Annotated in this window: 212 protein-coding genes and 4 tRNA genes (1 of these 216 cut by a window edge); 100 read left to right on the forward strand and 116 right to left on the reverse strand. The window is 65.5% G+C overall.

The features are described 5' to 3' along the window. Window positions 1–1166 precede the first annotated feature (1166 nt). Both ACU0B3_RS14230 and ACU0B3_RS14235 read right to left on the reverse strand, forming a co-directional pair. A complete protein-coding gene (locus ACU0B3_RS14230) occupies window positions 1167–6773 on the reverse strand; it encodes a calcium-binding protein (RefSeq protein WP_446261529.1) in 5607 nt (1868 codons plus the stop codon). A gap of 3 nt (window positions 6774–6776) precedes the next feature. Continuing rightward, complete coding sequence (locus ACU0B3_RS14235; RefSeq protein ID WP_446261530.1) at window positions 6777–8420, reverse strand: alpha/beta fold hydrolase; 1644 nt, start codon at window positions 8418–8420, stop codon at window positions 6777–6779. Window positions 8421–8666: 246 nt separating this feature from the next. Between ACU0B3_RS14235 and ACU0B3_RS14240 the strand changes: the two genes are divergently transcribed. The 10 genes from ACU0B3_RS14240 to tdh all read left to right on the forward strand — a co-directional run bounded on the left by ACU0B3_RS14240 (window position 8667) and on the right by tdh (window position 16599). Further along, window positions 8667–9257 carry a hypothetical protein gene (locus tag ACU0B3_RS14240; protein ID WP_446261531.1) on the forward strand — a complete coding sequence of 197 codons (591 nt, stop codon included), beginning with the start codon at window positions 8667–8669 and terminating at the stop codon, window positions 9255–9257. Continuing rightward, complete coding sequence (locus ACU0B3_RS14245) at window positions 9257–9925, forward strand: ABC transporter ATP-binding protein (protein WP_446261532.1); 669 nt, start codon at window positions 9257–9259, stop codon at window positions 9923–9925. Before ACU0B3_RS14240 ends, ACU0B3_RS14245 begins: the two co-directional genes overlap by 1 nt. Then, complete coding sequence (locus tag ACU0B3_RS14250; protein WP_446261533.1) at window positions 9922–11091, forward strand: ABC transporter permease; 1170 nt, start codon at window positions 9922–9924, stop codon at window positions 11089–11091. The genes ACU0B3_RS14245 and ACU0B3_RS14250 overlap by 4 nt, the downstream gene beginning before the upstream one ends. A 56-nt stretch (window positions 11092–11147) precedes the next feature. Then, entirely contained in the window at window positions 11148–11924 is a 777-nt protein-coding gene (locus ACU0B3_RS14255; RefSeq protein WP_446261534.1) for a DUF4198 domain-containing protein, read from the forward strand. 41 nt (window positions 11925–11965) lie between these two features. Further along, entirely contained in the window at window positions 11966–12271 is a 306-nt protein-coding gene (locus ACU0B3_RS14260) for a hypothetical protein (protein ID WP_446261535.1), read from the forward strand. Then, window positions 12259–13176, forward strand: a complete 918-nt coding sequence (locus tag ACU0B3_RS14265; protein ID WP_446261536.1) for a metal ABC transporter substrate-binding protein — start codon at window positions 12259–12261, stop codon at window positions 13174–13176. The genes ACU0B3_RS14260 and ACU0B3_RS14265 overlap by 13 nt, the downstream gene beginning before the upstream one ends. Continuing rightward, complete coding sequence (locus ACU0B3_RS14270; RefSeq protein ID WP_446261537.1) at window positions 13173–13655, forward strand: DUF1993 family protein; 483 nt, start codon at window positions 13173–13175, stop codon at window positions 13653–13655. Before ACU0B3_RS14265 ends, ACU0B3_RS14270 begins: the two co-directional genes overlap by 4 nt. A gap of 48 nt (window positions 13656–13703) precedes the next feature. Next, window positions 13704–14267 carry a helix-turn-helix domain-containing protein gene (locus tag ACU0B3_RS14275; RefSeq protein ID WP_446261538.1) on the forward strand — a complete coding sequence of 188 codons (564 nt, stop codon included), beginning with the start codon at window positions 13704–13706 and terminating at the stop codon, window positions 14265–14267. 101 nt (window positions 14268–14368) lie between these two features. Then, window positions 14369–15553 (forward strand): glycine C-acetyltransferase, encoded by a 1185-nt coding sequence (locus tag ACU0B3_RS14280; protein ID WP_446261539.1) that lies wholly within the window; start codon window positions 14369–14371, stop codon window positions 15551–15553. A 14-nt stretch (window positions 15554–15567) separates the two neighbouring features. Continuing rightward, a complete protein-coding gene (gene tdh / locus ACU0B3_RS14285; RefSeq protein ID WP_446261868.1) occupies window positions 15568–16599 on the forward strand; it encodes an L-threonine 3-dehydrogenase in 1032 nt (343 codons plus the stop codon). 9 nt (window positions 16600–16608) lie between these two features. Here tdh and ACU0B3_RS14290 read toward each other — a convergent pair whose 3' ends face one another. Both ACU0B3_RS14290 and ACU0B3_RS14295 read right to left on the reverse strand, forming a co-directional pair. Next, the gene (locus ACU0B3_RS14290; RefSeq protein WP_446261540.1) at window positions 16609–17136 is read right to left on the reverse strand and encodes a DUF1826 domain-containing protein; all 528 of its coding nucleotides are present in this window, start codon (window positions 17134–17136) and stop codon (window positions 16609–16611) included. Between the two features lie 115 nt (window positions 17137–17251). After that, on the reverse strand, window positions 17252–18466 hold the full coding sequence (locus tag ACU0B3_RS14295; RefSeq protein WP_446261541.1) for a GTP-binding protein: 1215 nt from the start codon (window positions 18464–18466) through the stop codon (window positions 17252–17254). 131 nt (window positions 18467–18597) lie between these two features. On the opposite strand from ACU0B3_RS14295, the gene ACU0B3_RS14300 reads away from it, so the two are divergent. Then, window positions 18598–19026: an Rrf2 family transcriptional regulator gene (locus tag ACU0B3_RS14300; RefSeq protein ID WP_446261542.1), complete on the forward strand. Its 429-nt coding sequence runs from the start codon at window positions 18598–18600 to the stop codon at window positions 19024–19026. A gap of 161 nt (window positions 19027–19187) precedes the next feature. Further along, window positions 19188–19985, forward strand: coding sequence for a MauE/DoxX family redox-associated membrane protein (locus ACU0B3_RS14305; protein WP_446261543.1), 798 nt, complete (start codon window positions 19188–19190; stop codon window positions 19983–19985). Between the two features lie 205 nt (window positions 19986–20190). Here the strand turns inward: ACU0B3_RS14305 and ACU0B3_RS14310 are convergent, their stop codons facing one another. Next, the gene (locus ACU0B3_RS14310) at window positions 20191–21135 is read right to left on the reverse strand and encodes a 3-keto-5-aminohexanoate cleavage protein (protein WP_446261544.1); all 945 of its coding nucleotides are present in this window, start codon (window positions 21133–21135) and stop codon (window positions 20191–20193) included. Between the two features lie 167 nt (window positions 21136–21302). On the opposite strand from ACU0B3_RS14310, the gene ACU0B3_RS14315 reads away from it, so the two are divergent. From ACU0B3_RS14315 to ACU0B3_RS14340, 6 genes are all read left to right on the forward strand, one after another. Further along, window positions 21303–21857, forward strand: coding sequence for a sigma-70 family RNA polymerase sigma factor (locus ACU0B3_RS14315; protein ID WP_446261545.1), 555 nt, complete (start codon window positions 21303–21305; stop codon window positions 21855–21857). Next, window positions 21854–22540 carry an anti-sigma factor gene (locus tag ACU0B3_RS14320; RefSeq protein WP_446261546.1) on the forward strand — a complete coding sequence of 229 codons (687 nt, stop codon included), beginning with the start codon at window positions 21854–21856 and terminating at the stop codon, window positions 22538–22540. Before ACU0B3_RS14315 ends, ACU0B3_RS14320 begins: the two co-directional genes overlap by 4 nt. Window positions 22541–22682: 142 nt before the next feature. After that, window positions 22683–23234: a fasciclin domain-containing protein gene (locus ACU0B3_RS14325; RefSeq protein ID WP_446261547.1), complete on the forward strand. Its 552-nt coding sequence runs from the start codon at window positions 22683–22685 to the stop codon at window positions 23232–23234. 65 nt (window positions 23235–23299) lie between these two features. Beyond that, on the forward strand, window positions 23300–23755 hold the full coding sequence (gene msrB, locus ACU0B3_RS14330) for a peptide-methionine (R)-S-oxide reductase MsrB (RefSeq protein WP_446261548.1): 456 nt from the start codon (window positions 23300–23302) through the stop codon (window positions 23753–23755). A 94-nt stretch (window positions 23756–23849) separates the two neighbouring features. Next, a complete protein-coding gene (locus ACU0B3_RS14335) occupies window positions 23850–24695 on the forward strand; it encodes a DUF4394 domain-containing protein (RefSeq protein ID WP_446261549.1) in 846 nt (281 codons plus the stop codon). Window positions 24696–24907: 212 nt separating this feature from the next. Further along, window positions 24908–28093 carry a calcium-binding protein gene (locus tag ACU0B3_RS14340; protein WP_446261550.1) on the forward strand — a complete coding sequence of 1062 codons (3186 nt, stop codon included), beginning with the start codon at window positions 24908–24910 and terminating at the stop codon, window positions 28091–28093. A gap of 575 nt (window positions 28094–28668) precedes the next feature. Here ACU0B3_RS14340 and ACU0B3_RS14345 read toward each other — a convergent pair. Next, a tRNA-Gln gene (locus ACU0B3_RS14345) sits at window positions 28669–28743 on the reverse strand. Window positions 28744–28854: 111 nt separating this feature from the next. Next, window positions 28855–30171, reverse strand: coding sequence for a mechanosensitive ion channel domain-containing protein (locus tag ACU0B3_RS14350; RefSeq protein ID WP_446261551.1), 1317 nt, complete (start codon window positions 30169–30171; stop codon window positions 28855–28857). A gap of 106 nt (window positions 30172–30277) precedes the next feature. On the opposite strand from ACU0B3_RS14350, the gene ACU0B3_RS14355 reads away from it, so the two are divergent. Continuing rightward, a complete protein-coding gene (locus tag ACU0B3_RS14355) occupies window positions 30278–30937 on the forward strand; it encodes a DNA-3-methyladenine glycosylase I (RefSeq protein ID WP_446261552.1) in 660 nt (219 codons plus the stop codon). Between the two features lie 13 nt (window positions 30938–30950). Then, window positions 30951–31397 carry a DMT family transporter gene (locus ACU0B3_RS14360; protein WP_446261553.1) on the forward strand — a complete coding sequence of 149 codons (447 nt, stop codon included), beginning with the start codon at window positions 30951–30953 and terminating at the stop codon, window positions 31395–31397. Between the two features lie 178 nt (window positions 31398–31575). Here ACU0B3_RS14360 and ACU0B3_RS14365 read toward each other — a convergent pair whose 3' ends face one another. From ACU0B3_RS14365 to ACU0B3_RS14395, 7 genes are all read right to left on the reverse strand, one after another. Continuing rightward, a complete protein-coding gene (locus ACU0B3_RS14365; protein ID WP_446261554.1) occupies window positions 31576–32145 on the reverse strand; it encodes an AprI/Inh family metalloprotease inhibitor in 570 nt (189 codons plus the stop codon). A 145-nt stretch (window positions 32146–32290) separates the two neighbouring features. After that, the gene (locus tag ACU0B3_RS14370; protein WP_446261555.1) at window positions 32291–33271 is read right to left on the reverse strand and encodes an Ldh family oxidoreductase; all 981 of its coding nucleotides are present in this window, start codon (window positions 33269–33271) and stop codon (window positions 32291–32293) included. 56 nt (window positions 33272–33327) lie between these two features. Then, the gene (locus tag ACU0B3_RS14375) at window positions 33328–34506 is read right to left on the reverse strand and encodes a calcium-binding protein (RefSeq protein WP_446261556.1); all 1179 of its coding nucleotides are present in this window, start codon (window positions 34504–34506) and stop codon (window positions 33328–33330) included. Window positions 34507–34633: 127 nt separating this feature from the next. Next, on the reverse strand, window positions 34634–35320 hold the full coding sequence (locus ACU0B3_RS14380; protein ID WP_446261557.1) for an ABC transporter ATP-binding protein: 687 nt from the start codon (window positions 35318–35320) through the stop codon (window positions 34634–34636). Continuing rightward, window positions 35313–36602, reverse strand: coding sequence for a lipoprotein-releasing ABC transporter permease subunit (locus ACU0B3_RS14385; RefSeq protein WP_446261558.1), 1290 nt, complete (start codon window positions 36600–36602; stop codon window positions 35313–35315). The genes ACU0B3_RS14380 and ACU0B3_RS14385 overlap by 8 nt, the downstream gene beginning before the upstream one ends. A gap of 90 nt (window positions 36603–36692) precedes the next feature. Next, on the reverse strand, window positions 36693–37490 hold the full coding sequence (locus tag ACU0B3_RS14390; RefSeq protein WP_446261559.1) for a crotonase/enoyl-CoA hydratase family protein: 798 nt from the start codon (window positions 37488–37490) through the stop codon (window positions 36693–36695). A gap of 60 nt (window positions 37491–37550) precedes the next feature. Next, window positions 37551–37706: a Tat pathway signal protein gene (locus tag ACU0B3_RS14395; RefSeq protein ID WP_446261560.1), complete on the reverse strand. Its 156-nt coding sequence runs from the start codon at window positions 37704–37706 to the stop codon at window positions 37551–37553. 93 nt (window positions 37707–37799) lie between these two features. Here ACU0B3_RS14395 and ACU0B3_RS14400 point away from each other — a divergent pair, with 93 nt between their 5' ends. Beyond that, window positions 37800–38909, forward strand: a complete 1110-nt coding sequence (locus ACU0B3_RS14400) for a pyridoxal phosphate-dependent aminotransferase (protein WP_446261561.1) — start codon at window positions 37800–37802, stop codon at window positions 38907–38909. A gap of 53 nt (window positions 38910–38962) precedes the next feature. Beyond that, window positions 38963–39139 (forward strand): hypothetical protein, encoded by a 177-nt coding sequence (locus ACU0B3_RS14405; RefSeq protein ID WP_446261562.1) that lies wholly within the window; start codon window positions 38963–38965, stop codon window positions 39137–39139. A 193-nt stretch (window positions 39140–39332) separates the two neighbouring features. Here the strand turns inward: ACU0B3_RS14405 and ACU0B3_RS14410 are convergent, their stop codons facing one another. Next, the gene (locus ACU0B3_RS14410; protein WP_446261563.1) at window positions 39333–40529 is read right to left on the reverse strand and encodes a pyridoxal-phosphate-dependent aminotransferase family protein; all 1197 of its coding nucleotides are present in this window, start codon (window positions 40527–40529) and stop codon (window positions 39333–39335) included. 145 nt (window positions 40530–40674) lie between these two features. Here ACU0B3_RS14410 and ACU0B3_RS14415 point away from each other — a divergent pair, with 145 nt between their 5' ends. Together ACU0B3_RS14415 and ACU0B3_RS14420 are read left to right on the forward strand one after the other, a co-directional pair. After that, on the forward strand, window positions 40675–41403 hold the full coding sequence (locus tag ACU0B3_RS14415) for a fused DSP-PTPase phosphatase/NAD kinase-like protein (protein WP_446261564.1): 729 nt from the start codon (window positions 40675–40677) through the stop codon (window positions 41401–41403). Further along, window positions 41393–43159 carry an ABC transporter ATP-binding protein gene (locus ACU0B3_RS14420; RefSeq protein ID WP_446261565.1) on the forward strand — a complete coding sequence of 589 codons (1767 nt, stop codon included), beginning with the start codon at window positions 41393–41395 and terminating at the stop codon, window positions 43157–43159. Before ACU0B3_RS14415 ends, ACU0B3_RS14420 begins: the two co-directional genes overlap by 11 nt. A 193-nt stretch (window positions 43160–43352) precedes the next feature. Here ACU0B3_RS14420 and ACU0B3_RS14425 read toward each other — a convergent pair whose 3' ends face one another. Next, complete coding sequence (locus ACU0B3_RS14425) at window positions 43353–44030, reverse strand: TIGR04283 family arsenosugar biosynthesis glycosyltransferase (protein WP_446261566.1); 678 nt, start codon at window positions 44028–44030, stop codon at window positions 43353–43355. A gap of 79 nt (window positions 44031–44109) precedes the next feature. On the opposite strand from ACU0B3_RS14425, the gene ygfZ reads away from it, so the two are divergent. After that, window positions 44110–44859 carry a CAF17-like 4Fe-4S cluster assembly/insertion protein YgfZ gene (gene ygfZ / locus ACU0B3_RS14430; RefSeq protein WP_446261567.1) on the forward strand — a complete coding sequence of 250 codons (750 nt, stop codon included), beginning with the start codon at window positions 44110–44112 and terminating at the stop codon, window positions 44857–44859. Between the two features lie 316 nt (window positions 44860–45175). Further along, the gene (locus ACU0B3_RS14435) at window positions 45176–46957 is read left to right on the forward strand and encodes a calcium-binding protein (protein ID WP_446261568.1); all 1782 of its coding nucleotides are present in this window, start codon (window positions 45176–45178) and stop codon (window positions 46955–46957) included. 44 nt (window positions 46958–47001) lie between these two features. Here the strand turns inward: ACU0B3_RS14435 and efp are convergent, their stop codons facing one another. Beyond that, entirely contained in the window at window positions 47002–47565 is a 564-nt protein-coding gene (gene efp / locus ACU0B3_RS14440) for an elongation factor P (RefSeq protein ID WP_446261569.1), read from the reverse strand. 215 nt (window positions 47566–47780) lie between these two features. Between efp and ACU0B3_RS14445 the strand changes: the two genes are divergently transcribed. Then, complete coding sequence (locus ACU0B3_RS14445; protein WP_446261570.1) at window positions 47781–48101, forward strand: DUF6280 family protein; 321 nt, start codon at window positions 47781–47783, stop codon at window positions 48099–48101. A 291-nt stretch (window positions 48102–48392) separates the two neighbouring features. Here the strand turns inward: ACU0B3_RS14445 and ACU0B3_RS14450 are convergent, their stop codons facing one another. From ACU0B3_RS14450 to ACU0B3_RS14465, 4 genes are all read right to left on the reverse strand, one after another. Beyond that, window positions 48393–48965, reverse strand: coding sequence for a cobalamin biosynthesis protein CobQ (locus ACU0B3_RS14450; RefSeq protein ID WP_446261571.1), 573 nt, complete (start codon window positions 48963–48965; stop codon window positions 48393–48395). A 33-nt stretch (window positions 48966–48998) separates the two neighbouring features. Beyond that, window positions 48999–49949, reverse strand: a complete 951-nt coding sequence (locus tag ACU0B3_RS14455) for a hypothetical protein (protein WP_446261572.1) — start codon at window positions 49947–49949, stop codon at window positions 48999–49001. A gap of 71 nt (window positions 49950–50020) precedes the next feature. Next, a complete protein-coding gene (locus ACU0B3_RS14460) occupies window positions 50021–51418 on the reverse strand; it encodes a TolC family outer membrane protein (protein WP_446261573.1) in 1398 nt (465 codons plus the stop codon). A 37-nt stretch (window positions 51419–51455) separates the two neighbouring features. Next, window positions 51456–52109 carry a protein-L-isoaspartate O-methyltransferase family protein gene (locus tag ACU0B3_RS14465; protein ID WP_446261574.1) on the reverse strand — a complete coding sequence of 218 codons (654 nt, stop codon included), beginning with the start codon at window positions 52107–52109 and terminating at the stop codon, window positions 51456–51458. Window positions 52110–52308: 199 nt separating this feature from the next. Between ACU0B3_RS14465 and ACU0B3_RS14470 the strand changes: the two genes are divergently transcribed. Then, window positions 52309–52382, forward strand: a tRNA-Cys gene (locus tag ACU0B3_RS14470). 29 nt (window positions 52383–52411) lie between these two features. Here ACU0B3_RS14470 and ACU0B3_RS14475 read toward each other — a convergent pair. Further along, entirely contained in the window at window positions 52412–53359 is a 948-nt protein-coding gene (locus ACU0B3_RS14475; protein ID WP_446261575.1) for a DUF808 domain-containing protein, read from the reverse strand. A 336-nt stretch (window positions 53360–53695) separates the two neighbouring features. On the opposite strand from ACU0B3_RS14475, the gene zrgA reads away from it, so the two are divergent. Genes zrgA through ACU0B3_RS14495 form a run of 4 tightly spaced genes read left to right on the forward strand, consistent with a single transcriptional unit; the run spans window position 53696 to window position 56963 of the window. Next, a complete protein-coding gene (zrgA, locus tag ACU0B3_RS14480) occupies window positions 53696–54490 on the forward strand; it encodes a zinc uptake protein ZrgA (RefSeq protein WP_446261576.1) in 795 nt (264 codons plus the stop codon). Between the two features lie 15 nt (window positions 54491–54505). After that, a complete protein-coding gene (locus tag ACU0B3_RS14485) occupies window positions 54506–55204 on the forward strand; it encodes an ABC transporter ATP-binding protein (RefSeq protein WP_446261577.1) in 699 nt (232 codons plus the stop codon). After that, window positions 55201–56451 (forward strand): ABC transporter permease, encoded by a 1251-nt coding sequence (locus tag ACU0B3_RS14490; RefSeq protein WP_446261578.1) that lies wholly within the window; start codon window positions 55201–55203, stop codon window positions 56449–56451. Before ACU0B3_RS14485 ends, ACU0B3_RS14490 begins: the two co-directional genes overlap by 4 nt. 20 nt (window positions 56452–56471) lie before the next feature. Beyond that, window positions 56472–56963, forward strand: coding sequence for a DUF3299 domain-containing protein (locus ACU0B3_RS14495; RefSeq protein WP_446261579.1), 492 nt, complete (start codon window positions 56472–56474; stop codon window positions 56961–56963). A gap of 173 nt (window positions 56964–57136) precedes the next feature. Here ACU0B3_RS14495 and ACU0B3_RS14500 read toward each other — a convergent pair whose 3' ends face one another. The 16 genes from ACU0B3_RS14500 to ACU0B3_RS14575 all read right to left on the reverse strand — a co-directional run bounded on the left by ACU0B3_RS14500 (window position 57137) and on the right by ACU0B3_RS14575 (window position 74724). Beyond that, a complete protein-coding gene (locus ACU0B3_RS14500; protein WP_446261580.1) occupies window positions 57137–58918 on the reverse strand; it encodes a TRAP transporter permease in 1782 nt (593 codons plus the stop codon). 69 nt (window positions 58919–58987) lie between these two features. After that, window positions 58988–59935 (reverse strand): TAXI family TRAP transporter solute-binding subunit, encoded by a 948-nt coding sequence (locus tag ACU0B3_RS14505; RefSeq protein ID WP_446261581.1) that lies wholly within the window; start codon window positions 59933–59935, stop codon window positions 58988–58990. Between the two features lie 19 nt (window positions 59936–59954). Next, a complete protein-coding gene (locus tag ACU0B3_RS14510) occupies window positions 59955–60794 on the reverse strand; it encodes an ABC transporter permease (RefSeq protein ID WP_446261582.1) in 840 nt (279 codons plus the stop codon). Further along, complete coding sequence (locus tag ACU0B3_RS14515) at window positions 60787–61554, reverse strand: ABC transporter ATP-binding protein (protein WP_446261583.1); 768 nt, start codon at window positions 61552–61554, stop codon at window positions 60787–60789. The genes ACU0B3_RS14510 and ACU0B3_RS14515 overlap by 8 nt, the downstream gene beginning before the upstream one ends. 51 nt (window positions 61555–61605) lie before the next feature. After that, entirely contained in the window at window positions 61606–62619 is a 1014-nt protein-coding gene (locus ACU0B3_RS14520) for an ABC transporter substrate-binding protein (protein ID WP_446261584.1), read from the reverse strand. 36 nt (window positions 62620–62655) lie between these two features. Further along, on the reverse strand, window positions 62656–63324 hold the full coding sequence (locus tag ACU0B3_RS14525) for a GntR family transcriptional regulator (protein WP_446261585.1): 669 nt from the start codon (window positions 63322–63324) through the stop codon (window positions 62656–62658). Window positions 63325–63577: 253 nt separating this feature from the next. After that, window positions 63578–64861 (reverse strand): TRAP transporter large permease, encoded by a 1284-nt coding sequence (locus ACU0B3_RS14530; RefSeq protein ID WP_446261586.1) that lies wholly within the window; start codon window positions 64859–64861, stop codon window positions 63578–63580. Continuing rightward, entirely contained in the window at window positions 64858–65409 is a 552-nt protein-coding gene (locus tag ACU0B3_RS14535) for a TRAP transporter small permease subunit (protein ID WP_446261587.1), read from the reverse strand. Before ACU0B3_RS14535 ends, ACU0B3_RS14530 begins: the two co-directional genes overlap by 4 nt. Before the next feature lie 70 nt (window positions 65410–65479). Continuing rightward, window positions 65480–66505, reverse strand: a complete 1026-nt coding sequence (locus tag ACU0B3_RS14540; protein WP_446261588.1) for a TRAP transporter substrate-binding protein — start codon at window positions 66503–66505, stop codon at window positions 65480–65482. Window positions 66506–66529: 24 nt separating this feature from the next. Next, a complete protein-coding gene (locus ACU0B3_RS14545; protein ID WP_446261589.1) occupies window positions 66530–67348 on the reverse strand; it encodes a putative hydro-lyase in 819 nt (272 codons plus the stop codon). A gap of 92 nt (window positions 67349–67440) precedes the next feature. Continuing rightward, window positions 67441–68319, reverse strand: a complete 879-nt coding sequence (locus tag ACU0B3_RS14550; RefSeq protein WP_446261590.1) for a LysR family transcriptional regulator — start codon at window positions 68317–68319, stop codon at window positions 67441–67443. A gap of 184 nt (window positions 68320–68503) precedes the next feature. Continuing rightward, on the reverse strand, window positions 68504–69838 hold the full coding sequence (locus tag ACU0B3_RS14555; protein ID WP_446261591.1) for an NAD(P)/FAD-dependent oxidoreductase: 1335 nt from the start codon (window positions 69836–69838) through the stop codon (window positions 68504–68506). 15 nt (window positions 69839–69853) lie between these two features. Then, complete coding sequence (locus ACU0B3_RS14560) at window positions 69854–71404, reverse strand: trimethylamine methyltransferase family protein (RefSeq protein ID WP_446261592.1); 1551 nt, start codon at window positions 71402–71404, stop codon at window positions 69854–69856. Window positions 71405–71485: 81 nt separating this feature from the next. Beyond that, the gene (locus ACU0B3_RS14565; RefSeq protein WP_446261593.1) at window positions 71486–72964 is read right to left on the reverse strand and encodes an aldehyde dehydrogenase; all 1479 of its coding nucleotides are present in this window, start codon (window positions 72962–72964) and stop codon (window positions 71486–71488) included. 154 nt (window positions 72965–73118) lie between these two features. Then, entirely contained in the window at window positions 73119–74024 is a 906-nt protein-coding gene (locus tag ACU0B3_RS14570) for a dihydrodipicolinate synthase family protein (protein ID WP_446261594.1), read from the reverse strand. Continuing rightward, the gene (locus ACU0B3_RS14575; protein WP_446261595.1) at window positions 74014–74724 is read right to left on the reverse strand and encodes a GntR family transcriptional regulator; all 711 of its coding nucleotides are present in this window, start codon (window positions 74722–74724) and stop codon (window positions 74014–74016) included. Before ACU0B3_RS14575 ends, ACU0B3_RS14570 begins: the two co-directional genes overlap by 11 nt. 436 nt (window positions 74725–75160) lie before the next feature. Between ACU0B3_RS14575 and ACU0B3_RS14580 the strand changes: the two genes are divergently transcribed. Both ACU0B3_RS14580 and ACU0B3_RS14585 read left to right on the forward strand, forming a co-directional pair. Further along, window positions 75161–76447, forward strand: coding sequence for an AAA family ATPase (locus tag ACU0B3_RS14580; protein WP_446261596.1), 1287 nt, complete (start codon window positions 75161–75163; stop codon window positions 76445–76447). Continuing rightward, on the forward strand, window positions 76440–77081 hold the full coding sequence (locus ACU0B3_RS14585; protein WP_446261597.1) for an HNH endonuclease: 642 nt from the start codon (window positions 76440–76442) through the stop codon (window positions 77079–77081). The genes ACU0B3_RS14580 and ACU0B3_RS14585 overlap by 8 nt, the downstream gene beginning before the upstream one ends. Window positions 77082–77198: 117 nt before the next feature. Here the strand turns inward: ACU0B3_RS14585 and ACU0B3_RS14590 are convergent, their stop codons facing one another. Continuing rightward, on the reverse strand, window positions 77199–78692 hold the full coding sequence (locus tag ACU0B3_RS14590) for a hypothetical protein (protein ID WP_446261598.1): 1494 nt from the start codon (window positions 78690–78692) through the stop codon (window positions 77199–77201). A 341-nt stretch (window positions 78693–79033) separates the two neighbouring features. Between ACU0B3_RS14590 and ACU0B3_RS14595 the strand changes: the two genes are divergently transcribed. The 4 genes from ACU0B3_RS14595 to ACU0B3_RS14610 all read left to right on the forward strand — a co-directional run bounded on the left by ACU0B3_RS14595 (window position 79034) and on the right by ACU0B3_RS14610 (window position 81939). Beyond that, on the forward strand, window positions 79034–79627 hold the full coding sequence (locus ACU0B3_RS14595; protein WP_446261599.1) for a recombinase family protein: 594 nt from the start codon (window positions 79034–79036) through the stop codon (window positions 79625–79627). 494 nt (window positions 79628–80121) lie between these two features. Next, the gene (locus tag ACU0B3_RS14600; RefSeq protein WP_446261600.1) at window positions 80122–80631 is read left to right on the forward strand and encodes a ribonuclease H family protein; all 510 of its coding nucleotides are present in this window, start codon (window positions 80122–80124) and stop codon (window positions 80629–80631) included. Then, window positions 80628–81323 (forward strand): hypothetical protein, encoded by a 696-nt coding sequence (locus ACU0B3_RS14605; protein WP_446261601.1) that lies wholly within the window; start codon window positions 80628–80630, stop codon window positions 81321–81323. The genes ACU0B3_RS14600 and ACU0B3_RS14605 overlap by 4 nt, the downstream gene beginning before the upstream one ends. Before the next feature lie 415 nt (window positions 81324–81738). Next, window positions 81739–81939, forward strand: a complete 201-nt coding sequence (locus ACU0B3_RS14610) for a hypothetical protein (protein ID WP_446261602.1) — start codon at window positions 81739–81741, stop codon at window positions 81937–81939. 146 nt (window positions 81940–82085) lie between these two features. Here the strand turns inward: ACU0B3_RS14610 and ACU0B3_RS14615 are convergent, their stop codons facing one another. The 3 genes from ACU0B3_RS14615 to ACU0B3_RS14625 form a co-directional block, all read right to left on the reverse strand. Then, on the reverse strand, window positions 82086–83078 hold the full coding sequence (locus ACU0B3_RS14615) for a tyrosine-type recombinase/integrase (RefSeq protein ID WP_446261603.1): 993 nt from the start codon (window positions 83076–83078) through the stop codon (window positions 82086–82088). 78 nt (window positions 83079–83156) lie between these two features. Then, on the reverse strand, window positions 83157–83498 hold the full coding sequence (locus ACU0B3_RS14620) for a hypothetical protein (RefSeq protein WP_446261604.1): 342 nt from the start codon (window positions 83496–83498) through the stop codon (window positions 83157–83159). A gap of 93 nt (window positions 83499–83591) precedes the next feature. Then, window positions 83592–83667 (reverse strand) — tRNA-Thr (locus ACU0B3_RS14625). Between the two features lie 215 nt (window positions 83668–83882). Here ACU0B3_RS14625 and ACU0B3_RS14630 point away from each other — a divergent pair. Continuing rightward, window positions 83883–84764: a hypothetical protein gene (locus ACU0B3_RS14630; protein ID WP_446261605.1), complete on the forward strand. Its 882-nt coding sequence runs from the start codon at window positions 83883–83885 to the stop codon at window positions 84762–84764. A gap of 479 nt (window positions 84765–85243) precedes the next feature. On the opposite strand, the gene ACU0B3_RS14635 is transcribed toward ACU0B3_RS14630, so the two are convergent. Next, window positions 85244–85519, reverse strand: a complete 276-nt coding sequence (locus tag ACU0B3_RS14635) for a DUF2312 domain-containing protein (RefSeq protein ID WP_446261606.1) — start codon at window positions 85517–85519, stop codon at window positions 85244–85246. Window positions 85520–85649: 130 nt separating this feature from the next. On the opposite strand from ACU0B3_RS14635, the gene ACU0B3_RS14640 reads away from it, so the two are divergent. Then, window positions 85650–85892 carry a hypothetical protein gene (locus tag ACU0B3_RS14640; protein WP_446261607.1) on the forward strand — a complete coding sequence of 81 codons (243 nt, stop codon included), beginning with the start codon at window positions 85650–85652 and terminating at the stop codon, window positions 85890–85892. A 20-nt stretch (window positions 85893–85912) separates the two neighbouring features. On the opposite strand, the gene ACU0B3_RS14645 is transcribed toward ACU0B3_RS14640, so the two are convergent. Then, window positions 85913–87925: an enoyl-CoA hydratase-related protein gene (locus tag ACU0B3_RS14645; RefSeq protein ID WP_446261608.1), complete on the reverse strand. Its 2013-nt coding sequence runs from the start codon at window positions 87923–87925 to the stop codon at window positions 85913–85915. Between the two features lie 198 nt (window positions 87926–88123). On the opposite strand from ACU0B3_RS14645, the gene ACU0B3_RS14650 reads away from it, so the two are divergent. Continuing rightward, on the forward strand, window positions 88124–88555 hold the full coding sequence (locus ACU0B3_RS14650; protein WP_446261609.1) for a TIGR01244 family sulfur transferase: 432 nt from the start codon (window positions 88124–88126) through the stop codon (window positions 88553–88555). Between the two features lie 24 nt (window positions 88556–88579). Here ACU0B3_RS14650 and ACU0B3_RS14655 read toward each other — a convergent pair whose 3' ends face one another. The 4 genes from ACU0B3_RS14655 to ACU0B3_RS14670 all read right to left on the reverse strand — a co-directional run bounded on the left by ACU0B3_RS14655 (window position 88580) and on the right by ACU0B3_RS14670 (window position 93415). Next, complete coding sequence (locus ACU0B3_RS14655) at window positions 88580–91267, reverse strand: ATP-binding protein (RefSeq protein WP_446261610.1); 2688 nt, start codon at window positions 91265–91267, stop codon at window positions 88580–88582. Continuing rightward, window positions 91264–91560, reverse strand: coding sequence for a hypothetical protein (locus ACU0B3_RS14660; RefSeq protein ID WP_446261611.1), 297 nt, complete (start codon window positions 91558–91560; stop codon window positions 91264–91266). The genes ACU0B3_RS14655 and ACU0B3_RS14660 overlap by 4 nt, the downstream gene beginning before the upstream one ends. Further along, window positions 91557–91934 (reverse strand): response regulator transcription factor, encoded by a 378-nt coding sequence (locus ACU0B3_RS14665; protein ID WP_446261612.1) that lies wholly within the window; start codon window positions 91932–91934, stop codon window positions 91557–91559. The genes ACU0B3_RS14660 and ACU0B3_RS14665 overlap by 4 nt, the downstream gene beginning before the upstream one ends. Window positions 91935–92080: 146 nt before the next feature. Next, on the reverse strand, window positions 92081–93415 hold the full coding sequence (locus ACU0B3_RS14670; RefSeq protein ID WP_446261613.1) for a short-chain fatty acyl-CoA regulator family protein: 1335 nt from the start codon (window positions 93413–93415) through the stop codon (window positions 92081–92083). Window positions 93416–93638: 223 nt separating this feature from the next. On the opposite strand from ACU0B3_RS14670, the gene ACU0B3_RS14675 reads away from it, so the two are divergent. The 11 genes from ACU0B3_RS14675 to ACU0B3_RS14725 all read left to right on the forward strand — a co-directional run bounded on the left by ACU0B3_RS14675 (window position 93639) and on the right by ACU0B3_RS14725 (window position 105119). Beyond that, on the forward strand, window positions 93639–94976 hold the full coding sequence (locus ACU0B3_RS14675; protein ID WP_446261614.1) for a substrate-binding protein: 1338 nt from the start codon (window positions 93639–93641) through the stop codon (window positions 94974–94976). Between the two features lie 129 nt (window positions 94977–95105). Then, the gene (locus ACU0B3_RS14680; RefSeq protein ID WP_446261615.1) at window positions 95106–96137 is read left to right on the forward strand and encodes a branched-chain amino acid ABC transporter permease; all 1032 of its coding nucleotides are present in this window, start codon (window positions 95106–95108) and stop codon (window positions 96135–96137) included. 3 nt (window positions 96138–96140) lie between these two features. Continuing rightward, a complete protein-coding gene (locus ACU0B3_RS14685; RefSeq protein ID WP_446261616.1) occupies window positions 96141–97379 on the forward strand; it encodes a branched-chain amino acid ABC transporter permease in 1239 nt (412 codons plus the stop codon). Between the two features lie 12 nt (window positions 97380–97391). After that, window positions 97392–98156: an ABC transporter ATP-binding protein gene (locus tag ACU0B3_RS14690; protein WP_446261617.1), complete on the forward strand. Its 765-nt coding sequence runs from the start codon at window positions 97392–97394 to the stop codon at window positions 98154–98156. Window positions 98157–98168: 12 nt separating this feature from the next. Then, window positions 98169–98909, forward strand: coding sequence for an ABC transporter ATP-binding protein (locus ACU0B3_RS14695; RefSeq protein ID WP_446261618.1), 741 nt, complete (start codon window positions 98169–98171; stop codon window positions 98907–98909). Window positions 98910–99038: 129 nt separating this feature from the next. Next, window positions 99039–100982: an acetate--CoA ligase gene (gene acs / locus ACU0B3_RS14700; RefSeq protein ID WP_446261619.1), complete on the forward strand. Its 1944-nt coding sequence runs from the start codon at window positions 99039–99041 to the stop codon at window positions 100980–100982. A gap of 387 nt (window positions 100983–101369) precedes the next feature. After that, on the forward strand, window positions 101370–101858 hold the full coding sequence (gene accB / locus ACU0B3_RS14705) for an acetyl-CoA carboxylase biotin carboxyl carrier protein (RefSeq protein WP_446261620.1): 489 nt from the start codon (window positions 101370–101372) through the stop codon (window positions 101856–101858). A gap of 1 nt (window position 101859) precedes the next feature. Further along, window positions 101860–103203 (forward strand): acetyl-CoA carboxylase biotin carboxylase subunit, encoded by a 1344-nt coding sequence (gene accC, locus ACU0B3_RS14710; RefSeq protein WP_446261621.1) that lies wholly within the window; start codon window positions 101860–101862, stop codon window positions 103201–103203. Between the two features lie 170 nt (window positions 103204–103373). Beyond that, complete coding sequence (locus tag ACU0B3_RS14715) at window positions 103374–103781, forward strand: VOC family protein (protein ID WP_446261622.1); 408 nt, start codon at window positions 103374–103376, stop codon at window positions 103779–103781. 58 nt (window positions 103782–103839) lie between these two features. Beyond that, window positions 103840–104631, forward strand: a complete 792-nt coding sequence (gene trpA, locus ACU0B3_RS14720; protein ID WP_446261623.1) for a tryptophan synthase subunit alpha — start codon at window positions 103840–103842, stop codon at window positions 104629–104631. A gap of 65 nt (window positions 104632–104696) precedes the next feature. Further along, a complete protein-coding gene (locus ACU0B3_RS14725; RefSeq protein ID WP_446261624.1) occupies window positions 104697–105119 on the forward strand; it encodes a PaaI family thioesterase in 423 nt (140 codons plus the stop codon). A gap of 222 nt (window positions 105120–105341) precedes the next feature. Here the strand turns inward: ACU0B3_RS14725 and ACU0B3_RS14730 are convergent, their stop codons facing one another. Together ACU0B3_RS14730 and ACU0B3_RS14735 are read right to left on the reverse strand one after the other, a co-directional pair. Then, window positions 105342–105788, reverse strand: a complete 447-nt coding sequence (locus ACU0B3_RS14730) for a MarR family winged helix-turn-helix transcriptional regulator (protein WP_446261625.1) — start codon at window positions 105786–105788, stop codon at window positions 105342–105344. Beyond that, window positions 105781–106923: an Acg family FMN-binding oxidoreductase gene (locus ACU0B3_RS14735; RefSeq protein ID WP_446261626.1), complete on the reverse strand. Its 1143-nt coding sequence runs from the start codon at window positions 106921–106923 to the stop codon at window positions 105781–105783. The genes ACU0B3_RS14730 and ACU0B3_RS14735 overlap by 8 nt, the downstream gene beginning before the upstream one ends. 146 nt (window positions 106924–107069) lie before the next feature. Here ACU0B3_RS14735 and ACU0B3_RS14740 point away from each other — a divergent pair, with 146 nt between their 5' ends. Then, the gene (locus ACU0B3_RS14740) at window positions 107070–108233 is read left to right on the forward strand and encodes an alpha-hydroxy acid oxidase (RefSeq protein WP_446261627.1); all 1164 of its coding nucleotides are present in this window, start codon (window positions 107070–107072) and stop codon (window positions 108231–108233) included. Between the two features lie 142 nt (window positions 108234–108375). Here ACU0B3_RS14740 and ACU0B3_RS14745 read toward each other — a convergent pair whose 3' ends face one another. Then, on the reverse strand, window positions 108376–109542 hold the full coding sequence (locus tag ACU0B3_RS14745; RefSeq protein ID WP_446261628.1) for an MFS transporter: 1167 nt from the start codon (window positions 109540–109542) through the stop codon (window positions 108376–108378). A gap of 180 nt (window positions 109543–109722) precedes the next feature. On the opposite strand from ACU0B3_RS14745, the gene ACU0B3_RS14750 reads away from it, so the two are divergent. The 4 genes from ACU0B3_RS14750 (at window position 109723) to ACU0B3_RS14765 (ending at window position 112674) form a co-directional block, all read left to right on the forward strand. After that, window positions 109723–110373, forward strand: a complete 651-nt coding sequence (locus ACU0B3_RS14750; RefSeq protein WP_446261629.1) for a 50S ribosomal protein L25/general stress protein Ctc — start codon at window positions 109723–109725, stop codon at window positions 110371–110373. Between the two features lie 136 nt (window positions 110374–110509). Further along, a complete protein-coding gene (pth, locus tag ACU0B3_RS14755; RefSeq protein WP_446261630.1) occupies window positions 110510–111232 on the forward strand; it encodes an aminoacyl-tRNA hydrolase in 723 nt (240 codons plus the stop codon). Then, the gene (locus ACU0B3_RS14760) at window positions 111229–112278 is read left to right on the forward strand and encodes a DUF2332 domain-containing protein (protein ID WP_446261631.1); all 1050 of its coding nucleotides are present in this window, start codon (window positions 111229–111231) and stop codon (window positions 112276–112278) included. The genes pth and ACU0B3_RS14760 overlap by 4 nt, the downstream gene beginning before the upstream one ends. A 9-nt stretch (window positions 112279–112287) precedes the next feature. After that, window positions 112288–112674: a DUF2237 family protein gene (locus ACU0B3_RS14765; protein WP_446261632.1), complete on the forward strand. Its 387-nt coding sequence runs from the start codon at window positions 112288–112290 to the stop codon at window positions 112672–112674. On the opposite strand, the gene trpB is transcribed toward ACU0B3_RS14765, so the two are convergent. From trpB to rpsA, 5 genes are all read right to left on the reverse strand, one after another. Beyond that, complete coding sequence (gene trpB / locus ACU0B3_RS14770) at window positions 112671–113903, reverse strand: tryptophan synthase subunit beta (RefSeq protein ID WP_446261633.1); 1233 nt, start codon at window positions 113901–113903, stop codon at window positions 112671–112673. The genes ACU0B3_RS14765 and trpB overlap by 4 nt on opposite strands. 210 nt (window positions 113904–114113) lie before the next feature. Further along, window positions 114114–114755 (reverse strand): phosphoribosylanthranilate isomerase, encoded by a 642-nt coding sequence (locus tag ACU0B3_RS14775; protein ID WP_446261634.1) that lies wholly within the window; start codon window positions 114753–114755, stop codon window positions 114114–114116. A 10-nt stretch (window positions 114756–114765) separates the two neighbouring features. Then, window positions 114766–115125, reverse strand: a complete 360-nt coding sequence (locus ACU0B3_RS14780; protein WP_446261635.1) for a LapA family protein — start codon at window positions 115123–115125, stop codon at window positions 114766–114768. A gap of 9 nt (window positions 115126–115134) precedes the next feature. After that, window positions 115135–115419, reverse strand: coding sequence for an integration host factor subunit beta (gene ihfB, locus ACU0B3_RS14785; RefSeq protein WP_446261636.1), 285 nt, complete (start codon window positions 115417–115419; stop codon window positions 115135–115137). Between the two features lie 278 nt (window positions 115420–115697). Beyond that, window positions 115698–117374, reverse strand: a complete 1677-nt coding sequence (gene rpsA, locus ACU0B3_RS14790) for a 30S ribosomal protein S1 (protein ID WP_446261637.1) — start codon at window positions 117372–117374, stop codon at window positions 115698–115700. Between the two features lie 340 nt (window positions 117375–117714). Here rpsA and ACU0B3_RS14795 point away from each other — a divergent pair, with 340 nt between their 5' ends. Beyond that, window positions 117715–119094, forward strand: coding sequence for a hypothetical protein (locus ACU0B3_RS14795; protein ID WP_446261638.1), 1380 nt, complete (start codon window positions 117715–117717; stop codon window positions 119092–119094). Window positions 119095–119222: 128 nt separating this feature from the next. Here the strand turns inward: ACU0B3_RS14795 and ACU0B3_RS14800 are convergent, their stop codons facing one another. The 7 genes from ACU0B3_RS14800 to aroA all read right to left on the reverse strand — a co-directional run bounded on the left by ACU0B3_RS14800 (window position 119223) and on the right by aroA (window position 124567). Next, window positions 119223–119489 carry a hypothetical protein gene (locus tag ACU0B3_RS14800; protein WP_446261639.1) on the reverse strand — a complete coding sequence of 89 codons (267 nt, stop codon included), beginning with the start codon at window positions 119487–119489 and terminating at the stop codon, window positions 119223–119225. A gap of 325 nt (window positions 119490–119814) precedes the next feature. Further along, window positions 119815–120339 carry a hypothetical protein gene (locus ACU0B3_RS14805; protein ID WP_446261640.1) on the reverse strand — a complete coding sequence of 175 codons (525 nt, stop codon included), beginning with the start codon at window positions 120337–120339 and terminating at the stop codon, window positions 119815–119817. An 85-nt stretch (window positions 120340–120424) separates the two neighbouring features. Further along, complete coding sequence (locus ACU0B3_RS14810) at window positions 120425–121612, reverse strand: DUF2130 domain-containing protein (protein ID WP_446261641.1); 1188 nt, start codon at window positions 121610–121612, stop codon at window positions 120425–120427. A 53-nt stretch (window positions 121613–121665) separates the two neighbouring features. Then, window positions 121666–122271 carry a (d)CMP kinase gene (locus ACU0B3_RS14815; RefSeq protein ID WP_446261642.1) on the reverse strand — a complete coding sequence of 202 codons (606 nt, stop codon included), beginning with the start codon at window positions 122269–122271 and terminating at the stop codon, window positions 121666–121668. 10 nt (window positions 122272–122281) lie between these two features. Continuing rightward, on the reverse strand, window positions 122282–122659 hold the full coding sequence (locus ACU0B3_RS14820) for a GFA family protein (RefSeq protein WP_446261643.1): 378 nt from the start codon (window positions 122657–122659) through the stop codon (window positions 122282–122284). A 34-nt stretch (window positions 122660–122693) separates the two neighbouring features. Then, window positions 122694–123215, reverse strand: a complete 522-nt coding sequence (locus ACU0B3_RS14825; RefSeq protein ID WP_446261644.1) for a hypothetical protein — start codon at window positions 123213–123215, stop codon at window positions 122694–122696. Beyond that, window positions 123215–124567 (reverse strand): 3-phosphoshikimate 1-carboxyvinyltransferase, encoded by a 1353-nt coding sequence (gene aroA / locus ACU0B3_RS14830; protein WP_446261645.1) that lies wholly within the window; start codon window positions 124565–124567, stop codon window positions 123215–123217. Before aroA ends, ACU0B3_RS14825 begins: the two co-directional genes overlap by 1 nt. Window positions 124568–124792: 225 nt before the next feature. On the opposite strand from aroA, the gene ACU0B3_RS14835 reads away from it, so the two are divergent. After that, window positions 124793–125782: a DUF1353 domain-containing protein gene (locus ACU0B3_RS14835; RefSeq protein WP_446261646.1), complete on the forward strand. Its 990-nt coding sequence runs from the start codon at window positions 124793–124795 to the stop codon at window positions 125780–125782. Window positions 125783–126013: 231 nt separating this feature from the next. On the opposite strand, the gene lepA is transcribed toward ACU0B3_RS14835, so the two are convergent. From lepA to ACU0B3_RS14855, 4 genes are all read right to left on the reverse strand, one after another. Further along, window positions 126014–127828: a translation elongation factor 4 gene (gene lepA, locus ACU0B3_RS14840; RefSeq protein ID WP_446261647.1), complete on the reverse strand. Its 1815-nt coding sequence runs from the start codon at window positions 127826–127828 to the stop codon at window positions 126014–126016. 76 nt (window positions 127829–127904) lie between these two features. Further along, window positions 127905–129257, reverse strand: coding sequence for a DNA methyltransferase (locus tag ACU0B3_RS14845; RefSeq protein ID WP_446261648.1), 1353 nt, complete (start codon window positions 129255–129257; stop codon window positions 127905–127907). Window positions 129258–129329: 72 nt separating this feature from the next. Continuing rightward, complete coding sequence (locus ACU0B3_RS14850; RefSeq protein ID WP_446261649.1) at window positions 129330–129509, reverse strand: hypothetical protein; 180 nt, start codon at window positions 129507–129509, stop codon at window positions 129330–129332. 85 nt (window positions 129510–129594) lie between these two features. Next, window positions 129595–130011, reverse strand: a complete 417-nt coding sequence (locus ACU0B3_RS14855) for a VOC family protein (protein ID WP_446261650.1) — start codon at window positions 130009–130011, stop codon at window positions 129595–129597. Window positions 130012–130286: 275 nt separating this feature from the next. Here ACU0B3_RS14855 and ACU0B3_RS14860 point away from each other — a divergent pair, with 275 nt between their 5' ends. The 5 genes from ACU0B3_RS14860 to ACU0B3_RS14880 all read left to right on the forward strand — a co-directional run bounded on the left by ACU0B3_RS14860 (window position 130287) and on the right by ACU0B3_RS14880 (window position 135606). Then, a complete protein-coding gene (locus ACU0B3_RS14860) occupies window positions 130287–130493 on the forward strand; it encodes a cold-shock protein (RefSeq protein ID WP_446261651.1) in 207 nt (68 codons plus the stop codon). A 176-nt stretch (window positions 130494–130669) separates the two neighbouring features. Beyond that, window positions 130670–133069 carry a GcvT family protein gene (locus ACU0B3_RS14865; RefSeq protein WP_446261652.1) on the forward strand — a complete coding sequence of 800 codons (2400 nt, stop codon included), beginning with the start codon at window positions 130670–130672 and terminating at the stop codon, window positions 133067–133069. Continuing rightward, a complete protein-coding gene (locus ACU0B3_RS14870; protein ID WP_446261653.1) occupies window positions 133066–134562 on the forward strand; it encodes a trimethylamine methyltransferase family protein in 1497 nt (498 codons plus the stop codon). Before ACU0B3_RS14865 ends, ACU0B3_RS14870 begins: the two co-directional genes overlap by 4 nt. Further along, entirely contained in the window at window positions 134562–135188 is a 627-nt protein-coding gene (locus ACU0B3_RS14875; RefSeq protein WP_446261654.1) for a TetR/AcrR family transcriptional regulator, read from the forward strand. Before ACU0B3_RS14870 ends, ACU0B3_RS14875 begins: the two co-directional genes overlap by 1 nt. Before the next feature lie 100 nt (window positions 135189–135288). Continuing rightward, complete coding sequence (locus tag ACU0B3_RS14880) at window positions 135289–135606, forward strand: hypothetical protein (protein ID WP_446261655.1); 318 nt, start codon at window positions 135289–135291, stop codon at window positions 135604–135606. 7 nt (window positions 135607–135613) lie between these two features. On the opposite strand, the gene ACU0B3_RS14885 is transcribed toward ACU0B3_RS14880, so the two are convergent. Further along, entirely contained in the window at window positions 135614–136375 is a 762-nt protein-coding gene (locus ACU0B3_RS14885; protein WP_446261656.1) for an alpha/beta fold hydrolase, read from the reverse strand. A 78-nt stretch (window positions 136376–136453) separates the two neighbouring features. Here ACU0B3_RS14885 and ACU0B3_RS14890 point away from each other — a divergent pair, with 78 nt between their 5' ends. Further along, window positions 136454–136828 (forward strand): hypothetical protein, encoded by a 375-nt coding sequence (locus ACU0B3_RS14890; protein ID WP_446261657.1) that lies wholly within the window; start codon window positions 136454–136456, stop codon window positions 136826–136828. Here ACU0B3_RS14890 and ACU0B3_RS14895 read toward each other — a convergent pair. The 4 genes from ACU0B3_RS14895 to glyA form a co-directional block, all read right to left on the reverse strand. Continuing rightward, a complete protein-coding gene (locus ACU0B3_RS14895; protein WP_446261658.1) occupies window positions 136806–137654 on the reverse strand; it encodes a DUF817 domain-containing protein in 849 nt (282 codons plus the stop codon). The two genes, ACU0B3_RS14890 and ACU0B3_RS14895, sit on opposite strands and share 23 nt — an antisense overlap. 16 nt (window positions 137655–137670) lie before the next feature. Further along, the gene (locus ACU0B3_RS14900; protein WP_446261659.1) at window positions 137671–138651 is read right to left on the reverse strand and encodes an arginase family protein; all 981 of its coding nucleotides are present in this window, start codon (window positions 138649–138651) and stop codon (window positions 137671–137673) included. Window positions 138652–138700: 49 nt separating this feature from the next. Next, the gene (locus ACU0B3_RS14905; RefSeq protein ID WP_446261660.1) at window positions 138701–138979 is read right to left on the reverse strand and encodes a hypothetical protein; all 279 of its coding nucleotides are present in this window, start codon (window positions 138977–138979) and stop codon (window positions 138701–138703) included. A gap of 155 nt (window positions 138980–139134) precedes the next feature. Then, window positions 139135–140430 carry a serine hydroxymethyltransferase gene (glyA, locus tag ACU0B3_RS14910; protein WP_446261661.1) on the reverse strand — a complete coding sequence of 432 codons (1296 nt, stop codon included), beginning with the start codon at window positions 140428–140430 and terminating at the stop codon, window positions 139135–139137. A 171-nt stretch (window positions 140431–140601) separates the two neighbouring features. Between glyA and ACU0B3_RS14915 the strand changes: the two genes are divergently transcribed. Next, window positions 140602–141363, forward strand: a complete 762-nt coding sequence (locus ACU0B3_RS14915; RefSeq protein WP_446261662.1) for an NAD kinase — start codon at window positions 140602–140604, stop codon at window positions 141361–141363. Here the strand turns inward: ACU0B3_RS14915 and ACU0B3_RS14920 are convergent. Then, window positions 141321–141962 (reverse strand): REP-associated tyrosine transposase, encoded by a 642-nt coding sequence (locus ACU0B3_RS14920; protein ID WP_446261663.1) that lies wholly within the window; start codon window positions 141960–141962, stop codon window positions 141321–141323. The genes ACU0B3_RS14915 and ACU0B3_RS14920 overlap by 43 nt on opposite strands. Window positions 141963–142022: 60 nt before the next feature. Further along, window positions 142023–143918, reverse strand: a complete 1896-nt coding sequence (locus tag ACU0B3_RS14925; RefSeq protein ID WP_446261664.1) for a propionyl-CoA synthetase — start codon at window positions 143916–143918, stop codon at window positions 142023–142025. A gap of 228 nt (window positions 143919–144146) precedes the next feature. Between ACU0B3_RS14925 and ACU0B3_RS14930 the strand changes: the two genes are divergently transcribed. After that, a complete protein-coding gene (locus tag ACU0B3_RS14930) occupies window positions 144147–144893 on the forward strand; it encodes a glycosyltransferase (protein WP_446261665.1) in 747 nt (248 codons plus the stop codon). A 214-nt stretch (window positions 144894–145107) separates the two neighbouring features. Here ACU0B3_RS14930 and ACU0B3_RS14935 read toward each other — a convergent pair whose 3' ends face one another. Next, a complete protein-coding gene (locus ACU0B3_RS14935; protein ID WP_446261666.1) occupies window positions 145108–147402 on the reverse strand; it encodes an NADP-dependent malic enzyme in 2295 nt (764 codons plus the stop codon). 186 nt (window positions 147403–147588) lie between these two features. On the opposite strand from ACU0B3_RS14935, the gene ACU0B3_RS14940 reads away from it, so the two are divergent. Continuing rightward, window positions 147589–148686 (forward strand): cupin domain-containing protein, encoded by a 1098-nt coding sequence (locus ACU0B3_RS14940; protein WP_446261667.1) that lies wholly within the window; start codon window positions 147589–147591, stop codon window positions 148684–148686. On the opposite strand, the gene ACU0B3_RS14945 is transcribed toward ACU0B3_RS14940, so the two are convergent. Beyond that, a complete protein-coding gene (locus ACU0B3_RS14945; RefSeq protein WP_446261668.1) occupies window positions 148673–148873 on the reverse strand; it encodes a DUF3072 domain-containing protein in 201 nt (66 codons plus the stop codon). The genes ACU0B3_RS14940 and ACU0B3_RS14945 overlap by 14 nt on opposite strands. Before the next feature lie 79 nt (window positions 148874–148952). Between ACU0B3_RS14945 and ACU0B3_RS14950 the strand changes: the two genes are divergently transcribed. The 6 genes from ACU0B3_RS14950 (at window position 148953) to ACU0B3_RS14975 (ending at window position 155133) form a co-directional block, all read left to right on the forward strand. Next, window positions 148953–149345, forward strand: coding sequence for a cytidine deaminase (locus ACU0B3_RS14950; RefSeq protein WP_446261669.1), 393 nt, complete (start codon window positions 148953–148955; stop codon window positions 149343–149345). After that, window positions 149342–150649 (forward strand): thymidine phosphorylase, encoded by a 1308-nt coding sequence (locus ACU0B3_RS14955; RefSeq protein WP_446261670.1) that lies wholly within the window; start codon window positions 149342–149344, stop codon window positions 150647–150649. The genes ACU0B3_RS14950 and ACU0B3_RS14955 overlap by 4 nt, the downstream gene beginning before the upstream one ends. After that, window positions 150650–151822, forward strand: a complete 1173-nt coding sequence (locus ACU0B3_RS14960; protein WP_446261671.1) for a phosphopentomutase — start codon at window positions 150650–150652, stop codon at window positions 151820–151822. A gap of 13 nt (window positions 151823–151835) precedes the next feature. Then, a complete protein-coding gene (locus ACU0B3_RS14965; RefSeq protein ID WP_446261672.1) occupies window positions 151836–152867 on the forward strand; it encodes an adenosine deaminase in 1032 nt (343 codons plus the stop codon). Further along, complete coding sequence (upp, locus tag ACU0B3_RS14970) at window positions 152864–153496, forward strand: uracil phosphoribosyltransferase (protein WP_446261673.1); 633 nt, start codon at window positions 152864–152866, stop codon at window positions 153494–153496. The genes ACU0B3_RS14965 and upp overlap by 4 nt, the downstream gene beginning before the upstream one ends. An 83-nt stretch (window positions 153497–153579) precedes the next feature. Next, the gene (locus ACU0B3_RS14975; protein ID WP_446261674.1) at window positions 153580–155133 is read left to right on the forward strand and encodes an SPOR domain-containing protein; all 1554 of its coding nucleotides are present in this window, start codon (window positions 153580–153582) and stop codon (window positions 155131–155133) included. On the opposite strand, the gene ACU0B3_RS14980 is transcribed toward ACU0B3_RS14975, so the two are convergent. Then, window positions 155123–155563, reverse strand: coding sequence for a low molecular weight protein-tyrosine-phosphatase (locus ACU0B3_RS14980; RefSeq protein ID WP_446261675.1), 441 nt, complete (start codon window positions 155561–155563; stop codon window positions 155123–155125). The two genes, ACU0B3_RS14975 and ACU0B3_RS14980, sit on opposite strands and share 11 nt — an antisense overlap. Window positions 155564–155592: 29 nt before the next feature. Here ACU0B3_RS14980 and ACU0B3_RS14985 point away from each other — a divergent pair, with 29 nt between their 5' ends. Next, window positions 155593–156282: an NAD-dependent deacylase gene (locus tag ACU0B3_RS14985; protein ID WP_446261676.1), complete on the forward strand. Its 690-nt coding sequence runs from the start codon at window positions 155593–155595 to the stop codon at window positions 156280–156282. Window positions 156283–156359: 77 nt separating this feature from the next. Here ACU0B3_RS14985 and ACU0B3_RS14990 read toward each other — a convergent pair whose 3' ends face one another. The 5 genes from ACU0B3_RS14990 to meaB all read right to left on the reverse strand — a co-directional run bounded on the left by ACU0B3_RS14990 (window position 156360) and on the right by meaB (window position 159908). Further along, window positions 156360–156920 (reverse strand): copper chaperone PCu(A)C, encoded by a 561-nt coding sequence (locus ACU0B3_RS14990; protein ID WP_446261677.1) that lies wholly within the window; start codon window positions 156918–156920, stop codon window positions 156360–156362. A 40-nt stretch (window positions 156921–156960) separates the two neighbouring features. Continuing rightward, complete coding sequence (locus ACU0B3_RS14995; RefSeq protein ID WP_446261678.1) at window positions 156961–157323, reverse strand: hypothetical protein; 363 nt, start codon at window positions 157321–157323, stop codon at window positions 156961–156963. Between the two features lie 117 nt (window positions 157324–157440). Next, window positions 157441–157728, reverse strand: a complete 288-nt coding sequence (rpmB, locus tag ACU0B3_RS15000) for a 50S ribosomal protein L28 (protein ID WP_446261679.1) — start codon at window positions 157726–157728, stop codon at window positions 157441–157443. A gap of 139 nt (window positions 157729–157867) precedes the next feature. Then, window positions 157868–158680 carry an alpha/beta hydrolase gene (locus tag ACU0B3_RS15005; RefSeq protein WP_446261680.1) on the reverse strand — a complete coding sequence of 271 codons (813 nt, stop codon included), beginning with the start codon at window positions 158678–158680 and terminating at the stop codon, window positions 157868–157870. A gap of 238 nt (window positions 158681–158918) precedes the next feature. Then, window positions 158919–159908, reverse strand: a complete 990-nt coding sequence (gene meaB / locus ACU0B3_RS15010; protein WP_446261681.1) for a methylmalonyl Co-A mutase-associated GTPase MeaB — start codon at window positions 159906–159908, stop codon at window positions 158919–158921. Window positions 159909–159998: 90 nt separating this feature from the next. Here meaB and hrpB point away from each other — a divergent pair, with 90 nt between their 5' ends. After that, complete coding sequence (gene hrpB, locus ACU0B3_RS15015) at window positions 159999–162419, forward strand: ATP-dependent helicase HrpB (RefSeq protein ID WP_446261682.1); 2421 nt, start codon at window positions 159999–160001, stop codon at window positions 162417–162419. Between the two features lie 168 nt (window positions 162420–162587). Here the strand turns inward: hrpB and argF are convergent, their stop codons facing one another. From argF to ACU0B3_RS15105, 18 genes are all read right to left on the reverse strand, one after another. Beyond that, the gene (argF, locus tag ACU0B3_RS15020) at window positions 162588–163514 is read right to left on the reverse strand and encodes an ornithine carbamoyltransferase (protein ID WP_446261683.1); all 927 of its coding nucleotides are present in this window, start codon (window positions 163512–163514) and stop codon (window positions 162588–162590) included. Between the two features lie 89 nt (window positions 163515–163603). Continuing rightward, the gene (locus ACU0B3_RS15025) at window positions 163604–164782 is read right to left on the reverse strand and encodes an acetylornithine transaminase (protein WP_446261684.1); all 1179 of its coding nucleotides are present in this window, start codon (window positions 164780–164782) and stop codon (window positions 163604–163606) included. 207 nt (window positions 164783–164989) lie between these two features. Next, complete coding sequence (recN, locus tag ACU0B3_RS15030; RefSeq protein WP_446261685.1) at window positions 164990–166642, reverse strand: DNA repair protein RecN; 1653 nt, start codon at window positions 166640–166642, stop codon at window positions 164990–164992. A 40-nt stretch (window positions 166643–166682) separates the two neighbouring features. Further along, window positions 166683–167558 (reverse strand): outer membrane protein assembly factor BamD, encoded by an 876-nt coding sequence (locus ACU0B3_RS15035; RefSeq protein WP_446261686.1) that lies wholly within the window; start codon window positions 167556–167558, stop codon window positions 166683–166685. A 138-nt stretch (window positions 167559–167696) separates the two neighbouring features. Continuing rightward, complete coding sequence (gene lpxC, locus ACU0B3_RS15040; protein ID WP_446261687.1) at window positions 167697–168632, reverse strand: UDP-3-O-acyl-N-acetylglucosamine deacetylase; 936 nt, start codon at window positions 168630–168632, stop codon at window positions 167697–167699. 325 nt (window positions 168633–168957) lie between these two features. Further along, window positions 168958–170556: a cell division protein FtsZ gene (gene ftsZ / locus ACU0B3_RS15045; protein ID WP_446261688.1), complete on the reverse strand. Its 1599-nt coding sequence runs from the start codon at window positions 170554–170556 to the stop codon at window positions 168958–168960. A gap of 576 nt (window positions 170557–171132) precedes the next feature. Then, window positions 171133–171930 carry a calcium-binding protein gene (locus ACU0B3_RS15050; RefSeq protein WP_446261689.1) on the reverse strand — a complete coding sequence of 266 codons (798 nt, stop codon included), beginning with the start codon at window positions 171928–171930 and terminating at the stop codon, window positions 171133–171135. A 359-nt stretch (window positions 171931–172289) separates the two neighbouring features. Then, window positions 172290–173624, reverse strand: a complete 1335-nt coding sequence (gene ftsA / locus ACU0B3_RS15055; protein WP_446261690.1) for a cell division protein FtsA — start codon at window positions 173622–173624, stop codon at window positions 172290–172292. A 3-nt stretch (window positions 173625–173627) separates the two neighbouring features. Continuing rightward, a complete protein-coding gene (locus ACU0B3_RS15060) occupies window positions 173628–174500 on the reverse strand; it encodes a cell division protein FtsQ/DivIB (protein WP_446261691.1) in 873 nt (290 codons plus the stop codon). Beyond that, on the reverse strand, window positions 174488–175402 hold the full coding sequence (locus tag ACU0B3_RS15065; protein ID WP_446261692.1) for a D-alanine--D-alanine ligase: 915 nt from the start codon (window positions 175400–175402) through the stop codon (window positions 174488–174490). Before ACU0B3_RS15065 ends, ACU0B3_RS15060 begins: the two co-directional genes overlap by 13 nt. Window positions 175403–175520: 118 nt before the next feature. Beyond that, window positions 175521–176456: a UDP-N-acetylmuramate dehydrogenase gene (gene murB / locus ACU0B3_RS15070; RefSeq protein WP_446261693.1), complete on the reverse strand. Its 936-nt coding sequence runs from the start codon at window positions 176454–176456 to the stop codon at window positions 175521–175523. Window positions 176457–176509: 53 nt separating this feature from the next. Then, the gene (locus ACU0B3_RS15075) at window positions 176510–176758 is read right to left on the reverse strand and encodes a DUF2484 family protein (protein ID WP_446261694.1); all 249 of its coding nucleotides are present in this window, start codon (window positions 176756–176758) and stop codon (window positions 176510–176512) included. Continuing rightward, complete coding sequence (locus tag ACU0B3_RS15080; RefSeq protein ID WP_446261695.1) at window positions 176755–177048, reverse strand: hypothetical protein; 294 nt, start codon at window positions 177046–177048, stop codon at window positions 176755–176757. The genes ACU0B3_RS15075 and ACU0B3_RS15080 overlap by 4 nt, the downstream gene beginning before the upstream one ends. Beyond that, window positions 177048–178448, reverse strand: a complete 1401-nt coding sequence (gene murC, locus ACU0B3_RS15085) for a UDP-N-acetylmuramate--L-alanine ligase (RefSeq protein WP_446261696.1) — start codon at window positions 178446–178448, stop codon at window positions 177048–177050. The genes ACU0B3_RS15080 and murC overlap by 1 nt, the downstream gene beginning before the upstream one ends. Window positions 178449–178466: 18 nt before the next feature. Next, on the reverse strand, window positions 178467–179564 hold the full coding sequence (murG, locus tag ACU0B3_RS15090) for an undecaprenyldiphospho-muramoylpentapeptide beta-N-acetylglucosaminyltransferase (RefSeq protein ID WP_446261697.1): 1098 nt from the start codon (window positions 179562–179564) through the stop codon (window positions 178467–178469). Next, the gene (ftsW, locus tag ACU0B3_RS15095) at window positions 179561–180724 is read right to left on the reverse strand and encodes a putative lipid II flippase FtsW (RefSeq protein ID WP_446261698.1); all 1164 of its coding nucleotides are present in this window, start codon (window positions 180722–180724) and stop codon (window positions 179561–179563) included. The genes murG and ftsW overlap by 4 nt, the downstream gene beginning before the upstream one ends. Window positions 180725–180864: 140 nt before the next feature. After that, window positions 180865–181260, reverse strand: coding sequence for a DUF6524 family protein (locus ACU0B3_RS15100; RefSeq protein WP_446261699.1), 396 nt, complete (start codon window positions 181258–181260; stop codon window positions 180865–180867). A 216-nt stretch (window positions 181261–181476) separates the two neighbouring features. After that, the gene (locus ACU0B3_RS15105; RefSeq protein WP_446261700.1) at window positions 181477–181680 is read right to left on the reverse strand and encodes a hypothetical protein; all 204 of its coding nucleotides are present in this window, start codon (window positions 181678–181680) and stop codon (window positions 181477–181479) included. A gap of 709 nt (window positions 181681–182389) precedes the next feature. Here ACU0B3_RS15105 and ACU0B3_RS15110 point away from each other — a divergent pair. The 4 genes from ACU0B3_RS15110 (at window position 182390) to ACU0B3_RS15125 (ending at window position 186137) form a co-directional block, all read left to right on the forward strand. Further along, the gene (locus tag ACU0B3_RS15110; RefSeq protein WP_446261701.1) at window positions 182390–183682 is read left to right on the forward strand and encodes an adenylosuccinate synthase; all 1293 of its coding nucleotides are present in this window, start codon (window positions 182390–182392) and stop codon (window positions 183680–183682) included. Between the two features lie 26 nt (window positions 183683–183708). Continuing rightward, window positions 183709–183942, forward strand: a complete 234-nt coding sequence (locus tag ACU0B3_RS15115; protein WP_446261702.1) for a DUF2842 domain-containing protein — start codon at window positions 183709–183711, stop codon at window positions 183940–183942. 189 nt (window positions 183943–184131) lie between these two features. Further along, window positions 184132–185322, forward strand: coding sequence for an NAD(P)/FAD-dependent oxidoreductase (locus tag ACU0B3_RS15120; protein WP_446261703.1), 1191 nt, complete (start codon window positions 184132–184134; stop codon window positions 185320–185322). Between the two features lie 179 nt (window positions 185323–185501). Beyond that, on the forward strand, window positions 185502–186137 hold the full coding sequence (locus tag ACU0B3_RS15125; protein WP_446261704.1) for a hypothetical protein: 636 nt from the start codon (window positions 185502–185504) through the stop codon (window positions 186135–186137). Here the strand turns inward: ACU0B3_RS15125 and murD are convergent. The 8 genes from murD to mraZ form a co-directional block, all read right to left on the reverse strand. After that, window positions 186124–187530, reverse strand: a complete 1407-nt coding sequence (gene murD, locus ACU0B3_RS15130) for a UDP-N-acetylmuramoyl-L-alanine--D-glutamate ligase (RefSeq protein ID WP_446261705.1) — start codon at window positions 187528–187530, stop codon at window positions 186124–186126. The two genes, ACU0B3_RS15125 and murD, sit on opposite strands and share 14 nt — an antisense overlap. A gap of 76 nt (window positions 187531–187606) precedes the next feature. Further along, window positions 187607–188689 (reverse strand): phospho-N-acetylmuramoyl-pentapeptide-transferase, encoded by a 1083-nt coding sequence (mraY, locus tag ACU0B3_RS15135; protein ID WP_446261706.1) that lies wholly within the window; start codon window positions 188687–188689, stop codon window positions 187607–187609. 1 nt (window position 188690) lies between these two features. Further along, window positions 188691–190109, reverse strand: a complete 1419-nt coding sequence (locus ACU0B3_RS15140) for a UDP-N-acetylmuramoyl-tripeptide--D-alanyl-D-alanine ligase (RefSeq protein ID WP_446261707.1) — start codon at window positions 190107–190109, stop codon at window positions 188691–188693. Next, window positions 190106–191587, reverse strand: a complete 1482-nt coding sequence (locus ACU0B3_RS15145) for a UDP-N-acetylmuramoyl-L-alanyl-D-glutamate--2,6-diaminopimelate ligase (protein ID WP_446261708.1) — start codon at window positions 191585–191587, stop codon at window positions 190106–190108. The genes ACU0B3_RS15140 and ACU0B3_RS15145 overlap by 4 nt, the downstream gene beginning before the upstream one ends. A gap of 128 nt (window positions 191588–191715) precedes the next feature. Next, window positions 191716–193503, reverse strand: a complete 1788-nt coding sequence (locus ACU0B3_RS15150; protein WP_446261709.1) for a peptidoglycan D,D-transpeptidase FtsI family protein — start codon at window positions 193501–193503, stop codon at window positions 191716–191718. Further along, window positions 193500–193868, reverse strand: a complete 369-nt coding sequence (gene ftsL / locus ACU0B3_RS15155) for a cell division protein FtsL (RefSeq protein ID WP_446261710.1) — start codon at window positions 193866–193868, stop codon at window positions 193500–193502. The genes ACU0B3_RS15150 and ftsL overlap by 4 nt, the downstream gene beginning before the upstream one ends. After that, window positions 193868–194839, reverse strand: coding sequence for a 16S rRNA (cytosine(1402)-N(4))-methyltransferase RsmH (gene rsmH / locus ACU0B3_RS15160; RefSeq protein ID WP_446261711.1), 972 nt, complete (start codon window positions 194837–194839; stop codon window positions 193868–193870). The genes ftsL and rsmH overlap by 1 nt, the downstream gene beginning before the upstream one ends. Window positions 194840–194844: 5 nt before the next feature. Further along, window positions 194845–195348, reverse strand: coding sequence for a division/cell wall cluster transcriptional repressor MraZ (mraZ, locus tag ACU0B3_RS15165; protein WP_446261712.1), 504 nt, complete (start codon window positions 195346–195348; stop codon window positions 194845–194847). 867 nt (window positions 195349–196215) lie between these two features. Between mraZ and ACU0B3_RS15170 the strand changes: the two genes are divergently transcribed. Continuing rightward, a complete protein-coding gene (locus ACU0B3_RS15170) occupies window positions 196216–196536 on the forward strand; it encodes a DUF1127 domain-containing protein (protein ID WP_446261713.1) in 321 nt (106 codons plus the stop codon). A gap of 426 nt (window positions 196537–196962) precedes the next feature. On the opposite strand, the gene ACU0B3_RS15175 is transcribed toward ACU0B3_RS15170, so the two are convergent. Then, window positions 196963–199323 carry an ATP-dependent helicase gene (locus ACU0B3_RS15175; RefSeq protein ID WP_446261714.1) on the reverse strand — a complete coding sequence of 787 codons (2361 nt, stop codon included), beginning with the start codon at window positions 199321–199323 and terminating at the stop codon, window positions 196963–196965. A gap of 348 nt (window positions 199324–199671) precedes the next feature. Here ACU0B3_RS15175 and ACU0B3_RS15180 point away from each other — a divergent pair, with 348 nt between their 5' ends. The 6 genes from ACU0B3_RS15180 (at window position 199672) to ACU0B3_RS15205 (ending at window position 207415) form a co-directional block, all read left to right on the forward strand. After that, window positions 199672–200043: a hypothetical protein gene (locus ACU0B3_RS15180; protein ID WP_446261715.1), complete on the forward strand. Its 372-nt coding sequence runs from the start codon at window positions 199672–199674 to the stop codon at window positions 200041–200043. Between the two features lie 148 nt (window positions 200044–200191). Beyond that, window positions 200192–203635 carry a pyruvate carboxylase gene (locus ACU0B3_RS15185; protein ID WP_446261716.1) on the forward strand — a complete coding sequence of 1148 codons (3444 nt, stop codon included), beginning with the start codon at window positions 200192–200194 and terminating at the stop codon, window positions 203633–203635. 24 nt (window positions 203636–203659) lie between these two features. Continuing rightward, window positions 203660–204049, forward strand: coding sequence for an MAPEG family protein (locus ACU0B3_RS15190; RefSeq protein ID WP_446261717.1), 390 nt, complete (start codon window positions 203660–203662; stop codon window positions 204047–204049). Window positions 204050–204094: 45 nt separating this feature from the next. Further along, window positions 204095–205108, forward strand: coding sequence for a hypothetical protein (locus ACU0B3_RS15195; RefSeq protein WP_446261718.1), 1014 nt, complete (start codon window positions 204095–204097; stop codon window positions 205106–205108). A gap of 66 nt (window positions 205109–205174) precedes the next feature. Further along, window positions 205175–205249: transfer RNA gene (locus ACU0B3_RS15200), tRNA-Gly, on the forward strand. 90 nt (window positions 205250–205339) lie between these two features. Next, the gene (locus ACU0B3_RS15205; RefSeq protein WP_446261719.1) at window positions 205340–207415 is read left to right on the forward strand and encodes a calcium-binding protein; all 2076 of its coding nucleotides are present in this window, start codon (window positions 205340–205342) and stop codon (window positions 207413–207415) included. Here the strand turns inward: ACU0B3_RS15205 and mfd are convergent. Further along, the gene (gene mfd / locus ACU0B3_RS15210) at window positions 207412–210873 is read right to left on the reverse strand and encodes a transcription-repair coupling factor (RefSeq protein ID WP_446261720.1); all 3462 of its coding nucleotides are present in this window, start codon (window positions 210871–210873) and stop codon (window positions 207412–207414) included. The two genes, ACU0B3_RS15205 and mfd, sit on opposite strands and share 4 nt — an antisense overlap. 1 nt (window position 210874) lies before the next feature. Further along, on the reverse strand, window positions 210875–211396 hold the full coding sequence (locus ACU0B3_RS15215; RefSeq protein WP_446261721.1) for a component of SufBCD complex: 522 nt from the start codon (window positions 211394–211396) through the stop codon (window positions 210875–210877). A 115-nt stretch (window positions 211397–211511) separates the two neighbouring features. On the opposite strand from ACU0B3_RS15215, the gene hemB reads away from it, so the two are divergent. From hemB to ACU0B3_RS15250, 7 genes are all read left to right on the forward strand, one after another. Continuing rightward, window positions 211512–212510 carry a porphobilinogen synthase gene (gene hemB / locus ACU0B3_RS15220; protein WP_446261722.1) on the forward strand — a complete coding sequence of 333 codons (999 nt, stop codon included), beginning with the start codon at window positions 211512–211514 and terminating at the stop codon, window positions 212508–212510. 43 nt (window positions 212511–212553) lie between these two features. Further along, entirely contained in the window at window positions 212554–213240 is a 687-nt protein-coding gene (locus tag ACU0B3_RS15225; protein ID WP_446261723.1) for a hypothetical protein, read from the forward strand. A 132-nt stretch (window positions 213241–213372) separates the two neighbouring features. Next, window positions 213373–213933, forward strand: coding sequence for a lipid-binding SYLF domain-containing protein (locus ACU0B3_RS15230; RefSeq protein WP_446261724.1), 561 nt, complete (start codon window positions 213373–213375; stop codon window positions 213931–213933). A 122-nt stretch (window positions 213934–214055) separates the two neighbouring features. Further along, complete coding sequence (locus tag ACU0B3_RS15235; RefSeq protein WP_446261725.1) at window positions 214056–214526, forward strand: hypothetical protein; 471 nt, start codon at window positions 214056–214058, stop codon at window positions 214524–214526. Beyond that, window positions 214526–214930: a phage holin family protein gene (locus ACU0B3_RS15240; protein ID WP_446261726.1), complete on the forward strand. Its 405-nt coding sequence runs from the start codon at window positions 214526–214528 to the stop codon at window positions 214928–214930. The genes ACU0B3_RS15235 and ACU0B3_RS15240 overlap by 1 nt, the downstream gene beginning before the upstream one ends. Then, window positions 214917–215687, forward strand: coding sequence for a hypothetical protein (locus tag ACU0B3_RS15245; RefSeq protein WP_446261727.1), 771 nt, complete (start codon window positions 214917–214919; stop codon window positions 215685–215687). The genes ACU0B3_RS15240 and ACU0B3_RS15245 overlap by 14 nt, the downstream gene beginning before the upstream one ends. After that, window positions 215674–216660 (forward strand): AI-2E family transporter, encoded by a 987-nt coding sequence (locus ACU0B3_RS15250; RefSeq protein ID WP_446261728.1) that lies wholly within the window; start codon window positions 215674–215676, stop codon window positions 216658–216660. Before ACU0B3_RS15245 ends, ACU0B3_RS15250 begins: the two co-directional genes overlap by 14 nt. 3 nt (window positions 216661–216663) lie before the next feature. Here the strand turns inward: ACU0B3_RS15250 and ACU0B3_RS15255 are convergent, their stop codons facing one another. After that, entirely contained in the window at window positions 216664–217656 is a 993-nt protein-coding gene (locus ACU0B3_RS15255; protein WP_446261729.1) for a YihY/virulence factor BrkB family protein, read from the reverse strand. Window positions 217657–217693: 37 nt separating this feature from the next. Next, a complete protein-coding gene (locus ACU0B3_RS15260; RefSeq protein WP_446261730.1) occupies window positions 217694–219208 on the reverse strand; it encodes a phospholipase D family protein in 1515 nt (504 codons plus the stop codon). 128 nt (window positions 219209–219336) lie between these two features. Between ACU0B3_RS15260 and ACU0B3_RS15265 the strand changes: the two genes are divergently transcribed. Next, entirely contained in the window at window positions 219337–219630 is a 294-nt protein-coding gene (locus tag ACU0B3_RS15265; protein WP_446261731.1) for a hypothetical protein, read from the forward strand. Between the two features lie 46 nt (window positions 219631–219676). Further along, window positions 219677–219871: a PLD nuclease N-terminal domain-containing protein gene (locus ACU0B3_RS15270; protein ID WP_446261732.1), complete on the forward strand. Its 195-nt coding sequence runs from the start codon at window positions 219677–219679 to the stop codon at window positions 219869–219871. 46 nt (window positions 219872–219917) lie between these two features. Here the strand turns inward: ACU0B3_RS15270 and ACU0B3_RS15275 are convergent, their stop codons facing one another. The 3 genes from ACU0B3_RS15275 to ACU0B3_RS15285 all read right to left on the reverse strand — a co-directional run bounded on the left by ACU0B3_RS15275 (window position 219918) and on the right by ACU0B3_RS15285 (window position 222064). Next, window positions 219918–220748: a 3-keto-5-aminohexanoate cleavage protein gene (locus ACU0B3_RS15275; RefSeq protein ID WP_446261733.1), complete on the reverse strand. Its 831-nt coding sequence runs from the start codon at window positions 220746–220748 to the stop codon at window positions 219918–219920. Window positions 220749–220872: 124 nt separating this feature from the next. Then, the gene (gene pcaC / locus ACU0B3_RS15280; protein ID WP_446261734.1) at window positions 220873–221280 is read right to left on the reverse strand and encodes a 4-carboxymuconolactone decarboxylase; all 408 of its coding nucleotides are present in this window, start codon (window positions 221278–221280) and stop codon (window positions 220873–220875) included. A gap of 31 nt (window positions 221281–221311) precedes the next feature. Further along, window positions 221312–222064 (reverse strand): SDR family NAD(P)-dependent oxidoreductase, encoded by a 753-nt coding sequence (locus ACU0B3_RS15285; protein WP_446261735.1) that lies wholly within the window; start codon window positions 222062–222064, stop codon window positions 221312–221314. 198 nt (window positions 222065–222262) lie between these two features. Here ACU0B3_RS15285 and ACU0B3_RS15290 point away from each other — a divergent pair, with 198 nt between their 5' ends. The 4 genes from ACU0B3_RS15290 to ACU0B3_RS15305 all read left to right on the forward strand — a co-directional run. Next, a complete protein-coding gene (locus tag ACU0B3_RS15290; RefSeq protein ID WP_446261736.1) occupies window positions 222263–223213 on the forward strand; it encodes an MBL fold metallo-hydrolase in 951 nt (316 codons plus the stop codon). A 68-nt stretch (window positions 223214–223281) separates the two neighbouring features. Beyond that, complete coding sequence (locus ACU0B3_RS15295) at window positions 223282–223479, forward strand: hypothetical protein (RefSeq protein WP_446261737.1); 198 nt, start codon at window positions 223282–223284, stop codon at window positions 223477–223479. Beyond that, window positions 223476–225089 (forward strand): FAD-dependent monooxygenase, encoded by a 1614-nt coding sequence (locus tag ACU0B3_RS15300; protein ID WP_446261738.1) that lies wholly within the window; start codon window positions 223476–223478, stop codon window positions 225087–225089. Before ACU0B3_RS15295 ends, ACU0B3_RS15300 begins: the two co-directional genes overlap by 4 nt. Continuing rightward, a protein-coding gene (locus ACU0B3_RS15305) for a DUF2783 domain-containing protein (protein ID WP_446261739.1) crosses the window boundary here: on the forward strand, window positions 225083–225262 show its 5' portion. Its footprint extends 33 nt past the window's final position; 180 of the gene's 213 nt are visible here — the first part of the coding sequence; it begins with the start codon at window positions 225083–225085; the stop codon falls past the right edge of the window. Before ACU0B3_RS15300 ends, ACU0B3_RS15305 begins: the two co-directional genes overlap by 7 nt.

Raw genomic sequence — 225262 nt, forward strand, 5'->3', positions numbered from 1 at the left:
CGATCCCTACCGCCGGAGCCAAAAATACACGCAAATCGGATGGATACGTAGCGTAACCGAAGCTGGACCCATGTTCCTTCGTCGGCAACCCGCATGACGACATGCGTATCTTTTAGTATAAAGCGCAACGATCGAGTATCGTATCTAGGTGACTAAGTTTCCGCGCCAGACGCCCGCTCCCGAACCACCCCAATATTTCCATGAACGCTTCGGATCGGCAGCGCTCGACAAATTCCCGGATGCCAAGGCGGCAATCGCTGACACCGTCACGAAGTACGCAGAAGCCGATTCGAACGTTCGCATTTTCGTAATGTCTCGGCTATCGCCGGATGCAGACCTGTCGCAAGAACTCCAAAGTGTACTTCGAAAAGACGACGACGTGAAACTTATGCTTAAGTTGTGTCTCGCCTCAAGTGGAAGAGGAGACCTTAGAAATGCAGTAGCTCAGTTTCTCCATGCCCGTCAGCAGATTAAGCGGTTTCGAGATAGTTTCTGTCACGGGGTATGGAGTTGTCGATCGGACCTCAGCGATCGACTTCTATTGAGACGGGCTGACACCTATCGCAAAGCTTACAGGGAGTTGTTGGAAAGATTTTCCGAGGTCGGTGCTAAACAACCTAATTTGGGTCCAGCGGAAGTTTGGGCAATTTCAGACTTTGATAGGGCCACGCGCGTCAGTCAAAGGCTAATCTACGCTTCAAACGCCCTTGCGGTTTGTTTTTCCCGCCCTCCTCCTGAGCATATCCAGCGGTTTCTGGCTCCGCTCGAGAAAGATGGCCTGCTAGACGTTCAGCCGTGGGATTTGAAATCATGAACTCGATGCGCCTTGAGCGCTTTTCCTCTTCTCCCGGACCGTGGGTTTCCGCCGTCGGACAAGGCTTGCGAGGCTTTAACCTCTGAATTGCCAGTGGCTTTACACCAGCTCACGCAACGACGTGCAACGCCCGCTACCAAAGTCTGTGGCGGGTGCATCACCCGACGAACCATCTACTCACGAAAATCGGCATTTGCATACTCCCACACGATCGCTTTGCTTGAGCACAGGATGCACTGGCCCGGCTCCCACAGATTTTCGGTTTGGCCGCGTTTGGCTCAACCAAGGCAAAGTGAGAAACCAGGCTCGGTGTGCACCTCGCGCCGCGCGCCTCCTCCCAACCTTTCAAACGCTAAACGATCACCAGGTCATCTGCGAGACCCGCGAGGGTGTTCATGTTTTCCAGCGTCAGGGTGTTGCCTCCGCCGAAGTCGAACACGATCCGCACCCCTTGAACGCTGGCAAAGGAGCTGACCACGTCTTCGGCCGACAAGGTCCCTGTCCAAAGCGCGTCATCGAGCTCGATGACGTCGGCGCCAATCCCGAAATCGGAAATCGTGTCCTGACCGCTGCCGTAGACAAAGACGTCCGCGCCGAGACCCCCGTTCAGGTTATCGTCGCCAGCACCGCCGAGGAGCGTGTCCGCCCCGGCCCCGCCTAACAGGGTGTCGTTGCCCGCGTTGCCATAGAGTTCGTCGTCGCCACCACGTGTCACGATGCGGTCCGCGCCGTTTAGCCCGAACACCGTGTCCTGTCCGTTCACACCCTCCTGGTCCGTGTCAAAGTACCTGTCCGCGCCACCGCCGAGATACGTCAAGTCCCGGCCATCGCCGCCGTACACGGTGTCTGTGCCGTTGCCCGAGCGGATCGTATCCGCGCCTATCCCGCCGTAGATCGTGTCGGCTCCGGTGCCGCCTTCGAGGCTGTCCTTGCCGCTGTTGCCATAGATCTCGTCGTTGCCACCGCTGCCGAGGACCGTGTCGTCCCCGTTTAACCCATGCACCGTGTCGCGCCCGACCACGTCGCCCTGCGCGGTGTCCACGAACCGGTCATCGCCCGCGCCGAGGAAGGCAAGGTCACGGCCGTCGCCGCCATGCACCGTGTCCGCGCCGCCGCCGGATCTGATCGTATCCCCACCGTTGCCGCCAAAGAGCGCATCGGCACCGTTCCCGCCTTCGAGGCTGTCCGCGCCGAAATTGCCACGCAGATCATCCGCGCCGCCGCCGCCGTAGATCGTGTCCGCGCCTCCGAGGCCAAAGACGCTGTCCGGCCCGTTTGCGCCGTCCGACTTGTCTCCGAAGAGGTCGCTCCCGGCGCCGAGGTAGACCTCGTCCGCGCCGTTGCCGCCATCGACGGTGTCGTCGCCCGCGCCTGCCCGGATCGTGTCCGCGCCGCCGCGCCCGAGGATCGTCTCGTTCACCACCGTGCCGGTCAGCGTGTTGTCGTCGCCATTGCCCTCGATCACCACGGGGCCTGTCGAAACAAGCGTGGAGGCTTGCGCGTAGGTGAGCGTGGCGTCGTTGAAGACGAAGAGCTCGACATCGTCCCCGATTAGATCGTCGCCAAGGGGCGAAGACAGCACCAGCGATGAGGCGCCCGCCGTGGCCGTCACCTCATTCGAGTTGATGGCAAAGACCGCGCGGTCCTGACCGTCACCGCCCCGGATCGTGTCGTCGCCAAGCCCGCCCGTCAGCGTGTCGTTGCCGTTCAGGCCCTGCAGCAGGTCATCGCCGGGGCCGCCGTCCGCTGCGCCGCTCACGAGGCTGGTGACAAGCACATCGTCGTGGTCCGACCCGATCACGCCCTCGACCGAGACAAAGAAATCGCCCTCCCCGTCGCCGCTGTTGTTGCTGGCGTCGCCGAGGTGAATTTCAACGCCGTTCGTGGCGTCCGCGTAGCTGGCGTAGTCGAACCCCGCTCCGCCATCGAGCCGGTCCTCGCCATTCCCGCCCACGAGCGTGTCGCTGCCCGCGCCGCCAATAAGCGTGTCGTCTTGTGCATAGCCCATGAGCAAGTCGTTGCCGGCCTTGCCCTGCAACTCGTTGATGAAGCTATTTCCACCGATGGTGTCCGCGCCGGGCGAGCCGACCACGTTCTCGATGCTCTGGTAGCGGTCGCCTTCGGCGGCGCCCTCGTTGAGGCTGGCGTCGCGCAGGTCTACACGCAGCGAGTTGAGCGCGCCATCGTAGGTGACCGTGTCGCGCCCGTCGCCGCCCACAAAGCTGTCGGCGCCGTCCTCGTTCGATGGGAAGGCCGTGTCGCCCCCGTTGAGCAGATCATCGCCGGCAAAGCCGATGAGTGTGTCGTTGCCCTGCCCGCCCGAAAGCGTGTCGGCGCCCGCGGTGCCGTTGATCTCCTGATTGCCGCTGCCATGCGCGAGGACAAGGCCCGGGACGTCTTCACCCTTGAGGATGGTCAGGCCGCCGACGGAGCTGACGCTGATGCCTTGGGCGGCGAGCAGTTGGTCGGACCGCGCGATGTGCAGCACCGCATCCACCGAGCCGTCATCGCCCATGTCGATGCGCAGCTCTTGCGCGCTGGTCGTGCCGACGTCGACAAAGTCAAAGGACACTGGCTGCGGGATCGTCGTATCGAACTCGGAAAAGGGCTCCCCGATGCCAATGGTCATGCCGATGTTGAACCGCTCGAGGTGGTCGCCGTCGAGCTCCTCAAGAGTGCCGCGGATCATGTCGGGACCGTGCGCGTCGATCGTGTCGATGCCGAGCCCCGGCGAGATCACGTCATAGCTGCCTCCGACGATGAGCCCATGCGCCTGGATGAAGTCGTTGCCATCCCCGCCTTCGAGCGAGTCCGCGTCCTCGCCGCCGATGATCGTGTCATCGCCGGGTCCCCCTATGATGCGGTCGAGCCCGCTCCCGCCTCTCAGCTCGCTGGCGTCGGTGCCGCCAAAGATCAGGTCGTTGCCACTTCCGCCGCTCAGAGTGTCCGTGCCGTCGACACCAAAGAGGATGTCGTTGCCACTTCCGCCCGAAGCACGGTCATCCCCACCGTTGAACGTGTCGTAGAATTCGCCCGAGACACCGACCACATCATTCCCGGTGCCTGGGGTGATGATGTTGTAGCCGCCGAAGGAGGCGATGGTGTCGTCGCCCGGCCCGCCATCAATCGTGTCGAGCCCACTGCCGGTCTCAATGCGCTGTCCATCGGCAGTGCCGACGATCTCCCAGGTCTGCGGACCCCTAAAGATGACATTCTCGATCCCTTGGACTTCAAGCAGGACAGTCCCAAGCTCATTGCGCACTTGCCCGAGGTCGAAATCCCAGGTCATCGGCTCGGTCGCGTAGGGCAGCGCGCCTTCGGCGATGATCAGCGTGTCGATTCCATCACCGCCGTCCACCTCGAGCGCTTCGAGATCGACCAGCGTAATCGTGTCGTCGCCGCCGCCCGCGCGGATGATGTCGTGTCCGCCTTGGCCGTAGATCGCTGTGGCTCCATCGCCGTCGACCAGAAAGTCGCCGCGGTCCGTGCCAAACATTTCAATGTCGTTGGTTCTCGGGCTGGAGGTCCGCGCGCCAATGATGCCGCCTATGTCGACCGCACGGTCGTCGAAATGCAGCCACTCGATGCTCTCGATCGTGTCGTTCCCGTCCGGCCCGGTGAGGATCGCAGCGCCTTCGCTGGGGCGGTCGAGCGTGTAGCGATCGAAGTCGCCGCCAAAAACGGCCACGTCCTCGCCTATGAGCCCGTCGATCAGATCGTCGCCGAGCCCGCCAGTCAGCGTGTCGATGCTGAGCGAGCCGGTGATGGTGTCGTTGCCCGACGTGCCATCCACATCGTCTCCGGCAGCCGGGATCAGCAAGCCATCGGCGCGCGCGACCCACTCGATGTTGCGCGCGGTGATCTCGCCGAGCGGGGAAGTGATGATAAGGTCTCCGTCCTCCGACAGCTCGAACTCCACGTCTGCGTCGGCCGGATAGTCCACCTCATCCTCGACCACGTCGACGATGGCCAGCGTGTCTTCGCCGCGCCCCCCGTCGACCTCGTCATTGCCGGGACCGGCGACCAGCAGGTCATCTCCGCCGCCCCCGCGGATCGTGTCATTGCCCTCGCCGCCGCGCAGCGTGTCGGCACCCGCGCCACCTTCGAGCAGGTCGTCGCCAGCAAGGCCGCTCAGCTCGTCGTCGCCGTCCATGCCGTTCTGGAAGTCGTTGCCCGAGGAGCCGAAGTCGACGTCATCCCCGCCGGACGTGTTGTCGCTGGGGCGCAGCCCGCCCTGGCTGATGATGGTCACCAGCTCGTTGGCGATGAACTCCGAATAGGTCTCATCGCCGATCCAGTCTCCATAAGTCTGTCCCAGCAGCTTACCGGCATCATTGTTGCTCAGGTGCGTGTCGGCCTGATCCGCAGGACCGTCGTTGTTCGAGTTCGACGCCCCTGGCCCGTTCAACTGACCCACCGGCACGATGTAGATGCCCACGGTGATCGGCTCGGGCTGCTGGGTATCACCCGTCGCCTGGTTGCTGGGCGGGATTTCCACGGTGATGTTGTGGACCGGGATCTCGACCGTGTCGGGCCCCGGCAGGCCGGAGCCGCCGATGGTCCCGCTCCACCCGTCGATGTAAGACGCCGTCGGGCCAAGGCTGTTGGCCAGCGCCGTTGCGGCACTCGCAAAGCTCGCATCATCCGGGAAGGCGTCGGTCACCAGCACCACGCTGCGCGAGCCCGCAGAGGGCCGCCAGTCGACCTGGCTGATAAGCTCGAAGATCGGCTCCCAGACCGGGCCGCTTTCCGGCGGCTTTTCCCGCTCGTCCTCTTCGCGGTCCTCGGTTTCCTCGAGAAAGCCCGAGATGTCGCCCATCATCTGGTTAAAGCGCGCCTCGAAATCGACCATCTCGCCAAAATCGCGGGAGACATTGAAAGTATCGAGCGGACGCTCGTAGCCCAGCGGCTCTTCGGGCGTCTCGTCGCGTTCCCAGATTTCCGCCGTGTAGGACGCCGCAAAGCGCACGTCCTGACTGCCGCCGTTCTGCTCCATCACCTTGCGGGCGATGTCGCGCACCATCTGGCCAGAGACAATCGCGTCGTTCCCCTTCATCGAGTGCGAGGTGTCGACGATGAACTGGATGTCGGTCTGGTGCGTCATCCCGTTCTGCTCGAGCGCGTAGGTCTTGCCGGAGCCAAGCATGTGAACCTGATCGATGCCGATCGCCGTCACCTCGCCCTGGTTCGCGGCGCCGCGCACATGCGACAGGTTCCATGTCCCGTCCGGCTGGAACCGCCAGTCCCAGTCCTTGGCAAGCCCTTCGAGGACCAGCGTGTCGATGCCGTCGCCCCCGTCGATGACCGCGTCCGTTTCGCCATGCCAGATGTAGTCGTCGCCGCCCCCGCTGGCTGCAGTGCCGTCGAAGCCCTGGTTGAGCAACAGAACGTCGCGCGAGTTGCCGAGCCCGGTGGTGTCCTGAACGAAAGATACCGCCATCGCCATATCGATCTCGTTGCCGAACGAATAGGATCTGCCGTCGACGATACCCGCCCTGTCGCCGAACACGTCGATCGCAGGCCAGCCGAGGATTTCGAACGCGCCATTGCCGATCTCGGAAAAGACGGCATTGATACCGCGCCCGATATCCGACGTGTAGTCAGACGCGGACACCACGAAAGACAGATCGGCCACTTCGCTCGCGAAAAGCGCGATCAAGCCCAGGTCCGGGTGAGCCTCCGCGCCGACGCCGTCGTTGGTGATGTGCATCGCGTCCGGGTACGGGTCTCGCGCCAGTTCAAAGTAGAGGTTGCCGGGCGTCGGCGTGTAGGACGCAAACACGCTTGGCGCTACGAGGTCTATGTTCTGGCCCACATTGTTCGTCAGCCAGCCGTCCACCCAGCCTCGGAACGTACTTGAGTCGTTGTAAAGATACGCAAGACGGTCGAGCAATGCGCTCGCGTCAGACGACGAATATCCGTGAATGATAAAGCGGTTCTCGACGCTCGAAAAAGACATCAATTAACTCCGATCTGAAAAGTCGTGCAGCGCGCTCAAGTGGCGCGCGATGAGGGCTGGATGGGTCCACCACAGGAGCTGGCCTGCGTCTTCGATCCCGGTGAATGTCGCGCCGATCCGAGAGGCGTAGTCCCGGGCGCTGTCAAAAGTCACGACGGGGTCGTGCCGGCCATGCAGAATATAAACGGGGGCTGCCAGATCGTTCACGTTGTCGGACCAGTCCCGCACCACCTGGTGCGCGTCGATCTCGAACGCCTGATGGCCCTGTTTGACGATGTTCTGAAAGCCCGCGTAGAGCATGTCGCGCAGCGCCGGGTCAGCGGCCGCGGCAGCCGCATCCACGCTGCCCGCCGGGTAGAGCGCAGCGAGGAAGGCGTCCATGCCGCGCGCGTCGATCTGTGCAATCCCCGAGCGCAGGATCGCGGGCAAGAGCCGCGGCGTCCAGCGCGTCGTCAGCGCCACCGTGCGCTGGCGTCGCTCCATGGCAAAGATCTGCGCCATCGACCTGATCGGCACGCCGCCCGACACCGCCAGCACGCCTTTGACCAGATCGGGCCGGGCTTTCGCAAAGTCATAGGCGTAAAGGCTCCCGGACATATGTCCGGCCACGACGGCACCGGACACGCCGAGCCGCGCGCAAAGCACTCCGAGGTCCGCCGACAGCCGCCCGGGCGCGCTCGGCGGGTCCGCCACCGCGCCCTTGTCGAGATCGCTGTCGCCAAAGCCGGGGCGCCAGGGGCAGATCAGCCGCAGGTTCTCGGCCTTGAGCGCCTCCACCAGCGGCGGCAGGCAGTACGGCCCGTTCAGCATGTTGTGCAGCATCAGGCACGGCCGCCCGGTCCGTGGTCCGTAAAGCGCATAGTGCAGCTTGCGCCCGTCCGGGAGCACGAGCACGCGCGCCTCGCGCTGCGCGGCGTCACCCGAGGTGGCGTCGATCACGTGTTGAAGGCCGGTGAGCAGGCGCACGAGTTGGGTCTGGCCGGGCATGCGCGTCTTGCGCTGGACCGCCTTGAGCTGGGAGCGGATCGTCTCGATCCCGCGCCCGGTGCTCTGCGCGATGTCGCGCAGGCTCAGCCCTTGCAGGAGCGCCGCCGCGACCCGCGTCTCTGCCGCGGTTAGGTCGTAAAGCCTCTGCACCGCCGCGTCATGCTGCGCAGTCCACCGCCCATGCAGCGCCCGCAAAGTCTTGCGTCCGCGCCTGCGTTCCGTGACCACCATCGCCGCGCTGAGACCGCTGGCCCCGGTGGCGACCACGATGCTGTCGCCCGCGCGCCCGGTGAGCTCGACCGTCGCGCCAACCGACACGCCCAGCGCCTCCGACCCCGCCCTGTTGCAGGAGGTGACGCGGCCCTCGGCGCTCAGCTGCAGCTCGGCCACCTCCGCCTCCGGCACCGCACCCGGCGTGCGCCCCATCCGCGCGTGGATGTCGAAGGCGCGCAAGAGGTGATCGGCGATTGCGCCCTGCCCCGGCGGGTACGCGCTGCGACCTGCGGCGTCTTGCGCGCGCACCTGCGCTTCGAGGTAATCGCCCCACAGCGCCATCAGCTTGTCATTGGCGTCGGGATCGACGGTGACCTGATAGATCGCCGCCACGAGCGCATCTGTACCCGTGTCGTCACTGCCTGCCTGTGGCTGCCGATCCATCATTGAACGCGCACTGTGAAAATAAACGTCCCTCTTGCACGCAGGCTACGTTTGTTCTCACACGGTAGCATCCCCCAAATGGGTTAAACGAGGCGGACGCGCCGAGTGTTTTTCCAACGCGGCCCCGAGGGCCGAGACGCATGCGTCGTCGCTAGCGGCACGTCCGCACCTGCCCCGGAGCGCTTGCACTCCCGCGCCTTTTCGCAGAGGCTGCGCGGCAGTCGACCAGCCAGACGTCGAGATTGAGCCGTGAAATCCACTTCCCTTGTTGCAGCCGGTGTTCTGGTGGCGGGTCTCGCGCTGGGGGCGGCGGCGTTCTGGCCGCGCGGCGGGGCGGTCTCGGAGACCGAGACCTATACCGCGCCGGGCATGGAGCCGATGACCATCACGGGCGCGCAGGTGGAGTTCTGGCGCCTCACCCCGGCGCTGCTGCTCGTCGTTTACGAGGCGTTTGGCCAGACCGAAGAGGCGGCGATCTATGACACGCTGGCCAGCGTCACGCACGGGGACGCGCTGGAATACCTCTATCTCGAGCGCGTGGGCGCGATGAAAGGCGGCGGGCTCGAGGAGGCGGATCAGAAGATCCACGAGATCCAGCTTTTGAACACGCAAGCCAGCCGCGCGGGCGGCACCCTGGAGATCGACGCGACGTGGCAGGTCATCGGGACCGTAGGCCATGCCGAACACCTGCACGTGCGCGGCAACACCTACAGCGCCGATCTGACCGTGGCCCCCGTGGAGGGCGCCTGGCGGATCACCGATTTCGTGCTGCGCGAGGTCAACCGCGACACCGCCGGAGAGACGTTCGAGGCGCCGCCAGAAGACGCGGTGACCAACTGATGATCGAGGTCCGGGACCTCACCTTTGGCTACGCGGGCGGCGGATTTCGCATGCGCGTGCCGGAGTTCAGCTTGGCCGAGGGTGAGCGCGTTGCCATCGTCGGACCGAGCGGCAGCGGCAAGACCACGCTCTTGAACCTGATCGCGGGCATCCTGACGCCCGAGGCCGGCCGGATCGAGGTGGGCGGGACCGAGGTGACGGGCATGTCCGACGGCGACCGCCGGCGGTTTCGCGCAAGCCGGATCGGGTTCGTGTTCCAGGACTTTGCCCTGCTCGACTACCTCTCGGCGCGGCAGAACATCTTTTATCCCTATCGCATCACGCCGGCGCTGACGCTCGATGCCGCTGCCAAAGAGCGGGCGCAGCGGCTCGCGGATGCCTGCGGGATCGGGGACAAGCTCGACCGCCATCCGGCGGCGCTGAGCCAGGGCGAGCAGCAGCGCGTGGCGATCTGCCGGGCGCTGGTCACGCAGCCGGGGCTGATCCTGTCGGACGAGGCGACGGGCAACCTCGACCCGGCGTCCAAGGCGCGCATCCTCGATCTCCTGTTCGAGCAGGCCGCCGAGGCGGGCGCAGCGGTGCTGGCGGTGACCCACGATCACGAGCTCTTGCCGCGGTTCGGGCGGGTCCTCGATTTTGCGCAGTTCCGCGAGGCGGAGGAGGCATGAACGCGCTCTATCTCGCCTTTGCCTACCTGCGGTATCACTGGGCGCGGAGCCTCGTGCTGGTGCTGGTCGCGGCGCTCATCATGTTCGTGCCGGTGGCCACGCAGACGCTGCTCTCGACGAGCGAGCGGGCGCTGGTGGCGCGTGGCGAGGCGACGCCGCTCTTGCTCGGCAGTCGCGGCTCGCAGCTCGATCTGACGATGGCGGCGCTCTACTTTTCGGACGAGCGCCCGGATCCGGTCGCCATGCGCGAGGTAGAGATGATCTGGGACAGCGGCCTCGGCATCCCGATCCCGGTGCATACGGCATTTTCCTCGTCAGGGTTCCGCATCGTCGGCACGACGCTCGACTATTTCGACTTTCGCGACCTGACACCTGCCGAGGGGCGCGGGTTGTCGCTGCTCGGCGATGCCGTGATCGGTGCAGACGTGGCCGAGGCGCTGCGCAAGGGCGTGGGGGACACGCTCGTTTCAGCGCCTGAGAACCTCTTTGACCTCGACGGGGTCTACCCGCTCGAGATGCCGGTCGTGGGCGTGCTCGCACGCACGAACACACCCGATGATCAGGCGATCTTCGTGGACATCAAGACGGCCTGGGTGATCCAGGGGATCGGGCACGGGCACGAGGATGTGGTCACGGCAGCGGATGTCGCGAGCGGCGCGGCGGCGCTTTCGGGCGCGGCAGTGGTCGAGTACCAGCGCATCACCGAAGACAACATCGAGAGCTTTCACTTTCACGGCGATCAGGACAACTTTCCGGCCTCCGGCGTGATCGTCGTGCCGAACGACACGCGCGCGGCGACGATCCTCAAGGGGCGCTATCTCGACGCCGAGGGACCGACGCAGCTGATCGCGCCCGCCGGAGTGATCGGCGGCCTCGTGGACCGCATCTTTCGGATCAAGGCGCTTTTGGATGTCGTGACCGCGATCATCGCCGTGGCGGCCTTTGCCGCCGTGGGGCTCGCGGTCTTTCTCACGTACCGCCTGCGTGCGCGGGAAATCGCCACCGCCATCAAGCTTGGCGCAGCGCGCGGCATGGTGCTGCGGCTGCTGGCCGCGGAAACCGTTACATTGCTGTTACTTTCCGCCGTTATCGCAGCTGGTGGCGCAACCCTCGTTGCGCGCAATGCCGAGGCCTGGGTGGGCTGGCTGCTCGCCTTTGGCTCTTGAAGTCGGCGCCTAAAGCACCACACATTTAGGTAAGACACTGAAACCTGGGAGGTTCCATGACACGTCACATTCTCACCGCATCGCTCACCGCTCTTCTCGCCGCCACGCCGGCGCTGGCGCATTACGGGATGATCATCCCGGACGACCCGATGGTCAGCCAGGAAGACGGGCGCAGCGTTGCGCTGACGATGTCGTTTTCGCACCCGTTCGAAATGGACGGGATGATGCTCGATACGCCGAACGCGTTTACGGTCACGCATGAGGGCACCACCACCGACCTGCTCGGCAACCTTGAAGGCGCCACGGTGATGGACGAGGCGGGTTACACGCTCGATTACCCGCTCGAGCGCCCGGGCACTTACGTCTTTGCGATGGAGCCGCAGCCCTACTGGGAGCCGGCCGAGGACGCGTTCATCATCCACTACACCAAGACCTACGTGACCGCTTACGGCGACGACGAGGGGTGGGACACCGAGCTGGGACTCAAGACGGAGATCGTGCCGCTGTCCAAACCCTTTGGCCTCTGGGAGCACAACGTGTTCCAGGGCATCGTCAAGATGGACGGCGAGGCGGTGCCGTACGCCGAGGTCGAAGTCGAGTTCTTCAACGACGGCGCGGGCGCCACGGTGCCGGACGAGCTGATGATCACCCAGACGGTCAAGGCGGATGCCGACGGCGTCTTCACCTACGCGCCGCCCTCGGACGGCTGGTGGGGCTTTGCCGCGCTCAACACCGCCGACTACACCCTGACCGAAGAGGGCTCGGGCGAAGAGAAAGCCGTCGAGCTCGGTGCCGTGATCTGGGTCCACTTCGAAGAGTGGACGGGTCAGTGACTCTGCGCCAGGTCCTCTGCGCTGGTCTTGGCGCAAGCCTCATGCTCGCCGCTCCCATCGGGGCGGCGGCACACCAGCTTGTCGTCTTTGCCTCCGTCGATTGCGAGGCCGTGACGGTGGAGGCCAAGTTCTCGAACGGGCGTGTGACGCAAGAGGGCGATGTGCGCGTGCTGGACGGGGACAACACCCTACAGACGACGCTGCGGTTGCAACCCGATGGCACGGCGCGCGTGCCGCTCGCAGATTTGGACCATTCGGGCGGGCTCGTGATCGAAGTCGACACCGGCAGCCACGACAATTACTGGATCGTGACCCCCGAGGACATCGCGCGCAAATGCGGAAGCTGACGCCCCTGCCCCGGCTGCGCGGGCTCTGCGCCGCGGCTCTGCTGGCGCTCGCCGCCACCTCTGCAAGTGCGGAGGACCGCCCGCGCGTCGTCGCCGTCAGCCAGGCGCTTGCCTCCTTTGCCGAGGCGCTGCTGGGCGATGCAGCGCAGGTCGAGTTTCCCGTGCCGGACGGCGTCGATCCGTCGTTCTGGCGCCCCTCGATTGCCGACATCAGCGCCGTGCAATCGGCTGATATGATCCTGCTGAACGGTGCCGGCTTTGCGACCTGGATCGACCGGGTCTCCCTGCCCCGCTCGCGCGTCGTGAACACGTCGGCGGGGATCGAGGATCGGTTCATCGTCACCGAGAGCATCACCCACAGCCACGGCGACGGCGGGGAGCACTCCCACGAGGGGCTGGCGGCCTACACCTGGCTCGACCCGACGCTTGCGCGGGCGCAGGTGGAGGTGATGGCGACGGCACTCGAGCGGCGTGGTCTGGCACCTGACGACGCGGACGCGCGGCTTGCCGATCTGCGCGCTGCGCTGACGACGCTCGATACCGAGACCCGAAACGCGCTGCAAGGGATGAGCGATACGACGTTCATCGCCACGCATCCGCGTTATCAATACCTCGCTCGGCGCTATGACCTCTCCATCGCAGCCCTCGAATGGGAGGCGGGTGCAATGCCAAATGCGGACGAGCTTGCCGCGCTCGAGGCGCTTGTGGAGGAGACCGGCGCGCGCGTGTTGATCTGGGAGGCGGCCCCCCCGGCAGAGGCGATCGACGCAGCCAGCGCGCTTGGCCTTGCCAGCGTCGTGTTCGAGCCATGGGCCGCCCGCACTGCCTCCGAAGGCACCTTTGTCGACGCCTACGCCGCCGCCGTGGCCGCCCTCTCCGAGGCGGCCCGTCAGGCCATCAAGTGACCCAAGGCACCGACGCCGCCCTCACCGGCGCAGTCACGCATTACCTCGCGCGCGCGGGCCATGTGCTCGCGCGTATCGAAGAGGCTGAGGACCCGGCGGCGCTCATGGCCGTGACGCTGGCGCCGGACGGGTTCGACACCGGCTTTCACCTCGCGGTCGCGATCCAGTTCGCGGCGCGTGCGCTCTGCCTGCCGGTCGGTGCACCCGTGCCGGAAATCGCGGAGCCCTGCACGCTCGCCACCCTCCGCACCTTGCACAGCGACGTCACCGAGGCGGTTGCCAAGGCCCCTGCCACCGACTGGACCGCGCCAGTCCACCATCAGGCTGGCGACGCGCAGCTGTCGCAGACCGCAGCCGACTACGTCGCCCGCTTTGCGCTGCCCAACATGCTCTTTCACCTGACGATGGCCTATGCCGGGCTGCGCCACGCGGGGCTTGCCATCGGGAAGGCGGATTTCGACGGGCTGCACGCCTACTGAGCTCTGCAGAGTATTGGCACATCCGCCGATATGCCCTACACCTCCGCCATGTTGGAAGACGACGATGACATTCTGACCCTGCTCCCCGCCCGCCTCAAGGAGGCGCGTCGGGACAAGGGGCTGTCGCTCGAGGCGGTGGCCAATCTCAGCGGTGTCTCCCGGTCGATGGTCAGCCAGATCGAGCGCGGCGAAAGCAGCCCGACGATCTCCACGCTCTGGAACCTCACCCGCGCGTTGCAGGTCGACTTTGCCGGTCTGCTCGACGCGCCCGCCGCCGAGGACCGCATCGACACGCTGCGCGCCGCGGACGTGCCGACCATTGAAAACATGGGCCAAGGCTGCCGTATCCGCATCCTGTCCCCGCCGAAGGACGCTGGAGGACATGAGGTCTACGACATCCACCTCGCCGCAGGTGGCGCGCTCGTCAGCAAGGCGCACGGACCCGGCACGCACGAACAACTTACCGTGCTCGATGGCGCGGTGCACGTCGTCTCCGGCGCGGCGGAAAGCCGTATGGGCGCGGGCGACACGGCGCGCTACCGGGCCGACGTCGACCACGCGATCACCGCACAAGACGGCGCCGCGCGCATCTTCCTCATCGTCAAAACCTAGCTCCTATCCGACATACCGGAATTTTTTCTGTCATAACGAAGTTCACTATTTCGGAAACACGTCCGCTATGATAGACATACCTCCAAAGAGTTGGAGGCCCCATGTCAGACCCGTTTTTGTCCCACGTCACGCAGGAGCTGGCGCAAATCCGCGCCGATGGGCTCTACAAGGAAGAGCGGCAGATCACCTCTCCGCAAGGCGGCGGGATCGCTGTCGGCAAGCGGGAGATGGTGAACCTCTGCGCCAACAACTACCTTGGGCTCGCGAACCACCCGGCCCTGATCGCGGCGGCGCAGCGCGCGATGGACCCGCGGGGGTTCGGCATGGCCTCGGTGCGGTTCATCTGCGGCACGCAGGACCTCCACCGGGAGCTGGAAACGCGGCTGGCGCGGTTCCTCGGCAAGGACGACAGCATCCTCTTTGCGGCCTGCTTTGACGCCAACGGCGGGCTCTTTGAGCCCTTGCTGGGCGCCGAGGACGCAATCGTCTCCGACAGCCTCAACCACGCCTCGATCATCGACGGCGTGCGCCTCTGCAAGGCCAAGCGTTACCGCTACGCCAACAACGACATGCACGATCTCGAGGCCAAGCTGCGTGAGGCCCGCGCCGCGGGCGCCCGGCACATCATGGTGGCCACCGACGGCGTCTTTTCGATGGACGGCTATCTCGCGAACCTGCCGGAGATCACGCGCCTCGCCGAAGCCTATGACGCGGTGGTCATGGTCGACGACTGCCACGCGACGGGATTTATGGGTCCGCGCGGAGCCGGGACGCCCGACCATTTCGGCGTCGAGGTGGACATCCTGACCGGCACGCTCGGCAAGGCGCTGGGCGGCGCCATCGGCGGATACATCGCAGGACCGCAGCCGGTGATCGACCTCTTGCGCCAGCGGGCGCGGCCGTACCTGTTCTCCAACGCGCTCCCGCCGTCGATCGTGGCCGCCGGGATCGAGGCCATCGCGCTCATTGAGGACGGCGCGGACCTACGCGCGCGCCTCTTTGCCAATGCCGCGCACTGGCGCGCAGGTCTAGAGGCGCTCGGTTTTGACCTTTTGGCCGGATCGCACCCGATCATCCCGGTCATGCTGGGCGATGCCAAGCTGGCGCAGGCCATGGCGGCGGAGCTTTTTGACGAGGGTGTGTTCGTCGCGGGCTTTTTCTACCCCGTCGTGCCGCAGGGCCAGGCGCGCATCCGCACGCAGATGTCGGCGGCCCTCACCGAGGCCGAGCTCGACCGCGCCCTGGAGGCGTTCGGGAGGGTCGGCAAACGGCTGGGAGTGATCTGATGCGCCGCAACACGATGAAGGCGCTCGAGAAATCCGCGCCCCGCGAGGGGCTCTGGATGGTCGAGGCGCCCGTCCCCGAGATCGCCCCGGACGAAGTCCTGATCCGCGTCAACACCACCGGCATCTGCGGCACCGACGTGCACATCTGGAACTGGGACGACTGGGCGGCGCACACGGTGCCGACGCCGATGATCACCGGGCACGAATTTGCCGGCGAGATCGTTGAGATCGGACGCGACGTGACAGGGCTCCGCATCGGGCAGCGCTGCTCGGGCGAAGGGCACCTGATCGGCACGCAAAGCCGGCAGAGCCGCGCGGGAAAGTTCCACCTCGACCCCGGCACGCGCGGGATCGGGGTCAACACGCAGGGCGCCTTTGCCGAATACCTCGCGCTGCCGGCGTTCAACGTGGTGCCACTGCCCGATGACATCCCCGACGAGATCGGCGCGATCCTCGACCCGCTCGGCAACGCCGTGCACACCGCGCTCAGCTTTGACCTTTTGGGGGAGGACGTGCTGATCACCGGCGCGGGCCCGATCGGGATCATGGCTGCCGCCGTCGCCCGGCACGCCGGCGCGCGCAACGTGGTCATCACCGACATCAACGAGGGCCGGCTGGAGCTGGCGCGCCACGTCGTGCCAACCGCCCGCGCCGTCAACGTCGCCACCGAAGAGCTGCGGGACGTCATCGCCAAGCTGGGTCTGAGCCAGGGGTTTGACGTCGGGCTCGAGATGTCCGGGAGCCAGCAGGCGCTCGACCAGATGGTCGAGGCGCTGGTGATGGGTGGCAAGATCGCTCTGCTTGGCATCCCGCTCGGGCACTCCCCCGTCGACTGGTCGCGCATCGTCTTCAAGGCGATCACGATCAAGGGCGTTTATGGCCGCGAAATGTTCGAGACCTGGTACAAGATGATCGCGATGCTGCAGAACGGCCTCGACGTGAGCCGCGTCATCACTCATCGGCTGGCTGCCTCGGAGTTCGAGGCCGGCTTTGCGGCGATGCGGTCGGGGCAGTCCGGGAAGGTCGTGCTCGACTGGCGGGGTTGAGCTGCGTGGTCAGGGCGCGTGATCAAACGTCGCGTCGTCGCCGGAAAGCGGATCGAGGACGAGCAGCAGGCGCGTCTCTCCGCTGCCCTCGATCGGAGGCGAGCGGTGCAGGAGGCCGGCGTCGGGCTCGGGCCGCCAGAGGGAGCCGCGCATCAGGATCGGCGCGCCCGTCGGCACGGTCAGAATTTCTTGTGGATCGCCGCCCGCGTGCGCGGTGCCGTATTGGGTGCCCGTCCCGCGGTAGGTGCAGACCAGCCGCGCGGTGATCGCGTCGCGGTGGAACTTGCGGCAGGCATTGGTGGTGACCGCCTCGAGCCGCAGGCGCAGCTGGCGCGCCTCCATCATGTCGGCAAAACGCTCGGCGAGGGAGGCGATGTCCCCGATCAGCCAGGCGCGCTCGGGCATGGCGGGCATCCGGGCTGCGTCACACAGCGCTTCTGCTGCGCGGGCGATACCCGCGACCGAGGCAACCATCCGTCCGTGCGGCAGGTGTTCGGGCGCCAAGGCGTCGAGCCAGCCCAGCACGTCCGCCGGCATGTCGCGCGACACACCAGCGCTGCGCAATCGGCGGCACAGAAGTCGTCCATGGCGTCGGGCGTGTCTACCACGTAAGTCCCGGCCGGCTGCGGCGCGGTCTTGCCTGCCAGCGCATTCACGCGGCGGCCTCCGCCCGGCGCCATCCCGGAAACGGATCGGAGAGATCGAGCGGCAGCTGATCGGGCCCGGACGCCAGCTCTTCGGGGACAAGGCACGCGTCGAGCTTGGCCTTGAGCGCGGGCCAGTCGATGCCCGCGCCGATAAAGACAAGCTCCTGCCGGCGGTCGCCCCACGGCTCCTGCCAGTGCTGGCGCATGTAGTCGCGCGCGCTGTCGTGGTCGGGCCAGCGCTCCTCTGGGACGGACGCCCACCAGGTGCCGATCGGCTGGATGCTCGAGAGCGCCCCTGCGAGCGAGAATTCGGCCACCCATTCAGGGCGCGTGGCCAGCCAGAAGTGGCCCTTGGCCCGGATCACGCCGGGCATCTCGCCGTTGAGCACCGCCAGGATCTTCTCTGGCACAAAGGGCGCGCGGGCGCGGTAGACATGGGACGTGACGCCGTATTCTTCGGTCTCCGGCACGTGATCGGCAAAGCCATAAAGCTCCTTGGCCCACATCGGATGCTCGTGCGCGGCGTCGAAATCAAAGAGCCCTGTGTCGAGGATCTTGTCGGCGGCGACCTGCGAATGGTTCGTCTCGATGATCTCGGCATCGGCGTTGAGGCTGCGGATGATCTTGCGCGCGGCATCAACCTGCTCTGGCGCAGCATCGCCGACCTTGTTCAGGATCACCACGTCGGCGAACTCCATCTGGTCGGTCAAAAGGTGCACGAGCGTGCGCGTGTCCTCCTCGCCCAGGGACTCGCCCCGGTCCTTGAGAAAGTCGTGGCTGGAGAAATCCTTGAGCAGGTTGACCGCGTCCACCACCGTGACCATCGTGTCGAGCCGTGCGACGTCCGACAGGCTGTCGCCGAGCTCGTCGCGGAAATCGAAGGTCGCCGCGACCGGCAGTGGCTCGGAGATCCCCGTGCTTTCGATCAACAGGTAATCGAACCGGCCCTCGCCGGCGAGGCGGCGCACTTCGTCCAGCAGATCGTCCCGCAGGGTGCAGCAGATGCAGCCGTTCGACATCTCGACCAGCGTCTCGTCCGTGCGGCTCAGCTCGGTGTCGGCGCGCACGAGACCTGCGTCGATGTTGACCTCGGACATGTCGTTGACGATCACCGCCACCCGCCGCCCCTCGCGGTTGTTGAGCACGCGGTTGAGCAAGGTCGTCTTGCCCGCTCCGAGAAAGCCCGAAAGGACGGTGACGGGAAGTCGTGTGTCTGTCATGGTGCAGCTCCATCCCCATGTTGCGCGCCACGTAACCTATCGAGTTGCGAGACAAATGCAACCGCAAGTGTTACGATGTGAGTGATGGTAATAGGCGGGCTGCCAAATGGCCCGCGTGGAGGAGCCAACCCATGAAGCGCAACAGCCGCCTGTCGCTTGCCCTGCACACGCTCAGCCACATGGCAGGCGAGCCGGACCGCGTGCGCACCTCCGCCGATATCGCCAGCCACGCCGGCACCAACCCGGTGGTCGTGCGCCGGGTGCTGGGCAAGCTGCGCGAGGCCGGGCTTCTGCGCTCCGACAAGGGCCACGCGGGCGGCTGGCGTCTGGCACGCCCGGCATCGGGGATCACGCTGGCCGATGTCTACCAGGCGCTGGACGAGCGGCTGGTGGCCGGCGCCAGCGGCGAGATCGAGACCTCGCAGTGCAGCGTCGAGACCGGCCTGCAGGAGCGCGTCGCCCAAGTGCTCGAGGAAGTCGAGGCGAGCTTGGTGCAGCGCCTGCGCGAGACGACAATCACCGACGTGCATGCCAGCTCGTGCAGTGTCTGCAACAGCTGATTGCGTTTTCTCGCGCCGCGAGACAGCGCTTTGAAAGAGACGGCGCTTTAGAACGGCAGGGCGTCAAATGACCTAGATCGCCGCACCCCTTGTCAGGCACCACCTGCGACGGCATATCCCCAGTGACACGCCCGCGCCGCGCTGCGGCGGAGCCAGCGACGATGGAGGGACTTGTGCCGAAAGACACCCGCGACGCATCCGATGTCTCGACCGACCCCGCCAAGGCGGCGATTGGCAAGACCGCAGTGCTCTACCGCATGGCGCTGCCCGATCACCTCTGTCCCTCGGGCCAGAAGGCGCGCTGGCTGCTCGAGCGGCAGGGCTACATCGTGGATGACCGGCTCTTTCGCACCCGCGCCGAGGTCGACGCGTTCAAGGCCGCGCATGGCGTCAAGACGACGCCGCAAGCCTGGATCGACGGCACCCGTGTCGGCGGCTACACCGACCTGCGCAAAAAGCTGACCGGCTGGGATCCGTCCCGGACGACTTACACGCCTGTGATTTTCCTCTTTGCCGTGGCGGCGCTGACGGCCGTCGCGCTCTCCATCGGGTTTCTCGGCGCGATCACCTGGCAGACGCTCGGCTGGTTCATCTCCGTCTCGATGATCCTGCTCGGCATGCAAAAGCTGCGCGACATCGAGGGGTTCACCACGATGTTCCTCAACTACGACCTCTTGGCGCGCCGCTGGGTGCCCTACGCCTATGTCTACCCGTTCGTGGAGACCGGCGCCGGCATCCTGATGACCGGGATGCTCCTGACCTGGCTCTCCGCCCCCGCCGCGCTCATCGTCGCCTCCATCGGCGCCGTGAGCGTGTTCAAGGCCGTCTACATCGACCGTCGCACGCTCAAATGCGCCTGCGTGGGCGGCAATTCCAACGTGCCGCTCGGCTTTGTCAGCCTGACCGAGAACCTGATGATGATTGGGATGGCGGTGGTCATGCTGTGGAACATCTTTTGACGGCAACACCCTTTCGGATCAGCTGGCGCGCTTAAGCAAGCGGCTCTAAACCTTCTAAACACAGGCTCAATTTAAAGCTCTTGCCTGACAGGCACTGTCAGGCCGCGCCGACCCGCCCCCCTGGGGCGGCGCGATTGCGCCACCCCGCGGGTCGGCGCGTGAGCTTCTGTTTCGACTGCGTCAGATTAGACGTCGCCACCATATCTCAAAACGCGACCTGATCCCCGCCCTTGAGGCCGAGGATCACCCGCGCCTCGTCCGGGGTCGCGATCTCGAGGCCAAGCCCCTCGACCAGCGCGCGCACCTTGGCGACCTGCACCGCGTTCGAGGTGGCGAGCTCCCCCCGGCCCGCCCAGAGGCTGTCCTCGAGCCCCACACGCACGTTGCCGCCCAGCGTCGCTGCCTGCGCCGCGACACGGAACTGGTTTGCGCCTGCCCCCAGCACCGACCACCGCAGGTCCGCCCCAAAGAGCCGGTCCGCCGTCCGCTTCATATGCAGCACGTCCTCGGCATGCGCCCCGATCCCGCCCAGAAGGCCAAAGACCGACTGCACAAAGAACGGCGGTTTGACGAGTCCGCGTTCGGCAAAATGCGCAAGGTTGTAGAGATGCGAGATGTCATAGCACTCGAACTCGAACCGGGTGCCGTTGCCGTAGCAGGTCTCGAGCACGTACTCGATGTCCTGGAACGAGTTTCGGAACACCAGGTCGCGCGAGCCTTCGAGATGCGCCCGCTCCCAGTCGTGCCGAAACTCGGTATAGCGGTTCAGCATGGGGTAGAGGCCAAAGTTCATCGAGCCCATGTTGAGCGAGGCGAGCTCCGGCTGGAACGTGGCCGCCGGCGCGACACGCTCGGCGACGCTCATGTAAGGCGAGCCGCCCGTGGTGATGTTGAGCGCCGCATCGCAGCCCTGCTTGATCCGCGGCAGGAACGGGGCAAAGCCCTCGGGCGTCTGGTCGGGGCGCCCATCCTCGGGATTGCGCGCGTGCAGATGCAGGACGGCCGCGCCCGCCTCCGTGGCGGCCAGCGCCTCCGCGACGATCTCGTCCGGCGTCACCGGCAGATGCGGCGACATCGAGGGTGTGTGGATCGCCCCGGTCAGGGCGCAGGTGATGATGACCTTGCCGGTCTGGGTGTCGGGTCGGCTCATGTCGCAAAGTCTCCGGCTGCGCGAGACCCAGCCTAGCGCGCAAACCCCTGCCCCGCCAAGCGCCGCGCGCACGCCGCCCTTTACCCAAGCCCGCCACTTTGGGCTGGCCTTTGCGCCCCGCGTGCCACAGTGTCACCCACAGGACGAGGTCAGGGCGCAGGCGCCCGATGGGCGGCAACGTGACGACACCGGACGACATCGAAGACGCCATTGCGCGGATCAGCCTCGGCGACCGGGCCGCGTTCCAGTTCGTCTATGACGCGACCTCGGCGAAACTATTCGGCGTGTGCCTGCGTGTCTTGAACAATCGCGCCGAGGCCGAAGACACGTTGCAGGAGGTTTACATCAAGGTCTGGCACAAGGCCGGGCTCTACAAGGCGAACGGCTACAGCCCGATGACCTGGCTGATCACGCTGGCGCGCAACACGGCCATCGACCGCCTGCGGGCGCGCAAGACGGTGACGCTCGACATCGACGAGGCGCAGGCGCTGCCGGACGGAGGCCCCGGACCCGAGGGGCAGGCGATTGCCGCCTCCGAACGACGCAAGCTGGCGGCCTGCATGGAGGAGCTCGACGCGGACCGGTCCGAGGCCGTGCGCCGCGCCTACCTCGACGGCGACAGCTACAAGGAGCTGGCGGCACGCTACGATGTCCCGCTCAACACGATGCGGACCTGGCTGCGACGCAGCCTGCTGAAACTGAAGGACTGCCTGAGCCGATGAGCGACCAGGACGATCACGAGACCGACGCCGCGCTGGCCGGGGAATACGTCCTCAGCCTGATGCCGGACGCCGAGCGCACAGCGTTCGAGGCGCGCCTGCGCAGCGAGCCGGCCCTGCGCGATCTCGTGCGCGACTGGACCGACGCGCTGGTGGTGATGGCCGATGAAGTGCCGCCCGAGACGCCGCCGCGCCAGCTCAAGGCCAAGGTCGACGCAGCGCTCTTCGGCACGCCCGCCAAGGCGCGCAGGCCGCTCTGGCAGTGGCTGGCCGGTGGCACCGTGGCGGCGGCCATCGCCCTCGGCGCGATGGTCTTCGCCCCGCCCATTCTTCAAGGACCTCCCGCCACTCCCACCCTGACGGCGCAGATCATGGCCGAAGACGGCACGCTGGCCATCGCAGCCAGCTACTTTGCCGATCAACGCGCGCTCGAGATCATCCGCGCCGCGGGGGACGCTCCGCCCGGCCGGGTGCTCGAGCTGTGGCTGATCGCCGAAGGCGCCGCGGCGCCGGTGTCGCTGGGCGTGCTGAGCGCCGATTCCGCCACCCGCCTGGAGGTGAGCGACCGCCTCGCCGCGCAGCTGGCAGGCGGCGTTCTGGCGGTCAGCGACGAGCCGCCAGGTGGCTCCCCGACCGGCGCTCCGACCGGCAGCGTGCTCGCGGTGGGGGAAGTGACGGACGCCTAAGGCACTGACTTTAAACACGAAAAACCTGAATGGCCTGAAGATTGGCCTGAAAAAGTTTACGAAGTGTGAAACTTCACCCAGCCCGCGCTCGTGCCTCCTGCATCGTTCGGCCAAACCGGCCACCAGTATCAGGAGTACCAAAATGACGTTCAAGTCTCTCGCCGCAGGCACCGCCACCGCAATCGCCCTGGCCACCGCCACCTTTGCCATGAACCCGACCGTTGGCGGCGCGCCGATGCTCGTCGAGCGCAACATCATCGAGAACGCCGTCAACTCGCCGATCCACACCACGCTGGTCGCCGCCGTGCAGGCTGCCGATCTCGTCGAGACGCTGCAAGGCGAAGGTCCGTTCACCGTCTTTGCCCCTGTCGATGACGCCTTTGCCGCGCTGCCCGCCGGCACGGTCGAGACGCTGCTCGAGCCGGAAAACAAGGAGATGCTGCAAAAGGTCCTGACCGCGCACGTGGTCGCCGGTGACTGGTCCGCCGCCGACATCATCGCCGCCGCCAAATCGAGCCCGGATGGGTTCTACCACTTCAACGCCGTTTCGGGCGACGCCCTCTCGGCCAAGGTCGTGGGCGGCAACGTCTACATCTTCGACGAAAGCGGCAACGCGGGCAAAGTCACCGTGGCAGACGTCGACCAGTCGAACGGCGTGATCCACGTGGTCAACAAGGTGCTCGTGCCCAAGTAAGGCGCCCCGCACCCCCCGGCCCCTCGCCCTTGGCGGGGGGCGTCCCCCTATCGTCAGGACATGCCATGAAACGCCGTTTGTTCCTTTCCGGTCTCCTCGCCAGCTCCGCCACAATGCTACGGGCGGCGAACAGCAATTTCGAGATCACCCGGACCGAGGCCGAATGGCGGGCGATGCTGACCGATGTGGAATACGCCGTCATGCGGGAGGAGGCGACGGAAACCGCGTTCTCCAGCCCGCTCGACGCCGAGACGCGCAAAGACACGTATCACTGCAAGGGGTGCGACCTGCCGCTCTACAGCTCGGCGCACAAATACGACAGCGGCACCGGCTGGCCCAGCTTCTGGCAAAGCCTGCCCGGCGCCATCGGCACCAAGGCGGACAACTCGCTCTTTGCGACGCGGACCGAGGTCCACTGCCGCCGCTGCGGCTCGCACCTCGGTCACATCTTCGACGACGGCCCACCGCCAACCGGCGACCGGCACTGCCTCAACGGCGTCAGCCAGACGTTCCGCACGTAAGGCGCGCTTCACGATTTTGTTGAAACGTGCCTTGCAACGGTTCGGCGGCAGCGGACGTTAACGCTCTAACCTACTTAGACTAAAAGGAAACCTCATGTTTCGTATGACAGCCCTCACCTCGACCCTCGCCCTTCTCGCCGCGCCCGCGCTGGCGGATGGACACGCCGGCACCAAGGGCTACGCACTGTCGGGCGACGGCACCATGCTGACCGTCATGGACAGCATCGCCGCCCCCGAAGAGGCGCGCACCATGACGCTTTCGACCCCCGTCCGCTCGATCGCGTGGCGTCCGGTCACAGGCGAGCTGATCGGCTATGCCGACGGCGCCATCGTCACCATCGACACGATGTCGGGCGCGACCGCCGACGCCGGCGCGATGTTCATGGACGACGCGATGATTCCCGAAGGCTCGGTCGTTGCGTTCGACTTCAACAACGCCATCGACGCCGTGCGCGCGGTCTCGTCCACGGGTGAGAACCTCGTCTACTTCCCGTCGAACTTCGGCGACGAGCGCGCCAACTCGGTGCGCAAGTTTACCGACATGTTCTACGCCGAAGGGGACAACTCTGAAGGCGCCGAGCCGCTGATCTTTGCCAACGCCTACACCAACGCCATCAACGGCGCCAAGGCGAGCGGGACGTTCCAGTACGTGCTCGACGCACGCGCCAACGCGCTGGCGAGCCTCGCCAACAACGCCGGCACGCTCGAGACGGTGGGCCTGATCACCGTGGACGGTGAAGCGGTCGACGTGCTGCCGGTCGGCGGGTTCGACATCGTCTCCCCCGAGGAAGGCACCGATGCGGCCTACGCGGTCCTGCAGATCGACGGGGAAGAGACCGCCGGCCTCTACGCCATCGACGTGACTTCGGGCGCGGCGACGCTGCTCTCGGACCTCGGCACCGCCGACATCTCCAGCTTTGCGGTCTCGCAAGGCATGTAAGCCCTCCGTTCGGTACCAGTGCCCCTCGCGCGTACCCGCGAGACGGTTGGTCACAAGTTCCAGGCGGCACCCCCGGGTGCCGCCTTTTTGGTGCGATCCGCCGACACGGCCACGGTCGGGATTTCCTGCCTTCCCCTCCCCGCCCGCCTACGGCACTATGATGCCAGCGCACCAATATTTCCGCGCAGCTTTGGATTTTGAGGGATGTGGGCATGACCGTCATCACAGTGACAACGAACGAACGATATGGAGCCACAGACAGCGACATCACGCTGACCGAGGCCATAGAAGCCGTGAACGCCTCCGGCCTGAGCCACACGATCAAATTCGCACCGGACGTCCGTGTGGCCGACATGACGATCTTTGGCCTCGATATCATGACGTCAGCTGGGCAAACCGTCACGATAGACGGCGACAGCAACGGTGACGGCGTGGCCGACGTGTTCATCACCGGTGAAACCGGTGGTCGCGCGGCCATCGAAGTCCTTGGCGAAGGCGCGGTCGTATTTCAGGACATCGACTTCGTCGACATCGTCAACCTTGCCGGGGACTACATTCGTGGCGAGCCCGGCAATGATGGTCAGTCAGCCTTTGATCAGCGCGACGGTGCGGACGGCTACATCCCTGGCGAGCGCCTTGATGCGGCGTCACTCATTTACTCCGAGGCGAGCCTGACGCTCAATGGCGTGGAGTTCGCCAACAACACCGTCGGTGTCGCCAATGAAGATTATCTCACAAGCGAGGGCATCAATTCCGGCTTTGGTGGCGCCGGCTATTCACCTCCCGATGCAGACACGCGGCTGAGCAACGGCGATGGGCGGCCCGGTCCCGCGGGTGGCAGCGGCGGCGATGGCGCTGACGGAACGGACGGCTTTGATGCAATCGTCGGCGTGGATGCACGCGGCGAGATCACTCTGCGCGACGTCGCCTTTGTGGACAGCACCGCCGTCGCGGCCTGGGGCCAGATCGGCGCGGATGGAGGCAACGGCGGCAACGGCGCGGACGGAGCCGATGGGCGTGACGCACCTCCATTCAGCAGCAATGTCGGCGCAGGCGGCCAAGGCGGTGATGGTGGCCATGGCGGGGACGGTGGCAACGGCGGCGATGGAGGCAACACAGTTGTCGGTGTCTCTCTCGACGGGCGCACGCAGTTCCAAACAACCGACGTCGAGACACCCATCGCCATCTCCGGCTCCATGACCACGTATGGCCAAGGCGCGAGCGGCGGATTGGGCGGAATCGGCGGCATCGGTGGGCAAAGCGGGGAATATGGTGATCCCGGAGCGCTCCTGGTTACGCCACCTCCCAAGCCGGATGGCGAGAACGGAGAGGCTGGCGACGCTGGCAGAGCCGGCTCCGACGGACAGCACAATCGCGGCGTGACCGACTGGAGCCGCGAGACGGTCGTCGACGACAGCGTCTACGTCGCCACCCACGAACAGAGCGTGATCGAGGGCAGTGACGCCATGTTCAGCATCGTACGCCAGGGGGGCCGCCTGACCGAACTGAACGTCAGCTACACCCTGATCCCCGTGGGTGATGGCTTTACGGCAGAAGACCTCGCCACCCCGGCGGATTATACGGGCTCGATCACCTTCGCGCCGGGGCAGCGCGTTCAAAACGTGGTCATAGAAACCGTGTCCGACCTGACCAACGAGGCGCCTGAGACGTTCCAGTTGCGCCTGCTCGATGCGTCTTACAGCGTCGATCAGGGCTTTGACGTGGGCCTCGGCACGTCCGTCTCGGGCATCGCGACGCTGGGCAACGCGCCGATCCCCACCGAGGGGGACGATGATTTGATCGGCATTGGCCAGGACAAATCCTATCTGCTTCTCGACGGCAATGACACGTTTCGCGGCACGGACGCGGATGAAGTTGTCATCGGCGATGCTGGAAATGATCTGATCATTGGCGCGGGTGGCGACGACGAAATCTACGGCGGGGACGATAGCGATACAATCCGAGGCGGAGCCGGCGAAGACACGGTGACCGGCCAGCTATCCGACGATCTGCTGTTCGGGGGTTCGGGCGACGATTCCCTTGTTGGCGGTTGGGGAGACGACACCGTGTTCGGCGGCTCTCAAAGCGACACCGTGGTGGGATGGTTCGGTGACGACTTGCTCCTCGGTCAGGGCGGCAGTGACCGCATATTCGGCGATGGCGGGTTTGACACGCTGATTGGCGGGGACGGCGTCGATTTCCTCGAAGGGGGTGGCGCCGACGACCTGCTGCGAGGTGGCCTGAAAGCCGACCGGCTAACGGGAGACTCGGGCGACGACACGCTCGAAGGCGGCAATGGCGGTGACGTGATGACCGGCGGCCATGGCCATGACCTCGTCGAGGGTGGCGCGGGCAACGACACCGGCGAAGGCAACGACGGGACCGACACGCTCAAAGGTGGCCAAGGCGATGACGAGCTGCGGGGCAATGCCGGCGCGGACCTGCTCGAGGGCCAGGGCAACGACGATACGCTGCTTGGCGGGAACGGCGCGGACACGCTCCTTGGTGGCAATGGCGCGGACAGCGCCCAGGGCGGGCGCGGCGCAGACTACGTCGAGCTGGGCAATGGCGATGACATCTACTCCGAAGCCCTGAACGCCAATATCATGGATGCGGACACGATCTACGGCAACGGCGGCGACGATTCCATCTTCGCGTTTGCAGGCGACGACCTGGCCTTTGGCGGTGCCGGCCACGATGTCGTGCGCGGCCGCCTCGGCAACGACACGCTCTACGGCGGCGCGGGCGACGACACCCTCGAGGCTGGTGGCGGCGATGACGTCGTGGTGGGAGGCACCGGCTCGGACAACGTGATCCTCGGCGTCGGCAACGACACCTATCTGGGAGACAAGGCCACCGGGCGGTTCGAAAGCGATTTTGTGCTTGGCGGCGTTGGCGACGACACGATCCGCGCCGGCGGCGGCGAGAACCGCCTCCATGGCCAGATCGGGGACGACCTCGTGATCGGCGGCGCGGATGCCGACTATATCGAGGGGAACGAAGGCGACGACCGGCTGATCTCCGGCACGGGCGCGGACACGGTGATTGGCGGCGCCGGCGACGACCGGGTGATGCTCGGCCAGGGCGCGGACCTCTACCGCGACGGCGGACCGGAGGAAGACACCGGCAGCGACACGATCAACGGCGGCGCGGGGGCGGACACGTTCGAGTTCCGCAGCGCTGTGGGTTCTGGCACCCACCGGATCGCCGACTACGAGCTGGGCGTGGACAGCCTGATGTTCGGCGCGGCACGGGCAGGCACACTGACGGCCAGCGACATCGCCGGCCTCGCCGAGGTCACGGCGGACGGCGTGCTGATCGAGTTCGGCAGCGGCGCTTCGGTGCTGCTCGTAGGGCTGACAAGCACTGCGGGGCTGGAGGCTGATATTCTGGTGTAGCGGAGCTTTTCGAGAGCCGAGTGTTTCAAGGCTATAGCACGAACACCTCCCAAGCGGCGCCGCGTTCGGAATGCGGTTCGAGCCTCATTTGGTTCAGTCATGGCCCGCAGTCACGGATCGTCCAGCGGTCGGCTCGCATTTCTTCGAGCGATTGTTGACCAAGACGCAATGCCGCGCATACGCCTTGTATTGATAAGTCCTGAAAGTGTTTTCGGACTTCAGAGACGTTCTCCGAGCTCTTTGAAGTCGATCACACCGGCGCATGAACGGTAAGCCGTATCTTCAAGACTCCGCTATTCGGCCGTCTGAGCGCGAATTTGCAAGCGTTGCAACCGGCTTGCCGAGGCCATCGGGCGCAAAGAGCTGTTCGCTGACCACAAAACGCCAATGGCACGCCAAGAAAGAAAACGCCGCGCCAAGGCCCGGCATGGTGGGCAGTCACGCATTGATGCGTCCATTTCGGGGGCTGAAGTGTTGATGATCGAGGCGCCGTTTGCTGATGTGTCGGCGCCTATGGAGTAAAGATAAGGTGATTTTCTAGTTTTAGAGTAAAAAATTCAATTAAATTAAAGATTTGGCTGGGGTGGTAGGATTCGAACCTACGGTACACTGTACCAAAAACAGTTGCCTTACCACTTGGCTACACCCCAACCGTGCTGCGCGATGTACTGTGCGGGCGGGGCGGGATCAAGCCCTTTGCGGCACAAAAATCACCCCTGTCCCGCGGCGCTGCGTCCGGGCGCCGTGCGTGCAAAGCCGGGTCATTCCTCGGGACCTTCGGGTTTGAGAAGGTCGGTGCGGACGGAGGCTTCGCGCTCGTCCTCGATGATGCGGTCGAGGTCCTCGTCCATCGAGGCATCGACGTCGGTGACATGCGTGGGCGGCGCAGGCGCGGCGCGGCGGGGCGGTTCGGCGTCCGTGTCGGGAAGCAGCGCCGCGCCGGTCTTGAGCCGGTAGGTCGGCTCGGGCATCTCGATCCCGGCATGGGTGAGCGCGGCCATGGTCAGGCGGATCGCCTCGCTGCGCGCCTTCACAAAGCTGGTCTCGTGCTGGTCGATCCAGGCCACCGCGCGCAAGGTCACGGTACTGTCGCCGACCGTCTCGAGCCAGGTGGCCGCGGCCGGCGTTTGCAGCACGAACGGCAGACCCTGGAGCGTTGCGAGCGCGGTGTCCTTGGCCAACGCGAGATCCGCCTCGGGCGCGATCCCGAGGTCAAAGAGGAAGCGCCGCTCGGTGTTGCGGGTGTAGTTGACGATCCGGCTTTTGAAGACGGTCGCGTTGGGGATGCGGATGTGGTTGCCGTCGAAACTCAGCAGGATCGTGGCGCGGCTCGTCAGGCGGATGACCTTGCCGATGTCCCTCTCGATCTCGACGGTGTCGTTGGGGCGAAAGGGCTGGCGGATCGAGAGCATGATAGAGGCGATGAAGTTCTCCACGGTGTCCTTGACCGCGAAACCGATGGCCAGACCGATGATGCCGGCGGCGCCGAGGATGGTCGACAAGAGCGCGCTGGCGTTGAGGATGTCGAGCGCGACGACCAGCCCGCCGACGACAAAGCCGAGGCGGATCACCGTGCGGTAGATCTCCGCGATAAAGGCGTTTGGCGCGAGGCGTTCCCAGGGTTGGCGCCAGCGCGCGATCCAGAAGCCGGCGAGCACCACAAGCGCAAAGGCGAAGAGCGCGATGCTGAGGAGCGGCAGGAACGCCACCAACTGCTCGGCGCGCTTGAGGAAGCGGTCGATGGCGGGGTCGAGGCGCTCGGCGACGTCGGTGCTTTCGGCCACCTCGTTCTCGATCGCGACGACGCCTTCTAGGCGGCTGACGAGCCCGGTGAGCGCGGTCGCCTTGCCCGCGTCGAGCGTAGTGCCGCGCAGCGTGACGATGCCGGAGGTGACGGTCACGGTGACGTCGCCATAGCCCTCGAGCTCGGTCAGGATGCCGCGGATGCGCGTCGCCATGGCGGCGTCGGTGTCCGCGCTGCTTTCCATCGCGATGGTGCCGGTGGGCTGGCCGGTGTCTTGCGCCGTGCCGGCTGTGGGCAAAAGCAGGAGCAGCGTCAGAAGGAGCGTGCGTATCACGGGGGGCAAAGTCCTTTGGGTCCAAAGCCGTAGTTTAACGCGGTCCGGCAAGGCTTGAAAAGCGCGGCGGGTCTGTCACGGTGCCGTCGAAGGTCAAGGAGTGCCGATGCGGTCGTTCGAAGAGATTTATGCCATCGCCGAAGGACGGCACGGCGACGCCCTGCCCGCCCGGATCGGCAACGGTCCGGCACCGCCCGAGGCGCTGGCCGCACGCCCCGAAGACCGCTGGCTGGCGCAGTTCACCAAGTCGGTCTTTCAGGCGGGCTTCAACTGGAAGGTGATCGAGGCCAAGTGGGAAGGCTTCGAGGCCGCCTTCCAGAGGTTCGACGTGGACGCCTGCGCCTTCATGCCCGAGCCGTGGTTCGAAGAGCTGTGCGCCGACACGCGCGTCGTGCGCTACCCGGCCAAGATCCGCGCGGTGCAGGACAACGCGCGTCTCATCGCGGACATGCGTGAGGGCGGCGGCGTTGGCTCGGTGATCGGCGGCTGGCCTTCGGAGGATTTTGCCGGACTGCTCGACGTGCTCAAGCGCAAGGGCGCGCGGCTCGGCGGCTCGACCGGGCAGTATGCGCTGCGGTTCCTGGCGCGGGACGGGTACATCCTGTCGCGGGACGTCATCGCGCGCCTCGTCGCTGAGGGCGTGATCGACAAGGCGCCAACCTCCAAACGCGCGATGGCCGAGGTGCAGGGCGCGTTCAACACTTGGCGCGACGAGTCGGGGCGCTCGCTGATCGAGATCAGCCGCGTGCTGGCGCTGTCGATCTGAGGGAGGAGACGGGATGGGCGGACCTTCACTGGGCTATGCCGCGGTGATGCTGGTGGCGGGGATCGGGATCCCGATGCTGGCCGCTTTGAATGCCGCGCTTGGCGTGCGCATCGGCTCGCCCTGGGCGGCGGCGTTCGTGCTCTTTGTGGTGGCGCTCAGCGTGGCTGCGGCGGTGATGCTGGTGACGGGGCCTCGTGCCGTGGCGGGGGTTGTCGACGCACCGAAACACCTCTTGCTTGCCGGCGCGCTGATCGCGTTCTACGTGCTCTCGATCACCTATGTGGCGCCGCGGTTCGGGGTGGGCAACGCTGTGTTCTTTGTGCTCTTGGGGCAGCTCATCTCCGCCGCGCTGATCGACCAGTTCGGCCTCTTTGGCGCGGCGGTCTCGCCGATCAGCCCCGCCCGCGCGGGCGGGATCGGGCTGATGGCCGTCGGGGTTTGGCTAACGCAGCAGGGCTGAGCTAGAGACCCATGACCTACTACGCATTCGCTCACATTAAAGCTCCCGCCTGACAGGCACTGTCAGGCCGCGCCGACCCGCCCCCATGGGGCGGCGCGATTGCGCCACCCCGCGGGACGGCGCGTGAACTTCTGTTTCGGGTGTATCGGGTGTAGGCTCGCCAACCTTCGCCTGACCCCTACCGAAAGAGCGTCATCCCCGCGCCACTCGCGCTATTCTTGCCCGCAAGCGACAGCGTCGCGACCGGCTGGTTCGACGCGCTCGAGAGCACGATCTGGCCTGGGCGCAGCTCCCAGCGCAGGGCGTCAAAGGCGTCCTCGTGAAAACAGCCCATCTTGACGAACTGCCCCCCCGCCGTGCTGCCAAACGTGCGCAGCGTGACCCGGCAGCTCTTGCCGTCCGGCTGCACCAGCGTCCAGTTTCCAGCCATTTCGGCGGGCGTCACGGTCGCAGGCGCAGCGCTGCCGCCGAGCAGGACGTTGACTAGACCGGCGGGATTGACCGAAACCGAGCTCGACGTGGTCGTCTCGGTCGTGCGTACGCCCCCACCCGAGGTCCGCTCGGTCGAGCGTTTGGTCTTGGTCCGCTCGCTGACGGTGATCGGCTCCGAGGCCGGCTGCGCCACGGGGACCGCCGGGCCGGAAGCCGGCTTGGGGGTCTGGCTCGAGCTTGCCGTCTCGGTGCTCTGGCACGCAGCAAAGGCGAGGCTCGCAGCGCAAAAAAGGGCTGGGGCGCGGAATTGGCGCATGGGAAGGTCTCCAAAAGTGTCGGGGGGCAACGCGTCTACGAAATACAACTCGTGCGGTTACGTAAGGGCAAGGCGGGCGTGCAAGTCAAGCGTCCATGTCCTGGGACATAGCGTTCGCCTCAAAGGGTGTGGCTCGCCCGTGCCGTCAGCCGTGTGCCAGACCCTCGGCCTGCGCCCAGAGGGCATCGGGGACGTCCACCTGTGCGGCGGGCGACTGGCCCTGCCCCGGCATCCGCGTGCCCGGGTCTTCACCAATGACACCGGCGAGCTGCGCGAGGCGGCCTGCAAACTCCGGCGCCGTGCCCGGATCGATCAGGATGTAGTACTGGCCAAGGTCGTGGGGCGGCCCCTCCGGCGCCTTGAGCGGCGCGACATCGACGCTGAGACGGCTGCCCGTCAGGCCCGCCGCCATCAGCTCGACCATGAGCCCGATCCCCCACCCCTTGGCCCCGCCAGAGGAGACAAGCGCGCCTTTAAGAGCCGCGTTCGGATCGGTGGTCGGCTGGCCTTCGGCGTCGACAGCCCAGCCCTCGGGGATGGCCTCGCCCGCGGCAGCCGCCATCGTTATCCGCCCGAGCGCCACGGCGCTTGTCGACTGGTCGAGATGCAGCGCGCAGCCGCCCTGCCCGTCCGGTACGGAAAACGCCATCGGGTTGGTGCCGATCACGCGGCGTTTGCCGCCCGGCGCCGCCACGATGGGCGTGGCATTGGTGGCGCCAAACGCCATCAGCCCGGCCTCGGCGATCTGCCGGGTAAAGTGGCCAAGCGCCGTGCAGGTGTGCGCGTGACCGACCGCGAGGCTCGCGATCCCCTGGCTGCGCGCCGCCTCCAGCGCCTCCGGCAGTCCGGCGGCAAAGGCGACCTGCGCAAACCCGAACTTGGCATCCACCGCCACAATGCCCGGCCGCGGGCGGGTCACCTCGGGCGTGACGGTGCCGTTCACCCGGCCCGTGCGCAGCTGCACGCAATAGCTCTCGAGGTAATAGAGCCCGCAAATCCGGTTGCCAAAGCTCTCCGCCTCCGCCACCGCGCGCGCAACGAGCGCCGCCGCCTCCCCGGACGCGCCATGCCGGACGAGCGCCTGCCGCGCCACGTCCTCGATCGTCTCAACCCGCACCTCAACCATCGCGCACCTCCCCTGCTGCCCGGCAAGGGTCACCAGCGCGCGCGCGGCGTCAAGCGCTATGGGCCGGTCTGCTGCACGAACATGATCTGATCGGCATCGAAGGTGCCGCTGAGCCCCTCGAGCAGCACGCTTTGCCCGTTCGAGAACACCAAAGCGATGCCATCCTCCGAGCTCGACTGCTCGGTCAGTGTCGGCACATCGTCCGTGCCGTAGCGCAGGACCAGCATGTCCTCCTGGGCGTTGAAATCGGTGATGACCGTCGTGCCGATTACGTTGAACGTGTCCGCGCCCGAGCCGCCCGTGACCGTGTCTTCCGCCCCGGCAAAGAGCGTGTCGTCACCCGCATCGCCAAAAAGCACGTCGCCCGCGCCGTCGTCGGCGCGGCCTGTCCCGCCGCTCAACACGTCCTCGCCCGAGCCGCCAGTGACCGTGTCGGCGCCTGCGCCGCCATCCAGCGTGTCGCTGCCGGTGCCGCCATCGACCGCATCCGCACCGGGCCCGCCGTCCGCGATGTCCTCGCCCGCGCCACCCAAGAGCGTATCGGCACCCGCGTCCCCGCCCAGCCGGTCCATGCCGTCGCCGCCAAAAAGCTCGTCATTGCCTGCGCCACCATCCAGCGCGTCGTCACCGCCAAGCCCGGTCAGGATGTCGTTGCCAAAGCCGCCTTGAACGCTGTCGGTAAACCCGTTGTTGCCGACATAGACCTGGTCGTCGGAGCTGTTCGGGTCGATGCCGGTGTCTGGAAGGGAGGCGGCGTCGTCATCAGCGTCTTCGTCGCCATCACCGCCGTCCGCATCATCCGCCTCCTCGTCGACCATATCCTCATCGTCCATGTCCGGCACTTCCATGTCCGGCACAAGGTCCACATCACCGCGGAAGTCATCCTCGCTCAGTTCGACTTGATCGCCATCTTCTTCAGAGCCATCGGCCTCCAAATCATCACGACCCGCGTCATCCTCCACAGGCCCGGCAATCGGATCATCCGCAACCGCAGTGTCAGCCGTTCCAGCTCCCACGTCTTCCGACCCACCGCTGGCGCCAGCACTCAGTTCCCCACCGGTCATCTCGCCAATATCGAGCATCGCGCCGTCTGCGGACGCGATCTCCATGTCGTCCTCGACCAAACCTTCGTCCCGGTCGTCGTCGCTGCCCCCGTCTCCGTCCGAGACCAAACCCGCGCCGAACACCGCCAGACCCAGCAAGGCCGCCAACCAGATCAACCCTTCGCCAAACATGAGCGCGCCCTCTTCCCGCCGCCTGCGTTTCCGCAGCGGGGATAATCGGCAAGTTTGACGTGAATTGGACCAAAATCCGGTAGGTTTCCGCGCGACCGCGCCGCCCGCAGCTGTCAAACCGCGCGCATCACATGGCCCGGACGACGCCGTCCTCCAGCCGCACCTGCCTGTCCATGCGCGCGGCAAGGCCGAGGTTGTGCGTGGCGATCAGCGCCGAGAGGCCCGTGTCGCGCACCAGTTGCAAGAGCATGTCGAACACTTGATCCGACGTGGCGGGATCGAGGTTGCCCGTCGGCTCATCCGCTAAAAGCAGTCGCGGGCTGTTCGCAAGCGCCCGGCAGAACGCCACGCGCTGCTGCTCGCCGCCCGACATGGCCGCAGGCCGGTGCCCCGCCCGCTGGCCCACCCCGACCGAGGACAAAAGACCATCCGCCCGGGCCTCTGCCTCCACTCCCGCCACACCATTGGCCAACTGCGGCAGGACGATGTTCTCGCGCGCGGTGAACTCGGGCAGCAGGTGATGGAACTGGTAGACAAAGCCTACATCGCGCCGGCGCATCATCGTGCGGCGCCTGTCGCTCAGCCCCGTCGTCTCGTGCCCCGACACGCGCACCGACCCGGCATCGGCCACATCGAGCAGCCCCGCGATATGCAGCAGCGTCGACTTGCCGGCCCCCGACGGCGCGACCAGCGCCACGACTTCGCCTTGTGCAACGTCGAGATCCGCCCCGCGCAGCACGGCGACTTCGTTCGGCGCGCCGTGGTTGTACGCCTTTTCGACACCAACGAGGCTCAGCGCAGGCGCGTCACTCATAGCGCAGGGCCTCCACCGGGTTCATCCGCGCCGCCCGGCGCGCGGGAAAGATCGTCACGATGAAACTCAGCGTCAGCGACAGGCCCACCGCGCTCAGCACATCCCCGAGCTCGAGCCGCGCCGGCAGCGCATAGATGCCGCGGATCGACGGATCCCAGACCCCACCGCCCATCACGAAGTTCACAAAGGAAAAGATCGGATCGATGTAGATCGCGAAAAGACAACCCAGGATCACACCCAGCGCCGTGCCAATCAGCCCGGTAAACGCCCCGCAGATGAAGAAGACCCGCAGGATCGACCCCTCCGTCAGCCCCATCGTGCGCAGGATCCCGATGTCGCGGCCCTTGTTCTTGACCAGCATGATCAGGCCCGAGACGATGTTCATCGCGGCGATCAGCACGAGGATCGACAGGATCACGAACATCACGTTGTCCTCGATCTCGAGCGCCCTCAGAAAGCCCCCCGACGCATCGCGCCAGGTCCACAGGAGCGACTGCTGACCACCCGCTCGCAGCAGGTCGAGCGCCATGGCGTCCACCCGCTCGGGCTCTGCGACCATGACCTCGAACTCGTCCGCCGCGCCCTCGCGGTTGAAATAGCTCTGCGCCTCGGCAAACGGCATGTAGACCCGCGTGCGGTCGATGTCGTAGCGCCCGGCGGTAAAGACATAGACGACCTCGTAGGCCTTGACCCGGGGCGAAGTGCCAAAGGCCGTGCGCGCCCCGTTGGGCGAGATCAGCCGTATCCTGTCGCCCGCCGTGACGCCAAGCAGCCGTGCCACGCCCGAGCCGATCGCGATGCTCTCCCCGCCAAAAAGACCGATGTCGCCCGTGGCCGCCTCCGGGTCCGCCACGCGCGGGATGGTCATCAGGTTTTCCGGCGAGATGCCGAACACCTCGACGCCCGCGTTGCCGTCGGGCGTGGTGGCCATCACCTGCCCCTTGACCAGCGGCGCGACGCGCGTGACGCCCTCGACGCCGCGCAGGTCGGCGGCAATCGCTTCGTAATCGTCGATGGTGCGGGTGATCTGCCCAGCTTCGGTCACGCGTTGCTGGTGGTAGACCGTGACGTGCGCGTTCGCGCCGAGGATCGTGTCCACGAACTCCGCCCGAAAGCCCGACCGCACCGCCAGCGTCGCGATCAGCGCAAAGACCGCCAGCGTGATCCCGATGAGCGAGATCCACGTCATCGTGCTTACACCGCCTTCGGCGCGTTTGGCGCGCAGATAGCGCCAGGCGATCATCCACTCGAAGCGGGCAAAGGGGGTGGGCTGTGAGGCCATGGCTTCCTCGTTGGGACGCGTCTTTTGCTCGTTCCCTCAGGTCTGCGCCGATCGGGCGCGCGGGTCAAGGGCGCGGCGCATGCCTGCCCCTCAGAACTTTGGCGCGCGCTTTTGCATGTTGGCCATCACCGCTTCCATCTGCTCGGGCCCGCCGATCAGGGCGGCCTGCTCCCGGCTTTCCGCCATCAGGACCTCCGCCTCCGCCTCGCTTTCCGAGACCGCCATCAGGCGCTTGGCGGCGCGGATCGCCTTTGGGGACTTGGCCGCGATCTCCGAGGCGAGCGCCATGGCGCGGGACGAGGGGTCCTCTGCAAGCTCCGTCACCAGAGCCCAACCCAGCGCGTCCTCCGAAGTGAACACCTCCGCCGTGTAGACCAGCCGCCGCATCACATCGCTCGGAACCAGATGCGGCAGGCGCACCATCCCGCCCATGTCCGGCACGAGGCCCCAGCGCATCTCCATCACCGACATCTTCGTGCCCGGCGCCGCGATGCGGATGTCCGCGCCGAGCGCCACCTGAAGCCCTGCACCAAAGCAGGTGCCGTGCAGCGCCGCGATCACCGGGACCGGCAAGTGGTGCCAGACCAACGCAACCTCCTGAAAGTCGTTGGTGAGCCCGTTCGTGCGTGGCAGCATCAACGCCTCCGGGTCGCTCTGCGCGAGCGCCGCAAAGCTCGCGACGTCGAGCCCCGCGGAGAAGCACTTGCCCGCGCCCGAAAGCACAACCGCCCGCACGTCATCGCGCTCGCGCAAGGCATGACCTGCCGCGATCAGCTGGACGATCATCTCGCGATCAAAGGCGTTCATCTTGTCCGGACGCGTCAGCGTCACATGCGCGACGTGATCGGTGACCTCGGTGGTAACGCGGGCGGGGGTGTCGGTGCTCATGGGCGCTCCTTTGCGGCAGTGCCCACCTTACAGGCCAGACGCCCACACGCCAGCCAGACCCTACGGCACGACCTTGTCGATCGCGCGCATCGCGCCAATGGATTTGCCATAGACCAGCGTCAGCACACGGCGCTGCGCCAGCTTCGGCAGCACCGGCGCAAGCGTCCGCCCGGCGACGGCCCCGGCTGACAGGATGAGAAAGGAGCGACGGTCCATTTGGCCCTCCAGTTGCGAATGACTTGCATATAGGGGGCGCCGCCGCGATTGCACCCCCTTGCGCAATGCCCGGCGTTTGATACCCCTCTGGCCATGACCCATCCGCGCTATACCGAACTCGCCCAGAGCCTGCCGGCCTCCGTCCCCTTCGTTGGTCCCGAGGCGCAGGAGCGCGCGCAAGGCCGGCGCTTTGACGCGCGCCTTGGCGCAAACGAGTCGGTCTTCGGCCCTTCCCCCCGCGCGATTGCCGCGATGCAGGCGGCCGCGGCAGAGGCGTGGATGTACGGCGATCCGACGAACTTCGATCTCAAGGAGGCGCTGGCCGCGCACCACGGCATCACGCCGGACGCGCTCACGGTGGGCGAAGGGATCGACGGCCTCCTCGGCGTGCTCGTGCGTCTGCTGATCGCGCCCGGCGACACGGTGGTGACGTCTGACGGCGCCTATCCGACCTTCAACTACCACGTCGCGGGGTTCGGCGGGCAGCTGGTCAAGGTGCCCTATAGAGACGATCACGAAGACCCCGACGCGCTTGTCGCGGCGGCGATCGAGCACAAGGCCAAGCTGGTCTACCTCGCCAACCCCGACAACCCGATGGGAACCTGGCTGCCGGCAAAGCGCATCACCGCGATGCTGGCCGCCCTACCGGAAGGGTGCCTTCTCTGCCTCGACGAGGCTTACGCCGATTTCGCGCCGACGCAAGCGATCCCGCCGCTCGACACCACCGACCCGCGCCTTGTCCGCATGCGCACCTTTTCCAAGGCCTACGGCATGGCCGGCGCGCGCGTCGGCTATGCGATTGGCGCGCCCGAGCTGGTGCAGAGCTTTGACAAGGTGCGCAACCATTTCGGCGTGAACCGCATCGCGCAGGCCGGAGCGCTGGCGGCGCTTGGCGATCAAGGCTGGATGGACAAGGTCCGCGCCGATGTGGCAACCGCCCGGGACGAGATCGGCGCCATCGCCGCCCGTCATGGGCTGCGCGCGCTTCCGTCGGCCACCAACTTCGTCGCCGTCGACTGCGGCGCGGAGGGCGACTTTGCGCGCAAGGTGCTCGCCGGCCTCGTGTCGCGCGGCGTTTTTGCCCGCATGCCCTTCGTCGCGCCGCAGGACCGCTGCATCCGCGTCAGCGCCGGACGGCCCGAAGACCTCGCGCATTTCAAAGCCGCCCTCGGCCCGGCACTGGCGGACGCGCGCTCCACCTGAAGCTCCCGAAAATTTTAACGTGCAATCAAGCTTTTTGGCGCTAACCTCTGCGTATGAGAGGACCGTTGCGCGAAGCTCCGAACTACACAAACGCCTGTCTGGTGATGGGCTTTTTCAACCTGCTCTGGGTGTTCTTCACCATCTGGGTGATGATCGGCCTCTGGGCAGTGATGGCGACGGGGTATGTCCTCGACAAGCTGATCAGCTGGGTGCAACGGCGGCGGGCCTAAGGGTCTCATGGACATCACGGTTCTTCTCTCCCGTGCGGAATCAAGGCGTAGCCGCCGCACATCGACGGGCCGCCCGCACGGCACGTCGATACGTCTAGATCAGCGCCTCGCTTCGAGGTCGTCCGAGCTTGGCAACTATAAAGGTGTTTAGAACTTAGGTTGGATCGACGCACCGCGGCCCGTCGATGTGCGGCTAGCCGTTGGACAGAACGGCAGAGGCCGCCTCCAGCGCCCCCGGCCCATGCTCTATCTCACACGCCTTCAGCCCGGCATCCACAGCCCCGAGCATGCCCATCACCATCCCGGCGCTCAGGTGGCCCATGTGCCCGAGCCGGAAAAAGCCGTGCCACGCCGGGTCCCCCGGCTCGGCCATCCCAAGCCCAATCCCAAGCGTCACGCCGGCCTCATACTCGGTCCATTTGCGCAGCCGCGTTGCGCGGTCTTCCCCGAGCCGCAGAGCGGTCACCGCGCAGGACCGGAACGCCGGGTCCGCCACGTTCAGCTCCAGAGGACCGCCCTGCCCCCAGGCTTCACACGCCGCCCAGATGGCCCGCGCGCAGGTCTCGTGGCGCTGCCAGACGTGCTCCATGCCTTCGTCCATGAGCATGTCGAGCGCGACGCGCAGGCCGTGTAGGTGGTGCGTCGGCGCGGTGCCGCAAAAGAACTGGTAGAACATCTCGGGGTTCGCGCGCGGACGCCAGTCCCAGTAACGCGACACGCGTGGCAGGCCCTCCTGCACACGCGCGGCCTTCTCGTTGAAGAACACGAACGCCAGCCCCGGCGGCACCATCAGACCCTTCTGGCAGCCGGTGACCATGATATCGGCGCCCCAGGCGTCCATCTCGAACCGGTCGCAGGCGAGCGAAGCGATGCAGTCGGCCATCAGGAGCGCGGGGTGCCCGGCCTCGTCCAGCACCCGGCGCAAGGCCGCGATGTCGTTCTTGATCGAGGTCGCCGTGTCCACGTGCACCGCCAAAACCGCCTTGATCTTGTGGTCTATGTCCGCGCGCAGAGCCTCCGCGATGGCGTCCATGTCCATCGGGCTGCGCTTGCCGAAGTCCAAAAGCTGCACCTCGGCACCCAGCCCGTCCGCGATCTCTCCCCAGCCGATCCCGAACCGGCCTGTCGCTGGCACCAGCACAGCATCGCCGGGCGCCAGCACATTGGCAAGTGCGGCCTCCCACGCCGCGTGGCCGTTACCGATGTAGATCGCGACGTCGCCTTCGGTGCGCGCCACCTTCCTGAGGTCCGGGATCAGCGAATGCGTCAGCTCGATCAGCTCCCCGTCATAGATGTTGGGCGCCGCCCGGTGCATCGCCCGCAGCACGGCGTCGGGCATGACCGACGGTCCGGGGATGGCGAGGTGGTGGCGGCCGTGGGCAAGCGACATGGGGCAAAGGTCCTTTCGAGCAGTTGCGCCGGACCCTAGCCTGCCGCCCGCGCGCGTCAATCCAATGTCCACCATGCCGAGCCTGCCTTGCGCCGGTACCCTTTCGCCTCTACATCCCGAGCGACCTTTTGGAACCCCGCGCCCGATGCTTTCCGCCCTCTGGACCCGTGTTGAAAACGCCGAACGCCGCCTGCGCCGGTCCTTTGGCAAGGACATCGTGACGCCGCGCGGACGGTTCTGGTCCAAGGTGCATTACCACCTCTTTGACCACGCGTTCCTGCGGGTGCTCTGGACCAACTTCGACGAGATCGCACCGGGCGTCTACCGCTCGAACCAGCCGACCCATGCGCGGTTCGAGACGTATGCCGAGATGGGCGTCAAGACGGTGATCAACCTGCGGGGGGAGGACAAGTACTCCTACTACCTCTTTGAAAAGGAAAGCTGCGAAGCGCTCGGGCTGACGCTGGTCGATGCCAAGCTCTGGGCCCGCGACGCCCCGCCCCGCTGGCGGCTCATTGCCGTGATCGACGCGCTGCGGGCGGCGGAAAAGCCGCTGCTCTTTCACTGCAAGTCGGGGGCAGACCGGGCGGGCATGGTCGCGGCGATGTACCTGATGATCTTCGAAGGCAAACCTGTCGAAGAAGCCGCCAAAATGCTGAGCCTGCGCTACATCCACCTCGATTTCACGGCGACGGGCATCCAAGACTACATCCTCGATGTCTATGCCGCGCAGAACGCGCGTGCACCGCTCGATTTCGAGACCTGGGTGCGCGTGTGGTACGATCACAAGCAGATCAAGGCCGGCTGGCGGGACAAGGTCGCCGCCGAGGACCTGCAACTGACGCAGACCGAGACGGGCGCCCATGCGCGATAACGCCCCCGAGCGTGTGATGGACCCGGCGTTGTCGCGGGGTCTGCTCAAGTGGCTCTGGACGCGCTACCTGACCCGCTACAAGGCGCTGCTGGCGGTTGCGATGGTGCTGATGGCGATCGAGGGCGCGATGTTCGGCCTACTTGCGCGCATGATGAAGCCGATGTTCGACCAGCTGGCATCGGGCGGCAGCCAGACCCTGCTGGTGACGATTGCGCTCATCATCTTTGGCGTCTTTGTCACCCGCGCGGTGTCCTCGGTGGCGGCCAAGGTGCTGCTGACCAAGCTCGGCCAGCAGACGGCGGCGGACATCCGGCAGGACCTGCTGCGGCACCTGATGACGCTCGATCTCGGCTTTCACACCGCGCATCCCCCCGGCGAGCTGATGCAACGCGTGGAAGGCGACGTGGCCGCCGTGAACCGCGTCTGGACCACCATCGTGACTGGCGCGGGCCGGGATGTGGTCGCGCTGATCGCACTCTTTGCCGTGGCTTTGTGGATCGACTGGGTCTGGACAATGATCGCGCTTGTCGGCGCGCCGATGCTGGTGGCGCCCGGCATGATCCTGCAGCGCTACGTGCGCAAGAACGCCCGCACCGCCCGCGACCTCGCTGCGCGCCTCTCGGGCAGGCTCTCGGAGGTCTTTCACGGCATCGTCCCGGTCAAGCTCAACCAGCTCGAGGACTACCAATCCCGCCGCTACGGACGCCTGACAAAGGACCGCGTGCGGACCGAAGTGCGCACGCAGTTCGGTGCCGCCTCGGTGCCCGGCCTCATCGACATCATGTCGGGCATCGGCTTTGTCGGCGTGCTGGTCTGGGGCGGCGGAGAGATCCTCTCGGGCGAAAAGACCGTCGGCGACTTCATGGCGTTCTTCACCGCAATCGGCCTCGCCTTCGAGCCTTTGCGCCGGCTCGGCGCAATCTCCGGCACCTGGCAGGTGGCCGCCGCCGCCATCGAGCGCATCCGCGAGCTTTTGTCCGAACGCCCCGCGATCACGTCACCCGCCGCGCCTGTAGCCGCGCCTAAAGGCGATCTGGAGGTCGCGTTCGAGAACGTCTCCCTCCGCTATGGCGAGACGCTGGTGCTCGACGATGTCTCCTTCACCGCACCTGCTGGGCAGACCACGGCGCTTGTGGGCGCGTCGGGCGCGGGCAAGTCGACGCTCTTTGCCGCGCTCACCCGGCTGGTCGACCCCGAAAGCGGCACGGTGCGCATCGGCGGCACCGACATCCGCACGCTCTCTCTGGCAGACCTGCGTGCGCGCCTTTCGACGGTCAGCCAAGACCCGGCGCTCTTTGACGACAGCCTGCGCGAGAACCTGACCTTTGGCGCGGACGTGCAGGAGGATAGGCTCACCGCCGCCCTCGAGGCCGCGCATGTCACGGACTTCGTTCCGCGCCTCGAACAGGGTCTCGACACTCCCGTCGGCCCGCGCGGCGCGTCACTCTCGGGAGGTCAACGCCAACGCGTCGCCATCGCCCGCGCGATCCTGCGCGATACGCCGGTGCTGCTGCTCGACGAGGCCACCTCCGCCCTCGACGCCAAATCCGAAAAGCTGGTGCAGGCCGCACTCACCGAACTCGCCAAGGGCCGCACGACACTTGTGATCGCCCACCGCCTCTCGACCATCCGCGACGCCGACCAGATCGTCGTGATGGACCAGGGCCGCGTGGTCGCCACCGGCACCCACGACAGCCTCATGGCCGAGGGCGGCGCCTATGCCGCACTGCACGCCCTGCAAGCCAGCGCCGACTAAAGCCGTCGGCTTTAAACCTGATACATTCGGAACGTATGAGCACGCGCCGTCCCGCGGGGTGGCGCAATCGCGCCGCCCGTTTTACCGAAGGCCAACCTACGGTTTGACGGGGGCGGGTCGGCGCGGCCTGACGTAAACGTAAGGCAGGCGCGTTGATCAGAGCTGGTGTGTATCAGGTTTAAAGTCGCCCGCTTTAGCGGCGATAGGACCGCGCAAGAACCACTGGCGACGCCCCAAACTGATACCGCGCCAGCGTCCAGAGGTTGCGCGCCCCGCGCCGCAGCCACCCTTGCCGGCGGTATTTCTCCGCCGACGTCACCGCGACCCCATCGAGCCGCACCAGCCGCCCCTTCAAGGCCCGTGCAAGTGCCACATCCTCCATCAGCGGCTGGTCGGGATACCCGCCCGCCGCGTCATAGAGCGCCCGCGGCAATACCAGCCCCTGATCCCCATACGGCAAGCCAAACACACGCGACCGCAGGTTGGCCCACCCCGCCACGAGGCGGGCCGGAAGGCCCGACGAGTCGAACCTCAAGGCAAAATACCCAGCCTTTTCCGAAGGCAAATGCCCAGCCACGGCCTCGCCCCACCCGGGCGCCAATTGCGTGTCCGCGTGCAGGACCATCACATGTGTCCCAAGCGACGCCGCGACACCCCGGCGCAGCTGCCCCCCACGCGACGCAGGCCCCGAGACAACCACCGCGCCCAGCCCTTGGGCAACCTCGAGCGTGCCATCCGTCGACCCACCGTCGCTGACCACCAGCTCGCGGATCAGCCCAGCCTCCACGCCCTCCATCAACGCCGCCGCACAGCCCGGCAGCGCAGTTGCGGCGTTCAGCGTCGGGATCACCACCGAAAGCGGTGCCGGCATTGTCCTCTCCCTCCTTCGGCCCCTGACATCGGCGCCCCGCTTGCCTATATCGACTGAGACCCCAAAGGACAAAGCGCAGATGACAGCCCAACCCGATCCCCGCACGCTCATCTCCGTGACCGGCAGCGACGCGCACGACTTCCTGCAAAACCTCGTCACCAACGACGTGGACGGGACCCGGGGTGGCCTCGTCTACGCCGCGCTCCTGACCCCGCAGGGCAAGTTCCTGGTCGACTTCTTCATCAAGGCAGACGAGGCCGGGTACCTGATCGACGTCGCCGCGGACCACGCACCCGGCCTGATGCAACGCCTCTCGATGTACAAGCTGCGCGCCGACGTCTCCCTCTCCGAAAGCCCCCTCACCGTCAGCCGCGGCACCGGCTCTGCCCCGGACGGCGCCCTGCCCGACCCGCGCCACCCAGCCCTCGGCTGGCGCCTCTGCGGCGATGCAGACGTCAGCGACGACACCGACTGGGACGCCCTCCGCGTGACGCACGCCATCCCGCAGACCGGCATCGAACTGACCCCAGACAGCTTCATCCTCGAAGCCGGCTTCGAACGCCTAAACGGCGTCGACTTCCGCAAGGGCTGCTACGTCGGCCAGGAAGTCACCGCCCGGATGAAACACAAGACCGAGCTCCGCAAGGGCCTCGCCCAGGTCACGATCACCGGCGCTGCCCCCGCCGGCACGCCGATCATGGCCGGGTCCAAGGAAGCTGGCACGCTCTTCACCCAGTCAGGCGACCACGCCCTCGCCTACCTCCGCTTCGACCGTGCCGGCCCCGACATGCAAGCGGGCGACGCGACCGTCTGCTACACTGCACCTTAAGCCTCCAAGGCACCAACCGCGTCCCTTCTTCTGGCGAGAAATATCCCGGGGGAGATGGTGAAAATCTTAGGATTTTCACCGTCGGGGGCAGAGCCCCCAAAAATGTACTTCGGCAGAGCCCCCAGAATAAAATCTTCGGCAGAGCCCCAAAAAGACCGCAATCCCGTCGCTGCACCGGCGCATTGCCCTGTCATCCCGCCATCGTGGTTAACGTTTGATGAAGGCCGCAGTGCGCCTGCCGGCCCCGCCGGCTTCCGCACGCCTTTGTCACGCGCCACGCGTTGCCTTTGACCCGGACCTGTGGGGAGCCGATCCGATGACCTCGACCTACCAAAGCCCGATCCAGTCCCCGTTCATCAAACGGGCCAAGACCTCGACCGAGCGCACGCTCGAGGCGCTGACCGACGGGCGCTTCATCAGCCAGAAAAACAGCGACGGCCTCTACAAGCTGGACGGCACGTTCAACGCCGACAACGTGCTCGGCTCGGCGTTCAAGGACATCATCAACGGCCTCGCGGGCGACGATTCGATTTCCGGCGGTGGCGGCGATGACAAGCTGACCGGCGGCGCGGGCGACGACACGCTCAACGGCGGTGACGGCAAGAACGCGTTGCACGGCGGGGCGGGCAACGACCGCCTGATCGGCGGCCCGCTCGATGACCGGATCGACGGCTTTCACGGCGACGACCACGCCTTTGGCGACGCCGGCGACGACGACATCTCCGGCGGCAACGGCAACGACACGCTGATCGGCGGAGACGGCAACGACAAGATCAGCGGCGGCCAGCACGAGGACAGCATCGCCGGCGGCGAGGGCAACGACACCCTCAGCGGCAGCAAGGGCGACGACACGGTCCACGGCTCGAACGGCGACGACAAGGTCAACGGCGGCGACGGTGACGACTCGCTCACCGGCGGCGACGGCAACGACTGGCTCAACGGCGGCGAAGGCAACGACACCGTCTACGCCGGCAACGGCGACGACCGCGTCACCGGCGGCACCGGCCACGACTACCTCTCGGGCGGCGACGGCGACGACTGGATCCCCGGCGGCGACGGCAATGACGAGATCAACGGCGGCCACGGCAACAACCGCATCGCCGGCGGCACGGGCAACGACACGATGAAGGCCCTGCACGGCGACGACCGCATCGACGGCGGCGACGGGCACGACAACATCAACGCCCACAACGGCAACAACCGCATCTCCGGCGGCCAGGGCAACGACACGCTCATCGCAGGCTCCGGCAACGACCGCATCGACGGCGGCGACAACGCCGACACCATCGTCGCGGGCGACGGGATCGACCGCATCTCGGGCGGCGAAGGCAATGACACGATCGACGCCGGCGGCGGCAACGACCGCGCCGACGCGGGCGGTGGCAACGACACCGTGGACGCAGGCGCCGGCAACGACCGCATGTCGGGCGGCAAGGGCAACGACATCCTCGACGCCGGCTCCGGCAACGACACAGCCCACGGCGGCGACGGCAACGACCTGGTGCAGGGCGGCAGCGGCGACGACCGCCTGACCGGCGGCAAGCACCAGGACCGCGTCGAAGGCGGCACCGGCAATGACACCGCCTACGGCAGCGACGGCAACGACTCGGTCTTCGGCGCTGCCGGCAACGACCTCGTAAGCGGCGGCAGCGGCAACGACGTCGTTGTGGGCGGCGCGGGCGACGACCTTGTCAAGGGCGGCCACGGGCGCGACGTGCTCTTCGGCTCCGAAGGCAACGACTACCTCAAAGGCGGCAACGACGACGACCGGCTGATCGGCGGGGCGGGCGACGACCGCATGGTCGGCGGGCTTGGCGCGGACACGTTCGAATTCGAATGGGACGGCACAAGCCAGCACGACCGGATCACGGACTTCGATGCCGCGCGCGGAGACGAGATCGAAATCACGCTGGCCAGCGGCATGAGCCCGCTCTCGACCCTCAACAACGTCAAGGTCGTCCAACTCGAAGGGGGCGTCCTGATCGGGTCCGGCTACACCGGCGGCGCCGAGACCGCCGAGGACAGCTACAAGCGCACGATCTTTCTCGACGACCTCAAAGTCAAAGAGATCGACGTGGACGACCTCTTCGCGTTCTGAGCCGCGCGTAAGGTGGGCACTTGCCCACCCTACCCCTGCGGCCCTCAGGCGCGCTCGGAGTAATCCATCGTCTCGGTGTTGACGACGATCATCTCGTCCTGCCCGACGAAGGGCGGCACCATAACCTTGATCCCGTTGTCGAGCGTGGCCGGCTTAAAGCTGTTGGCCGCCGTCTGGCCCTTGACCACCGGTTCGGTCTCCACGACCTGGCACGTCACCTTCTGCGGCAGCGTCGCGTTCAGCGCCTCGGCCTCGTAGAACTCCACCACGATCGTCATGCCGTCCTGCAGGAACGGGCGCCGCTCACCGAGCAGCTCCGCCGGCAGCTCGATCTGCTCGAACGTCTCGCTGTCCATAAAGACGAGCATCCCGTCGCTCTCGTAGAGGAACTGCTGGTCCTTCTGTTCGAGCCGCACGCGCTCGACTTTGTCGGCGCTTCTAAACCGTTCGTTAAGCTTTGAGCCGTTACGCAGGTTGCGCAGCTCGACCTGTGCGAACGCGCCACCCTTACCAGGTTTGACATGATCCACCTTCACGGCAGCCCACAAACCCTGGTTGTGCTCGAGCACGTTTCCGGGGCGGATTTCGTTTCCATTGATTTTCGGCATTGTGTCAAAATCTTGGCAAATGGTTGATCGGACTTGGCCCGCACCTATATCTCGCGGGTTGGGGTCGCGCAAGGCGACCTATCTCGTGCTGCACCTGCAGAGAGCCATGCGCCAAGCGCAACAGTGCTATGCAGAAACGGGGTATCCGAATCGACGGGGATGGGTCATAAGACCCCCTACGTCTGAAACGCAAGAGCAAGAACAAGGACGCCGAAATGAACGACTTCGTGGATGGCACCGCATACAATTCCGAACAGGGCAACCGCGCACGCAAGCTTTTTGCCGCCGTCGTACTGGCCGCTCTGGACGATGCAATCGCCGATGACAAGAAATACGGAAACGGCCCCGAGCAAATCGCCCGCTGGGCGCGTTCGCGCGACGGCCGTGAGGTGCTGTCCTGCGCCGGAATCGACCCGAACGAGCGTGTGGTCTCCGGCCTGATGGACTTTGTCGGCAAAGGTGTGCGCACCTCTGTCGCGCTCTCGCGCGAGGAAAGCGAGCGCCGCAACGCCGCGCTTCAGCAAGAAGCCGCGTAAGCTATACCGCACGTACAACTTATCGGAGCGCCGTGGCCTGAGAGGGACGCGGCGTTATCCTTTTGCGCTACTCGAAGCGACAGCCTTGTAGCGGGCGACATTTGACCAGGCAAACGACAAACCGTAGTTCACGCGCCGTCCCGCGGGGTGGCGCAATCGCGCCGCCCCAGGGGGGGGCGGGTCATGCCGGAGGCATGCCTTTGGCATGACGCGGCCTGACGGTTCCCGTCAGGCGGGCGCTTTGATCTAAGCTAGTGCTTCTAGGGTCAAAGGTCGCCCTCTATAGCGGGCTCAAAAGAGCCACTGAAACCACACGCGCACGATCCAGGCTTCGGCGGCGACAAGCGCTGCGAGTAGCAGCACCCAGCCAAGCGTGCGGATGCGCCACGCGGCAAGGGCGGCGAGGATGCTCGAGGCGACAAGCTCGAGCGGGCCGATGATGCCAGCGTAGTGACGCGTGTCCCAGTAGCTCACCGGGCTTTCAAAGACCCACCACGACAGCGGCCAGAAGTGCGGGCGCCCGTCGTCGTGATGCAGCGGGAAATCCAGTGCCACGTGCAGCAGCGCTGCCGCGGCAAAAGCCGTCAGAACCGACATGCCCTTCCAGAGGGCCAACGCAAGCAGCGGACCCCAAAGCAAAAACGAATTGTCGATGGCAAAGACGGTCTGCCACGCGTCCGAGAAGTAGAGCTGGCCGAAGACGACCGATGGCGGGATTTCCAGAACTCCGAGCGCCACACCCGCCATGACATAAAGCGAAAGGTCGGGCGCCAGCCCGCCGAGCGCTGCGGCCCAGAGCGTCGCGCGATGGTCCGGCTTGCCGAAACAAGCGAGGCCAAAGATCACGTGCGCCGGCGTGTTCATCGCGCCGGTTGCGCTGATCGGAAACGGCTGAGGTCAGTCAATCTCGTGGCTGGCAAGCGCGCGATGGATTTCGCGGCGCACCAGCTTGCGCACGTTGCGCGTGATGCGCTCGCCGAGTGCGCCTTGCAGCTCCTCGCGCACGATGTCGGCCACGAGGTCCCTCAGGGCGTCCTCGTCGAGGTCCTGAACGGCGTCCACGGGTGCGCGCGGACGCTCAGGCGCAGGTGCCGCGTCGCGTTTGACGTGCCGAAAGGGGATGGCGACCTTGGTCACGTTGTCCGTCCGTTGGTCGCCCTGGCCGGTCTCACCGCGATCGTCTGCGTCGTCATCCAAGGCACTGGATGCGGCGTCATCCACGGTCGATTGCACAGGCGCCTCGAGGCTTTGGGCCACAATCGCCCGCAGTGCATCGCGGGGCGATGGGTCAGCCGGACGGGTCGGCGCCTTGGCCGTCTCAGCGGGCTTTTCCGTTGACGGCGTTGAGTCCGTTTCCGCCCGAGAAGCCGTTTCGCCTGAAGCTTCGGAGACCTCTTCGGCGCCCTTCTCTACTGCTTCCGCGTGGTCCTCTCCGGGTTCTGCGGTCGCAACCTCGCGCAGGCTCGGGCCGGATTTCGGGATAAAGGCCGCCAGCGCGGTTTCGTCCACATCCGCAGGGTCGTCATCTTCGAGGTCTGAGGACGCGGGCGCCGGCTCGGAAGTTTCAGCCTTGGTCGGTTGCGCGGATGACGCGCTTTCCGCGGGCTTCTGATCAGCAGTCTCCGCAGGCGGCTGCGCCACGCGCAACGCGGGCGTCAGCATCAGACGGTCGGTGTCGGCGGCAGGTTCGGGCTTGGCGGACGGCACGTCGGCAGCCTCCCCGCCCTCATCAGCCGGCACTTCGGAGGGCGCGCCAGCACCCTCGCCGGGCCGCGCATCCTCGGAAATCAATCGACGGATGGAGGACAGCACGTCCTCGATTTCAACGTTCGTGACGGAACCTGACATGGGAATGCTCATTTTGCCTGCGCCGCAACCATAGCGGCGCGACGGCTCTCACACAACAGATAGCGGCAATTCTACTTTTTTCCCAAGGACTCCAGGACACGGTCCAGCTGCGCGCCCTGTTTCGAGCGCACGGGCGCGTCCTTGACCAGGTTGTAGTAGGCCGCCGGGTCGTATTGCTGCACGGGCAGCTTGAGATGCTCTACGGTCAAGAGCCCCATGGTCGACAAAAGCGTGTAGGCCGCGATGTACTCGTCCACCCGGGCGGAGATCACGCGGGTCCGCGCATCGAGCAGCTCCTGCTCGGCGTCGAGCACGTCGAGCGTCGTCCGGGCGCCGAGGGTCGCCTCTTCGCGTACGCCGCGAAAGGCCACGTTGGCGGCACGCACCTGCGCCTCGCTCGCCTCGCGGCTGGCGCGCGCCACATGCAGCAGCGCCCAGGTCTGGCCGACGTTGAGGCGGATGTTGTGCCGCGTGTTGTGCAGCGCGCCGCGTTGCGCGTCCCGTCCGGCCTGCGCCTGGCGCACCAGCGCCGAAAGCCGCCCGCCCTGGTAGATCGGACCGCCGGCGTTGAGCGAGATCGAGCCCGACGAAGAAAAGCGGTTGGGGTCCGACGTGTCGCTGACACCCACCCTGCCCTGCAGCGTCACGCGCGGCTTCATCGCGGCCTCCGCGCGCAGGATGTTGAGCTCGGCGATGGCGACCTGACGCTGCGCCTGGGACATGTCGGGATGCGTGCGCAGCGCGATGTCGACGGCGGCCTGTTCAGAGCTCGCAATCCGCGGCAGGCGGCCCGCGGGGGCGAGATTGCCCGGTTTGCGCCCGACGGCGGCGGCGTATTCGTCGCGCGCCTGCTCGAGCCCGCCAAAGGCCGCGGCCAGTTCGGCCTCTGCGCCGGCAAGGCGTGCCTCGGCCAGAGCGACGTCGGTGCGGGTGACTTCCCCCACCGCAAACCGGTCACGCGCGGCGCGCAGCTCTTGCCGCAGGAGCCGCAGGTTGTTCTGGCGTAGGGCCACGTTTTCGGTTTCGCGCCGCACATTCATGTAGGCCCGGACGGCGCGCAGAAGCACTTGTTGTTCCAGCGAAATCAGCGCGTCGCGGGTCGCCAGCACGGATTCCTTGGCCACGTCCACGCCGAGCCTCGTGCCGCCAAAGTCATAGAGCAAGAGCTCCGCGCTGATGCCGGCCGACAGCTCGGTGTTGGCGGTGTTGGTGATCAGGCCAAAGTCCTGCGCATTGCTGCGCACCCAGGTGCGGCTCGCCGACGCGGACCAGTTGATGACCGGGCGCAGCGCGGCCATGGCGACGGCCACGTCCTCGTCCGCGGCGCGCAGCACCGCACGGTTCTGTTCGAGAAGGCCCGAGTGGCCGTAGGCCGACACCAGCGCGTCGCCCAGGGTCTCCGAGCTGGCCGGCAGCGCCATGACCGTGACGGTCGCAGCCGCCATCACACGCGTGATCCAGTGTTTCATTGCGCATCCCCCTCGGCGCGATCCCGCGCGCCACGCGTTACAGTACGAACGACCTTTCGCGCTCAAAGCCCGGCAGCACCGGCGCGGACGCGTTGAACGCGTAGCGCCAGTTGAGCGTCCCGTCGATCTTGTATCCCACTTTGACCGTGCCAAGCGCGCCTTCCATGAAGAGCGCCACGATCCGTCCGCCCTCCTTGACCTGCGCGTCGAGCGCGGGCGGCAGCGCCTCGATTCCGCCTTGCAGGAAGATCACGTCGTAAGGCCCGTGGGCGGCAGCGCCTTCGGCCAGTACGCCCTCGTGCACGATCACGTTGTCGGCGCCGTTCTGCGACAGGAGCGCCTGCGCCTCGGTGGCGCGGCTGGCGTCGTCCTCGACCGCGATGACCGCCTCGCCAAGCCGCGCGAGCACGGCAGACGAGTAGCCAAGCCCGGCGCCGATATCGAGCACCAGCTCATCGGGCTGCACATCGGCGGCGTCGAGCATCTTGGCAAAGGTGCGCGGCTCCAGCACCACGCGGTCCGCATCGAGCGGCACGGATTCGCCCACGTAGGCCGTCGCGGTGAAGTCGGTCGGCACAAAAGCCTCGCGCGGGACCGTCAACATGGCGTCGATGATGGGGAATTTCGTCACGTCCGAAGGCCGGACCTGGGTGTCGACCATCATGGTGCGACGTGCGGCAAAATCCATCATCACGGGGCAGGCTCTCATCGGTCAGAAAGGGCGTTTCCCTTGTATGGACCGGAGGCGGCGCGTTGAACAAGCGCAAAGTAACTGAACCGTTCGGTTTATTTGCGCATCGCCCCTCCCGGCCCGCCTCGCCTGCGCAGATGTTGCGCACAAACCTGTTGCGCTCTTGCGCCCTCTGCCGTATCCGGGCCTCCACCACGGCGGCGAGTTGGCGGAGTGGTGACGCAGCGGATTGCAAATCCGTGTACACCGGTTCGATTCCGGTACTCGCCTCCACAAGACCTCCAGTCAGTCCAGATGACCCGTCAAGCCAGTCCCAGCTTGCCCCAGAGCGGGGCGAAGATGCGGGTGGCGAGGGGGATGAGGGCCAGGCCGATCAGGAGGCCGGCGATGCCGTCGAGGAAGGCGGTGACCGCCCATTCGAGAAAGCCGTTCCCGCCCGCGATGTCCTTGGCAAAGCCGTGGATCACCTCGTAGGGTGCTGCCCAGATGTGGGTGACTTCGAGCCCGTGCAGGATGATGTTGCCACCCACCCAGAGCATGGCCGCCATGCCGATGATCGAAAGCGCCTTCATCAGGTAGGGCATGCCCTTGACGAGGCCGCGGCCGAACGCTTGGGACGTCTCGCTGCCTTGCCGCGCCACGAGCCACAGGCCGAGGTCGTCCATCTTCACGATCAGCGCGACCGAGCCGTAGACCACCAGCGTCACGGCGACGGCCACGACCGCGAGCGTGGCGCTCTCGAACCAGAAGTTGGCGGCGGGAATCGCCGAGAGCGTGATCGTCATGATCTCGGCCGACAGGATAAAGTCGGTCTTGATCGCGCCCTTGACGCGTGTCTCCTCGAGTTGGGCGGGATTGCCGACGTCGAGGTCGGCCTCCACCTTTTCGTGAGGATGCGGGACCAGCACGTGGTAGACCTTTTCGGCGCCCTCGAAACACAAGTAGGCGCCGCCCAGCATCAGCAGATAGGCGATCATCCACGGGGCAAAGGCGTTGAGCAACAGCGCGATCGGAAGCAGGATCACCAGCTTGTTGAAAAGCGAGGCGCGGGTGATCTTCCAGATGATCGGCAGCTCGCGGCTCGCATCGAGGCCGGCGACGTATTTCGGCGTCACCGCCGCGTCGTCTATGATGATCCCCGCAGTCTTGGAGCCGGCCTTGGCCGCCATGGTGGCAACGTCGTCCACGCTGGCCGCCGCCGTCTTGGCGATCGCCGCCACGTCGTCGAGTAGGGCGAGCAATCCGCTCATCGGGTCTCTCCTTGCAAGGCCGGTCACGGCGGCGCCTGTGCCGAGGCTGTTTGTTATCCGCGGCGTCATTTAGCCTGCGCGGCGCTGGTAGGAAAGCCCTTGGCGCGGGCTTGGTTCCGCGCGGGCTTGGCGTGACGGGTCTCACGCATCGCGCTCTGCGGCGCAGGCGCGGGGAAACCGCCCATGGCGCGGAGGCTGCTGGACCTCACAGGAGAGTGTTATATGATAACACCCGAAAGCGGTATCGGGCAGTGAATCCCAGGGGATCAGGCCCTCCCGCCCCAGCCACGATCTGGACAACCCGGCCCTTTTGCCTACCCTTGAAGGATACAGTTTATGAAACACGTGTTGCCGCCTCTTTTGTGTCTCGCCGCCCTGCCCGCGCTGGCCGAGGACACGCGCCAACTCGACGCGCATGTGCATGGCGTCGGGACGCTCAACATCGCGGTCGACGGCCAAAGTCTTGCGCTGGAGTTGATAACGCCGGGCGCGGACATCGTGGGCTTCGAGTACGAAGCGACCTCTGAGGCGGACATGGCCGCGATCGAGGCGGCACTTGTGACGCTGAGCGATCCGGTCCAGCTCTTCGGGATTTCCGACGCCGCCGGGTGCGAGGTCCTGCTCGCCAGCGCCGAGCTCGAGGCCGAAGACGAGCACGACCATGACCATGGCGAGGACACAGACGGCGATCACGACGACCATGCCCATGGCGATGAAGACCACGGCGACGAAGTCCACGGCCATGAGGGCCATGACGGGGACAAGGACCACGCCGAAGGCGAGCACGATCATGACCATGGCGAAGAGCACGCGCATGGCGAGGAACATGACCACGACCATGGCGAGGCCCATGCGCATGCTGAGGACAACGACCATGACCACGGCGAAGATCACGCGCACGACGATCACGATCACGGTGAGGAACACGCCGAAGCGCGGCACACCGAATTCCACGCCGAGTATCTGATGACCTGCTCCAGCCTCGAGGACATCGGCACGCTCGAGCTTACCTATTTCGAGAGCTTTGAAAATGCGCTCGAGCTTGAGGTGCAGGTCGTCTCGAGCGCAGGCGCGCAGGCGACCGAGCTGACGCGCGAGGCGCCGACGCTCGACCTCGGGAGCCTTTTCTGACGTGAGTGAGGGGGCGTGACGAGCAAAGGTGCGATCACGCTGGAGGAAGTGCGGTTTGCCTGGGCAAGCCGCGCGTCCTTTGGTTTCACCGTGCCGCAGCTCTACGTCGCGCCCGGTGAACGGGTGCTTCTGTTAGGCGCCAGCGGGTCGGGCAAGTCGACACTGCTTTCGCTGATCTGCGGCACGGCGCTGGCACAGTCGGGCCGGGTCGAGATCAGCGGCACTGCACTCGCCGGCCTTTCGGGCGCCCGGCGCGACCGGCTGCGCGCCGAGGAGATCGGCGTCGTCTTTCAACAGTTCAACCTGCTGCCCTTCGCCAGCGTGCGGGACAATATCCTGCTGCCTCTCAGGTTCGCGCCGCGGCGCCGCGCCAGGGTGGCGGACCCGCGCGCCGAGGTCTCCCGGCTCTGCGGCGCGCTCGACCTGCCAGAGGGCATTGCTACGCAAAAGGCAGACGCGCTCAGCGTGGGCCAGCAGCAGCGTGTGGCGGTGGCGCGCGCGCTCATCGGGCAGCCGCCCATCCTGATCGCCGACGAGCCGACCTCGGCGCTGGACGAAACCACGCAGGGCCGATTTCTCGACCTGCTCTTTGACCAGGTGGCCGCACAAGGCACGACGCTGCTGATGGTGAGCCACGACCCGCGCCTCGCGCCCCGGTTCGATCGGGTGCTGCGCATGGACGAGATCGCGCGGGTCGAGAGGCCAGCGGCATGATCCTGCGGCTCGCCATGGCCTCCCTCCTCGCGCGGGCGGTGACCGTCGCGATGACAGTGCTTGCCATCGCGCTCTCCGTGGCGCTCTTTCTCGGGGTCGAAAAGGTGCGCACGGGCGCCAAGGCGAGCTTTGCCGACACGATTTCCGGCACGGACCTGATCATGGGCGCGCGCTCGGGCTCGGTGCAGCTGCTGCTCTACTCGGTCTTCCGCATCGGCAACGCCACCAACAACGTCACCTGGGAGAGCTATCAGGACATCGCCGCCCGCCCCGAAGTTGACTGGATCGTGCCGATCTCGCTCGGGGACAGCCACCGGCAGTTCCGTGTGATGGGCACCGACGTCGCCTTCTTCGAGCACTACAAGTACCGCCAGGACCGCGGGCTAAAAGTGGCCGAGGGCGTGCTGATGGACGATCTCTTTGACGCGGTAATCGGCGCGGATGTGGCGGCGACGCTGGGCTACGCGGTGGGAGACCCGATCGTGGTCGCGCACGGGATCGCGTCCTTCAGCCTGCACGACGACCAGCCCTTTCGCGTGGCGGGCATCCTCGAGAAGACCGGCACACCGGTGGACCGGACGGTGATTGTCTCGATGGAGGCGATCGAGGCGATCCATGTCGACTGGCAGAGCGGCGCGCGCATCCCCGGCCAGACGACGCCCGAGGCGGAGATCCGCGCGATGGACCTGACGCCGCAGGCCGTGACGGCGGCGCTGATCGGGGTCAAGAGCCCGCTCCAGACCTTCAACCTGCAGCGCGCGATCAACACCTATCCCGAAGAGCCGCTGCTCGCCGTCCTGCCGGGCGTCGCGCTGGCCGAGCTTTGGGCCATCGTCGGCATCGCCGAGACGGCGCTTTTGGCAGTGTCGGTGATGGTGGTCGTGACCGCGCTCATCGGCATGATGGCGACACTCTTTTCGGCACTGGCCGCACGGCGGCGCGAAATGGCGATCCTGCGCGCGATGGGGGCATCTCCGCGGGTGATCTTTGGCCTTCTGATCCTCGAGGCGGTGCTGACCGCTGCCATGGGCGCGCTCCTCGGTCTCGTTCTGCTCTACGCTGCGCTTTTTGTGGGCCAACCGATGATCGACGCGGCGTTTGGGCTTTACCTGCCAATCGAGGCGCCGAGCCTGCGTGAGCTCTACGTGCTGGCTGGTGTCATCGCCGCTAGCGCAATTGTGAGCGCCCTGCCCGCACTGCGCGCCTACCGCCTGTCGCTTGCCGATGGTATGACAGTCAAATCATGACCCACCTGACACGCAGACACATGTTGACGCTCGCCGCCGCCGGCGCCCTGACGCCCGCCGCAGGCCGGGCCAAGGCCCCGTGGGAGATCGGCTGGGACGACCTGATCCCGCCTGGTGTGCCTTATGGCGAGATCATCGGCGAGGGGGAGATGGACGTCGTCGCCGACACCTGGAAGCCGATCTTCGACGCCAACGGCTCCAAGCTGAACGAGCGGCTCGACGGCGCGCTGATCCGCATGCCGGGCTTTATTATCCCCGTGGAGCTGACTGAAGAAGGGACCAAGGAGTTTATCCTCGTCCCCTACCTCGGCGCCTGCATCCACGTCCCGCCGCCCCCGCCAAACCAGCTGGTCTATGTCGAGAGTGACGTGATCTGGCCGAGCGACAACCTCTGGGACGCGGTCTGGGTGATCGGCACGATGTACACCGAGGGCGTCAGCACGGACCTTGCCGAGATGGGCTACACGATGCAGGCCCACCAGCTCGACATCTATGACTGGATGAATGAGTAGGCTCGGGTTTCTTTTGAGTAAGTCTTGACCGAAAGTTCCGCGCGCTCAATTCAAAGCACCCGCCTGACAGGCACTGTCAGGCCGCGCCGACCCGCCCCCCTGGGGCGGCGCGATGCGCCACCCCGCGGGACGGCGCGTGAACTTCTGTTTTTCCAAACTGAGGCCAAACAGACCTAAACCAACACCCTCACAAACACCGCCACAAAGCCCAGCGCAAAAAGCGGCACCCGCCACAGCCGCAGGCTCTGCCGGATGAGCCCCAGCGACATCAGCGCAAGCCCCAACCCGATCTGCACCGCCGCGCCAAGCGCCGCCAGCGGCGCGGCTTCAAGCCCGATCACCTCCGGCGCGGCGATCATCGCCAGCGGAATGATGTAAAGCCCGAACCCCAGCGCCATCGCCGTCAGCGCAACCTTGAGCCAGTTCTCCCCGATCATTCCCGCCGCGATGAACACCGCCCCGCAGACCGGCGGCGTGATCGTCGAGAGGAGCGCGAACCAGAAGACAAAGAGATGCGCCTGCAGCGGCGCGAGCCCCAACTCGATCAGCGCCGGACCGGCGACCGAGACGCAGATGACGTAGGCCGCTGTCGTCGGCACCTCCATCCCGAGGATCAGGCACGCGAGCGCCGTCAGCAGCAAAGCCGGCCAGAGCATCCCGCCCGCACCGGAGATGATCAGCGAGGTGATCTTGACCCCCAGCCCGGTGATCGCCAGCACGCCAATGATGATCGAGGCACAGACGATGATCGACGCGATCAGCGCCACTTGCCGCGCCGCGTTCAGCATGGCGCTTTCGATCCGCTCGGCTGTCTGCTTTATCGACCCGATCCCCGACCGGTCCACAAAAAGCAGCGCAAAGGCCACGAGGATCGCAAGGCTCGCCGCGTATTGCGGGGTCACCTTGATCACAAAAAGCCCCGCCAGCAGCACCGCAAAAGGCACCGCGAAGAAGGCGGACGTGATCAGCACGTCCCGACCGCTCGGCGCGTCCTCGGGAGCAATCCCGCGCAGATCATAGCGGGAGGCATAGGCGTCCACACCGATCCAGACGGCAAAGAAGTAGAGCACAGCCGGCAAGAGCGCCGCCGCCATGATCGAGGTGTAGGGAACGCCCGTGAGCTCAACCATGACAAAGGCCCCCGCGCCCATGAGCGGCGGCATGATCTGACCGCCGGAGGAGGCCACAGCCTCGACGGCGGCGGCGAGCCTTTTCGGGTAGCCGAGCTTGGTCATCGCAGGCAGCGTGATCGCCCCGGTGGAGGCCACGTTGGCCGAGGCCGAACCGGAGATCGAACCGAAGAGCGCAGAGGAGAGGACAGAGACCTTAGCCGCGCCGCCCTTGAGCCGTCCTGCGGCGGCGGAGGCGAGGTTCATGAACCCCTGCCCCGCCTCGCCCGCGTTCAGTACCGCGCCAAAGATCACAAAGATGGCGACGACGTTGACCGACACGCCCGTGAGGCTCCCCCAGATGCCGCCCTCCGCGATGGTCAAAGTCCCCAAAAACGAGCGCAAAGGCGTGCCGGAATGGCCGAACTCCCCGGGAATGTGCTGGCCATAAAGCCCGTAGGCCAGCGCCAGCGCCGCCACCACCGGCAGCGGCCAGCCAATCGCCCGGCGCGCCGCCTCGAGCACGACGACCAGCAACGTGATCGCGACCCCGACCTGGAACGGGCTTTCGAGAAAGCCGTACTGGTCCGACAGCCTATCATGCGAAAACGCCACCCAAAGCGCCGCGCTGACGCCAATGAGCGTCAGGGCAATTCCACTCCACCTCTGCCATCCTCTTTGCCCCGCTTGAAGCAGGATCCACGGCAGGGCCAACGCCAGGTGCACCGGACGGCTCACAAGGTTCGGGACCAGCCCCGAGAACACCAGCCACAGGTGAAAGAGCACGACGCCCGCAGCAAGCATCAGGGCGGCCAGGCGCAGCAACTGGGACTGGGGCTGGATCACGTGTCAGGGCCTTTCAGAAACGACAAACGGGGCGCCTTACCAGCGCCCCGTCCTACCGGTCGGATGGTCTTACATCTGCGCGTCATTCAGCGCGATGCCGGCCTCCTCGTAATACCGCTGCGCACCGGGGTGGAAAGTCACGTTGACGTTGCCCATCAGGCCCTCGTCCACACCGTTCCACCAGGGCGTCGTCTCACCCATCGCCGCCTTCTGCTCCCAGAAGGTCTTGGTCAGCGCATAGGCCGCGTCATCGCTCATCTTGGTCGTGGTGAAGGCCGCGACCGGCAGCGAGGTCGTCACGATGTCGCTGTCCTGCCCCGCATAGGTCCCCGCCGGGATCACCAGCCGCGCGCGTTTGGTGGCGGCGATCTGCTCCTCGTTCAGCGTCAGGACGGTCACGCCGGTGCTGGCAGCCGCCTCGATCACGTTTGGCGCAGGGTACGAACCCGCGGTCACGAACCCGTCGATCTGCCCATTCTTGAGCGCGGAGACGGCGTTCGACAGCTCCACATCGGCGATCTCGACCTTGCCCTCGAGGCCAAAGAGGCCGAGGTACTTCGCCCCTTCGCGCGCGCCAAAGGAGCCTTTCCCGAGCAGGATCGTCTTGCCTTCCATACCCGCAAAATCCGTCACGCCGGACGCGTCGGACATGACAAAGTGCATCGTCAGCGACGGGATCGGGAACAGAGCGCGAATCTCGTCGAAGGCCGGATCACCCTTGCCCTCGAACATCGCCTTGCCGCCCTGCGCGAGACCGATCAAAGCGGGCGGCGTGGTAAAGACGTAGTCGCCGCCTCTTGCGCGCACCTCCATCACGTTCTGGACCGAGCCCTGGCTTTCTTCGACCGTGACGATCAGATCGCCGTCCGAGCCCGCCTTGACCGCCTCTGCGATCTCGACGCCCATCTGGTAGTAGGACGAGCCGGTCTTGGCCGACTTGTAGGTGATGCGCTCCTCGGCGCTTGCGGTGCCGGCCATGGCGATGGCCAGACCCGCGATCAGATGTGTGAACTTCATGACTTCCTCCCTTTGGATGTTAGGTGCGCCAGCCCAGGAGCCGACGTTCGATAAGCCCGATGGCCGCGCTCGTCAGCACACCAAGCAATGACAGGATCACAACCCCGGCAAAGAGCCGCTCGAGATCGTAGAGCGAGCCGGCCTCGAGGATGTAGGCCCCGATCCCATACTCGGCGCCCAGCATCTCGGCGGCGACAAGCAGGATGATCGCAATCGCAAGACTGATGCGCAGACCCGAGAGGATCCCCGGCATCGCCCCCGGCAGGACGATTTTGCGCACGATTGACCACCACGAGAGGCCAAAGCTCTGCCCCATGCGGATGAGCGTCCGGTCCACGTTGTCGACGGCGCCGTAGGTGGCGACCACCGTGGGCGTGAAGGTGCCAAAGGCGATCAGCGCGTATTTCGAGCCCTCTCCGATGCCGAACCAGATCACAAAGAGCGGCAAGAGCGCGATCTTGGGGATCGGAAAGATCGCGGCCACAACCGGCACCAGCCCCGAGCGCACGTAGGAGAAAAGCCCGATCAGCACGCCGATCGTGATCCCGAGGCTCGCGCCGATGGCCGCGCCCACGGCCAGACGGCTCAGCGACGGACCCATGTGGCGAAAGAGCATCCCGCTTTCGTAAAGCTCGCGAAACGTGGCCAGCACATCCGAGGGGCGCGGCAGCGTCAGCGCCGAAATCCAGCCCGCCCGCGTGCCCCACTCGGCCACGAGTATGATGACGACGAACACCAGGACCCCGACCCAGCGCCGCGAACGCGGCTTGAACCCGCCGCCGCGAAAGGGGGTCGGTCGAGCCGTGCCCGAGGTCTTCGTGGTGCCCATGGCAGGCGCGTTGGCCGTCAGATCAGACATGAATGAGCTCCGCATCCGCCGCCCGCGCCTCGTCGCGCATGATCTGCCACAGCTTCTGGCGGTGCGCCTCCAGCTCGGCATCGCCAAAGCCGCGCGCGGCGAGCGGCTTGGTGATCTCCACGACCTCGCGAATGCGCCCGGGACGGCGCGACAGGACGACGACCTTGTGCCCGAGCCGCACGGCCTCGTTGAGGTTGTGCGTGACATAGACCGCCGTGAAAGGCTGGCGCGACCAGAGGTCGATCAGATCGTCGATGAGCAGCTCGCGCGTCTGGCTGTCGAGCGCCGAGAGCGGCTCGTCCATCAGCATCACGGCGGGGTTCACCGCCAGCGCGCGGGCAATCGCCACACGCTGCTTCATCCCGCCCGACAGCTGCTTTGGCAAGGCGGTGGCAAAATCGCTCAGCTTGGTGCGCGCCAGCACGTCGTCGATGATCGCCTTGGCGGCAGCGCCGCGGATGCCGTGATCCTCGAGCACCAGCGAGACGTTGCCCGCCACGCTCCGCCACGGAAGCAGGGCAAAGTCCTGAAAGATATAGGTCAGCGGATTGAGGCTGCCCGCGGGTGGCGCGCCGACCTGCAGCACTTCACCCCCGCCGGGCCTCTCGAGCCCACCGATGAACCGCAGAAGCGTCGACTTCCCACAGCCCGAGGGCCCGACGATGCAGACGATCTGCCCCGCCGGGATGTCGAGCGTGATGTCCTTCATCACCTCCACCCCGTCATAGGCGTGGGAGATGTTCCTCAGCTGGATGTCCATATGTCCCCCGTTGCGTAAGGTGGGCCGAGGCCCACCCTACAAGGTCCGCGCTCAGGCGCCGATCGTCTCGACGTACGATGTGTCGATCAGCGTATCGAGGGTGATGTCCTTCGACACCAAATCCTCGGACTGGAACCAGCTCAGCTGATCCTGCACCGAGGCCACGTTGAGCGCCGCACCGGCGTTGAGCCGCATCGTGCCGTTGATGATCGAGGGCGCCGCCTTCTCGCGCGGCCGGTCGGTGTAGACGTATTTGTGGATCAGATCGACCATCGCGTCCTGATCCGCCGTCCCGTCAATCATCGCCGCCGCATAATCGTCGACGCCCTGCGAGAAGCCCGCAAGGAAGCTCTCCGTCATGCCGCGCTCCTCCGCCGCATTCTTGGCCGAGGTGAACACGGTCGTGACCTGGTAGTTCGGCAGGTAGTCGGCCACGTTCCCGATGATGTGCATCGCACCCGAGGCCGCCATCGGCTTGGCGATGTGCGGGACGATGGACCAGCCGTCGACCTGGCCGGACTTCATCGCGCCGATGATCGCGCCGACCTTCTGCAGCGGCACGAACCGCAGGTCGATGCCCTCGGCCTGCGCCATTTTCGAGCCCATGTAGTGGAAGGACGAGCCCGACTGCGTGACCGCATAGCGCTTGCCCGCCAGATCGGCGCAGGTCTTGACTCCGCCCTGGAAGGCCGCATCGGAGGCAAGGTATTTCTGCCCGTCGATCCCTTCCTCTTCGGAAAGCGCGCCGCCGATCACCTTAATCGCGCCCTTGTCGGCGAGGCTGATCAGCCCGCCCGAGATTGCCGTGACGGCGTAGTCCACGTCACCCGAAGCGATCGCGACGGCCATTGGCTGCGCGGCGCTGAAGAACTCGAACTCCACGTCCAGCCCGGCATCGGCAAAGTAGCCCCGCTCAAAGGCCACGAAATTGCCCGAGTGCGAGGTAAAGCGCAGCGCGCCCACCTTGATCTTCTTGTTCATCGCAAGCGCGGGGGCGGCCAGCCCCGTGGCGGCAACCGTGCCGGTCATCAGCGCAAGTGCCTTGCGGCGGTTTAGTGTCATCATGGTCTCTCCTCCCAGATATGTGACATGGTGCAGGTCTCAGCGGGGCGTGGTCAGCTCCGCGGTAATCTCATCCTCGATCAGGCGCAGCGCGGCCGGCTCGTCGCGCTCCAGAATGGCGTCGACCAGCGCACGCTGGCGCGCCTTGCGGGCGGCAAAGTCGAGCCCCCCCTCGCGCAAGAGCGCGAGGCGAAAGCGGCGCGACTGGTCGAAAAAGCGGGCGTGAAGGTCGATCAGGCGCGGGCTCTCACAGGCTTCGATCAATGTGGCGGCAAAGGCGCGGCAGGCCTCGTCCCACTCAAGCGCCTTCAGGTCATCCGGCGTGCTTGCCACCGCCGCCTCCGCCTTGGTCAGCCCGTGCTGCGCGGCGATCACCCGGCCCTCCCAGGCCACATCCCCCAGCTTGAGCGACAGCGCCAATGCGATCTTCTCGATCTCAACCCGCACCATCAGGATGTCGCGCAGGTCGTCCTCGGTGGCGGAGGTCACGCGGAACCCGCGCTGCGCGGTCGCCTCCACCAGCCCCTCGGCCGTCAGCAGGCGCAAGGTCTCCCGCATCGAGTGGTTCGACCCACCATAGCGCTGCCTCAGAGCCTCGATCTTGAGCTTTTGGTCAGGGAGCAGCGTGCCAAAGGAGATGTCGCGGCGCAAAGCAGACGCGAGCATGTGCACCACCGTGGTGTCGTCCTCCTGCTTGCGTCCGAACACTCAAAACCCTCCCCCGATTCCAAAAGTGTTGGAGATTTTTTAGATCGTGACGCAGAGAAGTCAAATCGGTGATGGTAATGCGGTGGAACAAACGGCTTTCGTTTTGACGCGTGAAAAACAGACGTTCACGCGCCGGCCCGAGGGGTGGCGCAATCGCGCCGCCCCATGGGGGCAGGTCGGCGCGGCCTGACAGTGCCTGTCAGGCGGGTGCTTCGATTTAGGCGTGTGTGTGTGTCAGCCCACCGCGCGCCCACTAACTCAGCACTCCCGGCAACCACAGCGCGATGCCTGGAAACGCAATCAAAGCAAACGCCATCAGTAACATCACCAGGACAAACGGCACCGCGCCCAGCATGACCTCGTTGAGCGAGCCGGACTTGCGCGCGCCCTGCACGACATAAAGGTTCAGCCCCACCGGCGGCGTGATCAGCGCCATCTCGATCAGAACGATCATCAGGATGCCGAACCAGATCGGATCGTACCCCAGCGCCACGACGATGGGCACGATGATCGGGATCGTGACCACCATCAGCGACAGCGTCTCGATGAAAAACCCGAGCACCACGTAAAGCAATACGATCACGAGGATGGTCCAGAGCGGCGTGAGACCGAGCCCTTCGAGGAACGCCGTCAGCTCCCGCCCCAGCCCTGCCGAGGCCAGCGTAAAGTTGAGGAAAGACGCGCCGATGACGATGAGCATGATCATCGCGGTGATCTTGACGGTGCCCAGAAGGCTCTGCTCGAGCATCGTCCAGGACACCCCGCCAAAGGCCAGCGCGATGAGAAAGGCCCCCGCCACACCCACCGCAGCCGCCTCCGTCGGTGTCGCCCAGCCAAGGTAAATCGAGCCCACGATCAGGCCAAAGAGCAGCAGGATCGGCACCAGGTCGACCAGCGCTCGCAGCATCTGGGTAAAAGGAAAGAGCCTTCGGTTCCCGCCAAGCTCAGGCCGCACCAGGCAGATGAGCGCGGTCACTGCCATGAAGGCAAGCGCCAGCGCGATGCCCGGGATGAGCCCCGCAAGAAAGAGCTGCGGGATCGAGGATTGGGTGAGAAAGCCGTAGACGATCAGGTTGATCGAAGGCGGGATCATGATCCCCAGCGTACCCCCCGCCGCGATCGCCCCGGAAAAGAGTTTGCGATCGTAGCCCAGCTTTTCGGCCTGCGGCATGGCCACGGTTGCCACCGTCGCCGCCGTCGCCACGGAGGAGCCGGAGGTCGCGGAGAACATCGTCGCCGTCGCCACATTGGCATGCACCAGCCCGCCCGGCAGCCAGCTTACCCACCGGTCGAGCGCCGCATAGGTGCGTGTCGCCACCCCGGACCGCACGAGGATTTCACCCAGCAGCACAAAGAAGGGGATCGCGATCAGCGTCGCGGACTTGGACGAGGTCCACACCATGTTCCCCAGCGCACGGCTGAGCGGAAAGTTGGAAAAGAACTGGTCGATGCCAAAGCCGAGCAGAAAGAGCACGATCCCCACCGGGATCGACAGCGCCAAAAGGCCCAGAAGGCTTGCGGAGACAAAAGCGATCATTTGAGCGTCTCCGCCTCGGCAAAGGCTCCGACAAAACACTCCGTGTCCTCCGCCCTGCCCCGCACGAGCAGCGACAAGGCGCAGAGCGTGACGATGCAGGACATAAGCGCGAACCAGACCCAGCCGGCGAACCAGGGCGTCTGAACCCAGGCCAAAGGCGTCTCAAGTGGCGTGTTGGCGGTCGATCCGTTCTTGAGCGAACGGGCAAGCACCGGCCAAGCCTTCACCGCAATCGCCACGACGACCCCGCTCATGCAGATCATCGCAAAGACGTCAAACAGCGCCCGGACCAGCCCTTGCGTGCGCACCCGCACCAGGTCGATCCGCACATGCCCCAGCTCGAGGAGCGCGTAGGCCATCCCCCAGGACGTGGCGAGCGCCATGGCGTAACTCGCGATCTCGTCCGTCCCGCCAAAGGAGTGCCCCACCTGCCGCAGCACGATGTCCGCCAGCACAAACGCCGCACAGCCCAGCAGGCCCAGACCCACCAGAAGCGCAATCGCGCGGTTGAGACGGCGCAGGGCCGCGATTATGCGGAGTTCGGGCATGGCAGCTCCTTGGACCTTGTCCTTGGCACAAAAAAGCACCGGCAGGAGGTCCCGCCGGTGCCAAAGGCTTTTACTTGATCATCACGCCCACGGTCTCGCCGACGCTCGCGTTCCAGCGCTCCGCCCAGTCGCCGCCTGCGCGCTCCGCCCAGTCGGGCAGCACTTGCGTGGTGAGGATGTCCCGCGCCTTGGCAAAGTCCGCATCCGACGCTTCCACCAGCGTCATCGACCGCGCCTCGCCCGCCGGGCAGTCGCCATTGCCGGTGAGGCACGCGATGTCATTCACGAGCGCGTTCTGCGCGACATCCCAGGCGGCGTCCTCGAACTTGGCCGTGATCTCGGACTGGATCGTCGATTGCGCCTCCGCCGAGAGCCCGTTCCACTTGTCCATGTTCATGGCCGTCACGACGCTGTCCCAGCCGCCCAGCGGGATCGGGAGAAGGTGCGTGGAGACCTCCCACCAGCCCGCCGAATAGCCCGAGCCCGCGCCGGTCACCGCGCAATCCACAACGCCGTTCTGCAAGGCGCCCGGCACTTCGGAGAAGGACACGTTCACGCCTTCTGCGCCAAGCGCCTCCAGCAGCTTGGCGGTCATCCGGCCCGAGGCGCGCACCTTGAGGCCCTGCAGATCGTCGAGGCCCGCAATCTCAGCGTTGCAGAACACGACCTGCGGCGGATAAGGCGCGATGGCGAGCACCTTGGCGTTGAACCGGTCGGCATAGATGTCGTCCACCATCGGACGCGCCGCATCGACCATCGCCCGCGCCTCGTCCGCGCTGAGCGCCAAAAGCGGCACGTCGAGCCCTTCGAGCTCCGGCGCATCCGCCACGGCATAATCGGCGACCGTCATTGCCACGTCATAGACGCCCTGCCCGAGCAGCGGGTAAATCTCGCCCAGTCCCAGACCCATCTGGTTGTGCGTCGTCAGCTCGACGTTGAAGTCGCCCGCAGCTGGCAAAGTCTCGGTCCAGAAGGGCGCCTCGAACTCCTTGTGCAGCGGCAGGCCGGACCAGCTGCCCACCACCGTCAGGTCCTCGGCAAGGGCGGGCGCGGCAAGCGCGGTGGTCGCGGCCAGAACAGTCAAAGTGCGTTTCATGTCAGATCTCCATGTTGCGTTAAGTTAAGCGTTTTCAGGGGTGTAGATCGTCGTCTCCGCATCCTCGGCGACGTCGGTGATAAGCATGTGCCCGGGCGCATGGGTGATGCAGAGCGGCAGCTGCGCGTCGAGGAGCACGTTCTGAGGCGTCACGCCGCAGGCCCAGTAGACGGGAACTTCGCCCGGCTTTACCTCGACCGCGTCGCCGTAGTCGGGCTTGCCAAGATCCGCGATGCCGATAGCCTTTGGATCGCCGGTCGCGATGGGGCCGCCATGTGCCTGCGGGTAGCGCGCCGAGATGGCGTGCGCCTTTGCGACCAGCGCCTCCGGGATCGGGCGCATCGTGACCACCATCGTGCCGGAGAACGGCCCGGCCGGCTGCAGCGCGATGTTCGATCGGTACATCGGTACGTTCCGCCCGCTCTCGATATGCCGCACCGGCACGCCCGCGCGCAAAAGCGCATTCTCGAAGGTGAACGAGCAGCCCAGCGCGACCGTGACCATCTCCTCGGTCCAGAGTGCCGCAATGTCGGTCACCTCCTCGGTCAGCACGCCGCCCCGAAACACCCGGTAACGCGGCACGTCGGTGCGGATGTCGATGTCCTGCCCCAGCGTCGGCAGGAAGGGATCGCCGGTCTCGCTCACCCCCACCACCGGGCAGGGCTTGGGGTTGCGCTGGCAAAACCGCAGGAAGTCCAAGGCAAACCGCTCAGGGAGGATCGCGAGATTGCATTGGAGCTTCCCGGGCGCCAGCCCCGCGGTATGCGCGGCATGGGCGCCGGTGCGGATCATCGCCCGGATCGCGCGGGCATCGGTCGGAAATGTGTCAGACGGCAGAGCCATGAACCCTCGCGGAGCAGCTGCTGGCAGCGTTCCACAGGGCCTTCATTCATTCAAATTATCATTTTCTATCAGGTTTGATCCAATTTTCGGAACTACCCCGGATGCGCCGCGTGCCACGTCGCGGCCACCTGCCCCATGATCCCCGCGCTTTCCTCGACGAGGAAACTTCGCGGCTCGGCAAGGTATGAGGCCGTAAATTCCAGAGCAGGCACGGCGATACCGGGATCGAACTCCACCACCTCGCCCGCCGCCAGAAAGGGCGCTGCCAGCACGCGCGGATAAGGCCCAACCGCGATCCCCGCCGCGATCATCCGCAGGGAGGCCGACAGCGAAGCCGATGAAAAGACGCGCATTTTTGGCCCCACCTTGCGCGCCAGGGCAGACGTCAGCTCCCGGTAGGGCCGGGTCTGGCTGGCATAGGAAATCACCGGCATCCGCGCCAGATCGACGTCCTTCAGATGCGCAGCCTTGTACCAATGCAGCGCGAATTCCGGGAGGGCGACATTGGTCACCGAGAACTCCGAAATCGGGCCCATGAGCACCGCCAGATCGAGCCGCCGCTCAAGCAGCGCGGCGCGCAGGTCCTTGGAGATGTCCACCGTCAGGTCCACGTTCACCCGCGGATAGGCCGCGCTGAACGCCTGGATAAATTCGGGCAGCCACGCCTGCGCGACCGTCTCCGACGCACCGATCCGAAAGAGCCCTTCGGCCTCAGACGGATTGCCCACGCGCTGCTTGATCTCCTCTTCGACAAAGAGCATTTGTTCCGCGTATCCAAGGAGTTGCTGGCCGTGCTTGGTCAGGATAAGCGCCCCCGCACCCCGGTCAAAGAGCTTGGCCTGCAGCTCGGTTTCGAGCGTCGCGATGCGGGTGGAGACCGCGGGCTGCGACAGGTTCAGCTGCTCGGAGGCTTTGCGAAACCCGCCCAGCCGCGCGACCCAGAAGAACGTGCGGAGCTGTTCAAAGGTCATGGGCGTGATCCAGTTTGGTTATCGGTTATGCAGCTTCTCAATAATCAATACGCTGTTTGAACCAGAAGTTCACGCGCCGGCCCGAGGGGTGGCGCAATCGCGCCGCCCCAGTGGGGCGGGTCGGCGCGGCCTGACGTATACGTCAGGCGGGCGCTTTGATTTGGGCGTCAGGTCACGAAGCCGTCTAAAACTCCCGCCCCGCCAGCCATTCCCCCCAACGCAGTCGCGCCGCAGCGCCGAGCTTGGTCAATGGCATCGGCGGCAAAGGCGTCGGATCGGGCGCGGCCATCAGCCAGTCCAAAGTCTCGGAGCCATACCCGGTCGCCAAATCAGCGGCCATCATGCCCGCCAGAGTGCCCTTCACCGTCCCAAGCCCGTTCTGACAGCAGGCGGCAAAGAGCCCGGGCTCTAGTTCCCGCACCACCTGCACGTCATTGCGCGCGAGACACAGCCGCCCGCCCCAGCGGTGCTCCATCGTCACGCCTTTGAGCATCGGGAAACGCGCAGAAAAGGCCTTATCGTGGTCACGGCCCACAGCCTCGATCCGCGCGCCCGTGACCTCCATCGTAGGATCAAAGGTGAAGCGGTTGCGGATCACGATCCGTTCGCCGCCCTGCCCCGAAACGCGCCGCACCGTGGTTCCCATCGGATGCGCAGGAAGGACGCCCCAGTCGGGCGCACCACCGAGCCTTTGCACTTCGTCCTGTGTCAGCGCCCGGGTCATCGAGGCGTAGGTAAAGACGTGCATCAAAGCGTTGGTGTGAAACCCGAAACTCGCCAAATGCCCGTTCACGGCGAGGATCACCCGGCCTGCTTTCACGGTGCCTTGCGGCGTATTCGCTCGCCACCCGACCCCATCACGCTTCAAAGCGGTCACCGGCGTTTGCTCATGCAGGCTCACCCGGTTCGAGCGCAGCCCCTGCGCCACGCCGCGCACATAAAGCGCCGGTTGGATCAGCGCCGCGCCGGGCGTGTAGAGGCCGCTTTGGTAGTAGTCCGTGCCGGTCAGCGCCCTCATCTGCGCCGCATTCCGGCGCTCGAAAGGCTCTCCCATCGCCTCGAGGTGCCGCGCGTAGCGGTCGCTCAGCGCCGCGCCCGTGGCACTGGCCGCCGCATTGAGCTTGCCGGTCCGGCGCATCGCCGCGTCCGGCAGGCCAAACGCCTCCACCATGCTGCGCGCATAGGCAATCGCCATGCGGTTGTCCGCGGTCTGCGCCTGATCGCGCGCGAGGCCGCCTGCGTAATCACCTGACGCCAGATCGTGCGGCAGGTCGATCATGAAGCCCGAATTGCGCCCCGCAGGCCCCTCCCCCACACGGCAAGCATCGAGCAGGAGGATGCGGTCCCCCGGCGCCCGTTCGGTCAGGCGGCGCGTCGCGGCAAGCCCGGCAAAGCCCGCCCCGATCACCAGCCAGTCGGTTGTCACATCGCGGTCCAAGGGCTCTGCCGGCGGCGCATTGGGCAAGAGCCGCGCCCAGCCCGCCGGCCCAGGGTCGCGTGGCAGGCGCGTCACCTTCATGGCCCGCGCCGCACTCTAATGTTCCTGATTGAGCGCATCAGCCGCCGGGATCTCCCGTTCGCGCCGGGCGATGTAGTCGCGCAGGGCTTCGTCCGTGCCGGGGTCGAGCTTGGGCTCTTCATACGCAGCCAAAAGGTCCCGCGCACGGGTCAAGGCACGCTCGGTGATCGAGATGCTGCCCTCGGCCACCCATTGCTCGATCGAGTTGTTGTCGAACATCTCGGGCATGAAGAACGCGCGTTGGAAGTTCTCGAGCGTGTGCGGATGGCCGAGGTAATGCCCTCCGGGGCCGACATCGCCCACCGCCGCCAGCGCCTCGGCGAAATCGTCCCAGCGGATGCCCTCGGCCATGCGGTAGCCCATCGCGCACATCTCGGCGTCGACGATGAATTTGGCGGTCGAGCAGTGCATCCCTGCCTCGTTCCAGCCGGCCGAGTGCCACATGTAGTTGGCCCCCGCCATGAGCACCGCGTTGAGGGTCATCGCGCTTTCGTAGCCCGCTTGGGCGTCGAACATCTTTGCCCCGCCCAGCGTGTTGGACGTCCGCCAGGGCACGCCGTAGTGCCGCGCCATCTGCCCGATCATGAAGTTCATCAGGCTGATCTCAGGGGTGCCTGCCATGGGGGCACCGGACTTCATCGAGACCGTGCTGAGGTAGTGGCCGTAGATCGCAGGCGCACCCTTGCGGATCACCTGGGTGTAGGCGAGCGCGGAGAGCGCCTCGGCGTTGAGCTGCGCCACCGTGGGTGCGACCGAGGCGGGTGTGTTCGCGCCACCCAGAACGAACGGCGAGCAGAGCACCGGCTGGTTGCGCCGGGAGAAGGCCCGCAGAGCGCCCAGCATCGTCTCGTCCCAAACGAGCGGCGAGTTGCCGTTGCAATTGCCCGTCACCACCGGGTGCGTCTCGAGGAACGCCTCGCCAAAGACGATCGCGCACATGTCGAGCACGTCTTCAGCGTTCTTCGGCGAGGTCGTCATCCCCATGAAGGTCTTGTCCGAGTGCTTCATCGACGAATAGGTGATCCGCAGATGGCGCTGGCTGATCGGGTGATCGTAGGGCTCGACGATGTGGTGCGCCGAAGAGTGCAGCGCGGGCAGCATATGCGCGAGCTTGTGGAACATCGCGAGGTCACCCAGCGTCGGGTTGCGCCGGTCGTCGTTCAGATCCCGCAGGTAGGGCGCGCCGGTCATGGGGATGAAAATCCCGTGGTCCTTGCCAAAGGGCAGGCTCTTGGCAGGATCGCGCGCGTGGTAGGTGAAGGTCTCGGGGATCGTCGCGATCAGCTCGCGCACGAGGAAGCGGTCGAGGTAGACCATCTCTCCGTCGACCTTGGCGCCCGCTTGCTTCCAATCTGCGAGCGCGATCTCGTCCCGGAATTGCACGCCCACGTTTTCGAGGATGTGCATGGAGGCGGCGTCGATCTTGTCGATCTGGCCCGCGTCCATCGGTTCGGTCAGCGGCAGCTTGCGCTTGAGCGCCGGCAGCATGGTCGTGTCAAAGGCCGTCCTTTTGGCCTTGCGCGCGCCCCGTCCGCGGCGGGTGGTGCCGACCGCCGCGACCGTCATGGCCGGGGATGGGTGGAACCACCCATCCTACTTTGCGCGACATCCCGTAGGATGGGTGCTTGCACCCATCCCGGCTTGAGGTCACCCCACATTGTCACCGTCCTTCGGATCGCTCAGATCGACCCAGATCGTCTTGGTTTCCGTGTACTGGTCATGCGCGTGGATGCCATTGTCGCGCCCGCCAAAGCCCGACTGCTTGTACCCTCCGAAAGGCGTTGCGTGGTTGCCCTCGCCATAGCAATTGACCGTGACGGTGCCTGCTTTGATCTGCCGTGCCGCGCGCAGGGCCGTGCGGACGTGGGAGGTGAAGACCGAGGCCGCGAGACCGTAGCTCGTGTCGTTGGCGACCGCGATGGCTTCGTCCGTCGAGGCGACCTCGATGACCGCGAGGATGGGGCCGAAGATCTCGTCCTTGGCCTTGGGATCGTCTTTGGCAACCTCATAGACCTTGGGCGTGATGTAGGGCCCGTCGGCTGCGTCGCCTTCCTTGAGGTAAGCGGACACCTTCTTGCAATGCTCGGCGTCGATCAAAACGCCGAGGTGGTTCGCGGGATCGAGCGGATCGCCCGTCTTCCAGTCGCGCAGACGGGCGGTGATGCGTTCGAGGAGCGGCGCCTTGACCGCGCTGTGCACGATGAGGCGGGAGGCGGCGGAGCAGTTCTCCCCCATGTTCCAAAAGGCCGCGTTCACCACATGCTCGGCCACGTGATCGAGGTTCTCGGCGTCCTTCAGCACCACCGCCGGGTTCTTGCCGCCGCATTCGAGCGTCACCTTCTTGAGGTTGCTCTCGCCGGCATAGGTCAGAAAGCGTTTCCCGGTCTCCGTCGACCCCGTGAACGTGACCATGTCCACGTCCATGTGGCGGCCCAGGGGCTCGCCCACCGACGGGCCATCGCCGGGCAGCACTTGCAGCACCCCGCGTGGCACGCCCGCCATATGCGCCAACTCGGCCACGCGCAGCGCGGTCAAAGACGTCTGCTCGGCGGGCTTCACGATCACCGAGCAGCCCGCCGCCAGCGCCGGCCCGATCTTCCACGCCAGCATCAGCAACGGAAAGTTCCAGGGCAAGACGGCGGCCACCACGCCAATCGGCTCGCGCACGACCATGGCGATGGCGTCGTCTCCGGTGGGCGCAGTCTGGTCGTAGATCTTGTCGGCGGTCTCGGCATGCCACTTGAGGCAGGCCATGGCCTCGGGCAGGTCGATGAGCTCACAATCGCGGATCGGCTTGCCGCTTTCGAGGCTTTCCATCACCGCCAGCTCGCGGCGGCGGCGGGTCATGTACTTGACCAGCTTGATCAGCACGTCCTTGCGGTGGCTTGGGTCGGCACGTGACCAATGGCCCTGATCGAACGCCTCCCGCGCCTTTTGAACGGCGAGCTCCACGTCTTCGAGTCCGGCGGTCGAAATCGTGGCGAGCACCTCCCCCGTTGCGGGGTTGAGCGTCTCCATGTCCTTGCCAGTGCCTACGCGAAACTTCCCATCGATGAAGGGCGTGCGCGGCAGGTCCAGATCGGCGGCAATTGCAGCGTACTCGGCGCGGGTGAGAAGGTCAGTCATTGTAGATCGCTCCGTTTGAGGCCGGGCAGCGCCGTCCCGGGGGGTGGCGTGAAGCGCCGCCCGTTTTGCCGCAAGCAAACCTTTGGTTTGACGGGGGCGGGTCGGCTCTGCCCGGCGCAAGGCGCCGGGCCAAAGGAAAGAGTGACGGAGCGCATCATTGATTGCCTTCTATCGCGGCCAGCGCGCGGTCCATGGTGCGCACCACCTCCTCCAACTCACGCCGGGCGTCTTTGTTGAGCGGTTGCAAGGGTTTGCGCGGCGGCCCTGCGTCGATGCCGCGGAGCGTCAGCCCATATTTGATACACTGTACAAAGGCGCCGCCCTGTTCGAGCACGCGCATCAGCGGCAGCATCGCCGACATGATCGCGCGGCCCTTGGTGAAGTCGCCTTCCACCGCGCAGGCGCGATAAAGGGCGATATGCGCGTGCGGGGCAAAGTTCGATCCGGCACAGACCCAGGACCGTGCGCCCCAGGCAAAGAATTCGAGCGCCTGATCGTCCATCCCGCAGCTCAAAGCGATATGCGGGTAGTCGCGAGCGAGCATGTGGAGGCGGTTCGGATCGCCCGAGCTCTCCTTGATCGCGCAAAAGTTGGGCGAGCGCCCGAGCCGGTCGAGGCACTCGGCGTCCATGTTCACGCTCATGCGCCCCGGATAGTTGTAGAGCATCACCGGCAGGTTCGCCGCGCGGTCGATGGCGAGCGCATGAAGGGCGATCTCCCTACCGGTAGGATAGGCGTAGGGCGGCGTCGCGACGAGCAGTGCATCGGCGCCAGCCTCCACCGCCGCCTCGGCGTACATGACCGAGTCCTCGGTCCGCATCGCCCCCGTCCCCGCAATCATCGGCACGCGCCCGCCCATGAGCGCCTTCACGCGCCCCATCATCTCGATCCGCTCTTCGGGCGACTGGGCATAGTACTCGCCTGTCGTGCCCGCCACGATAATCCCGTGCACACCGGCGTCGATCAGGAACTCGACCGTCTCGCCAAGCGCCTTTTCATTGAGCGAAAAGTCCGCGTGGTAGGGCGTGACAAGCGGCGTGTAGATGCCTTCAAAGCGCATCGGCGGTCTCCGGTGTGGCGGATGGCGGCGCATCCAGCGGCAGGGGATCGGGCCTGACAAAGCGCGCGATCCGGTCCTTGGACAGGTCCCAATGCTCGAGCGCCAGCGCCGCGTGGACATCGGCGTCGCGCGCCTCGATCGCGGCGATCATCGCCTCGTGATGCGCCACCGCCGAGGTCACGAGGTCCGCATCCTCGGGCGTCGCGGGTCGAAAGAAGGTCTGGCTGAGCCGCGTGTGGTCGATCAGCAGCCGGTCAAGACAGGCCGTCAGGTAGGGGTTGTGCGCCATCGCGCCGATCTCGGCGTGAAAGGCGTGGTTGCCGAGCGCCGCCGCCCGCGTCTCTCCGGCCAGGGCCGCCCTGGCAAAGCCGCGCTGCGTCTCCTTGAGCTGGGTGATCTGCGCGGCGGTCGCGTTTTCCGCCGCGAGACGCGCGATGGCCGCGTAGATCATGGGCGCTGTCTGAAAGAACGTGCGCAGCTCGGCGATGCTCATCGCTGCCACCGTCGCCCCGCGCCCGGCGTTCAGCACCACGTAGCCCGCCCCCGCGAGCCGCTGCAGCACCTCGCGCAGCGGCGTGCGCGACATCCCGTACTGCGCCGCCACGCGCGCCTCATCGAGATCCTCTCCCGGCGCCAGCTCCTGCAGGAGAATCCGCTGGATCAGGTCTTGCTGGCAGTGCTCTTTGGTTGGCTTTGACACGAGAGGACCTGATTGTGTGGTGCGTGTATACGCTACGTACACAAAATGAGTCGGGCAAGTTTTTCGGTCGCCGGGTAAGACGGACATACGAATTGTCGGAGCGACAAAGCACGGAGCAGGCGCGTGCGCGTGCGCGTGCGCGTGCGCGTGCGCGTGCGCGTGCGCGTGCGCGTGCGCGTGCGCGTGCGCGTCTGTTTTTCAGGCTTTAAATGGAGAGATGGTGCCCCCACACGGATGTTTGCATGGCTAAAACCCTTTATTTTATAGGGGTTTGCCTAGCATGCAGAGGGCCGCTTGTGTAGTGTTTGTGTAGCGTTTTTCGCCTGTCTATCTGTTTTTTATTGGACTTACTTGAGATATATCGAGCTAAGGTTGTGGACTTTACGGACTTCAACTAGCGTTGTCGGGACGGTAAAGCAAAGGCGAAGCAGATTTCATGCAATTCAAGTCGATCTCGTTGGCGGAATGGAGGCAATTCAAAGACGTTGAGATAAAGCTGCACCCCAGACTGACAATCTTGACTGGTCCAAACGGTTCAGGAAAAAGTACGCTACTTTCCCTGTTAAACTTGAGTACTGTCTCACCGCATGAAGAACCATTCTTGGCCACACCAGTAAGTGACAAGAAGTCGGGCAGGTCTGGCTTTAGCATTGGGACGCTGTTCGCTCGCTTCAACCCATTCAAAAAAAGCACGACAAATGGCCCAGAGGAAGACCGGCACAGCATTGGCCTTCTGACGTATGCGTCAGGTGACCACGCTTCTCTGGAAGTAATAGGAAACAGCGATCTTCAATATCAGATTAATATTAATGGACGGGTTGCAATCCCAGGGTTCAAAATTGCTTCTCATCGAGCTTTGCCGCGTTACCAGGCCGTAAAAAACTTGCCGGTCTCTGGCATTAAACCAAAGGAAGCATTCGACTATTTTGCTCAATCGTCATCTTCTTACCAACGAGGTGGTCGCCTTCATCGTGATGGTCGAAACGTAGAAAATCCAATCGCACCCCTCAAGGAGACTTTAATTGGGTTTGCGGCATTTGGGGCTGATAATGCACACATGAAAGCCGTGCCAGAATTGGTCGGCCTTTATAATGAGTTCCAAGAAACTTTAGGAACTCTCCTCCCCACCGAAATTGGTTTCCAAACGCTTGAGGTAAGGAGCCCTGAAATAGTCGTTGTAACCAAGACTGGCGAATTTCCAATTGATTCAGCGTCTGGTGGTCTCATGGCATTGATTCAGACTGCTTGGCAGATTTTCTTATTCACAAAGGCCAATGGGGAAGACGCTGTCGTTCTGATTGATGAGCCGGAAAATCACCTTCACCCCTCGTTGCAGCGAGATTTTTTGAGCAATTTAGTCCGAACGTTTTCGCAAACACAGTTCGTTGTAGCTACACACTCACCGTTCATTATTTCATCAGTCAAAGACTCATTTATCTATGCGCTTCGATATGTAACTCTTTCGAACGATGCTTCGGCAGTCACCGCGCAACTTGTCGAATTGGAAAGCAAGGCAGGAAGTGCGTCAAAGATACTGGATGAAGTCCTTGGCGTCTCTGTGACCATCCCCGCGTGGGCGGAGGAGGAGCTCGACGCAATTTCGGAGCGGTTCGAGAAATCGACTTTGTCCGAGCAATCAATAAAAAACCTGCGAGAGGAACTCCGGGAAGCTGGACTTTCTCAGTTCTTCCCAGAGGCAGTTGGGCGGATCGCCCGTGATTAAGCTTAAGAAGGGTCAAGAGCCGCAAGTGCTGAAAGACAATAGTTCTACTTGGACGAAGGAGCTACTTGCTGCGATTGCTGCGAACGACAAAGACGAAATCAAGCGAAAGACCAAGCGCTACAATCACCCTGAGGTCAAATCAGCACTAAAGCAGGAAACAAAAGAGAAGTGCGCATATTGTGAAGCGAAAGTCACGGCGGTCGCACACGGGGACATAGAGCATGTCACACCCAAGTCAATCGACAGGTCGCTTACGTTTTTGTGGGAGAACCTCACATTTGCCTGTCAAATCTGCAATCAGAAGAAATCCGCCAAAGAAGATATTCTTGATCCATACAGCGATCAACCTGACGATCATCTGTTCTTCGCAGGCGCATTTGTTAAGGGCAGGACACCGGAAGGTACTCGCACGGTACTTGAACTGGACCTCAACCGGGCTCCGCTTTTGGAAAGCCGAAACCGCGAGATTGAGAGATATGCCGGTGAGGTTGAAAAGGTCTTCCTGGTACAGGATGTCGAATTGAAACGGCTGTTGTTTGATAGCCTTATTGCTGAGCTGGAATCGGGTGAACCAGAGCATATCGCGGCCTGTAGAGTTGTGCTTGAAACCTATGGAAAGCAACTGGCTGCTTAACTAAATTCAATCTTTTCCGGAGTTGGCTTAAGGGGTGGCGGTCGCCGATTACACCGACCCTACGCTGGTGTTCTCATTCCCGCTTAGAACGATCTTCCCACCAAGGCAGCAGACGCCCTAGATCATCGGCGTAGCGATAACCCCTCGTTTCTGAAGAGCTATTGCCCTGAGAGTCAAAAACAGAGCATCGAGCCGCCAACCCATTCGTTCATCTGAGTGAATTTCGATCAGCGCTTCCTTGAAGGTTGTCGGTGTGGCGACAGAAAGCACTCTTGCAAGTTCCGGTATAGCGACGAATGTGATCGGCCTTCGGTCTTGTGCGGTTATTTCAGGTTCTTTTTGTTTCGCCATGGTTTCAGCATCTTCAAGCACCTCTAGCCGCAAGGACTCTGCCATTGTCAAACAGTTGTCGAGGGTTAGCACAACACCCACGGCGTCATCTCTTAGATCGAATCCGGTCACACCCCGACGGCAGTGGGAGAAGAAGCGCCATAGCTGGAATACAGCCTTCGTCATGTCCTCATATCCCCGTGCAACATGAGGGTCTTTACCGAACATAGCCTCTTGCGACATTCTTGTGGCCTTGCACTCAAGCGCGATGTCAAGCTGTCCATTAACCATGCACAGTATGTCAGGTGAGACAAATGTTTGCGGCTTCTTTCGATAGCTAAACTCGGGCTTCCACTCTGGCCCTTCAAGAGCCTCTGAAAGGTGTTTACAACAATAGTCTTCAAACCGCCGCCCATAGTAATCTCTGATAGGGCCACCGCCACCTACGACATCGTAGAAAACACCGGATGTAACGCGTTCAAGAATTAATTCTGGTAAAGGGGCGCGGACCCTTTCGCCATTCTCGCCAAAACGCAGGCAGGGTGCTTGGCGCAATATCGAAGGCTTGTCGGCTGTATGGATGACGCTTCGACGCCTTGCTCGCGCTAGTTTTGCTGCCACAGGAAAGGGCAGAGCGATCAGAGCGAGAACTTTCTCGACCTCTTCCCATTCGACTTCAAGCTTTGCCCAACTGTTGTCGTTGCGGACTACAGGAAAGTTCATCAAGGAAACAAACAGCATGAAGCCGATCTGCGAGAACCGGTTGAATGAAATACCGTGGGTGCTTGAAAAATATCTTGCACATTCACCCTGTCCGCAGACAAAGGCGTTCCGGTAAAACTGTGGTATGTTGACATAGCCGCGCTGCCAGTCGAATTGCCTTGCCGCGATACGCCCCATCTCAATAAAGATGTCTTGTCGCTTCTTTTGAATGCTGAACTCTGCGTTCTCAAGCTCTCGGAGCCAACGGGCGCAGTTTAGCGACGAACGAAAGTGATCACAGCGCAAGGACCGAACCTTCCCAGACTTCCTTGGCTTCACCTTGGGAACTGTCATCAGCTCATTGGCTAGCGTTTCGATTTCCCATGGTTTGATAGACAGCGGGTCTGCAAACTCTGCATTAGTTGCGCCGTCCGGAATGGTCTGCGGATCAAAGTACTTTCGTCCAACATCTGGTGTTTCAGACTGGAGCATGTGGGTAGCCCAAAGCAATTGTATGAATTCTTCGTCGCCAGCCGCTTCAAGAAGCTTGTTTAGTTTTTTCCGATAATATGACCGCATCAAACTCTTGCCCTACGGTTGAGGCCTCCAACCAATTTTTGGGTCAAATTTTCGAGGACCCTTAGCGTTATCTCACTCATCGCGATTTCCCCCCTATGACCTTTCATACAGGACAGTGAGGTATACCGGGGGCTTACCTCGTTACAGGGCCAGTGACTTTGATGCCAGCCGATAATCAAAGGTGATCTCTGTTTGCTTAGGGGACGGGGGGGTGTCTCGCAGGGCTTGGTCTATTGAGTCGCCTCAAGGGGCACCGAAAAGTGTCTCAAAAGAATCGTATTGACATTTTGAGGCAGGATGGAGTCGAATGTCTTAGACCCCAATGAGACAGGAATTGACCCATGAACACCACCACACCTAAAGGCATCTGCATCGGCTATGCCCGGACCTCCACCCTTGACCAGAAGGCGGGGCTGGACGCGCAGAAGCGTGACCTCGAAGCGGCGGGCTGCGACAGGCTCTTCATTGAGCAGGTGTCCTCGGTGGACGTGAAGGAACGGCACAAACTGGCAGAGGCGCTGGACTTCATGCGCGAAGGCGACACCCTGACCGTGACCCGGCTGGACCGCCTGGCGCGTTCCACGCAACACCTGCTGGAAGTGCTGACCGCCATCACTGACAAGGGCGCGGCTCTGCGCATCCTCGATATGGGCATCGACACCCGGACCCCTACGGGCAAGCTGCTGCTGACCGTCATGGGGGGCGTGGCGGAGTTTGAGCGGTCCATCATGTTGGAACGCCAGAGGGAGGGCATCGCCAAGGCCAAGGCGGCGGGCAAATACAAGGGGCGCAAGCCGACCGCGCGGGCAAAGGCGGACGATGTGAAGCGTCTGCATACTGGTGGGATGGGTGCGACAGCGATTGCGCGTGAGGTGGGCATCGGGCGGGCGTCGGTCTATCGGATTCTGGCGGCAGATGGGGCCGGAGCGGGGTGATTGCCGAGCCTTTGTGATTCCTATCTGCTTTGAAAGTTGCGCGACCAGAGAAACCCCTTTGAGGCTTCCTGCTGGTAAGTTGCACCCTTTGGAAGAACAGTCTTCTCCGCGCACACCAAGGTTGCACGAATAGAAACCCCTAGCAGTCACTCTACCCGGACCCCTAGAGTTTCCAAGTCGGGTCTATTCCCGTCCATCCAGGACGATCACCAGCAAAGCCCCTCTGCGTCGAAATATCCGCTGACTGCTGCGCTGATCCCCCTTCAATCAAATCATGCCTCCGGACCCGGTGCGTTCAGCCGCAGCCGGAGCCATTGGGGCGACCACTTTCCAATTCTTCTGAGATGTCCCGTCAGCCGATGGCGCGTGTCTTTGTCCTTCGCCCGCCCCTTGGCGGTTGCGGCGACCATGACGGGGCATCTCCGAGGGATTGATCCCAACCAATGCCGCGAACCCTCGCCACCGATGCGGCACATAAATGAAAGACAGACCACATGAAAGCCCAAGTTACCCCGGACCAAGCAAACCACTTCGCCATCGCCTATACGGACGGCTGTTGCATCCCCAATCCCGGCCCCGGCGGGCTGGCATTCACCATCTCCATGCCTGATAGCTCAACAGTTGAGTATCAGCGGCACGACCCATCAGCGACCAACAACACCGCCGAAATGGATGCCCTTGAGGCGTGTCTGAGATACCTACTCCCGGAACAGAAGGCGGTGATCTACGCCGATAGCAGCCTCTGCGCTGATGGCTTCAACAAATGGTTGCCGAGATGGATCGCCAAAGACTGGCGGGGGAGCAAGAACAAGCCTGTAAAGAACGCTGACATCTGGAAGCGTATTGCCGCACTGAAAGACCAGCGTCCAAACGTGCGTGTCGAATGGGTCAAAGGCCACAATGGCACCAGCGGGAACGAACGAGCCGATGCCTTGGCAAAGGAGGCTGCTGGCAACTGGGGCCTCGCATCCGGTAAGTTGACGATTAACGGGGTCACCCAGTGAGCGACCTTGTGCTGATCGAAGAGGGGGATGCGGGCGACCGCGCCCCCTTGACTGACGATCCTGTGTGCGAACGCTGCGGAGCGCCCTTCAAGCCAAGCAAAAAGACCCAGCGGTATTGCGTCCCGGCTTGCCAGAAAAAGGCCAGCAGGCACAGCGCCAGAGGGTCGCGGGGCATCGAGAACAAGCGCCGCAATCGCGAGCACTACGAGCGGGCGGCATGGCTTAGCTATGACGTTCTTCGCTCGTCGTCAGACGCACAGCGCCAGATGCTCTTAGCCATTCTCGAAGCGGCGTCTTCAACCGATGCGCCGTTGCGGAACATCTTGTTTGACCCCACCTTGCTTGGGGCTGATCGGCACTCACCCATCGGCAAGCTCTATCCCGACACTCGCTGCCCGGATACGCCCAACATCGCAAAGATGGTCTATGCCTTCTGCCGTGAGGAATGGGGCGTCAGCACTCGTGAGGCGATCCTAGACCACGGTAAGCCTGCCCGTCGCAGGTTCACCGAAGAGGTCACGCCGAACGATCCCCCGGAGCATCCCCAACAGGTTGCCTTGCGCGACACCCGACCCGATGCTGCGTCTACCGCACCTCCCGGGGCATACGACTGGCGGAAGCTGGCAAGGGCAATGGGCGACCCCGGCTGGCGGCGGTATTTCGGCCAAGAAGAGTTGGACGGCTTCCTGTGATGGGGGCCGTTCATCCACCCCCCGCACTATAGAAGAGAGACCCGAAGAGTTCTTCCAAGGCGCTCTTCAAACGGCGGAGGGGGAGGAAGAGACCCCGATGCGCCGACACCCGAAAGGCTATCACAAAAGGTATCCTTCAAGGTGAAGGAGTGTCCGGGTATTGCCGCCGCGCGTTCCCACCACTAAGGCCATCTGCGACGTGACCCTTAAAAGTACCGCAAAACACCGTACATCAATCAATAGGGTCTTCGCCATCAGCGCTGGGTCTACCTTTCGCTGCGACGCATCGGAGCATTCTGTCCACAAGTAGAATGACCTTATAAGTGATTGTTTTTATTGTGTTGTACTTGGATTCCGCATGATCTACCCATTCCCACGAGAACGACGCATCCAATGCAACAGGAAGAAATTATCCATGCGCATCGACCTCTTCTTTCAAGGACGCCTGCCCGGCGAACCGCTGGCATGGATCAACTGGACCACACCCGGCAATCCGTGGTTCATGCGGTTGGGTGTCGTGCTGGTTTTGGACTGGCGCAAGCGGTTGCCGCCTGGACCCAGCCCCTTTGACGGGACATGCTTCGCCCCCAAAACTCCACGCGGCCCGCTGGCCTAGTATGCAACTTGGCAGGGGCGGCAGTGTTGTCCCTGCTTACAGCGGGTCAGAGAAGCGTTGAGGGAGGCATACAGCGGCTTGTGGGGTTTGGTTGGGTTGGTCTGCCCAGTGTAGAAGGTGGGCTCAGAGGGGGCTTTCAAGGGCCGCTAGGAGTCATCCTCTCTCAGAATGGGATAGTGGATCACGCCACCGATTTCCAAAGCCGCTGTCAGATGCGTTGCCTGCATGTCCAGCAGATCGTCACCGCCATATCCGCTGGCAACCCGCCCTTCGCCGTGGCCATGACCCATGATCAAGGATCGAATACCTTCCGGTGCAGTGCGGCGTAGCCAGTCTTTGACCGAATGGCGTAGCGAGTATGGCACCTTGACGTATTTGGCCCAGACCTTTGCTTTCTTCATCGGCTTGACCAGCGTGGCAGACAGACTGTTGGCGTTTCGGTGATGGACGTATCGCGGGAAGACTTCCTGCTGACCACTTGAAGCATCATTGCGTCGGTCTTGCATCATGGTCAGGGCTGACCCGACAAGCGGGATACGGCGCTGCGTCTCGCCTACCTTCAAACGGCGGCGGGCGTTCGGCCTGACCTCAAAGTGAGGGGTCGGATGGTCAAGATGAACCTCATCCCAAAGCAGCCCACGCGCCTCATTTGGCCGGACCCCGGTGAAGAGCATAAGGTGCCAGACCGCTTTGGCGTCATCATTAAGGCTTTCGTGCTGATCCCGCACCTTGCGGATTTCGTCCAGGCTAAGCGGCAGGCGTTTCTGTTCCCCGGCCAGACCGTCATCCTCCGGCATCTCAAGACCGTTGAACGGGTTGTCCCAGTCTTTCAGTTTGAACCGTTTCTTACCGTGATTGAGAACCGCCTTGATCGTGGTCACGCGCCGCTGGACTGTTCCCAGCGAGTTACCCTTGGCAATCAGACTGTCCCGATAGGCATAGGCGACCTCTTCATCTATCAGGTGGATTGCCGGGTCTTTCTGCCCCATCGAATCTTCAAGGCCGGAGGCCACAAGTTGAACCTGCTTTGACAGATCGGCATAGGAAGATCGCAATTCGCGATCCTTGAGATAGGCTTCGACCGCATTGCTGATTGTGACAGGCGGGCGTTCTGCCCCGAACATCTGGGCCTTGGCCAACAACTCGAACGCCGTGACAGGCTTCCCCGCACCATACCTCGCAAGTGCCTGCTGCGGTGTGGTCTTTTCGGCCTCCGCCTAAGCAGCGGCGGTGAATGCCGCGTGACGACCGCTTTCCAATTCGCTGTCCACCGGGCCTATCTTGCTGGCACCGGGTTGCACCAACCCATGCGCCACGGCGGCGGAATGCAACATATCCCATTCTATCTGATTGGTGGTCCGGCCCTCAGCCTTGGCTTGCAGCGCCTCAAACTCTGCATGTTTGACCTTCCACGCCTCCACGATCTTGAGCGGATCACGGGTCTTGAGCGTCCACTCTACCGCAGACTTACCCAACATGGCCCGCATCGGGGCTGATCTGATTGGCCGCCGATACTTGGCGCTGCCTGTTTTCCCAAGCTTCAAATAGGGCAAATCCATCGACAACCTCATGCCCGCCACCCGATTCTGTGTAGCGTTTGCGTAGTGGTTTTTGGGGTAGTGCCTTGAAAATGCAGCGATTTCAAGATAAAATGGTGCCCCCACACGGACTCGAACCGCGGACCTACTGATTACAAATCAGTTGCTCTACCAGCTGAGCTATAGGGGCACGGTGAGCCTCTTACGGCGAAGGGCGCGGGCTCGCAAGGTGTGGTGCGCCGGGTGGGTGCACTTTTTGCGGAGCAGCGCAGGTGGTCTCCGGGCGTGCACGCGCAGGTTGAGGACTGGACGCCACAGCACCGCTCAATCGCGCGGGCGGGCATGGCGGGCGCGCGCCGGCAGCGGTACGGTCGCACAAACAGGCTGGCGCCGGGACCGCATGCCATGAAAATCACCCTGCACACAGGCGCGCATTGCACGGACGACGACCGCATGGTCAAGTCGCTTTTGCGCAACGCCGGCCCCTTTCTGGCGCAAGGGATCGCGGTGCCGGGACCGAGCCGCTACCGGCGTCTGATCAACAACACCATCCAGGCGATGGACGTGCATCCGGCGGCGCCGGACGCGCGTGAGGTGCTGCTCGACACGATCCTCGACGAGGATTACGAAAACGTCTCGCGCTTGATCCTGAGCCACGACAATTTCTTTGGCCGGCCGCTCTTTGCCGCCAAGGGCGCGCGGTTCTATCAGGCTGCTGAAATCCGTCTGGCGCGGTTTTGCGAGCTTTTTGCCGAGGACGAGCTGGAGTTCTTTATCGCGCTGCGCGATCCGGCCACGTTCATCCCGGCGGCCTTTCTGCGCGGGGGCGGGTACAAGTTCGACGAATACGTGCACGGGCTGCAGCTGGGCGACCTGCGCTGGTCCGAGCTGATCCTGCGTCTGCGCTCGGCGCTGCCCGAGATGCCGATCACCGTCTGGTGCAACGAGGACAGCCCGCTGGTCTTTGGCGAGGTGATCAAGCGGATGGCGGGCCTGCCGGTCAACGCCAAGATCACCGGCAGCTTTGACCTCTTGATGCAGATCATGACGCAGGAGGGGATGCAGCGCTTTCGCGAGTTCCTCAAGCAGTACCCCACCCTGCCCGAGCCGCAGCGCCGCAAGGCGATGCTGGTGTTTTTGGAGAAATACGCCAACGACGAGGAGGTCGAGGAAGAGATCGACCTACCTGGCTGGAACGACCGCCTGATGGAGGGGTTGTCGGAGATCTACGACGAGGACGTGGAGATCATCTCACGGATACCGGGGGTGACGCTGATCGAGCCTTGAGGGGGTTTGGGTCACGCGGCACGGGCCGTCCTACTGGATGGCTGGTGCGGTTGATTTGAAGGCCAGGCACCGGCCGCGCCCACCCTACGGGATGGTTGCGTCCGCCGAATACTGGCTAGAGCCAGCGATAAACCGAGCAATTGCATAACGGCCATTCACGCGCCGGCCCGAGGGGTGGCGCATCGCGCCGCCCGTTTTGCCGAAGGCAAACCTACGGTTTGACGGGGGCGGGTCATGCCGGAGGCATGCGTTTGGCATGACGCGGCCTGACCGTGCCGGTCAGGCGGGAGCTTTAATTTGGGCGGGTGTGCAAGACTCGAAGGATTGATCGCTTGCAATCTTGGCGTTGACACTGATCACAGCTCAGCGAGAACCTCATTCCGCCGGCACTGCCCACCCTCAGGACGAGACATCCGAGCGCGGTAAGGTGGGCACTGCCGTCACAGACCCGCGACCAAATCCGGCCACACCCAAACCGCTCACATCCCAAGCGCTTCCTTGTAGAGCTCGAGCACCGCCTCCTCTTCGGCAATGTCGTCTTTGTCGCGCTTGCGCAGCGCGATGACCTTGCGCATCACCTTGGTGTCGTATCCGCGCGCCTTGGCCTCGGCCATGACCTCCTTTTGCTGCTCGGCGAGGTCCTTTTTCTCCTGGTCGAGCCGCTCGAACCGCTCGATGAACTGGCGCAGCTCGCCGGCGGTCACGCGGTAATTCGCCTCGGCGGCGCTGTCTTCGATCACGGGTGTGTCGTTCATGCCCGAGGCTCCTTTGCGCGGGAAACAGGGCCACGTGTTAGCCCTCCTCCGGGCGGGCTTCAAGGCGCGGATTTGCGTGCCGCGCGCCTTACCGCCCCTTGCCGCGCGGCGCCTGTTCGGCTAGGCGCGCATGAGAGCCGAGACGTGGGAGACACGCATGCAAAGCCTCATCTGGATCGGAGCCGCCGTGTCGGTGACCGGCCTTGCCGGGCTTGTCTGGTGCATCCTGCGCGTGGCCTCCGCCAAGCGGCGCACGACGGATGACGCGGAGCTGCGCGCGGCGGTGCAGGCGGTGCTGCCGTGGAACCTCGGCGCGCTTTTCCTGTCGGTGATCGGCCTGATGCTGGTGATCCTCGGCATCTTCTTTGGCTGACACGCCGGCTGTTTACGCGGTCAGACCGGGCTGAGCCGCGTTTTGCCTCGTAGGAGGTCCTCCCAAAAGGGATGCGGGCGCCAGGCGCTGCCGTAGAGGTCGTCGCCTGCCTTGAGTTTCAGCGCCACCTTCGGCAGGCCCTCGCTTTGAGCCGCCGTCATCAAGGCGCCCGTGTCGCGCGGCACGCCGAGGCCGTGCACGGCCACCAGGTCGACCTGACCTGCGGTGCGCAATACGCCCTCGCTCAGCAGCGCCGCGCCCGCATTGGCAAGCGCCAGCGTCACCGCCTCGACGATGTCGGCATGGGTCAGCGCGAGGTCCCCGGTTACCAGGGGTGCGAGGATGCCCGCCACCGCCGCGTCCACATGCGGCGTGCGGTCCGTGTAGCGATAGTAGCCAAGCCGCGCCGAAAGGCCCGGGCGCCCCGCTGCCACCAGCGCCGCATCGAGCTGGCCATACGCATGCTCCGGCGCGCCGACCAGCGCCTCAGGCGGCAAGGCCGTGTGCGCAAGGCCCGTCGCATCGCGCATCTCGAAGGGGCGGAGCGCCCAGCCCGCCTCCCGCAGAGCCCGGTCGATGGCACTCGGCGCCGTCCCGGCGATCACCAGCTGATCGACCGCCGCCGTGAGCGCCAGCCAAAGCCGGTGATGCGCAAAGGGACCGGCACCAAGGCTCGCCACGGGCATCCGCCCGATCCCGAGCAGGCCGCGTGTCAGCCGCGCCTCCGCCGCTCGGTCGAGGCCGCGGGCGCGCGTCTCCACCAGCGTATGCCGCGCGACCGGTTGCGGAATGCACAGCGCCAGCGTGGGGTGTCCGTCCAGCGCGCGCTCCGCCGCGCCATCGGCCACCGCGAGCGGTGTCTGCCGCCCCCAGGGCAGCTGCGCCGCAGCAAGGTCGGTGACCACGACCAGCGCATCCTGCGGGAGCGCGGCCACCTCCTCCTCGACCGTCAGACGCGCAAGGAGGGCGCTGCGCTGCGCCGGCTTCATCCGCCCGCGGGCGATGGTGCGGTCATAGACCGACGCCATGGCCTGCGAGAGCTTGCCCGTCTGCGCCCCGATCAGGACCACCTGCCGACCAGCCTCCAGCGCGGCCAGGGCATAGCCGATGGCCGCTGCGCCCTCACCTGCGATCACGACCGGCATATCCTCTGCCCCGCCCGCTTGCGCCGCGCGTTCCGCCAGCGCCAGCGCCCGGCGCGCCTTTGCGATGGGATGCGCGGCGGCGGTGGCCACGGCCTCGCGCTCCAGTGCAAGACCCGCGCGGACCGGCAACAGCGGCGCCGCCTCGACACAGTCCAGCACCCGCGCCTCCGGCGTGTCCGGGTGTCGGCCGAGCGCCGTCCGGCGCTCCGTGCACTCCTTGGCGAACCGCGTGCCATCCTGCATCGCTGCGCGCTGCCCGTCCGTTGGTCGCAGCTTACAAGCATCCGACGCTGCAAACCGCTGCGCGGCGGCGATCAGCTCACCCGCAGGCGCCGCGCGATCGACGCAGCCCTTGAGCATCGGCTTGACCAGCGGAAAGGCCCGGCCCGACAGCAGTACGTCCAGCGCCGCGCCCGCGCCGACCAGCCGCGGCAGGCGCTGGGTGACGCCGCCACGTGGCACGTCCCCCACGCCAAGATCGCCCCAGCCAAGCCGGGCATCCTCGGCGACCACGCGCCAGTGCGCGGCCAGCGACAGCGCGGCACCCGCGCCAACCACACGGCCCGCAAGCGCGACAACCAAGGGCTTGGAAAGTCCCGCAACCCGGCCCGTCAGCTCTTCGAGCGACGGCGCTGCATCCGCCCAACCCTGAGGTACGTGCAGCAGGTCCGGCCCCGAAGGAAAGCGCGCGGCTCCGCCCGGCGCTACAAGGATCGCGCAGATGCCGGCATCCGCCTCCGCCGCATCGATCCGGGCCATCAGCCCGGCACGCGCCTCGGCCATCAGCACCGGCGGGCCGTCCCCGGCCCAGCGCAGCGTCGCCACGCCCTCCGCATCCTGCCGCGACCACAGCGCCGCGGCGCGTCCCATGTCCGAGCTCTGCTCCATGCCCGTCGTCTCCGCACGTCCCCCCGGGGCGGCGCCCTCGCACTAGGCCAAGGCCCGGCACCCAAAGGCAAGCCCCGCCCCGCGCATTGCCCGCCACCTGTGCTGGCACGGACTCAGGCGTTCCCCGCGATGACAGCCAGACAATGGCACCCACCAGGCCGCTAGACTTGCTGCCGCCCTGCGCCTATCCCTTGGCGCATGGATATTCGACAGATCACCCCGACCTACGCCGTCACCGAACAGATCACCCCGGACGACGTGCCCGCGATCAAGGACGCCGGGTTCACCGCCGTCATCTGCAACCGCCCCGACGCCGAAGTGCCGCCCGCCCTCAGTGCCGCGACCTTGCAAGCGGCGGTCGAGGGCGCCGGCCTCGCCTTTCACGTGCTGCCGCTGACGCACCAGACGATGCACGCCGAGAACGTGGCGCGCCACGCCGAGCTCGCCGCAAGCGCGCCGGGCCCGGTGCTCGCCTATTGCGCGTCCGGCACGCGCTCGACGGTGGTCTGGGCGCTGGGTCAGGCCGGCACCCAGCCGGTGGACGACATCCTGCGGCAGGCTGCAGACGGCGGCTACAATCTCGACGGACTGCGCCCCACGCTCGAGGCGATGGCCGCGCAAAAGGGCTGAGCGCAGACCAGCGCGCTCAACACCTCACGCCGCCTCGGCCCGCACCTCGCGCGGCAGGCTGACGCGGAACGCAGCGCCGCCGCGCCCCGGCAGGTAGTCGATCTCTCCGCCGAGGCGCGTCATGATCTGGCGGCAGATGGCAAGGCCCAGCCCCGCGCCGCCCGCACGCTCGTCCGAGACCCGGCTAAACTTTTCAAAGATCACGTCCTGCACCTCCGGCGCGATCCCGCTGCCGTTGTCGACAAAGTCGACGACCACCTGCCCGTCCTGCACCTGTGCGCTGATCGTCAGCTGCGGCGCGGGCGCGTCGCAGTATTTGCGCGCGTTCACGATGAGGTTGATGAAGACCTGCCCCAACCGGTCGAGATCGGTGCGCAGGCCGATGTCCGCCACCTCCTGCACAACGCGGATGGCTGTCCCATCCTCGCCCCCCGCCGCCGTCGCGACCGCCTGTCCCAGCACGCCCGAAAGATCGCCCGCGCGCACGTTGAGGGTCACCTGCCCGTTCTCCATCACGCTCAGATCGAGCAGGTCATCGAGCAACCGCGACAGCCGCTCCGCCTCGTCGTGGATGATCGTGGCGAACCGCACGCGGTCCGCGCCCGTCATGTCCTCACCCGCCTTGAGGATGTCCGAAAAGGCCCGGATCGAGGTCATGGGCGTGCGCAGCTCGTGGCTGATCTGGCTGAGAAAGGCGTCCTTTTGCACCGACAGGCGCGTGAGCTTGCTGTTGGCGCTGCGCAGCTGGCGGGCGGTGCGCGAGAGCTCCTCGGACTGCGCCTCGAGCTGGGAGGAATACTCCATGATCTGCGCCGTCTCGTCGGCCACCGCCATCAGCGCCTCGACCGACACCGACGCCCCGCCCGTGATCTGCGCCAGCATCGCGTGCGCCGTCGCCCCGCCCACGCTGCCCGCCAGCGCGCGCTCGAGCGTTTCGAGAAAGGCCGCGTCCGGCTCGGGCAGGAACCCCGGCAGGCCCTGCTTTTGCGCCGCACGCCGAAAGAGCGCGACCGCCTCGCCCGGCCCGAGGATGCGCTGCGCCATGACCATCAGGTCCTCGCTCTGCGCGGTGCCGCCCGTCCGCTCGATCCGGCCCGCGCCGTCGCGGAAGACATGCACGAACTGCGCGCCCTGCAGCCGCTCGAGGGGCGTGGGAAAGGTGATCAGCGAGACCACGACCATGACCGCCACGTTCAGCGCCAGCGACCAGAAGAGCCCATGCAGAAGCGGGTCGATGCCTGCGATCCCGAAGAGCGCCTCCGGCCGCAGCCAGCCAAGCCCGAGAAGGCCCACCTGCATCATCTCGGCGCTGTAGACGACGCCGGGCCCAAAGCTCGGCAGAAAGAGCGCAAAGGTCCAGACGGCAAAGCCGCAGACAAGGCCCGCGATGGCGCCGATCCGCGTCGCTCCGCGCCAGAAGACGCCGCCCAGCATGGCGGGCAGGACCTGCACGACGCCGGTGAAGCTGACCAGCCCGATCTTGGCCAGCGCCTCCCCGCCGCTCGAGGCCGCGTAGTAGACGTAGCCCAGCCCCACGACGCCCGCGATCGAGAGCCGCCGCGAGAGCAGTACCGCAGCCCGCACGTCGCCCGAGATGCGCGCGCCGGTGCCGGAGGCGCGCAGGAAGATCGGCATGACGATGTGGTTCGACACCATGATCGACAGCGCAATCGCCGCCACGATCACCATCGACGTCGCCGAAGAAAACCCGCCGATGAAGGCAAGCACGGCGAGCCCGTCCCGCCCCTGGCTCAGCGGCAGCGTCAGCACGAACAGGTCCGGGTTCGCGCCCGCCGGCATCAGATCGAGCCCGACCACCGCGATCGGCACCACGAAAAGGCTCATCAGCAGCAGGTACACCGGGAACGCCCAGGAGGCGGTGCGCAGGAACCGTTCGTCCTCGTTCTCCACCACGAGTACGTGGAACATGCGCGGCAGGCACAGGAACGCCGCCGCCGACAGGAACGTCAGGCCAAGCCAGCGCCCGCCGTCCACCTGCCAGGCCCCGATGGCCGACGCGTCGATCCGCGCCAGCGTCTCGCCCACGCCTCCCGACAGCCCCCATATGACGAACCCGCCCACGGCAACCAGCGCGATCAGCTTGACCACGGCCTCCACCGCGATGGCCATGACGACCCCGTGGTGCCGCTCGTTCACGTTAAGACGGCGCGTGCCGAAGATGATGGTAAAGACCGCCAGACCCACCGCCGACCAGAACGCGGTCTGCCCGATGTCCACATCGGCCTGCGCGCCGAGGCTGCTCGCCTCCGCAAAGGCGCCGAACGACAGCGCAATGGACTGCAGCTGCAGCGCGATATAGGGCGTCGTGCCGATCACCGCGAGCACCGTGACCCCGACGCCGAGCGTGTTGGACTTGCCGAACCGGGACGACACGAGATCCGCGATCGAGGTGATGTTGTTCTGCCGCCCGATCCGCACGAGTTTTCGCAGGATCAGCCACCAGCCCAGCATCACGAGGCTCGGGCCGAGATAGATCGTCAGGAACTCGAGCCCCGAGCGCGCGGCGTAACCCACGGCGCCGTAAAACGTCCAGGCGGTGCAATAGACCGACAGCGACAGCGTGTAGACGAGCGGCGCGCGCACCCAGCCGCCGCGCCCGCGCGCCGCGGCGCGCTCCGCCGCCCAGGCGACCAGAAACAGCACCAGCACGTAGCCGAGGCTGACCAGCACGAGGACATTGAGCGCCGTCACGCCCCCGGCTCCGCGGGGTCATGCGGGCCTTCATGCGGGTCGGGGCGCAGCCACTTTGCCAAAGTGGCACCTATCACGATCAGCGCCAGCCAGACGCCAAAGATGTAGATCATCGCCTGCGACGTCGGCACCGACGCCGTTCCGTCCTGCGGCCACAAAAGCGGGATCAGCCACAAGAGCACGCCCAGCGCAGGCACCAGCTTGCAGGCATCGACCAGGCGGCGCGCGCGGTAGCTCCTCCGCTCGAGATAGACCGGCGGCGACGGGCTGCGTGCGGCAGGGTGCCGCGTCACCCGCTTTCGGCTCCGGCGAGGCGGCGCACGGCGCCCAACACTTCGTCGTTGGCAAAGGGTTTGGTCATGAACTGCGTCGCCCCCGCCTCGAGCGCGCGGGCGCGGTCCTTGGCCTGGCCGCGCGCGGTAAGCATCAGCACCGGCAGCGCCGCCAGCTCCGGCGCCGCGCGCAGATCGCGCAGGATATCATAGCCCGACCGCCCCGGCAGCATGGCATCGAGGATCACGACACCCGGCCGGACCCGGCGCACCGCGTCGACCGCGTCCTCGCCATTGGCATGGGTGCTCACGTCCCACCCGTCGCGCGACAGGATGAAAGAGATGGCGGCGGTGATGTTCTGTTCATCTTCGATGACGAGCACGTGGCGGCTCATGACATCCTCCCCTCCCCTGGACGACGTCTGGCTCTGGTTGCGCCACTAGACCTCGAAATGCCGAAGCTGTCAAAAGCAGAAATGCGCGCCATGGGTGCAAGCACCCATCCTACGCCCTTGCGCCACGCCCCGTAGGATGGGTGATCTCACCCATCCTGGCCCGCCGGTGCGCGCAAGAGCGACGGCACACGCCGCGCCGCGCAAGCAGGTGCTGCGCAGATCCTGCAGGTGGGACCGACCCGCGGGACGGGTCCGGGCGGCGCCTCGGCCAGAGGCAGGATCAGCATGACCGCCTCGAGACGCGCCGCCTGCCCGAACCCTGCGGCGGCCACCGGCTGTGCCACCGAATAGGTGCGGAAGGTCTGCACGTCACGGCCCCGCGTCTCCACATCGCGCTGTATGGGCCGGCCGGGCGCCGAAAGCGCCTCGAACACCGGCCACAGCGGACAGGGCACGTCATAGCGCGGCACGGGAAAGTCCGGCAGCGCCCGGCGCGCGAGGATGGCCCCCGCCGCATCGCAGCGCACGAAGCCGAGCGGCACGCCCGTCACCTCCCGCGGGAGCGCGGCCAGCCGGCGCAGGAGCGTGGCGGCATCACACGGCACACGGGTCAAAAGCTGCGCCGGATCGCAACCAAAGGTCTCGAGCAGCGGCGCCAGTTCGGAATGCGGCAGCGCCGCCGCATCGCGCTGCATCTGGCTCAGGTGTGTCTCGGCGAGGCTCGCCGCATCCGGCCCAAGCTCGGGCGCGATCTCGGCCAGCACCTCCCTCGGAGCCGCGCCGTCTTCGAGAAGCCGCGCGGCCGGGCTTTCGTCTTCGAAAAGGCGCGCCACGTCCTCGAGCGGGGAGAGCGCCGGATCTCCGGCGTCCTCGGCGCCTGCGTCGAGATAGGCCACCAGCGACTGGCTGCTTTCGGACAGGCGCCGGCTGTCCTCGTGGATGTTGCGGTCGAACCGGGCGCGCCATTCAGGTGTGATGTCGCCCGTCTCGGCCAGGATCGCAGCGGTCGAGCGGATCGAGGTGATGGTGGACAAAAGATCGTGCAGCGCCGTGGCGAGGTGCGGATCATGCGTCATCCGGTCGGACAGGCGCGTGACGCCATGCTCAAGCGCCGCAATGCGCCGCGACTGTGTCGCCACCAGCGCCGCCCAGCCGGGATAGCGCCCGGTGAAATCGTCGAGCCGGTCGAGCTCTGGCGGCGCGGCGCCGGCGCTCTCGGCTTCAGCCTGCCCGGCGGCCTCGCGCAAACGGTCAATCAGCTGCGCCTCTGCGCCCTGCTGCAGGACCTCGGCGGACACGTCCAGCGCCGCCGCGATGCGCTGCAACAGAGCACCGCCGATTCTGCGGCGGTTGTGCTCGATCAAGTTGAGGTAGGAGGCTGAAATCCCGACCGCCTCGGCCAGCTCTGCCTGCCGTGCGCCCTGCGCCAAACGCCGCGCACGGATGCGGCTTCCGGTCTGCGTGTCCCTGCCCTGTGCCATACATCTAGATTCCTTGGGTTTTCTCGGTACACCGCGGTATTTGCCGCATCGCAGAATAACTTTTTTACAAATCCGACGTCGCAGTAGTGTCAAAATTTACAAAAAAACCGAACAGAACAAGTCGTTTGTTGCCGCAAGGGCACGAAATTGACCAAACTGGCTTTGCACAAACGTGCGCAGAGGGCGCCGAAGGTGCCAACCGATAATCCAAGGGAGGAACTCCATGACGAAATTGAACCTGACGCGTCGGGGCATGCTCAAGACCGGCGCCGTTGCCGGTGCCGGCCTTGCGGCGCCGCAGCTTCTGCTCGCCGATGGCCACGCCGGCTTCACCAACGCGCCCACGGGCGACACGGTCACGCTCGGCTTCAACGTGCCGCAGACCGGTCCCTACGCGGACGAGGGCGCGGACGAGCTGCGCGCCTACGAGCTGGCGGTCGAGCACCTGAACGGTGGCGGCGACGGCGGCATGATGAACACCTTCTCCTCGAAGGCGCTCCAGGGCAACGGTATCCTCGGCAAGAAGGTCGAGTACGTCACGGGCGACACGCAGACCAAGTCGGACGCCGCGCGCGCCTCGGCCCGGTCGATGATCGAGAAAGACGGCGCCGTGATGATCACGGGCGGCTCGTCCTCGGGTGTGGCCGTGGCCGTGCAGGCGCTCTGCCAGGAGGCAGGCGTGATCTTCATGGCGGGCCTCACGCACTCGAACGACACCACCGGCAAGGACAAGAAGGCGAACGGCTTCCGTCACTTCTTCAACTCCTACATGACCGGTGCGGCGCTCGCGCCCGTGCTTGCCGCCAACTACGGCAAGGACCGCAAGGCGTATCACCTGACCGCCGACTACAACTGGGGCTACACGACCGAGGAGGCCGTGCGCACCTCGACCGAGGCCATGGGCTGGGAAACCGTCGGCACCGTGCTGACGCCGCTGACGCAAACGGACTTCTCGTCGTACATCGCGCCGGTTCTGCAGTCCGACGCCGACGTGCTCGTGCTGAACCACTACGGCGGCAACATGGTGAACTCGCTCACCAACGCCGTTCAGTTCGGCCTGCGTGACCGCATGGCGAACGGCAAGAACTTCGAGATCGTCGTGCCGCTCTACTCGCGCCTGATGGCCAAGGGTGCCGGCGCCAACGTGAAGGGCATCTTCGGCTCCACGAACTGGCACTGGTCGCTGCAGGACGAAGGCTCCAAGGCGTTCGTCAAGTCCTTCGGCACCAAGTACGGCTTCCCGCCGTCCCAGGCCGCGCACACCTGCTATGTGCAGGCACTCCTCTACGCGGACGCCGTGGAGCGCGCCGGCTCGTTCAACCCCTGTGCGGTTGGCGAAGCGCTCAAGGACTTCCAGTTCGACGGCATGGGCAACGGCCCGACGCTGTATCGCGGCGAGGACCACCAGTGCTTCAAGGACGTGCTGGTCGTGAAGGGTAAAGAGAACCCGACCTCCGAGTTCGACCTTCTCGAGATCGTCGAAGTCACGCCGGTCGAGCAAGTCACCTACGATCCGGCCATCTTCGGCGGCGATCTGGGGACCTGCAACCCGGGCGCATAAGCCTCGCGTAAGGTGGGCCCCGGCCCACCTTACCACCCTCTCAAGACAATCAACGGTTTTTCAAACGAAAAATCGGGCGCCCTTCCGCCTGAACGGGAGAGGTGTATTCTCAAGCAACAGGTGGGGACCATGGAAGCCATCATCCTACAAATCCTCAACGGTCTCGATAAAGGGTCCGCCTATGCGCTCATCGCGCTGGGTCTGACGCTGATCTTCGGGACGTTGGGTGTCGTCAACTTTGCCCATGGTGCCCTGTTCATGATCGGCGCGTTCTGCGCCGTCACGCTCAGCCGCATCCTCACCCTCAGCCACCCGGTGGTGGACGAGACGCGCACCGACTTCCTCGGCAATCCGCTGCAGGTCCAGGTGCCCTACGTGCATGACATCTTCGGCGTCACGGTCGGGGACACGATCATCGACTGGGCGGTGCCGCTGGCGATCCTCTTTGCGATCCCGATCATGATCCTTGTGGGGATCGTCATGGAGCGCGGGCTCATCAAGCACTTTTACAAGCGCCCCCACGCGGACCAGATCCTCGTGACCTTTGGCCTCGCGATCGTGCTGCAGGAGCTCATCAAGTACTTTTTCGGCGCCAACCCGATCCCGACGCCGGCGCCTGACGCCTTTGTCGGCTCGTTCGACTTTGGCGCGGCGGTCGGCATGGAAGCGGGCCAGATCATCTACCCCTACTGGCGCCTGATCTACTTTGCCTTTGCGATGCTGATCATCGGCGGCATCTTTGCCTTCCTGCAGTTCACCACCTTCGGGATGGTCGTGCGCGCCGGCATGGCGGACCGGGAGACGGTGGGCCTTCTCGGCATCGACATCGACAAGCGCTTTACCATGATGTTCGGCCTTGCGGCCGCAGTCGCGGGTCTGGCGGGCGTGATGTACACGCCGATCAACTCGCCGAACTATCACATGGGGATGGACTTCCTGGTGCTGAGCTTTGTGGTCGTGGTGGTCGGCGGCATGGGCTCGCTGCCGGGCGCTGTGCTCGCGGGCTTCCTCTTGGGCATTCTCGAGAGCTTTGCCTCGATGCGCGAAGTGCTCGAAATCCTGCCGGGTCTCAACCAGATCATCATCTACCTCGTCGCGATCATCGTGCTGCTGACGCGCCCCCGTGGCCTGATGGGCCGCAAAGGCGTGATGGAGGAATAAGCCATGCTTGGACTTAACAAAAAAGACACCGGGCTGATGCTCATCGTCGTCCTTCTGACGATGGCCGCGCCCTTCATCCTCAACCCCTTCCCGGAGAGCTCGGCGCTGGCACAGTTCAACGCGGGCTACCCGGACCTGATGCAGCGTTTCGTGATCTTTGGCATCTTTGCCATCGGCTTTAACCTGCTCTTCGGCCTCACGGGCTACCTCTCCTTCGGCCACGCGGCCTTCCTCGGGGTGGGCTCTTATGCGGCGATGTGGATGTTCAAGCTCTTTGGCATGAACGTGATCCCTGCCCTGGCGCTGTCGGTCGTGATGTCGGGCCTCTTTGCAGTGGTGATCGGGTATGTCTCGCTGCGCCGGTCGGGCATCTACTTCTCGATCCTGACACTTGCGTTCGCCATGATGTCCTATGCGCTCGCCTATTCGGTGCTCGCCACCGACATGGACGGCCCGGACAAGCAGGGCCTTCTGCAGAAGGGTCTGACGGGCGGTGAGACAGGTCTGCAGCTGACGCTCGACGATCCGCGCATCCTCGGCACGGGCGTGACCGAGGCGGGCAACATCCCGGTGCCAAACCTCTTTGGCCTCGAGATGCGCAGCGCCGCGCAGATGGAAGTGGGCGACTGGGTCTTCACCTTCTCCGCCGGCTACTACTTTGCCGCCGTGGTCATGCTGATCGCCTTTTACCTCTCGATCCGCATCTTCCGCTCGCCCTACGGGCTGATGCTGCGGGCGGTGAAGTCGAACCAGCAGCGCATGAGCTACACCGGCCTCAACACCAAACCCTACATGTTGGGCGTGTTCGTGATCTCCGGCATGTATGCCGGGCTCGCCGGTGGCCTGATGGCGGCGATGGACCCGCTGGCGGGACCTGAGCGGATGTTCTGGACAGCCTCGGGTGAGGTGGTGATCATGACCATCCTCGGAGGTGCCGGCACCCTGATCGGGCCGATCCTCGGCGCGGGTCTTCTGAAATACATGGAAAACATCCTGTCGAAGATCAACAAAGGTGTGCTCGAGGTCTGGTACGGCTGGGCGCCGGACTGGATGGCCGATGTGCTGATCGCCGTGACGAACATGTTCGTCGGCAAGCAGTGGCACATCACCACGGGCGTGATCTTCATGCTGGTGATCATCTTCCTGCCCGGCGGTCTGGTCGAGCTGGGGCGGCGCGTGGGACGGCTGTTCTCGCGCAAGCCCAAGCAAGACACCGCCACCGAAACCAAACCCGCAGAATAAGGAGCCGAGACCATGGGTATTCTTGAAGTCAAAGATGTCGGCAAACGCTTCGGCGGGTTGCAGGCGCTCTCGGATGTGAACCTCTCCGTCAAGGAGAACTCCGTCCACGCCATCATCGGTCCCAACGGGGCAGGCAAATCGACACTGCTCAACTGCTTTGTCGGCAAGCTGATCCCCGACACCGGCTCGGTCCTCTTCGAGGGCCAGTCGCTCCTGGGGCGCAAACCGCACGAGATCAACCAGATGGGTGTGAGCCGCGTGTTCCAAACCCCTGAGATCTTTGGCGATCTGTCGGTGATGGAGAACATGCTGATCCCCTGCTTTGCCAAGCGGGACGGCGCGTTCGAGCTCAACGCCTATTCGACGACCACGAGCCAGCGCGATGTGCAGGACAAGGCCGAGCAGATGCTGATCGACATGAACATGATCGACAAGCGCGATGCGCACGCCGCCGCCCTGTCGCGCGGTGACAAGCGCCGTCTCGAGATCGGCATGTGCCTGGCGCAGGAGCCGCGGCTTCTGCTCCTCGACGAGCCGACGGCAGGCATGGCGCGCGCGGACACCAACAACACCATCGACCTCCTCAAGGAGATCAGCGACACGCGCGACATCACCATCGCCATCATCGAGCACGACATGCACGTCGTCTTCTCTTTGGCGCAGCGCATCACCGTGCTCGCACAGGGCACGCCGCTGGTCGAGGACACCCCCGACAACATCAAGGGCCATCCCAAGGTGCGCGAAGCGTATCTCGGCGAGACCCAGGTTGCGGCATAAGGAGCCAGGGACATGAACGCACAAGCCGCACATGCACACCACGCCGAACCGGCGTACCTGTCGATCTGGGGGATGGAAGCCTACTACGGCGAGAGCTACATCGTGCAGAACATCTCGTTCAACGTGCACGAGGGGGAGATCCTCGCGCTTTTGGGGCGCAACGGGGCGGGAAAGACCTCGACCCTGCGCACCATCGCGCGGATGGACGATCCGGAGCTACGCCACGGCGAAATCTGGCTCGACCACAAGCCGCTGCACGAGATGAAGAGCCACCAGGCCTCCGCCGCCGGTATCGGGCTTGTCCCCGAGGACCGGCGCATCATCCCGGGCCTGACGGTGGAAGAGAACCTGCAGCTCGCCCAGATCGCCCCGCCCAAAGGGTGGTCGATCGAGCGGGTCTACGAGCTCTTCCCCCGCCTTGGCGAGCGCCGCAAGCAGGAGGGCGTGACGCTTTCTGGCGGCGAACAGCAGATGCTCTCGATTGCCCGCGCGCTGTGCCGCGACATCAAGGTGCTGCTGCTCGACGAGCCTTACGAAGGGCTGGCGCCCGTGATCGTGGACGAGATCGAAAAGACGCTCGAAGTGATCAAGGGCCAGGGCATCACCACAATCCTCGTGGAGCAGAACGCCGTGCGCGCGCTGAACCTCGCGGACCGGGCGGTGATCCTCGACACCGGCGGGATCGTCTTTGACGGCACCGCGCAAGAGGTGCTCGACAACGCCCAGCTGCGCGAAGAATACCTCGCGATCTGATGCGCCCTGCCCCGGCCTTCGCGCCGGGGCCTTTCGCAACATCTTCGAGCCTGGCGGCACTACGCCTCCTATAGTTAGCGCGCCGCCACGCCCCCTCCCCGCCTGCTGACCACTTCCCCAGGGATGACCATGACCAAAGCCTACGCCCCGCCCGCCGACCTTGCCGCCTCCGCCCATGCCGACGAGGCCACCTACAACGAGATGTACGCCGCCTCGGTGAACGACCCCGACGCCTTTTGGGGCGAGCACGGCAAGCGCATCGACTGGATCAAGCCCTTTACCAAGGTCAAGAACACCAAGTTCGACTTCGGCGACGTGGACATCCGCTGGTTCGAGGACGGCACGCTCAACATCGCCGCCAACTGCATCGACCGCCACCTTGCAGAGCGCGGCACGCAGACGGCGATCATCTGGGAGCCTGACAGCCCCGACGCCGAAGCGCAGCACATCACCTACCAGCAGCTCCACGCGCATGTCTGCAAAATGGCCAATGTGCTCAAGGGGATGGGCGTCTCCAAGGGCGACCGCGTTGTCCTGTACCTCCCGATGATCCCGCAAGCGGCCTACGCCATGCTCGCCTGCGCGCGCATCGGCGCGATCCACTCTATCGTCTTTGCCGGCTTTTCGCCCGAGGCGCTCTCGGCCCGCATCAACGGCTCGGAGGCCAAGGTGCTGATCACCGCCGACGAGGCTCCGCGCGGCGGGCGCAACACCCCGCTCAAGACCAACGCCGATACCGCGTTCGAGAGCGTGACGGGCGAGTGCAAGATGCTGGTCGTCAAACGCACCGGCGGCGACATCCCGATGGTCGACGGGCGCGACGTCTGGCTGCACGAGGCCGAGGACGGCGTCTCGGACCAGTGCGAGCCCGAAGAAATGGCGGCAGAAGACCCGCTCTTCATCCTCTACACCTCCGGCTCGACCGGCGCACCGAAAGGCGTCGTGCACTCGACCGGCGGCTACATCGTCTACGCCTCGATGACGCACCAGTACACGTTCGATTATAAGGAGGGCGACGTCTTCTGGTGCACAGCCGATGTCGGATGGGTCACCGGCCACAGCTACATCGTCTACGGCCCCCTCGCCAACGGCGCGACGACGCTGATGTTTGAGGGCGTGCCGACCTACCCCGACGCCTCGCGGTTCTGGCAAGTCTGCGAAAAGCACAAGGTGAACCAGTTCTACACCGCGCCCACCGCCTTGCGCGCGCTGATGGGGCAAGGCGATGACTTCGTCAAAGCTGCGGACCTTTCGTCGCTGCGCATCCTCGGCACCGTTGGCGAGCCGATCAACCCCGAGGCGTGGGAATGGTACTACAATGTCGTGGGTCAAGGCCGTTGCCCCATCGTCGACACGTGGTGGCAGACCGAGACCGGCGGTCACATGATGACCCCTCTGCCCGGCGCCCATGCTGCCAAACCCGGCTCCGCGATGAAGCCCTTCTTTGGCGTGCAGCCCGTCGTGCTCGAGCCCACGTCTGGCGAGGAGATCCACGACTACCCCACCGAGGGCGTGCTCTGCATCAAGGACAGCTGGCCCGCCCAGATGCGCACCGTCTGGGGCGACCATGACCGGTTCATGAAGACATACTTCAGCGACTACAAAGGCTACTACTTCGCCGGGGACGGCTGCAAACGCGACGAAGACGGCGACTGGTGGATCACCGGGCGCGTGGACGACGTGATCAACGTTTCGGGCCACCGCATGGGCACTGCCGAAGTCGAAAGCGCGCTGGTCGCGCACCCCAAGGTCTCCGAAAGCGCGGTCGTCGGCTACCCGCACGAGATCAAGGGCCAGGGCATCTACTGCTACGTGACCCTTATGGCGGGCGAGGAATACACCGACGAGTTGCGCGGCGAGCTTGCCCAATGGGTCCGCAAGGAGATCGGCCCGATCGCCAAACCAGACCTCATCCAATGGGCACCGGGCCTTCCCAAGACCCGCTCGGGCAAGATCATGCGCCGCATCTTGCGCAAGATCGCCGAGAACGACTACGGCGCCCTGGGCGACACCTCGACCCTCGCGGATCCATCGGTGGTAGACGATCTCATCGACAACCGCATGAACCGTTAAGCATGATCGGCAGTGCCCACCTTACTGGTAAGGTGGGCACTGCCGTCAAACCCAGCCGTCACCTATTCGGAGTTTGCGTCACCGGTTCGCGATCAGGACCGTGCGGGTCTTGCGAACCTGAACAACCCTGACATGCCTACTGCACGCCGGTGCCATGCAAGCCGGCACGCGCTGCCAACGCCCTTCAGACTTGCGTCCTTAACTGCGATGTAAGGTGGGCAGTGCCGCATGCGCCAACGTGCGCGTTCCGGCAAAGCCTCAAGTCTGACGCGGCACGCGCACCCTTCCCCTCCCCGCGCGGTTGACCTATAGCGCCCGCACCGCCACATTCAGGCACACCGCAGCGCCGCAACGCAGGACGCGCGGACAGGCAAAACGCGAGGGGCTATGGCCAAGACACCGCACGACACAGACGTCGCCTTCATCAAAGCGCTTGCGGAGCTGCTGAACGAGAACGACCTCAACGAGCTGCAGGTCAAACGCGAATACGCCGAGAACGACAGCCTGAACGTGCGCGTCTCCAAGGGCGGCACCGTGATCGCGGCCCCCGCCCCCGTGGCTGCCGCAGCGCCTGCACCCGCTGCACCGGCGCCCGCCGCCGTTGCTGCCCCCGCAGAGGCCACCGAGGATCCCGCCGCCCTGCCGGGCGCCGTGACCTCCCCCATGGTCGGCACCGTCTACCTGCAGGCCGAGCCGGGCGTGCCGGCCTTCGTCAAGGTGGGCGACAGCGTCAAGGAGGGCGACACGATCCTCATCGTCGAGGCGATGAAGACGATGAACCAGATCCCCGCGCCCCATTCCGGCACCGTCAAGCGCATCCTCGTCGAGGACGGCGCGCCGGTCGAATTCGGCGCCCCCCTGATGGTCATCGCGTAACATGTTCGACAAGGTCCTGATCGCCAACCGCGGCGAGATCGCCCTGCGCGTCATCCGCGCCTGCCGCGAGATGGGGATAGCCTCCGTCGCCGTCCATTCGACCGCCGACGCCGACGCGATGCACGTGCGCATGGCCGACGAGAGCGTCTGCATAGGTCCGGCGGCGGGCACGCACTCGTACCTGTCGATGCCTGCGATCATCTCGGCCTGCGAGATCACTGGCGCGCAGGCGATCCACCCCGGCTACGGCTTCCTCTCCGAAAACGCGACCTTCGTGCAGATCGTGCAGGACCACGGGCTGACTTTTATCGGCCCCACCGCGGACCACATCAACGTGATGGGTGACAAGATCACCGCCAAGGACACAATGAAGGCGCTCGGCGTGCCTTGCGTGCCTGGCTCCGAGGGCGGCGTGCCGGACCTCGCAGCCGCCCGCGCCATCGGCGAGGAGTTTGGCTACCCCGTCATCGTCAAGGCGACAGCCGGCGGCGGCGGGCGCGGCATGAAGGTCGCGCAGAACGCCAACGAAATGGAGACCGCCTTCTCCACCGCCCGCTCCGAGGCCAAGGCCGCCTTTGGCAACGACGAAGTCTACATCGAAAAGTACCTCACCACCCCCCGCCACATCGAAATCCAGGTGTTCGGCGACGGCAAAGGCGGCGCGGTGCACCTCGGGGAGCGCGACTGCTCCCTCCAGCGCCGTCACCAGAAGGTGTTCGAAGAGGCCCCCGGCCCCAGCATCTCCCCCGAAGAGCGGGCCGAGATCGGCGCCATCTGCGCCAAGGCCGTGGCCGACATCAACTACGCCGGCGCCGGCACGATCGAGTTCCTCTACGAGGACGGCAACTTCTACTTCATCGAGATGAACACGCGCCTACAGGTCGAACATCCGGTGACCGAAGCGATCTTTGGCGTCGACCTCGTGCGCGAGCAAATCCGCGTCGCGTCGGGCCTGCCTTTGTCCTTCAGCCAGGAGGACCTGCAGATCAACGGCCACGCCATCGAGGTCCGGCTGAACGCGGAAAAGCTGCCCTCCTTCGCGCCCTCCCCTGGCACGATCACGCAGTACCACGCCCCCGGCGGACTCGGCGTGCGCATGGACAGCGCGATCTACGACGGCTACCGGATCCCGCCCTATTACGACAGCCTGATCGGCAAACTCATCGTGCACGGCCGCGACCGGCCTGAGGCGCTCGCCCGCCTGAACCGCGCGTTGGGAGAGCTCATCATCGACGGGGTGGACACGACCGTGCCGCTCTTTCACGCCCTGCTCGAAGAGCCGGACATCCACGCGGGCAGCTACAACATCCACTGGCTCGAGCACTGGCTGGCACAAGCGACCTGACCCGGGATGGGTGAAATCACCCATCCTACATGTTCAGCGCCACCCCCGTAGGATGGGTGCTTGCACCCATGACTTACCGGTAGGATGGGTGCTTGCGCCCATACCGCGCCATTGACGCAAAACACATCCCACGCCTAGGCTGCTCTGACCCACAACGCCAAGGCCCCCGGATGAAACTGCACCCCTATCTTACCTTCGACGGCAACGCCCGCGAGGCGCTCGACTACTACGCCGCAACCTTCGGCACCGAGGTCCGTGACGTCATGACCTTCGGCGACATCCCCGGCGACGAGCCCTGGGTCGACGAGACCAACAAGCACCGCATCGCCAACGCCTCCGTCGACCTCGCCGGCGTCACCGTGATGGCCTCCGACACCGCCGGGTTCGAAAGCTTCAACGGCCACCACGGCATCGTCCTCAACATCGGGATGGAGGATCTGGACGCCGGCAAGGCCCTCTTCGAAAAGCTCAGCGACGGCGGCTCCGTCGAGATGCCGTTCGAGGCCACCTTCTGGGCCAGGGGCTTCGGCGTCTGCCGTGACAAGTTCGGCGTCGGCTGGATGGTGAATGTAGAGTAACGATTGACCTTTCCCGCCCGCCTCGGCACATGTGCAGGGCTGTCAAAGGGAGATCGCCATGTCACGCATCGACGCCAAATTTGCCGAGCTGCGCGCCGCCGGGCGCAAGGCGTTCGTGTCCTACGTCATGGCCGGTGACCCTGACTACGCGACAGCCTTGGACCTCGTGAAAGGTCTGCCCGAAGCGGGCGTCGACATTATCGAACTCGGCCTGCCCTTCACCGACCCGATGGCGGACGGCTCGACGATCCAGCTCGCCGGACAGCGCGCGCTCGAGGCGGGCATGACGCTGCAAAAGACGCTGCAGATGGTGCGCGACTTCCGCGCGGGCGACGACACGACTCCCATCGTGCTCATGGGGTATTACAACCCGATCTATTCGCGCGGCGTGGACCACTTTCTGGCCGAGGCCAAGGAGGCCGGGATCGACGGGCTGATCGTCGTGGACCTGCCACCCGAAGAGGACAGCGAGCTCTGCATCCCGGCGCAAGCGGCGGGCCTCAACTTCATCCGCCTCGCCACGCCCACGACCGATGACAAACGCCTGCCCAAGGTGCTGCAGAACACGTCAGGCTTTGTCTACTACGTCTCGATCACCGGCATCACTGGCGCAGCCGCCGCGCAATCGGCCGATGTCGGCCCCGAAGTCGCACGGATCAAGACCGCCACCGACCTGCCTGTGATTGTCGGCTTCGGCATCCGCACCCCCGAAAACGCACAAGAGATCGCCTCCGTTGCGGACGGCGCCGTGGTCGGCTCGGCCATCGTCTCCGAACTTGCCTCCGGCAAATCGGTCCCGGATGTGCTCGCCTTCGTCAAATCCCTCAGCGACGGCGCACACGCGGCCTGACCATGGCCGATATCAAGTTCGCAGACGGCCCCGAAGACCTCCTGCCCCTGCCGGAGATCATGTAGATGTCCGGCCTCGCCTTCATGGAGGGCATGCGTGACGGCACCCTGCCCGCCCCGCCGATCTGCCGAGTCCTCAACTACCAGCTCACCGCCGTCAGCGCAGGCGAGGTGACCTTCGAAGGCACGCCCGAATTCGACCATTGCAACCCCATGGGCACGGTCCACGGCGGCTGGTACGGCACGCTCCTGGACAGCTGCATGGCCTGCGCTGTGATGACGATGCTCGAAAAAGGCACCGGCTACACCACGCTCGAATACAAAATCAACGTCACCCGCGGCATCCCCCTCGGCACGCGCATCGCCGCCCGTGGCTGGGTGCAGCACATGGGGCGCTCGACCGGCGTCGCCGCGGGTGAGATGCGCGGGGTGGAAGACGACAAGCTCTACGCCACCGGCTCGACGACTTGTATGGTGCTGCGGCCTTAGCAGCGCAAGCGAGCCACAATCCAGCGACCTTAGTAACAGAAATTCACGCGCCGGCCCGCGGGGGGCGCAATCGCGCCGCCCATTTTGCTGAAGGCAAACCTTCGGTTTGACGGGGGGCGGGTCATGCCAGAGGCATGCCTTTGGCATGACGCGGCCTGACAGCACCTGTCAGGCAGACGCCCTATTCTGAGCGAGTAAAAAACAGGTCAAAGGTCGAAGACCTCAATCCCGCGCCGCATCCAATATCGCGCGCAGCTCCGCCAAAACCGGCAAAACTGCCCACGCCTTCGACACAGGAAACTCACTCAAAGGCCCCCTCAGCGCCTGCGAGATCGCAACGATCGCCTCCTCGCGAAAACGCCGCCCTGCCTCAGTGATCCACACACACTTGCTCCGCGCATCCTTCGGGTTCGGCCGCATCTCGACAAACCCGCGCTTTTCGAGCCCCGCCAACGTGTGCGTCATCGAGGTTTTCGGCACCTGAAACGCGCTCGCCAGTTTCAAGGGCGTCTGCCCGTCCTGCACTCGGATCAAATGGTTGAGCACGCTGAAATGCGTGACCAGCAGCCCATCCGGCAGAACCGCCTCGAAGGCGGTCCGGCTCAGTTGGTTGAGGATGCCGATCTCGTTGAAAAGTCCAAAGAAGATCGGCAGCTCCGCGTCACGCATTCACGATCTTTGCCTCCACTGGCCAGCGCGGGCTGGGTCCGATTTCGGGCGGAATGCCCACGCGCGCCCACATTTGCACGGTCTCTCCCGGCTTGGCCAGACGCCTGTGGATGTCCGCGTAATGCGCTGCCATCTCGGGGTACTCCTGCAGCGCCTGGCTGAGCGGATGCACCCCGAGGCCAAGCCGCGTCGCTGCGAGGTTCATCCGCATCCAGTCACGCCCCGCCGCGATCTGATCGACCCGCGTGTTCCCCTCCGAAGTCAGCCACACATGCCCACCCGCAGACTTGAGATTGGCCAGCACCGCCTCCACCCCCGACTGAAAGGCAAACCCTTCGGGATCGAGCGCCGCCTCACGCGAGAAAAACCCCGTCGCCCGGAGCACCTCGAACAATGGCCCGGCCAGGTCGATCCCATCGGGATTGGCGTTCACCTCGCGCCGTCCGATCCGAAAAAGGTCGACCGATTCCTTGTAGGTGTGCGGCGTGGTCAGCTCGAGCAGCATGGCCTCGACACTCAGATCGACCAGCGCCTGCACATCCCGCGGCTCTGCCGTGCCAGCCGCGCGGCTCCCATGCCGCGCGCTCCCCACAAGCTCCGCCATCTGCGCGTCCGTCACAGGCGTCTCCGCATACGGCTCCTTCGCGCTCCTGCGGTGCGGGATCAAGCCAAAGTCCGCGTCCGGCTCCGCACCCCCCGGCACCAGCTTCATCACCGCCACCGGCCGCGCATCGAGCCTTTCCGGGTCCGCGCCTTCGGTGAAAAGCGCCGTCTCCACACCAAACCCATCCGCCGCCGCCGCGATGTCGAACGTCTCGAGAAAGCACCCAAGACCAATCGTGATCTGGCGACTAAAGGGATCGGTGTGCGGCAAGAGCCGCTCCGTATCGACGTAAAGATGCACCTCGCCGTCGTTGTTCAGATCGACCTGCCAGGGCTGCCGGTTGTGCGGGTTCGGAGCCAGGATCGCCCAGCTCAGCGCCCGCATCCGCGGCTCGGCAAACTGCCCCGCCGCCGCCCAGGGCGCAACCGCCGCATGGGCAGGACGAAAGATCGAGGCCGTGCCCGCAGCGGCAGCGACGACAACACCACCTCCGATCAGGGCCAGGGTTTTGCGGCGGGTCAGCGATGTCATTGCAAGCTCCAATATGGTACGATGTCGTATCATTTAGAACGACACCGCATCACTTACAAGCATAAAGTTCGATCTCGTATCACTTCTGCGCTTGAACCGCACACCGCAAGGTTGGTAAGAACTTATGACCAAACCGAAAGGCCGCCATGCCCGTCATCACCAACATCGCCGACCTCAAACGCCGCTACAAACGCCGCGTCCCCAAGATGTTCTACGATTATTGCGAGAGCGGCAGCTGGACCGAACAGACCTTCCGCGCGAACACCACCGACTTCGAGCGCATCCGCCTGCGCCAACGCGTGGCCGTCGACATGACCGGCCGCTCCACAGCCTCCCAGATGATCGGCCAGGACGTCGCCATGCCCGTCGCCCTTGCCCCCGTCGGCCTCACCGGCATGCAGTCCGCAGACGGGGAGATCAAGGCCGCCCGCGCCGCCGCCAAATTCGGCGTGCCCTTCACCCTCAGCACCATGTCCATCTGCTCGATCGAAGATGTCGCCAAGGCCACGCAGGCGCCCTTCTGGTTCCAGCTCTACACGATGAAGGACATGGACTTCACCAAGCGCCTGATCGACCGGGCCAAGGCCGCCGAATGCTCGGCGCTGGTCATCACGCTCGACCTGCAAATCCTCGGTCAACGCCACCAGGACCTCAAGAACGGCCTCTCCGCGCCGCCGAAACTGACGCTGCCGGTGATCGCGGATCTTGCCACGAAATGGCAATGGGGGCTCGAGATCCTGTCGACCACGCGCCGCCAGTTCGGCAACATCGTCGGCCACGTGGACGGCATCTCCGACACCTCCTCCCTTGGCGCCTGGACCGCCGAACAATTCGACCCGCGCCTCGACTGGGATCACGTCAAACGGCTGATGGACATGTGGGGCGGCAAGGTCGTGCTCAAAGGCATCCTCGACCCCGAAGATGCTGAAATGGCGGCCAAAACCGGCGCCGACGCGCTCGTCGTCTCCAATCACGGCGGCCGCCAGCTCGACGGCGCCCTCTCCTCGATCGAAGCGCTTCCAGGCATCGTCGAGGCCGTCGGCGACAAGATCGACGTCTGGATGGACAGCGGCATCCGCTCAGGCCAGGACGTGCTCAAAGCCCTCGCCCTCGGCGCCAAAGGCACGATGGTCGGGCGCTCCTTCGTCTACGGCCTCGGCGCCATGGGCCAGGAAGGCGTCACGAAAGCCCTCGAAATCCTGCACAAGGAACTCGACACCACCATGGCCCTCTGCGGCCGCCAAAACGTCTCACAACTCAATCGCGACAACCTCCTGCTGCCCCCCGACTTCGGCAAAACGCACGTCTAGAGGGCGAAGCTTCCGGCTTCATCTTCCCAGATAAACTCCCGCCGGAGGCTCCCGCACCAAACACACGCACAGCGGCCCAAGCCCTGCCGAACAGCCCCGCCTGGCGCCAAGATAAAGCACGCCCAAAGGGCGTTCCTTCAGATCAAACCTTGTCTTCCCGCCGCAGCATCACGAGGAACAGCGGCACCAGCGCCAACACCACCGCGACGCAGACAAACGACCAGCGCAGGCCGACGGCCTCGCTCACGAGCCCCATCATCGGCGGCCCCACAAAGAACCCCAGATACCCGATCACCGCCACCCGGCTGATCGCAACCGTCCGGCGGTGCGCCGGCACGCGGCGGCCAACAAGCGCCAGCACCATCGGCGCGATCACGCTGACCCCAAGACCGAGCACGGCAAACCCGAGGTAGGCCACCCACTCGACCTGCGCCATCGCGGCGATCAGCGCGCCCGAGGCAGAGAGCAAGGCCGCCCAGAAGGTCACCGACGCCTCACTGAACCGCGCCACCACCGCCTGCCCGGACAGGCGCCCGATCGCCATGGTGATCCCCAGCATCGTCGGCCCCAGCGCGCCCTCCGTGGCGTTCCCGCCCAAAGACCGCTCGATGTGCAGCGCCGACCAGCCCTCCGCCGCGTTCTCCGTCAAAAACGCCACCAGAACGATCAGCCCACCCCACCAGACGGGCCGGCTCAGCTTGAACCCGGCGCTCTTGCCATCATCCTCCGGCGCCTCGCGCGGCGGCTCGATCATCCACCAGGCCCCGAGCGCGATCAGCGCGAACCACACGCCAAAGGTCGTCTCTACCGGCACGCCCGCCTCCCGCGCCAACCCGGCCGAGAAAGCAGCAATCGCGTAAGCCACCGAAAAGAAACCGTGATTGAGGTTCATGAGCGACACGCGCTCCGCCCCCTCGATCCCGGCAAGGCGCGCGTTCATCACCACGTCATGCAGGCCCGAGGCTCCACCGGTAAAGAACAGGAACACCGCAAAGACCCACAGAACCGGCGCCGACACCATCACCTGCGCGGCGATCACCAGCATCAACGCGCCGATGGCCATGCCAAATTTCCCCGTCACCCGGTCAAAAAGCGGCGCAAGCAGCATCGCGCAGACCGCGCCCGCCGAGCCAAAAAGCAAGGCCACGCCGAACGCGCCGTCCGACGCCTCGAGCCCCGCCTTGATGTCGGGCACATAGGCGGCATAGGTCCCCCAGACCGCGCCCTCGGCCATGAAGGCAGGCAGGGTGGCGCGCGACAGGCGGAAACCGCGGGACCAGGAGGTGTGCAAGGCCGGCAAGGACGTCATGCGCCCAGCCGTTTCACAGCCCCCGCGCCCCCGCAAGAGCGCCCGCATCGGTGCGGGATCAAAAACTCTGACCGCCCTGCAACATTTGCCCTTTTCAACAGCCGCAACCCGCGCTATCGGGCGGGCTTCACGCGGGCATACAGCCTTGGAGGATGCCCGCCGCAACCCAGGAGAGATATGATGGCTGGCGAAATCCCAGATCTTCACGCTCAGGAACGTACGGGGACAGGCAAGGGCGCCGCTCGTCAGGCGCGCCGCGAAGGCCGCGTTCCGGGCATCGTGTTCGGTGGCGACACCGACCCGCTTCCGATCAGCGTGCCCTTCAACGAACTGCTTAAGCGCCTCAAGTCCGGGCGGTTCAAGTCCACGCTTTTCAACCTCAAGGTCGACGGCCACGAAGACGTCCGCGTCATCTGCCGCGACGTGCAGCGCGACGTGGTCAAGGACCTGCCGACGCACATCGACCTGATGCGCCTGCGCCGCACGACCAAGATCAACCTCTTCATCCCGCTCGACTTCGTCGGCGAAGAAGAGGCGCCCGGCAAGCGCAAGGGTGGCGTGCTGGCGATCGTTCGGCCGGAGATCGAACTGATCGTGACCGCCGGCGACATCCCTGAGGACATCAAGGTCGACGTGTCCGGCCTCGAGATCGGCGACACCATCACCATCTCGTCCGTGACCCTGCCCAAGGGCGCCAAGCCGACGATCGACCGCGACTTCGTGATCGCGAACATGTCGGCCCCGTCCGGCCTTGCCTCTCAGTCCGATGACGACGAGGGCGATGCTCCCGAGGCGGACGACGTCCCGGCGACCGAGCAATCCGAAGAGTGATCTTCCGCCCTTATGGGCAAGCAAGACCCAGAACGCCGCGCTCCACCCGGGCGCGGCATTTTGCGTTGCAGCATTTGCGCCCGCGCGCCCGGCGCGCTAGGCATCGCAAACGTCCCTTCAGCTCAGGAGTCCCGCCATGCGCCTCATCGTCGGACTGGGCAACCCCGGTGCCAAATACGCCCGCAACCGCCACAACATCGGCTTCATGGCACTGGACCGCATCGCCTCGGATCACGGCTTTGCCCCCTGGAAGGCCAAGTTCCAGGGACAGGCCGCCGAAGGACGCTTGGGCCGCGAAAAGGTCCTGCTCCTAAAACCCGAAACCTATATGAACAATTCCGGCCAATCCGTCGGCGCCGCCCTGCGCTTCTACAAGGCCGAGCCGGACGACGTGATCGTCCTCCACGACGAAATCGACCTCGCCCCGGCCAAGGTCAAGGTCAAGCACGGAGGCGGCCACGCCGGCCACAACGGCCTTCGCTCGATCCACGCGCATATCGGCGACAGCTACGCCCGCGTACGTCTCGGCGTCGGCCACCCCGGCCGCAAGGAGCTGGTCCCTGGCTACGTGCTCAAGGACTTCCCGAAGGCTGACGACGATTGGCTCGACCTTGTGCTGCGCGGTGTATCGGACGGCGCGCCCTCCCTCGCGGACGGCGACGATGCCCGGTTCCTCAACGCTGTTGCGATGCAGGTGAACCCGCCGCGCTCCGGCACCGGGACCAAAGGCCCGGCCAAGGACAAACCTCAGCAGACGACCAAACCTGCGACACCCAAGGCTCCCGAAACCTCCACCAAGGAAGCAGCCGCACCCGACAACCGCTCCGCCCTGCAACGGCTCGCGGACAAGTTCCGGTGAGCGTCCGCGCCGCCTTTTCCGCACAGGCCAAAGTCTGCCCCGGCCTCGGCTCCCCTTTTATGGGACGGCTCATGGCGCTTTTTGCAAACCGCCTCGAGCGCGGCTCGTCCGTTGCGGATCGCATCCTCGACTGGCCCGGCGACGTCGGCCCCTCCGCACAATCCGTGCCGCTGCGCACCGCGGGCGCGCTCCACAGCCTGATCCTGCGCGGAAAGGCCCCGGGCCTCGCCGCCGTCTACCCGCCACACGAGACATCAGACGACGCCCTCTGGGACGCCGTTATGGCCGCCTTGGGCACACACTCCGAGGCGATCCACACAAGCCTCGACAGCCCGCCGCAGACCAACGAGGTCCGTCGCGCCGCCTGTCTCATTGCTACAGGCCACGCCCTCACCGCCCGTTTCGGCCTCCCCCTCCAACTGAGCGAGCTTGGCGCCAGCGCCGGCGTCAACCTCCTCTGGGATCACTTCGCGCTCGAGGCCCTCGGCACCCGCCTCGGCCCGGCGGAAGCACCCATCATGCTTACGCCGGACTGGACCGGCCCTCCGCCTATCTCGGCATCGCCAAATGTCATCGAGCGTCGCGGCGTCGACCTGCGCCCGGTCGACCTCACCTCAGAGGACGCCGGGCTGCGCCTCCTCAGCTACCTCTGGCCCGACCAGCCGGACCGCCTCGCCCGGACCCGCGCGGCCATGGCACTCCCCGCCCCGCAGGTGGACAAAGGTGACGCCATCGACTGGCTCGCAACACGGCTGGAACACCCGCACGAAGGCACCCTGCACCTCGTCTTTCACACCATCGCCTGGCAGTATTTCCCAGCCGAAGTGCAGGCCCGCGGCGAACGCCTCCTCTCCGAAGCAGGCACGCGCGCGACCCAAGACCGCCCCCTCGCCCGCCTCTCGATGGAGCCTGATGGCCAAAGCCCCGGCGCCGCCCTACATCTGACCACGTGGCCGGGCGGCAGACGGCAGAGCCTCGGACGGATCGACTTTCACGGACGCTGGCTTAACTGGACATCACCGGACTGGACGCCACCTGATTGGTAGGAGCAGACCATGGAGAAAGACGACGATATCAACGTGCTGGGCGGCGCTCTTGAGAGTTGCTCCACCGACCCCATGACCGGCTTCTTTCGCGACGGCCATTGCTCGACCTGCGCCGCCGACCAGGGCAGCCACACGGTCTGCGCCGTGATGACCGCTGAATTCCTCGCCTACTCGAAATACTTCGGCAACGACCTCTCGACGCCCGTACCGCAGTTCCGCTTCCCCGGCCTCAAGCCCGGCGATGGCTGGTGCCTCTGCGCCGGAAGGTTCCTGCAAGCCCACGAGGAAGGCTGCGCGCCGCAAGTCAACCTCGCCGCGACGCACGCACGCGCACTCGAAATCGTCCCGCTCAGCGTGCTCGAAGAACACGCCTTCGGGAGCAGCGACGACGCCTAGTCGCTCGCGCCCATCTCCACCCCCAGCGCAGCCGCGACGGTAAAGATGTCCTTGTCGCCCCGCCCGCACATGTTCATGCAGATAATGTGATCGGCCGGCAGCTCTGGCGCGATCTTCATCACATGCGCCAGCGCGTGGCTCGGCTCGAGCGCCGGGATGATCCCCTCCTGCAGACAGCAAAGCTGGAACGCCTCCAGCGCTTCCTTGTCGGTGATCGACACATATTGCGCCCGCCCGATGTCGTGCAGCCACGAGTGCTCGGGACCAATCCCAGGATAGTCGAGCCCCGCCGAGATCGAGAAGCCCTCGAGGATCTGCCCGTCATCATCCTGCAAAAGGTAAGTGCGGTTGCCATGCAGCACGCCCGGACGCCCACCGGTGAGCGACGCGCAATGCTCCATCTTCTCGTTTACACCTTTGCCGCCCGCCTCGACGCCGATGATGTTGACCTCCTTGTCGTCGAGGAAGGGATAAAAGAGCCCCATCGCATTCGAGCCACCGCCAATCGCGGCGATGATCGTGTCCGGCAAACGGCCCTCCTGCTCTTGCAGCTGCGCCTTGGCCTCCTTGCCGATGATCGACTGGAAATCGCGCACCATCGCCGGATAGGGGTGCGGCCCCGCCACGGTGCCGATGCAGTAGAACGTGTCGCGCACGTTCGTCACCCAGTCGCGCAGCGCGTCGTTCATCGCGTCCTTGAGCGTGCCGCGCCCCGAGGTAACCGGGATCACCTCCGCGCCCAGCAGCTTCATGCGAAACACGTTTGGTTTCTGCCGCTCAACGTCATGCGCGCCCATGTAGACCACACACTTGAGCCCGAACTTGGCACAGACCGTCGCCGTCGCAACGCCGTGCTGGCCCGCACCCGTCTCGGCGATGATCCGGGTCTTGCCCATGCGGCGCGCCAGGATGATCTGCCCGAGCACGTTGTTGATCTTGTGCGCGCCGGTGTGGTTCAGCTCGTCCCGCTTGAGGTAAATCTTGGCCCCGCCCAGATGCTCGGTCAGGCGCTCGGCAAAGTACATGGGCGACGGCCGGCCCACGTAATGCGTCCAGAGATCGTTCATCTCCGCCCAGAAATCGTCGTCGGTCTTGGCCTTCTCGTACTCCGCCTCGAGATCGAGGATAAGCGGCATCAGCGTCTCCGACACGAACCGCCCGCCAAAGTCGCCAAACCGCCCGTTTTCGTCCGGCCCGGTCATAAAGGAATTGATCAGATCGTCTGGCATCTCGCGCTCCCCTGTCTAAGCGCCAAGGGGTATATCGCACAGCCTTCAGGGACAAGCGCCAACCACTGCGACCCGTTGCCTGCACCACCCCTCAAACGGCACTGCCCACCCTACTTCTTCTGGCTAAAAATATCCCGGGGGAGACGACACAAAATCTTCGCAAGAAGATTTTGCGGCGGCGGGGGCAGAGCCCCCATACCGACGCAGACCCTACGTGCACACCGCCGCCAAAAAGGCACGAACCTTCTCAGCCGATTTCACCCCCGGCGCATCCTCCACGCCCGAAGACACATCGAGCTGCCCGGCTCCCGTCAACGCAACCGCCTCTGCCGCATTCTCAGGCGTCAATCCACCGGCCAGCATCCAGGGGTGCGTCCAGCGGCGATGCGCCACCAGCCGCCAGTCGAAAGAGACGCCATTGCCGCCTGGCAGGTTTGCGCCCTTCGGAGGTTTGGCGTCCACCAAAATCTGATCCGCGACCGAAGCATATCTGTCGACCGCCTCAAGGTCCGCCGCGTCCGCGACCCCAACCGCCTTCATCACCGGCAAGCCATAACGTGCCTTGACCTGAGCCACGCGCTCCGGGCTTTCCGAGCCGTGCAGCTGCCACATGTCGAGCGGCACCGCGGCATCGATGGCATCGAGCGCCGCGTTGTCTGCGTTGACCACCAACGCGACCTTCATCACGCCCGGCGGCACCTCGACGGCCAGCGCGCGGGCCGACTCGATGGAGAGGTTGCGGGGAGACTTTTCAAAGAACACGAACCCTACGTAGGCCGCGCCGGCAGAGACCGCGGCGCTCAGCGCTGCCGGATCGGTGATCCCGCAAATCTTGACCTTCGGAGCTGTCATGTGACGGGCGTCAGCTTGCCTCGTCGAGGAGCGCAAGCACGTCGTCCTTGCCCTCGTTCCGCTGCGCCTTCAGCCGCTTGACCTCGCGCTCCAGCTCCTTGGCCTCGCGCGTCTTGCGGCTGGCCGTGGCGCGGTGCTTGATCTCGCGCAGGTACTCCCAGGTGAAGCCGATCAGCAGGCCCGCCGCGATCCCGATAAAGATCACGACATACAGCGGCAGATCGACGGAGTAGCTCGCCATACCGGCGCCCGGCATCTCCTGCAGGCCCGTGGGAATGGAATTCAGCGTCACGACCTGGCGGTTGGCCAGCGCGACGCAGACGAGGATCACCGCAAGAACGGCCAGAAACGCATATTTGATGTACCGCATCGGCCTCGATCACCCCTTGCCGTTCAAACGATCGCGCAGCAGCTTGCCCGTCTTGAAGAATGGCACGTGCTTCTCTTCGACATCAACCGCTTCGCCGGTGCGGGGGTTCCGCCCGACGCGCGCGTCCCGCTTCTTGACCGAAAACGCGCCAAAGCCGCGCAGCTCGACCCGGTCGCCGCGCGCCATCGCGTCGATGATCTCTTCAAAGATGGTGTTGACGATCCGTTCGACGTCACGCTGGTAAAGGTGCGGATTTTCATCCGCGATTTTCTGAATCAGCTCAGACCTGATCATGGTGACATCCCCCGGACCACACATTATCCGCTCGGTCCGACTATAGGGATCTGGCCGGGAAACAAAAACGAAAACCGGACCGGCGCGCCGCAAACCCCTGATTTTTGCGGCGTTTGGCGCCGTTGGGCGGGACCTCGCCGCGGCGCGCTCACCTGCGACGTGCTGCCGCACAGCCTCCAGTGGCACGCGTTTTTCTGATTCGGGCACGCCAAAACGACAAATGCCCCGCATACGCGCTGCGGGGCACTCGAACTCTTCGAGCCATTTCTGGCCGTGGATCAGTCGTCCTTGTTGAGGGCCGCGCCCAGAATGTCGCCGAGCGATGCACCGGAGTCCGAGGAGCCGTACTGCTGAACGGCCTCTTTCTCTTCGGCGATCTCGCGCGCCTTGATCGACAGGCCCAGACGGCGGGACTTGCTGTCCACGTTGGTCACGCGCACGTCGACCTTGTTGCCGACCGAGAAGCGCTCGGGGCGCTGTTCGGCGCGGTCGCGGCTGAGGTCGCTGCGGCGGATAAAGGACTTCATGCCCTCGTATTCCACCTCGATCCCGCCATCCTCGATCGCGGTCACCTCGACGGTGATGATCGAGCCGCGCTTCACGCCGCCCACGGCATCGGCGAACTTGTCGCCGCCGACGTTCTTGATCGAGAGCGAGATGCGCTCCTTCTCGACGTCGACTTCGGAGACGACCGCCTGCACCACGTCGCCCTTGCGGTAGGACTGGATCGCGTCTTCGCCGCGCTCGTCCCAGCTGAGGTCCGAAAGGTGCACCATGCCGTCGATGTCGCCGTCGAGCCCGACGAAGAGACCGAATTCGGTGATGTTCTTGACCTCACCCTCGACCTGCGTGCCCTCGGGATGGGTCTCGGCAAAGACCTCCCACGGGTTGCGCATGGTCTGCTTGAGACCGAGCGAGACACGGCGCTTGGCACCGTCGATCTCGAGCACCATGACCTCGACCTCCTGGGAGGTGGAGACGATCTTGCCCGGGTGAACGTTCTTCTTGGTCCAGGACATTTCGGAGACGTGCACGAGGCCCTCGACACCCGGCTCCAGCTCGACGAAGGCACCGTAGTCGGTGATGTTCGTCACGCGGCCCTGGTGGACCGAGGCCAGCGGGTACTTGGCCGCGACCAGATCCCACGGGTCTTCCTGCAGCTGCTTCATGCCGAGCGAGATGCGGTGGGTCTCTTTGTTGATCTTGATCACCTGCACCTTGATCGTCTCGCCGATGGCGAGGATCTCGGAGGGGTGGTTGACGCGGCGCCAGGCCATGTCGGTCACGTGCAGAAGGCCGTCGACACCGCCGAGGTCCACGAAGGCCCCGTATTCGGTGATGTTCTTGACCACGCCGTCCACGGCATCGCCTTCGTTGAGCTTGCCGATGACTTCGGCGCGCTGCTCGGCGCGGCTTTCCTCGAGGATCGCGCGGCGCGAGACGACGATGTTGCCGCGGCGGCGGTCCATCTTGAGGATCTGGAACGGCTGCTTGAGACCCATCAGCGGGCCTGCGTCGCGCACGGGGCGCACATCGACCTGGGAGCCCGGCAGGAAGGCCACGGCACCGCCGAGATCGACGGTAAAGCCGCCTTTGACGCGCCCAAAAATCGCGCCCTCGACGCGGGCGTCGTCGGCGTAGGCTTTCTCGAGACGGTCCCATGCCTCTTCACGGCGGGCCATCTCGCGGGAGATGACGGCTTCGCCGCGGGCGTTCTCGGCGGCGCGCAGGTAGACTTCCACCTCGTCGCCGACCGCCACGCTGGGCGCTTCACCGGGTTCTGCGAATTCCTTGAGCTCGACGCGGCCTTCCATCTTGTAGCCGACGTCGATGATGGCTTGGCCCGCTTCGATCGCGATCACCTTGCCCTTGACCACGGACCCTTCGGTCGGTGTGTCCATTTCGAAGCTTTCGTTCAGGAGTGCTTCAAACTCGTCCATTGATGCGTTTGCCATGTGGCGTTTTCATTCCTTTGTATCGGCCCATGTGAGGCCCGGGATTTGACTGGCCGCGCGGTTGGCTCCGCGGGTCTTGGTTGGCCGGAGGCGGGCGGCTGGAAAGAAACGACAAAGGGCCGGTTGCCCGACCCTTGACTGGTGTTCTCGTCCCAACGCGAGAAGGCCCGCCGCGTTGACGGGTGTGCTTTAGGCGGCTGGCGCCTGTTTGGCAAGCCCTCGGGGCCACGCGTGGCCTCGCGCGGCACCGGCGCGCTGTCGCTCGAATGTCATCATTCTGTCACCGCGCCGTTACGTGCCGTCCCTACCCGCTCGCCTTGTACTTAATGGAGACGACCTCATGCCCCGCATCCTTCTTGCCGGTTCCGTATCGCTGATCGCGCTGACCGCGGCTGCCCATGCCGAGACCACCCGTATCGTACAGAGCGCGCCCGAATTGCAGAGCGCGCTCGACGCGCTTGTCGAGACCGGCGGCACCGTGGTTCTGAACGGCGACGCGTTTGGCACCGACACCACGATGACCTACGCCGGGACCGCGCCGCTGACGCTGCTCGGACAGGGGCAAACGATCCGCATGCGCGGCGCGGGCGACGTCTTTGCCGTGACCCAAGGCGCCGATCTGACGGTGTCGGGCGTGAACTTCACCGGACCCGGGGGCTATTCGATCATGGCGCAGGCCGGGGACGTGGCGGGCAAGGGCCTCTTTGTCGCCGTTCCCGAAGACGCGGACGGCACGGTGACGATGATGCTGAACGACGTGACCGTCTCGGACGTGGCGAACCACGGCATCCACATCTCGGACTGCACGCTGGCGGACGCCTGCGGGTCGGGCGGTGGCGGCGCGGGCGACGGCTCGGCGGCATCGGTGCACCTGCACATGACGAATGTGCTGGTCGATGCGGTCGGGCTCGGCAGCTTTGACGCGGACGGGGTGCGCGTCGATGAGCGCGGCGCGGGCAGCATCACGATGTTTGCCGCAGACAGCACCTTTCAGCGCGTGGGCGCGGACGGGATCGAGCTCGACGAAGGGCAGGACGGCGACGTGACGGTGCATGTCGCAAGCTCCTACTTCATCGCCAACGGCAACTACTGCGATCCCGCGATCCTCAGCCCCCTCCTGCCGTCGCCCGACGAGGCGGAGTTCGAGGACGGCGCGATGGCCGAGGACGCCATCCCCGGCCCGGTCACGGATGCGCCTGACGCAACCTGCATCGAGCGCGAGGTCGACCTTTACGACAGCGGATCAGTCGAGGCGTATGAATTCGGGCTCGACCTCGATGACGGGTTCGACATCGACGAGGCCGGCGCCGGCAGCATCTTTGCGGTGGTGAACGACACGCTGATCCGGGACAACCGCGACGAGGGGCTCGATTTCGACGAAGAGGACGCGGGCGGCATCCACCTGACATTGAACGGGAACGCGGCCGGCAACACCGATGACGGCGTAAAGCTCTCCGAAGAAGACGCGGGCGACGTGACCGTCGAGGCTCTTCACGCTGTGGCGCTCGACAACGGCGGCAAGGGCTTTGTGTTCGAGGAAGAGGGCGACGGCGATCTGACGGCGCTGATGCGGGACGTGACCGCGGCGGGCAACGATGACGGCGATAAGACCGGCATCGAGGTGGTGCAGGAGGATGCCGGGACCGGCACGCTGACCGTCGTGCGCGGTGATATTGCGGATGGCATCGACGCTGAGGGGGTGACGGTCACCGAAGAGTGACGGGTGCCACCTTTCTCAATTGAAACGGGCGTTCACGCGCCGTCCCGCGGGGTGGCGCGGCCTGACGGTGCCCGTCAGGCGGGTGCTTTGAATCAGGCGAGCGAAAAATCGGGTAGGGTTTGCCCGCGTCAGGCGTCATTCAGACAAAGAAACAGGTAGAGCGTGCCTTCGTAGTTAGGCAGGTGCCGCTGCGAGACGCGCTCAGCGAATTTGCGGTTGCCGCGTTGGCAGATCGAGTTCGCCTTGGCGTCGAGCTCGGCATCGGTGAAGGCGGCGAACATGGGCTGCACGATGCTGACGCTGTCGCCGTTGAACGCCTGCACGATCGGCTCCTGCTTGGGCATGGCGCAGGCGGAGAGGGTCACGAGGCAGATGAGGGAGGCGGCAAGACGCATGGCGTTCCTTTCAGGGCGTTTGCCTGTCAGGATGGCGCGGTCTTGGTAAAGATGAGGTTAAGCGCGGTGCCGTATTTGAAGAGACCTCGGACCCACTACATTCAGACCGGATGTTCACGCGCCGACCCGAGGGGTGGCGCAATCGCGCCGCCGGTTTTGCCAAAGGCAAACCTTCGGTTTGACGGGGGCGGGTCGGCCCGGCCTGACAATGCCTGTCAGGCGTGCGCTTTGAAAAAATCTGGTGTCTACTAGGAGTAAGATCGCCTCCTCTCGCAGTTGGACAACGCGATCAGCACTTTTTTCGCAGGAAAAAAGTGCGCACCGCTCAGATGTCCTCCCCCTTCTCGATCAATTCGTCGAGCAGGTCGCGGTAGATGTCGTTGCTGTCGCCGCCCCCAAAGATCGCCGCCCCGCCTGAGTAAAGCGTACCGTACGTCTGGGCGACCGCCACGGTCTGCGCGAGGCCCGACAGGAGCTGGTTCTTTTGCAGGGGCGAGAGCGGGTGGATGTAGACGCCCCACACCCGGCCCTGCGCGATGGCGTAGCGCGCGTCGAGCGCGGTGTCGAAATTGGCCTGCATGAGGCGGCGCAGCTCGCCGTCCTCGAGACCTGCGGCGCTGCGGATCGGGACCATGGCGCGCATGCGGTCCGCGGAAGGGTCGGCGATGATCAGCACCGGCACGTCGGCGATGGTGAACTCCACCCCGTTGCCGCGCGGACGCGCGTCGGGATCGACGGCCTGTACGATCTCGATCATGCGCGGGATGGTCATGGGCGGCTCGGGCGCCTCTTGCGCGGAGACGCTGAGCGGGATGAGCAGTGCAAGAGCGGCGACAAGGACGCGCGGCATGGGGGAGACCTCCGGGGCTGAGTCGCGGTCAGCTTACCCCAGAGCGGCAGATTTCCGAGAACACGTTTGCGCGTGGTCGCGCGCGTCAGTCCGGCTCCCCCAGCAAGGCGGCCTCGTAGAGCCCTTCGATGTCGGCGACGGCGCCGCCTGCGATACCCTGAAAATCGCCATACATCCCGATCATGGCGTCGCGCGCGATGCCGAGCGCCTTTTCACGTTTGGCCCATTGTTTAACCATGAACGCCTGCTCGCGGCGGAGGTCGTCCTGGATGGCCTCGAATTTCTCGACCACCGCCTCGATGCGGGCGCGGAAGGCGGGGCTGGTGATGTAGTCGTAGACCATCTCGGCCTTGGTCGCCTGCCCGGCGCGCGCGATGCGAGCGGAGGCGAGCTCGATAAGGCCCTCGCGCAAGGCGGAGGCGAGCGCGATGGCGTGGGCGGGCGCGGTGACCCAGACGCCGTCGATCAGGAGGAACGTGTCGACCTCCTTGGGGAGCGCGCGGCTCGACAGGATGGCGACGTCGGCGCCGGTGCTGCGCATGTCCTCGCGCAGCTTGGGGAGCCAGTCGCGTGACCAGGCTTCGGTGCGCTTGCTTTCCCACAGGATAGCGCCGGCGGTGCCGCCGCGCGCGTGGACCTGCTGGACGCAATCGGCGCCGCGGATGCCCTTCGGGACTTCGGCGATGGTGTCCTGCGGGAAGGCGAGCGCGAGACGCTCTTCGAGCACGACTTCGGCGGCCTCGCCCTGGCGCTGCTGCGAGCCGGTTTCGGCCTTGCGGCGGAGGGTCTCGACCTGCGCCTTCATCGCTTCGAGTTGCTGGTCCTTTTCGGCAATTTTCAAGGCGGCAGCCTCGTCCTGTGCGGCCTGGCGGGCCTTGAGCGTGGTTTCCATCTGCGCGGCGGCGCGGGACTTTTCCTCGGCCATGAGGGCGGAGACTTGTTGCTGCACGGTGAGCTCGAGGACGGCGGCGCGGGCGTCGAGGGCGCGTTCCTTGGCGATGGCCTCGGCCTGGGCCTTTTGCGCTGCCGCCAGCTGGTCGGTTTGCGCCTTCAGCGCGTCCTTGAGCGCCCGGAGTTCCTCGGCCTGCGCCGCCTGCGCCTCGCCCCGCGCTGCGCTGCGTGTCTCGGCGAGAGCCGCTGCGTGCTCTGCGGCGAGGGCCTTTTCGCGGGAGGCAAACTGCGCGCGTGCCTCGGCCAGCATTGGGCCGGCGAGGCTTTCGGAGAGGGCGATGTCCGACTGGCAGTGCGGGCAGGTGATCGTGGTGTCGCTCATGCCGGTATGTTCGCGCTTTGTGCCGCGCTTGGCAAGCGCTCAGCGCAGTGACGTCAGCGCAGCTTGGCGACCTCGGCGCAGGCGGTCTCGACGGCGGTGTCGATGTCCATCTCGGAGGTGTCGATCTTGATCGCGTCCTCGGCCACCATCATCGGCGCGTCCACCCGGCCGGCGTCGCGCGCATCGCGCTCGCGCAGATCGGCGAGGACCTGGCCCAGCGTGATGTCGAGCCCCTTGCCCGTCAGTTCGGCATGGCGGCGCGCGGCGCGCACCTCGTCGCTGGCGGTCACGAAGAGTTTCACTTCCGCCTCGGGGCAGATCACCGTGCCGATGTCGCGCCCGTCGAGTACCGCGCCGCCGAGCCTGCGCGAGAAGGCTTGCTGGAAGTCGAGGAGTGCCTGACGCACTTCGGGGATCGCCGCCACGCGGGAAGCCGATTGCGCGACTTCGGGTGAGCGCAGGTCGTCCGCATCGAGGTCCTCGGCCTTGAGCTCTTGCGCGGCGGTGATCGGCGCGATGCCGAGCAGGACGCGTGCACCAACCGCGCGATAAAGCAGGCCGGTGTCGAGATGGGCAAAGCCGAACCGCTCCGCGACCGCGCGCGAGATCGTGCCTTTGCCCGAGGCGGCGGGTCCGTCGATGGCAACCGTAAAGCTCATGGGGCGCGGGTTAGCCTGTCCTGGCCGCCACGTCCACTTGTGTCGTCAGGTTCGGGTCGTCTTGCGGGGCATGGGGCAATCCTGCAGGCAGGTCGTAGTAATCGCCGCGGTCGGCGCAAAAGATGTGGCCGGCCTCGCGCAGCCCCGTCGCGCCATCGAGCGTGCCCGCGTGGATCGACATGTTGACCCCGGGGCCGTCCCAGAACAGGCTCGAACCGCAAAACCCGCAGAACCCGCGCCGCGCGCTGTCCGAGGAGGCGTACCAGGTGACGTCACCGGTGACGGTGATGTTCTCGCGCCGGGCGGAGGTGGCGGCGACGTAGTGGCCGGAGGTCTTGCGGCACTGCACGCAATGGCAGGCGATCACCGGGCGCAGGGGTCCGCGCACAGTGAATCGGACCGCGCCGCACAAGCAGCTCCCCTCAGCTTTGACGTCCCTGGCCATGTCGTCCCTCCCGCACCACGCCCCAGATGAGCAGCGCCACAGAGCTTAGCAAGGCGAGGTACTTCACCAGCGTCAGCGACTGCGCCACTTGCAGGAAGGCTAGGTCCGGCAAGCTTGGCAGATCCGTCAAAATCCGACGCGTCACGAGGTTTTCCGCCCAATCGGCACACACATACGTCACCGGCGCCGCCTCCGCGCCCGGCACGCGCCAGTTCCTGAGCCACAGGATCAGCGCGAGGCCAAGCGCGGGGGGAAACGCCGTGTCGAGCCAGAACACCCAGGTCACGAGGATGTCGCGCGCCACGGGCGGCAGGCGCCAGAGGTACTCTTCGGCGGCGGCAAGGCTGTAGGTCGGGAACCGCAGGTCCAGCGGCAGCGCGCCCGCCGCGTGCGGCATCTGCCAAAAAAGGATCACCCCCATCAGCGCGGCATAGAGCACCAGCGCCAAAAGCGCCGCCTTCCAAGGCAGACGCAAGGTCGCCAGCAGCGCGGCGATCATCAGACCGGGTCGCGGCGGAGGTCCGCTCCGAGGCCGGCCATCAGCGGCTCGAAGATCGGGAAGGACGTGGTGATCGGGCCGCCATCATCCACGGACACCGCCTTTTGCGCGGCCATTCCGAGCACCATGAAGGACATGGCGATCCGGTGGTCGAGCCGGCTGCCGGCCATCGCGCCGCCTGGCACGCCCCCTGCCCCGCAGCCCTCGACGCACCACCAATCCTCGCCCTCGGTCACCGCCACGCCATTGGCGCGCAGCCCGGTGGCCATGGCGTCGATCCGGTCGCTCTCCTTGACGCGCAGCTCCTTGACGCCGCGCATCTCGGTGGTGCCGGTGGCGTTGGCCGCCACGACGGAGAGGATCGGGTATTCGTCGATCATCGAGGCCGCGCGGGCCGGGTCCACCGAGATCCCCTGCATGTCGGGGGAGAAGCGCGCGCGCAGATCGGCGACAGGCTCGCCGCCCTCCTCGCGCATGTTCTCGAAGGTCAAGTCGGCGCCCATCTCGATCAGCGTGGTAAAGAGCCCGGCGCGCGTCGGGTTGAGCCCGATGTTCGGCACCAGCACGTCAGAGCCCGGCACGATCAGCGCGGCACAGACCGGAAAGGCGGCCGAGCTTGGGTCGCGCGGCACGACGATGGTCTGAGGTTTCAGTTCGGGCTGGCCTGTCAGCGTGATGACGTGGCCTTCGTCCGTCTGTTCGGTCCGCACCTCGGCGCCAAACCCCCTCAGCATCCGCTCGGTGTGATCGCGTGTCGCCTCCGCCTCGATCACCACCGTCTCCCCGGGCGCGTTGAGCCCTGCGAGCAGCACGGCGGATTTCACCTGCGCAGAGGCCATCGGAGTCGTGTACCGCACCGGCCTCGGGCTCGCTGCACCGACGATCGTCATCGGCAAGCGCCCGCCGCGCCGCCCGTAGGACTGCGCACCGAACAAGGCGATGGGGTCCGTGATCCGCGCCATGGGCCGTCCGTTGAGCGAGGCATCCCCGGTGAAGGTCGCGGTGATCGGTGTGGACGCCATCGCCCCCATGATCAGGCGCACGCCGGTGCCGGAATTGCCGCAGTCGATCACGTGATCGGGCTCCGCAAAGCCGCCCACGCCCACGCCGTGGATGCGCCAGGTGCCGCCCTCGTCCCGCGTTACCTCGGCGCCAAAGGAGCGCATCGCCTTGGCGGTATCGAGCACATCGTCCCCCTCGAGAAGACCCGTCACCACCGTTTCCCCCACGCTCAGCGCGCCGAGGATCAGCGACCGGTGGGAGATCGACTTGTCACCCGGCACCTCCGCCGTCCCTGTCAGCGGACCGCAGGGGGTGGAGGACATCGGGATCGGCGTTCCGTGAGACGACATGGGAGGCTTCCTTTGCAGGCGCTTGTCGGCGCCTCTGGGTGTTCCGGCGCTGATAGCGCAGGCGCCTTGGGGCGTCCATCCGCGATGCGGCCTGGCCCGGCGTTTGCCGCATATACCAGTATCCGGTCTTGATCGCCGGGGGGCGTGCCTGCAAAGTGCGGCCAGCCGCCCTGAATTATGCGGCGTCAAAAGACATAGGTTGCTCACCCCATGCGTTTCAGCCCCATGCGTTTCAGATTTTCCCTGCTCTCGGGTGCCGCCCTCCTCGCGCTCGGCGCGTGCACGCCGCTCGGTATCACCTCCGTCGATGACCTCAGCGAGGCCGAGATCGCGCTTGCCCGCAACTTTTGCGAGGGCAGCGGGCTCGCCGCCTGCCGGTTCGTCAACAGCCCCGTGCGCCTCGGCACCGAGGCCGTGCGCGTGCCGGGCCGCGCCAACAAGTTCTTTCGCACCGCCAACCGCCTCGAATTCACCGACGGCGGGCAGTCGCTCTGGATCGCCTCGCGCGACACGCTGACGGACGGCGCCTCGATCCCGCGCATCTTTGTGCCGATCGTGGGTCTGCCGACCAGCCCGTCCTTCGTGAATGCCGCCGCCGTGCACGACGCCCATTGCGGCATCGGCAACGAGAACGGCCCCGAATTCCACTCGCGCACATGGGAAGACACGCACCGCATGTTCTACGACGCCCTCCGCGTCGGCGGCACGCCAGAGCTCAAGGCCAAGATCATGTTCGCCGCCGTCTACCTCGGCGGCCCGCGCTGGAACGCCGGCGGCCGCGAGCTGGACGGTGTCCCGCAACAATCGATGCGCGCGACATTGCGGCAGGTGATCGGTTTTATCCGCTCGGCCAACCCGACCGTGCCGCAGATCGAAGCCTATATCGAAGAGCGCGAAAAAGAGCTGCTCCGCCAGCCGCTGAAAGAAGACAGCTCCCCTACCGATCCGGTCAAGGTCGAGGACGAGCCTACCATTATCGAGCCCGAGGAGCCCTTCGAGCCCGAAGAGCCCGTGATCAACCCCGAGCCGCCGGTCACGCCCGTGCCTCCGATCCTGCCAGAGCCCCCGGACGAGCCCGACACCCCCACCATCGACCCCGAGTTCCCCGACGGCTTCAACCCAGACGGCGACCCCGACTTCGGCTCTCCCGGCGACGGCGAGGATGGGTTTATCGACCCCCTGCCGTGTTTGCCGAGTATTACGGAGTGCGGGTAAAGGCGACAACGCTCCGATTGGCTTGCAAGGCGAGATGACGCCTTAAATCAGTTCGGCAGCCGTCCGCACATAATTGAGGATAGGCACAGGGGACGCAGATATCCTCCGTCCGCACTTGACCAGTGAAATTTCAGTTGCAAGACTTCTGTGGCGATACAGTCGCGCCTAAGCACGCGTGGTATGTACGAGGCTTAAAGACCAGCGGCGCCCCGGATCAGGTCCGGGACGGGTCTAGCTGTCCATCTTCAGCGCCGAGATGAACGCCTCTTGCGGGATGTCCACCTTCCCGAACTGGCGCATCTTTTTCTTACCCGCCTTCTGCTTGTCGAGGAGCTTGCGCTTGCGGGTGGCGTCGCCGCCGTAGCATTTGGCCGTCACGTCCTTGCGCAGGGCCGACAAAGTCTCGCGGGCGATCACTTTGCCGCCGATGGCCGCCTGGATCGGGATTTTGAACATGTGGCGGGGGATGAGGTCCTTGAGCTTTTCGCACATGGCGCGGCCGCGCATCTCGGCACGGTCGCGGTGGACCATGGTTGACAAAGCGTCGACGGGCTCGTCGTTCACCAGCACCTGCATCTTGACGAGGTTGTCCTCGCGGTAGCCGGTCATCTGGTAATCGAACGAGGCATAGCCCTTGGTCACCGATTTCAGGCGGTCGTAGAAATCGAACACCACCTCGTTCAGCGGCAGATCGTAGACCACCATCGCGCGGGAGCCGGCGTAGGTCAGGTCCAGCTGGATGCCGCGGCGGTCCTGGCAGAGCTTGAGCACGTCGCCGAGATAATCGTCGGGCACCAGGATCGTCGCCTTGATCCGCGGCTCCTCGAGGTGGTCGATCTTGGACGGGTCAGGCATGTCCGCCGGATTGTGCAGCTCGATCATCTCGCCCGGCTCGTTGTCCTTCCCCTTCATATAGATGTGGTAAATCACCGAGGGGGCGGTCGTGATGAGCTCGATGTTGTACTCGCGCTCGATCCGGTCGCGGATGACTTCGAGGTGCAAAAGGCCGAGGAACCCGCAGCGGAAGCCGAAGCCGAGCGCCGCAGACGTTTCCATCTCATAGGAAAAGGAGGCGTCATTCAGCGCCAGCTTCTCGATCGCGTCGCGCAGGTCCTCGAACTCGGCTGAATCGACCGGGAAGAGGCCGCAGAACACCACCGGCTGCGACGGCTTGAAGCCCGGGAGCGCGTCCTCGGTGCCCTTCTTCTCGTGTGTGATCGTGTCGCCCACGCGGGTGTCGCGCACCTGCTTGATCGAGGCGGTGAGAAAGCCGATCTCCCCCGGACCCAGCTCGTCGATGTTCGCCATCGCGGGGCGAAAGACGCCGATCCGGTCCACGTGGTGCACTGTGCCGTTCGACAGGAACTTGATCCGCTCGCCCTTTTTGAGCGTGCCGTCCATGACGCGCACGAGGACGATCACACCGAGGTAGGCGTCGTACCAGCTGTCCACTAGCATCGCCTTGAGCGGCGCGTCGCGCGTGCCTTGCGGGGCGGGCAGCTGGTGCACGATGGCCTCGAGCGTCTCCTTGATGCCGACGCCGGTCTTGGCCGAGACCTGGATCGCGCCTGACGCGTCGATGCCGATCACGTCCTCGATCTGCTCGGCGACGCGGTCCACGTCCGAGGCCGGCAGGTCGATCTTGTTGAGGACCGGGACGATCTCGTGATCGGCGTCGATGGCCTGATAGACGTTGGCGAGCGTCTGCGCCTCCACCCCTTGGGTGCTGTCGACCACCAGCAGCGAGCCCTCGACCGCGCGCATCGAGCGGGAGACCTCGTAGGCAAAGTCCACGTGACCGGGCGTGTCGATCAGGTTCAGCACATACTGCTCGCCGTTCTCGGCGGTGTAATCGAGGCGCACGGTGTTGGCCTTGATCGTGATCCCGCGCTCGCGCTCGATGTCCATGGAATCAAGGAGTTGCTCCTTCATATCCCGGTCGGCCACGGTGTTGGTGTCCTGGATCAGCCGATCGGCCAACGTGGACTTCCCATGGTCGATATGCGCCACGATGGAGAAGTTGCGGATATGCGAAAGCTCGGTCATGCGCGAGGATATGCGGGTCTTTGCAGGGGCGGTCAATGGGGCAAGATGGCAGGGTCAAACGGCGGCAGACAGCCTGTCACAGGTCAAGCGCACCCTGCGCGCCGCTGTCCTTCTCCGCCGGTGCCGCCTTGTAGGTGTCGCCGTGCCGCAGGGGCGCGTCGATGGAGGCCGGGCCGCGTGCAATGGCGTCCTCGATGGTGACGATCTGGATGCGGGCACGCGGGTCAAACCCTTCGACGTCGAGCGTGCCCATGCCCCTGGCCTCCGCCACCATGTTGCGCGTTGGCGGCTCGAGCGTGAGAAAGACGCCGAGGTCGGCCTTTTCACGGGTCACGACGGCATCGAGCTCACGGATCATTGCGACCCCGACGTTCTTGCCCCCCTTGACCGAGACGATGGCCTTGAGGCTTTTGCCCGGACCGAACCAGAAGGTGCCGTCGATGCCGCCGTCCGCGCCCTTCCGGCCGCCACCCTGCGGGTAGGCTGCCACGAGACCGCAGGCCCATTTTTCGAACTCCTTTTTGGTGCGGTCGTCGCGGTCGAAAAAGTCGCGCGCGGCAGAGACGTCCTTGGGTGTGCCGTGCACCGTGAACTGCGCCTTGCCCTCAAAGGCGTCCTTGAGCCGGGTTTCGATCAGCGAGATAGCGAGGTGCGTGACGTCGATGCCGATCCACGTGCGGTTCAGCTTTTGCGCGGCGTGCACTGTGGTGCCGCAGCCGCAGAACGGGTCGAGCACGGTGTCCCCTTCGTTGGAGGACGCGTTGATGATGCGTTCGAGAAGGGCCACGGGTTTTTGGGTGGGGTAGCCAAGCTCTTCCCGTCGACCTATCGGCAGCAAATCCGACCAGTCATTGGTCACAGTGCGGCCTTTAGACTCGTCGAGGTACTTTTTGTATTGCGGTACCGCCCCCGGTTTGAGTTGTACAACAATCCCATCATCATAGGCTTGTTGCATCCGCTCACGAGTCCATCTCCAAACTCGGGAGACACCCAAAAATTCATAGGTAAGATTTGGTCGATCATCGTTCGGATTTAGCAAAGGAAGCAAGCGATATTGCCGTCCATCTTTGTCTTTGTACCTATATGCTTTTTCAACGTAATCGCTGTCGTGCGCTCCGTATTGAGGTATGAAAAGCGAGGACGACGAACTTGTGTATCGTAAAATGACATCGCGACAATTAGCGAAGTTCTTGGAATTTAGGCTTTTCGGATTTGATCGTCGCCAGGAAATCTCATTGCCAAAATTCCCCGCCCCAAACACCGCATCCAGAAGCACCTTCAGATAATGCGACGCGGTCGGGTCGCAGTGCAGGTAAAGGCTCCCCGTCGGCTTGAGCACCCTGTGCAGCTCGGTCAGCCTGACCCCCATCATGCACAGGTAGGCCGTCATCGCGTTCTTGCCGAGAAAGCCGACCATCGCCTCCAGCATCGCGGCGGCGTCTTGGTAGGGGCTGTCCTTGACCTCGTTCAGCGCCTGCAGCGAGGTCAGGTCCGACCATTGCTAGGTATCGTCGAATGCCTCGATCTGCGCAGGGCTCTCGTTGCCCTTGGGGCCCTTGAAGAGCACGTTGTAGGACGCGTTCGAGTTGAACGGAGGGTCGAGGTAGATCAGGTCCACGCTCTCGTCCGCGATCTGCGTGCGCAGCACGTCGAGGTTGTCGCCATAATAGAGGTGGTTCACTGCGTCCTCCCTGCCCGGTTGCTCCGGTGTCTATTGCGCCGAGCTTAATGCAAGGTGTGGAGGCGTGGCGAGCAAAAGCTCACCGTCACACCCGCGCGTTCACCTCGATGAGGTTACCCGAGGGGTCTTCCACGTAGAGGTGGTGAAAGCCGGGGATGGCGAATTCGGGGGTGTAGCTGTAGCGCACACCCGCAGCATCGAGGCGGGACATGACGACCGAGAGGTCGGGGACCTCAAAGGCGACGTGACCGCCGACGGACGGGTTATGAGAGAGGTTGTTTTTCGCCGGAAAGTCCGGGTCGGGCGCAATCAGGTGCAGCCCTGTGTGCGACTGCCGCCCGTCCGCAAAAAGCGCCAGCTTGTCGGGCGAGCCGGGGATGTAGCCGCGCGCCGCGGGAAAGGTCCACGCGGCCTCCTCCACTCCGAGCAGGGCGGCGTAGAACCGTGCGGTGGCGCGCACATCGCGCGCCTCGAGGTTTACGTGGTGCAGGCTCCAGGTCATCGCGCGCTCCTTTGCATGACGGCTCTGTGACGGATTGACGCTAAGCCCGCGCGCGGGGGCGGTAAAGCACGGCGTTTTGCCGCCCACCCGCGAAAAACAAGGGATTTATTTGCCGCCTTCCCTTGCCAAGCACGCCGCCCCGCGCCATGTGCACCCTAGCTACGTTACCACTATCGACCCACTGCTCTTCTGCTTCGGCGCTGTGCAACGCGATTGAGTTGACCGATGCGACGAAGGGGCGTGCGTTTGCGCCCTACAATTTAGGAGACATGACGATGGCCAAAGGCACCGTCAAATGGTTCAACGCCGACAAAGGGTACGGCTTCATTCAACCCGAGGGCGGCGGACCGGATGTGTTCGTGCACATCTCGGCGGTTGAGCGCGCCGGCCTGACCGGGCTCAAGGACAACCAGGCGATCAGCTACGAGCTGGAAACCGGCCGCAACGGCAAGACCTCGGCGGGCTCGCTCGAACTCGGCTAAGCCGCCGCGGGCATCTGCCCGGCACACCGATCGAAGGGGCGCTTTTGAGCGCCCTTTTTTATGCCCGCCAGCCGGACGCATTCCCCCGTAGGCCGCGGTGCACAGATATCTGGACAGAAGTGTTCAGGCTGCCCTAGCATCGCCCCCGTGGAGTGGATACGGGAGGATTCGGGGCCATGAAATCGCAATATCGTGTGGTCGTGATCGGCGGCGGCGTCGTCGGATCGTCGGTGCTCTATCACCTGGCCAAGATGGGCTGGACGGATTGCGTCATGCTCGAGCGTTCGGTCCTGACGGCCGGCTCCTCCTGGCACGCGGCGGGCGGCATCCACGCGCTGAACGCAGACCCGAACATGGCCGCCCTGCAAGCCTACACCATTGATCTGCTGTCGGAAATCGAGGCCGAGTCCGGCCAGAACATCGGGCTGCACATGACCGGCGGGCTGACCATGGCCGGCACGCCCGAACGCTGGGAATGGCTGCAATCGGCCTACCGCATCTTCCAATCCATCGGGATCGAGGACTGCGAACTCGTCACCCCCGAGGAGGCACAAAAGCGCTGCCCGATCATGTCCACCGACGGCCTTCTGGGCGGCATGTGGGCGGACCGCGAGGGCTATGTCGACACCACCGGTACCGTGCATGCCTATGCAATTGCTGCGAAAAAGCGGGGCGCCGAGTACTACGAGCACACCAAGGTCGAGAGCCTCACACAGACCGCGACCGGCTGGCGCGTGGTCACCGACAAGGGCACGATCGACTGCGAGCACGTGGTGAACGCCGCCGGCCTCTGGGCCAAGCAGGTCGGGCGCATGGCGGGGATCGAACTGCCGGTCTCGCCGCTCAAGCACCACTACCTGATCTCCGACACGATCCCGCAGCTCGAAGAGCTTGACTTCGAAGTGCCGATGACCGTGGACCTCGAGGGCTTCACCTACCTGCGTCAGGACCAGAAGGGCGTGCTCCTCGGCATCTACGAGATCGAGCACGAGCACTGGGCGATGGACGGCGCGCCCTGGGACTACGGGATGGAGCTCTTCCAAGAGCAGACCGACCGGATCGAGAACGAACTGATCCTCGGATTTGAACGCTACCCGGCTCTTCAGGAGGTCGGGGTCAAGACATGGGTCAACGGTGCGTTCACCTTTTCACCCGACGGCAACCCGCTGGTCGGCCCCGTCCCCGGCAAACGCGGCTACTGGTGCGCCTGCGCGGTCATGGCCGGCTTCCTGCAAGGCGGCGGTGTCGGCAAATCCCTCGCCGAATGGATGATCGAGGGCGAGACCGAGGCGGACACCTACTGCATGGACATCGCGCGATACGGCAAATTTGCCGAGAACAAGCGCTACATCCGCGAGACCACCGGCCAGTTCTACTCCCGCCGCTTCGTGATGACCTACCCCAACGAGCAATTGCCTGCCGGACGCCCGCTGAAACGCTCGCCGGCATGGGCCGACATGGACGCCGCCGGCGCGCATTGGGGTGTCTCCTGGGACATGGAAACCCCGCTCTATTTCGCCCCCGAAGGCTTTGTCGAAGCGCCGACGCTCAAACGCTCGAACGCCCACGACATCGTCGCCGCCGAGTGCAAGGCCGTCCGCGAAGCTGTTGGATTGCTTGATATTTCCGCCTTCAGCCGGTTCGAGGTCTCTGGCCCGAACGCCGAAGCCTGGCTGGACAAGATGATGGCCTCCAAGCTGCCCAAGCCCGGCCGCGCCAAGCTCGCACCGATGCTCGCTCCCTCGGGACGGCTCAAAGGCGACCTCACCGTCTTCAACTGGGGCGACGGCACATGGTGGATCATGGGGTCTTACTACCTGCGCGCCTGGCACATGCGCTGGTTCAACGATCACCTCAAGGACGGCGTGCAAGTCCGCGATCTTGGGGAAGAAATCTGTGGCTTCTCCCTCTCCGGCTCAAACGCCCGCAAGGTGATCGAGGCAGTCGCCGAAACGCCCGTCGACCTGCCCTTCATGGGATGCTGCGTGGCCGACATCGGCATGATCCGCGCTCGCGTCGCCCGCATGTCCGTCGCCGGCGAGCTCGGGTTCGAGATCAACTGCCGCTACGGCGACCACATCACGCTGCGCCGGATGCTTCTCGAGGCCGGAGCAGCGCACGGCATCCGCGAGATCGGCTTCAACGCGCTCCTCTCGCTCCGCCTCGAAAAGTCGTTCGGCATCTGGTCCGCCGAATTCACCCAAGGCTACACCGCCGCCATGACCGGCATGGACCGCTGGATCGACTGGTCCAAGGACTTCACCGGCAAAGCCTCCGCCCTCGCCGAACGCGATGGCAACGGCCCCGCGCAAACCCTTGTCATGCTTGAGATTTCGGATGGCGACGCGGACGCATCCGGCTACGAACCTGTCTGGCAAAATGGCGACAAGGTCGGCTTCGTCACCTCTGGCGGTTATGGCCACACCGTCAACAAATCCCTCGCAATGGCGCTCGTGAACACGGACCTTGCCGAGGTTGGCACCGACCTTTCTGTGCACGTCGTCGGCGTCGAGCGCGCCGCCAAAATCATCCCGTCCTCACCCTACGATCCAACCGGAGAGGCCATGCGCGGATGAGACGCGGACGCCGCGCCGGCACTGGCGCTCCGAAACGCAGCATCGATTATCGACGCCTGCGCAACCCATTCCCGCCGATGGAGCTGTTTTCGACGGACGAGGTGCAGGCGCTCCACCAGGCGTCACTCGATCTCCTGAAGCACAAGGGTATCAAGGTCTTGCTGCCCGAAGCTTGCGCAGTCTTTGAACAAGCTGGCGCAAGACTCCGTGGAGACATGGTTTTCCTCGATGAGGACATCGTTGGCGCCGCGCTCAAGAGCGCGCCACAGAGGATCGAGCTTTCCGCCGGCGCGCGCGACCGAGACCTCACGCTCGAGCTGGGCAACCTGGTCTTCCAACCCGGTGCAGGCGCGCCGCATGCCACCGATCTGACACGTGGCCGGCGGCCGGGCGACTTGAAGTCCTTCCGCGAACTCATTGCGCTTACACACAATTTCGACGTTCTGCACATGCTGCCACCATTGGTCGAGCCGCAGGACGTGCCGATCCACACGCGGCACTATGCGACCCTTGAGGCGCAGATGGAGCTGTCGGACAAGTTCCCCTTCATCTTTGCCCGGGGCACCAGTCAGGTCGAGCAATCCTTTGAACTGTTGCGTGATTTCAGGGGCTTGTCGGACAACGGTTTCAAATCGGGCGTGCATGCCTACACAATCATCAACACCAACTCGCCGCGTCAGCTCGACATTCCGATGAGCCAGGGGTTGATCGACTTTGCCCGGCACAATCAGGTGGCAATCGTCACCCCGTTTACGCTGATGGGCGCGATGGCCCCCATCACGGTCGGGGGTGCGTTAACTTTAAGTCATGCAGAAGCTTTGGCCGCTATCACCCTGACACAACTCGTAAAACCCGGTGCGCCCGTATGTTACGGCACCTTTACCAGTAACGTCGACATGAAGTCCGGCGCGCCTGCCTTTGGCACGCCGGAGCACTTCCGCGCCTCCGTCCTTGCGGGGCAATTGGCACGGCACATCGGCTTGCCCTGGCGGTCGGCTTCCGGCTCGGCAGCGAACATCAGCGACGTGCAGGCGGCGCACGAGACGCAGATGGGCCTGTGGGGCTGCCTCATGGGCGGCGCGACGGTGGTGATCCACGCGGCGGGCTGGCTCGAAGGTGGGCTCACGGTGTCATATGAAAAGCTCGTAACCGATTGTGAAGTCTTGCAAATGGTCGCCGAGCTCTGCACCGCGCCAAGCAAGGACCTCGGGCTCGATGCGCTCGAAGAGGTCGCGCCGGGAGGGCATTTCTTCGGCGCGGCGCACACCATGGCGCGCTATCAGACGGAGTTTTACGAACCACTGGTCGCCGACTGGTCGAACTACGGCACTTGGTCCGAACGAGGCGCGCGGGACGCCACGACACGCGCTACAGACATCTGGCAAAGCATCCTCGCGGAGCCGGGCTTTGTGCCAGATGGCGACCGCGTTGACGCCATGGCAAACACGATCCGAAGAATGGAAGCGGCGGGCGGCGCCCCGCCCGAAAGCTGATGGCAGACGACGGATCCCACATAAAGGCGACCCGCGGAGACTGGCTGGCAGCCGCGCTCGACACGCTGGTCTCAGACGGCGTCGATCAGGTCAAGGTCTTGGCTTTGAGCGAAAAATTGGGCGTGAGCCGCTCGAGTTTCTATTGGTATTTCAAAAGCCGGCAAGAGCTGCTCGACACGCTGCTGGCCCATTGGCAAAGCACGAACACCGCTGCGATGGTGGCGCAAGCCGAGGCGCCGGCGCGCGACATCACACAAGCGGTGTGCAACGTCTTTCACTGCGTCGTGGACCCGGACCTCTTTAACATCTCGCTCGATTTCGCCGTGCGGCACTGGGCGCGACGGTCGGGGACGGTGCGGCGCGTGCTCGACCACGGGGATACCGCACGGCTGACTGCGCTGACGGAAATGTTCAAACGTTTTCAGTACCCTACGCTGGAGGCTGAGACGCGCGCGCGGGTGCTCTATTATATGCAGATCGGCTATAACGACGCGGATTTACGTGAGCCACTGGCCGAGCGGCTGCGCCAGTCGCCGATGTACGTCAAGGTGTTCACCGGCGTGGAGCCCGACGCGGAGGCTATCGAGGAGTTTCGCCGCTACGCCATGCAGGTCGCGGCGCAATAGCCGCAACAATCGGCGAATATCTGCCTCATTGTGCGCGGCACTCGACCAATTCTGCGAGACCGTTTACCTTGCCCTCAGACCTCAAAAGAAGGGTATGGGCATGGTTCGCAGTGTTGTTTTGATGGCCGCGCTGGCGGTGGGGGCCACAAGCCTGCCGGCTCCGGCGGAGGCGGGGAAAATCTCGCGCGCCTGTTTGCAGGCAGATCGGAAGGCGGCGACGCGCTCGCTTTGCGGTTGTATCCAGGCGGTGGCCAATCAATCGCTCACGAGGTCGGAACAACGGCTGGCGGCCAAGTTCTTTCGCGACCCGCACATGGCTCAGGAAATCCGGCAATCGGACCTGCCGCGAAACGAGCGGTTCTGGGAAAAGTACAAGGCGTTTGGCCGCACGGCGGAGGCCGTGTGCCGGGGCGCGTGAGACGCGCTCAGGCGTCGAGAAAGACGCGGGCCGCAGCCTCGAACGCGCGCGGCTGATCGGCGTGCAGCCAATGGCCGGCGTCCTTGAGCTGGACAAAGCGCGCCTTTGGGAAAAGCGCGGTGATCCGGGGGCGGTGCTCGGCTGTGACGTAGTCGCTTTGTGCGCCGGTCAGTACGACAGATTTACCGTCGTAAACGCCTGACACATCAGGGAAATCCATGATCTTTTGCATCTCGCGCGCGAGCGTGTCGAGGTTGAGCCGCCACTGGCGGGTCTGCATATCGAAGGACTGCGCGAAAAAGCTTTGGAGGGACGGGTCGGAGACTTCGGGCGCAAGCGCCGCGACAAGGTCGGATCGTGACGTGATGGCCTTGGTATAGACGCGCTGCATCGCCTCCACGAAGCCAAGCTGCGTGTGGCTGTAGCGGACGGGCGCGATGTCGGCGACAAGCAGGCGGTTCACCATGTCGGGGCGCGTGAGGGCGAGCATCATCGCGGCTTTGCCACCCATGGAGTGACCGATAACTGATGCCTGACCGCCGTGCGCGTCGATCACCTCCGCGAGGTCTTCCGCGAGGTCGTCGTAGCTGTGGGTCGCAAGATGCGGGCTCTGCCCATGGTTGCGCATGTCCACGGCGACGACGTGGTGCGCATCCGACAGACGCTTGGCAATCACGCCCCAGTTGCGGGCGGAGCCGAAGAGGCCGTGGGCGATGAGGACGGGCGGTTTGCCGGGCACCGGGGCGCCAAAGGTCAACGTGTGCAACATGCCACGTTTGCTATCGGCATTAACCCTGAGGTGCCAGAGGTCTTGAGCGGTTGCGGTTCGCTTTGCTAGGCCGGGGACATGATCGAGCCTCGCAGCCTCCAACGCCAGTCCCGCCGGTTGAGCCGCCTTTTGCAGTTCAAGCTGGGTGCCAAGGGCCAGACGCTGGCCGCGCGTCACAGGGGCGTCGGGCGGTATCTGCCGCATAAGGTGCGCCGGGATCTCGCGACGCTGGAACAAGCCGAGACGATGATGGGCCATCCCAAGCTGGCGATGCGGGTGGATGCGGCCAAGGTCGACGCCGCATACCGCAGGGCGCATGCGCATCTGGACGGTGTGAGCCGTCACGCGCGGCTTAAAGCCTACCTGCTGAACGTCGGCGCGGTGGTTGCGTTCAACCTCGTTGTCGTGGCGACCTGCGTCATCCTTTACGCTAAGTGGCGCGGCTGGGTGTGACCGGCTCGGGCGACAGCGCCTCGCGGAACACCAGCGTCACGGTCACGAAGCTGACGTAGAGCAACAGGTACCACGATCCCATCTTGGCGAGACTCACGAGGTCGAGCGCGCCTTGGCCGGCGTAGATCCAAGTGCCGGTGCCGGTCCCGACGTTTTCGGCCACCCAGAGCGCAAAGGACGCCAGCAGCGCGGCGAGCGGCAGCGGCATCCAGTAGGCGGTCTGCCCAATGGTGAACCACACCCGCGTGCGCGCGTAAAGCAGCACCGTCCCGGCAAAGAGCGCGAGGCGGATGTCGGGCAGGAAGTGATGCGCGAAGAAATTGATGTAGATCAACGTGGCCAGCACCACCGTCATCCAGAACGGCGGATAGGGCGCGAACCGCATCTCAAAGATGCGGATGACCCGGGCGATGTAGGACCCGACCGAGGCGTACATGAAACCGGAAAAGAGTGGCACGCCAAGGACCTTCATCACCGCCGGCTCGGGGTAAGCCCACGAGCCGGCCTGCACCTTGAAGAGCTCCATCGCGGTGCCGGTGAGGTGGAAGAGGAGGATGACCTTGGCCTCCGCCAGCGTCTCGAGCCGGAGAAGGAGGAACAGGGCTTGCAGTGCGATCGCGTAGATCAGGAGCGCGTCGTAGCGGGCGATGCGCCAGCCGTCCTGCCAGAGCGCGTCCGAGACCAGGAGGCCGATCAGCAGCAGCCCGCCAAAGAGCGCCGCCCACCCCTGCTTGAGAACGAACAGCACCAATTCGGCGAGCGCGTGCGGCAGGCGGGCGCGGACGGCATCGCCAAGCCGGCGTTCGAGGGAGCGGGTCTGGGTCATGGGCCCCGTCACCCGGTCACGCGCCCTGCCCCGCCTCGACCATCATCGCGATCATCTCGAACATGATTGCCGTCGCGGTCAGGGCGGTGATCTGGTTGGGCGCGTCCTTGGTCGGCATCATGCAGACGATGTCCGCGCCGACGATATTGAGCCCGCGCACGGCGTGCAAAAGACCGACCGCTTCGTCGATGTCGAAACCGCGCGCGCCAGCCTCGAGGTTGGACACGCCCGGCGCGATGGACGGGTCGAGGCAGTCGAGGTCGAATGTGATGTAGATCGGGCGATCCTTGAGCACGTTGCGCGCCTCAGCCGCCACGTCGTCCAGCCCGCGCTTGCGGAAGTCGCGCATGGTCACGACGTTGTAGCCGTAGGCGTAAGACGGCTCGAGCCAATCGAGGGTGCGGGGGTGACCGCGCAGGCCGAGCTGCATCGAGGTCTTTGGGTCCACCTGGCCCTGATCGGCGAGGTAGGCGCCCCAGTGCGCGGCGGATTTCTCGGCGCCAAGGAAGTGGTCGACCTTGGTAAAGACGTCCGTGTGCGCATCGAGGTGCAGGAGCGAGACAGGCTCACCGCCCGACAGTTTGCCGCCGCCTAGCGCCTGCAGGATGCCGCCGGTGATGGCGTGATCGCCGCCGACGGACACAGGCCGGATGCCGCGCGCGTCGATGTCTTTGTAGAAAGCCGTGATGTCGGCGATGCTCGCCTCGTTGTCGTTGGCGCGCGGCAGCGGCACGTCGCCGAGGTCGGCGATGCGGGCGGCGTTCCAGGGGTCGAGACCCATCTCCAGATGCACCCGGCGCCCGACGGCGGAGACGTTGCGCACGGCGCGGGGGCCAAGGTGCTGATCCTTTTCAGTGGTGCCGTTGCCGGCGCTGTGCGGCACGCCGATCAGGCCGATGTTCTGATCCCCCGGCGGCTCGTGCGGGCAGCGAAAGAACGTCGGCACCCCCCACCAGTAGAGGTTCTCCATCATCGAGGTGAGGTGTGGATCGGTCATGCTGCCCCCTGCCCTAGCAGCGCCAGCGTGGAGCGACGGGGGCGGAGCGTCAAGCGGCGCGGGTGCCGGCAAAAGTGCCTTTGGCAATGGGGCCGAACTTGACCGTGCCGCTCACCGCATCGCCGTCAATTGTGCCGGCGAACTTCATCGTCATGGGCATGGGGCGGTCGATAGCGACTTTGAAACTGAGCGCGTCGCCGGTATGCGACAACGCCTCCATCGGGCCGGAGCCACCCTTGCCGCGCATTTCACCGGAGCTGGCGTCCCACGTGATGCGCGCAGGCGTCTCGCCGAGGGGAGAAGAAATGGTGATGTCGAACGCGTGCATGGAAGCCCTCCTGCGATGTGCGGAAGGTGTAGACGGGCGGCGTGAAGAGTGAAGCGCAACGTGGCGGAAGCGCACCAAAAAAGGCGCCAGAGCAAGGCGCCTTTCTGTTAAGCGTGATGGGTGGAACCACCCATCCTACGCCATGGCCTGCCGGATCAGAGGTCCTGATAGATCGGGAAGCGGGCGCAGAGGGCCTCGACCTCGGCACGCACCTTGGCCTCGACCTCGGCATTGCCGTCCTCGCCGTTGGCGGCAAGGCCGTCGACCACTTCGATGATCCAGTCGGCGATCTGGCGGAACTCGTCCTCGCCAAAGCCGCGGGTCGTGCCGGCGGGCGACCCGAGGCGGATGCCCGAGGTCACGGTCGGCTTTTCAGGGTCGAACGGCACGCCGTTCTTGTTGCAGGTGATGTGCGCCCGGCCGAGCGCCGCTTCGGTCGCGTTGCCCTTGACGCCCTTGGGGCGCAGGTCGACGAGCACGACGTGGGTGTCGGTGCCATGGGTGACAGTGTCGAGGCCGCCTTTGATGAGCTGGTCGCTAAGCGCTTGCGCGTTTTTGACCACCTGCTGGATGTAGGTCTTGAACCCCGGCTCGAGCGCCTCGCCGAAGGCCACGGCCTTGGCCGCGATCACGTGCATGAGCGGGCCGCCCTGGATGCCGGGGAAGATGGCGGAGTTGAACTTTTTCGCCAGCGCCTCGTCATTGGTGAGGATCATCCCGCCGCGCGGGCCGCGCAGGGTCTTGTGCGTCGTGGTGGTCGCCACATGCACGTGCGGGAAGGGGCTGGGGTATTCGCCCGCCGCGATCAGGCCGGCAAAATGCGCGACGTCCGCCAGAAGGTAGGCGCCGACGCTGTCGGCGATCTCACGCATCTTGGCAAAGTCGATCTGGCGCGGGATGGCGGAGCCGCCGGCGATGATCATCTTGGGCTGGTGCTCGGTCGCAAGGGCCTGCACCTCGTCGTAGTCGAGTTGGTTGTCCTGCTTGCGCACGCCGTACTGGACCGCGTTGAACCACTTGCCCGACTGATTGGGGCGCGCACCGTGGGTCAGGTGACCGCCCGCGTCGAGGCTCATGCCGAGGATCGTGTCGCCCGGCTGCAGCAGCGCCTGGAAGACGCCCTGGTTGGCCTGGCTGCCCGAGTTCGGCTGCACGTTGGCAAAGCCGCAGTCAAAGAGCTTGCACGCCCGCTCGATCGCGAGGTTCTCGGCCACGTCCACATGCTGGCAGCCGCCGTAGTAGCGCCGGCCCGGGTAGCCTTCGGCGTACTTGTTGGTCATGACGGAGCCTTGCGCCTCCATCACCGCCTTCGAGACGATATTCTCGGAGGCGATCAGCTCGATCTCGTCGCGCTGGCGCGTCAGCTCGTCGCCCATGGCGGCGGCGATGGCCGGATCGCTGTCTTTGAGCGACGTGGTGAAGAAACCGGTCTCGCGGTGCGGAGCATTCATGGGACGTCCCTCCTGTCCTCTGGGTTTAATCTGCGATTTAGGGCAATGATGCGTCGGCAGAAAGGGTCAAAACGACAGAATCTGTCTGGCCGGCGTCATTGACGCACCCCGAGGCTGGTGCAGATCGCCGCTATGTGGTTCTGTCGGGGCTCGCGAGGGAGGGACGCGTTAGTGGCGCGCAAACTGGCATTCACGGCGTCGTCGGCGCCCGCGGCGGTCGCTGCCTGCGATGCGCTGATCCGCATCTATGGTCAGTGCGAGGCTGCCGAGGCGGATGTGATCGTCGCTCTCGGGGGTGACGGGTTCATGCTGCAAACGCTGCACAGCACGCAAGACTTGCCCGCGCCGGTCTACGGGATGAACCGCGGCACGGTTGGGTTCCTGATGAACACCTACTCCGCCGATGACCTGCCCGAGCGGCTGGCCGCCGCCGAGGAGGCGCTGATCAATCCGCTGCAGATGGAGGCGCGCACGGTCTCGGGCGCGGTACGGCGGGCGCTGGCGATCAACGAGGTGTCGCTGCTGCGGCAGGGGCCGCAAGCCTCCAAGCTGCGCATCCTGGTGGACGGCAAGCCGCGGATGGAGGAGCTGGTGTGCGACGGCGCGCTGGTGTCGACGCCGGCTGGCTCGACGGCGTATAACTATTCGGCACACGGGCCGATCCTGCCGATCGGGTCGGACGTGCTGGCGCTCACAGCCATGGCGGCGTTTCGGCCGCGTCGGTGGCGCGGCGCGCTGCTGCCGAAGGGCGCGCGGGTCACATTTGAAGTGCTCGACGGGGAGAAGCGTCCGGTGATGGCCGAGGCCGACGCCCGCGCGGTGCGCAACGTGGTGCGGGTCGATGTGGCCAGCGCCCCGCATATCACGCACCGGATCCTGTTCGATCCCGGTCACGGGCTCGAAGAGCGATTGATCCGCGAGCAATTTGCCTGAGGGGGATGGGTGCGAGCACCCATCCTACGTGCGATCTTTTCCTGCTGCAGCAGGCCCGGCTGACCGCCCACCTCGTCCGTCCAGAACGGCGCGCCATGCAGCGGCAGGTCCGCCTCCAGAGGCTCCTTGATCTCTGGCCGGTCGCGGTGGATCGAGCTGTGCGGCCAATCCCACACGTCGCGCACCAAACCATGGCGCACAGGGTTCTGCCAGATATACCGCCGGTGCCGCGCGAGGTCTTCGCCGTCGCGGATCACATGCTCCCAGAACCGGCGCTGCCAGAACGCCCGCTCCTGCTTGAGCCGGCCCGAGCGGTGGCGTGCGCAGGGCGCGGCGACGGCGCGGGACATCCGCGACTTGATCAGCCGCCACCGGGTCGAGAAATCGGCATCCCCCTCCGGCAGAGTCCAGATCGCGTGCAGATGATCGGGCAAAACGCAGATCGCATCGGTGTGGAACGGGCGCTCGGTCACCGTCTGCGCCCAGGCCACGCGCAGCGCGTCGATATGCGCCACAAGCGCCCCGCTGCCGCGCTCGGCCAGCGCCACGGTAAAGAAATAGGTGCCGCCCGGCACGAAGCGTCGTCTGTAGCTGGTCATCGCGCCAGCAAAGGCGACACGCGTTAAATTGTGATGAACGCCCGCGTAGGATGGGTGATTTCACCCATCCATGGCGTAGCCGAGGCTTTGGAGCGCGGTCTTGATTTCATCGAGGATGGCCGGATCGTCGATCGTCGCAGGCATCTTCCAGGTCGTGCCATCAGCGATGGCCACCATCGTACCGCGCAGTATCTTGCCCGAGCGCGTCTTGGGGAGGCGGTCCACGACCACGGCCTGTTTGAACGCCGCGACCGGTCCGATCTTGTCCCGCACGAGCGCGACGCATTCGGCGGTGATCTCGTCAACCGGGCGGTCCGTGCCGGCGTTGAGGCACAAAAAGCCGACCGGCACCTGCCCCTTGAGCGCATCGCCTGCACCGATCACCGCGCATTCGGCGACGTCTGGGTGGCCTGCGAGGACCTCCTCCATCCCGCCGGTCGAGAGGCGGTGGCCGGCCACGTTGATCACGTCATCGGTGCGCGCCATGATAAAGACGTAGCCGTCTTCGTCGATGTATCCGGCGTCGCCCGTCTCGTAGTATCCGGGAAAGGTGTCGAGGTAGCTCTTGCGGAACCGCGCTTCGGCGTTCCAGAGCGTCGGCAGGGTGCCCGGCGGCAGCGGCAGCTTGACCGCCAGCGCACCCAGCTCGCCCGCGGGCAGCGGATGTCCGTCGTCGCCCAGCACCTGCACGTCGTAGCCCGGCATCGGCACCGCCGGAGAGCCAAGCTTGACCGGCAGCGGTTCGATCCCCATCGGGTTGCCGACGATGGTGAACCCCGTCTCGGTCTGCCACCAATGGTCGATCACGGGGATGTCCAGCGTGTCCTGCAGCCAGGTGATCGTGTCCGGGTCCGCGCGTTCCCCCGCGAGAAAGAGCGTGCGCAGCGCCGAGAGGTCGAACTCGCGCGTCCAGGTCCCTTTGGGGTCCTCGCGTTTCACCGCCCGCAACGCAGTTGGCGCGGTGAAGAAGGCCGCGACCTTGTGCTTTTCCATCACCCGCCAGAACGTGCCCGCGTCGGGTGTGCCGACCGGCTTGCCCTCGAAGACGATGGTGGTGTTGCGTGCCAGAAGCGGCGCATAGCAGATGTAGCTGTGGCCGACGACCCAGCCCACGTCCGAGGCCGCCCAGAACGTCTCGCCGGGCTCCACGCCGTAGATGTTCTTCATCGTCCAGTTGAGCGCCACGAGATGCCCTGCCGTCGGGCGCACGACGCCTTTGGGCGCGCCGGTGGTACCGGAGGTATAGAGAATGTAGGCCGGGTGATCGCCCCGGACCGGAACGCAAGGCGCGGGCTCCACGCCCTGTTGCGCGGCAAACCATTCGACATCCCGGCCGGGGGTCAGCGTCGCAGGCGCCTGATCGCGCTGAAAGATGATGCAGGTCTCGGGCTTGTGCGCGGCAATCTCGATCGCCGCGTCGAGGAGCGGCTTGTAAGGCACGACCCGGTTCGGCTCGATCCCGCAGGAGCCTGCGATCACCGCCTTGGGTGTCGCATCGTCGAGCCGCACGGCGAGCTCGTTGGCGGCAAACCCGCCGAACACCACCGAGTGGATCGCGCCTATGCGGGCGCAGGCCAGCATCGCGACCAGCGCCTCGGGCACCATCGGCATGTAGATCACGACGCGGTCGCCCATCCCGACGCCCCGCGCCATCAGCGCGCCGCCCAGCCGCGCCACCTTGTCCTGCAGCTCGGCGTAGGTGATCGTGGCCGACGTTCCCGTCACCGGGCTCTCGTACTGGATCGCCGCCTGTGCGCCGAAGCCGGCCTCCACATGCCGGTCGACCGCATTCCAGCAGGTGTTGACCTCGGCATCCGTGAACCACTCGTAAAGCGGTGCGCGGCTGTCCTCGAGCGCGCGCGTCGGCGGCGTCACCCAGTCGATGCCCTTTGCGGCCTCCAGCCAAAAGCCCTCCGGGTCAGCCTGCCAGGCCGCGTAGACGTCCTTGTACCCCATCGAATGCTCCCTCCCGTATGCGATCCCCGATCCCTCGGCATACCGCTACTGCGGTGCCGGGCGCGAGACAAGCACCCGCTGCCCCACACAAAGGCGAAACAGTGACGCCAATTCTCGTCTATTTTGCAAAAAACCCAAATTGAGACGCAATCCCGGTCAACAATTGCCGGATTGCGCAGCGCATTGTCGGGGTCAGAACGAGCGCAACACGACAGAACAGGTGATCTCATGGGACTGCATGTGGTTTTTCAGATCAAGTTTGGCCACGGCCGCGACTGGGTGACGGAGAAACGGCTGGACGAGGAATTGGCCTACCTGACCGAGATCACCCTCCCCTCGCTGGCCGAGCAAACCGATCAAAAGTTCAAGCTGCTGATGATCTGCGATGACCGCCTGAGCGACATCACCCGCAGCCGCATCCGCCACGCCGTCTGGAACATCATCGACCCGGCCAAGGCCAAGGTGATCTTTCGCGGCGCAGGCCGCGCGTCCAAGTTCCTCACCCGCGCCGCACATGGCCGCTGGTCGGACAACCCCTGGCAGCTGCAAGTCGCCATCGACCACGATTCCTCGGTGGCCCCCGACTACGTCAAACACGTGCGCAAGGCCGCCAAACGGCGCGTGCGCAGCATGGGGCCCGAGGAAATCCGCTTCTTTGCCTTCGGCACGCACTATGCGCTGGAGCAGACCGGCGGGCGGACCGAACTCTACGCAAAAGACGGCCAGTACGGCGACGCCGGCGTGTGCCTGCTTTCGCCGCAGGGCCACAGCATGAGCCCGTTCAAGCTCTTGCACAACGCCGCGCAGCAGGACTTGCCGGTGGAGCTGATCGACCGCTCGACGTCCGTCTGGGCGAGCCTCTTTGGCAAGCGCGCCGAGCGCATCGCCGACCGGATCGCGGACCTGCGCGGCCGCCGCGCCGCGCGCATGGCCGACCGCGCGCACCTGACAGTGCGCCCGCGGGTCTTCAACTGATACGGTGGATGGGTGAAATCACCCATCCTACTAAGCCACCACCCCCGTAGGATGGGTGCTCGCACCCATCACTCACTACGCATACCATACATCACAGCGGGCCGCCTATTTGGTTGGGCCCCCCGTAGGATGGGTGCTCGCACCCATCCCCCCTTTTCTTCGCACGACATCGCAACACCCCCCGTAAGGTGGGCACTGCCGAAGCCAAGCAAGCTCACCCGTATTGCGCCACCGGCGTTCCCGCAATCGCGGCCATGTTCAGCAAACCGCGCGGCGTAACCCCCGGCGTCACGATATGCGCCCGGTTGCCCATGCCCATCAGGATCGGCCCGACCTCCAGCGCGTTCCCCTTCATCTTCAGGATGTTGCGCACGCCCGAGGCCGCATCCGCATGGGCAAAGACCAACACATTTGCTGTCCCCCGCATCCGGTTGCCCGGGAAAAGACGCTCGCGCAGCTCTGCATCCAAGGCCGAGTCGATGTTCATCTCGCCCTCGTAGCAAAAATCCTGCGGCGCGCGATCGAGGATCGCCATCGCGGCCCGCAACCGCTCGCCGGTATCACAGGACAGCGAGCCGAACTGCGACTGCGCACAGAGCGCGATGTTCGGCTCCAACCCGAACCGCCGCACGTGCCGGGCCGCACCCTGGCACATCAACGCGATCTGCTCCGGCGTCGGCTCCGTCCAGACGTTCGTGTCGGCGATAAAGAGCGGCCCGTCCTCGAGGATCATCATCGACAGCGCCCCATGCGGCGCGCAGGGATCGTCGCCCTCGCGCGGCCCAGACAGGATCTGCTCGATGTAGCCCAGGTGCCAGCGGTACTGGCCAAACGTCCCGCAGATCAGCGTGTCCGCCTCCTCGCGGTACACCATCGTCGCCGCAATCGCCGTCGTGTTGGTGCGCATGATCGCCCGCGCCAAATCGGGCGTAACGCCATGCCGGGCGCGCAAGCTATGGTAGGTCTCCCAGTAATCGCGATAGCGAGGGTCGTTTTCGGGGTTCACGATCTCAAGATCCCGCTCAGGATGGATCGACAGCCCCATCTTCTCGCAGCGATAGGCGATGACCTCAGGCCGGCCGATAAGGATCGGCTGCTCCCGCGTCTCCTCGAGCACCGCCTGCGCAGCGCGCAGCACCCGCTCATCCTCCCCTTCGGCAAAGACGATGCGCCTCTCGGTTGTGCGCGCCGCCTCGAAAACCGGGCGCATGAGCAGGGCCGATTTGAACACGGACTGGTGGAGCGTATCCCGGTAAGCGTCCAGATCGTCGATGGGGCGCGTGGCCACGCCCGTCGCCATCGCCGCCTCCGCAACCGCCGAGGACACAGTCGCCATCAGGCGCGGATCAAAGGGTTTGGGGATCAGGTACTCCGGCCCGAAGGTCATCTCTTCCCCGGCATATGCGGCGGCCGCCTCCGCACTTGTCGTGGCCCGCGCAAGCGCCGCGATGCCTTCGACGCAGGCGATCTTCATCTCGTCGTTGATTTCTGTCGCGCCCACATCGAGCGCGCCTCGAAAGATGAAGGGGAAACAAAGCACGTTGTTGACCTGATTGGGAAAATCGCTGCGGCCCGTGGCGATGATCGCGTCAGGGGCGACGGCGCGGGCCGCGTCCGGCATGATCTCAGGCGTGGGGTTGGCAAGCGCAAGGATGATCGGCTGCGGCGTCATCTTTGCCACCATCTCGGGCTTCAGCACACCCGGTCCGGAGAGCCCCAGGAACAGGTCAGCCCCTTCGATCACCTCGGCAAGGTCCTTAGGCCCGCCGGGCTGCGCAAAGGCCGCCTTCTGCGGGGTCATGTCTTCTTCGCGTCCTGCGTGTACGAGCCCATGCAAGTCACACAGATGCACGTTCTCGCGCCGCACACCCAGTTTGACCAACATGTTGAGGCACGCGATGCCTGCCGCTCCGCCTCCGGTTGAAACGACTTTGATCTCTTCGAACCGTTTTCCGGCGATGCGCAGCGCGTTGGTCGCTGCCGCGCTCACGACGATGGCCGTGCCGTGCTGGTCGTCGTGAAAGACCGGGATCGACATCTTTTGCTTGCACAACTCCTCGACGACAAAGGCTTCGGGCGCCTTGATGTCCTCGAGGTTGATCGCCCCGAACGTCGGCTCAAGCGCGGCGATGATATCCGCCAGCTTGTGCGGGTCGCTCTCGTCCAGCTCGATATCGAAACAGTCGATGCCGGCGAACTTCTTGAAGAGCACTGCCTTGCCTTCCATCACCGGCTTTGAGGCCAGCGCGCCGATGTTGCCGAGGCCAAGCACCGCCGACCCGTTCGAGACCACCGCCACAAGATTACCCCGCGCGGTATAGCGGGCGGCGTTGGCGGGGTCTTCCTTGATCTCGAGCGAGGCTTCGGCCACCCCCGGTGAATAGGCCCGCGCCAGATCGCGCCCTGTCGCCAGCGGCTTGGTCGCGCGGATTTCGAGTTTCCCGGGCTTGGGACCGGCGTGATAGTCAAGCGCGGCTTGGCGTGCGGCATTCGGGGGCGTTTCAGTCACGGAAAGTCCTCGGCTAGGGCTCTTTTGAGGCAGCTTAGCGGGAGATAGTTTAACGTTAAACTATCTTTTGACCGACGCTCGGCAAAAGCGTCGACGCGCCCGCGTCCTCCTCTGCATTAACTCTAACAGTTTGCGCCAAGCCTGGGAACGTGGTCTCTGAACGCTGCCCCACCGACGAGCGATCCCATGCAAAACATCCGCGCCGAAGTCCTGCTGCCCACCTGCGATTTGAGCGCGGACTTGCCGTTCTTTACCAAACGGTTTGGCTTTCGCCTGATGGAGATTTTCCCCGCCGACGACCCTCGCGTCGCGCTTCTGTCCGGCTATGGCCTGCGCCTGCGGCTGGACCAAAGCCTCGACGCCGCGCCGGGCGTTTTGCGGTTGCTCGGAGACGAGCCGGCGCTCCTCGCGGACGGAGAGACCAATCTTACTTCGCCGGGCGGCACGCACGTCGAAATCGCGGCACTACATCCGCCGGTCCACCAACCGCAAACCGCACACAGCCTCGTGGTCCGCCGCCTTGCCGACAATGCGCCTTGGGTCGTCGGTCGCGCGGGGATGCACTACCGCGACCTGATCCCGGACCGCCTTGGCGGGTCGATCATCGCCAGCCATATCCGCATTCCAGGCGGCGGACCGGTGCCCGATATGGTCCATTACCACTCGGTCGGGTTTCAGCTGATCTTCTGCATCAAGGGCTGGGTCGATCTTGTCTACGAAGACCAAGGCACGCCCTTTCGCCTTCATGCCGGAAACTGCGTGATCCAGCCGCCCGAGATACGGCACCGTGTGCTGTATGCCTCTGACGACATTGAGGTTATCGAGATCGGCGTTCCAGCGGAGCATATCACGACCATCGATCACGAGATGGAGCTACCGACCGATAGGGTGGCGCCAGAGCGCACATTCGATGGTCAGCGGTTCGTGCACTTCAAGGCTGACAGCACGCCGTGGCAGGCCGCTCGTTTGTCCGGCTTCGAAACGCAGGACACGGGCATCAACGTCAACACCAACCAAGTGGCGCAGGTGACCGTTCTGAGGCCCGATGGCGACGCGACAAACGCCACCGCGCATGACGCGGACATCCTCTTTACCTACGTGATGGCGGGGCGGATGCAGCTGAGGACTGACGAGGCGCAACACACGCTCGAGGCCGGGGACGCCTTTGTGCTGCCGCCCGGCCATCCCGCGCATTACGCTGCGGTGTCAGACGATCTGCGCCTGCTCGAGGTGTCGTTGCCGGGGCGTTTCGTGACGCGCGTTTTGTCGGCTACATCTCCTTGAGGGCCTTGATGCGCTCCTGCGCCTGAAGCTCGGTCAGGCTGCCGTCGAACGGCTCGCCCTTTTCAAGCGCCAACTCGCGCAGCTCGGCGGCGGTCTGTTCAGTGAGCGGTGCGTCGGGATCGGTCGGGTTCATCGGCGTGCCGGCGCGCTGGCGCAGGAGGGCGGCGTCATCTGTGCTTTTGGACATCTGATTTCTCCACTAGGCTGGGTTATGAAATTAACCAATCTGCGGGTCGGGAGTTCCCCGCAGTGTCGGAGCAGACGCCATGACACACCCTTTGAAAGACGCGGCGGTCGCGATTCAGGCCCGCGCCTATGCGCCCTATTCCAAGTTCCGCGTGGGCGCCGCGCTCAGCACGCCGTCGGGCGCGGTCTACGCCGGGTGCAACGTCGAGAACGTCGCCTATCCCGAGGGGACCTGTGCCGAGGCGGGCGCCATCGCGGCGATGGTGGCGGGCGGGGAGACCGAGCTAGCCGCGGTCTGCATCGTCTCGGACAGCCCCCTGCCCTGCCCGCCATGCGGCGGGTGCCGGCAAAAGCTGGCGGAGTTCGGCAAGCCGGAGGTCGAGGTCACGATGGTCGGCGCCTCGGGTGAGACGCTGATGATGACACTGTCTGAGCTGCTGCCGGGGGCCTTTTCCGCGGACCACATGGAATGAGCGACACGCGCGCACTCTTGGCGGGCCTGCGGGAGGGCGCGGTGCCGTCCGCCGACGCACTTAGTGCCTTTGCTGCTGGGTTGGCCGATGGGTCCGTGTCGGACGCCCAGGCCGGCGCCTTTGCCATGGCGGTCTGCCAGCGCGGGCTTGGCGAGGCAGGCCGGGTGGCGCTGACGCAGGCGATGACCGCGAGCGGCAAGGTGCTGCGGTGGGACCTTTCCGGTCCGGTGCTCGACAAGCACTCGACCGGCGGCTTGGGTGATTGCGTGAGCCTTGTGCTGGCGCCGGCTCTTGCGGCCTGCGGGGCGTTTGTGCCGATGATCTCGGGGCGCGGGCTGGGCCATACCGGCGGCACGCTCGACAAGCTCGAGGCGGTGCCGGGGGTGAGCGTGACCCTGGACGAGGCGCGGTTCCGAGCGGTGGTGGACGAGGCAGGCTGCGCCATCGTGAGCGCCTCGCCGGACATCGCGCCGGCGGACAAGCGCCTCTACGCGGTGCGCGATGTGACCGGCACGGTGGAGAGCCTCGACCTCATCACCGCATCGATCCTGTCCAAGAAGCTGGCGGCGGGCCTCGACGGGCTGGTGCTCGACGTCAAGACCGGCAGCGGCGCGTTCATGAAGACCGAAGGCGAGGCGCGCGCGCTGGCGGAGGCTCTGGTCGAGACGGCCAAGGCGGCGGGCTGCCCCACGACGGCGCTCATCACCGACATGTCGCAACCGCTTGCGCCCGCGATGGGGAACGCTTTGGAAGTGGCCGAGGCGGTGGCCGTGCTGCGCGGGGATCGCGCGGGGCTCTTGCTCGAGGTGAGCGTGGCTTTGGGCGGCGCTTTGCTCGCGAGTGCTGGGCTTGAGGCGGACGCAAAAGCGGGTGCACAGCGTATCCGGGACGCCATATCTTCGGGCGCAGCCGCGGAGCGTTTTGCGCGGATGCTGGCGGCGCAGGGCGGGCCTTTGGGCTTTGTCGAGGCACCAGTGCGGTACCTGCCCGAGGCGCCGGTGATCCACGAGGTGACGGCCCAGCAAGAGGGCTATGTGACGGCTTTTGCAGGGCAATCCCTGGGGCTTGCCACGGTTGCTCTGGGCGCCGGACGCAAGGTGGAAAGCGACAGCGTGAACCCGGCGGTGGGGTTCAGCGACATCGTTCCGCTCGGCACCAAGGTCGCCAAGGGTCAGCCGCTGATGCGCATCCACGCCGCACGCGAGGCACAAGCGGCGGAAGCCGAGACAGCCGTGCGCGCGGCGATCACGCACACGCCGCTGGCGCCCGAGCCGCGCCCGCTGGTGCTGGCGGAGGTGCGTTAGATGGCGCGCGCGTTCCTCGTGGTGATGGATTCGGTGGGTATCGGCGGCGCGCCGGATGCGGCGGACTTCTTTAATGGCGATGTGCCGGACACCGGCTCCAACACGCTTGCGCATATCGCGGAGGCGGAGACGCTGCGTTTGCCAAATCTCGATGCGATGGGTTTGGGCGCGGCGGTTAAGCTTGCGAGTGGTGTGACGCCAACAGGACTGGGCGCTGAGCCGACCGGCCTGTGGGGCGCGGCGACGGAGACGTCCAAGGGCAAGGACACGCCGTCCGGCCATTGGGAGCTGGCGGGCCTGCCCGTGCCGTTTGACTGGCACTATTTCCCGAAGGAGGAGCCGGCCTTTCCGCGTGAGGTGATGGAGGCGGTGAAGACGGCTGCGGGTACCGACGGGCTGCTTGGCCTCTGTCATGCGTCGGGGACGAACATCATCGAAAGGCTCGGCGCGGAGCATCTGCGGACCGGCTGGCCGATCTGTTACACCTCCGTCGACAGCGTCTTTCAGATCGCCGCGCATGAGGAGAGTTTCGGGCTCGCGCGCCTGCATCAGCTCTGTGCTGACATCGCGCCGATGCTGCACGAGATGCGCGTGGGTCGGGTGATCGCGCGGCCTTTCACTGGCGCCGAAGGGAGTTTCAAGCGCACGCAGAACCGCAAGGATTTTGCGGTGACGCCGCCGGGGCCGGTGCTCATGAACTGGGTGCAGGACGCGGGACGCAAGATGCGGGCGATCGGCAAGATCGGCGACATTTTCTCCATGCAGGGCATCGATGAGGGTGTGACCGGCACCGATGCGGCGCTGATGAAGCATCTGGTCGACGCCGTGGACGAGATGCCCGAGGGCTCGCTGACCTTCGCCAACTTCGTCGAATTCGATTCGCTCTACGGGCATCGGCGGGATCCGGCGGGCTATGCGCGCCACCTCATGTGGTTCGACATGTGTCTGGGGCGGCTCTTGCCGCGCCTCAAACCGGACGACCTGCTGCTGCTCACCGCCGATCACGGCAACGACCCGACCTGGCCCGGCACCGACCACACGCGCGAGCGCGTGCCTGTGCTGGCCCCCTTCCCGGCCAAGGCCATCGGGAACGTCGCCTTTGTTGACATCGCCGCCTCTGTCGCCGACCACCTCGGCGTGGCGCACCCTGGCCCCGGCACTTCGTTCCTCTGACGCAAAGGCTTCCATGACCCACGACCCAGATGCCCCGTTCGAGATCGAAGAGATCGCGCCGCAGCTGCGCGCCATGCCCAAGGTCGAGCTGCACCTGCACCTCGAAGGGGGCGCTCCGCCAACCTTTATTCGCGGCCTCGCGCGGGAGAAAAACGTCGATCTACGGGAGATCTTCACCGAAGACGGCGGATATGCCTACCGCGATTTCGAGCATTTCCTGAGCGTCTACGAGGCCGCCTGTTCGGTCCTCACAGGCCCCGAAGAATTCTACCGCCTCGTGCGCGCGGTCCTCGCCGAAAGCGCGTCCCACGGCGTGGTCTATTCCGAGACCTTCCTCAGCCCTGATTTCTGCGGGAAATGCGACCTCTCGGCCTGGCGCGAATACCTCGCCGCCATCGAAGAGGCCGCCACCGAAGCCGAGCGCGACGACGGCATCACGCTGCGCGGCATCGTCACCTGCATCCGGCATTTTGGACCCGACCAAGCCAAGAAGTCCGCCATGTGTGCCGCCGAAACGGCGGGCGACTTCATCACCGGGTTCGGCATGGCGGGCGCGGAGGACATGGGGGAGCAAAAGGACTTTGTCTGGTCCTTTGACGCGGCTCGAGAGGCCGGGCTCCGCCTCACCTCGCACGCGGGCGAGTGGCGGGGACCCGAGGAAGTGCGCGCCGCCATCCGGGACCTGGGCGTCGAGCGCATCGGCCACGGCGTGCGCGGCTCGACGGATGCGCAGCTGGTCGAGGACATCGCCGAGGCCGGGATCACGCTCGAATGCTGCCCCGGCTCCAACGTCTTTCTCGGCGTCTCGGGCAGCCTTGCAGACCACCCGATTGCCCAATTGCGCAGCAAGGGCGTCAACGTGACCGTCTCGACGGACGACCCGCCCTTCTTTCACACCGACATGAACGCAGAGTTCCTGAACCTTGCAAAGACGTTCCGCTGGGACGTGGACGTCTTTCGCGAGCTCAACCAAAACGCGCTCGCCGCCGCCTTCTGCGACGAGCCGACCCGCACACGCATCGCCAAAGAGTTGGAGACAGCATGACTGATCACCTCACCATCGTCGACCACCCGCTGATCCAGCACAAGCTGACGCTGATGCGCGAGAAAGGCACGTCCACGGCAGTCTTTCGCCAGTGTCTGCGGGAGATCAGCCAGCTTCTGGCCTACGAGATCACGCGCAATCTGGCGATGACAACCAAGACGATCCAGACCCCGCTCTGCGAGATGGAAGCGCCTGTTCTCGATGGCAAAAAGCTGGCGCTGGTGTCGATCCTGCGGGCGGGCAATGGCCTTCTCGACGGGATGCTCGACCTCGTGCCCTCGGCGCGGGTGGGCTTCGTCGGGCTCTACCGCAACGAGGAAACGCTGGAGCCGGTGGAGTACTACTTCAAGGTGCCCGAAGCGCTCGAGGACCGGCTGGTGATTGCGGTCGATCCGATGCTCGCGACGGGCAATTCGTCTGCCGCCGCCATCGACAAGCTCAAGGAGGCGGGCGCCACCAACATCCGCTTCATGTGCCTGCTCGCAGCCCCCGAAGGCGTCGCCCAGATGAAGGAGGCGCACCCCGATGTTCCCATCGTGACAGCCGCTCTCGACAGCCACCTCAACGAGCTGGGATACATCGTTCCGGGTCTAGGGGATGCGGGTGACCGGATGTTCGGCACAAAATAAAGGGTTATCCACAGGCGCGTGCGTTGCCATCGCGCCACAAATGCGCCATCCTCGGGTATGGGATTTGCCTGGGGAGGCCGCCGATGTTGTTCCACCGCAAGAAGTCGCTTGACCGTTTCGTCTGTGCCGTTGTCGCCACCGTTCTGAGTGCCGGCCTGGCCGTGGCGCCTGCCGAGGCGCAGTCGCTGCGCAACGCCGATCAGCCGGCCGAGTTTCCGCCGTCGTCCTTCACCGGCAAGCAATATGTCGACAGCAAGGGCTGCGTCTACATCCGCGCCGGGATCGACGGGAACACGACCTGGGTGCCCCGCGTCAGCCGGGCGCGCAAACACGTCTGTGGCCAGACGCCCAGCCTCGGCCCGACCCAGCGCGCGGCGGCGGCTGCGCCCCGGCCAGCGAGTTCGGCGCCGGTCATCACGATCACCAACGACGCAGCCCCCGCACCGCGCGCCAGCCGGACGGTCGATGCCACCAGCGTCACCGTGCCAGCACCGCGCCGCGTGGTCACCCCTGCGCCCGCGCCCCGCGTGGTGCGCGCCCCGGCACCGGCGCCCCGCGTGATCGTGCCCGCTCCCCAGCCTGCGCCGCGTGTGGTCGTCTCGACCGCGCCCGCACCGAAGGTCGTCACGACAAAAAGAACGCCCGCCCAAGTGGCCAGCACGTGCGCCGGCGCAAGCGCCGTCTCAGCGCAGTACATGTCCAGCTCCAAGGCCGTCCGTTGCGGACCCCAGGCCGGCGGCCATGGCGCGATCGGCTACGGCGCGCACATTGCGCCCGTGACGTCCCGCGTTGTGACCCACAGCGCCCCGACGCTGAGCTATGGCCACGGCCACGTCCACGCCCGGACCAAGCCGGTACAGGACATCCCCAAGTGGAACGTCAAACGCGCCGCGAAACACGGCCTTGCGCCCACCGATCACGTCGGCACGCAGGCGCTGGTGGTCCCGAAACATGTCTACGCCGAGAACGTCGCCGAACAGCAGCACACGCTGCGTGTGCCCGCCGGCATGAAGCCCGCGTGGGAGGATGACCGCCTCAACCCCAAACGCGCCTACCAGACGCTGGGCGGCAAGCAGGCGATGGAACTGGTGTGGACCCGCACCCTGCCCCGCCGCCTGATCGACCGCAAATCCAAGCGGGACATGACCGCGCATTTCCCGAACCTCTACTACCCCTTTACCAGCCAGGCGCAGCTCGATGCCGCGCGCCTCGCCATGGCGCAGGGCAAGCAGGTCCGGGTGCGCGTCCAGCACGCCGATCCGCACACGGTGACGGTGACCGACACCCGCACGACCACCGCGACGACGACGATCAACCGCTCGGTGGTCTCGACCAAGTCCGCGCCGCAACGGGTGATCCGCCAGGCCGCGCCGCAAAAGGTCGTCACTCGCGCACCGCAAGGCGCCGCCTCGCACCGCTTCGTGCAGGTCGGCAGCTACGGCAACCCGGCCAACGCGCAAAAGGCTGCCCGCGCTCTGCAATCGCGCGGCCTGCCGGTGCGCATCGGGCGGATGACCAGCGGTGGACGTCAGCTGCAGGTGGTGCTCGCTGGCCCCTTCGGCTCGCAGCGTAACCTCAACAACGCCCTCGGCATCGCTCGCCAGATCGGCTTCCGCGACGCGTTCTTTAGGAAGTAAGCTCGGCCGCCCAGGCCTCTGCCGCACGGCGGATCAGGTCCAGGGCCCCGTCGAAATCACGCGTGTAATAAGGGTCGGGCACAGCCCGGCCCTTTTCCGTTTCACCAAGCGCGTCCGTCATCATCGCCACTCGTGTCGCGTTCTCCGCAGGCCGCAGCGCCTCCACATCCGCCGCGTTCTCCGCATCCATCACCAGGATTAGGTCGAACCGCGCAAAATCGTGCACCGCAAACTGACGCGCCCTCAGGCGCGACAGGTCGAGCCCCTGCGCCTTCGCCGCAGCCTGCATCGGCGCGTAGGGCGGTTTGCCCACGTGCCATCCCGCCGTGCCTGCGCTATCAATCTCCGCATCGGGCAGCACGGCGCGCAGCGCAGCTTCGGCGGTGGGCGAGCGGCAGATGTTGCCAAGGCAGACGGTCAGGATGCGCATGGGTCATCCCTGACGCGCGAGGAGGAAAAATGCAACGGATCGTGATTCTGACCGGTGCGGGTGTGTCCGCCGAAAGCGGCCTCTCGACCTTTCGCGGCGGTGGAGGATTGTGGGACGATCACCGGGTCGAGGACGTGGCAACGCCCGAAGGGTTTGCCGCCGACCCGGACCTCGTGCACCGGTTCTACAACGAACGCAGGGTCAAGGCGCGGCAGGCCAAGCCCAACGCCGCGCATGACGCCATCGCGCGGCTGGCGCAGCTGCCGAATGTGGCGCTGACGCTGGTCACGCAAAACGTCGACGGGTTGCACGAAGCGGCAGGCTCAGGCGACGTGATCCATATGCACGGCGCTTTGGCCGGGGCGCTTTGCGGGGCTTGCGGCCACCGCTGGGACGCCCCAGACGCGATGGCCAAGGCGGACACCTGCCCCAACTGTCAGACGCCGGCCACGCGCCCGGACATCGTCTGGTTCGGCGAAATCCCCTATCACATGGACGAGATCGCCGAGGCGCTGTCCCGGGCCGACATCTTCGCCGCCATCGGCACGTCAGGCCGCGTCTACCCGGCGGCGGGCTTAGTGGATCTGGCACGGAGCTCAGGCGCGGAGTGCCACGAGTTCAACCTCGACGCCTCCGAGATCAGCCGCCAATTTCACCACCACCACATTGGCCCAGCCACAGAGACGGTGCCGGCTTGGGTGGAGGGTTTCGCGAAGTGACCCCGCCCCGGGCTTGACCCGGGGCCTCCTACCAAGTTGGACACGAGGTCCCGGATCAAGTCCGGGACGCGCGAAGCTCAACTGTCGTGGTTGTGACCATGCCCACCATGCCCATGCCCCGCGCCGCGCTCCAGATCGACCGGCACCATGACCTCCACATCCCCGGCCCTCTCGAAGGTCAACGTGATCGCGACCTCGCCCCCTTCGAGCATCGGCGCATTCAACCCCATCAGCATCACGTGCTTGCCGCCACGCGCGAGTTTCAGCGTCGCGCCGGGCGCAAGCTCAAAGCCCTCCGGCACGTGCACCATGCGGAACACGCCGTCGCCGTTGTCGATATGCGTGTGCAGCTCCACCCGCTGCGCGGCGTCCGAGCTCGCGTCGATCAGGCGGTCAGCTGTGTCGCCCGTGTTCTCGACCAGCAAGAAGGCTGCCCCGCTTTTGGACACGGATGTGGCAGCGCGGGCAAAGCCGTCCTTGATCACAAGGCCGGTGTCGGTGGTGGCAAGCACCGCCATCTCGCCATGTCCGGCATGTGCGCCGTGGCCGGAATGATCGCCGTGGTTGTGCCCCTCGCCGGCAAAGGCGGTCGAGGCGAGAAGGGTCAGCGCAGCTGCGCGCAAGGTATTGGAAAGCATCGGAAGTCTCCGTCTGAGCAGTCAAAGGTGTTTCAGGATGTCAGAGAAGAACGGGCGGCGGTCCCCGTGCCTGCGGACGGTTTTGATGCGGCGCAATCGACAACGCGGGCGCAAACACCGTGTACCGCAAATCGCTGAGGTCCAAGGCAAAGACCGGAAGGCCCGCATTGATCGGCACTGCCTTGGTTAGCACGCAGAGCGGACAATCGGCAGGCACTTCGAGCGGCGCATGCTCGAGCGGCGCGCCATGTGCGTCGACGTAGACGTCCTGCGGCACACCCGCGATGCAAATGACGGCTTTGCCAGCATGCCCCGGCGCGGCATGCAGATGCCCGCCCAAGGGGCCAAGCGCCAGCGTCAGAGCCAGCACAATCTTCATAAGAGGGCGCAGCAGCATCGTCACGGGCCAAGCGCTACCGCGCCGCGCGCGCCATGCCAACGCAAAACCACAGCGCCGAAACGACACACCCCCACCGCAGGAGCGGCGGGGGCGTCAAACCTTCACCAAAGGCAGAGGGCGTTACGCCGACGCTTGCGCCTTCATGATCTCTTTCTTGACCTTAAGGGCGCGGTCCGACAGCTCGGCGTCCTTTGCCTTGATCAGGTAGGCGTCGAGCCCGCCACGGTGATCGACCGAGCGCAGAGCTGCAGCCGAGATGCGGAACTTGACCGGACGGCCCAGCGCTTCGGAGTGCAGGGTCGTGTCGTTCAGGTTCGGCAGAAACCGACGCTTGGTCTTGTTGTTGGCGTGGCTGACGTTGTTTCCCGTCATCGGGCCCTTGCCCGTCAATTCGCAGCGGCGCGACATGTGTCTCGTCCTCGTGTCCGTTGGGCGTTCTGGCGGCAGAGAGCCCGTTAACCAATGGACGCAAGCGCGCCCGGAATCCTGTCCGCGGGGCGTACGCGAAAACCAAAGGCAGGGTCAAGCCCTGCCGGCGCGGCGCGTCTTATTTCCCATTGTCCTTCAAAGCGGAGAGCGTCTCATAAAGCGCGGAGGACGCCTTGGCAAACTCCGTGCGCCCCCGCCGCTCGGCCACTTCGGCCATATGCCGCCAGTAAACCGGCGCTTGGCGGCGGCACTCCCTGTGCAGGTTCGCGACGTTCTGGCCGGTCAATTTGCGCCGTCTCAGCCAGCCTTGCAGGAGGGAGAACTCCCCCGCGCCATTGATCGCCTGCGTCGCCGGATGCCCGCCCCCGCAGAGCCGCGCATGGGTAACTGAAGGTTGCAGATGCTCCATCCGTTTGGAGTGCAAGAGGTCCCGCCGCCGAAAGGGATCATAGGCGTAAACCCCCACAAGATCACGCTTTCCGTGCGTCTCCAGCAGCGACAGCTCGCGGATCCAATCGGGGGCATCGGGCTGGTAGCGTGGGTCAAACTCGGCATGAAAGGGCGGCACCGAGGAGGCGGAGACATAAAGCCCGTCCGTGAGCCTGAGCGCCTTGGCAAAGCGCAACGCGCCATAGCCCCCCATGGAAAAGCCCATCGCAATCGACTTGCGGAACTGCGCGGTGAAGGCGTCGATCGCCGCCTCCATCTCGACAGTGTCTTCGTTGATGTACCAATCGTTCTGCAGCGACTGGATGTGCAGATGGGTGAAGTTGCGGTCGGTAAAGCTCCGCACCGGCTGCGCGTCGGTGAAGCTGCCTGGGTTCGGCACGCGCTGGCGGAAGGAGGTAAAGAGTTTGCGTTGACCGGGGTTGAAGACCGTCACCCGCAGGTGGCGCCCGTCAAAGAGGATCTCCGGTGTCAGCTTGCCCATGCCTTTGGCCTTTGTTTGCGCAACAGTGACCGGCCTTAGTTGGGCATTGTGGCGAATTTGCGGACAGCCACGAGTAGGCAACGTTGCCCTGACTTTAGCTCGCTCAATTCAAAGCGCCCGCCTGACGGTCACGTCAGGCCGCGCCGACCCGCCCCCCTGGGGCGGCGCGAATTGCGCCACCCCGCGGGCCGGCGCGTGCTCATCAGTCTCTCAATTTCCTTTTGGAAGGACCCGCTTCCTACCCTTTCAACGCATCCAACATCCGCGTCGTCGCCTCGGCCACCGTCATCTTCCCAGCCTCAACCTCAGCACCCAAGGCGCTCAACCGATCCTGCGCCGCCCCAGCCTCCAGCTGCGCCAAGAGCCCACGACGCACATCCTCGCCAAACCAGTACAGCGCCTGCTCCTTACGCCGCCGCGCCCGGTGCCCTTGCGCCCCGCGCCAGTCATCCAGCGCCGTCATCTCGTCCCAGGCCGTGCTCAGCCCGTCTTCCTCCAGCGCCGACACCGTCAACGCCTTGGGAAACCCGTCCGGGTCCTGCGGACGTCGCCTCAGCAAACGCAAAGCCCCCGCGTAGTCCGCACAGGTCCGCGTTGCGGCAGGCTTCAGATCGCCATCCGCCTTGTTCACCAGGATCAGATCGGCCATCTCCATGATCCCCCGCTTCACACCCTGCAGCTCGTCCCCCCCTGCAGGCGCAAGGAGCAGCACAAAGAGGTCCGACATCTCGGCCACCGCCGTCTCGGACTGGCCGACACCCACCGTCTCGATCAGGATCACGTCGAAACCCGCCGCCTCACAGAGCGCCACCGCCTCCCGCGTGCGCCGCGCAACGCCGCCCAGATGAGCGCCCGACGGCGACGGCCGGATAAACGCCAACGGATCGCGCGCCAGCCGGTCCATGCGCGTCTTGTCCCCGAGGATCGAGCCGCCCGACCGGGTCGAGGACGGGTCCACCGCCAGCACCGCGACACGCTTGTCCTGCGCCGTCAGAAAGGTGCCAAAACTCTCCACGAAGGTCGATTTGCCCACGCCTGGCGTGCCGGAAAGCCCGATACGGAGCGCCTCCCGCTTGGGCTCCCGCAGCGCCTCGAGCAGTGCAATCGCGTCCTGCCGGTGATCCTCTCGCGTGCTCTCGATCAGCGTGATCGCCCGGCTGAGCGCCCGGCGCTCGCCGGTGCGCACGCCGTCGGCCAGCGCGTCGATATCGAGGGGAACGTGCGGCATGAGAGCACCTGGCGCGGTTGACCGAATGTGCGGTTTTTGCTTTGTCCGGCGGGCTATGTCCAGCCGTCCCTGCCTGTTCCGCGCCCCGCGATGAGCCGTCTGCCGATCGACGACGCGCTGCCCGCGCTTTTGGAGGCGGTCCGCACGCAAGGCCGCGCCGTCCTCGCCGCCCCTCCGGGCGCGGGCAAGTCCACGCGCGTGCCTCTGGCGCTCCTCGACAGCGGCCTCATCAAAGGACGCATCCTCCTTCTCGAGCCCCGACGCCTGGCCGCCCGCGCCACGGCCGAGCGCATGGCCGAAACCCTCGGCGAGCCCTGCGGAGAGACGGTCGGCTACCGCATGCGCGGCGCCTCCAAGGTCTCCGCCCGCACCCGCATCGAAGTCGTGACCGAGGGCATCCTGACGCGCCTCTTGCAATCCGACCCCGAGCTCACCGGCATCGGCGCAATCCTCTTCGACGAGTTCCACGAGCGCTCGCTCGTCGCCGACCTTGGCCTCGCGCTTTGCCTCGAGATCGCAGGCGCCCTGCGCGACGACCTCGTGCTCATCGCCATGTCCGCGACCCTCGACACCCAAGGCGTCGCCGCGCTCATGGACGCCCCCATCGTGCGCTCCGAGGGCCGCGCCTTTCCCGTCGACGTCCGCTACCTCGACGCTCCACCCGGCAAGGACCGCCTCGAAGACACCGTCGCCCGCGCAGTTCGGTCCGCACTCGCAGAGACCGAAGGCGGCGTCCTCGTCTTCCTCCCCGGCGCGGGCGAAATCCGGCGCACGGCGGCCAAACTGGGCGATCTCGGAAAGGACGTGCACGTCCACGCGCTCTACGGCGCCCTGCCCTTCAAGGACCAACGCGCCGCCATCGCGCCCGCTGCCTCTGGCCGCAAGGTCGTGCTGTCCACCGCAATCGCCGAAACCTCGCTCACGATTCAGGATGTTCGCGTGGTCCTCGACGCCGGCCTCGCCCGCCGCGCGCGGTTCGACCCCGGCTCGGGCATGACGCGGCTGGTGACGGAGACTGCCTCCCGCGCTGAAGCGACCCAACGCACGGGCCGCGCAGGACGTGTCGCACTAGGCACGTGCTACCGCCTCTGGACCCGCGGCGCAGACGGGGCGCGCCCGGGCCACGCCCCCGCGGAGATCGAAAGTGCCGACCTCGCGAGCCTCGCTCTCGAACTCGCTGTCTGGGGCGCCGCGCCTGCCGACATGCCCTTCCTGACGCCGCCGCCCGAAGGCGCCTATGCAGAGGCGCAAGCTCTCCTAAAAGACCTCGGCGCGTTCGATGCGCAGGGTAAAGTCAACGACCACGGGAAGGCCCTTGCACGTCTGCCGCTCCACCCCCGCCTCGCGCACATGCTCACTGTCGCCGGAACACCCGCCGCCCCACTCGCAGCACTCCTCTCAGCCCGCGATCCGTTGCGCTCTGCACCGGTCGACCTCTCCCTCCGGCTCGAAGCCCTTGCCGACCCGCGCGCGTTCGCCGAACGCCGCCCTTATGCCCTGGACCGAGGCGGCATCCGCGACCTTCAGACAGAGGCGCGCCGCCTCGCCAAGGGCGCGCCCTCCGGCAAACCGCTTTCTCCAGCCCAGCACCTCGCCCTCGCCTACCCCGACCGCATCGCGCAGCGGCGCAAAGGCGACGCCCCGCGCTACCTGATGACCGGCGGCAAAGGCGCGGTCCTCCCGGACGGTGACCCGCTCTCAGCAGCGCCCTACCTCGTCATCGCCGAGACCGACGGCCATCCGCGCGAGGCGCGCGTGCGCACGGCTCTACAGATCAGCGAAAGCGAAATCCGCGAGATCGCTACCGGAATTGCCTGGGAAGACGTCTGCACCTGGTCCAAGCGCGAAGGCCGCGTCATTGCCCGCAGGCAAGAGCGTCTCGGCGCCATCGCCCTTGATGACCGCATTTGGAAAGACGCGCCCCCGGACGCGATCGCCCTTGCAATGCTGGACGGCGTCGCAGATCTAGGCCTGCGCTTCTCCCCCGCCGCCGCGCGTCTGCGCGCCCGCGTCGCGCTTGTGGACGGCCTGCCGGACATGTCCGAAGACACCCTGATGGAGACCCGCGCCAACTGGCTGCTGCCGCACCTGACCGGGATCAAGACTGCCGCCGCGTGGAAAGCCTTTGACCTCCACGACGCGCTCTTCGGAATGTTGAGCTGGGACCAGCGCCAGACACTCGACCGCGCAGCGCCCGCGTCGTTTACCACGCCTCTGGGGCGCAAGATCCCCATCGACTACGCCTCGGACCCGCCTGAGATCACGCTGCGCCTGCAAGAGATGTTCGGCCAGACCACCCACCCCTCGGTGGGCGGGCGGCCTCTCAAAGTCACGCTGCTCTCGCCGGGCCAGAAACCGATCCAGACGACGCGCGATATCCCGGGCTTCTGGGCAGGCTCCTACGCCGATGTGCGCAAGGACATGCGCGGGCGCTACCCCAAGCACCCCTGGCCCGAGGACCCGACCGAGGCGGACCCGACGCTCAGGGCCAAACGGCGCGGCAAAAAGTAACCCGTGTCGGGGGGCCAGCCCCCCACGGCGAAAATCCGGGGATTTTCACCGCTCCCCCCGAGGTATTTTCGAACCAGAGAAGCAGGGGACCTGACCCAGTGTCTTCTCCGGTTTTCAAATACCTAAATCGCGCCCTCGACGCGGCGAAACGTCCGCAGACTGGGCGCGTCACACACCGAGGCAATAGCGCATGATCGCCTTTTGCGCGTGCAGGCGGTTTTCGGCCTCGTCGAAGATCACCGATTGCGGCCCGTCCATGACTTCGGAGGTCACCTCCTCGTTCCGGTGCGCCGGCAGGCAGTGCATGAAGAGCGCGTCCTGGCCCGCCGTCTCCATCACGTGCCGGTTCACCTGATAGGGCCGCAAGAGGTTGTGGCGGCGCTCGCGGGCGGTCTGGCTCTGGTGCATCGAGATCCAGGTGTCCGCGACCACGAGGTCGGCGCCTTCGACGGCGGTGTCGATGTCGCGCTGGATGTCGACCTTGGCGCCCTTGGCGCGGGCGAGGTCGACGAATTCCTGCTCGGGGTCGAGGATTTCAGGTCCGGCAAAGGTCATGTCGAACCCGAACTGCCCGGCGGCGTGCAGGAAGGAGGCCGCGACGTTGTTGCCGTCGCCGGTCCAGACCACGCGCTTGCCTTTGATCGGGCCACGGTGTTCTTCGAAGGTCATCACGTCGGCCATGATCTGGCAGGGGTGGGTGCGGTCGGTCAGTCCGTTGATGACGGGCACGTCGGCGTATTCCGCCATCTCGGTCAAGACAGTCTCGTCGAAGGTGCGGATCATGATGAGGTCCACATAGCGCGAGAGGACGCGGGCGGTGTCGGCGATGGTCTCGCCGTGGCCGAGTTGCATCTCGCTGCCAGAGAGCACCATCGTCTGCCCGCCCATCTGGCGCACACCCACGTCGAAGGAGACGCGGGTGCGGGTCGAGGGCTTTTCGAAGATCAGCGCAACCATGTGGTCCTTGAGCGGCTGTTCGTCGTCCGGGGCGCCGCGGGGGCGGCCGGCACGGGCATCCTTCATCTCGCGCGCGTGGTCGAGCATGTGGCGCAGGTCGGCGGGATCGGTTTTGTGAATGTCGAGAAAATGCGGCATGGGATGCGCCTTTGGTGTCGGTCGGGAGTTCGGGGGCTCTGCCCCGTCCTTGCAGGACCCCCGAGGTATTTTGGGAACCAGAGAAGGACCTAAGCGGGCGTCATGACAGCCGAGGCCGCCTGATCAAGGCGGATGACGGCCTCGGCGATGTCTTTGTCCGTCAGGGTGAGCGGGGGCAGGATACGCACCGTGTTGTCGGCGGCGGGCACTGTCAGGAGGTCAGCGTCGTAGCCTGCGGAGACGAGGGACGTGTTGGGCGCTTTGCAGACGAGGCCGAGCATGAGGCCGGAACCGCGCACGCCGGTAAAGACCTCCGGGTGGGCGGCGACGAGCCCTTCGAGTTTCTGCCGCAGAAGGCCCGCCTTGCGATTCACGTCCGAAAGGAAGTCCGGGTCGCTGACGATGTCGAGCACCGCCTTGCCGACGGCGCAGCCGAGGGGGTTGCCGCCGTAGGTGGAGCCGTGTGTGCCTGCGGTCATGCCCGAGGCGGCCTCTTCGGTCGCAAGCACGCCGCCCAAGGGGAAGCCGCCACCGATGCCTTTGGCGATCATCATGATGTCGGGCGTGATGCCGGCCCACTCGTGGGCAAAGAGCCGGCCCGTGCGTCCGACGCCGCATTGCACCTCGTCGAGGATCAGCAGGATGCCGTGGGTGTCGCAGAGATCGCGCAGGCCCTTGAGGCAGTGGTCGGGGACGGGTTTGATGCCGCCTTCGCCCTGGATGGGCTCGATCAGGATGGCGGCGGTCTTGTCGGTGATGGCGGACTCGAGCGCGTCGTGATCGCCGAAGGGCAGGTGCACGAAGCCCGGCAGGAGCGGGCCGAAGCCCTTGGTCATCTTTTCCGAGCCTGCGGCGGCGATGCCGGCGGAGGAGCGGCCGTGGAAGGCGCCGGAGAAGGTGATGATCTCCACCCGCTCTGGCGCGCCTTTGTCGTGCCAGTATTTGCGCGCCATCTTGACGGCGAGCTCGCAGGCTTCGGTGCCGGAGTTGGTAAAAAAGCACGTATCGGCAAAGGTTTTTTCGACCAAAGCCTCGGCCAGGGCCTGCTGCTCCGGGATGTCGTAGAGGTTCGAGAGGTGCCAGACCTTGTGCGCTTGCACGGTCAGGGCCTCCACCAGAGCCGGGTGCGCGTGGCCGAGGGCGTTGACGGCGATGCCGGCGCCGAGGTCGAGAAAGCGGCGCCCGTCCGTGGTGGTGAGCCAGGCGCCCTCCCCTCTTTCAAATGTGAGCGGCGCGCGGGAATAGGTCGGCAGGAGCGCGGGGATCATGGCAAGTCCTCAAGGTCGAAGCCCGATGAGTGCGTGAGCACGGGGCTTAGGTCAAGATGTGCATGGGTCAGATGCAGGAAAGGAAGGTCAGACGTGTGACGGGCGCGCCAGAATGCTGGCACGAGACGGGGCGGTTCAGGCGCGTCGTCGGAGGGTCACGTGTGTCATGGCGGCGTGGTAGACCGGCGCGGGGCGGTTTGGCAAGCGCTAACCGGCGAGGAGTGCACGGGCCGCGGCGCGGGCCTCGGGCGTGATCGTATCGCCGGCGAGCATCCGGGCGATCTCATCGGTGCGGGCGTCTGGGGTGAGGGCGACGACTTCGGAGAGGGTCTGGCCGTCCGCGACGCGCTTGGCGACCTGGAAGTGTTGCTGGCCGAGGGCCGCAACCTGGGGCGAGTGGGTGACGACGAGCACCTGCCCGCCAGAGGCGAGCGCGGCGAGGCGCCGTCCGACGGCATCGGCTGTGGCGCCGCCGACGCCGCGGTCGATTTCGTCGAAGATCATCGTGAGGCCCGCCGCCTCTCCGGCGAGGCAGACCTTGAGCGCGAGGAGGAAGCGGGATAGCTCGCCGCCGGATGCAATCTTGCCGATGGGACCTGCGGGCGCGCCGGGGTTGGTGGCGACCATGAACTGCACTGCGTCCGTGCCGGTGGGGCCTTCGGGGGCTGCGGCAAGCGATGTGGTGAAGACGGCGCGCTCCATCTTGAGCGGCGCGAGTTCGGCGGTGACAGCGGTGTCGAGCGCCGTCGCCGCTGCGGCGCGGGATGCGCTGAGGGCCTTGGCGGCGGCCTCATAGCCCTCTCGCGCGGCGCGTTCGGCGGCAGCGGCAGCCTTGAGTGTGGCGTCGCCCTGATCGACGGCGGCGAGGCGCGCGCGCATCTCTTCGGCAAAGGCGCCAAGCGCGTCGGGGGCGATCTGGTGCTTGCGCGCGAGGGCGCGGATGGCAAAGAGGCGCTCTTCGCAGGCCTCAAGTTCGTGCGGGTCGAAGTTGAGGGTATCGAGCGCGCGGTCTACGCCGTCAGATGCTTCTCCGAGTTCAGCCATGGCACGGGCGAGAGCGGCAAGCGGGGCGTCGAGGGCGGTGCCTGCATCGGGGCTCGCGTCCTCGAGCCAGCGGAGCGCGTCGCCCATGCGGCCTTCGGCGCCGTCCGGGCCGAGGGCGGCAGCGGCGCGGGTGATGTCTTCGCCGATGCGGGCGGCGCCTTGCATGAGGCGGCGTCTGGCGTCGAGGTCGGCCTCTTCGCCGGGTTCCGGCTGTAACTTGTCGAGTTCGGAAACAGTGTGGCGGAGGAAGTCTTCCTCGGCCCGGGCGGCCTCGAGATCGGCCTTGGCAGCGGCGCTGGACTTTTGCGCCTTGGCCAAGGCGTGCCACGCGACGCGCAGGTCCGAGACCAGCCCAGAATGACCCGCGTAGGCGTCAAGAAGGTCCAGGTGGCCGCGCGGGTTGAGCAGGCCACGGTCGTCGTGCTGGCCGTGCAGCTCGACCAGGGTTTCGGAGATCGCGCGCAGCTGTTCTCCCGTGGCCGGGCGTCCGTTGATCCAGGCGGACTTGCGCCCCGAGGCGGTGTTGGTGCGGCGCAAAAGGAGCTGCTCTTCGGGCTCTGGCAAGCCCGCCTCGCGCAGGATGGCGCGCGCGGGATGGTCCGGAGCGAGGTCGAAGACCGCCGTCACCTCGCCCTGCTCCGCCCCTTGCCGCACCAGCTCGGCGCGGCCGCGCCAACCCAGCACGAAGCCGAGCGAATCGAGGAGGATCGACTTGCCCGCGCCGGTCTCCCCGGTCAGCACGTTGAGCCCGGCGCCGAAGTCGAGCGTCAGGTGGTCGATGATCAGGATGTCCCGTATGTCGAGCGTGCGGAGCATGGGCCGGGGTTAACGCTCTCGTCGCAGCTTGAAAAGAGGGCTAGAGCCAGTCGCCGCGCACCATCTGGCGGTAGACCTGGCGGAGCCAGCTGTCGCCTGCGGCCTCCAGCTCGAGCCCGCGTCCGGTGAGCAGCTTGAAGCTGTCCTCGTACCAATCGGTCGACTGGTAGTTGTAACCGAGGATGGCGCCGGCGGTCTGCGCCTCGTCCGTGAGGCCGAGCGACAGGTACCCCTCGACCAGCCGGTGCAGCGCCTCGGCGGTGTGGGTCGTGGTCTGGAAATCCTCGACCACCACGCGGAAGCGGTTGATGGCGGAGGTGTAGTGCTCGCGGCGCAGGTAAAAGCGCCCGATCTCCATCTCCTTGCCGGCCAGGTGGTCAAAGGCCAGGTCGAACTTGAGGATCGAGGAGCGCGCGTATTCGCTGTCCGGGTACCGCTCGATCACCGTGCGCAAGCTTTGCAGGGCGAGGAACGTCAGTCCCTGGTCGCGCCCGACTTCGTCGATCTGGTCATAGTAGCTCAGCGCGAGAAGGTATTGCGCGTAGGCCGCGTCCTCGTCGGCGGGATAGAAGTCGATGTAGCGCTGGGAGGCGGAGCGCGAGGCCTCGTAATCCTTGTCCTGGTGGTAGGAGAACGCCTGCATGATCAGCGCGCGCTTGGCGAGCTCGGAATAGGGGTAGAGCCGCTCGATCTCGGAAAAGTAGAAGGCCGCGTCATCGTGCTTGCCGCGGGCGTTCTCGAACTCGCCGCGCTCGAAGATCTGCTGCGCGGTGAAGGCTTCGATCGGGGCGCCGTTCGACCCGACGCCGCGGCGATTCTCGAACAGGCCAAGCCCGCCGCCACCGCCGCTGCACGCACCCAGCGTCAGGGTCAGTGCCGCAACCACCGCCAGTCGGACCGCTCTCGCGCCTGTCATGCATCGACCTCGTTTTGCCGGTGATGCGCCTCACCGCTCGGGCGTTGGTTTAGCACAGAAATCGGCGGTGCCAAACGGCTTTCGGAGAGCGAATGCGCAGAGACTGGCCGAGCAGTTGGCCGAGCGCGCGGCAGCCGTTCAGAGCGCGGGCGCAGCTGCGGCGGAGGGCACCTCGTGGCGCGTCACGCCCACGCCCGGCAGGCGCGCCGATTGCGCCTGGTCACAGGTCACCCAGCGGTAGTTCGACGGGTCCGCAAAGAGCGCGCGGAGCAGCGCGTTGGTGAGCGCGTGGCCCGCGCGGTGCCCTTCGTAGTGGCCGAGGATCGGAGCACCGGCGAGCGCGAGGTCGCCCATCGCATCGAGCATCTTGTGGCGCACCGCCTCGTCCCGGTGGCGCAGACCGCCGGGGCTGAGGACCGCATCGCCATCCACCACCACGGCGTTTTCGAGCGTGCCGCCCAAGGCTAGCCCGTTGGCGCGCATCGTGTCCACGTCAGACTGGCGGCAGAAGGTGCGGCTGTCGCAGAGCTCGCGCACAAAGGCGCCGTTGGCCAGCATCAGGCTCTTGGTCTGGCGGCCGATGGCAGCGTCGGCAAAGTCGATCTGGAAGTCCATGCGCAACGTGTCGGAGGGCGCAACGCGCGCCCATGCCTCACCCTTGGCGACCTCGACCTCGCACAGCACCTCGATGGCGCGGACGGGCGCGGTTTGCACGGTCAGGCCCGCGTGCAGGATCGCGCGGACAAACGGCACCGACGAGCCGTCGAGGATCGGCACTTCGGCGCCCGACACCTCGATCAACGCATTGTGCACGCCGCAGCCGATGAGCGCCGCCATGATGTGCTCGACCGTCGAGAGCTCGACCCCGGAGGCATTGCGCAGCCTTGTGCAGAGCGGCGATTGCTCGACCAGGTCCCATCGAGCCGGGATGACCGCGTCCGGGCCATCAACGTCCGTGCGCTGGAAGCAAATGCCGTAGTCTTCGGGCGCCGGGTGCACGGTCATGGTCACAGCGCGGCCGCTGTGCAGTCCGACCCCGTCGAACGTGATGGCTTTTGTAACAGTGTGTTGCACTGTGATCCCCCAATCCCAGCTCGACCGCAGCACGCCTCGGGCACACGGACCGTCCGGCGAGTCCCACCTGCGGCGGGTTGTGCATTCTAGCTAAGGGGACGGGGCTTTTGTCTCAAATCAAAGAAAACCGGGGCGTGTTACAGGTTTGCAGTGTGTCCGTACCGACAATTTTTCATTTTTTATCAGAGACTTGCGCCGTTACTCACAGGTTTGCCCCCATCCCTGCCTTGCGGCAATGTTACAAAAAAAGACCCGCCAGAGGGCGGGCCTTTGCTGATTTCTGCCGACCTGACGTAGGGTCAAGTCTAGGCGCTTTGGCTGGCGCTCAGTTCGCCTGACGGCGGAGGAAGGCCGGGATTTCGATCCGGTCCTGCTCTGTCTCGGCGCGCGGTTCGGGCTGGACCGGGGCCGGCTGCGCCTGCGCGCGCTGCACCGGGACTGCCTGCGCCGGGCGGGCGGTTTCGCCGCCGGCATGGCCCGTCATGCGGTTGATCAGGGAGTTGATCCCGAACCGCGGGCGGTCGCCTTCGGCTTCCATCGGCTCAGGCTCGGCGGAGGGCTGCGGCGCCTTGGAGCGCTGTGCCGCCTCGCGCAGCCGCGCCAGGGCATCCTGCGAAGGCGTGCCCGGCGCGGGCGCCTTGGGCGCGACAAAGGCCGCCTCGGGCGCTTCGGCATGCAGCGCGTCCGGCCGCGGCTCGAACTGAGGCACATGCGGCTGGTAGGCCGGCGGCGGGACGTCGTCATGCACAGCGGCGGCCGCGGGTGCAGGGGTCTGGTCCATTTCCTCGAATAGGGACGGCTCCTGTGTCGGCGCGGCGGGTGCCTCGGGTGCTGCTGCGGCAGCCACGGCGGCGGCAGGCGCGAGCGGCGCGGCTTCGGCGGCGGGCTGCGGCGCAGGCACCTGTTTCAGAGGCTCGGCCAGTGAGCGGCGCGGCAGCGGGATGTCCGCGTGCACGTTCGACGCGTCGATCCCAGTCGCCACGACGCTCACACGCATCGCGCCGATCATGTCCTCGTCCAGCGTCGAGCCGACGATGATGTTGGCGTCCGCGTCGACTTCCTCGCGGATGCGGTTGGCCGCTTCGTCGAGCTCGAAGAGTGTCAGGTCAGGCCCGCCGGTGATGTTGATCAGCACGCCCTTGGCGCCTTTGAGGCTGATCTCGTCGAGGAGCGGGTTGTTGATCGCCGCGTCGGCGGCCTGCACGGCGCGGTCGTCGCCATTGGCCTCGCCGGTGCCCATCATCGCCTTGCCCATCTCGTCCATGACCGAGCGGACGTCGGCAAAGTCGAGGTTGATGATGCCCGGACGGACCATCAGGTCGGTCACGCCTTTCACGCCCTGGTAGAGCACGTCGTCTGCGAGCGCGAAGGCTTCGGTGAACGTGGTCTTTTCGTTGGCGAGGCGGAAGAGGTTCTGGTTCGGGATGATGATCAGCGTGTCGACGACCTTTTGCAGGGCATCGACACCGTCCTCGGCCTGCTTCATCCGCTTGCCGCCCTCGAATTGGAAGGGCTTGGTCACGACGCCGACGGTCAGCACGCCCAGCTCCCGCGCGGCCTGCGCGATGATCGGGGCTGCGCCCGTGCCGGTGCCGCCGCCCATGCCGGCGGTGATGAAGCACATGTGCGCGCCTGCGAGGTGGTCGACGATCTGCTCGATGCTCTCTTCGGCAGCCGCCGCGCCGACCGAGGCGCGTGCGCCCGCGCCCAAGCCTTCGGTCGCCTTAACGCCCAGCTGGATGCGCGCCTGCGCCTTGGCCTGCTGGAGGGCTTGCGCATCGGTGTTGGCCACCACGAAGTCAACGCCGTCGAGCTCTTTCTCGATCATGTTGTCGACCGCGTTGCCGCCCGCGCCGCCCACGCCAAAGACTGTGATCCGGGGCTTCAGCTCTTCCTGGCCCGGCACCGTAAGGTTGAGTGTCATTGCTCGTACCGCCTGTTGTTTATCGGGGCCTCGCGCGGCCCGGGTCTGCCTGTATTCCCGCGATTCTAGCGACAAGCCCCTTGCCCGTCACGCAAAAAACACAGTTTTGCCACGAAATATGGGCAAATCGCCGCGCAAAACCGCGCCCGGTGGGGCGCTGCGCTACATCCGGTAGGCCGGGCATTGCACAGCACTACAGGCGCAGGGAAGAGCACTCCCGCGGCGCTGAACTTTTTTGCAATTCTGGGAGCCTGCTCGACATCCCGCCTAACCGCTGTTGCCGCGGCCTTAGCGTTAACGATACCCCAGCCACACCGGCCTGTCACGCGGCAATTTCTGCGCTCATAACCCGATGAACCCAAACCTAATTCGTTCGCAACAGAGATTCACGCGCCAACCCGCGGGGTGGCGCAATCGCGCCGCCCGTTTTGCCGGAGGCAAACCTTTGGTTTGACGGGGCGGGTCGGCGCGGCTTGACGGTGCCCGTCAGGCGGGCGCTTTGATTGAGGCGGCAAGTATCAGGTTCAAAGCTGCTTGTTTTGGCTGGCTCGCAGGCATTTGCGCGCCAACCCAACGTCAGATGAAATTGATGTCGCCGAAGTCGCCAACACCCTCGACAAGGACCGAAGACCCGTCGCTGAAACTCATGTAAACGGTCTCGGTGACTGTCCCGTCGGCGTCGACGAAGCCACCTTGCGACACATTCTCGATCTCCTTGCCGCGCAGCTCGATCTGGTCGATGCCCGCTTCGAAGCCGAATATTTCGTCATGCCCACTGCCTTGCTCAAAGACGAACGTGTCGACGGCGCCATCACCCTCCATGCCATCGCCTCCGAACATTTTGTCGTTGCCCGCGCCACCCGTGATGGTGTCCTCGCCAGTGCCTCCGTAGATCGTGTCGCGGCCGGAGCCGCCTTCGATGTCGTCGTGTCCCGATCCACCCAGCACGCTGTCATCGCCTCGGCCGGCTCTCACGAAGTCCTCGCCAATTCCTGCGTTAATAGTGTCGTCGTAAGTTGGATAAATGTCCCAGCCGGAGGAGTTGACGCCATCACCGACGATTACATCGTCACCGGACCCACCCAAGATAAAGTCGCTTCCCGACCCGCCGATTAGGATGTCGAGGTCGCTGCCCCCGTCAATCGTGTCGTTGCCGTACCCACCTTTGACCGTGTCGACGCCTGCACCTCCACGGATCAGGTCATCTCCCATGCCGCCGTCGAGGCTGTCCCAGCCGTTACCACCATCGAAAAAGTCATCGCCCCAGCCGCCAGTCCACCTGTCAGGGAAGGCCGTGCCGGTGATGAGCGGCGGAATGAACGGGTTGATAAACGTCGAAACCTGCGCAAAGCCGGAGAACATGGATGTAAACATAAAAAAGCTCCAAAAATCGAACGCACGCCAGGAAATCCGGCGTCAATCGTCAAGACCACCACGCAATCTGCGGCGGCCTGTTGGAGCTAACAGCCTGCGAGAAAGGTGTCTGTGGCGGAAAACCCGACCTTGGATGTGCTTTTAAGCGACACTCATTAATCTGAAGCCTTCGAAACGAGACTTCACGCGCCGCCCCGAGGGGTGGCGCATCGCGCCACCCCAGTGGGTCGGGTCATGCCGGAGGCATGCCTTCGGCATGACGCGGCCTGACGGTGCCCGTCAGGCGAGCGCTTTGATCAAGGGTTTGAACACTCGTACATTGGATGTGGCCCGGCTGCTGTGTCGCAACCAGCTTCCGCCTACCAGTTCTCCTTGAACCACTTGACCGCACGCTTCAGCGAGCGGGCGGGGTAGCGGTCGACGGGGATTTCGAAATCCCACCACTCGTCCTGCGGATGCGCCGCTTGCAGGCAAAGCCCGACGGCGGAGGCAAAGCCCGGACCCGTCGCCGCCTGCGGCAGGCCATGGACGCGCAGGGGGCGTCCGAGGCGGACCTGACTGCCGAGGATCTTGGCCGCCAGCCCGTCGAGGCCGGGGATTTGTGAGCCGCCGCCTGTCAGGACGATCTGCTGGGACGGCAGATGCTCGAAACCGGCCGCATCAAGGCGCGCGCGGACCTCTTCAAGGATTTCTTCGACACGCGGGCGCATGATGCCGATGACCTCGGCCACGGACACGGTGCGCCGGTCATGCTCCCAATCGCCGGTGTCGCCGCCAATCTCGATCATCTCGCGGTCGTCCATGCCGGTCGCAACAACCCCGCCGTAGAACGTCTTGATCCGCTCGGCGGTCGTCAGCGGCACTTGCAGGCCCATCGAGATGTCGGAGGTCACGTGATCGCCGCCGATCCGCACGGTGTCGGCATAGATCATGTGCTTTTTCATAAAGATCGAGACACCCGTCGCACCGCCGCCAAGGTCGATGCAGGCCGCGCCGAGCTCTTGTTCATCCTCCACCAGCGCCGAGACGCCCGAGACAAAGGCGGAGGACGCGACCCCAGCCAGCTCGAGATCGCAGCGCTTGACGCAATGGGCGAGGTTCTGGATCGCGGTCGCGTCCACCGTCAGCATGTGCATGTCGACCGACAGCCCCTGCCCGATCTGGCCCCGCGGGTCGATCAGCCCGGAGCGCGCGTCGAGCGCGAAGTTCACCGGCTGCGCGTGCAGCACCTCACGCCCCTCGCCAAAGTCCGGCACATCGCAAGAGCTGAGCACACGGGCCACGTCCTGCTCGTCGACCTGGGTGCCCGCCAGCTCGATCTGACCCGCAAGCCCATAAGAGCGCGGGTCGGCTCCCGAGAAACAGGCGATCACGTGGTCTACCCGGATCTCAGCCATCTTTTGCGCCGCCTGCACCACCGTGCGGATCGCGCGTTCGGTCTCGTGCATCGCCTCGATCTCGCCGCCGCGCACGCCGCGCGACTTGGTCGTGGCCGCCCCGATAACGCGGAACCCCGACTGACCCGCCAAAGCGCCGATCCCCTCGACCTCAGGCCGCCAGGTGCCGCTGTCGAACCGCAGCACGAGGCAGGCCGTCTTCGAAGTCCCCACGTCGAGGATCGCGATCACACCACGTTGCATCGCCGCCTTGCGCATGTTGCGCATCGCACGCTGGGACTCGTAAAGCTCGATCATCGGTTAGTTTTCCACATCCAAGGTTTTGATACGCCAGAGTTCTGACAGGCTCTGTTCATTCAGCCGCAGCGTCGCCCGGCCCGGCAGGCGCAGGTCGATGGCGGCGATGTCGCGGGCCAGCATGTCCTGCGCCCGGTCCATGACGATGACGCGGTCCAGCGCCGCGACGGGGTTTTCGCTCGGCAGCATCACGCGCTGGCCGCGGTCCAGCACCAGGTCCCAGCGCCGCGCACCCATCCGCTCGAGGCCGCGCACGCGGACGGCCAGAGGCTCGGCAGCCGACAGGACGCGCAGCGCCTCGGGCACCGCATCGCGCGCGCCAGCGCCCGCGAGCAGCGGCAAGTCCGGGCGCGCTTCGCGTTCGAAGACCTGCGCAATCGCCACGCCTTCGGTGTCGACCAAATGCAGGCCATCAAGGCCGCGCCAGAGAGCGACAGGCGTCCGTTCGGTGACATCGACCTGCAGCACCCCGCCCGTGCGGATGCGCACGGAGGCCGTCTTGACCGCATCGAGCGTCATCACCACATCGCGGATCGCGTCCAGATCGAGGTCGAACGAGGTGATGGGAAAGTCCACTGGCACGATCTCGCGGATGCCCTCGCTGACGACGGGACCTGCCCCGTCGACGGCCATCATCTGGACCATGAACTCGGGGCGGGTCTCGATCTCGTGGCGGACTTCGGCGACCATGTCGGTGAGCGCGGTCACGCGAGCCTCGTCCGAGGCGTACCAGAGCACCGCGGCGGCGGTCAGCCCGATGGGTGTGCCGATGCGCAGGACCGCCCGAAAGACGGGCGACAGCTTCCATCGCGCCCAGCGGTAGGCCCAGCGCGAGGGCGCGGGATCGTGGCGGGGCGGCGCGCTCAGCGGTTGCACGAGGCGTCCTCCACCAGCCAGGCGCAGAGCTCGGGGAACGCATAGCCCGCGTGCTCGGCCTGTTCGGGCGAGAGCGAGGTCGGTGTCATGCCGGGCTGCGTGTTGGTCTCGAGAAGGATCAAGCCGGCAATGCCCTTGGTTTCGTCCCAGCGGAAATCCGTGCGCGACATGCCGCGGCAGCCGAGCACCTCGTGCGCGCGCAGGGCGTAGTCGAAACAGGCGGCCTCGATCTCTGCGGGGATGTCCGCGGGGACGACGTGGCGGGAGCCGCCGGTCTCGTACTTGGCGGCATAGTCGTACCAACCGTCGGTCAGGATGTCGGTGACCGCCAGAGGCTGATCGCCGAGGACGGTGGTCGTCAGCTCGCGGCCTGGCGCGAACGCCTCGACCATCACGGTGCCCGGCATGTCGGCGGCGAGTTTGGGTGGCGCGTTGGCGCCTTCGTGCACGAGGTAGACGCCGACGGAGGAGCCTTCGTTGTAGGGTTTGACCACGTAGGGCGCGGGCATGACATGCGCCGCCTCGACCTCCGCTTTGGTCGCCAGCACGCTCTCGACGACAGGAAGGCCGTGGGCCCGGTAGAGCGCCTTGGTCCGCTCCTTGTCCATCGCCACGGCAGAGGCTTGCACACCCGAATGAGTGTAGGGAATGCCGAGCCATTCGAAGAGGCCCTGCGCGCAGCCATCCTCGCCCCAGCGGCCATGGAGGGCGTTGAAGATCACGTCGGGTTTGAGCTCTCCGAGACGCAGCGCGAGATCGCGGCCGGCATCGAGCTCGGTCACGGTGTACCCCGCCTGCCGCAGCGCCTCGGCGCAGCCGCGCCCGGTCGACAGCGAGACCTCACGCTCCGCCGAAATCCCGCCCATCACGACGGCAACATGGGTGGATGCCCTGCTCGACATGCCCGCCTCTGGTTCTTTTTGGGACGGTGTTCCGCCCTGCTCACCTATGTCCCAGATTGACGGGCCGTTTGCGGCCTCTTCCGGGGTCTCGTTCTTATCGTTGCGCGCGTTTTGCGCGTCAGCCGGGCTTGCCGACCCGGATCACTTCCCACTCTAGCGTCAGACCGTGTAGGTCCAACACCTTTTTTCGCACCATTTCTCCGAGCGCTTCAAGATCCGTGGCCGTCGCGCCACCGGTGTTGACGAGAAAGTTGGGATGTTTGGGTGACATTTGAGCAGCGCCCAGCGTGGCGCCTCTGAGGCCCGCGTCGTCGATCAGTTTCCACGCCTTGAGTTCGTGCGTGTCATCGGCCTGCCCCGTGGAACTGAAGCCTGCCGGATTGCGGAACGTGCTGCCTGCGGTGCGGTCCTTGGTCGGCTGGGTGGCGTCGCGCTTGGCGAGCTGTTCGGCCATGCGGGCGTGGAGCGCCTCGGGGTCGCCCTGTTCGGCGCGGAAGGTCGCCGCGGTTAGCACCCAGCCTTCGGGCAACATGCTCTGGCGGTAGCCGAACTGCATGTCTTCGGGCGTGAGCGTGACCGTCTCCCCGCTCCGCGTGATCGCTTTGGCGGAAACGAAGTGGTCGGCGACATAGGAGCCGTAACACCCGGCGTTCATCCGCACGGCACCGCCGATCGCGCCGGGGATCGTGCGCAGAAACGTGAGGTCGCGACCAGCGTCGGCGGCTTTGCGCGCGACGTGGCTGTCGAGCGCAGCTGCGCCTGCGTGAACGAAGTCGCCTCCGATGCGGATGCCGTTGAAGGCGCGGCCGAGCCGGATCACAACTGCGTCGATCCCGCCGTCGCGCACGATCAGGTTGGAGCCGACGCCCATGGGAAAGACCGGCACCGCGGGGTCGAGCGCTTTGAGAAATGTCGCGAGGTCGTCGGCATCGGCAGGCTGGAACAGCGCCATCGCAGGGCCACCGACCCGCAACCACGTCAGATCGGCCAGAGGCCGTTCCGGGGTCAGGGTGCCTTGCGGCGTTGGCAGGCCGGAACTGGGCAGATCGGGCATGGCGCGCGTCCTTCAGAAACTCGCGCGCGGTGTAGACCGGGGCGCCGGGGCTGTCACCCTCCGAACCGCTGCGTCATCCACGCCAGCGCGTGCCGCACCGGGTAGCGGAAGATGCTCAGCCCTGCCGCCAGCGCCACACCGGCAAAGAGCGGCCCATGCGCGAGGAAGACGGCCACGAGGATCGGCACGCCGGCCGCCATCAGCACACGGGCCGCGCGCCAGTGCTGGTCGCGGGACGGCAGGCTGCCGACGACGGAGGCCGTGAGCACCCAGAGACAGGCAGAGACGAGGGCGAAGCTCATCGCGGCGCCAGCGCCTCTTTCAGCCGGAGCGCCTTGGCGCGCAGCTCGGGGTATGCGGCGTGGGCCTGCTCGCAGCTGAGCACGAAAACGGTGATCATCGCCAGCACCGCGAGCGCACGCGGCACCTCGCCCCAGACGCCCGGCAGCAAGGCCGCAAGGCTCGCAAGGATGACGGCGGCGGTGAGCAAGGCCACCGTGATCAGGCGGAACTTGCCGATCTTGTCCCGCGGCCCAGTCACCGCGCAGGTGGCAGCGGCAAAGAGCACGATGAGTGTCGCAAGCGTCAGCATCACATCTCCTCCAATCGTTTGGGCAGGGCGTTGGCCCAGCCGGAAATACTGCCCGCCCCGAGGCAGACGACCATGTCGCCGGGGCGCGCCTGTTCGCGCACGAGGCGCGCGAGGTCTTCTTCGCCCAGGATCGCGCGGGCGTGGCGGTGCCCGGCCTGGATCAGCCCGGTCACGAGGCTGTCCCGGTCCGCGCCCGGAATAGGCTCTTCGCCGGCGGCAAAAACCTCGGCTATCGCGACCACATCGGCATCGTTGAAGCACGTGCAGAAGTCCGCAAAGAGGTCCGACAGGCGCGAGTACCTGTGCGGCTGGTGTACCGCGATGACCCGCCCCTCGGACGCCTGGCGCGCGGCCTTGAGGACGGCGGCGATCTCGACCGGGTGGTGGCCGTAGTCGTCAATTATTGTCACGTCGTTCCATACGCCCACTTTCGTGAAGCGCCGGTTAACGCCGCCAAAGGCCGCAAGCGCCTCGCGGATCTGCGCGGCCTTCATCCCGAGGTGGCGGGCAACGGCGATGGCGCTGAGCGCGTTCGACACGTTGTGGTCGCCGGGCATGGGCAAGGTGCAGCCCTCGATCACCATGTCCTCGCCCTGCAAGGCCACGTCGAAATGCGCCACACCGCCCTGATAACGCAGGTTAATCGCGCGCACGTCTGCTTGCGGATTGAACCCGTAAGTGACCACGCGGCGGTCGGTCACGCGGCCTACCAGAGCCTGCACTTCGGGGTGGTCAATGCAGCACACGGCGAGGCCGTAAAACGGAATGTTCGAGACAAAATCGAGAAAACCCTGACGGAGATTCTCAATGGAGCCCCAGTGCTCCATGTGCTCGGGATCGATGTTGGTGACGATGGCGATGGTGGCGGGCAGACGGTTGAAGGTCCCGTCGCTCTCGTCCGCCTCCACGACCATCCACTCGCCCTGCCCTGTGCGCGCGTTCGAGCCGAAGGCGTGGATGATGCCGCCATTGACCACCGTGGGGTCGAACTCGCCCGCGTCGAGGAGCGTCGCGACCATCGTGGTGGTCGTGGTCTTGCCATGCGTGCCGCCCACCGCGACGTTAGATTTGAGGCGCATCAGCTCCGCCAGCATCTCCGCCCGGCGCACCACGGGGAGGCCACGCGCGCGTGCCTCGTCGAGCTCGGGATTGCCCGGCTTGATGGCCGAAGAGATCACGACGACCTCCGCGCCTTCGAGGTTCTCGGCCTTCTGCCCGACGTGGATTTGCGCGCCCATTCCGGCGAGGCGCTGGGTGATGGGCGTCTCCTTGAGGTCCGAGCCCTGCACCGAATAGCCATGGGTCAGGAGCACTTCGGCGATGCCGGACATGCCGATCCCGCCGATGCCGACAAAGTGGATCGCGCCGATGTCGAGGGGCAGTTTGGTGGCAGCGTTCATCGGTTAAACTCTCTTACTTTAGGCTGACTTGTTGTGCGCAAGCGCTTCGACCATGCCCGCGAGTTCATTGGCGGCGTCCGGCTTGCCAAAGCCCAGCGCCGCCTCGGCCATGGCACTGGCACGGGCGGGATCGCCGAGGATGGCTGTAACTTGCGCGGTGAGGGCGTCGGGCGTTGCGTCTTGCTCGGTGAGGATGTCGGCGGCGCCCACCTCGGCCAGGCCGCGCGCGTTGGCGGTCTGGTGATCGGCGGCTGCCGCGGCAAACGGGATCAGCACCGAGGGGCGTCCGATCACCGAGAGGTCCGCGATGGAAGACGCGCCCGCGCGGGAGATCACCAGCTGCGCCTCGGCCATGCGGGCGGGCACGTCGTGGAAGAAGGGCTCTACCTCGGCGGGCAGGCCCGCAGCGGCGTAGTGCTCGGCGACCTTGGCTTGATCTTCGGGGCGGGCCTGGTGGCTGACGCGCAGGTGTTTGCGGATGTCTGGCGGGAGGGCCGTGAGCGCTTCGGGGACGACGTCTGAGAGGATGCGCGCGCCCTGGCTGCCGCCGATCACGAGCACCGACATCGGGTGCGGGCCCGGCGCCATATAAGGCGCGCCCGCCCGCTCGAGTACGGCGGCACGGACGGGGTTGCCGACATGGGTGCCCTTTACGCTGCTTGGGAGCGTTGTCGGCCAAGTGCCGCAGGCGATGGCGTTCACGCGGGGGGCAAAGATTTGGTTCACCCGGCCCAGAACTCCGTTCTGTTCGTGGATCATGCTCGGTAGCTTGAGGAGCGAGGCCGCGCCCAGTGCCGGGATCGAGGGGTAGCCGCCAAAGCCGACCACAACCGCGGGCATGTCCTTGCGAAAGCCGCGCCGGGCGGCCAGCGTGCCGGAGATGAGGCGCAGGGGGACTTTGATTTTCGCCAGCAGGCCACCGCGCGCGAAAGTTGCCGAGGCGACTTCGTCGATCTCGACGGCGTGCGGAAATCCTTGCGTGTAGCGTGCGCCGCGGGCATCGGTGGAAAGCTTCACCCGCCATCCGCGCGCCAGCATGACCTCCGCCAGCGACTGGGCTGGGAACATATGCCCGCCGGTGCCACCTGCGGCAATGACGAGGAGCGGCGCGCTCACGACCGACCCTTCCAGAGGTCTCCGATCTGGCCCTGAGGCCGCGCGCGGGTAAAGGCGAGGAGCATGCCGACGGCGATCCCGCCTGCGATGAGCGAGGAGCCCCCGTAGGAGACGAACGGCAGCGTCATGCCTTTGGCGGGCAAGAGACGCACGGCAACGCCCATGTTGATCATCGCCTGCACGCCGAAGGTCACGGCGAGGCCGGCGCCTGCGAGGCGGATGAACGGGTCGCGTTCGCGCATCAGGCGCATCAGCGAGCGGAAGACGATGGTGGCGTAAAGCGCGATGATGGCGAGGACGAGGACCAGCCCGTATTCCTCGGCTGCCACGGCGATGATGAAATCGGTGTGCGCGTCGGGGAGCGACCATTTCACCTCGCCCTCGCCCACGCCGACGCCAAAGAACCCGCCCTCGCGGATGGCGTTCGTGGCGTATCCGAGCTGCGTCGTGGGGTCGACCTCGGGATTGAGGAAGCCATCGATGCGGCGGGCGAAGTGCTCGGAATTGTGGTAGGCGACGGTGCCCGCGACGATCACGAGCCCCGCGATGACCATCAAGAGCACGATGGGCGCGCCGGAAATGAAGTACATCACGCCCCACCCAAAGAGCACGAGGCAGGCCTGGCCGAAATCCGGCTGGAGCGCGAGCATCAGGACGATGGTGACGGTCAGGATGAAGGACCAGAGGCGGCCCGGGGGGCCTCCGATCTCTTGCCCTGCGGCCAGCAGCCAGGCGGCGACGACGACAAAGCCGGGCTTGAGGAATTCGGAGGGCTGCACGGAAGCGAAGCCAAGGGAGTACCAGCGGGTCGCCCCTTTGCCGAAGTCGGTGCCGAGGAATGGCAGGAGCGCGAGCGCGACAAAGGCGCAGGCAAAGCCGAGCACGGCAAGGCGGCGCACCAGCACGGGCGACATCATCGAGGTGAGCACCATGGCGATGAGGGCCAGCCCGCCAAAAAGCGTCTGTCGCTGCACGTAGTGAAAGGCACCGAAGCCATTGCGCTCGGCCAGCGGCGGGGATGCGGCGAGCCCCAGAAGGAGCCCCACGCCAAAGAGCAAGAGCACGCAGGAGAGCGACCACCGGTCCACCGTGCGCCACCATTTGGGGAGCACCGGTTCGACGTCGCGCACCGGCACGGTGCCGTACACCATATCCGTCATTGGATCACCGCCAACTGCCTCAGGTCTGCCGCCCTCTCATTGTTCGGAGGGCTTTAGGCAGAGCCTAGCGGGTCTCAGCGCGTGGCGCTAGGGGGATTGCCGCGGGATTTTGCGGTGAGTCTTTGAGGTCGCAGAGGTCTTTACTGGTCGATGTCGTCGACGTCCGCCTGCCCCGACAGGATGCGGCGCACGATCGACCAGCTGAGCCCGATGCCGAGCACCAGCGAGAGCGCGATGATGCCGATCCAGAGCGTCATGTCGCGGTTGCCGAGCTGCAGCAGGCCGAGGTCGTAGAGCACCCAGAGCGCCGCGCCGACGATGGCGAGGATCAGGAGCATCCCGAAAAGCCCGATGGAGCGCAGCGTGGCGCGTAGGTAGATGATGTAGCCGACCGTAAGGAGAAGGCCGAGCAGTACCACGAGCGGCAGGTCGCTCTGATAACTGCGCGCCGCCCAGCCGACGTAGTTGAAGGGTGTCGGGTTGAAGGTCAGGGCCAGGAGCGCGAACGCGCAGGTCCAGCGGATCAAAAAGCCCATGACGTTCTCTCTTGGCTGTCGTTTTATGTGAGTATGTCAGCCCCGCGCCGGCGCCTCAAGGCGGGTGGTGGGCGGTGCCCACCTTACGCTGGCTGGAGCGTCTCATTCGAAATGTCATGCGGGGGCGTGGGCGGAGAGGGTCGGGATTTAGGTATTTTTGAACCAGAGAAGCCGGGGACCTGTGCTGGGATGCTTTTGGTGCGCTGAACGTAGGGGTCAGCCGGTGCTTGCGTCGAGGTCTGCCGCCTTGATCAGGTCGTCGAGCCAACGGCCAAGGTCGTCGACGGAGCGCTGCGTATTGGCCACGGCTTCCTCGTTGGTGGACATGCGGCGCACGAGCGTGTCGAGTTTTTCCTCGTTGCGCGCCATGCGAGCTTGAATGTCCTTGAGAATTTCCAGAACCAGTTTTTGCTCGGCCATCACGCGTCGTCCCTTGTTGAAGGTTTTGACGGTGCTGGCGATCCACCGTTGGTCATGTCTGATTCAAATAACACATGAGTGTCAAAATTTCCAGACACTTTTGCGCCGTTGGCTTGACCACTTTGGTCAACCGTTGTCGTCGTGATCGCAGGTCATGGCACCCTGCCCAGGCAATCCGGGTGCGGCGCGACAGGCCGGCGAGACCGCCATCAGGGCATTGGTGGCGCCAGCCACGCGGCGAAGGGGTCGCCGACGCGCGGCACGCCCGTGGTCGCCGCTGCGCAGGCCGAGAAGCCGGCGGAGATGACACTTGACTGGCGCATTCCGCATTGAGCCGCCGGAGCATCGCGTTGCACTTGGCCTGGTCGCAGTCGTTTCAAGGACGTCGGCGCGGGTGACTTCGATGCTCGCGATTAGTGGCTGCCGCGCGAGGACCAGGCTCTTCAGCGCCAAGCGGTCGGGTAATGGCGCGATCAGATTGATGCGTGGGCCTCGGGTGAGAACCTGTGCGCGCGTCAGAGGGCGGTTTGATCTGCAAAGTCCGGGAGCATGCGTCCCTTCAGATCACGAGCAACTCTTTTTCATACAGTGGATTTTGAGCGACGCGGCAACGGCTTCAAGACACGCCGACGCGCACGGAAAACGGTTTCCCCTTTGGCGCGGCGGTCGCTATACGGGCGCGGGTTTGACGTCAGGAAGGGCGCAAGGCATGGCAAACGTGGTCGTCGTGGGCACCCAGTGGGGTGACGAGGGCAAGGGCAAGATCGTCGACTGGCTGTCCGAACGCGCGGATGTGATCTGCCGCTTTCAGGGCGGGCACAACGCCGGGCACACGCTGGTGATCGGGGAGGCGATCTACAAGCTGCACGCGCTGCCGTCGGGCGTGGTGCGGGGCGGCAAGCTGAGCGTGATCGGCAACGGGGTGGTGCTGGACGCCTGGCACCTCCTCGAAGAGATCGAGACGCTGCGCGCGCAGGGTGTCGAGATCACGCCCGAGACGCTGATGGTGGCCGAGAACACGCCGCTGATCCTGCCCTTTCACGGCGAGCTGGATCGGGCGCGGGAGAGCCAGAACGCGGTTGCCAAGATCGGCACGACGGGGCGCGGGATCGGGCCTGCGTATGAGGACAAGGTGGGGCGGCGCTGCGTGCGCGTCGCGGACCTCGGCGATGCGGCGACGCTTGCAACGCGCGTGGACCGGGCGCTGGTGCACCACAACGCGCTGCGCAAGGGGCTGGGCCTGACGGAGATCAACCGCGACCGGCTGATCGCGCAGCTGACCGAGCTGGCGCCGAAGCTGCTGCCTTACGCCAAGCCGGTCTGGAAAGTGCTGGGCGACAAGCGCCGCGCGGGCAAGCGCATCCTTTTCGAAGGGGCGCAGGGCGCGCTCCTCGACATCGACTTTGGCACCTACCCGTTTGTGACCTCGTCCAACGTGATCGCCGGCCAGGCGGCCACCGGCACAGGACTTGGCCCCGGCGCAATCGACTACGTGCTCGGCATCACCAAGGCGTACACGACCCGCGTGGGCGAAGGCCCCTTCCCCACCGAGCTCGACGATGCCGACGGCCAGCGCCTCGGCGAACGGGGACACGAGTTCGGCACCACCACAGGCCGCAAACGCCGCTGCGGCTGGTTCGACGCCTGCCTCGTCAAGCAGACCTGCGCGACCTCGGGCGTGAACGGCATCTCCCTGACCAAGCTCGACGTGCTCGACGGGTTCGAAACCCTGCGCATCTGCACCGGCTACGAACTGGACGGGGCGCGTTACGACTACCTGCCCACCGCCGCCGACCGGCAGGCGCGCTGCACGCCGATCTACGAGGAAATGCCCGGCTGGAGCGAGTCCACCGCCGGCGCGCGCTCCTGGGCGGACCTGCCCGCGCAGGCCATCAAATACGTGCGACGGATCGAGGAATTGATCGACTGCCCGGTCGCCCTAGTCTCCACTTCACCCGAACGGGAGGACACCATCCTGGTGACCGACCCCTTTGACGACTGACGCACCAAGCCAAGGAGCGACGCGACATGGCACTGAGCTACAAGGCACGCAAACGCTGGTCCCTGGTGATCCTGCTGATCGGATTGCCCGCCTACGTGGTAGCCTGCGTGACGGTGATGAACATGATCGAACGCCCCTCGATCCTTGTCGAACTCGGCATCTACATTGCGCTCGGCTTCGTCTGGGCGCTGCCCTTCAAATTCGTGTTCAAGGGCGTCGGCAAGGCGGACCCGGACGCGCCTGCCGAGCCTGATGCCTGAAGGCTTGGGCCAAATGCATAACGCTTTACCCGGAAGCGTTGCGTTTGCGTGACCTGCGGGAGCCTCCGGCGGGAGTTTACTTGGGAAGATGAAGCGGAACGGTCCTGTCTTCTCTGGTTCAAAAATACCTAAAATCCTGCGGCCAGAAGCTATGCGTCACGCTGAAAGTCTGGGTGTCGGTGTACTGAAGTGAAAAGCACTGAGATCGATACCTTGATCCTCGGCGCAGGAGCAGCCGGGATGATGTGTGCCGCCCATTGCGCGGGGCGCACGCTGGTCGTGGATCACGCGCGCAAACCGGGGGAGAAAATCCGCATCTCCGGCGGGGGTCGGTGCAATTTCACCAACCTCGGCGTGGAGCCCGGGCGGTTCATTTCGCAAAACCCGCATTTCGCCAAGTCGGCGCTCGCGCGTTACACGCAGTGGGATTTCATCGACCTCATCGACCGGCACGGCATCACCTGGCACGAAAAGACGCTGGGCCAGCTCTTTTGTGACGGCAAGTCGACGCAGGTCGTCGAGATGCTGCGCGCCGAGATGGCGGGCGCCGAGCTGCGGCTCGAGACCGGAGTGAAGAGTGTGAGACACACAGGGGCGGCGTTTGACGTGAGGCTGGCGCGCGCAGGCGGGCCGGACGAACGGGTGCTGGCGAAGAACCTGGTGCTGGCAACGGGCGGCAAGTCGATCCCCAAGATGGGCGCGACGGGGCTGGCCTATGACATCGCGCGGCAGTTCGGGCTTAGCGTCGTCGAGACGCGCCCGGCGCTAATGCCTCTGACCTTCGACGGCCAGCCCTTTGCGGCGATGTCCGGCGTGGCCGCGCCCGTCCGGGCCACCGCCGGTGCGGCAAGTTTCGACGAGGCGATGCTCTTTACGCACCGCGGGCTTTCGGGGCCGGCGATCCTGCAGGTCTCCTCCTATTGGCGGGAGGGGGACGGCGTGCGCGTCGATCTCGACCCTATCGGCCAAATCGCGCCGGCGCTGCGCACGCAGCGGGCCTCGGCGGGCCGCGTGCAGCTCTCTACCGTGCTCTCGCAGTATTTGCCCGAACGGCTTGTGCAGCACCTCTCCGGCGATCTCGGCCTCACTCGCCGGATCGCCGATTGCTCGGATCAGGCGCTCGACGAGGTGACGGATGCCCTGCGTGCCTGGGAGCTGCGCCCCACCGGCTCCGAAGGGTACCGCACGGCAGAAGTCACCCTGGGTGGCATCGATACATCCGACCTGTCGTCCAAGACCATGGAAGCGCGCCGCGTGCCCGGCCTTTACGTCATTGGCGAGGCCGTTGACGTGACCGGCTGGCTCGGCGGGTACAACTTCCAGTGGGCCTGGTCCTCCGGCGCCGCCGCGGGGCGCGCAATTTCGGCGGGCCACGCCTGAACGCGACTTGGAACGTGTGACAGGCATGTGGCTGCAGGATTGCCCTCACATATTTCTGTTACATCCCGGACGCCCTTCCGTTACATTCCGCGCCTGAGCACAGCTGCGGCGGTCCGATGGCCTTTTCAGACTACCCTCCCTTGCAAGCGCACAACCTGGCACGCAGCCTGCGGTGCCGTGTGCCGCGGAAATGGGCGCGGGACCTGATTAACGCGGCCCGGTTCGGCCCTGCCGCACCGCTGAGTGACGACAGCCTGATCGTGCCGCTCGCCAAAGTCACGCACCGATACGCAAGCGCGCCGGGCCACCGGCTGCGACGGCGGCACTCGGGGCGCGTTGTGGGCGGGACGTGGGACCAGGCGCGGGCGCCGCTCGGCGAGGACCGGTTTACCCGGTCGTTTACGGCGCGGTTCGTGCACGGGGCCGACTGGGAGGAGACGGAGCTCTTTGCGCTTGCGCGCCGTCACATCGCCGAGCGCGGCAAGTTCGACGACTGCCGCAGCATGGAGGACGTGCACGCAAGATATACACGCATTGACCGGATTGCGGCAGAGGCACGCCTGACAGGCCGCCTCAGGGCGGTCACGGAATTGCCGGACGTGTTTCGGCGCGAGCACGGCGGTATCTTCATGCATTTCGACCGCGATGGCCTGCCCCTGCGGGATGGCGGCGGGCAGCACCGGTTTGCGCTGGCGCGCGTGCTGGGGCTTGAGACGATCCCGGTGCAGGTCGGCGTGGTGCATCTGGAGGCGGTGCGGCGGGACCTGTTGCGACCCTATATGGAGGCCGCGGCGGCGATGCTCAGCGAGCGTTGAGACCTGCCTTGACCGCCGCCACGAAGGCGTCGCCGCGCAGCTCGAAATTGTCGTACTGGTCGAAACTGGCTGCCGCGGGGGCGAGGAGCACCGTGTCGCCGGGCTTCGCCTCAGACATGGCCGCCGCGACGGCACGCTCCATCGTCGTGCAGACTTCGGTGTCGACCCCGGCAAGGCCCATGGCGAATTGCGCGGCCTCGCGGCCGATCACATAGGCTTTGGTCACGTTGCCGGTCTCGTCTGCAAGGGCGCCGAGGCCGCCTTCCTTTTGCAGGCCACCGCAGATCCAGCGGATGTTCGTGTAGGCGCGCAGGGCCATGATGGCGCTGTCGACGTTGGTGGCCTTGCTGTCGTTGACGTAGGCCACGCCGCCGGCTTCGGCAATGAGCTGCGAGCGGTGCGGCAGGCCGGGAAAGCTGTGCAGTGCCGCTTCGATCACGCGCGGCGCGAGGCCAAGCGCGCGGCAGGCGGCGTAGGCGGCGCAGGCGTTCTGGTGGTTGTGCGTGCCGGGCAATCCTTTGATGCCGCGCAGGTCGATGGAGGCGGCTTGCCGGCCCTTGCGGGTCTCCGCCAGAAAGCCCTTGCGGGCAAAGACGTTCCAGCCGGGACCGGTGAGCTTGCGCGCCGAGGAGATGCGCAGGACACGGTCGTCGGCGACGCCTTCGGAGAGCTGACCTGCGAGGAACTGGCCTTCGACCTCGTCCACGCCCACGATGGCGCGGTCCGGGCCGCCTTCGGCAAAGAGGCGGCGCTTGGCGGCGAAGTACCCGCCAAAGCCTGCATGCCGGTCGAGATGGTCGGGCGAGAGGTTGGTGAAGACGGCGATGTCGGGCGTAAGGCTGCGGGCCAGCTCGGTCTGGTAGGAGCTGAGCTCGAGCACGATGACGTCGCCGTCGATGCCGGGATCGAGGTCGAGCACGCCTCGCCCGATGTTGCCGGCGAGCTGCGCGGGCCGCCCGGCCTCGGTCAGGATATGGTGGATGAGGGCAGACGTCGTGGACTTGCCGTTCGAGCCGGTGACCGCGATGACCTTGGGCGGCGTGTCGAAGCTGGCCCAGTCGGGTGTGGCAAAGGACTGGAAGAAAAGTCCGATGTCATTATCGACCGGCACGCCGGCGGCAAGGGCCACGGCGATGGCGGGGTTCGGCGCCGGGTAGAGATGCGGAATGCCGGGGGATGTCACGAGGCGGTCGAGGCCGTCCATGGCGCCCGGTTTGGTCAGATCGCGCGCTTCGAACCCCTCGTCGCTTGCTGTGCTGCGCGCCTCGGGGTTGTCGTCCCAGACGAGGACCGATGCGCCTCCTTCGCGGAGGGCGCGGGCGGCGGTCAGGCCTGAGCGTCCGAGGCCGAGGACGGCGACGGTCGCGCCTCTAAGGCCGCGGACGGGGATCATTTGCGGGCCGGCTGGGGCTCTGCCCCAGACCCCGAGGTATTTTGGAACCAGAGAAGCTGTGGGGGGGTCATTTGGGTCAGCGGATTTTGAGGGTGGCGAGGCCGATCATCGCGAGGATGAGCGAGACGATCCAGAAGCGGATGACGATCTGGGGCTCGGCCCATCCCTTTTTCTCGTAATGGTGGTGGATCGGGGCCATGAGGAAGACGCGTTTTCCGGTGCTCTTGAAATAGAGGACCTGGATGATGACCGAGAGCGCCTCGACCACGAAGAGGCCGCCGACGATGGCGAGGACGATCTCGTGCTTGGTGGCCACGGCGATGGCACCAAGGGCGCCGCCAAGCGCGAGGGAGCCAGTGTCGCCCATGAAGACGGCGGCGGGCGGGGCGTTGTACCACAGGAACCCTAGGCCGCCACCGATCAAGCCGGCGACAAAGACGAGGATTTCGCCTGTGCCGGGGACGTAGTGCACGTCGAGGTATTCGGTGAAGTCGACCCGGCCCACGGCATAGGCGATCACGCCGAGCGCGCCGGAGGCGATCATCACGGGCATGATGGCGAGCCCGTCGAGGCCGTCGGTGAGGTTCACTGCGTTGGCGGCGCCCACGATCACCACGATGGCAAAGGGCACGAAGAGGTAGCCAAGGTAGAGCAGCGCCTCCTTGAACACCGGGAAGGCGAGTTGGTTTTGCAGCTCTTCGGGGTGGAAGGCGCTCGCCCAGGTGGCCGCAAGGCCCGCGATCAGGAAGCCGAGGAGGAGACGCACCTTGCCCGGCACACCGGCGGTCGTCTGCTTTGAGACCTTGGCGAAGTCGTCGGCAAAGCCGATCGCGCCAAAGGAGAAGGTCACGAAGAGCACCATCCAGACGTAGGGGTTGTCGAGCCGCGCCCAGAGCAGCGTCGATGTGAGCAGCGCCGTCAGGATCAGCAGGCCGCCCATGGTCGGCGTGCCGGCCTTGACGAAGTGTCCCTCCGGGCCGTCGTCGCGGATTGGCTGGCCCTTGCCCTGCCGGCGGCGCAGCACGTTGATGAGCGGCTTGCCGAAGACGAACCCGAAGATCAGCGCGGTGAAGAACGCACCGCCCGCGCGAAACGTGATGTAGCGAAAGAGGTTGAAGAAGCCGCCGTCATCCGACAGCAGGGTCAGCCAATAAAGCACGTCACGTCTCTCCCTCGGGCATGGCAGGCGGATGGCCCAATTTGCGCAACGCGTCAACCAGACGGCCGAGACCTGTGGACAAACTGGCCTTGACCAGCACCACGTCGCCCGCCCCCACTTGAGACGCGAGGTGCGGCGTCATGCCGGCGGCGGTCTCGGACCAGGCGCCGCGTTTCTCGGGCGGCAAGGCGTCGTGCAGGTGGCGCGCGAGCGGGCCGATGCAGTGCAACTGGCTTAGCGCCTCCATCGCCGGCATCTTGGCAACGCTGGCGTGGATGGCGGCCTCGTCCGTGCCGAGCTCCTTCATATCGCCGATGTAGGCGATCCGTCTTCCCTTTGCCGTCGGGGTCGCTGCAGCGAGGACATTGAGGGCTGCTTCGAGCGAGGCGGGGTTGGCGTTGTAGCTGTCGTCAAAGAGCGTGAGTTTGGCGTCCGGGTCCGCAGGGTCGAGCTGGATGACCTCTTGCGTGCCGCGCCCCTTGTAGGGGGTCCAGGCGGCGAGGCCGAGGACGGAGCGGGCAAGATCGGCGCCAAGCGCGGTTGAGGCGGCAAGCGCGCCGAGCCCGTTCATGGCGAAATGCGCGCCGGGTGAGGAGAGCTTGAAGAGGAGCGGGCCGCCCGGGCCGGCGGCCTCGGCGGTGGTGGCGCTGCCGGTCACGTGGACCTTTCCGAGGGTCCAGACGGGTGCCTTGGTGCCGAACCAGTGCGTGACCACGTTTTGTGACGCTTTTTCAAGCACATGCATAGTGTCGATGTCGGCGTTGAGGATGGCGGTGCCGCCGGGCTCGAGCCCTTCGAGGATCGAAGCTTTCTCCACGGCGATGCCTTCGATGGAGCCGAATGCCTCCAGATGCGCAGCGGCGACGGTGGTGACCATCGCCACATGCGGGCGGGCGAGACGGGCAAGCGGAGCGATTTCCCCGGGGTGGTTCATGCCGATTTCAATGACGGCGTATTCAGTCTCCGCCGGCATCCGCGCGAGCGTGAGCGGCACGCCCCAATGGTTGTTGTAGCTCGCCTCGGAGGCGTGGGTCTTGCCTTGCGGCGCCAGCATCGCGCGCAGCATTTCCTTGGTCGATGTCTTGCCGACGGAGCCGGTGATCGCGACGACGCGGGCGCCCGTGCGGGCGCGCGCAGCCTTGCCAAGCGCTTCGAGCGCGGGGAGGACTTCGTCCACGATGAGGAGCGGCGCGTCCTGCGGCACACCTTCAGGGACATGGGTGACAAGCGCGGCGGCGGCGCCTTTGGCGAGGGCCTGGGCGACGAAGTCGTGGCCGTCCCGGGCGGCCTGCAAAGCGACAAAGAGGTCACCTGGCTGCAGCGTGCGCGTGTCGATGGAGACGCCGGTCGCCTCCCACGCGGATGTCGTGCGCCCGCCGGTGGCGGAGGCGGCGTCGGCGGAGGTCCAAAGGGCAGTCATGCGAGCTTTCCATCCAGCGCGGCGACCGCCACGCTCGCCTGTTCGGCATCGTCGAAGGGCAGCACCTGGTCGCCGATGATCTGGCCGGTCTCGTGGCCCTTGCCGCAGATCAGGAGCGCGTCCCCTGCCCCGAGCACGTCGACGGCGCGCAGGATGGCTTCGGCCCGGTCGCCGACTTCGGTGGCCTCGGGCGCGCCCTCCATGACGGCGGCGCGGATCAGCGCTGGGTCTTCGGAGCGGGGGTTGTCGTCGGTCACGAACACCAGATCCGCGTTCTCGGCGCCGGCTTGCCCCATGAGGGGGCGCTTGCCTGCGTCCCGGTCACCGCCTGCGCCGACGATGGCCACGAGCCGGCCCATGACGTGCGGGCGGAGCGCCTTGAGGGCGGTCGCGACCGCGTCGGGCGTGTGGGCGTAGTCGACAAAGACGGCAGCGCCATTCTCGCGCGTGGCGGCGAGCTGCATCCGCCCGCGCACGGTTTCGAGCTCGGGGAGCGCGCGCAGGATCTCGTCCGGCTCGGCGCCGCAAACGTGCACAAGTCCTGCCGCCACCAGCACATTTTCCGCCTGAAAGCCTCCGATCAGCGGCAGGCGCAGCTGATGCGGCACGCCGTCCCAGCTAAGGCGGATGTCCTGCCCGGTCGCATCGAACCGCTGCGCGAGCAGCCGCAGATCGGCGTCCGGGCCGGTGCCGACGCGCAACACGTCCTGCCCCCGCCCCTCGGCCAGGGCCGCCATGTCAGGTCCGCGCAAATCGTCGATGTTGATGACCGCCACGCCCTCGGGCGGCAGAACGCGGGTAAAAAGCGCGGCCTTTGCCTCGAAATAGGCGTCGAAGGTCTCGTGATAGTCGAGGTGGTCCTGGGTGAAGTTCGTGAAGCCGGCGGCCTTGAGATGCACGCCGTCGAGCCGGCGCTGGTCGAGGCCGTGGGACGATGCCTCCATCGCCGCGTGCGTGACGCCGTTGGCCGCAGCCTCGCTAAGCGCGCGGTGCAAGGTGATCGGCTCGGGCGTGGTGTGCGCCAGTGGCGCGGTCCAGGCGCCCTCGACGCCGGTGGTGCCGAGGTTGACCGCCTTGAGACCCAGCGAAATCCAGATTTGCCGCACGAAGGAGGCCACGGACGTCTTGCCGTTGGTGCCAGTGACGGCGGCCATGAGCTTGGGCTGGGCACCGAACCAGAGCGCGGCTGCGGCGGACAAGGCGGCGCGCGGATCGGCGGCGATGACAAGCGCGGGATCGTGCGCCTCGATCTCCTCGGCGGCCAGTTTTGCGCCCGCCGCGTCGGTCAGGATCGCAGCCGCCTCCATCCGCAAGGCGTACTGGATGAACTTCGCGCCATGCACGTTTGAGCCGGGCAATGCTGCGAAAAGATGGCCGGGTTTGACGTTGCGGTTGTCGACCGACAGCCCGGTGATCTCAGCCTCGCGTCCGGCAAGCGCCGTGAGCCCCAGATCGGTCAAAGTCTTGGTTCTGGCCATTCCGTGCCGTCCTGCCCGCACACACCACTTTTGGGGGCGACGCCCCCCGCGTTGCGCTAGTCCTAGACCATCAGGCAGGCCAAGGCCATCAGCTTTGTGGCGCTGCGGCGGAGCTTTGCCCGGCTCCTTTACTGGCTGGTGAGCACCACGTCTCCAGCGGTGAGGCGCGGCTCTTCGGGGCGCAGGCCGAGGATCGGCGCGATGCGCGCGATCATCGCGGAGGCCACCGGCACCGCCGTCCAACCCGCCGTGCGGCGCGGCTTTTCGCCAGAGGTTTCAACGGCTTCGTCGAGGGTGACGACCAGCGCGTATTTCGGGGCGTCTGCCGGGAAGACGGCGGCGAAGGTCGCGATGACCTTGTCATCGTAATAGCCGCCGCCATTCGTTTTCGGCTTGTCTGCCGAGCCGGTCTTGCCGCCGACGCGGTAGCCGGGGACTTCGGCCATGCTGGCGGTGCCGTCGGTGACGACCTTGCGCAGCATCGCGACGGAGGCGTTGGCAGCCGCCTCGGACATGATGCGCGGGCCGTGGCGCGGGCCGGATTGCTTGACCAGCGTGGGCGCGACGGCATAGCCGCCGTTCGCAATCGCCGCATAGCCCGCCGCAAGGTGCAAGGGCGACACGCTCAGCCCGTGGCCGTAGGAGATCGTCACGCTCGCCAGCTTCTCCCACCGTTTCGGCAGGAGCGGCTTGCCGACGGGCGCCTCGGAGAGCTCGACCGGCGTGGGCGCCAGAAGGCCGAGGCGGTCGAGGAACTCTTGCTGGCGCTCCGCCCCGATCTGCAGCGCAAGCCGGCCCGTGCCGCGGTTCGACGATTTCACGATGATGTCGGCAATGCTCAGCACGCCGTAGTCTTTCTTGCGGAATTCGTTGATCGTGAACCGCCCGAACTTGAGCGGGGTCGAGGTGTTGATCTCGGTGTTTGCATTCACCAGCCCGAGGTCCATCGCCTGCGCGGCGGTGAAAATCTTGAAGACCGAGCCGAGCTCGTAGACGCCGTGCACGGCGCGGTTGAAGAGCGGGCTGTCGTCGGGCGCTCCTTCGCTCGGCGGGCGCGGGCGGTCGTTGGGGTCAAAATCCGGCAACGACACGATGGAGATCACCTCGCCCGTATGCACATCCATCAGCACGGAACTTGCGCCCTTGGCGTTCAAAATCTGCATGCCGGCGCCGAGCACCTCTTCGGAGGCGGCCTGCACCGAGAGGTCGAGCGACAGCTCGAGCGCGCGCCCGCCGTTGGCAGGATCCCGCAGCGCGGCGTCAAACGTCTTTTCCACACCGCCGATGCCAAGCACCTCGGCCGCGTTCACCCCCTCGCGCCCGTATTGCGCGCCGCCGAGCACATGCGCGGCAATCGCGCCGTTGGGATAAAGCCGCATCTCGCGCGGGCCAAAGAGCAGCCCCGGCTCGCCAAGGTCGTGCACGGCCTGCTTTTGCTCGGGACTGATCTGTTTCTTGACCCAGACGAACTTGCGCTTGCCGAGAAAGTCCTTTTCCAGCCGCTCGCGTTCGAGGTCCGGGAAGATCGTCAGAAGGCCATCGATGGCCTGGCCTGCGTCGATCATCTGCTGGGGATGGGCGTAGAGCGAGTGGGTGTCCATGTTGGTCGCCAAGAGCCGCCCGTGCCGGTCCACGATGTCGGCGCGCTGCGCGATGATCGTGCTGCCGGAGGCGGCGGCGCGCGGCTCGGCGGGCTCGGAGGCCGACAATACCCCCATGCGCATGCCGATTGTTGCGAACCCAAGGATAAAGAGCACCGCCATAACGAGCAGGCGTCCTTCGGCGCGGGCGCGGGCGGCGTCGCGCATCTGCTCATGACGGATGCGGATGTTCTCGCGCTCGATGGCGTCCGGGTTCTGACCCTTGCGGCGCGCCTCGAGGATGCGCGCCAGCGGGCGGAGCGGCGTGCGGATCATGGCTCTTGCCCCTCAGGTTGCGGCGCGTTCTGGCTCGACACCTCGACGGAATTGGTGATCACCATCGCCGGCTGCGGCGCCGGCGGGAACGAGACCTGGTCGATCCGGCCAAACTGCTCAGGGCGCAGCGGGCCAAGCCCGAGGCCAAGCGCGGGCGATTCCACCAGCTCCTGCAGCCGCGCGGGACGGTTGAGATAGGCCCATTCGGCCTTGAGCACCGACAGGCGCGCCTGCGCCGCGCGTATCTCGGCGCGAGTCTGGCTTGCCTCCGACAGGCTCGCTTGCGTGGCGTAGTTCTGCTGGTAGGCCCAGAACGCAAGCGCGATCACGAGGCACGAGGTCACGATATAGAGAAAGGACCGCATCACCGGCTCCTTCGGCTGGGGGTGATCTGGGGCAGGCCAAGCGCCTTGGCCTCGAGCGGGGTCGCGCGCGCCTCGGTCCGCCGGCCCATGCGCAGGAGCGCCGAGCGGGCACGGGGGTTGGCGGCGATCTCTTCGGGGGTCGGCTGGATGGCCTTGCGCGTGAGCACATCGAAAGTCGGCGCGTCTTCGTCCTGCACCGGCTGAAAGCGGTTGCCCTGCCCGCGCCCGCCGCCGCGCGTCTGGAAGAAGCGTTTGACCACGCGGTCCTCCATCGAGTGAAACGTGACGACCGCCAACACGCCGCCGGGCCGCAAAGCGCGCTCGGCGGCCATGAGCCCCTCGAAGAGCTCGCCAAATTCGTTGTTCACCGCGATGCGGAGCGCCTGAAAGCTGCGCGTGGCGGGGTGCGACTGGCCGGGTTTGGCGCGCGGCAGCTGGCCTTCGATGATCTCGGCAAGCTCCAGCGTCGTCTCGAGCGGGCCTGCCGCCTTGATCGCGCGGGCGATGCGGCGCGAGGCGCGCTCCTCACCGTATATATAGAGAATGTCAGCCAGCTCTGCCGCCTCCACCGATGCGATCAGCTCGGCCGCGGTCTGGCCCTCTTGCGACATGCGCATGTCGAGCGGGCCGTCCTTTCGGAACGAGAACCCGCGCTCTGCCCGGTCGAGCTGCATCGAGGAGACGCCGAGGTCGAGCACGACGCCGTCCACATCTGCGCAATGCGCGTCGAGGTTGGAAAAGACGTCTGACATCAGCGTGATGCGCGCGTCCATGCCGCGCGCCATCTCGGCGGCGAGCGGGTCGCGGTCGATGCCGGTGATGCGGTCCGCACCTGCAGCCAGCAGCGCCTTGGAGTAGCCGCCTGCGCCAAAGGTGCCGTCGACCCAATGGCCCGAGACAGGCGCGGCGGCAGCGATCAAAGGGGTGATCAGGACCGGCACATGTTCGGGGTTGGCTGCCTCGGCCGCCATGCGCCCTACGCCCCGGCCTGGTCGAGGAACTCCAGCGGGTCAAAGTCGTCCGGCATCTCGTCGAGATATTCCTCGGTCGCCGCCAGCTCTTCGGCCTCGTAGGTCTCCGGGTTCCAGATCTGGAAACTGTCGCCGGCCGCGATAAAGAACGCCTCGGCGCCGAGCGCGATCTTGGTGCGGAGCTTTGCCGGAAGGACCAGCCGGCCCGTCTCGTCGACATTGGTGGGGATCGACTGACCCTGAAAGAGGCGCTGGAGCATCTTGCGCTCCTTCGAGCCGCGCGGCAGAGCCGCGATCTTGGCGTCGATTTCCTCAATCGCTTCAACGGTATAACAGTCGAGATGTTTCTTGCGATGATCGCCGTAGACGATCACGAGCTCGGGGTTGTCCCCGTCGCGCCAATTGGGATCGGAGGCTTCGAGCACACGGCGAAAGGACGCGGGGATCGACACCCTGCCCTTGCTGTCCACCTTGTGGTGGCTCTCACCGCGGAACACCTTGCGGGTCACGCTCGTCCTCTCATGTCCCCCGGCTGCGGAAAAATCTGTCCCTGAAACAGGAAACGGCGGATAGAGCTGCTGCCAGTGCCCTATCCGCCGCCCTCGTCCCGTCTCCGGGAGTTCCAGCTGCGCGCGCCACCTGGGGGGATGTCTGCTCGCCCGCGCGCCGGATCCTTTGTGCGATGAAAGCGGGTGCCTGTATGAAACCTGCTGTTCTTTTTGTTTTTCTGGTCTGGGGTCTTTGTCGCCCCGGTCCGTCCCTCATCACGGTTGTAGGTTTGGCATGGGATTTCATGGCACGCAATGGAAACCACAGGCCGAGGTGCACGTTTTTCTCAAGAATCGGGGAACGTCTTTTCACCAGATGACGTTGGGTCAATGGATATGACGGCATATCTTCTGGTTTTCTGGCACACAAACACAATATTTAGCACTGCGCTATGCTGATCACCTTCTTCCCATGCATTCCCACAAATATCACAAAAGCGACGGTGTCGGTGCAAATTCACCACACGCAAGTGTGAAATGACGTCAATTGAGCGCGGATTGTCGAGGTTTTTGAGGCCGGAAACCGCCATTCACTGCAATCACGCCTCAATTCGATTCTCTCCCATAAATTCCCACGACCATTTCCCATGAAGTCCCATGCCGCGCCGAGCCATGCAAAACACGCGTAGTGTTTGCGCGCGGCGCGTTAGTTGAGTCGCGCGTGCCGAAGGGAAGACGACCGCCAGAACCTCGAAACGAAGGCCAAACCCGCCCAGTCTCGGGCGTACCTGCTTCAGAATTAGGCAATTGCGTGGGAATTTGGTCCGCCGCTCCACAGATCGGCCGGTTCCGGGACCAAACACCTTCTCATAAGGGTCAGCATGGCTTATGCATTTGCTGCATAGCGGCATTGCTTTGCTGTTTGTTGTGCACCTGCAGAAAGACCCCCATGTTCGGGTCATCGAAACGCACAACGAACATGAGGCAACAATGGCATACGTGACGCAAAACCAAACTGCTGGTGCAACCTTCGCAAAGGCTGCCGGGTTGGTGGAGCGGATGCGGACGGCCTGGACCCAATACCGGGTCTACCGCACCACGCTGAATGAGCTGCAAGAGTTGTCGGCTCGCGAATTGGACGATCTGGGCCTTCACCGGTCCATGCTGCGCCAGGTGGCTCACGAGACCGCCTACGGCAAAGCGCACTGACAGTTTTGAGGGATCAGGCGCCCCTCTCCTCCTCCCTGGGGTGCCTGTAATCTCGCGGCGATACCGTCTCCTCCCTAGGTATCGCCGCACTTTTATACCGGGCCGGTTGGCCTACACGCAGACAGAGCCGCGCAAGGCTCACATGGTTCGGGTGTCTCCTCCTCCTCCCTGAGGCACTCGATACCCCCCCGGGCCGCACACCTCCTCCCGTGCGGTGACGGGGACAGACAGAACGGCGGCGTCCTACCTCCTCCCAGGGCGTCGCCGTTTTGCTGTTTGGGGGCGCAGATTTTTCTCTCGCAAAATCTGCTGGGCGCTTTGCTGCAAGCGGCGTGCGGGCCACTGGCCGTGCGAGTTAGGTATTTTTGAACCAGAGAAGACAGGACCGCGGCGCGAGGCTGCACGCCGAGCGCGTGGAGGTGAGGGTCAGAAGGGGATGTCGTCAGCGGCGGTGACGAATTTGGCGACGACCTTTTTGTCGCCGGCCTTTTCAAAGGCGATGTCGAGCTTGTCGCCTTCGATCCCGGTGATCGTGCCGTAGCCGAATTTCTGGTGGAAGATGCGCTCGCCGACGGTGTGGGCGGAGGTGGCAGTGAGGTCGATCACCTGCGTGCGCGATTCCTGGGGTTGGCTGACGGGGCGGTGGCTGGAGCGCTCCTGGAGGCGGCGCCAGCCGGGGGAGTTGTAGACATCGGCGCGGCTGGCCGCCTCGTGCAGGTTCGATTGCGGGGCCGCAGCGCCGTAGCCGCCACCGTAGAGGCCGGGGGGCGAGAGCACCTCCACGTGTTCTTCGGGCAGTTCGTCGATGAAGCGCGAGGGCATCGAGGATTGCCACTGGCCAAAGACGCGGCGGTTGCCGGCAAAGGAGATCGTGCAGAGCCGCTCGGCGCGGGTGATGCCGACATAGGCCAGGCGGCGTTCCTCCTCGAGCCCTTTCACGCCAGATTCGTCCATCGAGCGTTGCGAGGGGAAGAGGCCGTCTTCCCAGCCGGGCAGGAAGACGGCGGGAAACTCAAGGCCCTTGGCCGCGTGCAGCGTCATGATCGACACTTTGGCGCCGGCGTCGTCCTGCGCGTTGTCCATCACCAGGCTGACATGTTCGAGAAAGCCGGTGAGGTTCTCGAAGCCTTCGAGCGCCTTGACGAGTTCCTTGAGGTTTTCGAGCCGTCCGGGCGCCTCGGGCGTCTTGTCGTTCTGCCAATGTGCGGTGTAGCCGGATTCGTCGAGGATGATCTCGGCCAGCTCGAGGTGCGTGACCTTGGCATCACCGGTCATCCGCCCCCAGCGCGCCAGACCGTCGAGGAGGGTTTGCAGCTCCTTGGCGCCCTTGCCGCCCAGCCCCTTTTCGTCGAGCAGGATTTGCGCGCCTTCGGTCAGCGATACGCCGTGCTGGCGGGCGGTGGCCTGGATTTTCTGCTGGGCCTTGTCGCCGAGGCCGCGTTTGGGGGTGTTCACGATCCGCTCGAAGGCGAGATCGTCGTCGGGCGAGACCACCACGCGGAAATAGGCCATGGCGTCGCGGATCTCCATCCGCTCGTAGAAGCGGGGGCCGCCGATGACGCGGTAGGGCAGACCGATGGTCAGGAACCGGTCCTCGAACCCGCGCATCTGGTGGGAGGCGCGCACGAGGATGGCAATGTCTTCGAGCCCCACGGGATCGAGGCCGCGGGTGCCGCGCTGGAGCGATTCGATCTCTTCGCCCACCCAGCGCGCCTCTTCGTCGCCGTCCCAGTGGCCGATCAGCCGGACCTTTTCGCCCCCTTCGGCCTCGGTCCAGAGCTCCTTGCCGAGGCGCTGTTTGTTTGCGGCAATCACGCCGCCCGCCGCCGAGAGGATGTGCTGGGTCGAGCGGTAGTTCTGTTCGAGCCGGATCACGGTCGCGCCTGGGAAATCCTTTTCGAACCGCAGGATGTTGCCCACCTCCGCCCCGCGCCAACCATAGATCGACTGGTCGTCGTCGCCCACGCAGCAGATGTTGCGGTGCGCTTGCGCGAGCAGCCGCAGCCAGAGGTACTGCGCGACGTTGGTGTCCTGGTACTCGTCGACAAGGATGTAGCGGAACCAGCGCTGGTACTGCTGGAGGACATCGTCGTGCTCTTGGAAAATCGTCACGACGTGCAGCAGGAGGTCGCCAAAGTCGGTCGCGTTCAACTCTTTGAGGCGCTGCTGGTATTGCGCGTAGAGCTGCACGCCCTTGTGATCGAAGGCGGACGCCTCGGAGGCCGGCACATTTTCGGGCGTCCAGGCGCGGTTCTTCCAGCCGTCGATGATCGAGGCGAGCATGCGGGCCGGCCAGCGCTTGTCGTCGATGTTGGTGGCGGCGAGCAGCTGTTTGATCAGCCGGATCTGGTCATCGGTGTCGAGGATGGTGAAATTCGATTTGAGCCCGACCAGCTCGGCATGGCGGCGGAGCAGCTTGACGCAGATGGCGTGGAACGTGCCGAGCCACGGCATCCCCTCGACCGCCTGCCCCATCATGGCGCCGACGCGGTCCTTCATCTCGCGGGCGGCCTTGTTGGTAAAGGTGACGGCGAGGATCTCGTTCGGGCGGGCGCGCCCGGTGTGCAGCAGGTGTGCGATGCGCGTCGTCAGCGCGCGGGTCTTGCCGGTGCCGGCGCCGGCCAGCATCAGGACCGGGCCATCGATCTGTTCGACCGCCGCGCGCTGCTCGGCGTTCAGACCGTCGAGATAGGGCGCCCCGCGCGCGGCCATCGCCTGCGCGGCAAGTCCGCTTTGCGCCGGCGCGGCGGCCGCCTCAAAGGCGTCGTCTTCGAATGAGCTGCTCATGACACACATATATAGAGAGGAGCGCGCGCCGAAAAGCCGTTGATCGCGCTTTGTTCTCAATTCTGACAAGGCCGCAAGTGCGGGGCGACGGGGAAACGCGCGCGTTTTCTCCCCAAAGGAAAAGTAACGCGCGTGAAGAAATGTTCACCACTTTTTAAACCTTGCCGTGCAAATCATGCCCACACAACAAACATGGAACTGGAGGGTTACATGCATAAGCCGCAGACAAGTGGCGCCGGGACGCGCAGAGGGTGCGTGGACTTTGGCGGGGATACATCGACCGATGCCTCAGATGCGCATGCCGCGCCTCGGGACACTGCGCGCGCGCATACGGCCACCGTTCAGGACATGTCCCCGCCCGCACCGCCCGTGCGGGTGGGCGGGGACGCTGCCGAGACCGCCGCGTGGCAGGATGACCTGCAGGCGCTCGAAGAGGCGCAGACCTGCGCCATCGACGCAACCTACCACCTGTCGCGCATCACGGATGTGTTCGACGCGGTGGAGCGCGGGGACATCCCGCCGCAATCGTTGACCTCGCTCCTTTACATGCTGGCCGGGACCTGCCGGTCGGTCGACCGCTCCTTGCAGGACCTGCGCGCCGTTTTGAGCCGTCGCCTCCGCGACCGGGCACTGGGCAGTGAGCGCGCTGCGCCTCCGGGCCAGATGCACACGGCCTTTGACCAGATCATCGACGCACCCCGCCGGCAGGCGCGCGCTTAGCACGGCATCCCGAACACGCTTGCGACCCCCGCGCCGGTTTTGGGTGACGTAGCGTCGTCCGTTAGCGCCCACTGCGTAGTTCCACGCATTGCCCAGCGCCGCGCTGCGGCGTATTGACGTTCCAAGCAAGCCAAGGCGAGGGACGGCCATGACCAACTTTTCCAAGATCCTGATTGCCAACCGGGGCGAGATTGCCATCCGCGTGATGCGCGCCGCCAACGAGATGGGCAAGAAAACCGTCGCCGTCTACGCCGAGGAAGACAAGCTGGGCCTGCACCGGTTCAAGGCGGACGAGGCCTACAAGATCGGCGAAGGGCTCGGGCCCGTTCAGGCATACCTCGCCATCGACGAGATCATCCGCGTGGCCAAGATGTCGGGCGCCGATGCGATCCACCCAGGGTACGGGCTCTTGTCCGAAAACCCCGAGCTGGTCGATGCCTGCGAACGCGAAGGGATCACCTTCATCGGGCCCAAGGCCGCGACCATGCGCCAGCTGGGGGACAAGGCGTCTGCCCGACGCGTCGCCATCGAGGCCGGCGTGCCAGTCATCCCCGCGACCGAAGTTCTGGGCGTCGACATGGACGCCATCCGCAAGGAGGCCGGTGAGATCGGCTACCCGCTGATGCTCAAAGCCTCCTGGGGCGGCGGCGGACGCGGCATGCGCCCCATCGAGGGCGAGGATGAGCTCGAGGAAAAGGTGCTCGAAGGGCGCCGCGAGGCCGAGGCCGCATTCGGCAACGGCGAAGGGTATCTCGAAAAGATGATCACCCGCGCCCGCCACGTTGAGGTGCAGATCCTCGGCGATACGCACGGCAACATGTACCATCTCTACGAGCGCGATTGCTCGGTCCAGCGCCGCAACCAGAAGGTGGTCGAGCGCGCCCCTGCCCCGTACTTGTCCGAGGCACAACGCGAAGAGATCTGCGAGCTGGGGCGCAAGATCTGCGCGCACGTGAACTACGAATGCGCCGGCACGGTCGAGTTCCTGATGGATATGGACTCGGGCAAATTCTACTTCATCGAGGTGAACCCCCGCGTGCAGGTCGAGCACACGGTGACCGAGGAGGTCACCGGCATCGACATCGTCCAGGCGCAAATCCTGATCGCGGAAGGGAAGTCACTCGCCGAGGCCACCGGGAAAGCCAGCCAGTACGACATCCGCCTCAACGGTCATGCGCTGCAGACACGGGTGACCACAGAGGACCCGCAGAACAACTTCATCCCAGACTATGGCCGGATCACCGCCTACCGGGGCGCCACCGGCATGGGCATCCGCCTCGACGGCGGCACGGCATACTCCGGCGCGGTCATCACGCGCTACTACGACTCGCTCCTTGAGAAAGTCACCGCCTGGGCGCAGACCCCGGAAAAGGCCATCGCCCGCATGGACCGCGCCCTGCGCGAGTTCCGCATCCGGGGTGTCTCGACCAACATCGCCTTTGTCGAAAACCTGCTCAAGCACCCGACGTTCCTGACCAACCAATACACGACCAAGTTCATCGACACGACGCCCGAACTCTTCCAGTTCAAAAAGCGCCGGGACCGCGGCACCAAGGTCCTTACCTACATCGCCGACATCACCGTGAACGGCCATCCGGAGACCGAAGGCCGCGTGCGTCCCTCCCACGATCTGCGCGATGCAAGGCCGCCCGCGCTCAGGGCGGACGCGCCAGCTGCTGGGACGCGCAACCTACTCGAAGAAAAAGGCCCCCAGGCCGTCGCCGACTGGATGGCGGCGCAAAAGCAGCTCCTGATCACGGACACCACCATGCGCGACGGGCACCAGTCGCTCCTCGCCACGCGGATGCGCTCGCTCGACATGATCAAAGTCGCGCCGGCCTACGCGCACAACCTGCCGCAGCTCTTCTCGATGGAGTGCTGGGGCGGCGCGACCTTCGACGTCGCCTACCGGTTCCTGCAGGAATGCCCCTGGCAGCGCCTGCGCGACCTGCGCGCCGCGATGCCGAACCTGATGACCCAGATGCTGCTGCGCGGGGCGAACGGCGTCGGCTACACGAACTACCCCGACAACGTCGTGCAGTTCTTTGTCAAACAGGCCGCCGAAACCGGGATCGACGTCTTCCGCGTCTTCGACTCGCTCAACTGGACCGAAAACATGCGCGTCGCCATGGATGCGGTGCTGGAAAACAACAAAGTCTGCGAAGGCACGATCTGCTACACCGGAGACATCCTGAACCCCGACCGGGCCAAGTACGATCTCAAGTACTACGTCGCCATGGGGCAAGAGTTGAAGGCCGCGGGCGCCCACGTGCTCGGCCTCAAGGACATGGCCGGCCTGCTCAAACCCGCCTCCGCCGGCGCGCTCATCAAAGCGCTGAAGGAAGAAGTCGGCCTCCCGATCCACTACCACACCCACGACACCGCCGGCACCGCCATCGCCACGATCCTCGCCGCCTCCGAGGCCGGCGTGGACGCGGTGGACTGCGCGATGGACGCGCTTTCCGGCAACACATCGCAAGCGACGCTCGGCTCTGTGGTCGAGGCGCTGCGCTTCACGGACCGCGACACCGGCCTCGACATCACCAACATCCGCGAGATCTCGGAATACTGGGAGGCCGTCCGCGCGCATTACCTCGCTTTCGAGTCCGGCCTGCAAAACCCGGTCTCCGAGGTCTACCTGCACGAGATGCCCGGCGGGCAATACACCAACCTCAAGGCGCAGGCCCGCTCGATGGGGCTCGAGGAGCGCTGGCCCGAGGTCGCCCGCACCTATCAGGACGTGAACCAGATGTTCGGCGACATCGTAAAGGTCACCCCCTCCTCCAAAGTCGTGGGCGACATGGCCCTGATGATGGTCTCGTCGGGCCTGTCGCGCGCCGATGTGGAGAACCCCAAGATGGACGTCGCCTTCCCCGACTCGGTCATCGACATGATGAAAGGCTCGCTCGGCCAACCCCCGGGCGGCTGGCCGAAAGCCTTGCAGAAAAAGGCGCTCAAGGGCGACAAACCGATCACCGACCGCCCCGGCAAGCACGCCACACCTGTCGACATCGAAGAGACGCGTGCCGCCGTCTCCAAAGAGCTCGAAGGGTTCAAGGTGGATGACGAGGACCTGAACGGCTACCTGATGTACCCCAAGGTCTACCTCGACTACATGGGACGCCACCGCACCTACGGCCCCGTGCGCACGCTGCCGACCAAGACCTTTTTCTACGGCATGATCCCCGGTGAAGAGATCACCGCCGAGATCGACCCAGGCAAGACGCTTGAAATCCGCCTGCAAGCCGTGGGCGAGACGCAGGAGGACGGCGAATGCCGCGTCTTCTTCGAGCTCAACGGCCAGCCGCGCGTGATCCGGGTCCCCAACCGCTCGGCAGCGGCGCAATCGGCCGCACGCCCCAAGGCGGACATGGCCAACGAGAACCACATCGGCGCGCCCATGCCGGGCGTCGTCGCCTCCGTCGCGGTCACCCCGGGCCAAAAGGTCGCTGCAGGCGATCTCTTGCTCACGATTGAGGCGATGAAGATGGAGACCGGCATCCACGCCGAACGCGACGCGGTCGTCAAAGCGGTGCACGTGCAGGCCGGCGGCCAGATCGACGCCAAGGACTTGCTCGTCGAGCTCGAGTAATCACGGCCGCGCAAGGAAGACATCATGGCCCTGCCCATCACTGCCCTCTACGCCGGACTGATCGCGCTGCTCTTTCTGGTGTTGTCAGTCCGCGTGATACGTGCGCGCCGGACCAAGAAGGTCTCGCTCGGAGATGCAGACGACCGGGAGCTGCAAAGCCGCGTGCGCGCGCATGCCAATTGCGCCGAATACGCACCGCTGAGCCTGATCCTCCTCGGCCTGTGCGAAGGGCTCGGGACACCGGCCCTCGTGCTGCATCTCCTCGGCCTCACGATGCTCGGCGGGCGCTTCCTGCACGGCGTGGCCTTGAACCAGGCACGGATGAATTTCCGCTTCCGCGTCTGGGGCATGTACCTGACCTTCGCCATGATCGGGGTCGCCGCGCTCGGGTTGATCGGTCACGCACTGATCTAACCACGGAGTTGCCGCCGCCGCGCCCGGAGTGCTAGCCTCACCGCAATGAACGAGGCAGGACCCATCCAGCCCGGAGCGGATGAAGCAGGCGGCACCACGGCCCTCGGGCCGGCCCTCTTTGTGGGGCTGTCGCTCTTTGTCGCCATGTCGCAAAGCTCCCTGCCGCCCGAGATGGTCAATCCCCAGGACACGATGCCGGCGGAGACTTGGGCTGACCTTGCAGGTTTTCCCCCGTTCCGGGTCCCGCAAATCCTCGCCCGCCCCGGCGAGGTCACCATGCAGACGCCGCGCGGGACGTACACCACCGCCGCCGCGCCCATGCTTGCGTCCGCTTTCGTGCCGCGCTCGCAGGCCGAGGCCCGCCCCGCGCTCGCCGGCCCTGCCCTCCAACCTGCGCCAACGCCAGCTACCTTTGACGCTGGCGCGCCATCCCACATTCCCTCTCAGGCATCGGCACCGGGCGCCGCGCCGCTGCAATTCCTCTACGCAGGCCGCGTCGCCGTCGCGCCGCGCTGGTCCGGCCTTCGTCCCGCCATGCCGTCCCCCGCGCTTTCCGCTCCCCATCGCAGCATTCCGGCCCCGGCGAGGATCGCCTCCTCCGGCCCACCGCCTTTGCGCGGACGTGTGCAAACGGTGGCCGCCTCCTCGCCAAGCGCGCCGCCCCGGGCGCAAGGCCCTGCGCCGGCAACGCGCCTGCTGACGCAGATCGCCGAAGCCAAGCCGCGCGTTGCGCTTCCAGCTCCCGCAGCGCTTCATTCGACGGAGCCGCCGCGACCCATCTCCGCGCTCCGCACAATCGAGGCTCCCTCGGACCCGGTTGCGTTCGCGGCGCCCACACCTGAGCCAAGGCTTCTGACCCGCCCCGGCGTCTTCCTCCGGAACGGACCGGGGATGCGCGGGCAGACCATCGGCGTCTTTGGCACCACCGACGACGTCACGCTCTTTGACACGTTCGGCCGCTGGGCCCGCGTCCGTATCATCCGTGAGGAAACCGCGATCGATGGCTGGATATGGGCGGATTACCTCGCCCCCCTACCCCCCGCTCCGACGCGCGAATAATCGCAAGCCGCACCGATTTTCCACTTGCGGCCTCCCGGCCCTTTGACTATCTCCGCTCCTACGGATGCGGGCGTAGCTCAGGGGTAGAGCATTACCTTGCCAAGGTAAGGGTCGTGAGTTCGAATCTCATCGCCCGCTCCAATTTACCAACATCAGGACGATCTGGCGGCACGTTGTGGCTGCCACGAAGGCCGTGTAGGCTCGTCACATGTAAGGTAGAGGGCTGGGCGTATGGCAGACGTGAGAGCATCCGACTGGCTCGATTTCTTCCGCTTCCCCTCGACATTCATCCGCTCTGACACCCTGTTCGAGCCGGCGTTTCAGCACGGCAGATTAAGCGGCGATATCGGCTATTTGGCCGATATCCCGACGCTCGCCTCATCAAGCGACAATGTCTTCCCAATTGTCGCGATCACCGGTGAGCCCTTGGTGCTCGATCCCGACACGGGGCTCATCACCGGGACCGGCAATTCCATCCGGTTTTCGTCATCCAACCGCGGAGAGGTCGGCCGGATCGACAACATCTCGTTCGAGGCCGAAGCTCTTTACGGGCTGATCATTGACGAGCTGAACGGCGATCCGACGGCACCGGAACGGTTCGAGCGGTTCATCGCGAGCCAAATCGGCGTGCTCACGCTGTCAGATCGCGATGACACCCTCCACACAGGTGGCTTTTTTAGGTTTCTCGACGAGATCGACCTCGGCGCGGGGGATGATGACATCCGGATCGAGCAAGCGCTGGATGCGGATTTCGTGCTTGATGGTGGGAGCGGCAACGACACGTTGAGGCTGTCATTCCGCGAGACCGAAAGCATGGTCGTGGACTTGCGTGACGGCACTTGGTCCATTGGCGACGGCATCACGCGAAGTTTCAAGAACTTTGAGGAAGTCAATGCCAGAGCCGAGACACTCACCTTTTTCGGTAGCGCAGGCGATGATGAAATTTGGACTTGGGATGACGACACGATCTACGCGGGCGCTGGCAACGATACGATCCAAAGCCGAAGCGGACTGGATCGGATTTTTGCCGGGCCCGGGGATGACCTGATATATAGCGACAGCTTTGCCGAGCTGGTTATTGGGGGACCCGGCGAAGACACGCTCGACGTCGGCTCGTCAAAAACGAACTACCAGTTCACCAAAAATGGCGAACACATATTCTTCAATCGGCCTGGCGGACCATCAGCAGAACTCATTGACCTCGAATGGCTGCAAGATGGCGGCGGCATCATCCCGCTCCGCCACGCGCCGGGCCTGCGCCCCGAAATCGAAGGCACACGCGGCGCTGACTTGCTGCGCGCAGAGCCGGTGGCCTCGGTTCTGCGCGGGGACAACGGCAACGACACGCTGATCGGAGGGGTCTCTGAGGACGACCTGACGGGCGGCAACGGCAACGACCGCCTCGCCGGAGCGCAAGGCGATGACACGTTGGACGGAGGGTTCGGCAGCGACCACCTCCATGGCGGACTGGGCATGAACACCCTGATCGGCGGGCCGGACGTTGACACGCTTGTCTCTACCAGCGGGCGCGACGTCATTGATGCAGGCCGGGGTGACGGCGATGTCATCTACCTCGACAGCCCGCTGAACCATGGCCCGGGCAGTTGGGCCGTCAACCTCACGACAGGCGCGCAGGTGTCCGTTGAAAACTTGACAATGTTTGCAAGTGTCGCAAGCGGCAACCTGGGTGACGGTGACCAGCTCAACTTGACAGACCGGGATGACGCACTTTTCCTCCAGGACACGCTGTCGGATCAGCCGGCAGACTATGAATGGGCCACTGGACACGGATATTTTGCCGTAAAGGAACGTCTGTTTGGTGTGGAGATCATCGACGCCGGTGCGGGTGATGACGTCATCGACCTTAGCGCCATCGGGTGGTACTCGTTACGTACGCCCCATCCCGTGACTGTGCTTGGGGGCGCCGGAAATGACGTGATCTGGGCGACCCCAGGTGTCGACACCATTGACGGCGGGACGGGTGATGACACGATTTTCGCTTTCAAAGACACGGTGATACACGGCGGCGCGGGCGCGGACACGTTCGAGTTTATCTCAACGATGGTCGACGGAGGGCGGCGCAACGCGGGAAGTGTCGAGATCACCGACTACAATCCGCTCGAGGGCGACCGGCTCGTGCTTCACAGCACCGAAGGTGTCGTCTTTGATCCTGCATCTCTCGTGATAACCGCCAATACCATCGAAATCTCTGCGAATGCAGCCTTTGGCATCCGGCATTTCCTCACGATCGAGCATGACACGCTGAGCAGTGAAGCACTTGCCGCGCACGACATCATCTTTGTCTAGCTGGCTTTCTTGGCCACCTTCGCCTTCTTCTCCGCCGCCACATGCCGCGCGAGGTCGCGGGCGATGGCGAAGGCGCCTTTGATCTTGTCGCTGTCCTTGGCCCAGTCGCGGCGGACGACGATCTTGTTGTCTTTGACTTTGGCGAGGCCGCGCTGGTCTTCGATAAATTTCACGAGGCCCTGCGGCGAGGCGTATTTGTCGTTGTGGAACTGGATCGTCGCGCCTTTGGGACCGCCGTCGAGCTTGGCGATGCCAGCCTTTTTGCACTCGGCCTTGATGCGCACGACGAGGAGCAGAGTGTTTACCTCGCGCGGCAATTTACCAAAGCGGTCGATCAGCTCGGCGGCAAAGCCTTCGAGTTCAACTTTGGACTGCAAGCCGCTGAGGCGGCGGTACAATCCCAGCCGCACGTCGAGGTCGGGGACGTAATCTTCGGGGATCAGCACCGGCACGCCGAGGTTGATCTGCGGCGCCCATTGGCCGTCGTTTTCTTCGGTCAGACCTTCGGCCTCGCCCGACTTGATCTTGGCAATCGCCTCCTCAAGCATCGACTGGTAAAGCTCGTAACCGACGTCGCGCATCTGGCCGGATTGCTCTTCACCCAAGAGATTGCCCGCGCCGCGGATGTCGAGGTCCTGGCTTGCCAGCGTAAAGCCCGCGCCAAGCGTGTCGAGGGAGCTGAGTACGCGCAGGCGCTTTTCGGCCGTCGGCGTAAGCCGCATACGCGGCTTGGTCGTCATGTAGGCGTAAGCCCTTGTTTTCGAACGGCCAACGCGACCACGAATTTGGTAGAGCTGAGCGAGGCCGAACATGTCCGCGCGGTGCACGACCATCGTGTTGGCGGTCGGGATGTCGAGGCCGGATTCCACAATCGTGGTCGCCAGAAGCACGTCATACTTGCCGTCGTAAAAGGCGTTCATCCGCTCGTCGAGCTCGCCCGCCGCCATCTGGCCATGCGCCACCACGACGGAGACTTCGGGCACCTCCTCGCGCAGAAACGCCTCGATGTCCGGCAGGTCCTTGATCCGGGGAACCACAAAAAAGGACTGCCCGCCCCGATAATGCTCGCGCAGGAGCGCCTCGCGCAAGGTGACCGTGTCGAACTCGCTGACGTAGGTGCGGATCGCGAGGCGATCTACCGGAGGGGTCCCAATTATCGAGAGATCCCGCACACCTGAGAGCGACAATTGAAGTGTGCGCGGGATCGGAGTCGCCGTCAGGGTGAGCACGTGGATGTCGGAGCGCAACTGCTTGAGCCGCTCCTTGTGTTGCACGCCAAAGCGTTGTTCCTCGTCGATGACCAGCAGGCCAAGGTTCTGGAACCGGACTTGTTTGGCCAGCACGGCGTGCGTGCCGACAACAATATCGCAGGTGCCTTTGGCAATTGCGTCGCGCGTGGCGGCGGCCTCTTTCGTGCCAACAAAACGCGACAAGGGTCTGACTTCGATGGGAAATCCCCGGAAGCGTTCGGCAAAGCTCTTGTAGTGCTGGCGCGCGAGCAACGTGGTCGGCGCGATCACCGCGACCTGCACGCCCGACATGGCCGCGACAAAGGCCGCACGCATCGCGACCTCGGTCTTGCCGAAACCCACATCACCGCAGATCAGCCGGTCCATGGGCGTGCCGGCGGTCAGATCGCCGACCACGTCTTCGATGGCGCTCAGCTGGTCGTCGGTTTCCTGGTACGGGAAGCGCGCGGAGAAAGCGTCCCACATGCCCGGAGGTGGCTCAAGGATCGGGGCGCGCCGGAGCGCACGTTCGGCGGCCACCCGGATGAGCCGTTCGGCCATCTCGCGGATGCGCTCCTTGAGCCGGGCCTTCTTGGCCTGCCAGGCGCCGCCGCCAAGCTTGTCCAAGAGCCCTTCGTCGTGGCCGTATTTCGAGAGCAGCTCGATGTTCTCAACCGGCAGGTACAACCTTGATTTCTCGGCGTATTCCAGAAGGAGGCATTCGTGCGCAGCCCCTGCCGCGGTGACCACCTCCAGCCCCTGAAACCGTCCGATCCCGTGGTCGACATGCACCACCAGATCGCCCGGCGAGAGCGCGCCGACCTCGCTGAGAAAGTTCTCGGCGCGGCGGCGTTTCTTGGGCTGGCGGATGAGGCGGTCGCCGAGGACGTCCTGTTCGGAGACGACTGTTAGCTCGGGCGCTTCGAACCCGTGTTCGAGCGGCCAGACGGCGAGGTGCACGCCGCGTTTACCAACGCGGGAGAAGTCGGAGACGGGGATGGCCTCGCTCACGCCCTCGTCCTCGATCAGGCCGGAAAGCCGCTCACGCGCGCCTTCGGAGTAGGAGGCGATGACGACGGGGCCAACTTCGAGTCGTTTTTGAACATGAGCGGCCAAGGCCCCGAAGAGGCTCAGGTTTTCCTGCTGGCGCTCGGGGGCAAAATTGCGTCCGATCCGTCCGCCGGCATCGACCACCGATGGACCTGACGCCTGTTGAAGCGGGTGGAATTGCACCACCCGGCGGTCCCCCAGAGCGGCGGTCCAGTCGTCCTCGTTCAGGTAGAGGCCCTGCGGCTCGGCCGGTTTGTAGACGCTGTCCATCGACGAGCGCTGGGTCAGCGCGTGTTTGCGCGCTTCGTACTGGTCGACGATCGTGTCCCAGCGGGCGATGCGCGCAGGCTCGGTCTGGTCGTCGAGCGTCACGGGCGCGTCCGGCAGATAGTCAAAGAGCGTCTCGAGTTTTTCGTGGAAGAAGGCAAGCCAGTGCTCCATCCCCTGCTGCTTGCGCCCGGCGCTGACGGCTTCATACAGAGGATCATCCGTGCCCGCTGCGCCAAAGGCGATGCGGTAGGACTGGCGGAAACGCGTGATCGCCGGATCGTCGAGGATCACTTCGGAAACCGGCGCAAGCTCGACCACGTCCAAAGGCGCGATGGTGCGCTGGTCGGAGGCGTCGAACCGGCGGGCCGCGTCGAGCACGTCGCCAAAGAGGTCGAGGCGCACGGGACCGCCCTCCCCCGGTGGGTAGATGTCGATGATCCCGCCCCGCACGGCGTAGTCGCCGGGCTCGGTTACGGTCGGGACTTGCACGAACCCCATCCGCACCAGGAAAGCGCGCAGAGCGGCCTCATCGATGCGCCCGCCGACGGTGGCAGAAAAGGCGGCCTCCTTGAGCACCTCCCGCGCAGGCAGCTTTTGCGTCGCCGCGTTCAGCGAGGTGAGCAGCACGAACCGCCCCGGCATCCCGTGCACCAGCCCCGCCAGCGTCGCCATGCGCGCGGCAGAGATCGCGGGGTTCGGAGAGACGCGGTCGTAGGGCAGACAATCCCAGCCCGGGAAGGTCACCACCGGCACATCAGGCGCAAAGAACCGCAACGCCTCCGCCATCGCCGCGAGGCGCTTGTCGTCGCGGGCGATGTGGATCACCGGTCCACCGGCTTTCTCCACCTCGGCGAGCAAGAGCCGCGCGTCGAAGCCTTCCGGCGCGCCGCCCATCGTGATGCGCGTCATCTCAGATCAATCCGTAGCTCAGGTTCTGGTACATGCCCCAAAGGGCGGTCACGAAGATCGAGATAACGCCCAGACCCTGCACGCCCACCCTGTGTCTTGCCAGACGGGCGCGCAGCGCGTCCCCGGCGAGCGCGCCCCGCGTGATGATGCGCGCGGTGCGGATGTTCATCAGCGTCAAGAGCGCCAGCGGAATCGCCAGCAGCACCACCGCCTGCGCGAACTCGAGCCCGTAAAAGAACCCCAGCGTCAGCAGCCCGGCGATGAGGAACGAGCTCAGCGTCAGGAGCGACAGGCCCGACACGTCCGCGATGTAAAGGATGCGGTCCACGTTGATGCGCACCAGGTCCTCGAGCGCCTGCTGCGCCGCGCCCTCGTGCCGTTTCGCGCGGGAGACCATGTCGAACGGCACGCCGAGGATCCAGTGGCTCGCAGACGACCAGAAGACCGCCAGCGCAATCCAGAACCACAGGTTCGAGAAGGACCGCATGTCGATCACTTCAAAGATGCGCAGTCCCACGTCCACCAGGTGAATGCCTTTTGTCCGGGACCTTGCGCGCGGCGTCTGCGGCCTGACCCCTTGTTTCCAAGTCCCTTTCCATGCCACCCAAACGTTAAAGCTTCAAGAACCCGAGACAGCCATGCAGCCGACTTTTGCACGCCATCCCGCCACCCGCTTTCGCCGCGTCCGGCGCACGCCTGCCCTGCGGTCGCTGGTGCAGGAGACGACGCTGAGCGTGTCGGACCTGATCTGGCCGGTGTTCGTGGTCGATGGCGAGGGGGTGGAGCAGCCCGTCCTGTCGATGCCCGGCGTCGTGCGCCGCTCGGTCGACAAGGTGGTGGAGGCCGCGCGGGAGGCGGCGGACCTCGGGATCCCGGCGATTTGCCTCTTTCCCTACACCGACCCGGCCAAAAAGACCTACGACTGCGCCGAGGCGTGGAACCCGGACAACCTCAGCAACACCGCAACGCGCGCGATTAAGGCTGCCGTGCCGGAGATCGCGATCATGACGGATGTGGCGCTCGATCCCTACTCGGTCGACGGGCATGACGGGTTCGTGGTGGACGGGGAAATCGTGAACGACGCCTCCGTCGAGGCGCTGGTGAAACAGGCGCTGAGCCAGGCGGACGCCGGCTGCGACATCATCGGGCCTTCGGACATGATGGACGGGCGTATCGGCGCAATCCGTCAGGCTTTGGAGGCCGCGGGCCACACCAACACCTGCATCATGTCCTATGCCGCCAAGTACGCCAGCGCCTATTACGGGCCGTTCCGCGATGCGGTCGGTGCGTCGGGCGCTCTGAAAGGCAACAAGAAGACCTACCAGATGGACGCCGGCAACTCGGACGAGGCCCTGCGCAACATCGCCGCCGACCTCGAAGAAGGCGCGGACATGGTGATGGTCAAACCCGGCCTTGCCTATCTCGACATCTGCCAGCGGGCCAAGGCGCAGTTCGGCGCACCGACCTTTGCCTACCAGGTGTCGGGCGAATACGCGATGATCGAGGCCGCCGCCCAGAACGGCTGGATCGACGGGGACAAGGTCATGGTCGAAAGCCTGCAAGCCTTCAAACGCGCCGGCTGCGACGGCATCCTGACCTACTTCGCCCCCCGCATGGCGAGGGCTCTGGCGGGGTAGCGCGGCTTTGCGCGTGCTTGCCCTGTTCGCCGCTTTGAGCGTCATGGCGGGGACTTTGCCTGTCTGGCCGTCCGGGCTTTTTCCAGAGGACCTCCCGCTCTGGCTCAAACTTGCTATTGCCGCCGTTTTGGCCTCGCCTGCGGTCTGCGTCTTGCTCGCCGTCGCTTTTGCGTGTGGCCTGTGCCTGCCGAAGGCTGTGGCGTATCTCCTCAAGACCCTGATCCTCGTTGTGTTTTGCCTCAGCTACCTGCTGGCGAACTTCTCCGGCCAAAGCCGTCCTCATAGCTTACTCATGTCGCTGACCGTCGCGGTCTGTGCCTGGCAGCTTGTCACCTTGATGGGCCCTCCCGCCTCGACCGCGCTTCCCGCCGTGCTGCTGGCCCTGTCGGGGCTTGCGGGAGCCGGATCGCTCGCGCGCGCCGGCGTCGTCGTCTTTAACGCGCAGCACCTTGCGGACGGCAGACCCTACTGCATCGCTTCGAACCTCAGGCAAGGGAGTGAGGTCACAGCCTGGTCAGACCTGAGGTTTTCCCGGTTCAACACCGGTGGCAGCGACGGTGGATTTCATGGCATCCTGCTCGTCGAAGATACCGAAGCCTACAACTGGTCCATGAGACAGGTGGCCTTCGACAGGCTCTACGCACCGTATGTTCCACGGCCTGACGCGCTCCCGTGTACACCCGTCCCCGACTTCCCCGGCACGACGGACCTTCGGCGGTGGCGCAGGTGAAACGCCTGAACCCGCCGATGCGCGGCCTGTGCATTCTGCGCGCGTGACAAGACGAGTCCGCCTTGTGTATAAGTCTGGCATGACTTCGCGCCACAAGCGGAGCATGGCGGCAACGAGCAGATGAGACAGGCTATGACCACTTACACACGGCGCGCATTCGCGCTTGGCGCCCTGGGCGCAACGGCGGGCCTTGCGGCTTGCGGCAACGGCATCGGCAATTCCAACGCGGACACGATCGAGGCGCGCGTCGATGCGACCCTCGGCACGATGTATGCCGAGTTCCCCAACACCCGCACGCTCAGCGACAATTCCAGCGGCATGCTGGTAATGCCTCTGGTGACCGAGGCGGGGCTTGGCCTCGGCGGGGCTTTCGGGCGCGGCGCGCTGCGCGTGGGCGGCACGACGGTCGATTATTACTCGGCAACGCGCGCCAGCGCGGGCTTCCAGATCGGCGCGCAGCAATACACGCATGTCCTTTTCTTCATGACCGACGACGCGCTGCGCGACTTCCGCCGCTCGCCCGGCTGGGCGGCAGGCGCGGACATCGAATACGCGATCCCCGACCGGGGTGAGACGCTCAAGGCCGAGACGACGACCGTGCTCGATCCGGTGATCGCGATCGTCTTTGGCCAGGCGGGTCTGCGCGTCGGCGCAACCGTCGAGGGCACCAAGTACACGCGCATCATCCCCTGACGCCGTTCCTGCCCCGAAACCCGCGCTGACCGGCGCGGGGCTCGGAACATTTCCCGGCGACCTTTGTTGATCTGGCAACCGCGGCGCACCCGGCGCCGCCACAGGATCAAGGAGGTTGCCTCATGTCAGGCCAAGTCTCACGGACCGCGGACAAACTCGCCGAAGCCTCGGCGGAGATCACCGATCAAGCGCGCACCGCAGCAGAGCAGACCGTCTCTGCCGAAGCGCAAAGACTGCAAGATGGCGTCACCGAACGCACCGAACGGGCGCAGAGCGCCGCAGAGGCCGCACAGGCCGAAGTGCCCAGCGGCTCGCTCGAGGCGCAAGCGCTCGGGCAAGTGGTGGCCGGACTTGAAAAGGCCGGCGCGTTCGTGCGCGGCCAGGACGCTCAGGACCTCGTTCACGACGTCCAGCAGTTCGCACGCCGCAATCCGCTGCTCTTCCTCGGCGGTGCCGTCGCCGCAGGCTTTGTCGCCGCGCGCTTTCTCAAATCGTCCAACGGGGCGGCCCACACGCATGCGGGTGGTGCAGACCCCTGGACGGGTCACCTGCAAACCAGCGGCCCTGCCGCCTACGATCGCGAGGCCGGATGATGCGTACCGCCGAACGCCTCTCTGACGCGCCGGCCGCACTGACGCAGCTCTTTGCCCACGCCAGCGGGCTGGTGCGCGCGGAGCTGCGGCTTTTCAAGGCCGAAATGTCCGAAAACCTGTCCAAGGCGGGCTTCGGTCTTGCCATGGTCGCGGTGTCTGCACTCGTTCTGTTGACGGCGCTGCACGTCCTCGCCTTCGCCGCTGTCAGCGCGCTGGCGGCGGCCGGCCTCAGCTGGACATTTGCGGCGCTCGTTGTGACCGCAGCAGCGCTTATCGTTGCCGCACTTTGCTTTTTGCTCGGCAGATCGCGCTTGTCCGGCGACGCGCTCAAACCCGACGCGACGATCACGCAAGTCCAAAAAGACGTCGCCACGCTCAAGGAGATGACCCATGCCCAGCCCTAAGTCTCAGCACGCCCATGACGCCGACACGCACCGCGCCGCTCTGACGGCCACTGTGGCAGACCTCTGGAACGCTGCCGCGCCGCGCGACATTGCCTCGGGGGCGACCGCCGACATCGCCGATGCCGCACACCGGGCTGCCCATGCCGGCGCCCGCGCGGTCAAAGGCAATGGCGCCGCGCTCGCGCTGATCGGTGCAGGTATCGCCATGATGGTGGCGAGCCAACGCAGCGCCGCGCAGCCATCCGATGCACACGTGTCGAACGACAGCGAGGCGGAACGCCTTGCCCGTGCGGATGCGCAAATGACGACCTATCCGGTTGCCGCGCCGACGATGGAGGGACCTTCGGCCTCCCGCATGTCGCAGCTTCTCGACAAGGGGCTCGACGCGCTTGGCCCGGACGCGCGTGCCCGCGTCATCGACGCCCGCCGCAAGGCGCTCGACGCGCAAACCCGGATCGAGGAGCAGGCACGCAAGGCTAGCGCCAAGGCGGTGCGGGCCCATGACGCGCAGCCGCTCGTAACCGGGCTGGCCGCAGCCGGGCTCGGCGCACTGATCGGAGGATTGCTTCCGAGCACGCGCCGGGAAGACGCGCTGATGGGCCACCACCGGGACCGGCTGATGCGGGATGCGGAGGCACTGCTGCATCACGAGTTGGACGCGCTCAAGGCACGGGCGCAAGAGGCTCTGTCAGACGCGGCCCCGTCGAAGGCGGCGCATGGCGCCACGCAGGAGTCGACCCTGAATGGCGCAAACTGAAACTGGCACGCGGTGGGCCTCGCCCACCGTCGTGGTCGTCTGCCTGACAATCCTGACGATCCTCGCGCTGATTGGCGGGCTGCGTTACGCAAGCGACTTTATTGCGCCCATAGCCTTCGGCCTGATGGTGGGCGTGGCAGCCTCCCCCGCTGTGACGGCGCTGCATGTGCGCGGCGTGCCACGTGCGGCGGGGGCATTCTTTGCTCTCATCCTGTCCGCGGGACTGATCGCCGCCGTCATCGTCGTGATCGGACCGATCGTGATCGATCTGGTGCAGCGCCTGCCGCAAATCCAGTATGAGCTCGAGCGGTTCCTGACCTCGCTCAGCTCTATGGTCAAAGGCGTCGAGCTTCTGGAAAAGGAGATTGAGCAGCAGCTCGCCGAAACCGCCGAAGGCGATGGCGGCGCGATGCCGGGTTTGGCGGATGCCGTCTGGGCGGCGCCGAACTTCATGGCGCAAACGCTGCTCTTTGCCGGCACGCTCTTCTTTTTCCTGCTCACGCGGGACGAGATCTATGCTGCAGCGCCAAAGTACGCCGTGCGGTTGCAGGCGGCGGAATATGCGGTGGTGCGGTACTTCGTGGTGGTCTCGGTGGTGAACGCCGGGCTTGGCGTGGCAACGGCGCTCGCGATGACGGCGCTTGGCCTCAGCTACCCGATCCTCTGGGGGCTGGCGGCCTTCCTTTTGAACTTCATGCTCTATCTCGGCCCGATCGTGATGATCGCCGCGCTCAGCATCGGCGGGATCATCGCCTTCCCCCTACCCTACGCGCTCCTGCCTCCGGCCGCGTTCCTGACGCTGAACCTGATCGAGGCGCAGTTCGCGACGCCAACCATCGTTGGCCCGCGCATCAACACCAACCCGCTGGTGGTGTTCCTTGCGATCATCTTCGGCATGTGGATGTGGGGACCGGTCGGCGCGATCGTCGCGCTGCCGCTCCTTGTGTGGACATCTGCCGTGATCAAGGGATGACGGTTACTCGGCCGGTGTGCTTGGCTTTTCGCGCCAGGCCGGGTGATCCTCCGCGCCGCGGGCAGTGCCGACCATGTCTGCCGCCCGCGCGCCGCGCGCGCCCATGGGACGGGAGCCATCAACGGTCGTGTCGATCCGCGTCTGCGCTTCCAGCTCGGCATCTATCAGCGCGCCCAGCAGCACCATAAAGGCCGACAGCCACATCCAGGTCAGCAGGATGATCACCCCGCCGAGCGCGCCAAACGTCTCGTTATAGCTCGCAAACGTCTGCGCATAGACGGAAAAACCGTAGCTTCCGCTGACCCAGAGCAGGCAAGCCACGGTCGCGCCCGGCGTCAGCCAACGCCACTTGGCGGCTCTGCGATCGGGCGCATATCGGTAAAAGAAAGAGATGCCGCCCACCGCCACGACCAGCAAAAGCGGCCAGCGAAGCACGAAGGCCAGCTCCTCGAGCCAGCGGTCGAACCCGATAAAGGCAATGGCCGCCGGGATCGCCGCGATGATCGCGACCGTAAAGAGAAAGCCGATCACGAGCCCCAGCGTCATCACGAGGACCAGCGCCTTGCGCAGGACAAAGCCGCGCTTTTCCTTCTCCTGGTAAACGACATTGAGGCCCGACATGAGGTTCTCTACCGCGCGCGAGGCCGAGTAGATCGCCAGCGCCAACGCCAGCAGCGCCGTCAGTCCCAGCGTGTCACTGTTCGCGCCCACGACGGCGCGCAGCTGGCCCATGATGATCTCGCGCCCCTCTTCGGGGAGCATGGCCGCAAGCGTGTCCGACGTGTCCACAAGCACTTGCGGGTCGACGAAATAGCCGCCCAGCGCCACCGCCGAGGTGATCGCCGGAAAGATCGACAGCAGGCCGTAAAAGCCGATGCCAGCGGCGATCAGACCGATGTTGTCACTCCCGATCCTTGAAAAGACGCGGGTTGCGACGTCGAGCAGCCCCTTGAGCGGGATTCGGCTGGGGCGGCTGGCATAACGTCCTCGGCTCATGGCTCTCTCCTGCATCGCCCTCCCGGGCCTTTCGATGTCAAACTATGTCTTCTGTCACGACAGGCAAAGGTTGGCGGTCGTCCTCGAGCGCGTCCACATCGTGCGGCACGAGGAATCCCGTGCGCGCGCTTGGCCGGCGCACCGCATTGCGGGCGGCCTCCGCGCGCCACCATTCAGCCGCCGTTTCGATCGCTGCGCCCTCCTCCGGCACCGGGTCGAACCACCAATGCGCGCCCAGCGCCGTGCGCAGCCGCGCGACACGCGCCGGGTCCGTCAGGCGCACGGCAGCCTCGGTGTCCCAGTGCAAAGAGCGCCCGTTGAGATTGGCAGAACCCACGAGGCCATACTCTGCATCCGTCACCAGCACCTTGTTGTGCACGTGGATGATCGGCGCACCGTGCAGCGAGCGGCGGCTTTCGCGCGTCACATAGCGCGGCTGCACCGGCGACAGGATCGCGGCGCGCGTGCCAAAGCCGTCGCGGATCGTTTCGAGCGCACGGGTCTGCAGCGCCATGCCATACCGCGACTCGAGGCCGAAATCGTAAAAGGCGACCTCGTCCGGCAGCGCGGGCAGCACCATGATGAGCCCCAGCTCCGGCCGGCGCCCTGCCGCCTCCGCCAGCGCTTCGGCAATGGGCGTGGCGCGCATGTATTGCGTCTCGATATGGATGAGGTGCCGCGCGTCCTTGATGGCGCGCAGGTGATCCTCTTCGATTTCGTTCAACAAGATGCGCGGCGACAGGAACGGAAACTGCACCTTGCGCGGCGTCGACAGCGTCCGGCTGATATGCGTCAGCGGCTCGGGCGCCTCGCCGGTGCGGATCGCCTCCTGAAAGCCCAGAAGATGCGTGCGCGCCTCCGCCGCCTCGGGCCCCCGCACCATCACCTGCACGTCCGACCAGGTCTGTTCGGCCGGGCGGTCATGGTCCAGCGTATCGCGCCTGCGCATGTTGAGGTCGAGCCCGCCAATATAGAGCGCCTCCCCGTCGATCACCGCCAGCTTCTGGTGGTGCGACACGGTTGCAAAGCCGGGCAGATCGCGGGTATTGAGCCCGATGGCCTGCCGCTGCAGCCGGTCTTTCGACAGCGCCTTGCGCCGGCGATACTGATAGAGGAGCGCGCCAGGCATGAACGCCCCACGCGCCAAAAGGCCGGCGCGCGCCGGATGCAGGTCGGCCACGATGCTGAGCCGGCTGCGCGGCGCGCCCGTCACCTCAGCCAGTGCCGCCGCCTGCCGCATGGTGCGCCAGGTGCTTTCATGCTCGTTCGTGCCAAAGACCGGATCGAAGTCCGACAGGACGAGGTGAAACGACACCCCCCGCGCCACCACATGCGCCAGAAGGTCGAACCACGTCTCGCCCACCTCCCGCGCCTCAGGTGAATAAAGCTCTGTCGCCAGATCAAAGATGCGAAATCCCGCAAGGACTTCACGCTCGGCGTTCAGCACAGCGCGCTCGAACGCCGGCCACGCCTCTTCGGCTGTGGTCAGGACGTCGAATGCTTCGTCCGCTGCCGCGCTCGATGTCGCACTTTTCAAATGAGTGTCCCGCATGCCTGCCGTCTTTCGTAAATCCACGCAATCGAAACGCGGCGGAAGGCACGATGTTCCGCAGTGCAGCGGAACAAAAGGCGCAAGGCGACGTTGGAGATGAAACGCCTCCCTTCGAAAAGGAGAACGAGATGACGACGCAAACCAAGGACGCCCTGTCCGAAGCCAAAACCGCCGCAAGCAATGGCGTGGACCGCGCAACAGGCGCCGCACGCGCCGCCGCGCAAGACGCTCAGCGCCGCGCCAAAGAGACTGTCGACACGGTCAAGGACGCAGCAGCCGAGCAGGCCGAGAAAGGCTCCTTGCTCATGCAAGACGCGCGCCTCGAGGCCGAAATCCTCGTGTCACGCAATCCGCTGCTCGCCGTCGCCGGCGCCGTGGGTGTGGGTGTGCTGATCGGCATGGCGCTCAAGTCCAAGAGCTGATCGCGGCTCGCTCAACGCAACGACATTTACAGACAAGGAGACTCCCATGTCCCTCGAAATCGCCGGCCTTGGTGGCCTTATCGTTCTCGCCCTGTCCATCTGGGCCATCGTCAACATCATCGGATCGCGCGCCAGCACCGGCGCCAAAGTGCTCTGGACGCTCTTCGTGCTGATCCTGCCGATCCTCGGCTTTATCGTCTGGCTGATCGCAGGCCCGCGGTCGAGCAAGGCCCTCGCATAAGTGCGGTAGCGAGTTCTGTCAGGTACGAGTTCCGTTCCGTATGAGTTCAAGCAGGCGCGAGACCCAAGAGGTCCCGCGCCTGCTTTGGTGTTGCGACCGGGCGCTCGTGCTTGGCGCAAATCTCCGCAGCACGGCGTACCAGCGCCGCGTTTGATGGCGCCAGCGTGGTCCGGTCGATCCGTATGTTGTCCTCAAGCCCCGTGCGCGCATGGCCGCCCGCGGCGATTGCCCATTCGTTCAGCTCGATCTGGTGACGCCCGATCCCGGCCGCACACCATTCCGTCCCGGGCGCCAGCCGCTCTAGCGTTTTGACATAAAACTCGAAAGTCTCGCGATCCGCCGGCATCGCATTCTTCACACCCATGACAAATTGCACATAAAGCTTGCCCGGCAGCACGCCCTCGCGGTGCAGCCGTGCGGCCTGGTGGATGTGGCTGAGGTCAAAGGCCTCGATTTCGGGCGTAATCTTGTGCTCGGTCATGAGCCCCGCCAGCCAGGTCACAAGGTCCGGCGGGTTATCATAGACCCGCGTCGGAAAGTTGTTCGACCCAACCGTGAGGGAGGCCATGTCGGGCGCCAGCGGCAGCATGCCACCGCGCTCCTTGCCTGCGCCCGAACGTCCCCCGGTCGAAAACTGTACGATGATGCCGGGGCAATGCTTACGCAGACCCTCCTGCAGCCTGCCGAACTTTTCCGGGTCGCTCGAGGTCGTGCCGTCGTCGTTGCGCACGTGCAGGTGGGCAATCGTCGCACCCTCCTCGAACGCGGCCTGCGTGCTTTCGACTTGCTCGGAAATCGTGATCGGCACAGCCGGGTTGTCCGCCTTGGTCGGGACCGAGCCGGTGATGGCAACGCAGAGGATACAGGGTTTTGTCATGGGGTCTTGGACCTCGGAATTGGTTTTTTGTCAGAGTGATGGCGAGCGATGTTCATGTGATGGATGAAAGCGGCTCAAAGTGGCGGAGCATGCCGCCTGCGACTGGGCAGCGAGACGCGTGCCGTCACGCCTCGCGCTCCATCTCGGCCAAAGTCTCCTTGGCGATGGCGATGGCGCGGTTGGCGCGGGGGACGCCGGCGTAGACCGCGACGTGCAGGAACGCCTGCATGATGTCCTCCGCGCTGGCGCCCGTGCGGGCGGTGGCGCGGATGTGCATGGGGATTTCCTCGAAATTGCCGAGTGCTGCAAGCAGCGCCAGCGTCAACATCGAGCGTTCGCGGCGCGAGATGGCGTCCGATGCCCAGAGCGTACCCCAGGCGCCTTCGGTGATCATCTCCTGAAACGGCGCATCGAAAGGCGTCGCGCGTTTGGCCGCCGCCTCGACATGCGCGTCGCCGAGCACCTCGCGGCGGGCCTTGTCGCCTTTGGCGCGGCGGCTTTCCGGCGCAGCCTTGTCCCACGGCCCGCTCATGGGCGACGCAGCGCGGCGCGCAAAAGACCGATCAGCATGTGTAGTTGAGGCCAAGCCGGCCCCCGTCGATATAGATCGTCTCGCCCGTGATGTAGCTGGCCTTCTTGCTCGCGAGGAACGCGATGACGTCGCCCACCTCGCGCGCCTCTCCGACGCGGCGCAGCGGTGTGCGCGAGAGCGCCGTTTCCAAGGCGGCCGGGTTGGCGTTGACGCCCGCCATCATCGCGGTGTCGATGGAACCGGGGCCGACCGCGTTCACCCGGATGTTGTGTTTGGCGAGCGCCAGCGCCGCGACCTTGGTCAGCTGCTGCACGCCGCCCTTAGAAGCGCAATAGGCGGGGATCGCGGGGATCGCGAGCTGGGCGTTGATCGAGGAGGTGTTGACGATCGCGCCCTCGATGCCGGCGTCGATCATGGCCTTGGCGGCGCGCTGGGTCGCGAGGAAGACGCCGGTGAGGTTGATCGAGATCACCTTGTTGAAATCCTCGAGGCTGTAGTCGAGAAAATCGCCCGGCATCGCAACACCGGCGTTGTTCACAAGGACGGAGACGGCGCCCATCTGCTCTTCGATGGTGTCGAAGAGCGCGGCGATCTGTGCCGGGCCGGACATGTCGCAGGGCAGACCCACCGTGCCGCCGCCCATCTCGTCGGCGGAGCTGCGCACCTTGTCGGCGTTGATGTCGGCGAGCACGATCCGGTGACCGTCGGCCTTGAGCGCCTGTGCGGCGGCGAGCCCGATGCCTTGTGCGCCGCCGGTGACGAGGGCGATGGGTTGGTCGGACATGTGGCTCTCCTTTGCGGTCCTGCGCTGCGCGCGGCAGCTGTCGTGCACCAGAGTATGCCAATCGCCGGGAGGCGCAACCGGTGCCTTTGGTGGCTGGCGCCGCGCCGAAATGGCCCGGCGCACTGGTCAGGGCGCGCTTGTTAGTTACATTCCCAACTGTCACCACGGAACAAGCGACGACAAAAGGACAGCGCAAAGATGGCCAAAGCCTTTGCAAGCCAGGGCGACCTTGGCGACAAGGAGATCACCTTTTCCGAGATTGGCGAGGGGCTCTGGGCCTTTACCGCCGAGGGCGATCCGAACTCGGGTGTGATCATCGGCGATGACGCGGTGATGATCGTGGAGGCGCAGGCCACCCCGCGTCTGGCCCGGCAGGTCATCGAAAAGGTCCGCTCGGTCACCGACAAGCCGATCACCCACCTGGTGCTGACGCACTACCATGCCGTGCGCGTGCTTGGCGCCTCGGCGTACGGCGCGCCGCAGGTGGTGATGAGCGAGAAGGCCCGCGCCATGGTCATGGAGCGCGGGCAGGAAGACTGGGACAGCGAGTTCGACCGCTTTCCGCGCCTCTTTCAGGGGCATGAAGAGATCCCCGGCCTCACCTACCCCACGACCACGTTCAATGGACGCATGTCGGTGTATCTCGGGAACCGGCGCGTCGACATCATGCAGCTTGGCCGCGCGCACACCGCAGGCGACGCGGTGATCTACGTGCCCGACGCGAACGTGATGTTCACGGGCGACATCATCGAATACCACTCCGCCTGTTATTGCGGGGACGGGCATTTCCACGACTGGCCGGGCACGGCGGAGGCGATCCGGTCCTTTGATCTCGACGCGATCGCGCCCGGACGTGGCGACGCTTTGGTGGGACGGGACATGGTCAACGCCGGGATCGACTCGACCATCGACTTTGTCCGTTCCACCTACCGCCCCGCCGCGCGGGTGGCCTTGAAAGGTGGCTCGCTCAAGGAGGCGTGGGACGCCGTGCGCGCCTCGTGCGATCCCAAGTTCAGCGACTACGCGATCTACGAGCACTGCCTGCCGTTCAACGTGGCGCGCGCCTATGACGAGGCGCTCGACATCGACACGCCGCGCATCTGGACCGCCGCGCGGGACAAGGAGATGTGGGCGGCTCTGCAAGGCTGACGTTCGCGCCTGGGGCTGGCTTCGGGAGCCTCCGGCGGGAGTTTATTTGGGAAAATGAAGAGAGCGGGATGCGCTACGGGCCGACACGGGGAGAGCTGAAGTTCCGGCTGGTGTTTTCGCTGGCCGGGCTCTGCCTTTTGGCGGCGGCGCTGGTTTTGCGCGGCGTGCCTCAGGGGCCGGCGCTGTTCGAGGTGATCGTGGTCGCTGGCGGGTTCTTTGGCGGGACTGCCGTCTGGACGCTCGTGCAGTTGGGGAGGACGCAGTGAACGCGTGGACCAGCCGTTATCAGCGGGCCTTTGCGCTTTATCCTTATGCCCGGTCGGCGGATCAGGACGCTGTGGCGCCTGTGCGGCACGCGGTGGTGATCGTGGGCGGAGGCCCGGTGGGCATGGCGCTGGCGCTGGACCTCGGCCAGCGCGGCGTCGATGTCGTGGTGCTCGATGATCACGACGGGGTCGGTCAGGGCAGCCGCGCCATCTGCTTTGCCAAGCGGACGCTCGAGATTTGTGACCGGCTGGGCTGCGGCGATGCCGTGACGGACAAGGGCGTACAGTGGAACCTTGGCCGTGTATTCCGCGGTGAGGACGAGGTCTACACGTTTAACCTTTTGCCGGAGGACGGCCACCGCCGGCCGGCCTTTATCAACTTGCAGCAGCCTTATTTCGAGAAGGCTCTGGTGGATCGCATCCGCTCTGAGCAGGCGCAGGGCGCCCCGATCGACATACGCGGGTGCAATCGGGTCACCGCGCTGGACGATCAAGTCGACCATGTGCGGCTCGAGATCGACACGCCCGAGGGCGCTTACGCGATCGAGGCGGAGTGGCTGGTGGCGTGCGACGGTGCCAATTCCCCGATCCGCGAGGCAATGGGCCTGGGGTTTGATGGGCGTGTGTTCGAAGACAACTTCCTGATCGCGGATATCAAGATGGACGCGCCGTTTCCGACGGAGCGGCGGTTCTGGTTCGACCCGCCTTTTAACCCTGGGCAGACGGCGTTGATGCACAAGCAGCCGGAGGATGTCTGGCGGCTAGATTTCCAGCTGGGCTGGGACATCGACCGGTCGGCGGAACTTGAAGAAGAGCGCGTAAGGTCCCGTGTGCGCGGCATGATTGGCGATCGCGCCTTTGAGCTGGTGTGGACGTCGATCTACACGTTCCGGTGCTGCACGATGGAAGACTATCGCCACGGGCGCGTGCTCTTTGCCGGGGACGCGGCGCACCAGGTCTCTCCGTTTGGGGCGCGTGGGGCAAATGGCGGCATGCAGGACGCGGACAACCTGGGGTGGAAGCTGGCAGCGGTGGTGCAAGGTGATGCGCCGGAGGCGCTGGTGGACAGCTACCATGTGGAGCGCAAGCACGCGGGCCTCGAAAACATCAAGAATTCAAGCCGTTCCGCGGACTTCCTCACACCTCGCTCGCCCGCGCATGCGCTGTTTCGCGATGCCGTTCTGGACCTTGTGGAAGACCACGCCTTTGCCCGCCCCATGGTGAACTCCGGGCGGCTGTCGATGCCGGCGCAGTATGCCGGCTCGCCTTTGAACGGTGCGGACGCCGTGCCGGGGGCGCCGGCGCGCAGTGCACCCGGCTCTCCCTGTCCCGATGCCGCGCTGGATGAAGGGTATCTGCTCGACCATCTAAAGGGCGCCGTTTTGCTGGGGATCGGCACGCCTGTGCCGCCGCAGATCGCAGTGGGCGGGGTGGTGATGAAAGGGTCGAACTTTGATGCGCAACCCCTTTTGCAGGAACGCTATTTGGGCGATGCGTCCTGTGCCGTTTACCTTGTTCGTCCTGACCAGCACGTCGCCGCGCGGTGGCTGCAGTTCGACGCAGAGGCGCTGGCACGCGCGGTCGATCAAATGATGGGGCGGACATGTTGACGACGACGCCAAACCTTGGAAACCCCGACGATTTCTATGCAGCACTGTTGCGCGCGCATGACGGGCTCAGCGCCGACGAAACGCATGCGCTCAACGCGCGTTTGATCCTTATCCTCGCCAACCACATCGGCGATCTCACCACGCTCGAAGACGCCCTCGTGTTGGCCCGCGGC

Source organism: Pseudaestuariivita sp. (assembly GCF_052825805.1).

Coding starts and splice junctions, on each gene's coding strand:
- upp (WP_446261673.1), top strand. CDS start 152,864: ATGACTGATCACCTCACCATCGTCGACCACCCGCTGATCCAGCACAAG.
- ACU0B3_RS14600 (WP_446261600.1), top strand. CDS start 80,122: ATGAAAGCCCAAGTTACCCCGGACCAAGCAAACCACTTCGCCATCGCC.
- ACU0B3_RS15235 (WP_446261725.1), top strand. CDS start 214,056: ATGTCAGGCCAAGTCTCACGGACCGCGGACAAACTCGCCGAAGCCTCG.
- ACU0B3_RS15240 (WP_446261726.1), top strand. CDS start 214,526: ATGCGTACCGCCGAACGCCTCTCTGACGCGCCGGCCGCACTGACGCAG.
- ACU0B3_RS14320 (WP_446261546.1), top strand. CDS start 21,854: ATGAGCGACCAGGACGATCACGAGACCGACGCCGCGCTGGCCGGGGAA.
- ACU0B3_RS15185 (WP_446261716.1), top strand. CDS start 200,192: ATGACCAACTTTTCCAAGATCCTGATTGCCAACCGGGGCGAGATTGCC.
- acs (WP_446261619.1), top strand. CDS start 99,039: ATGACCAAAGCCTACGCCCCGCCCGCCGACCTTGCCGCCTCCGCCCAT.
- ACU0B3_RS15100 (WP_446261699.1), bottom strand. CDS start 181,260: ATGGGCTTTTTGATCCGCTGGACCTGCGCGTTCGCGCTCCTGGCCCTG.
- ACU0B3_RS14680 (WP_446261615.1), top strand. CDS start 95,106: ATGGAAGCCATCATCCTACAAATCCTCAACGGTCTCGATAAAGGGTCC.
- ACU0B3_RS14675 (WP_446261614.1), top strand. CDS start 93,639: ATGACGAAATTGAACCTGACGCGTCGGGGCATGCTCAAGACCGGCGCC.
- ACU0B3_RS14265 (WP_446261536.1), top strand. CDS start 12,259: ATGCGGAAGCTGACGCCCCTGCCCCGGCTGCGCGGGCTCTGCGCCGCG.
- ACU0B3_RS14885 (WP_446261656.1), bottom strand. CDS start 136,375: ATGTTGCACACGTTGACCTTTGGCGCCCCGGTGCCCGGCAAACCGCCC.
- ACU0B3_RS14540 (WP_446261588.1), bottom strand. CDS start 66,505: ATGAAACGCACTTTGACTGTTCTGGCCGCGACCACCGCGCTTGCCGCG.
- pcaC (WP_446261734.1), bottom strand. CDS start 221,280: ATGAGCGGGCCGTGGGACAAGGCTGCGCCGGAAAGCCGCCGCGCCAAA.
- hemB (WP_446261722.1), top strand. CDS start 211,512: ATGCAGCCGACTTTTGCACGCCATCCCGCCACCCGCTTTCGCCGCGTC.
- ACU0B3_RS15245 (WP_446261727.1), top strand. CDS start 214,917: ATGCCCAGCCCTAAGTCTCAGCACGCCCATGACGCCGACACGCACCGC.
- trpB (WP_446261633.1), bottom strand. CDS start 113,903: ATGCCAGACGATCTGATCAATTCCTTTATGACCGGGCCGGACGAAAAC.
- ACU0B3_RS14610 (WP_446261602.1), top strand. CDS start 81,739: ATGCGCATCGACCTCTTCTTTCAAGGACGCCTGCCCGGCGAACCGCTG.
- ACU0B3_RS14985 (WP_446261676.1), top strand. CDS start 155,593: ATGCAACGGATCGTGATTCTGACCGGTGCGGGTGTGTCCGCCGAAAGC.
- ACU0B3_RS14965 (WP_446261672.1), top strand. CDS start 151,836: ATGACCCACGACCCAGATGCCCCGTTCGAGATCGAAGAGATCGCGCCG.
- ACU0B3_RS14365 (WP_446261554.1), bottom strand. CDS start 32,145: ATGCGCCAATTCCGCGCCCCAGCCCTTTTTTGCGCTGCGAGCCTCGCC.
- argF (WP_446261683.1), bottom strand. CDS start 163,514: ATGCCGCATTTTCTCGACATTCACAAAACCGATCCCGCCGACCTGCGC.
- ACU0B3_RS14845 (WP_446261648.1), bottom strand. CDS start 129,257: ATGCTGGAGGCGATGGTCGGCTTTCTCGGCAAGAACGCGATGACGGCC.
- ACU0B3_RS15065 (WP_446261692.1), bottom strand. CDS start 175,402: ATGTCGAGCAGGGCATCCACCCATGTTGCCGTCGTGATGGGCGGGATT.
- ACU0B3_RS14685 (WP_446261616.1), top strand. CDS start 96,141: ATGCTTGGACTTAACAAAAAAGACACCGGGCTGATGCTCATCGTCGTC.
- ACU0B3_RS14805 (WP_446261640.1), bottom strand. CDS start 120,339: ATGCCGCGCGTCCTTGTCGCCGCTCTTGCACTGCTCATCCCGCTCAGC.
- ACU0B3_RS14385 (WP_446261558.1), bottom strand. CDS start 36,602: ATGGCCTCACAGCCCACCCCCTTTGCCCGCTTCGAGTGGATGATCGCC.
- ACU0B3_RS14290 (WP_446261540.1), bottom strand. CDS start 17,136: ATGCCGGCGGACGTGCTGGGCTGGCTCGACGCCTTGGCGCCCGAACAC.
- ACU0B3_RS14535 (WP_446261587.1), bottom strand. CDS start 65,409: ATGCCCGAACTCCGCATAATCGCGGCCCTGCGCCGTCTCAACCGCGCG.
- ACU0B3_RS14340 (WP_446261550.1), top strand. CDS start 24,908: ATGACCGTCATCACAGTGACAACGAACGAACGATATGGAGCCACAGAC.
- ACU0B3_RS14445 (WP_446261570.1), top strand. CDS start 47,781: ATGAACGACTTCGTGGATGGCACCGCATACAATTCCGAACAGGGCAAC.
- ACU0B3_RS14300 (WP_446261542.1), top strand. CDS start 18,598: ATGAAGCGCAACAGCCGCCTGTCGCTTGCCCTGCACACGCTCAGCCAC.
- ACU0B3_RS15170 (WP_446261713.1), top strand. CDS start 196,216: ATGCATTTGCTGCATAGCGGCATTGCTTTGCTGTTTGTTGTGCACCTG.
- trpA (WP_446261623.1), top strand. CDS start 103,840: ATGTCACGCATCGACGCCAAATTTGCCGAGCTGCGCGCCGCCGGGCGC.
- ACU0B3_RS14505 (WP_446261581.1), bottom strand. CDS start 59,935: ATGAAGTTCACACATCTGATCGCGGGTCTGGCCATCGCCATGGCCGGC.
- ihfB (WP_446261636.1), bottom strand. CDS start 115,419: ATGATCAGGTCTGAGCTGATTCAGAAAATCGCGGATGAAAATCCGCAC.
- ACU0B3_RS14865 (WP_446261652.1), top strand. CDS start 130,670: ATGAAATCGCAATATCGTGTGGTCGTGATCGGCGGCGGCGTCGTCGGA.
- ACU0B3_RS14380 (WP_446261557.1), bottom strand. CDS start 35,320: ATGAGTGACGCGCCTGCGCTGAGCCTCGTTGGTGTCGAAAAGGCGTAC.
- ACU0B3_RS14590 (WP_446261598.1), bottom strand. CDS start 78,692: ATGCGGTCATATTATCGGAAAAAACTAAACAAGCTTCTTGAAGCGGCT.
- ACU0B3_RS15265 (WP_446261731.1), top strand. CDS start 219,337: ATGACGACGCAAACCAAGGACGCCCTGTCCGAAGCCAAAACCGCCGCA.
- ACU0B3_RS14230 (WP_446261529.1), bottom strand. CDS start 6,773: ATGTCTTTTTCGAGCGTCGAGAACCGCTTTATCATTCACGGATATTCG.
- ACU0B3_RS14355 (WP_446261552.1), top strand. CDS start 30,278: ATGCGGTCGTTCGAAGAGATTTATGCCATCGCCGAAGGACGGCACGGC.
- ACU0B3_RS14245 (WP_446261532.1), top strand. CDS start 9,257: ATGATCGAGGTCCGGGACCTCACCTTTGGCTACGCGGGCGGCGGATTT.
- ACU0B3_RS14725 (WP_446261624.1), top strand. CDS start 104,697: ATGTCCGGCCTCGCCTTCATGGAGGGCATGCGTGACGGCACCCTGCCC.
- ACU0B3_RS14780 (WP_446261635.1), bottom strand. CDS start 115,125: ATGCGGTACATCAAATATGCGTTTCTGGCCGTTCTTGCGGTGATCCTC.
- ACU0B3_RS14640 (WP_446261607.1), top strand. CDS start 85,650: ATGAGAGCCGAGACGTGGGAGACACGCATGCAAAGCCTCATCTGGATC.
- murC (WP_446261696.1), bottom strand. CDS start 178,448: ATGAACGCTGCCACCAAACTGCCCCTCGACATCGGCGCGATCCACTTT.
- ftsW (WP_446261698.1), bottom strand. CDS start 180,724: ATGACGGATATGGTGTACGGCACCGTGCCGGTGCGCGACGTCGAACCG.
- ACU0B3_RS14560 (WP_446261592.1), bottom strand. CDS start 71,404: ATGACGGTCGCGGCGGTCGGCACCACCCGCCGCGGACGGGGCGCGCGC.
- ACU0B3_RS14580 (WP_446261596.1), top strand. CDS start 75,161: ATGCAATTCAAGTCGATCTCGTTGGCGGAATGGAGGCAATTCAAAGAC.
- ACU0B3_RS14455 (WP_446261572.1), bottom strand. CDS start 49,949: ATGTCAGGTTCCGTCACGAACGTTGAAATCGAGGACGTGCTGTCCTCC.
- ACU0B3_RS14960 (WP_446261671.1), top strand. CDS start 150,650: ATGGCGCGCGCGTTCCTCGTGGTGATGGATTCGGTGGGTATCGGCGGC.
- ACU0B3_RS14465 (WP_446261574.1), bottom strand. CDS start 52,109: ATGATGGATTTTGCCGCACGTCGCACCATGATGGTCGACACCCAGGTC.
- ACU0B3_RS14670 (WP_446261613.1), bottom strand. CDS start 93,415: ATGGCACAGGGCAGGGACACGCAGACCGGAAGCCGCATCCGTGCGCGG.
- ACU0B3_RS14410 (WP_446261563.1), bottom strand. CDS start 40,529: ATGTCGCTTGCCCACGGCCGCCACCACCTCGCCATCCCCGGACCGTCG.
- ACU0B3_RS14980 (WP_446261675.1), bottom strand. CDS start 155,563: ATGCGCATCCTGACCGTCTGCCTTGGCAACATCTGCCGCTCGCCCACC.
- ACU0B3_RS14645 (WP_446261608.1), bottom strand. CDS start 87,925: ATGGAGCAGAGCTCGGACATGGGACGCGCCGCGGCGCTGTGGTCGCGG.
- ACU0B3_RS14325 (WP_446261547.1), top strand. CDS start 22,683: ATGACGTTCAAGTCTCTCGCCGCAGGCACCGCCACCGCAATCGCCCTG.
- ACU0B3_RS14835 (WP_446261646.1), top strand. CDS start 124,793: ATGCGTTTCAGATTTTCCCTGCTCTCGGGTGCCGCCCTCCTCGCGCTC.
- ACU0B3_RS15230 (WP_446261724.1), top strand. CDS start 213,373: ATGACCACTTACACACGGCGCGCATTCGCGCTTGGCGCCCTGGGCGCA.
- ACU0B3_RS14315 (WP_446261545.1), top strand. CDS start 21,303: ATGGGCGGCAACGTGACGACACCGGACGACATCGAAGACGCCATTGCG.
- aroA (WP_446261645.1), bottom strand. CDS start 124,567: ATGTCGTCTCACGGAACGCCGATCCCGATGTCCTCCACCCCCTGCGGT.
- ACU0B3_RS15110 (WP_446261701.1), top strand. CDS start 182,390: ATGGCAAACGTGGTCGTCGTGGGCACCCAGTGGGGTGACGAGGGCAAG.
- ACU0B3_RS15195 (WP_446261718.1), top strand. CDS start 204,095: ATGAACGAGGCAGGACCCATCCAGCCCGGAGCGGATGAAGCAGGCGGC.
- lepA (WP_446261647.1), bottom strand. CDS start 127,828: ATGACCGAGCTTTCGCATATCCGCAACTTCTCCATCGTGGCGCATATC.
- ACU0B3_RS14310 (WP_446261544.1), bottom strand. CDS start 21,135: ATGAGCCGACCCGACACCCAGACCGGCAAGGTCATCATCACCTGCGCC.
- ACU0B3_RS14520 (WP_446261584.1), bottom strand. CDS start 62,619: ATGATGACACTAAACCGCCGCAAGGCACTTGCGCTGATGACCGGCACG.
- ACU0B3_RS14940 (WP_446261667.1), top strand. CDS start 147,589: ATGCAAAACATCCGCGCCGAAGTCCTGCTGCCCACCTGCGATTTGAGC.
- ACU0B3_RS15080 (WP_446261695.1), bottom strand. CDS start 177,048: ATGCTGACGCTTGCGACACTCATCGTGCTCTTTGCCGCTGCCACCTGC.
- ACU0B3_RS14875 (WP_446261654.1), top strand. CDS start 134,562: ATGGCAGACGACGGATCCCACATAAAGGCGACCCGCGGAGACTGGCTG.
- ACU0B3_RS15260 (WP_446261730.1), bottom strand. CDS start 219,208: ATGCGGGACACTCATTTGAAAAGTGCGACATCGAGCGCGGCAGCGGAC.
- ACU0B3_RS14930 (WP_446261665.1), top strand. CDS start 144,147: ATGGGACTGCATGTGGTTTTTCAGATCAAGTTTGGCCACGGCCGCGAC.
- ACU0B3_RS15150 (WP_446261709.1), bottom strand. CDS start 193,503: ATGATCCGCACGCCGCTCCGCCCGCTGGCGCGCATCCTCGAGGCGCGC.
- ACU0B3_RS15075 (WP_446261694.1), bottom strand. CDS start 176,758: ATGAGCTTCGCCCTCGTCTCTGCCTGTCTCTGGGTGCTCACGGCCTCC.
- ACU0B3_RS14810 (WP_446261641.1), bottom strand. CDS start 121,612: ATGAGCGACACCACGATCACCTGCCCGCACTGCCAGTCGGACATCGCC.
- ACU0B3_RS14955 (WP_446261670.1), top strand. CDS start 149,342: ATGAGCGACACGCGCGCACTCTTGGCGGGCCTGCGGGAGGGCGCGGTG.
- ACU0B3_RS14650 (WP_446261609.1), top strand. CDS start 88,124: ATGGATATTCGACAGATCACCCCGACCTACGCCGTCACCGAACAGATC.
- ACU0B3_RS14595 (WP_446261599.1), top strand. CDS start 79,034: ATGAACACCACCACACCTAAAGGCATCTGCATCGGCTATGCCCGGACC.
- ACU0B3_RS14295 (WP_446261541.1), bottom strand. CDS start 18,466: ATGACAGACACACGACTTCCCGTCACCGTCCTTTCGGGCTTTCTCGGA.
- ACU0B3_RS14925 (WP_446261664.1), bottom strand. CDS start 143,918: ATGGGGTACAAGGACGTCTACGCGGCCTGGCAGGCTGACCCGGAGGGC.
- ACU0B3_RS14450 (WP_446261571.1), bottom strand. CDS start 48,965: ATGAACACGCCGGCGCACGTGATCTTTGGCCTCGCTTGTTTCGGCAAG.
- accC (WP_446261621.1), top strand. CDS start 101,860: ATGTTCGACAAGGTCCTGATCGCCAACCGCGGCGAGATCGCCCTGCGC.
- ygfZ (WP_446261567.1), top strand. CDS start 44,110: ATGACAGCCCAACCCGATCCCCGCACGCTCATCTCCGTGACCGGCAGC.
- ACU0B3_RS14550 (WP_446261590.1), bottom strand. CDS start 68,319: ATGACCTTTGAACAGCTCCGCACGTTCTTCTGGGTCGCGCGGCTGGGC.
- ACU0B3_RS15205 (WP_446261719.1), top strand. CDS start 205,340: ATGGCAGACGTGAGAGCATCCGACTGGCTCGATTTCTTCCGCTTCCCC.
- ACU0B3_RS14855 (WP_446261650.1), bottom strand. CDS start 130,011: ATGACCTGGAGCCTGCACCACGTAAACCTCGAGGCGCGCGATGTGCGC.
- ACU0B3_RS15025 (WP_446261684.1), bottom strand. CDS start 164,782: ATGATCCCCGCGCTCCTGCCGACCTATTCCCGCGCGCCGCTCACATTT.
- ACU0B3_RS14870 (WP_446261653.1), top strand. CDS start 133,066: ATGAGACGCGGACGCCGCGCCGGCACTGGCGCTCCGAAACGCAGCATC.
- ACU0B3_RS15050 (WP_446261689.1), bottom strand. CDS start 171,930: ATGTTTACATCCATGTTCTCCGGCTTTGCGCAGGTTTCGACGTTTATC.
- ACU0B3_RS14530 (WP_446261586.1), bottom strand. CDS start 64,861: ATGATCGCTTTTGTCTCCGCAAGCCTTCTGGGCCTTTTGGCGCTGTCG.
- ACU0B3_RS14425 (WP_446261566.1), bottom strand. CDS start 44,030: ATGCCGGCACCGCTTTCGGTGGTGATCCCGACGCTGAACGCCGCAACT.
- ACU0B3_RS15145 (WP_446261708.1), bottom strand. CDS start 191,587: ATGGCCAGAACCAAGACTTTGACCGATCTGGGGCTCACGGCGCTTGCC.
- zrgA (WP_446261576.1), top strand. CDS start 53,696: ATGAAACACGTGTTGCCGCCTCTTTTGTGTCTCGCCGCCCTGCCCGCG.
- ACU0B3_RS14280 (WP_446261539.1), top strand. CDS start 14,369: ATGTCAGACCCGTTTTTGTCCCACGTCACGCAGGAGCTGGCGCAAATC.
- murB (WP_446261693.1), bottom strand. CDS start 176,456: ATGCCCGATCTGCCCAGTTCCGGCCTGCCAACGCCGCAAGGCACCCTG.
- glyA (WP_446261661.1), bottom strand. CDS start 140,430: ATGAATGCTCCGCACCGCGAGACCGGTTTCTTCACCACGTCGCTCAAA.
- ACU0B3_RS15290 (WP_446261736.1), top strand. CDS start 222,263: ATGGCCAAAGCCTTTGCAAGCCAGGGCGACCTTGGCGACAAGGAGATC.
- ACU0B3_RS14235 (WP_446261530.1), bottom strand. CDS start 8,420: ATGATGGATCGGCAGCCACAGGCAGGCAGTGACGACACGGGTACAGAT.
- ACU0B3_RS14745 (WP_446261628.1), bottom strand. CDS start 109,542: ATGACGTCCTTGCCGGCCTTGCACACCTCCTGGTCCCGCGGTTTCCGC.
- ACU0B3_RS15140 (WP_446261707.1), bottom strand. CDS start 190,109: ATGACTGCCCTTTGGACCTCCGCCGACGCCGCCTCCGCCACCGGCGGG.
- ACU0B3_RS14735 (WP_446261626.1), bottom strand. CDS start 106,923: ATGACATCGCTGACCCGCCGCAAAACCCTGGCCCTGATCGGAGGTGGT.
- ACU0B3_RS14950 (WP_446261669.1), top strand. CDS start 148,953: ATGACACACCCTTTGAAAGACGCGGCGGTCGCGATTCAGGCCCGCGCC.
- hrpB (WP_446261682.1), top strand. CDS start 159,999: ATGAGCCGTCTGCCGATCGACGACGCGCTGCCCGCGCTTTTGGAGGCG.
- pth (WP_446261630.1), top strand. CDS start 110,510: ATGCGCCTCATCGTCGGACTGGGCAACCCCGGTGCCAAATACGCCCGC.
- ACU0B3_RS14370 (WP_446261555.1), bottom strand. CDS start 33,271: ATGGTTGAGGTGCGGGTTGAGACGATCGAGGACGTGGCGCGGCAGGCG.
- meaB (WP_446261681.1), bottom strand. CDS start 159,908: ATGCCGCACGTTCCCCTCGATATCGACGCGCTGGCCGACGGCGTGCGC.
- ACU0B3_RS14620 (WP_446261604.1), bottom strand. CDS start 83,498: ATGGATTTGCCCTATTTGAAGCTTGGGAAAACAGGCAGCGCCAAGTAT.
- ACU0B3_RS15175 (WP_446261714.1), bottom strand. CDS start 199,323: ATGAGCAGCTCATTCGAAGACGACGCCTTTGAGGCGGCCGCCGCGCCG.
- ACU0B3_RS15190 (WP_446261717.1), top strand. CDS start 203,660: ATGGCCCTGCCCATCACTGCCCTCTACGCCGGACTGATCGCGCTGCTC.
- ACU0B3_RS14395 (WP_446261560.1), bottom strand. CDS start 37,706: ATGGACCGTCGCTCCTTTCTCATCCTGTCAGCCGGGGCCGTCGCCGGG.
- ACU0B3_RS14490 (WP_446261578.1), top strand. CDS start 55,201: ATGATCCTGCGGCTCGCCATGGCCTCCCTCCTCGCGCGGGCGGTGACC.
- ACU0B3_RS15250 (WP_446261728.1), top strand. CDS start 215,674: ATGGCGCAAACTGAAACTGGCACGCGGTGGGCCTCGCCCACCGTCGTG.
- ACU0B3_RS14515 (WP_446261583.1), bottom strand. CDS start 61,554: ATGGACATCCAGCTGAGGAACATCTCCCACGCCTATGACGGGGTGGAG.
- ACU0B3_RS14800 (WP_446261639.1), bottom strand. CDS start 119,489: ATGCGTCTTGCCGCCTCCCTCATCTGCCTCGTGACCCTCTCCGCCTGC.
- ACU0B3_RS14630 (WP_446261605.1), top strand. CDS start 83,883: ATGAAAATCACCCTGCACACAGGCGCGCATTGCACGGACGACGACCGC.
- ACU0B3_RS14715 (WP_446261622.1), top strand. CDS start 103,374: ATGAAACTGCACCCCTATCTTACCTTCGACGGCAACGCCCGCGAGGCG.
- ACU0B3_RS15115 (WP_446261702.1), top strand. CDS start 183,709: ATGGCACTGAGCTACAAGGCACGCAAACGCTGGTCCCTGGTGATCCTG.
- ACU0B3_RS14475 (WP_446261575.1), bottom strand. CDS start 53,359: ATGAGCGGATTGCTCGCCCTACTCGACGACGTGGCGGCGATCGCCAAG.
- ACU0B3_RS14255 (WP_446261534.1), top strand. CDS start 11,148: ATGACACGTCACATTCTCACCGCATCGCTCACCGCTCTTCTCGCCGCC.
- ACU0B3_RS15270 (WP_446261732.1), top strand. CDS start 219,677: ATGTCCCTCGAAATCGCCGGCCTTGGTGGCCTTATCGTTCTCGCCCTG.
- ACU0B3_RS14400 (WP_446261561.1), top strand. CDS start 37,800: ATGACCCATCCGCGCTATACCGAACTCGCCCAGAGCCTGCCGGCCTCC.
- efp (WP_446261569.1), bottom strand. CDS start 47,565: ATGCCGAAAATCAATGGAAACGAAATCCGCCCCGGAAACGTGCTCGAG.
- ACU0B3_RS14920 (WP_446261663.1), bottom strand. CDS start 141,962: ATGACCAGCTACAGACGACGCTTCGTGCCGGGCGGCACCTATTTCTTT.
- ACU0B3_RS14565 (WP_446261593.1), bottom strand. CDS start 72,964: ATGACTGACCTTCTCACCCGCGCCGAGTACGCTGCAATTGCCGCCGAT.
- ACU0B3_RS15005 (WP_446261680.1), bottom strand. CDS start 158,680: ATGGGCAAGCTGACACCGGAGATCCTCTTTGACGGGCGCCACCTGCGG.
- ACU0B3_RS14570 (WP_446261594.1), bottom strand. CDS start 74,024: ATGCGCTTTGAAGGCATCTACACGCCGCTTGTCACGCCCTACCACGCG.
- ACU0B3_RS15275 (WP_446261733.1), bottom strand. CDS start 220,748: ATGACAAAACCCTGTATCCTCTGCGTTGCCATCACCGGCTCGGTCCCG.
- ACU0B3_RS14375 (WP_446261556.1), bottom strand. CDS start 34,506: ATGTTTGGCGAAGGGTTGATCTGGTTGGCGGCCTTGCTGGGTCTGGCG.
- ACU0B3_RS14420 (WP_446261565.1), top strand. CDS start 41,393: ATGCGCGATAACGCCCCCGAGCGTGTGATGGACCCGGCGTTGTCGCGG.
- ACU0B3_RS14665 (WP_446261612.1), bottom strand. CDS start 91,934: ATGAGCCGCCACGTGCTCGTCATCGAAGATGAACAGAACATCACCGCC.
- rpmB (WP_446261679.1), bottom strand. CDS start 157,728: ATGTCGCGCCGCTGCGAATTGACGGGCAAGGGCCCGATGACGGGAAAC.
- ACU0B3_RS14390 (WP_446261559.1), bottom strand. CDS start 37,490: ATGAGCACCGACACCCCCGCCCGCGTTACCACCGAGGTCACCGATCAC.
- ACU0B3_RS14975 (WP_446261674.1), top strand. CDS start 153,580: ATGTTGTTCCACCGCAAGAAGTCGCTTGACCGTTTCGTCTGTGCCGTT.
- ACU0B3_RS14815 (WP_446261642.1), bottom strand. CDS start 122,271: ATGAGCTTTACGGTTGCCATCGACGGACCCGCCGCCTCGGGCAAAGGC.
- recN (WP_446261685.1), bottom strand. CDS start 166,642: ATGCTCCGCACGCTCGACATACGGGACATCCTGATCATCGACCACCTG.
- ACU0B3_RS14305 (WP_446261543.1), top strand. CDS start 19,188: ATGGAGGGACTTGTGCCGAAAGACACCCGCGACGCATCCGATGTCTCG.
- ACU0B3_RS15285 (WP_446261735.1), bottom strand. CDS start 222,064: ATGTCCGACCAACCCATCGCCCTCGTCACCGGCGGCGCACAAGGCATC.
- ACU0B3_RS14890 (WP_446261657.1), top strand. CDS start 136,454: ATGATCGAGCCTCGCAGCCTCCAACGCCAGTCCCGCCGGTTGAGCCGC.
- ACU0B3_RS14555 (WP_446261591.1), bottom strand. CDS start 69,838: ATGAAGGTGACGCGCCTGCCACGCGACCCTGGGCCGGCGGGCTGGGCG.
- ACU0B3_RS14880 (WP_446261655.1), top strand. CDS start 135,289: ATGGTTCGCAGTGTTGTTTTGATGGCCGCGCTGGCGGTGGGGGCCACA.
- ACU0B3_RS14945 (WP_446261668.1), bottom strand. CDS start 148,873: ATGTCCAAAAGCACAGATGACGCCGCCCTCCTGCGCCAGCGCGCCGGC.
- ACU0B3_RS14750 (WP_446261629.1), top strand. CDS start 109,723: ATGGCTGGCGAAATCCCAGATCTTCACGCTCAGGAACGTACGGGGACA.
- ACU0B3_RS15255 (WP_446261729.1), bottom strand. CDS start 217,656: ATGAGCCGAGGACGTTATGCCAGCCGCCCCAGCCGAATCCCGCTCAAG.
- ftsA (WP_446261690.1), bottom strand. CDS start 173,624: ATGATCGAGCTTTACGAGTCCCAGCGTGCGATGCGCAACATGCGCAAG.
- ACU0B3_RS14435 (WP_446261568.1), top strand. CDS start 45,176: ATGACCTCGACCTACCAAAGCCCGATCCAGTCCCCGTTCATCAAACGG.
- ACU0B3_RS15035 (WP_446261686.1), bottom strand. CDS start 167,558: ATGACAGGCGCGAGAGCGGTCCGACTGGCGGTGGTTGCGGCACTGACC.
- ACU0B3_RS14260 (WP_446261535.1), top strand. CDS start 11,966: ATGCTCGCCGCTCCCATCGGGGCGGCGGCACACCAGCTTGTCGTCTTT.
- ACU0B3_RS15105 (WP_446261700.1), bottom strand. CDS start 181,680: ATGGCCGAGCAAAAACTGGTTCTGGAAATTCTCAAGGACATTCAAGCT.
- ACU0B3_RS14775 (WP_446261634.1), bottom strand. CDS start 114,755: ATGACAGCTCCGAAGGTCAAGATTTGCGGGATCACCGATCCGGCAGCG.
- mfd (WP_446261720.1), bottom strand. CDS start 210,873: ATGACGCGCATCACGATGGGCGGCGCGCCGGAAGGCTTCGACGCGCGG.
- ACU0B3_RS14415 (WP_446261564.1), top strand. CDS start 40,675: ATGCTTTCCGCCCTCTGGACCCGTGTTGAAAACGCCGAACGCCGCCTG.
- ftsL (WP_446261710.1), bottom strand. CDS start 193,868: ATGCGGTCCTTTCTCTATATCGTGACCTCGTGCCTCGTGATCGCGCTT.
- ACU0B3_RS14690 (WP_446261617.1), top strand. CDS start 97,392: ATGGGTATTCTTGAAGTCAAAGATGTCGGCAAACGCTTCGGCGGGTTG.
- ACU0B3_RS14740 (WP_446261627.1), top strand. CDS start 107,070: ATGCCCGTCATCACCAACATCGCCGACCTCAAACGCCGCTACAAACGC.
- ACU0B3_RS14335 (WP_446261549.1), top strand. CDS start 23,850: ATGTTTCGTATGACAGCCCTCACCTCGACCCTCGCCCTTCTCGCCGCG.
- msrB (WP_446261548.1), top strand. CDS start 23,300: ATGAAACGCCGTTTGTTCCTTTCCGGTCTCCTCGCCAGCTCCGCCACA.
- ACU0B3_RS14990 (WP_446261677.1), bottom strand. CDS start 156,920: ATGCTTTCCAATACCTTGCGCGCAGCTGCGCTGACCCTTCTCGCCTCG.
- ACU0B3_RS14900 (WP_446261659.1), bottom strand. CDS start 138,651: ATGACCGATCCACACCTCACCTCGATGATGGAGAACCTCTACTGGTGG.
- ACU0B3_RS14460 (WP_446261573.1), bottom strand. CDS start 51,418: ATGAAACACTGGATCACGCGTGTGATGGCGGCTGCGACCGTCACGGTC.
- ACU0B3_RS14635 (WP_446261606.1), bottom strand. CDS start 85,519: ATGAACGACACACCCGTGATCGAAGACAGCGCCGCCGAGGCGAATTAC.
- ACU0B3_RS14695 (WP_446261618.1), top strand. CDS start 98,169: ATGAACGCACAAGCCGCACATGCACACCACGCCGAACCGGCGTACCTG.
- rsmH (WP_446261711.1), bottom strand. CDS start 194,839: ATGGCGGCCGAGGCAGCCAACCCCGAACATGTGCCGGTCCTGATCACC.
- ACU0B3_RS14895 (WP_446261658.1), bottom strand. CDS start 137,654: ATGACCCAGACCCGCTCCCTCGAACGCCGGCTTGGCGATGCCGTCCGC.
- murD (WP_446261705.1), bottom strand. CDS start 187,530: ATGATCCCCGTCCGCGGCCTTAGAGGCGCGACCGTCGCCGTCCTCGGC.
- ACU0B3_RS14730 (WP_446261625.1), bottom strand. CDS start 105,788: ATGCGTGACGCGGAGCTGCCGATCTTCTTTGGACTTTTCAACGAGATC.
- ACU0B3_RS14360 (WP_446261553.1), top strand. CDS start 30,951: ATGGGCGGACCTTCACTGGGCTATGCCGCGGTGATGCTGGTGGCGGGG.
- ACU0B3_RS14275 (WP_446261538.1), top strand. CDS start 13,704: ATGTTGGAAGACGACGATGACATTCTGACCCTGCTCCCCGCCCGCCTC.
- ACU0B3_RS14765 (WP_446261632.1), top strand. CDS start 112,288: ATGGAGAAAGACGACGATATCAACGTGCTGGGCGGCGCTCTTGAGAGT.
- accB (WP_446261620.1), top strand. CDS start 101,370: ATGGCCAAGACACCGCACGACACAGACGTCGCCTTCATCAAAGCGCTT.
- ACU0B3_RS14250 (WP_446261533.1), top strand. CDS start 9,922: ATGAACGCGCTCTATCTCGCCTTTGCCTACCTGCGGTATCACTGGGCG.
- tdh (WP_446261868.1), top strand. CDS start 15,568: ATGAAGGCGCTCGAGAAATCCGCGCCCCGCGAGGGGCTCTGGATGGTC.
- ftsZ (WP_446261688.1), bottom strand. CDS start 170,556: ATGACACTCAACCTTACGGTGCCGGGCCAGGAAGAGCTGAAGCCCCGG.
- ACU0B3_RS14825 (WP_446261644.1), bottom strand. CDS start 123,215: ATGATCGCCGCGCTGCTGGCGACCTTGCGTCTGCCTTGGAAGGCGGCG.
- ACU0B3_RS14795 (WP_446261638.1), top strand. CDS start 117,715: ATGCCCCGCATCCTTCTTGCCGGTTCCGTATCGCTGATCGCGCTGACC.
- ACU0B3_RS15225 (WP_446261723.1), top strand. CDS start 212,554: ATGGCGGGGACTTTGCCTGTCTGGCCGTCCGGGCTTTTTCCAGAGGAC.
- ACU0B3_RS14860 (WP_446261651.1), top strand. CDS start 130,287: ATGGCCAAAGGCACCGTCAAATGGTTCAACGCCGACAAAGGGTACGGC.
- ACU0B3_RS14905 (WP_446261660.1), bottom strand. CDS start 138,979: ATGCACGCGTTCGACATCACCATTTCTTCTCCCCTCGGCGAGACGCCT.
- ACU0B3_RS15295 (WP_446261737.1), top strand. CDS start 223,282: ATGCGCTACGGGCCGACACGGGGAGAGCTGAAGTTCCGGCTGGTGTTT.
- ACU0B3_RS14405 (WP_446261562.1), top strand. CDS start 38,963: ATGAGAGGACCGTTGCGCGAAGCTCCGAACTACACAAACGCCTGTCTG.
- ACU0B3_RS14495 (WP_446261579.1), top strand. CDS start 56,472: ATGTTGACGCTCGCCGCCGCCGGCGCCCTGACGCCCGCCGCAGGCCGG.
- rpsA (WP_446261637.1), bottom strand. CDS start 117,374: ATGGCAAACGCATCAATGGACGAGTTTGAAGCACTCCTGAACGAAAGC.
- ACU0B3_RS14545 (WP_446261589.1), bottom strand. CDS start 67,348: ATGGCTCTGCCGTCTGACACATTTCCGACCGATGCCCGCGCGATCCGG.
- ACU0B3_RS14510 (WP_446261582.1), bottom strand. CDS start 60,794: ATGTCTGATCTGACGGCCAACGCGCCTGCCATGGGCACCACGAAGACC.
- ACU0B3_RS15180 (WP_446261715.1), top strand. CDS start 199,672: ATGTCCCCGCCCGCACCGCCCGTGCGGGTGGGCGGGGACGCTGCCGAG.